The sequence below is a fragment of the Desulfogranum marinum genome, assembly GCF_016918565.1.
Classification (GTDB): Bacteria; Desulfobacterota; Desulfobulbia; order Desulfobulbales; family Desulfobulbaceae; genus Desulfogranum; species Desulfogranum marinum.
This window is the reverse complement of sequence record NZ_JAFFQD010000002.1, coordinates 115,344-303,028: the sequence shown is the minus strand read 5'-3', so window position 1 is coordinate 303,028 and position 187,685 is coordinate 115,344. Positions and strand designations below refer to the sequence as shown.

Below are 187,685 nucleotides of genomic sequence, written 5' to 3'. Positions count from 1 at the left end.
TGTTGACCCAAAAGTTCAAAGGATTGTTCGGCGACAAACTCTACCATCAGGTGGTCAACCAGGTCTCCGATGCTCTGCTCGATGAAACCATTGAGCACCTCACCCCAAAGCAGCTCAACCGGATGGTCGCCATGCTCACCTCGAGCATTCCACTGGCCATCGACAACAATGGTGATCCCGACCTCACGGCTGTGGATGATGACATGCTCAACAAGCTGGTACAGACCCCTAAAGGGCCCATGGTCAGACAATTGTATTCTCAGCAGGTCGATGCCCGCGCACTACAAGCTGCAGCTGCTTCAGGGAAGCCTGCGCCTCTAAGCCTGCAAAAGCGTCTTCAACAGCCTCAATGGTCAGCTCCTCTTCTGGTAACAGCAGCCCAGCTTACGGTAGATCCTGCAATTGTCGATGAACATAAAGCAGGCTTTGATGGGTTTAACCAAATCCTTACCAATTACGATACTGCCCTTAGCCAAGAACAACAAACGCAGGTCGCAGCCCAAGCAGGACAACAACTTGCTGATTTTGAAGACGATGAACTCGGCCAAATGCTCATCCATCGTTTTAAAGGACTTTTCGGCGACAAGTTGTATACCGAGATCATCAAACACCTAACCGACGAAAAACTGGCAACGCTCACCCAACAGATGTACCGATTTGTAACCGGCCAGGAAGTACTGCCGGAAGGTGAATCAAATCAAGAAGTTGCTGCAGCCTATAAACGGCTAATGCAAACCGTCAAAAATGTAAAAATCCTTACGGTTGTCGAAATGCATAAAGAACGACAACAAAAAGAAGCTGAGGGCAAGGCCGAAAAAATAGCAAAAGGGATAAATGCTATCCTTGCAAACGATACAAACCAATTAGCCGACCAAGAGATCTGTCAGGAATTACCCAATACCATCATTCAATTCATCAAAGATGGTAAAAATATCGAAGCAGATACCCTATTGATGCATACAGCCATAGCTATCCAATCGACTTCAGAGAAGATACGCTTAAATGGAGCAGAATCCCTTGCACTGACAGCACAAAAACTAGCTGAGCAGAAACAATGGGATCGTCTGGTTAAACTCCTCCCTGCTTTAGAGCAAGCGCTTCAGCTGGTTGTTACCGACGAAAGCAGCATAAAAAGAATAATTACCGCGATCTCGCAATTAGCCCACCATTTTCTCGAACAAAACAACTATGCCAAAGCATTTGAAATCGTTCATGTCATCAACCGAATTACCTCCTCGAAGGTTGGCATAGAAGTGAGTGAGACTGTAAGAGAGCATGGCATTGCAGTTCTTGACCAAATCAGCTCTGATTCTATTCTGGAAAGGCTTCTCGAAGCCTATCTTCACGAGGAGGAAAAGAGAGATAATGTGGGCAACTTACTCACCGATCTCGGCAACAGGTCGGCACGCTACCAACTGCAATATTTAATGAACAGCGAAAGCCGTTTTGAAAGGAAACTTCTTTTAAGTCTTATCAAACAAACCGGCAACGCCGCCAAAGATATTCTGCTTGAACAAATCCAACAACCATCTCCTTGGTATGTGACCCGCAACATTGTTCGTTTGCTCGGAGAGATCGGCAGTCCTTCGCTTATGCACGCCATAAAACCCTTTATCAATCACCAGGATCTAAGGGTCCAGCAGGAAGTGTTGAATACGGCTGTCAAGCTTGGGGGGAATGAGACCCCCGAGTTCCTCAAACAAGCCTTATCCTCCATGGATGATACGATTAAAACGAAAGTTGTACACCATATGGGCAACATTCCTGATGAAAGCTATGTACGTCCACTCACCGAGTTGCTTGAACAAAATAAATCCATGCAGGGAAAAAACAAAAACTTTTTCCAGCTTGCTATCTGTAAAACTCTGGGTATTATTGGATCCAGGCGTGCATTGCAGACACTACAAAGCGTTGCACAAAGCAAGTCTGTCCTCGGTATTACCGGTTATGCAGATGAAGTCCGTAATGCTGCAGGTCAAACAGCACGACGCATCAGGGCAAGGCTTTCTCCCGATCAAAGCCCACAGCTCCCAAGCAGTTCTACTATGAAATCTCCAAATGACAAACAATCGCAGCCAAGCTCCCACTCATCATCTATAACTGATCAGGAAATACATATTTTTAAAATGGTCGAAAAGGGGAAAAAGGAAGAAGCAAAAGAAGCTCTCTTTGACTTGGTGACAGCAACAGCCAGGGCTGGCGATTTTCAAAATGCAGAACGATTGCGCGAACGCATATACGAAATTGATCCCATGGCCCTGAGTGAGATTATTCGTTCCGGCGAGATAATCGAACAGGAAAAAACCGGGGCTATAAACCAAGACGATTTGGATACATGGTCTCAACTTACCGATGAACTTACATCAGCTGAATTCCAGACGATCTACCATGAACTGCGTGAACGTATATTTAATCCGGAAGAGTCAATCGTTAACCAGGGCGAAAAAAACAATGAGCTGCTTTTAATCAATCAGGGAAGCATCAAAGCGTCTCACCTTATTAACGACAAAGAAATCTTTATCACCAGTCTCGGCAGAGGTGAAATTATTGGTGAAAATTTTTTTACTCCTTCTATTTGGACTATCAGCCTCACCGCTCTTACCCAATCAAGAATCTATGTCTTGAAGCAGGACCAACTCGCAAAATGGAAAGATCAATTTCCTGGAATGGAGAACAAACTCAAACATTTTTATAATAAAAACAATAAAATACCATCAACACTAAAGAAAAAAGGACTAGAACGACGCCAGGATGAACGTTTCAAAATATCACGAAAAATACAGGTGCACCCCACAGACAGCAAAGGGAACCCAATAGGCCGTGGATTCAGGGCTGACATTCTAGATATTTCAAAGGGTGGCTTAGCGTTTCTTATTCGTATCACTAAAAAAGAAAATGCCAAACTCTTGCTTGGTAGAGGTTTGCAGATTGTTTTACCTGTCGGTGGAAAAGCCAACTATCTTTATCTGCAAGGACTCTCCATTGGCGTACAACCCTTTAATGTTTTTGAAAGTGATTACGCCGTACACTTTAAATTCCATGATCAATTAGATGCAACCATCCTGCAGCAAATACTTGGTTAAACCGCAGTTCATGAGAAATTCCGGTTAATGTCGTTTTTCAATGTGCATGTTGATAATCTTTTCGTTGGACTAAAAAATTCATCCTGACAGGAGGCCTAAACTCTTATATTATCGATAAGCTTCCTGCAAAACTTAACATTTTGCTTAGAGTTCAAGTCGCACTACCTCAGATTCGACGCTATAAAAAAAGTAATTTTATAGTATTGCTCGCTCCATTTTTCTATTGACGAGGTTCCACCTGTTTTTATAGACGCCTGTTGTACTGGCTAGCTCGAATTTCCATTGCAGTGCTCATCACTCTTTCTTTTGTTTGAACAAAAAAAGATAAAAATTATTTAACAAGAGGTACAACCATGCCTGATGCAGTGAGTCGATTTTACAGGCAATATTTCCCTGAGACACCGGTTACCAATCACATGCTGCAGGTAGTTTGCCCTTTTTGCAAAAGGCAACACAGAAAAAACCCTGGTACATTGACCATTCTGCTCAATGAAGAAAGTTTCTTCCACGGATATTTCTGGTGCCGGAATCGGTGTTGCGAGGGTGGATTTCCTCTCTATTTTGCAAAACTCAACGGAATAAGCCTAGACCACGTCCCTGGTTTTGATCCTGATCGTGAATATTTTGGCCGGGATATCGATTTTCCGGCCAAAAATATCAACCAGGACGTCATCGATTTTACCGAAAAGCTTACCCCAGAGTTAATAAACGGTTTCCAACACCAGGCAATTTCCAAGGCCGTGCTTGAAGAAACGAAAATCGGCTACAACGGGCGCTATCTAGTTTACCCCTACATACAAAGAGATGACAACTACTATGCTGCACGTTGTGTGCATCCTGAAAAGGAAGGGGACAGCTTCTGGTACGGAAACGAAAAGTTTACAACCAATCAATTCCACCTTTTCAATTGCACAGAGATTGATCGCTGTGAAAATGGAAGCCTGGTCATTGTGGAAGGTGAAAAGAACCTACTTCCACTAAAAAAACTGGGACTCCCCTGTATTGCAGTTCCATCTGCAGCAGATTTGGTACATATTGATGAACGTCAGCTCCAATGGCTTCGCACTATTTTTCTGTGGGTAAATAATACGGCTGAATCTCTTACGGCTGCTCGATCCTTTGCCACCATAATCGGTTACAAAGTACGTCTCGTTTCCTGGCAGGCAGATCATCCACGAAAATATTCGCTTACCTCTTTGGCCGTTGATCGTGGCAAGGATTTTCAGCAGGACGTCTTTACTATGCTGCGTAAGGCACGAGCGTTTTCCCCTTTTGCAACCCCAGATCGGGAATATTACCTCTTCAACAAACTGCTAGGTAATGATTCAGACCCGGAGCGACATACTGTTAATACAGGATTTCCACTGCTTGATAAAACATTTGGAGAACTGCGCGGGATTAACATTATGGGTGGTACGCCAAAGGCCGGCAAATCTTGTCTGTTCATCCAGATTGCTACCGAAATGGCTTCTCGCAAAATTCCGGTTATTTACTACGATTTTGAAAACGGCAAACAAAAAATATACCTTCGCACTCTCTCTCGGTGGAGCAGAGTTTCAACAGAGGTACTTTTAAAAGGCAGGCTTACTCCAGAAGAAGTTGCCAGGGTGGAAAAAGCCAAGAAAAAACTTAAGGAAGCTTTGCGCTGGTTTCGGGTGGTCAATGATCGTCAGCTTACCCCTGAACTTATGCGACGCCATATTGACTTTTTACGCCGAGAAACCAACGGAGACCGGGCGGTTGTCATCATAGACAGTCTGCACAAGCTCCCTTTTAAAGACCTGACCAAAAGGCGATCCGGTATTGATGGCTGGTTACGTCATATGGAAGCAATCCGAGATGAATTGCAGGTTTCGTTTCTTGTCATATCAGAACTCGCCCGCGGTCAAGACGGTCAATTTGAGCACCAGCCACAGCTAGGTTCATTCAAGGGGTCGGGCGATATAGCCTATTCAGCAGATAATGCACTCATTTTTTTACCGGAATGGGATCCTTTTGAAAGCACTCCCCCTGAAGACAGAATCAACAATCTATGGATGGTAGCAAGCCGTGAGCAAAGCCCTGGAAAAATAGCAGCATATCGTCTTGACTTCCCTTACTGGGGATTTACAGAGCAGCAAGGGTAGGTACAGCGAAATTTCTGCCTGCTCACCAACGCTGCTGCCATTGTTCCAGCAACTCCAGTGCTCCTTTTGCCCGGTAGCCCCCCCTCTCTCTCTTCCGCATTTTTTTTGCTAAAGGGGGAAATAATCCAAAGTTGACATTGCTTGGCTGAAAATAGCGACCATCTGAGGAGGTCAAATGACGCAGCAAAGCTCCAAACGCCGTCGCAGCGGGAGGCGGTTCAGGGACGGAACCTTTCGTAGCCAGTCCAGCTGCATTTATTCCCGCCAGCAGCCCCATTGCCGCACTTTCAACGTATCCTTCCACACCAGACAACTGTCCCGCTATAAACAACCCTGGTACATTTTTCATCTGCAGGGAGGTATCAAGTAGATCAGGCGCACAAATAAAAGTATTGCGATGAATAGATCCTAATCGTAAAAATTCGGCTTGCTCAAGCCCTGGTATCATACGAAAAACACGTTGTTGTTCACCGTATTTTAATTTGGTTTGAAAACCAACCATGTTAAACATAGTGCCTGCACGATTTTCTGCCCGGAGCTGCATTACCGCGTAGGGGACCTCTCCGGTTTCAGGATGAGCGAGTCCAACCGGTTTCATCGGCCCATAACGAAGCGTATCAGCCCCCCTGCCTGCCATAACTTCAATGGGCAGGCAACCTTCAAAATACTTTTCTTTTTCAAAAGATTGTAAAGGTACCATTTCAGCACTCAACAATGAGGCCAGGAACAGCTCATACTCTTCTTTTGTGAACGGACAATTCAGGTAGTCTCCAGGTCCCTCATCGTCCCAACGTGATTTTCTATAAACCCGATCCCAATTGAGACTTTCCGCATCAACAATAGGAGCTATGGCATCATAAAAGGCTAATTTTTCGCCGGTTAGTTCAAGCAACCTCGTAGACAGCGACGCAGAAGTCAAGGGCCCAGTTGCAAGAATCACAGGCTGACAGCCGGAATCCGGCAAAGACACCACTTCCTCCCTGCGAACAGTGATAGCCGGGTGCCTTTCAATGGCTCGTGTTATATGACGGGCAAACATATTACGGTCCACGGCCAGCGCCTTACCAGCAGGCACCATGGTCGCAGCTGCGCCAGTCATAATCAACGATCCAAGACGGCGCATTTCTTCTTTTAACAAGCCCACTGCAGAGTCTACTGCATTTGAGCGAAAGGAGTTGGAACAGACTAGTTCCGCCAACTGCTCAGATTCATGAGCAGGGCTGAAAAGTGAAGGCTTCATTTCATACAGAACAACCTCCACCCCTCTCTGAGCCAACTGCCAGGATGCTTCACACCCTGCAAGCCCACCACCGATTACACTAACTTTTTTGGTCATCTATCGATCTTTACCTCTACGTTTCGACGTCCCCACCCCAGGGCTTGTTGATGTGATTCAAAATACAAATCGATGCGGGTCGGTCCTTTGATTGCTCCGCCTCTATCAGCGACGACTCCCCACCCATAGCCGGGGACAAACATTCTCGTTCCAAAGGGATAATACTTCGTATCAGCGGCTATGGTTCCATCTCGATGAAACCACAACCATGGCAATACTGTTCGTACCGGAATCATCCAGGGATGAACAAGGCTATCCTGAGAGAATAGGCCGGGAACGGGTTCTACAGGAACTGTATTTGCGGCTGTTTTACCATTATATGCCATATCCTTTCGTTTACCGGCAGTGACATATTTATTCCAGAAATCAAGTTTAAGAAACAGCCAACGGCCTCTCTCCCAGGAGCAACACTTACCGCATCCGCAATAAGCAGTGGTTTCCATAATCCTGGTTTCGTAGCCGGCACAGCCAGACAAAAGAATGCTGAGCCAAAGAAGAAGAAAAAAAATGGAAAAACGCATATAAAAAAAGGCAGAACGCCTAAAGCATCCTGCCCGTGAAGAGACGTCTGGTTTTAGTATCTATAATACTCAGGTTTGAACGGACCTTCTACAGTCACACCGATATACTCAGCCTGTTCCTGTGTCAACTCGGTAAGTGTTGCACCAATTTTCTTTAAATGCAACATTGCGACTTTCTCATCGAGTTCTTTAGGCAGAAAATAGACTTTATTTTCATATTTTTCTGCATTATTCCACAATTCAATCTGAGCAAGAACCTGATTGGCAAAGGAATTACTCATGACAAAACTTGGGTGACCAGTAGCGCAGCCGAGGTTAACCAGTCGACCTTCAGCAAGAATGATCAATCGCTTGCCATCAGGAAAGATAACATGGTCAACCTGGGGCTTGATGTTTTCCCATTCCAGTTCACGAATGCCTGCAATATCGATCTCAGAATCAAAGTGACCAATGTTGCATACAATGGCCTGGTCCTTCATCATATCCATATGAGCCCTGCTGATAACCCTTAAGTTTCCGGTGCAAGTAACAAAAATTTCACCTACTGCGGCGGCTTCTTCCATGGTTACAACCCGGTACCCTTCCATGGCCGCCTGCAGCGCACAGATAGGATCTATTTCGGTTACCAGGACAGTAGCCCCCATACCACGCAGTGCCTGTGCACAACCCTTACCGACATCACCGTAGCCGGCAACGACACCAATTTTACCGGCGATCATGACATCTGTGGCGCGTTTTATACCATCAAGCAATGACTCCCGACATCCATACAGGTTGTCGAACTTTGATTTGGTAACCGAGTCATTGACATTAATAGCAGGCGAAAGCAATTTTCCGTCCTGGGCCATCTCGTTGAGGCGCAGGACCCCTGTGGTTGTTTCTTCAGAAATACCACGCACATCCTTCATCAATTCAGGGTATTTCTGATGCATTATCAGGGTCAGGTCACCACCATCATCGAGAATCATATTGGGCCGCCAGTCATCGGGGCCAAAGATAGTCTGTTCGATGCACCACCAGAATTCTTCCTCGGTCTCTCCCTTCCAAGCAAAGGTCGGAATTCCTGCAGCCGCCACTGCTGCTGCAGCGTGATCCTGGGTGGAAAAAATATTACAGGAAGACCAGCGCAGCTCAGCACCTAAGTCAACCAGAGTCTCCATTAAAACTGCGGTCTGGATGGTCATATGCAGGCAGCCGCCGATACGTGCTCCTGCTAGCGGTTTGCTACCTTTATACTCTTCTCGCAGGGCCATCAAACCCGGCATTTCGGTCTCGGCTATGGCAATCTCTTTTCTGCCCCATTCGACAAGACTCATATCTGCAACTTTATAATCGGTCATACATTGCTCCTGCATCTTTTTTCAAAAAATGCTTCATCAATTCTAAATTTATAGCTCAACTACATCCAAAGATTATAGTCCGGCTGCGTCCCTCAGTGCTTCGACCTTATCGATAGCTTCCCAGGTAAACTCAGGAAGCTCACGGCCAAAGTGGCCATAAGCTGCAGTTTTCCTATAAATAGGCCGTAAGAGATCAAGCTTTTGAACGATGGCCTTAGGCCGCAAGTCAAATACCTGGCGAATAACCTCAATCAATCTTTCTTCGCTTACCTTGCCTGTCCCAAATGTTTTTACGTTAATAGATACAGGTTGAGAGATACCGATGGCATAGGCTACCTGCACCTCAACTTCTTTAGCAAGCCCTGCCGCCACAATGTTTTTGGCAACATACCGTCCCATGTACGCGGAAGAGCGGTCGACTTTGGATGGATCCTTGCCGGAAAAAGCACCGCCACCGTGTGATCCGCGCCCGCCATATGTATCCACGATAATTTTCCGACCTGTAAGACCGCAATCCCCTACAGGCCCACCGATGACAAAACGACCTGTGGGATTAATGAAATATTTAGTGTCCGCATCCACCATATTGGCAGGAAGAATAGGCTTAATAATTTCTTCCATGACCCCTTCTTTCAAGTCTGCATGGGTTATTTCCGGGGCATGTTGGGTGGAAAGAACAACCGCCTCTATTCGTTTGGCAATATTATTTTCATATTCAATGGTTACCTGACTCTTGGCATCTGGTCGTAGCCACGGCAAAACACCAGCCTTACGTATCTGAGCCTGCCGCTTTACCAAACGATGGGCATAGGTTATAGACATGGGCATCAAAACATCTGTTTCATCACAAGCGTAGCCGAACATAAGCCCCTGGTCGCCGGCGCCCTGATCCAAGTCAAGTCCGGTTCCTTCATCAACCCCTACGGCGATGTCAGCCGATTGCTTGTCAATGGAGGTCATAACCGCACAGGACTGCCAGTCAAATCCCATATCTGAAGAGTTGTAGCCTATTTCACGTATTGTCTGACGAACAATCTCCGGCATATCAACCCAGGCCGAGGTAGTAATTTCTCCTGCAATCAGTGCCATTCCTGTGGTAACAAGACTCTCACAAGCGACACGGGAGTGTTTATCCTGGGCAAGAATAGCATCAAGAATGGCATCAGAAATTTGATCAGCTACTTTATCCGGATGCCCTTCAGATACTGATTCTGACGTAAACAAATGATTTGACATATAGTTGACTCCTTCAGGAGATAATTGGTTTTCAATCGTCCTTCTGATTTTGCGTATAGTAAAGGGGTGAAGATTCTACATCCATATCCCGGTCAATTCAACTTAAATATGTTAGAATTGCGACAATATTTGCTCATGCGATAATCTGAACAAGTGACCACCCCATGACACCATGAAGGTGATTTACAACAATATCAACCAACTGTGACGAGGCTTAAGCCACTTCTTCATAATGATGAAAAAAAATTGTAAAGTGTACCTGCTTGCAGTCCTTATCCCTGAATGGCATAGCCACCATCTACGACCACGACCTGCCCATGTACCATGGAGGCGAGGTCGCTGCATAAAAACAGGGCGACATCCGCAACATCTTCCGGTGTGGTCAGACGACCAAGGGGGGTACGCTGTTCCGCTGCTTTCAATATCTTTTCCCGGTTAGGAAATTTCTTTAAGGCATCGGTATCCACAACACCGGCGCTCAAAGTGTTAATGGTGATCTTCTTCGGACCAATTTCAACCGCTAAATGACGCACTAATGACTCTAAAGCGGCTTTTGACGCTCCGACAACGGTATAATCGGGAATGGCCCGCACCGACCCCATGGACGAAATGGCTATAATCCTTCCTCCCTCCCCCATCATCGGTAGTGCATGTTGCGTCAATGACAACAAGGCACGGGCATTAATATTCATTGCCCAGTCCCAGTGACGAGGCGTCAGCTCCATGGCTGGTTTCAGCACTCCGGAGGCAGCATTGGAAACAACAATATCCAAATGCTCAACGCCATGTTCCTTTATACTTTCAAATAGTTGCGCAACATGGATTTCATCAGCAATATTAGCCTTGACAGCAAAGCACTGTACTCCTTTCGCCTTAATAGCCTCAACAGCCTGGTCGGCATCACTGCGGTGGCGAACAAAATTGACAATGATATTAACGCCACACTCGGCAAGGCGGAGGGCAATAGCCCGACCAATGCCACGAGATCCACCTGTTATTAACGCTGTTTTTCCCTGCATATTTTTCATATTATGATCCTGAACAAAAACACTAGTATAAAACTTGTATATAATTAATTAGCACCTAAATCCTGCAATTGCCAAGTTTGCCGAAGGTGCGAGGCTGCGTACACGCAGACGTATTGTAGTACTTCAAGTGTTCGCAAACAAAGCAGATTCGGTAAAATCGGCAATCCCGAAGGGTGGCAAGCATGAGAAAAATGCTCTTAAACCTAACTCACATTAAAAGTGAACTGATTTCTTGTTGATAAAACCGATAACAGTCTGGAAAAAAATAACTAAAAGCGTTTTTGTCATGTTTGACATGCAAGATTTAGGTAGCAGCTTATCCTTGCCATTTTCCTTTCGGCTATCGCTGTAGTATAGGCTGGGCTATTCTTCGTATAGAACTTTTTATAAAACGGAGGGGATGAAAGCGAATAGGCATTAACTTCTCAGGAACTATAAATCCTTCCACGTTAAATGTATTACTTTGCAAAAAAGTCCATTCTATATGGTCCAGCGAAACTCCTGCATACCCTTTTCCGGCAGCAGTAGCCCAAAGAGGACAATCTGCCGGATTTATCCCAAGTATATCAAGAAAAGCGGTATCCAGAGCAATCGCATTAGCAGAACAACCAAGAACCCCAACAGAGAAAGGCTCACCATGAATTGGTCCGCTCACATGCATTGCCTTTATACCATCGAGCAATGACAGGCTGTGGGGAAAGGCGGGAAGCAACTGAAGGATAAGCTCTGCAAAGCTTCCATTTTTCCCACCATATGCCATGTGCCACCATGCCTTTCTTAAACCGGCAACACAGCCAAACATATTTTTTACCGCCATGGTCACTCGCGCCTGGGCATGGGCTTTGACACGAGGTACATTTACCAATATGTCACATTCCCTGGGTGCCGTAGCTACTCTCAGCTCTTTTCCATCCGGCAAGGCTATTTTTTCCGTTTGATTAAACTCTACAATTTCGACCCCTAAATTGCTCAAACCCGCAAGTGCGCCTATTGCCTCCAGCACAGACCTTGCTGAACCAAAAGCTGGAGAGTCACCAAGCTTTACCTTCGCCCCCTGGTCAAGAAACCATCTGGCAACCGATTCCAGCAAAACAGGTTCACTGCATGCTAGACCTCCATTACGGGCGCAAATCAAATTTGGTTTGATCAGTACCTGAGAACCTGCAAAAGAGCCTCCTCCGCAGGTTACTGAAAGCAACTGATTCACCACATTGTCAAGAGAATCTTGAGCATACATTGCTAAAGGCAGCAAAGCCACCTGCGGAATAGAGCTCTTCATAGAAAACGATTTTGCTAAAAAGAAACCGACTTGACCCTCAAAAGTAAAAGGATCAAGTCGGCAAAGGAGAGAAGATGAAGAATCATTTTAAATTTAGCATTATTCATGCCAGAAAAAAACCAGGGCCCAAAAAAAATATTACCGTTTTTTCAAGGTGTTACATGGAATTTTATTCTCTCTTGCTTCAAGCCCCGCAAAGCAGTTCATTTTTTTTAACCTCGCCTGGGCTAAAAAAAGAATGGATCAAAAAAAACACTTAACATATCAAATAATTACCATGCAATACTATTTTTTATACTCCGTATCTCCCAATAGAACCCCAATTGGATATTTTTTATACACCCTCACTGACATACAAAATCCACAGTGCTGATTATGGTTATATTACGCCTCGTGAAAGGCAATACTTCGGGTCCGTAACACGCCTTCCTGCTGACAAATTTCCTTTTCTACACTAGCTGGAACAGGACCTGCACAGTCAATAATATTATAGCCTAAAGTTCCATTACTTTTATTAGTGTAGTTCATGATGTTAATATGATGTGCACCAAGGATATTTGTCACCAGACCAATCATTCCGGGTTGATCACGATTAATGACCGTTAATCGTGTATGAACATCTACCGTTGGAATGGTTTCAATGTTGGGGAAATTGACACTGTGAACAATGTTGCCGTATTCCAGATAGCTTTTCAACTCTCTAACGGCCATCACCGCGCAGTTTTCTTCAGACTCTGAAGTAGAGGCTCCCAAATGCGGTGTAACAATAATCTTCTCATGGCCGATAAACTTCACCGAGGGAAAATCAGATATATGGCCTCTCAGTTTGCCACTTGCAAGTGCTGCCAACACAGCATCTTCATCAACAATAGGTCCCCTGGCATAATTTATAAGAATGGCATCATCTTTCACAAACTCTAAAAAATCCTTTTGTGTCACATATCCGCGGGTATTTTTGTTTAAAGGAATATGCACGCTGATAAAGTCGGCCTGTCCAAGCGCTTCTTTACGGGATCTTGAAAGTGTTACTTCCGGCGAAAGCCCATGAATATTATCCATAGCTGGAAAAGGATCAAACCCGATAACCTTCATCCCATGATGTAACCCTGCATTGGCGACGCCCACTCCAATCTTTCCAAGTCCAACCACGGCAAGGGTCTTTCCCGCCATTTCTTCGCCCTTAAACTTCTTTTTCTGCGCTTCCACTTCAATGTTTATGGAGTCATCATCCTTCAATTTATTGAGATCTTTACAAAATGAGATACTCTTTTCCACATTACGCAGCCAGATACCTAAAGTCGTATAGACCAACTCCACTACAGCATTGGCATTTGCACCTGGTGCGTTAAATACACAGATTCCTTTCTCAGAAGCTTCGTCAACCGGTATATTATTAACGCCGGCACCGGCTCTAGCGACGCCCAGCAAATTTGGAAAAAGATTCAAATCCACCTGAGAACTCCGTACAACCAACCCTTCCGGGTCGCTCTCTTCCGGGTCTACAATATAACGGTCTGTTAAAAGTGCCAGCCCTTCCGGAGCAATGGCATTCATCGTCTTGATACGAAATAATTGCATAAATGTCCTCTTTCTGGTCATCATTAAAGGATGCAAAGCAGTCAGTTGCGAAACTCAAACAGTCTGTTGTATCAGGTGCGGTAAAACAGTGCACACCCTGGCAGGCGAACGCAACCTGTTGACAAATTGATATAAAATTTAACGGCAGACCCTACAACGATCTTTTGGACCTTGTCAAGCAGAAGCATGTCCAATAGAGAAGTAACCTTTTCTAACAGATAATAAATGATTAGTATTTAGCCATTCTTTCAAATCATACTACCAAAAACTGACACTTCATGAAAAACACATTATTCATTTTTATTTTCCTGTTCTTTATCTTTCCTTCTTTTCTTCCCTGCAACCATGCTTCGGCCAATACTATGGTTGCCCCCATCCACCACCATATATCCCTCAGTTTTGATATAAACAAGCAGACGCTGTATGCAACATCGCGTATCAGCATTCCTCAACAGACTGAGCTGTATCTGGAAGGCGGCCCGCTCTCACTCACCGGGATAGTCCTTGAAAAAGAGAAAACCACCCCTGTCAAAGTTATTGCCGGAGAAAAAAACGACATTTTTATCGCGGCATCACACGTACCGCAGCAGCTTTATATCTCTTGGGAACTCTCAACAGCTCATGTATTGGACAGGGACAATCTTATTGCCGATAACGGGATAACACTTGCTGGGTTTTGGCATCCATTAGGCAAACAAGACATGCTTTTCTCTCTTGATGCGGTTATCCCTCAGCATTTTTCAGCTATTACTGAAGCAGAAGAGATTACCACAACGGTTTCCGGCAGCAACAAGCATGTACACGCCTCCTTCAACCACCCTCTTCAGAGCATGCACTTGATTGCAGGGCCATATATCATCCAGAGTAAACAACTGCAAAATCTGACGATTTATGCTTATTTTTTTAAAGAAGATGCTCATCTGATGAAACAATATCTGGCAAAAACGGCGTCCTACATCCGTGAGTATGAAAATTTGATTGGTCCCTTTCCTTACTCCCGCTATAGTATTGTGGAGAACAGGCTTCCCACCGGCTACGGAATGCCCGGTTTTACCCTCCTTGGCCAAGCTGTTGTTCGCCTTCCCTTTATTGTGGACACCTCTTTGGGTCATGAAATTCTTCACTCCTGGTTCGGTAACAGTATTTTTATTCGTCATGATGATGGAAACTGGGCAGAAGGACTGACAACCTACCTTGCAGATCAACACCTGGCTGCTAAAGCTGGAAAAGACATTCAGTACCGAAAAAAACAGCTTGTTCGATACGATGCCTACGTTGCAGCCGGCACACCACCTTCAATGCGTAATTTTCACAATCCGAGCGATAACCAGCCACAATCACGTATGCTCAAGGCAGTAGGCTATGATAAGGGATCAATGATTTTCCATATGCTTCATCAGAAAATCGGTCGAGACAACTTTTTTAAAGCACTCGCTCTCTTTTATCAAACAAACCGTTTCCAAAGTGCTGGCTGGCAGGATATTCAAGATGCTTTTGCTGAGGTTTCCGACACAAACTTAGCTGCTTTTTTCGACCAATGGGTAGACCGTGAGGATATCCCCTCGCTGTCCATAGAAAAAATAGACGTAAAGCCCAAAGGCGGTCAAGCCTCTGTTGCTTTTGATATCGTCCAACATACGAAAAAACCATATGCAATTGATGTCCCCATACGAATCGAAACTATGGGTGAGCCAATACAAAAAACACTTACCACCAATAGCACGCAAAAAAGGTTTGCCGTTACCACAGATACCCTTCCGGTGTCCATAACCCTAGACCCGAAATACGACCTTATGCGAAGTCTTGGAGCTGGGGAAAGAAGAGTGACTTGGGCTCATTTTCTGGCTGCAAGCCCGATGAATATCTTGGTTTCTGAAAAACAAGCAGCAACGTATCAACCGTTGATAAACCTCCTTCAGAAGCGGGGAGGCAACGTTATCAGCCCAAAAAATGTAACAAACAGTGCTCTACAGAAAGGATCCTGGCTTTTTGCCGGAGCCAGCAGCCATCGCAGCAGTCTTTTTGCCGACAAAAAAGCAGCAGATTTTGATTTTTCGCTGGCAGTGCACCCAAGCCCTTTTCATCAAAGGCAGGTTATGGTCCTGGTAGACAGCGAGGATTTTTCTCAAACCCAGGCTGTTGCCGGCAAACTGTTTCACTACGGACAATATTCCGTCCTTGGCTTCAACAACGGCAACATACAACAAAAACAAACCAGTCCGGCAGACGATGGAGACCACTATCCTTTACTCTCACTTCCTGGAGGTGTACCGACCAAAGCCCCCATGGACTTTTCAGAAATTCTTACAAATATAAAAGACTCGAAAGTAATTTATGTGGGCGAAACACATACCGACTATGGTGCCCATTTACTTCAACTGCAGATAATCCAAGGGCTCTTTCAACTAAACCCAAATCTGGTCATAGGAATGGAGATGTTTCCCACTTCCTCGCAGCAAGCGCTTGATGACTATATCGACGGGACCATCCAGAGCGAGTCCGAATTCATTAAACAGTCACAATATTTTAAAGTTTGGGGATACGACTACCGGCTATACCGCGATATTATAGGTTTTGCAAAAGCTAAAAAAATACCTCTTATTGGCCTGAACCTAGACAAACAGATAACAAGAACATTGTATCGTACCGGAACAACAGATGCATTATCAGTAGAACAGCGAGCCAGTGTTCCAGAGGATCGTGACCTTATACTTCCCGGATATGAACAACGACTTACTTCGGTCTTCAAAATGCATCAGACACCTCATTCTTCAGGAGGGTTTCCCGGTTTTCTTCAGGCCCAGGCATTATGGGATGAAACCATGGCTACATCTATAATCAATATCCTGCAACAATTTCCTGAAAAACAGATCATTGTTCTTGCCGGGACAGGACATGTGCATAAAATAAACGGCATTCCCCCTAGGGTGCAAAGAAGAATGAACAACATTGCCCAAAAAATTATCGTTCCAGCAGGCAGGCTATCCTCTGATGCAGGAATGCCGGCCCCTGCCGATATACTGATGGACACAGCAAGCGTTGAACTAGCTGCAGTGGGTAAAATCGGGGTTATACTCGAAGAGGAAGAAAATGGACAAGTGAGAATACGTCAAATAAGCCCTCATGGTTTGGCAGGCAAGGCAGGTCTGATGCCACAGGATATTATCAAACAAATTAACAACAATCCTGTCGCCAGTGTCGCCGATATCAAAATCAGCCTCCTTGACACTAAGGCCGGGGACACGGTCAGCGCTCAAATCATAAGAGGTGAAAAGCTCTACGACTTCCAAGTGGAACTCTCCTCTATTCAACAGACAATGATGCCAAAAGCTCACCCAAAGATAAAGATGCCTTGAAGGGAGAAAAGCTTATTGCAAAGGTTCGTTGAACTTAAACAAGAACCTCCAGCTATGAGAGGGCCGAGCTGAGAGCCACTGCGCAAACATTCTTTTTCACATCATGAACTCGCAATATATCAACACCCTTTTGCACGCACAAAGCTGATACAATGGCGGTCGGGAGATCACGTTCCGTGACAGGTATGCCTAGCAAGTGGTCAAAAAACGACTTGCGTGAGTGGCCAACCAGCACTTGGCATCCATGCTTTTTAAATTCCCTGATATTTCGTAGTATGGCCAGGTTATGGTCTACGCTTTTACCAAAACCAATGCCAGGATCAATAATAATTCGCCGGCGATCAATTCCTTTTTTTTCCATCCAGGCTAGCCGTTGAGTAAAAAAAGTATTTATTTCCTCAACAACATCAGTGTATTGAGGGGCGATCTGCATAGTATCTGGGTTACCCTGCATGTGCATTATGATCACGGGGCCACTGTAACTGGCTACCACCTCTACCATTTCTGGGTCTTGGCGGAGGGCTGAAATGTCATTGACCATTGTAGCACCCGCAGCAAGAGCAGCTTTTGCGACAAGAGCTTTGGTTGTGTCAATGGAAACAGGAATGGAAGTGAATTGGCGAATCTGAGTAATTGCAGGCAGAACTCTTGCCATCTCCTCATCCGCATCGATCGCTTCAGCAAAAGGTCTGGATGACTCCCCTCCCACATCAATAATGTCCGCTCCATCCTCAACAAGCTTAACGATTTGCTTTTGAATAGCATCCTTATTGGTGTACCGGCCGCCATCTGAAAAGGAATCAGGAGTAACATTGAGTATCCCCATAACCTTTGTTGCACTTGCCATGAATACATCTCCAATAAATAAAAAGAGCCGGTCGACTGCAAGCAGTCTACCGGCTCAAATTTCTACGTGCCTACATTTGCTGCAAATTAGGCTTCGGCGGTTTCATGCTCCTCAGTAGCGTTAGATGGCTCCGTTTCACTCTTTTCAGTAGTGTTTACAACAGCTTCTTCTTCACCTCTGAGATTAACAATTATACGATTCATGTCTTCGAGCATAATTGTCTCTTTCTCAAGCAATTCAGCAGCCACCGCATCCAGGATGTCCATGTTATCCTGAAGAAGTTTTGTGACTCTTTCATTACCCTCGAGAATGATCTTTTTCACAGCATCATCAATTTTTTGGGCCGTCAACTCACTATAATCACGATGTTGGGCAATCTCCCGTCCGAGGAAAATCTGCTCATCTTTCTTACCATACGCAAGAGGTCCGAGTTCGTCACTCATTCCCCATTCACACACCATTTTTCGGGCGAGCTCACTGGCACGTTCAATATCGTTGCCTGCACCTGTGGTAATCTCATTAAATACAAGTTTTTCAGCGACCCTACCGCCAAATAGAATGGCAATGGAATCAAGCAAGAAACCACGAGCATGTGTATATTTTTCATCCATGGGCAATTGCATTGTCAAACCAAGAGCCCTACCCCTGGGGATAATGGTCACTTTATGAATGGGATCTGTTCCCGGCAGAAAGCGAGCAACCAAGGCATGTCCTGCTTCATGATAAGCAGTGATCTCTTTCTCTTTGTCGGAGATAATCATTGATCTTCTCTCTGCGCCCATCATTACCTTATCTTTGGCCTTTTCCAACTGCTCAGCATCAACCTGGTCCTTACCTTTTCTGGCTGCCATAAGAGCAGCCTCATTGACGAGATTTTCCAGGTCAGCACCAGAAAATCCAGGTGTACCGCGAGCAATCACTCCCATGTCGACATCATCTGCCAACTTGGTTTTTTTGCCATAAATTTCAAGAATCTTTTCTCGTCCTTTCACATCCGGCACCGGCACCATTACCTGACGATCAAAACGACCTGGTCTGAGTAATGCTGGATCAAGTACATCAGGTCGGTTGGTGGCAGCAATAATAATAACCCCATCATTGCCCTCAAACCCATCCATTTCAACCAGCAGTTGATTCAAGGTCTGTTCGCGCTCGTCATGCCCTCCACCTAGCCCAGCTCCACGATGACGCCCTACAGCATCAATTTCGTCGATAAATATAATACAGGGCGCATGTTTTTTACCCTGATTAAAGAGGTCACGAACCCTTGAGGCCCCTACCCCGACAAACATTTCAACAAAATCAGAACCAGAGATGGTGAAAAACGGAACTCCGGCCTCGCCGGCAATGGCTCGGGCAAGTAAAGTTTTTCCTGTTCCAGGAGAACCTGCAAGCAAAACACCTTTGGGTATTCTTCCACCCAGCTTTGTGAATTTCTGAGGATCGCGCAGGAAATCGATTATCTCTTCGAGTTCTTCTTTGGCTTCATCAATACCGGCAACATCTTTAAACGTAACCTGTACTTCCCCTTCTCCCTGGAGTTTTGCCCTGGTTTTGCCAAATGAAAGAGCCCCGCCTTTACCGCCCATCTGCATCTGGCGCATAAAGAAAATCCACACCCCAATCAAAAGCAGCATCGGAAACCAGGATATCAGTATAGTCAAATACCAAGGCGTTTGCTCAGGCTCTTTAACAGAAATATCCACTCCAGACTGTCTGAGCATGGGGATAAGTTCTGCATCATCGGGAGCCACGGTTGTAAATGGACGCCCATCAAGACCAGAACCGGTAATTTTTTCACCCTGGATATTAACCTTGGTGATGGCACCACTATCCACGCTTGACCAAAACTCGCTGTATGTCACAGAGTTACTGGCTGAATGAGGTTTGTTAAACAAGTTAAACAGCAAGATCATAGTCAGACCTATGACCAGCCACATGCTCAGATTTTTATAAAAAGTATTCAAAAAAACTCTCCACTATGATGCTGTTGACGTGTAACCATTTGGCAGTATAACCTTTTTGAGTACCACGCCAGGCGTATAATTTTGTTTTACAGTAATACTGTTTTATTTTCCGTCAATGGTTTTAGAAAATTCCTGTACAGTTTTCACACCAACCTCCTGCGCAAGAAGGGACTCAACTGCAAGTGCCATGGACCACCCACCAGTAATGGTTGTGGAATAGGGAATGTGATAATCCAAGGCTGCACGCCTGATGGTATATGCATCTTCAGTGGTTCGATTGCCCGCTGAAGTGTTAAGAATCAATTGTACAGCCCCATCTTCTATTTTATCAAGAATATGTGGTCTTCCCTGGGAAATTTTATTCACCTCTGTACATTCAATACCATAGTCGGAAAGCCTGGCTGCAGTCCCCTTTGTGGCAAGAAGAGAATAGCCTAACTCAACAAATTTCCTTGCAACCGGCACAACGGCATCCTTGTCTCCATGGCGGACCGATACAAAGACATTCCCTTTAAGCGGCAAGCTCGATCCCGCTGCCAATTGCGCTTTAGCAAGGGCCTGGCCGAGATTATCATCTATCCCCATAACCTCACCCGTGGATTTCATTTCCGGCCCAAGCAGGGTATCCACATTTTCAAAGCGATCAAAAGGAAAGACAGCTTCTTTTACAGCCCAGTGGCTAAGCTGCTTTTCCTGGGTAAAGCCCAAGTCCTCAAGACTTAACCCCATCATCACCTTGGTCGCAATTTTGGCCAACTCGACGCCTGTTGCCTTGGAAACAAAGGGAACGGTTCGCGAAGCCCGCGGATTAACTTCCAGTACATATAAAATATCGCCTTTTACGGCAAACTGGACGTTCATCAACCCAATAACTCCCAGTTCTTCGGCCATGGACTTGGTCGCCCTTGTAATTTCATCTACCATGGTAGCGGGTAAGGTATGGGGCGGTAAAACGCAGGCTGAATCACCAGAATGAATGCCGGCTTCTTCGATGTGCTGCATAATGCCACCGACCACACTCATGGTACCATCGGAGACTGCATCCACATCAACTTCAATGGCATCTTTTAAAAATTGATCGAGCAAAACAGGGTGCTCTGCTCCAGCTATTCCCGGCAAATTCATAAAGTCGCGTATACCCTCTTCATTGTAGACAATCCGCATATCGCGCCCACCGAGAACGTACGATGGTCTCATGACCACAGGGTAACCGATCCGACCTGCCACCTGCAGTGCTTCTTCCAAGGTGTGGGCTGTACCGTTTTCCGGCTGCCTGAGATCAAGCTTTTGCAGAAACTGCTGAAACCGTTTTCTGTCCTCTGCACGGTCAATGGCATCGGGAGGTGTACCGATGATAGGAACACCCGCCTTATCCAATGGCATAGCAAGATTAAGCGGCGTTTGACCACCAAACTGGACAATTACCCCGTCAGGTTTTTCCCGTTCTATAATATTCAGCACATCTTCTCTGGTTAAAGGCTCAAAATAGAGCTTATCCGAGGTGTCGTAATCCGTGGAAACGGTCTCCGGATTTGAATTAACCATGATCGACTCAACTCCGATCTCTTTCAAGGCAAAGGAAGCATGAACGCAGCAATAATCGAATTCTATGCCCTGTCCGATACGATTAGGACCGCCACCTAAAATAATTATTTTTTTCCGATCAGTAACCTCAACCTCATCTTCTTGCTCATAGGTTGAATAGTAGTATGGAGTGTACGATTCAAACTCAGCGGCACAGGTATCTACGAGCTTGTAAACAGGCTCCAACCCTTTTTTAATTCGCAACTGACGAATATCTTCTTCAGAAGTACCGGTAAGGATAGCCAGCTGCACATCCGAAAAACCATACTGCTTGGCTAAATAAAGCGCATCACTGTCCAGCCCGCTAAATCCTTTTTCGCCAATTTCCACCCCCTTGTCAACGATCTGGCGGAAATTATACAAAAACCAGGGGTCGATATGGCTTAACTCATAGATCCGCTCAACCTCCATTCCGCGCCTTAAAGCCTCAAATATATAGCTCATGCGACGTGAATTCGGGCGGGTAAGACCACGATCCAAGTCATCCTGGTGCAGTTCGACCATCTCGTCCTTACGATCAAAGCCAAATCCCATACGGCCTATTTCCAAGGAGCGGATTCCTTTCTGGAATGCTTCCTTAAAAGTACGTCCCATGGCCATGGTTTCCCCTACCGATTTCATGGCAGTGGTGAGAATATCATCGGTTTCCGGAAATTTTTCAAAGGTCCATCGCGGTATCTTGACCACGCAATAATCTATGGTTGGTTCAAAAGATGCGTAGGTCTCACGGGTGATATCATTTTTAATTTCATCCAGCGTATAGCCAACAGCCAGCTTGGCTGCAATTTTAGCAATGGGAAACCCGGTTGCTTTAGAGGCCAGCGCAGAAGAGCGGGACACCCTGGGGTTCATTTCAATGATCATCAACTCCCCGTCTGCAGGGTTGACGGCAAATTGTACGTTGGAACCTCCTGTTTCCACTCCGATTTCACGGATAATAGCAATGGCCGCATCACGCATCTCCTGATATTCTCGATCAGTAAGTGTTTGCGCTGGGGCTACGGTAATGGAATCACCCGTGTGAACGCCCATCGCATCAATATTTTCAATGGAGCAAATAATGACGACGTTGTCGTTTTTATCACGCATAACCTCAAGCTCATATTCTTTCCACCCAAGGAGGCTTCGCTCAATCATCACCTCTGTGGTCATGGATAGATCAAGTCCTGCTGTGGCAAGTTCTTTAAGCTCGGTCCGGTTGTAGGCAACACCGCCGCCGGTCCCCCCCAAGGTGAAACTTGGTCGCACAATTATGGGAAACCCTATTTCACTGCCCGCTTCCATTGCATCTTCAATCGTGTGCACAATGGCCGATTCGGGCACCTTCAGGTTAATTTTCCGCATGGCATCGCGAAACTCTTCACGGCCTTCCGCCTTTTGAATGACGTCGATATTTGCGGCAAGCATTTCTACGCCATATTTTTCAAGCACCCCCATTTCGGCGACCTTAATGGCAGTGTTCAGTCCGGTCTGCCCACCCAGAGTCGGCAACAATGCATCCGGTCGTTCCCGTTCTATGACCTTGGCCACGCACTCCGGCGTAATTGGCTCTATATAGGTCCGATCCGCAAGCCCGGGATCGGTCATGATGGTGGCAGGATTCGAGTTAATCAAAATCACCTCGAATCCTTCTTCTTTTAGAGCCTTAACAGCCTGTGCTCCAGAGTAATCAAATTCACAGGCCTGGCTAATGATAATGGGCCCGGAGCCAATGATGAGGATTTTACTTATATCTGTTCGTTTAGGCATGATACGTTATCAAATAAGAGATCAGAATGAATGCTGCATGAGTTCAATAAAACGGCCAAATAAATACTCTGCATCATGTGGACCGGGAGCATATTCAGGATGATACTGGACGGAAAAGGCAGGATACTTTAAATGCCGCATTCCTTCCAGACTGTTATCATTGAGATTGATATGGGTTACTTCGACTTCAGGTGGTAATTTTTCAGGGTCAACACAAAAACCATGATTTTGTGAAGTAATTTCGATTTTACCGGTAGTGAGATCCTTTACCGGTTGATTCGTTCCACGGTGGCCGAACTTAAGCTTATAGGTGGAGCCTCCATATGCGAGAGCAAGCATCTGGTGCCCAAGACAAATACCAAAAATAGGTTTAACACCAAGTAATTGTCTTATATTTTCAACAACACCCTCAACACCGGCAGGGTCACCGGGCCCGTTGGAAAGAAAAATTCCGTCCGGTTCAAGCGCCAGCACCTGCGCTGCAGAAGTTGTCGCGGGCACCACAACGACCTGGCACCCGTACTGTTTCAAAAGCCGTAGCTGATTGTACTTCACACCAAAATCATAAGCCACGACCTTAAACTTTTCTTTTCCACCACTCTCGAAGCCTTTTCCCTGCTCGGGTCCCTTATCAGTCCAGAGATAAGGGGTCTCACAGCTCACTCTCTTGACCATATCCCGGCCAACCAGCCCCGGCCATTGCCTGGCTCGTTGTACCAACGAATCAGCATCCAGATCTTCGGTGGAAATAACAGCCTTCATGGCACCAGTGTTACGTATCAGCCGGGTAAGCATCCTGGTGTCAAGGCCTTCGATCCCGAGTACATTGTATTGTTGTAAAAAGGATGCTAAATCAGAGGTGGATCGATAGTTACTGGGCTGAGCTTGATACTCCCGCATTAAAAATGCACGTGGATGAACTGACGCAGACTCCATATCCTCTGCATTAACACCGTAGTTACCAATCAAGGGATATGTCATGGTTACCAATTGCGCAGTGTACGAAGGATCAGTCAACACCTCCTGATACCCACTCATGCTGGTGTTAAAAACTATTTCGCCCAAGGCCTCCCCGGGTCCTGTAAATGAATATCCTGGTATTACTGTACCGTCTTCAAGCCCAATCAATGCTTTCATAAAGTGTCTTTTATCATTTTATTGTGAAAAATGTGAATAATGCCTGAGAGGCGCTTCTCTACAAACCTATTTCCTTTTATTTTCAAAGAGATCGTTCACCAGGTTAACCTGTTTTTCTACAATCTCAGCACCAGTTAAAACCAGGTGTCTGGCCTGTTCACAAGCCTGCTCATATTTTTCCTGATGCCGGTCATGCTGCTGCAGCAAACAGGCTAATTGGTCAGCATCTCTAACAGAAAAGCCACACCCTGCCGACTCAAGCAATGCTGCTTCCTGGTGAAAATCGTTCATAAAGGGACCGTAGTATACTGGACGCTCCTGTTGGACTGCTTCAAGTATATTATGCCCTCCTCGTTCAACCAGGCTTCCACCACAGAAGTTATAATCACCGGCACTGTAAAGATCGACCAAGTCCCCCATGGTATCCACAAGGACGACAGAATGGCTTCGTTTCCCACCATTTTTCAATTCCGTATAGTAATGAAACTGAAGTCCATCCCTCAGCAACAACGCGGCAACTTCCTTTATCCGCTCAAGGTGTCTGGGTGCAAGCAACCACAGTATGTCGCGTTGTGCAGAAAGCCGCCGATAGACCGGCAGCAAATGTTCCTCTTCACCGGAATGGGTGGAACCGCAGAGAAAAACCTTCTCTGCCTCCACCTGAAGAATCTTTCGGTAACGATCTCTACGGCGGGGGATATCACCTTTTACCATCGCAGATTTTACGTTACCGCAAACTTCTATCCGATCAGGGGCCGCGCCTAAGCGAGCAAAACGCGAAGCATCCTCACTGGTAATAGTTGCAATCCACTCAAACCCCTGCAGTAACTGCCCCATAAACGTCTTCAAATACAAGTAACGCCCTAAAGAACGTTCCGACAAACGCCCGTTAAGCAGTGCGGCAGCTGTACCTCGCTTTCTTAGCATGCTCAACATAACCGGCCAAAGTTCTGTCTCAAGACAGACATATACGTCTGGAGCTATCTTTTGCAGAGCCCTGGCAACAACAATCGGCACATCCAGTGGCGCCATGAGGCATGGGATATTTTCAGGAAACAGTTTTTTAGCGACCTTGTTTCCCTGTTCGGTGGTTGTAGTCAAAACTACACTCAATCCGGGTATTGTCTGCAAGAGAGCATCGGCTACAATGACAGCAGCGCGCACTTCGCCTACCGATGCAGCATGCAGCCAAAGCCGCCTTTGGCACTGAATTTCCGGTAAAAGGTTTTCATTATAGAGCCCGAGTCGCTGCTCAAGTCCGTAACTGTACCTTTTCCCTAGATGCCTGAGTAGGGGAAGAAACAGGCGTAACAAAAAATAAATACCTGTTCCGACTATACCGTATCCCAAGTACAGAATATTGTTCACATGAGCACCGGCTTATTGAAAGAGAAAGCGCAAAAACATTATATTAAAACAGGATTTATGGCGTCAGTCAACAAAGTTCATCCTAAATTCGCTAAAACAACCCTATCAGTGATTTTTATCCTTGTAGCTTCACGAGACAAATCGCTCTGCTCCTCGTTTGGATTGACTCTGAGCGTTGTGTGAATGTCTTCAATCGCACCCAATTTCTTAAGACTATGTTGAATATCTGCCATTTCGTTCGCCTTCCAAAAGTCTTGCGCTTACCAATGGTACCGGTAGCATAAAATTTAAGTCTCTCGATGCCTGAGCCGATAAAAATCCGAGGCGAGAAGAAATACATTCAGCAATCTACAGTGGAATTTATCATTGACAATCCCTGTTTTGATTTGTAAGCAAGCCAGACCATTCTTAGTAAGCTTTCCTAAAGGCCCGCACCCTTCCCCAATTGGGAGTTCAACGTGCCCTTACAGCACGGTCATGCATCTATTAAAGGAAAGCCGTAACCATACGTTCCATCTTTATCGCTCACAGGCCAGGCTACACGGAACGAACAGACATGCCGGAGACGACAATGAACAAATGGCTCACCACTCTACTCCTGACTGCGTTGCTTTTTGGACTCGGACAACCGGTATCAGCAAAAAATGAGGAAAAAAAAATGAAAGATGGATTGTACGCTAACATAGCCACTCAAAAAGGAGATATACTCCTCAAGCTGTATTATGACAAAACCCCCTTGACGGTTATTAATTTTGCAGGACTGGCAGAAGGCAGTCTTCATCTCGGTGGCTTTGACAAACCAACCGAAAAGCCCTTTTATGACGGTCTCACTTTTCACAGAGTAATTGACAATTTCATGATCCAAGGCGGATGTCCACTGGGAACCGGCACAGGTGGTCCTGGCTATACCTTCCCTGACGAATTTGATCCTTCATTAAAACACAATCGACCAGGCATTCTGTCCATGGCTAATGCCGGACCAGGAACCAATGGCAGTCAATTTTTCATTACCCACGTACCCACCCCCCATCTTGACGGTAAACATACGGTTTTCGGTAGAGTGATTGAGGGGCAAGACGTTGTTAATGCTATTGCCCAGGGCGATGTTATCGAAAAAATAGAAATTATCCGAGTTGGCAAGGATGCCGAGAAATTCAAAATAAACCAGGCTGCTTTTGATAAAGCAGTGGCTGAAATTGAAGATTCGAAAAACGGCGCATTAAAAAAAGAAAACGAAAAAATCAAAAAACTGATCAAGGATAAATGGCCGGAAGCCCATAAAACCCGTTCAGGACTCTATTACCAGATTGAAGCAGAAGGCAGCGGCCCAACCCCCAAACAAGGTGATGTCATCAGTGCTCACTATACAGGCCGCCTCCTGTCTAACAATAAAAAATTTGACAGCTCCTATGACCGCAAAGAACCCATTCAGTTTCCGGTGGGCCAAGGAAGAGTCATTCGTGGCTGGGATGAAGCGCTTAGTGCAATGAAGAAAGGAGAAAAACGCACCCTTATTATTCCACCGAACCTGGCTTACGGGGAACAAGGTGCAGGCGGGGTAATCCCCCCCAATGCATGGCTGGTCTTTGATGTGGAACTTGTTGATTTTTAGCCTATAAAAGACACTGCAAGCTGTTCGAAAAGGCGGGATCCCTCGGGAATACCGCCTTTTTTATTTTGATTTCAAACCGGCACATGAACAGATCCATTATTACTGCAGACAGAGAGAAGGTTGATACGTCTCTGATAATAGGCGGCGGTCTTGTCCTGGTCGGCCAGCTGCTTATTAACCGCCGGCAGCACCAAAGACCACTACACGATTAGCTCTCCTCACATTTTCCGGGGTTCTCGGCACAATTAATATTTCAATCCAATTCTATCTCGCGCCAGGTCCAGGGTTACCGTTGCCTTTTCCCGTGCCTTTTCCGCCCCTCCGGCAAGGACCTCCCGCAGATAATCCAGGTTGTTCAACAGATCTTTCTTTTTAGCCCTTGCGTCTACAAAATAGTCATTAATCAATTCAAAAAGGTCCTGCTTCAAATACCCGTAAGCAGCCCCGCCATTGACATACAAATCATGTACCTCTGCCATTTTTTCAGGAGACGCAAACAATTTGAGCAAAGCATAGAGGTTACATGTCTCAGGATCCTTTGCCTCTTCCACCGGAGTAGAATCGGTCTGGATGGACATGACGACCTTACGCAACGGTTTCTCATCCATAAAAATAGGAATGGTGTTGCCGTAGGACTTAGACATTTTTTGACCGTCCAACCCGGGAACGATCGCTGTAGATCCGCTGATAGCAGGTTCGGGTACCACAAAAGTCTCGCCAAAGGTATTATTAAACTTGATGGCTATATCGCGTGCAACTTCCAGATGCTGCTTTTGATCCTTACCAACCGGCACAATTTCTGCCTGATATAAAAGAATATCAGCCGCCATGAGCACAGGATAGGAAAAGAGGCCATGACTTGGTGCAATATTTTTGGCTACTTTATCCTTGTAAGAATGACATCGCTCCAAAAGTCCCATCGGGGTAATGGTCGACAGCATCCAGGTCAACTCACAGACCTCCGGCACATCTGACTGCACCCAGAAGGTGCAACGTTCTGGATCAAGACCGAGCGCAAGAAAATCTGCAGCAGCCTCAAGGGTGCCCTTTCGCAGGCGCTCACGATCATGCACAGATGTCAGGGCGTGGAGATCGACAATAAACACGTACAGATCTGCTGACTCCATTTGCCGAATCATGGTCTGCATCATGCCAAAATAGTTTCCGATGTGTAGTTTACCGGAAGGTTGAATACCCGATAATATGCGTTTCATAGGTAGTTTGTATAAAGAATTTCAGTGAAGGGAAAATTGACAGATCATCTATAGCGCAAAACAAAAAAAAATGGGAGTGCAGATTGAACCGCACTCCCATTCGCACTGAAAAAAAGAAAAGTAACTCTCTGCTTATTTTACCTCTTCAAAGTCAGCATCAACAACGTCGTCATCATCACCTTTACCTTTACCGCCTCCTGCTGCGCCTGCTCCTGCAGCGCCACCGGCAGCTCCTGCAGCACCAGATCCACCGCCAGGCTGATCCTGTGAAGCCTGAGCATACATCAGTTCGGCAAGTTTATGTGACGCCTGGGTCAAAGCTTCTGTTGCAGACTTGATGCTATCAACATCGTCAGTTTCAAGCGCTTTTTTCAGATTTTCAATTTCTTTTTCTACATTTCCCTTGGTCTCAGCATCCACCTTATCACCAAGCTCTGTCAAGCTCTTCTGAGTCATGTGGATCATTGCATCGCCGTTATTTTTCGCTTCTACCAGCTCCTTACGTTTCTTGTCTTCATCGGCATGCAACTCAGCATCCTTCTTCATCCTCTCGATTTCGTCTTCAGAAAGGCCGGAAGAGGCTGTAATGCGAATGGACTGTTCCTTGTTGGTTCCAAGATCTTTTGCTGAAACATGAAGAATACCATTGGCATCCAAATCAAAGGCAACCTCAATCTGCGGCACACCACGCGGGGCCGGAGGAATGTCAGCCAGTTCGAATCGGCCAATGGTCTTGTTATCTTGGGCCATTTCACGCTCGCCCTGAAGAACATGAATGGAAACCGCAGGCTGATTATCTGCAGCTGTCGAGAAGACCTGACTTTTCTTGGTTGGTACAGTGGTATTCTTCTCGATAAGCTTGGTCATTACTCCACCGAGCGTTTCAATACCAAGGGAAAGTGGCGTAACATCAAGTAGCAGTACATCCTTCACGTCACCCTGAAGCACGCCACCCTGGATGGCAGCACCGATGGCAACAACCTCATCTGGATTTACCCCCTTATGCGGATCTTTACCAAAGATGGATTTAACCTTTTCCTGCACCTTAGGCATACGAGACATGCCACCTACAAGGATAACCTCGTCGATCTCTGAAGCGTTGAGTCCGGCATCAGCAAGTGCCACCTTACATGGACCTGCAGTACGTTCGATCAAATCTTCTACCAGTGCTTCCAGTTTAGCACGACTCAACTTGATGTTGAGATGCTTTGGTCCGGATGCATCTGCGGTGATAAATGGCAGGTTAATATCGGTCTCCATAGCGGTAGAAAGCTCTTTCTTTGCTTTCTCAGCTTCTTCTTTTAACCGCTGCAGGGCCATATTGTCATTGCGGAGATCCACCCCATTATCACGCTTGAATTCGTCGGCAAGCCAGTTAACGATCCGCATATCAAAATCTTCACCACCAAGGAAGGTGTCACCGTTGGTGGATTTGACCTCAAACACACCGTCGCCGATCTCAAGGATGGACACGTCAAAAGTACCGCCACCCAGATCGAAAACAGCGATTTTTTCTTCGCCTTTTTTATCCAGACCATAGGCAAGGGAGGCAGCGGTCGGCTCATTGATAATACGTTGCACATTCAGACCGGCAATTTTTCCGGCATCCTTTGTGGCCTGGCGCTGGGCATCATTAAAGTATGCAGGAACAGTAACAACGGCATCTTCAACTGGTTCCCCCAAATACTCTTCCGCTGTCTGCTTCATTTTACCAAGGATCATTGCCGAGACTTCTGCTGCGGAGTAGGTTTTACCCTCAACTTCAACCACAGCATCGCCACCAGGACCTTCAACAATCTTAAAAGGACTGATATCAATAGATTTTTTCACTTCCAAGTCGGTAAACTTTCGCCCAACAAGCCGTTTGATGGCAAAAAGAGTTCGCGTCGGATTCGTAACGGCCTGCCGTTTTGCAACCTGGCCGACCAAACGCTCCCCATTGTCTGTAAATGCCACAATTGAAGGGGTGGTTCTGTTTCCTTCGCTATTTTCAATGACCTTTGGATCACCGCCCTCCATGATGGATACACAACAGTTGGTAGTACCCAGGTCAATGCCTATAATTTTTCCCATAATGCTTCTCCTGTCTCCTTAAATAATCAGCTACAAGCTGTAAAAAATACCTTAATAATTACTTAATATAACATTATCTAAACTGTTTCCCCTGCTTGCAGGGATCGGTTATGCGTCCTCTTCCGGTGCGGGACCGCTTGAGACAACCACCTGAGCATGACGCAACACCCTGTCCTTGAACCGATACCCCTTGGCAAATTCGCGCAAGACATGATTGGCTGGAACCTCACTGCTGTTTTCCATGGTCAATGCATCCTGCTCATCAGGATTAAATTCCTGCCCCACAGCATCTAAAGGTTCAACACCAAATTTTTCAAGAGTTCCGACCAAACCTTTCTGGGTAAGATCCAACCCTTCAAGCATTGATTCAAGTTTCGCACTCGCATCGTCGGCATCTGCTTTGCCCTGATCAATGGCACGATCAAGATTATCAAGTGTTGTCAGTAACTCACGCAGTATATTTTCCCCGGCGTATTTCATGAGTTTACTCTGCTCGCGCTCTATTCTCTTTTTAAAATTTTCAAATTCAGCAGCGACGCGAAGCAGTTTATCCTCTGCAGCTTCAAGTTCTTCCTGCAGGTTTCTTTCCGGTTGTTCAACAGATTCATCAACAACAGATTCCACACCACCAGGCTCTTCAGGAACTGCAGTTTCTTCCTCCGGATCAACAGGCTGCTGCTCTTTGGTCTCTTCTACCACCTCAAGTCTCCTTCTCCCTAAGTATATTTCCACCGTCTTGTTGAGCTGTTATTCCACACAGATCAATCAACCGGCCAGACAAATCTGGTGCCAACAATAAGTATGGCAAAAACCAGTGTCAAGGGCGGGAAAAATCAATTTAAGTAGGAAAAAATGGGGAGTGTAAAGCCTTTTACACCTTGGCCAAGCAAAGCTACGCCGGATAAAAAATGTTTTTCCCTTGCCGAACAAGGTTAAAAAAACAACACACGATGCCACTGGCGAAAAGAACAGCTCCCCACGCTAAATCCTGACAAAATCGCCGTTGCTGATCGGGCAACTATGAACTAATTCGAGCCAAATCAACAAGGTGCAGCAAATATGTTTACGGGGTGTCCTGGAAAACGGGCAAATTCGTTCAAATTCGCTGTACAGGCAAAATTTTACCGCAGGCACATAAGCTGATATCGGAGCCTAACGCTGACCTTCAAGGATAAAAACTTGAATGGAACAAAACAGTTGGATGTATGAACAATATTTCAAGATAGCATGGAGCCGACTCAAACTAACTACACGCGCAGTACGTTGACGCCACAAACTGGTGGCAACCTAGCGAATGCAATGCCTGAGTTTTTCAGCGTTGACTGTGAACAGCTTAACAGGTGAGCTTATATTTTCCCATCAGACGAATCCGCGTTCACGTCCTCGACAGAGGACCGATAAAAACAAAAAGTATTCCGCCCCTTCTCTTTAGCTTTGTACAATGCCATATCAGCACACTTGATCACCCCGTCGATGTCGGATGAATCATCAGGATACAGGGCGATGCCGATACTTGTTGAAATACTGATAACATGCTCTTGTATGCGCACCTGTTCCTGCATGACAGCAATAATTTTCCCAGCGATTATTGCAACGTCTTTTTTATTGCCGATTCCGTCAAGTACAAAAACAAATTCATCCCCACCTAGTCGAGCTACCGTGTCCGAGGCTCGACACTGCCGTTTAAAGCGGTCAGCCACTTCCACCAACAGATCATCACCAACATCGTGACCGAGCGTATCATTGATATGTTTAAAACGATCCAGATCAAGATACATGACAGCTACCCCTTTCTCAAGCCTGCCGGCCTTGATCAGCGCCTGGTTGAGCCGATCTCTAAACAAAAGCCTGTTGGGTAAACCGGTTAAAGTGTCATGATGGGCCAGCCGATAGAGCTTGGATTGGCTGTCTCGAAGTTCGTCTTCAATTCGCAGCCTGTCGGTGACATCCCTGGCAACTTCAATAATCCCGTAAACCTCTCCTTCAGCATTTCTCAACGGTGAGATATCGAGCTCAAAGGTATTATTAATACCGTTACCATGGTAGGGATTATGGATGAGTTTCACCTGATTATCTTTTTCCCTGATTGCACTTATGGGACAGGGAAAGCGGTGGTCGTTGCAGGGGCCACCTGCACTGCAAAACAGTTCATAACATTTTCTGCCATGCATGGAACCACCTGCTTCAGAAACATTAATCAGCCCAACTGCGGTCTGATTAATAAGCAAAATGTTATATTGCAAATCAATGACCATGACAGGGTCACCGGCACTGTCAATAACTGTCTGTAAAAAATTTCGTTCATGGTCGACTGCATTATGCAGCTGTTGCTGGATTGCAGCAAGTGCCTGTTCCCTATGTTTTTGTAAAGTTATATTCTGGTGGGTACCGGTCATCCTGACCGGCATATTGTTTTCATTTCTTTCAACAACTCTTCCCCGGTCAAGATACCAGGCCCAATCACCATGCTCATCTTTTACCCGGTATTCGATTCTATACTCATCAGTTTGCCCTTCCAGATGCGCGTTTAATATAGTGAGCACCTTTTCCTTATCATCCGGATGAACAATGCGATTGGTTGAGCCAGGCCCTTTATCGCCGCTTCGATAATCTAAATACTCTTTTTGGTTGGGGCTGGTGTACATCTCACCGGTTTGAATATTCCAATCCCACAACCCGGCTTGGGAGGCAAGTAATGCGAGTTCATAGCGTTCTTCAATCCGGCGCATTTCCTTTTCACGATGCTTTGCATCCTCCTTATCAAATAAGCGGCGTAAAGCATGAGCAACAGCCTCACCGACCTGGGAAAAAGACTGAACATCAAGAATGGATGACACTCCCTCACCAACAGACAGCGTTGTATGCACCACTAAAAAACCATACAGTGCGGGGGTAGACCTTATCGCAGTGCAGATACCGGTATACGACGATCCTGGAGGAAAGGTATTGCATACAATACATTTTTCTGATCGGCAAAAAACTGTCGCCAAAGATGGCTCTTGCAACACCCGAAGCCCGCATGGTGGCAAAACACCTTCGCGAAGATGGGCCATTATTTCTTGAAAACGAGCAGCAAATCCAGTTTCAGCGGTAATCATGCTGCCGGTCGTTTCATCGATAAACACAATAAGCGATGATACAAACAGGCTGTTAGTTACCAGCCTGTCACAGATCCCCTGTAGCAAATTCGAAAGATCGTTTTCCGTCAAAAGATGACGATACACCTCGTTTATAGCCTGGAGTAACTCCCTTTGCCTATCACATGCCATCTCGTCTCCATACTGTTTTTCCCCTCTCCATATTTCCTCCCGCTTATAGCTCTATCTTGCTGACTTTCAATTTACTCACAAATATGGGGCAATAGGTCCCGCCTTTCATGTAGCTTTAACAAAAATGAACACTTTTCCCAAAACCAGCCCTGAAGACCGGCAGGTGATGTAAGCATTATCTCCTGATTACACTTCTAAACCGCAGCTTGGCAGGCATTATGGCTGATGTGGCTGGCCAAGCAACAAAAAATTCAGCAGTTACTGTATATCGTAGGTTTTTAGCTTATTCAAAAGTGTCTTTCTGGTTATCTGGAGACGACGAGCGGCCTCACTCCTGTTGCCTCCTGTTTCCTTGAGCGTCTTCAGAATTAATGCTTTTTCTGCGTCTTTTAGAGTTGCAGGCTTTTTTTCTTTGCCGGCGGGGTGCAAGCCGGCCCAGCGCTGAATCGGCAATGGCAGTTCACCGACATCAAGGTATTCGCCTCGCATGAGAATAACTCCCCTTTCTATGGAATTTTCAAGCTCCCTGACGTTACCAGGCCACGGATACCGGATAAGTATGTCCATATACTCCGGAGTAATCCCCCTCACCTGACGAGAATTTTTTTCTGCGAATCGTCGAATAAAAAAATCGACTAACACCGGAATATCTCCATCGCGAAGTCGCAAAGGAGGGACCTCCAACACTACAACATTCAATCTGTAATACAGGTCTTCACGGAATCGACCAGCTGCAACCTCGTCTTCCAAATTACGGTTCGTGGCCGTAATGATACGGGCATCCACATCCAGGGTTTCCTGACCACCAACCCTTTCCAATTCGTGTTCCTGAAGAACACGCAGCAGCTTGACCTGCATTGCCGGCGAAGTTTCTCCGATTTCATCTAAAAAGAGGGTGCCCCCCTGGGCCTGGACAAACCGCCCTTCTCTTCTTTTATCAGCACCCGTGAAGGCCCCACGCTCATGGCCAAAAAGTTCTGACTCCAACAGATTTTCGGCAAGCGCTGCACAGTTGACCTTGACTAAAGGCCCCTTTGCCCGCTTGCTGTAATGATGAATCGCCGAAGCAACCAACTCTTTACCAGTCCCTGACTCCCCACAGATAAGTACAGTTGCCTCTGTTGGTGCTACCTGGAGGATAAGCTGCCACAAATGCTGCATTGCCTCAGAATTACCAATAAAACGTTCATTCTCACCAAAAGGCTTACCAACAACGCTCCCCTCCTCCCCTTTTTGCCTATGCCCCATGGCAACCTCGAGGGTTTGTTTGAGTTTATCAAAATCGAGCGGTTTAGTCAGATAGTCATGGGCGCCTTCTTTCATGGCAGCTACCGCTGAATCAATGGAAGAAAAAGCCGTCATGATCACCACCGGAATCGCCGGGTTAATAGCATGAATCCGCTTAAGCGCCTCCATTCCATTCATGGTGGTCATCCGTACATCCATCAAAATAGCATCATATGGCCCTTCTTCGACTGCTGCCACAGCGGTTACACCGTCATCAGCTTCCATGCTCTGCCAGCCCCACTCAGCAAAAAGGGACGTGAGCATAAAACGGTGCACTTGTTCATCATCAACGACTAAAATTTTGCACTTGCTCTTGTTACGGTCTTGCATAGTAATATTTTCTTTTTTTCTGCATATTAGGTATATGTTGCTTCTCATCAACAGGAGGCGCACATGAAACAGACACTACATATAGAAAAAATCATTCACGGTGGGAGCGGGTTGGGCCGTCTGGAGGGCGGCTTAGTCGTGATGGTACCTTTTGTACTACCTGGCGAAAAGGTAGAGATAAAAGAAAAAAAACGCTCCAAAAAATTTATCCAGGCAGAGCTGCTTGAGATTACCCAAGCCTCCCCACGTCGCATCTCCCCCCCATGTCCTTATTATACCCAATGCGGCGGTTGTAATCTCCAGCATATTGAATACCCCGAACAACTCGCCTTAAAACGCACTCTGCTTGCAGAAACCCTGGCAAGAAACAAAATACCGCTAACAACAGCGGCTATCAATGATACCCTGCCCTCACCACAGCCTTTTGCCTACCGATATCGTATCCGGCTCCACCTGGACAACAAACAGCGTCTGGGATTCCACCGGGTTGGCAGCAATCAGATCATCCCCATATCCAGATGTCTGCTGGCCACAGATGCGATCAATCGCAGTTTACATATATTCAAGACCAACTACCTTGATCAAAAACTGGCTGCCTCCTGGAAGAGTGTAGAATTTATAGAGTCTCCAGCCACTGGTAAAATTACCATTGTACTCCATCCACGACGCCACCATTCCAGCAATGCTCCACCATTGGACCTCAGCGATGCGGCTGACTACACTGTCAGTAAAAACAAACAGCACTTTCATGCCGCCCACCCGCCTTTAAACAGCCCACAGTTGCAGCAGCAGTTCAGCCTGGCTGATTTTGATTACACGTTGTCCTGGGACAGTTACTGTTTTTTCCAAACCAATGTAGAGCAGAACGTACAACTGGTAGCATGGGTATGGGACAAGCTCAACACAAAAAAGCCAACTACGCTGCTGGATCTCTTCTGCGGCATAGGTAATTTCTCTGTTCCATTGCTGCTTCAAGGATGGCAAATCACCGGCGTAGAGCATAATCAACGATCTATTGCATGGGCGAAAAAAAATAGCGTTCATCCCGCCTCTACAGCAGCTATTACCTACCAGTGTGAAAACGTTACTCGATCATTGTCCCAATTTAAGCAAAAAAAACTCGGTTTTGATGTGGTGCTCCTCGACCCCCCCAGGCAAGGACTTGACAGAGAAGCCGTAACGGATCTGACAGCCATGGCACCCCAAAAAATAGTCTATATATCCTGTGACCCCGCGACCATGGCTCGAGATCTAGCCCATATGTGTTCATCAGGTTATAGTGTCGCAGAAGTCACTCCTGTTGATATGTTTCCGCAAACACATCATATTGAATCGGTGATTGTTCTGGAAAAAAATTGACATCCAAACCACGACGCACTATTTATACGTGTTTTTGTAGGGCCTGCCCCTCTATCACAAGGCGATGGATTCGCAGTCGAACACCTTATACCGCTCTTATATCTCCCCCAAATACTTACTTTTATATTTTAACTGATGGAAACAACAAGCAATCTCCTTAAACAACGTCGAGAAAAAGCCGAAGCACTTGCCCAGGAAGGCGTCAAGTTATTCAGCAACACTTTCACTGCCCCACAGGCAATAGCTGAAATTCTTCCCCAAGGCGAGCCGCTCAGCGCTGAATCCCACGACGAAAGCGGGACCACCTATCGTATTGCCGGACGAATCATGTCCATGCGTAAATTCGGCAAAGCTGCTTTTTTCCATGTCCAGGATACCTCAGGAAGAATTCAGATCTATGTACGCAGAGATACTATTGGCACTGAAAACTTTGCTCTTTTCAAAAAATGGGATGTCGGTGATATCGTAGGGGTGGAAGGTAAACTCTTCAAAACCAAAGTCGGTGAGACCTCCATTGATACAAGAACCTTGGTTATGATCTCTAAATCGCTGCGTCCGCTGCCTGAAAAATTTCACGGCCTTACCGATGTAGAAACCAGGTACCGCCAGCGATATCTTGATCTGATCGTCAACCCAGAAACCAAGGAAACCTTTCAAAAAAGGGTGGAAATCATCCGCCTGATTCGAGAATTCCTTAACAACCGCGGCTACATGGAAGTCGAAACGCCAATGATGCAGCCCGTTCCCGGGGGTGCAACGGCAAAGCCTTTTAAAACTCATCACAATGCGTTGGGAATGGATCTGTTTCTCCGGATTGCACCGGAATTGTATCTTAAACGGCTTCTGGTAGGGGGATTTGAAAAAGTTTTTGAAATAAACAGAAACTTCCGTAACGAGGGGTTATCCACTCGCCACAACCCCGAATTCACCATGCTCGAATTTTACCAGGCCTATGCAACGTATCATGACCTGATGGATCTCACCGAAGAAATGGTTTCCTGGCTGGCAGCAGAAGTGACCGGTTCCATGGAGCTTACCTACCAGGATATTCCGGTCAATCTGGCACCTCCATGGCGACGTTTGACAATGGATGAAGCGCTGGTGCAGGTTGGGGGTGTAGACGCCTCCCTACTTGAAAACGAGGCAGCGATATTTAACCTTGTTGAGGAAAAAGGCATCCAGCTGCAACCCGGAGCTGGGGTCGGCAAGGCGAAGACTGAGTTGTTTGAGTTACTGGTCGAGGAAAAACTCATAGATCCCACCTTTATTACCTCCTATCCGACCGAAGTTTCACCGTTGGCTCGCCGCAACGAAGAGGATCCGAGTGTGACCGACCGTTTCGAGCTGTTTATCACCGGTAGAGAGATCGCCAATGCGTTCAGTGAGTTAAACGATCCTGTTGATCAGCTGCAACGCTTTCAACAACAAATTGATCAACGGGGTGATGATGAAGAAATCCATCCGGTACTGGACCAGGATTATGTCAGGGCTCTTGAGTACGGGATGCCTTCTGCGGCTGGTGAAGGGATAGGGATCGACAGACTGGTGATGCTGCTGACTGATTCGCCCTCTATTAGAGACGTCATCCTCTTTCCTCACTTGAAACCGGAAGTAAAGGAGTAAAAAAAACTCTCACCGCCTCTTTATAAAGCTCTACTCTAACAGAATAAAATTTATGCCGTCTTTTGAATGGTTTATCTGCCTACGCTACCTGAAAGCCAAAAGGCAGCAGAAATTTATTTCCCTGATCACGGTCATCTCTGTTTTAGGGGTTGCGGTTGGGGTTCTGGCACTGATTGTGGTGCTGAGTGTCTATACCGGCTTTACTCAGGGGTTGCGGGACCAGATCATAGGTATCAACGCCCATGTTCTCGTCCAATCCTATGGTGGTTCGATAAACAATGTTGACCATGTTCTTGAACGACTGGAGACGACTAAAGGGGTAGTGGCAGCTACTCCTTACGTCTACGGTCAAGCACTCATCACCTCCAGTAATACCTCCACAGGAATCGTACTCAGAGGGATTGACCCAACAAGCGCTGCCAAGGTCATCACCATTGACAAGGTGATGACCTTGGGCCGGCTAACAGATCTGCAAAACACGATTGGCTTTCCATCGATCATTTTGGGGATAGAACTTGCCAAAAGCCTTCGGGTAACGGTTGGTGACAAGGTGCGCCTCATCTCACCCAATGGACCTCTTTCGCCCATGGGTATCCTCCCTAAAATCAAAACCTGTTTACTGGTCGGCATATTTGAAACCGGAATGTACGAATATGATTCCACCATCGGCTATACAAACCTGGCGACAGCCCGTACTCTAACCGGTTTGGACAAGGGGGTTCACGGCATCGAGGTCAAGGTAGAGGATGTTGATGCGGCTGACAAAACAGCAGATGCCGTTGAAAAAACGCTAGGGCCGGGCTACTCCGTACGCGACTGGATGCAGATCAACCAAAATCTTTTTGCGGCCCTAAAGCTTGAAAAGGTTGGAATTTTTATTGCGCTGGACCTCATTATCCTGGTCGCAGCCCTAAACATCATCAGTGCGCTGATTATGGTGGTCATGGAAAAAACCAGGGATATCGCCATCCTCAAATCCATGGGCGCTACCACCGGCTCTATTATGCGTATCTTTTTTTACCAAGGGGCTGTTATCGGCCTTTGCGGGACAACCTTGGGAGTTATAAGCGGACTAACAGTGTGTGGCATCCTCAAACGCTATAAAATCATAGAACTTCCAAGCAATGTCTACCCCATGTCAACCATGCCGATCACCGTGGTTCCGTTTGATGTAATACTCATAGCGGTTTCAGCCATACTCATTACTCTGCTGGCCACCCTCTATCCTTCCTGGAAGGCTTCAAAAATCCGACCTGCAGAGGCCTTAACCTATGAGTAAATCACAAAACGTACTGCTCCAAGCCAGGGGTATCTGCAAAGCCTTTCATCAGGGACAGCAGCCGATCCATGTGCTCAACGATATCGACCTTGATGTTCATCGATGTGAGATGACTGCGATTGTCGGAGCATCCGGTTCCGGCAAAACAACCCTCTTGCAAATTCTCGGCACTTTGGACCAAGCCGACAGCGGCCGACTCCTCTTCAACGACACAGATCTAACCACTCTGTCCGACAACGAAATTGCCGCACACCGTAATGCCAATATCGGTTTTATCTTCCAGTTCCATCATCTGCTGCCTGAATTCACAGCAATCGAAAATGTAATCATGCCTGGCCTTATTCAGGGATTAAAACGCGACCAGCTGGAAACAAACGCAATGGAACTGCTTGGCGGAGTAGACCTCCAACAGCGGAGCAACCATCGAACCGGAGAGTTGTCAGGCGGCGAACAGCAACGAGTTGCCCTTGCCAGGGCCCTGATTATGAAACCAGCACTGCTTTTTGCGGACGAGCCAACCGGTAATCTCGATTCTGTCAGCGGCGAAAAAGTCTTTCACCTGCTGCGTGACCTCACCAATTCCATGGGACTCAGTGTGATCATGGTTACCCACAATATGCAGTTAGCTCAAATGATGGACAGATGCCTGACTCTGCAAGACGGCAACCTGGCTTAAGGCCTTCTCTAGCAACCACTTCATTTGCAACTCCACTTTTTGGGTGGCTCCGAGCAGCCTCGACCCCATGAGGGGGGAGATTCAGGAGGTGCCTCCTTTACTGCACTCCCTGCTCAACCTCTCCATCCAACGTTTCATCTCTTAAGAAAAAAAGAGTACACAATGCTTTGTTATTATTATATTCTAATGCTCTTTTGCGGTATGATTAAAGACACCCAAACGATGTCCTTTACCGAGAGTAAGCCAGACACATGTCGACAATACCTACATCTTGGAACTATCCTGCCAGTAGGACCGCGGAAGATTTTCCTGACCCTACCCGATTATGTATCCTTGATGCTTCTCAGGTTCTTCTTCCTTACCTACCCTGTGCAGCCCTGCTACTTGATAATGAGCTGACCATTCTTCATTACAACCCCATGGCGCTGACAATACTTGCAACCGAGACCAATTCACTTCAGGGTTTCGTTTTCACGAATTTTATCGCTGATGACCAACAAAACGAAACAGCAGACAAACTTCGCCAAGCAGGAATCACCCCTTCAACGACCTCTTGTACAATGAAAAAAGATGGTATCTCTGCAGAAACCGTCGACTTAAAAGTGTCGCGTCTACCAGACACATCTCTTCTTGTGTTCCTTGAAATAAACTCAAGTTCTACCACCAACCGAGAAATAGTCAAACGGCTGCAAATTCTGGAAGCACAATATGAGAAAAATCCTGCTGGTATTCTTCTCGTCAATGAACGGATGGAAATGTTGTCCTACAACAATGAATTTCTTCGTATGTGGTCTATTCCTGCCCACATACAAACTTCCCGTAACGATGAGAAAAGTCTGCAGACGGTCCTCAGCCAGGTAAAGTCGCCTGAGCAATTTCTCGAAAAAATATATGCCCTTTACGATACCCCCAATGCCACAAGTACTGACGAGATCGAGCTCATTGACGGCAGAATTTTTTTTCGACATTCCTACCCAATATTCAGTGCTCATAAATATATGGCTCGGGCATGGTATTTTTTAGATATTACCGCGCTTAGATCAGCAAAACAGGCCAACCTGCTCCAACAAAAATATCAAGAAACCATTCTTGAGCATATTAATGACGGCATCATTGCCTGTGATGCTGACGGGCAACTGACACTCTTTAACCAAGCCAGCCAAAAAATACTTGGCGAGCAGGTTTCCTCAGTGCCAATGCATCAATGGGCACAACATTTCAGGTTGTTAAAACCCGATGGCAAAGAAATACTGCCAGCAGATGAAAATCCCCTTTTCAAAGCCCTGCAGGATCACCCGGTAAAAAATGAAGAATTCATTGTTGAAGACCGCCTAAAAAGCCAACGGACTCTTCGCGCCAACGGACAGGCTATGTATGACAATGACGATAACAAACTTGGTGCCGTCGTCTCACTGCACGACATCACCGATTTGAAAAAAATTCGCCAAAAGTTACGCCACATGGCCTATCATGATCATCTTACCAAATTACCTAATCGGCGATTATTCCATGATTTGATGGAACTTTGTATGCGTCAGGCAGATCGAGAGAGTAAGCAGGTAGGTATTCTCTTTCTTGATCTGGACAACTTCAAACAGATAAATGATCGCTTTGGTCATGACACAGGTGATAGTTTACTCAAACATCTAACATCCTCATTGCTTGACTGTTTACGCGAATCTGACATTGTATGCCGCTGGGGAGGAGATGAATTTGTAGTTGCACTTCCAGGTCTTTCCACAGCAAAGGACGCAGAGGGAGTAGCTCAAAAAATCTGTTTAAACATAGCAGCTGCAATTCATGCACAAACTGAATACCAGGAAATTACTGTCTCCATCGGCATAAGCATGTACCCTAGAGACGGCAAGGTTGCTGACAAACTGATAAGAAAGGCTGACGTTGCTATGCTCTCGACTAAGAAGAAAGGAAAAAACAGCTACACCTATACCCGAAAAATCAGTTAAAATTTGCTGGTCAGTGGTCGCGCTCTTCTGCTCCGAGCGCCCTTTTTCTCCATTCCTTTCCACTGATACCGGGCCTGATCGTGCGCAGAGGCAAAGCGAACAAACCTCCTCACGGGAGAGTACATGCACCGTGGAGCGCTCCTGCAGAGGGACGAATATTTTGCATAAAAGCATTTCCCTGCTTGTCGTTGAGCTGACAACAGTTTTTCCAAAGCGATTTTGAAATAAGTTGGTTGATTTTTTTCTGTTGCAAACAAGATGACACAGATAAATACCATACACCCCATGGCCAAAGAGGTATCTGCGCTCAACACCTATTGGCTTGTCCAATATTTAGAGGAGCACCACCCATCTCTTGATCTGCGCAAGCTCATCACTGAGGCCTGCCGGCAGAAGCCTGTGTATGTCGAAAATTTACAGACCGGTGAGGTTGAAGAAGTTGGCCTCGCCCACTTGAGAAACCCCAGACACTGGTTCTCCCACAGGTTTATCAAAACGCTGCATGATATCATCCAGCAAGAGATACCAGATCCTCGCTTGGGCTTTAAAATAGGCAGCACCATGTACAAAACTCAACCTATGCTTACCACTGCTCTGGGCATCCCCTTGCTTGGTATCCATAGAGTGGCTAAAAAGGTTTCCTCTGAAGCATACAAATATAACAGGACCAAAAAGTACTCTGTTGTAAAAATGGAAAAAAAATGTATAGAAATCCGCATTACCCATAATCCTGGAATAAACACCTGTCCATTTACCATGCAGTGGAATGCTGGTTGCTTTGTCTCCTATGCTCGACTGGCAGGGGCCACCAATATCAAAGTATCCTCTCGATGTATTGAAAAGGGGCCGGAAGGCCCTGGTGACCCCAGAAGAGCCATCTGGGATTTCAAGATCACCTATCAGGAACCAGGGGTCCTTACCCGTCTTGCCAAAGCCGCCCTTCGTAACATGCCTGGAATCAAAACACTTGTTGAACGGGCAGAGGCTATTGAAAGCGATCATCAGGACCAGATAGTTAACCGAGACAATATAATCGCTGAGCGCACCGCAGATCTGGCACAAGCGAATCAAACCATGCGCAAAGAAATTGCTGATCGCAAACTGGCAGAAGCGGCATTGCTGCAAAACAAGGAGCAACTGCAGCGCTACATCACAGCCATTGATGATATAGGACTTGGATTATGCGTAATTGATGCGGACTATCGCCTGCAGGTCATGAACACAACTTTTACAAGCTGGTTCGGTGCCCACCCCGGCAAAACCTGTTACAGCGCTCTTATGGGGAAAAAAGAACCATGCAGCCATTGTAAAATGGTGGAGGTTATCGAGCGAGGGAAAAAAATTCGTTATCACCCTACGGTCCCAGATGGACGGGCCTTTGAAATGGTTGCCACCCCTATACACAACAGCGATGGCACTATTTCTAAAATGGAAATTATCCGTGACCTTTCTGAGCAAAAAAAGCGAGAACAACAAAAACTGGAGAGCCTCCAACACCAGGAACAGCTCAAAAAGCTGGAAAGTCTCAAAACAATGGCCACAGCCATTGCCCACCGCTTTAACAATGCCATGACCGGCGTACAAGGCAACCTGGAGCTTCTGACCCTTGCTCTTTCGAAAAACTCAAAAGAATACGCAATGGCCGCAAACGCATTTCGGGGAGCAAAGGGAGCTTCTCAGGTCGGTTCCATCATGTTAAGCTACGTTGGCCAAAATCCCCTGCAGTGCCGGCAGGTCGCTCTTGCAGAACTGGTCAGGTCAACTGTTACCAGCTCCCAAAATCTTTTTCATCCACAGGTCAACCTCATATTCATACCGCCTTCGCAACCACTTTACTGCTCGGTTGATAGACAGCAAATAAGTGAAGCCATAGAAAACATCCTTGCCAATGCTGCCGAATCCTTGAGCAACGATTCCGGCTCCGTTGAGATTACCTTTGGCACCGAGTATTTCAGTAAAGCTTCATTCCCTCTTTTTTTTCAGAAAAAGAACATCAGCGACGGCAACTATATATTTTGCCGGATAAAAGATTCAGGTCACGGAATAGCAGGTGATAATCTATCGAAAGTTTTTGAACCGTTTTACACCACTCGGTTTGTCGGCAGGGGGCTTGGCCTGGCTCTCGCCTCCGGGATTATGCTGGCACACGATGGAGCCATCATCGTCGACAGTGTCCCAGGTAAAAGTACGACTGTGCAGATTCTTTTCCCTTTCACCCCTCTCCGATCAGGACATCCCATGCCCGTTGCCGAAGTTGCACCCAACGTTGGCACAAGTCTATCGGGACATATCCTGCTTGTGGATGACGAACCGCCAGTGCTGGAGGTCGGTAAAAATTTCCTGACGATGCTTGGTTTTACAGTACATACCGCTGTCAACGGTAAGGAAGCTATTGCCAAAATCAGAGGACAGGAGCACGATTACCGCGCAATTGTAATGGACATTTCCATGCCGGAAATAAATGGTATCCAAGCCATGGAATCAATCAGGCAGATGAATCCAACACTGCCCATCCTGCTCAGTAGCGGATACCTTGCAACAGAATTTCCTTTTTCAGCAAACAATACCGCTACAGCGCCAGACGGTTTTCTAGCTAAACCATTTCAGCTTGCAGACATGCAAAGCAACCTTGAGTTGTTGCTCTCCTGGTAACCGTATCGATGGTATCAAAAAAAGAAATTCAAAAAGAACGATACTGCTCGGCCTTGAGACCAACCTTACCCTGGAGGGCACTGTGGATAAGCTGCAGCGTTTTCTCCTTCTCTTCAGGCAGCCTGGCTTTGATCGGTAAATAATTGGATGCATGATTTGCGTGAAAATAGCCGCCAGATAAATCAGTGTGAGTGATCATCACAGCTAATTCCTCAAGCATCTCCATGGGTTCGAGCAGTTCAAACAACCCTTTTTCATAGGACGAATACAGGTCTGTTCCCTGACTGAGCATGAGACTGAGTGCACCTACATATTCAGGATCAATTGCGCTCAGCACCCGGCCTGTCTCCACTGCATGGACATGGGACCGCTTTTTACCGGCAATCCCAAGCAATACCGTTACCGAAAGTAACATCCCGGCACTACGCAGTCTTTTCCCCATCTCAACCATACGCTGTGCATTGCTGCCTTTACAGATATGCTCAAGCGTCACATCATCGCCGGACTCAAGGCCCATATAGGCAATTTTTAAACCAGCATCACGTAGTTTCTGTAGATCCTCATCACTTTTAAGCCTTATACTTTTCGTGTTGGCATATATTCCAACCCTCTCCACCCAAGGAAGTTGCTCGCGAATTGCATTGAGGATATGCAGCAGCCTCTTTTGTGGCAGAATCAGTGCATCACCGTCACAAATAAACAGTCTTTTTTGTCTTTGAAAATGCCGGGAAGCATACTCGATGTCTTCCATGATAATGTCATCGTCTTTGATCGAAAAACGACTATTCTTGTACATTCCGCAAAAGGTACATTTGTTGTGAGAGCAACCAGTGGTCACCTGAAGAAGGATAGATTTCGCTTCACTTGGCGGCCGGAAGACATCACCCTGATAGTGCATTATATGTGGCCCTAGATCTCAGTTTAACAAAGGTGTCCGGCAGAGAGATGCCCCCTGCCGGATGGCGAGCATTCATCAGTATAGTTTAATCAATATACTCTAACACAATTTTCAACATGCGACGCAGTGGCTCTGCCGCACCCCACAGGAGTTGATCCCCCACACTAAAAGCACTTATGAATTCAGGACCTAGATTCATTTTTCGAACCCTCCCCACCGGAATGTCCAGCGTACCGGTTACCCTGGCCGGGGTCAGCTCCCGAAGTGTTTCTTCCTTGGTGTTTTCCACCAGATAGCCCCACTGATTATGCTCATTTATGGCCTGTTCAACCTCTGCAAGCGGAATATCCTGCTTTAATTTAATGGTAAAAGCCTGGCTATGGCAGCGCATCGAACTGATCCGGACACAACATCCGTCAACGGGAATCGGCGAATCCTCCAGGCCCAGGATTTTATTGGTTTCACTCACGCCCTTCCATTCCTCACGAGTCTGTCCGTTCTCCATGGGTGAATCAATCCAGGGAATAAGACTAGCAGCGAGTGGCGCACCAAAATTGGCAGTAGGAAACATGGAACTCCTGATACTTTCAGTAACGTTTCTGTCCACATCAAGGATGGCTGAGGATGGATCATCAAGAAGTGTTCCTGCATTCTCGCCGATAATGCGCATCTGCTCGACCAATTCTTTCATATTTTTGGCACCGGCACCGGAAGCTGCCTGGTAAGTCTGAGATGATACCCACTCAACCCAGCCTTTTTCAAAAAGACCGCCTAAAGCCATTAACATTAAAGAAACGGTGCAGTTACCACCGACAAACTTCTTGATGCCACTTGCAAGGCCCTTATCGATAACCGAACGGTTAACAGGATCAAGCACAATAATGGAATCACTGTCCATACGCAGTTTGGAAGCCGCATCAATCCAGTACCCTTGCCAGCCCTTACTGATTAACTGAGGATACACAGTCCCTGTATACCCCCCCCCTTGACAGGAAACAATTATATCAAGCTCTGCAAGCTGTTCAACATCGTGTCCGTCAATTAATTGATAGGTGGTTCCATCTATCTCCGGACCAGCCTGCCCAGCCTGGGAAGTTGAAAAAAAACGAGCTTCATACCCCTGAAAATCCTTTTCTTCCCGCATTCTTTGCATCAAAACGGAGCCAACCATACCCCGCCAACCGACAATACCTACTTTTTTCATGGCTCTTCTCTTTCTCTAGGAATCTATTTCTTGATGAACTTTTGATAAGCCCATCACTTGCTTTAAGATAGTTAAATTACAACACAGGCATACCAAGCAAGGTATTCTTTATCTCACGACGCCGACAACTGCAGTTTTCCTGACATCATCGTTTTTTGAGGCGCAAATGTTTTCGTAATTCATTAGCAATCAAAGGTGCCACCGAAAACACCTGCAGCAAATCATCACTGCAGGAACCGGGATATGTATCTGCTCCGATGATACAATGAATACCGCGTTCTGCAAAACGCTGTCTAGCCTTACCGGCAAGCACTAAATGCGTTGCCATCACTGCGACATCAACCGCTCCAGCCTCATAACAACGATCAACGGTCTGGAGCATGGAGCCACCTGTACGGATCATGTCATCACAAATAACAGCCGTCTTGCCTTTGATAACCCCCGACAACTGGCCCACAATAGTCTTATCCACATCGTATCTATCCTTATTGGCTGCAGTGTGGGGGCAGTCCAATATCCCTGCCAGACGCGACACTCGTTTGCTAAAACCATAATCAGGGGAAACAAGCACAAAATCTTTCAAACCAAGTCTGCGTATTTTTTCAGCTCCGTATCGCTCGGTCCACAGGTGACGGGTCCTAATCTCGCCGGCGTGGGCATGCAGAACTGCTTCTGAATGTAAATCCACAAAAGCAACATAGTTGGGACGAGAACGAAAAATCTGCCGCGTCCTGGTTATTCCCTTGGGAATTTCGCCCGATTCCGGCCGTACCCTTTCCATGGTCGAATATCCAAGATATGGGATCACCACGTTCACAGAAAGGGCATTCCAGTAGCGGGCGCCGGCAATAAGGTCCACCAACTCCTGCTGGGCACTATCATCAGGAGTCGATGCTATAATCACCACGTGCTTGCTCGCCACCTCTGTGGGGAAGGCATGATAGAGTTCTCCGTCTGCAAACCTTTGTCGCTTCATCTCGGTTCGCACCACTTTCAACTCGTTGGCAACCTTCTCTGCCAAGGCTTCCGCCGCAATATTATTAATGAGCAGAATATTACTTCGCTTTGCCATATGCTCCCCCTGGAAAATGTTTAGATGTTTATTTCATCGCCGCAACGATGGCATCGCCCATGGCAGCCGTAGACACTGGTGTCAAATCAGGTGTAGCAATATCCTCGGTCATGATGCCCTGTTCCAGGGTAGCAGACACGGCATTTTCTATGGCATCGGCGGCCGCCTCCTGTCCCAACGTATAGCGAAGCATCATTGCCGCTGACAAAATCTGAGCTATGGGATTTGCCTTTCCCTGACCGGCGATGTCAGGTGCAGAGCCTCCAGCAGGTTCATAAAGACCGAATTTATCGGCATTGAGGCTTGCAGATGCCAGCATCCCCATGGAGCCGGTGATCATTGCAGCCTCATCGGAAATAATATCGCCAAACATATTGCCACACAGCATTACATCAAATTGTTGAGGGTTGCGGACCAGTTGCATGGTTGCATTATCAACATAGATATGATTGAGTTCCACATCAGGATACTCTTTGGCAATCTCATTGACCACTTCGCGCCACAGGACCATGACAGTCAGTACATTCGCCTTGTCAACGGATGTAACTCTCTTGCTACGCACCCGTGCGGCCTCAAAAGCCATTCTTGTAATACGTTCAATTTCAGATCGCTTATACACCATTGTATCCCAGGCCTTCTCTTCCGGGCCGCTTCCTTCCCTTCCCTTGGGCTGACCGAAATAAATGCCTGAAGTCAATTCCCGCATAACGAGGATATCAAACCCTTCACCCACAATATCACTCCGCAGAGGGCAGGCAGCAGCAAGCGAAGGAAAAACCTTTGCCGGACGCAGGTTGCAAAACAAGTCAAAATGCTTTCGTAGAGGCAGAAGTGCAGCTCTTTCCGGTTGTTTTTCGGGTGGTAATTTTTCCCACTTGGGTCCGCCAACCGAACCAAACAATACAGCGTCACTCTCCTCACAGACGGCAAGGGTTGCCGGGGGAAGGGCCTCGCCGTGATTATCGATGGCAATACCGCCAACATCTGCATGGACAAATTCCAACGAAAAATCGAATTTCTGTTGGACTGTATCTAAAACCTTCAAGGCCTCGGCCATTACCTCGGGTCCGATACCATCACCGGCTAACACTGCAATCTTGCTTTTCATTAGACTCCTCAGTTAAACGTAAAAAATAAATCCGCCTGCTTTACTGACTGTACCAACCGTACATGGCTGCATGGACGACAAAGCAGGGGGAAAGAATCAACAGAATATTGTTAAAAAGGATTATATAACACGCTGAAAGAAAACTTTTTGCCCCAAAATGTGGAAAAAAGAATATCTCAATGTGGTCTCACGATTCGACTACTACTTTTAAATTTTTACTACCAAATATACGTAGAAGTTACCAGTGAGAAGTAGACCAGGTCTACAGCTGCTTGGAAAGTATAAGGGCAATACTCTTTTTAATGAAGACGAACCAACCCTACTATTCTGTCGGCACCTGAATACGGGAGGACAAACCGTTGAGTCGAAATCAACCGACAAGAACGATCCATATTTTCTACCTCCAACAAGCGCTCCTCCTTTGCCGCCATAATCACTGCTGTTGCCCCCTGTTCTAAAAAAGGGTACACCATCGGCAAAAAACTCACTGGTGAGGCTACCGCTCTACTGGTTACAAGGTTGAAATGATCTATATGCTCATGAGCAAAGGCCTCTATCCGGTCTGCAACAATCTCGACATTTGTCAGCTGGAGAATTCGTGCAATATGACGCAGAAAAGAAACTCTCTTCAGGCGTGGCTCCAGCAGGGTAAATGATACCTTCGGTAATACGGCAGCAAGCACAAGTCCCGGAAACCCGGCACCAGTGCCCACATCCAGCAGACGTATTCTTTCTTTATTAACGAGCAGAGGGTACAAGGTCAGGGAATCAAGGAAATGATTCTCAAGGATTTGCTCGTCCTTGGTGTCACGGGCGATCAGGTTAATACGACGATTCCACTTCTTGAGTTCGCCAAAATAGAGCAGCAACGCTTCAACCTGCTGCTGATCAAGCGCCACTCCTAAACGAGAAGCGCCCTTTTTCAGAAGTTTTTCACTCTCCACCGCGCACCCTTACAGCCACTGAATTTCCATGGGCAGTGAGCCCTTCCAGGTTCGCCAACCTTTGGATATGATCAGCATCATTACACAGAGCACGTTTTGAATAGGAAATAACAGAACTCTTCTTTAAAAAAGTTTCTACTCCGAGGGCTGATGAAATACGCGCAGTGCCCATGGTCGGTAAAACATGGTTTGGTCCGGCTACATAGTCACCGGCGGCTTCCGGTGTATATGAACCAAGAAAAATAGCACCCGCATGACGTATATGCGGTAACCATGCCCACGGATCGGTTATCTGTAATTCAAGATGCTCACTGGCAATCCGGTTGGCCATTGTAATCGCTTTTTCCAGGGAATCGACCACCAAAATAGCGCCATAATCATCCAGCGCTTTTTTGGCTATATCAGCCCGTGAAAGCTGGGCCAGCTGCTGTTCTATTTGTTCGCAGACTTTGGCGGCAACATCTTCTGAGGTGGTAACCAGAATAGCCGTTGCCTGCTCGTCGTGCTCAGCCTGGGCCAACATATCGGCAGCTATATATGCAGGAGTTGCGGAATCGTCAGCCACAATCAACACTTCACTGGGACCGGCAATCATATCGATTCGCACCCTGCCCATAACCTGGCGTTTGGCCTCTGCCACATATTGATTACCAGGACCGACAATAACATCTACCCGAGGGATAGACTCCGTTCCATAGGCCAGTGCCCCAATGGCCCAAGCTGAACCGGCCTTATACACTTCCGTTATCCCTATCTCACGGGCAGCGACCAGCAAGGCCGGATTGACAGCTCCTTGCCGATCCGGAGGCGTCACCATCACCCGATGGCCCACACCAGCTATTGCCGCCGGAATTCCATTCATCAATACCGATGAAACCAACGGGGTCGAGCCACCCTGCCCGCCGGGAACATACAATCCTGCAGAATCCACCGGACGCACCAACCGACCGGTAATAGTTCCATCTTCACGGGTCAACATCCATGAATCTTCCATCTCCCGCTCATGAAAAGTGCGAATTCTATCGATTGTAAAATGCAGGGTCTCTATAAATTGCGTATCGACCAAAGCCCTGGCCTGCTCAAATTCAACCTCGCTTACTTGTAAGTCTGCAATATCGAGCTCTGGGGCATCAAACTGGTTGGTATAATTGAGTACAGCAACATCCCCTTGAGTACGTACACGTTCTAGGATTTCTGCCACAGACTGTCGACATCCAGAATCAGCCTCAACAAAACGATTGTTCAATTGAGCAAGGCGTTGCTGCCCTTTTTTGCTGGCTGCATCTGTTACTTCAAGCATTGAGATTTCACTCCTTTGTTTGTTTTTCTTTTTTCCACAGAGGTACTATCTTTTTCTGTAGTTCTGCAAAAGGTATCAACCACCGTGGCGATGGAACCATTTTTCTACTTCCGGTTGTAAAAAAGTTTTAACAACCGGTCTCCCATGGGGACAGTGGGAGAAAACGTCACTTTCCTCCATCTGCTGCAATAAGCTTATCATTTCTTGTGGACTGAGTACATTGCCGGCCTTAATGGCTGCCTTGCAGGCCATAGACGCCAGCAGGTCGTCAATAACGCCCGCCACCACCTGCTTCCGGCTTCCCTTGCTTTCATAGAGCATATCCAGGATATCGTGAAGCATGGAGATCGGGTCAAGCACACTTATCACTGCCGGCACGCTTTTGATAACCCAGGTTGTCTCTCCAAAATAGTCAATCTCCAAGCCGAGACTTTGCAGATCGTCATGGTAACGTTCCATGGTTTCCATGTGATCAGGCCCCAGTTCCACGGTCACAGGAAACAGCAGTCCTTGCCGGGGGATATCTTTTTTCAAATAGTCCCGTTTCATTTGCCCGTAAAGGATTCGCTCATGGGCCGCATGTTGATCAATCACAATAAACCGGTCACCTTTTTCACACAGTAAATACAGTGAAAACAACTGACCGACAAGACGAAGTCCGGCAAACTCAGTGTCTCTTTTCTCCGCCGTTGGCTCATGCTGGAAAAAGGGCGCAGAAAAAACGTGCTCTGATACCTTTTCAGGACGCTCGGTTGCCGTGGGTTTTTCCATGACAGGAGGCTGCTCATCGGGCACGACATGCTTGTTCTGGACGCGGGCAATGCCAATAGCGCTATCCAAAGGGCGTTGAAAAGGCTTTGCTGCGGGCTCGGCCATTATCAGATTTTCGCTGAGCCGTTCCTGATTTTCGTTGATACTTTTCTGTGCAGGGGTAAACAGCTGTGCACGGGCATGCTCTTGATGCTTCTGGATAGCACTTTTCACAACCGTCTTAAGCAGCTGATACACTTGCCGATGATCACGGAAACGAATTTCCCGTTTGGCAGGATGAACGTTAACATCAACCAGTTCAGGTGAAATGGACAGCAACACAGCTCCTGCCGGCTGATACCCTTTCATTAAAAAACCATGCAGCCCCTCTGTCACTGCATTGCGAATCATTCTGTCCTGGACAGCCCTGCCGTTGACAAGAATCCGTAAACGAGCTGAACGGTTTGGGGCTGCTTCAGGTAGAAGGAGGTATCCGCCCACCTGTATGGAGTCGGTTGCCGCAGCACCACTATGCTCAAGAGAAAGCAAAGGACCATCATAACGAAAAATATAACGGAGACGAGTTTCCAAGTCGCTTCCGGAAGGGCAATCCAACACTGTTCGTTCATCGACACGGAGACTGAAACCGACTTCAGGCATGGCAATGGCCTGGTTCTTCACGACCTCCTCGACATGATACGTTTCAGTACGAGCAGATTTAAGAAATTTCTTTCTTGCCGGCACATTACCAAACAGGTTACGCACTTCCATGACCGTTCCCCTGCTGCAGCCCTGTTCATGGACCGCATGCAGAGCTCCATACCTTAGCTCGACCAAGGTCCCGGTCTCTTTTTCCTGATCGCGGGAGATAATGGTCATCCGGGAAACAGAACCTATACTGGGGAGAGCTTCCCCGCGAAAGCCAAGGGTGGCAATGGCACCCAGCTGACTTTCTTCCTGTATCTTGGAAGTTGCATGTCGCTCCAGGCAGAGGAGAACATCATCTTCGATCATGCCGCATCCATTGTCAACGACACGCATAAGCCGCACGCCACTGCCTTCTATCTCGACATCTACCTGGTTGGCTCCGGCATCAATGCTATTTTCTATCAATTCCTTAACCACGGAAGCAGGCCGCTCAACCACCTCACCGGCTGCAATCTGGTTGGAAAGATGTTCAGAAAGAATGCGTATACGTGACAAAATAAATCGGTTCCAAAAAAGTGGGCTTTAATGATGCTCAACCTAAAAATTCATGGTAGAGAACTGCCTATCAGGAACGGTAGCCTGCCTGCCGCGAGAGTGAGCATCACTATATATGGGTTGTCAAACCTCTAACATTACATATTCTCCTTTCTCTTGTCTACCAAAGCCAAACAAAAAAAACGATCTTCGCCCTTAAAGCGGAAAAGTCGTAATCCATACACCCATTCGCACATCTGTCTCTTTCTCCTTACCATCGGCGGTATTGTCTCTTTGCTGGTGGGAGGAGGACTTGCGTGGTTCATGCTCCTGGACATTCCGGCTATCCATTCAGTGGACGATTACCGCCCCCAGGTCGCCACCATCGTCCTTGATCGAACAGGCAAACCGGTTGACGCGATATACAAGCAATACCGAGTGATAACTCCGCTCAACAAAATGCCGGCTCTCCTTCCCAAGGCTTTTGTCGCCGCTGAGGACAGTCGTTTCTGGGAACATCCGGGACTTGACCTGTGGTCGATCTTGCGTGCAGGAATCAATAATCTCCGGTCAGGAAGGCGTAGCCAGGGGGGATCGACCATTACTCAGCAGGTGACCAGGTCCCTGATGCTCACCAGGGAAAAAAGTTATCTCCGTAAAATTACTGAGTCAATTCTTGCCTACAGACTCACCCAACGGCTCACCAAAGAGGAAATCCTCTACATTTACCTTAATGAAATTTACCTTGGCGAAGGTGCCTACGGCGTAGAGGCAGCTGCAGAACGATATTTCGGTAAAAAAACAAGTCAGCTTTCCCTCGCTGAAATAGCTCTGCTTGCAGGGTTGCCACAGGCTCCCAGTCGTTATTCTCCCCACAAAAAACCAAAAGCTGCCAAAGCCAGGCAACGGTATGTACTTAACCGTATGGCCGAAGAAGGCCACATTACAGCTGCTGCAGCCCGGAAAGCATACCAGCAAAAACTACACTACACAGCACCGCATAAAAACAAATTAATTGCCGGATACTTTACCGCCCATATTCGCAAGCTTTTGGCAAAACAGTACGGGCAAAAGGCCCTTTATCAAGAAGGTTTAGTCGTAACCACCACTTTGGACAGCCAACTGCAAGCCCATGCTGTCCGCGCAGTGAAAAAAGGAATTAGTCAAGTAGGCAACAGACAAAACACTAAAAACCTGCCCCAGGGCGCTCTGGTTGCCATGGATCCCCGTACCGGAAGAGTGCGTGCCTTGGTTGGCGGTGCAAATTATCAGCAAAGCCAGTATAATCGAGCTGTAGAGGCAAACCGGCAACCAGGCTCTTCCTTTAAACCTTTCATTTATGCGGCTGCTTTTGAAAAAGGCAGACAGCCCGGTGATCTCATTAACGATGCCCCTTTCTCCATTCGTAACCGCGACGGGTCTGTGTGGCAGCCCAAAAATTACAACAATCGCTACCAGGGATCAACCAGTCTGGCAGACGGTCTTATCCATTCCAACAACATTGTGAGTATTAAGCTGCTCCGGCAGACAGGACTCAAACCGGTTATCCGGCTCGCCCAACAGGCCGGCATAAGCGCAGACCTGCAGCGCGACCTGACCCTTGCCCTGGGCTCTTCGCCGGTATCCTTACTCGAAATGACCGCAGGATATGCTGCCTTTGCCAACCAGGGACTCGCCATTCGGCCCGTCTTTATCACCAGTGTTCGTGATCATACCGGCAAACGTCGTCCGTGGCCGCAACCGCGTCCCAATAAAATACTCTCTCCGCAAACAGCTCAGCAAATTAAGCGACTGCTGAGACTTGCGGTCCAACGAGGAACAGGAAGGCAGGCAGCAGCCGTAAAAAACGGGGCCGGTAAAACCGGGACGTCCGACAACAACACGGATGCATGGTTTATTGGTTTTTCAGACAGGCTCTTGGCCGGCGTCTGGATAGGCTATGATCGGAGTCAATCTCTGGGAAAAAAAGAAACCGGCGGGCGGGCCGCAGCCCCGGTTTGGAAAACATTTATGCAGCAATCACAACAGTAGGAGAACTTTACCCGCGTCATTGATAAGACAATCAATCAGCCCGAGGTGATCATATGTCAACCATAAAATAATTAGGGCAAATTAAAGCGATAACCGATATAATTTTAACATACTCGCAACTCTACATCTTTGGAGAAGGGACCATGGTAGATATCATTATCGGACAAGTTCAACCTATTGGACCACCAGTTAAAAAAACCGATACCAACTCCATTAGCGTGGAAGCTGAAATCCTTAATGTCAGACCTCCGCGCAAACAAATAACACGACCGGCCGGTGAAGAGAGGCGCAAGCAATTCAGGCAGGATCCTCACAACGGACAAGTCTTGACCCTATTGGTTCCTAACGGAATGACCCTGCCTAAAGATCTTGACGGTAAAAAATACAAGGTCGTAATGCGAATCGTGAAAAAGACATAAAAAAAGCCCTTTTTTGCACATTACGGCAAAAAAGGGCTGAATAAGAATTTTGGAGGTGCGCCCCAGTTGAAAGCGATATCAATCAGAAGGGTTGCATGACCCAGATGCCGCAAGGACAGGTATCTGCACAGAAGCCGCAGGCAATACATTTGTTATCATCAGAGACATACTCATAGTCAACCCCATCAGCTCCCATCTTCTTTTCCTGCCTTGAAATAGCATTAGTGGGACAGATAGTTTCACACAGATGACAATCCCGACAGGAGCCGCAACTCAGACATCTCGCCGCCTGCTGATCCTCCGTAATAGCCTTATCTCTTTCCGGATCATAATGGGCAATGGTGAGATCTTCATATTTTATTAACCGCTTGTTAAAAGGAAGCCATGGTTCTCCCTTGATTTCAGCGACAATAAATTCTGCAGTACGTTTTCCCGCACCAAGGGCATTGGTAGCAAGCCCTGGACGTTCTACGTCACCAACAGCAAATATTTTTTCATCACTGGTACGACCAGTCTCATCGCTCTTAATCCAGGAACCGCCGGCGACATTAACCACCTCAACTGAATCAGGCAAAAACGGCAACGTGGGAATATCCCCAATGGAGATAATCACAGTTTGTGCAGGTATCAGCGTACCATCGTTGGTTATCAATCCCTCATCGGTCACTTCTTGCGTCATTACAGGCCATTGAAAGGTTGCGCCAAGAGCCTCGGCTGCTTCCCGTTCCTTGCCGAAAGCAAGTGGCTTTTGGATATCAACCAGAGTAACCTGCTCAGCCCCAAGGCGATACGCCTCTGCCGCCACATCACAGCCGACATTGCCGGCACCGATTATGACCACCTGTTTACCGGTCACCATCGGGGTATCGCTTTTTGCCGCCTTAAGATAATCAAGGGCTGGGATCACCTTTTCATGCCCTGGGAATGACAGGGTTTTAGGCAGATGCGCTCCCACACCAATGACCACATAATCATACTGCTCTTTCAGTTCTTCAACCTTTTCTTTGGTTAAACTGACGCCCAGATTGACATGGATATTTTCATATTTAAGAAAACGTTCAACCTCCATCTCCCAGACTGCTTTAGAAAGCCGCTCCCAGGGAATGGTTTGCGCTAGTTTTCCACCAAGCACTTTATCCTGCTCGAAAATATCCGCTCGTATACCGTGCTGAGCAAGATGCCAAGCTACGGCCATACCAGCCGGACCACCTCCAATGACAGCGACTTTAGCGTTGATGGAAGGTTCAGGCTCAGGCGGGTCAACCCGTTGAACAGCCCGCCCAAGAACGGAGACATCTATGCTGTAATCTATTTTTTCCCGGGAACAGTTCTGAATGCAGAGGTTCGGACAGATTGTCCCGCATACAGAGGCAGGAAAAGGAGTATACCGAAGCAGCATTTCATAGGCTTCTTCGTTTCGCCCTTCCCTTATCAGCCGCAACCGGTCAATGGTAGGAATATGAATGGGACAATAAAATGTACAGGGTGCTGCTGAATCGCGATTTGCCCAGTAAGGCTTTTTACGACGCATATCCCCTGTTTCAACCACCCCGATAACGCTTCTTTCAAGGGCAGGAGCAAGATCCCGCAGCGGGTCTCCTCCATCAAAGCCTTGCATCCAGATACGCCTGCGAAACTCTTCCATAGGCATTGGTCCAGAGAACATCAGTGCCCTTTCCTGCGGGGTGATAGCGTCAAGAACCTGCCATTCCTCCCGGACTGACAACATCTCCAAAAGCTCAGGTCGTTCTATGGATTCCAGGTAACCCGGTAAATTTGCAATCAGCCATTCCCAGTCACTATCAGTCGGATCGGAAAGCTTGGCATTAGTTCTCGAATACGTGTCATCGGTCTGTCCACGGTAGAATATTTTGCCGCCGACCATGCCGACACAGGGACGATATCCGAGAACATTCTCCGGATTTCTAGGTTCAACCCCGCAAATGACGCCAACACCACCGCAGTTAAACTCGGCAAAGGTATCACCGACAGAACCAAGTACCCACATCTCGGGTTTTTCATAATCCGGATTCCACTTGGTCATGGTCAGACCGCGGGCACCGATTGACCCACCAATCATGACTCGTCCGGCGGCCATGGCATTGCAGACGCCATTGGTTGCGTCCCCTTTGACGACGATGTCGGCACCAATATTAAGGTAACCAACATCATCCGAGGCAGATCCTTCACAGATAATGGTTGCTCCGGGCTGCCCCATACAACCAAGTCGCTGCCCAACCGGCCCTTTAACCGTCAGATGCACGGGCCGCTGCTTTGTTCCAAGCCGCAAACCAATATTATGTTGACCAAAAGATTCAAGGATCAGCCGGTCACAAGCAGCTGCAGCGCCGCGAACCTCTTCCTCAAAGACTTTCGAGGAAATGCGCTGATTGTCTTTATCCTTACCTGGAACGGTAATTACATTTGTATTTTCTTGACTCATAGTATTTTCGATCAACAGATATAATTAATTTTCAGCCGTTCAGCAGCGGCGGCATCATCAATTCCAAGGGCATCGGACATACCTATGGGCAAACTCTGTGATCGACCGAGTGGTGCCATTATTTTTTTCATCTCGGTACGAATACCCATGAAGGTATCGGCCACCCGCTGCGCCACGTCATCGGGATCGAGCCTACGATACAATTTTTCATTCTGACTGGTAATCCCTTTGGGGCAAATACCTGTGTTGCACACATTACAGCGCCCAAGTTCATTACCGAGACATCCGGCAGCAGACTGCATTATGTACTTGCCTACGTGTACGCCTGAAGCGCCGAGCATGATCAATGCCATACCGTTCTGGGTAACATTCCCATTTTTACCCACTCCACCAGCTGCAAAAAGAGGAATTTCATTTTGTTTCCCCTGCGCAACAAGGTCGAGATAGCATTCCCTCAGATTGGAAGCTACAGGGTGTCCGGTGGCCTGCATACTCACATCATAGGCAGCTCCTGTCCCCCCATCAATACCGTCGATCATCAAACCAGAGGCATATGGATTACGAACCAGGTTGTTCAGCACGGCCTTGGCTGAAGTAGAGCCGGAAATTTTCGGATACACCGGTACGCGAAAACCAAAAGCCATGGACATGGTCTGGATCATTTTCATGACACTCTCTTCAATGGAATAGAGTGTCTGGTGTACCGGTGGTGAGGGTAAGTCAACACCTTCAGGCACACCACGCAGACGGGCTATCAACTTACTGACTTTAAACCACATCAACAAGCCGCCATCGCCTGGTTTGGCTCCCTGACCGTACTTAATCTCAATAGCAGCCGGATCGCATTGCATTTCAGGAATCGCACGAATAATTTCATCCCACCCGAAGTAACCGGACGCGATCTGGAGAATAATATATTTCAAAAACGGCGACTTCAGAACCCATGGGGGACAGCCCCCCTCACCGGTGGCCATTACCACCGGAATTCCAAGCACTTCGTTACAGTAAGCAACACCTTGTAACAACCCCAACCACATATTAGGAGAAAGAGCACCAAAAGACATGGAACCGATGATAAAAGGAAAAACTTCCCTGGTCGGCGGAATCCATTCTCCGGTAGCTTTTTTCTTTAAATAATCTTCAGGGGAAAGCACCCTGCCAAGAATTGTATTGTAGTTAAATTCGTGGCGCCCCGCATCCAGAGCAGGATCAGTCAACATGGAGATACGATCAAAAGAGATACGATCTAGAATCGTTGCCCCGGTCGAATTCCGTCGCCCCCCCCTTTTATATGCCTCACCCTTTTGGTTATGGATAAAGTGGGATCGATTCTCATTTTGATTGGGCTCCGGGCCAATGGCTTCGTTGGGACAGACCATGGAGCACATGCCGCAACCGATGCATCGTTTGGCAATATCTGTCTGTTGGCGAATACCTACGAAATGTCGGTATTCATTCCCTCTTTTTTTCTTGAGTACATCAAGCTTGGGTACTCGCTGGCGCCTGTAAGTAAGGTAAATAGCACCAACCGGACAGACAGAAGTACACCTGCCACAAAGAGTGCAGCGGTCTTCGCGGTGTTTGATGACCCAGGGAAGGTCATGATAAGTTAAGCTGCTTGGGCTAGTGAAAATGGATCGAACTGAGACCATATTGTAAGTTCCTTTCGTTCAGGTGGAATGATAACTGTATGCTCCCGCATGGGCTGGAAATCTAAAGATGGATCGCGATCAGGTACAAGGGCATCTACGCCGCACATTTCTGACGCGATGGCCCAGGCTCCGGGCCGACCACCGACAGTTGCAGGCCGCAGTTTCTTCTGATCCATAACCAACAAACAGGTTTCATCGGGCAAGGTTCCAATCACCGCGTTCGGGCCATCGATTATAAGGCGGCGACAGGCAGTGCGCAATCCTTTAAGGAATTCGCCCTGTGGATGCCTGTCAAGTTCTTCTGTTTTAAGGGGAGTAATAACATGTTTATATACTTCAAGCGGCAGACCAAGGACTTTGGTTACGTAGTGAAGAATATGGGCAAAAACCTCCGAATCACTGTGGTATCCCAAATAACCGGGAACCTCACGACCTTCCAGGTATTCCTTGACGGGGATAAAAGCAGTATTTTCACCGTTGGTCATGGTCGAAATTCCCTGGATAAAGAAGGGATGGCATGCATAAAGATTAATACCATAGTTGGTATTCTGCCTCCCTTGGGCCATAACCACCCTAGCCCTGATCCTGTTATCATCAAGACTGAGGCCGTTGCCGACCTGGAGCGGCCATCCTACTTCTTTAATCGTGATAACATCATTCCAGAGTGAAAAAACTGTTAAATCGCCACCATGATCTTCCCCGTCTTTGCGTAGGGCAAGACGGGTGGCAAGCAGCTCGGCTTCCTGCTCTTTTTTGGTCAGGCTTTTCCATCTCTCCGGTACTCTGTAGACCCTGACAACATATTTAAATCGACCTCGTGACCGTTCATCAATTATACCTTTACGACGTTCAAAATCATGTTGATATCGAAAATCATATCCTGAATCAGTCATATAGTCAGCCATGCGATTCAGGGCCCTTTCTGTATGGGCTATCCCGGATAAAATAACATGACGGGGGTGCAGTTTAAAATCTTCAAACTCGATTCCACGCAGCAGTAGCCCTAGGCCACTGCCATCATATCCTTCCTGCATGGCCTCCATGGCAGTCAGGACTTCGTATGGGGAAAACGGTTCATCTGCGCTTTTTAGAGCTAATCGGCACATGCATTACTCCTGAAAAGTCATTCTTGGAAGCGGATTTGACCAGGAAAACTGGCGATACAATACAAGCAGATGTAATTCCAGAGACAGGGGATGTCTCATGAAGTTAAGCTGAGTTGCAAGCATGAAAAGTTACAGAAACACTGCAACCTTGTCAAGAGGAAAGGGAGCCCTCCATAAGAACAAATTGTTACCAGAACCTCTGGTAACAATTTTGAAGGATTTTATCTCAATAGAACATATTGAGCTACAAAAATGAAGATTTCCGTGAGGGGGCTGCCGACAAGGAGATTAAAAAATTATTTGGTAAGCACTTTGGATATATTCTTTGCCTTGTCCACTTTGTCCTGCATTGCGGTAACTTCTTTCACCCCAGGCAGGTTTTTTTTAATATCCAGTCCCATGTCCTCAACCTCATTAAGACCATTTTTAAAGGAACCAATCGCCTTACCAAGACCAGCACCGATTTCCGGTAGTTTTTTCCCACCAAAAATAAGAAACGCTATACCAAAAATTACCAGAAGTTCTGGTGTACCTAATCCAAACATGACTGTCCTCCCTAAAACAAGCAGTTACAAACTCATCTACTTACGCTTCAGGATCTTTTTTATCTTCTTCAATGGATTTTGATTCTTTTTCCTGCTTGGTGGCATCTTTAAAATTTTTAATGCCCTTGCCTATTCCACTTCCAATTTCAGGCAGTTTACCTGCACCAAAAATGATAACGATAATGACAAGAATAATTATCAATTCGGGCATTCCAAGACCGAACATAGGGGCTACCTCTTTGAAGTTTACTTTACTGTTAAATCCGACAACAATAGCATTTCAAGCTATACACTGTCAACCGACATTCCTTTGCTTGCTGATTCCCAACGCCATTTCCTGTATTTTTCGTATAATAGCATTTTCATCGAGAGTGAGCAATTGACGGTCTTCCATCACTACCCTGCCATTGATAACAGAATGAATAACATCGCCGCCTCTGGCCGCATACACAAGATGGGAAACAGGGTTATACAGAGGAGTCAGATGGGGCTGATCAAGGTCAATGACAATGCAGTCAGCTTTTTTCCCAACCTCAAGTGATCCAATCACCTTGTCTGCACCAAGCACCGCGGCCCCCCCCATGGTACCGGCTCGAAGAGTCGAAACAGCATCCATGGTTGTGGGATCCATAGAGGTGACTTTGTGTACCTTGGCAGCTGTATTCATCTCACCAAACATATCAACATCGTTATTGGAAGCGGCACCATCGGTACCGATACCCACAGTAACTCCTTGATCGATGAGTTTTGGTACAGGCGCCACACCTGATGCTAACTTCAGGTTCGATTCCGGACAGTGGGCGACCTTCACTCCTCTTTCTGCCATAAGCTCAATTTCATCATCCGTTACCATCACGCAGTGAGCAGCCACTACGTGTTCGTCTAAAAGACCAAGTTTTTCCAAGTGCTGGACAGGCGAACACCCGTAACGTTCTTTACAGGTATTAACCTCATCACTGTTTTCAGCAAGATGGACATGGTACAGGAGGTCATTGTCTCTGGCCATGTTGCCCAAACGCACCAGCAATTCAGGCGAACATGTATACACAGCATGAGGATCGATGGTTATCCGGATCAAATCATGATTACGGTACTGCGCAAGCAGCTCTTGGGTGTAGGCAAAACCGTTTGCAAGTTCACCATAATTTGGTGAAGGGAAATCATACAGTACCTCTCCTACCCAGGCACGCATACCTGACTGCTCCACAGCACGACACACATCGGCGGCAAAAAGATACATATCGCAAAAAGAAGTAGTCCCGGACTTGATCATTTCACACAATGAGAGCAAGGTGGCACTGTACACCATATCACCAGACAGGGTAGCCTCAACAGGAAAGATATACTCCTGGAGCCACTGCATGAGCGGTAAATCATCTGCGAGTCCCCTGAAGCAAGACATGGCAGCATGGGTATGGGTATTGACGAGACCGGGCATTATCAACCCATGCTCTTCAGCTATGATATGTCTGGCTCTGTAGGTTGCACCGATTTCCTCGGTCTTTCCTCGGGCGACGATGACCCCATCGTTGATCGCCAGTGCTCCCTGTTCAACAATAGTATCCTTCTTATCCAGGATCAGCAGGTAGCGACCACTCAGAATCAAATCCACAGTTTTTTTGTTCATCCTCAGAGCTCCGACAAAAAAGAAACCAGCAACGTTCGTAACCGAGGACCTGCCTTTTCAGCGGCCTCCACAATATCGTCCAGCAGTATTGGTTGAAAATTATCAGGATCATTGACATTGGCAACCACAGACAGCCCAAGAACCTCCATCCCCGCATGAAGGGCAACAATTACCTCCGGCACAGAAGACATGCCAACGGCATCGGCACCGATCATCTTCAAATAACGAGTTTCAGCCGGAGTCTCCAAGCTGGGTCCAGGGATGCATATGTAGGTTCCCGTACAGACATCGCCAATATCAGTTGCAGCTGCTGCAGCCAATGCTTTCTGCTGCAAGGCGGGAGCATAGGGGCAGGAAAGATCAGGAAATCGCTCCCCCCAGTGATCAATATTTGGTCCACGCAGGGGATTTTCAGGAAGGAGATTGATATGATCTGCCATAATCATGATCGTCCCAGGCTTATATGTACTGTTCAACCCTCCGCTGGCATTGGTAATCAGGGCCATACGGGCGCCAAGCTGAGAAAGAACGCGGACGGGAAAGGTCACCTCTTTGGTGGAGTACCCTTCATAATAATGAAATCTACCCTGGAGTATGGCGACGTCCTGCCCACCAAGTCGACCACAGATCAGATTACCTGCGTGGGTGGCAACCGTTGAACGCGGGAAATGGGGCAGCTCTTCGTAGGAAAAATCGACCACATCATCCATGGCCGGTACAAGTCCGCTTAATCCGGTTCCCAACTGGATAATAACCTCCGGCATGCGCGGCAGCCGCTGCCGAAGAAAAGCAACTGCTTCCTCTACCTGCTGCCGGTACTGATCCATACCAATCATTGGAGCCCGTTCTGCTTGATATAGGAACGGACAAGCTCCGGATCAGCATCAATAATCTCACATCGGCTTTCTTTACCGACTAAATCAGCCAATGCCGGCGGTAATTGCGGCTCCTCTCCGATAGCCGCCATCACAGCAGCACCAAATTTTGCGGGATGAGCGGTGGCAAGACAGACCACAGGTCGCTTGTTATCTGCGCATTCCAATGCAGCCTTCACGCCTACAGCCGTATGAGGGTCAAGGAGGTACTGTTCCTGGTTGTGAAAATCCCTGATCATAGCCAAGGTCTCCTCCTCGGAAACAGAGCGGGAAAGAAAATCCTGGTCCACCTGGCTCTTCAAACCACTTAAATCCAAGGCACCTGTGTCTGCAAAATCAGCCATATCCTGCTTGACTTGTCGGCCGTTTTCATCTCTTAAGTAATAGAGGTACCTTTCAAAATTAGAGGCTATCTGGATATCCATCGAAGGACTGCTGGTGGCAACGACACTTCCTTTTGAATAATCTCCCCCTGTAACAAAACGAGTTAAAAGATTATTGGCATTGGTCGCAAGGATAAGCGCATTGATGCACCCTTTGGGCAATAACCGTTTCGCCACATAACCTGCAAAAATATCGCCGAAGTTACCGGTGGGCACCGAAAAATCGACACTGCTTTCCCCGCGCTTCAGTAATTTTAAAAAAGCATAAATGTAATAGACCACCTGAGCGAGTACCCTGGCCCAGTTAATGGAGTTAATAGCCCCAAGGTGATAGGCATCTTTAAAGGCAAGATCGTTAAAAAGGGTTTTCACCATGGCCTGGGCATCATCAAAAGTACCGCGAACAGCCATGTTAAACACATTTGGATCAAGCACAGTGGTCATCTGCAGAGCCTGGATAGGACTTGTCCGCTCATGGGGATGGAGAATGAAAATATTGATCCCCTTTTTGCCGCGAACACCGGCAATTGCAGCACTGCCCGTATCCCCTGAGGTGGCCCCCAGAATGTTCATCTGACCGTTAATACGTCCAAGCTGATATTCAAACAGGTTACCCAGCAATTGCAGGGCCACGTCTTTAAAAGCAAGAGTCGGGCCATGAAACAACTCCAGAATATACAGGCCGCCCCTCTTGGTTATCGGTGTAACCTGCGGGTGCGAAAAGGCGGCATAGGAGCGGTCAACCATCTCCTCCAGTTCCAGCCTTGGAATATCGTCAATAAAAAGAGACAAAACCTCAACCGCAAGCTGTTGATAGGTCAGGTTCTGCCACTGCTCCAGTTTCTCTTCTGCTATAGTGGGGAGGAACTGAGGAAGCAGCAAGCCGCCATCTCTGGCAAGCCCCATCATCACCGCATCCCGAAATCCTATGGGATCAACCTCACCTCGCGTGCTTATATATTGCATCTCACTGTCCTCTATCGATACGCCCTGTAAAGAACTGCTTCTTCAAAGCTGTTTACCTGCAAATAATTACAAAACAATATGCATCTCCGTTGCCATATCACATCGAAAAAATGATACCGCCGGTTGATGCCCTTTTACTGGAGATTTTCCAGTAGTTGATCGACATCGATCCGCACTGCATCATGCCACAGGCCTTCAAGGTCATAAAACTGTCTGCTTTCCTTATAAAAAATGTGCGCAACCATATCACCGAAATCAAGCAGCACCCATTGCCCCTCACGTAACCCTTCACTATGTTTCGTGCTCACCCGTTTAGAGCGAAGTTCACGTTCAATGGCTTCAGCCAAGCCTTGAACATGACGGGTTGAGCGACCACTCATGATCACAAAATAATCAGTGAAAGACGATAACCCACGAACATCGAGAACTACTATATCCTCGGCCTTGGCATCTGAAGCAATACGGGCAGCGGTAACAGCTAATTCTTCCCCACCCTTTTCCTGGTATCCTTTTTTTAACTCTCTCATTTTTCCTCGTGGAGCCGGAACCTTTCCAGCTCGTTTATTATGTATTGTACAGGAGCCTGTTGGGTCCTGTTTTTTCTCAAATCAAGGCATTTTCAGAAAATAAAACACAGCCATATGACTGACTTCTGAAAATAAGGCCTGTGCAAAAAAAGACCTTATTCCGGCTAGATGTTCTTTTGGTCAGTCCCGGCACATTGCCACAGCATAAGGACAGCCTGTTTTAGTGCTGCATTGCTAATGGTATTACATGCATTCATGCATACCCTTGCCGGCACAAACACTTATCTACTCGGCTTGACTGGTTTCAGAGCTCCCCTTGCGAGTACGCTTTTTTCTCGGAGGAAACTCAAAACTTATTTTCCCCTTGTTATCAAGCAGCAGAAAAGCATCAAACGGTCGTTTCTTTTTAGAAATAAATCCGGTGATGAGCTCCGTTTTACCATTGGTAAGCAATTGTTTAATATGATCCGCATCAAGTCTGCGTCCCAAAATCATCTTGGATATGCGCAAGCCTTTCTTTTTATCGCCCTCCAGGGCAGACTCCGATAAAAAGCCGACAGGCGTTTCAAACACTCTGGTTTGGTCAACGGGTGAAATCCCTAGAGGTTCTTGCGCTGTAATCTCTGCCAGATCAAGATCTTCAGTTGAGTCTGCAAAGAGAAACTCCACCTTTGAATTGGCAATCCGTACTGCTGCGGCAAATGGTTTTCCTTTTTTCGACCGGAAATCGTCAAAGGGGCCAATTGTTTTCCCTTTGATAAGAGCAACAATCTCCTCTTCACTCATTACCCGACCACCGAGAACTTTACGAATAACCAGTTTTTTATCTTCTGCTTCAAACGCTGTTGCATTTTCAAAAAAACGGCGTCCGTCTACCGGAGAAAACGATGCTTCACGGATATTGCTTTCTTCACCGGATTTTACTTTTTCCACGATGGTACTGGTAATATCTCGGATTTCCTGCATAAACTGTTCGCGGGTCATGTCGCCTTTAAGGATTCGGTTGAGCTTGTACTCCCATTCCCCGGTAAGTTCCGGTGAAGCCAAAACATCAATATTTCTGGCTTCAAGGAGGGAGAGTAGTTCAACCGCTTTTCCGGTGGGTACCAGCTCCCGCTGTTCGCGGACAATATATTTTTCATTGAGCAGTTTTTCAATAATTGCTGCTCTGGTTGCCGGCGTCCCCAATCCCCTTTCTTTCATGGCTTCAGCCAGTTCTTCGTCATCCACCAATTTGCCTGAGTTTTCCATGGCTGAAAGCAGCGTTGCTTCTGAAAAACGTGGTGGTGGCTTGGTTTCATTCTTCTCTGCAGTCACCTCCTGACAGTGTACTGCCTCAACGTCTGGAATGGTCTGCAATTCATTCCCTTCACCTCCGGTACTGCCTACGCCATAAATAGCGCGCCAACCTGGTTTAACCAAAATTTTCCCTTCAGTGAGAAACGTCTCCCCCTCGACGATGGAAAGTCTTCTTGTATTGTGATACACAGCAGGAGGGAAAAAAACAGCCAGAAAACGCTGCACGATCATCTGGTAAATCTTCAGCTCCGGCTCTGTCAGGGTTTTGGCCAAACCGGTGGTGGGAATAATGGCAAAGTGATCGCTGATTTTTTTGTCATTAAAAATTCGCTTATTTTTTTTCAGATATTTTTGCTCAATAGCCTCACGAGCAAATTTACCAAATTGCCATTGTTGCTGCGCAACCACAACGTTTTTGACAGTGGGAAGATAGTCCTCCGGCAGGCAACGGCTGTCTGTCCGAGGGTAGGTGATCAGCTTATGTTTTTCATACAAAGCTTGGGCCAGGCCAAGCGTATTCTTTGCACTAAAACCAAATCGGCTGTTGGCCTCCCTTTGTAGGAGGGTTAAATCATAAAGAGGTGGAGCTCCTTTGGTTGACTGCTTGCTTGTCTCTTCAATAACTGCCGGTTTCCCTTTACAAAGGGCGATAATATCTTCACCCTTTTGGACATCCCAGATACGACTTTGTCGTCCATGGGGTTGACTCTCACCCTTTTTAAAATCGGGGTCTATCCAGATGCCCTCATATGTAACATCTTCACAGACAAAACTTCCGCGCAATTCCCAATAAGTAGTGGGAACAAATGCACGCCGCTCCGCTTCACGCTTCACCAGCAATGAGAGGGTCGGGGTTTGCACCCTGCCGCAGGGTGTTTTTCTAAATCCACCAAAGCGCGAATTATAGCACGTCAATGCTCTGGTAGCGTTTATGCCTATAAGCCAATCCGCTTCCGAACGACAAAGCGCAGTATCTTCAAGAGGATGCATTTCTTCGTCACTACGCAGATGTGCAATTCCATCTCGAATAGCATCCTGGGTCATGGACCGTAACCAAAGTCGACGAATCTGTTTGGCTTTGACTGAATTGGTCCAGGACTGCTTGAGGATATACTTGAAAATAAGTTCACCTTCCCGGCCGGCATCACATCCATTAACGATAACCGAGACATCGCGTCTTCTGATCAATTTACTCAGTGCATTGTACTGAGCTTTAGTCCCAGGTAGAACCTTGAGTGGAAATTCATGGGGAAGAATGGGAAGGTTATCCAAAGTCCACTTCTGAAAATCAGGATTAATTTCTTCTGGGTAGGCTATGGACACCAAATGACCAATGGCATAAGAAACAATATAATCATTGCTTTCAAAATGCGTTTTTGACTTGGTGAATTTACCGGGAAGTGCCTTGACGATATCTGCGGCGACGCTCGGTTTTTCTGCAATAATTAGGGTTTTATCCATTAGGTCAGCTCAAAGCGGATAGAGTAAATTATTTATTTAATAAGAATTTCTTCAATGCATCATGCCATTGATTAGGTTGATCAAGATAACAGGGATGGGGGGCGCCATCCAAAATCACTCGCCGGTTGTCGGCAAGTTCTTCAACAAGTATATCGCTCATAGCTAGAGGAGAAACAGCATCCTCCCCACCCCAAACGATAAGCGTCGGTACCTGTACCCGGGCAAGCCCGGATCTATTTTCTTCAACCCCCACAGCACCGACCAGAACTAATGCCGAGAGACCTGCCCCATGAGCAATTGCAAATTCTATGGCTATTTTTCCTCCCATGGAGGGGCCAATCAAGGTTACCTGTGAGAGCGACATTACATTGAGAAAAGCATGCAGCATTTCAACAGGCGTCTTTTCGCACTCAGGACTCTGCCCAAAGCCCGGCATATCCACGGCCACTACTCTAAAGCCCTGGTTCGCGAGAAAGTCCATGGTACCCAGCTCCTGCCAGGTCTCTGCCTTGAACTTCATCCCATGCAGCAGCACAATGGTTTTTTGTCCACGCTCGCCAGCCTCAAGATAGTGCAAGGTACAACCATCTACATTTACGATATTACTGATAATATGCGACATGAAAAAATCCTCTGCAAAGTACAAGTAAATAGGCTCAGCAATTTTTCAGCAACGACTGCCAAAGAAGTAAGCGACATCCGGCTCTTTGTCAATGTCCAAGGATCAATCAACGATGTTGATAAACCCACAAAAATAGATTCTTCCTTCTACGTCGGCAACGTTACAACACACGCATACAGGAAGAGAAAATCGCAAGGCAAAAAATTTTATACGATGACCATCAAGTAGATCTAAAGGAGGCTGAATACCAGCGAAAACAAGCATGAGACATGAAAAGCAAAGGTGTCTTGAATAATTGCCATTGAGCCTCATTTGCCTGCTGGTCGCGCTTACCTCGTTACGCTCAAAATTCTCCGATCGACGGTAAGCAAGACTCCAGGTAATAGATTGTATGCATTACCAAAATACTGAAAAAAAGACGTCTGACAAACTGAGCGTTGGAGAACATTGCGTAAAGCTGTAGCAACCTGTGATTTCGCCTAATGCAAAAAATGTTGCAAAGTACACACAATCAGCACCGGCTTTCATACAAAAATTGCCACGTCAACCGCCTACGACCTGGACGACCGGGAAGTGCCCCGCGTACATAAAAAAAGGAGCGACCATGAGTCGCTCCCTAAAAAATCTTAAAAGATTAGCTATTAATCTTGAAGGGGGGTCTGCTGCAATTGATCTTGCAAATCAGCAAGCTGTTCGTTCTTATCGGTTAAATCCTGTACAAGTTCATTATTTTCTTGTTCCAATTCTTGCAGAACATCCTGTTGATCAGCAATTTTGCCGAGCAAAACATCCATGTTGATTTTTATCCGATCCAACTCACGACTGGTCTCTTCCAGGGCTGCATTCTTTTCTTCAACTATATTTTCAAGACCAACGATCTGGGCCATGGCCATTTCCATATCTATGGTAAGCTTTGCTACCTGCTCTTTTTCTTCTTCAGCAGCTACAGTTTCCCTCTCTTGGCTTGCAGCTATTACCTCTTGTGCAGCACTGATTTCAGCCTGCAGTTTTACGATGTCTGCCTGCAGTTTTTCTTTTTCCTGAACAGTCTTCTCGTTGTTAGCAACGAGCTCTTCTATTTTTTGACCAGCAACAGCGTTTGCATCTTGTAATTTGGCCAGTTCCTGACGTAAGGCGTTTGCTTGTTCGACAGCTGCCTCATCCTGCTTCTTATTTGCACCCACTGCATCCTGCAGGTTTTTTATTACTGCATTCTGCTGGGCAATCTGCGCCTCAAACCGCTTATTGGCTTTACGGATCTGTACAAGTTCTTTTCTGGCGTTTTCAAGCTGCTTTGCCTGGCTACCTTTTGCATGCTTCTTCTCTTGCAATGCTGCAATTTGTGCTTCCAGCTCTTTAACACGAGGATCCTCGACTGTAACAATTGTAGGCTCAGCCGGAACAGCCGGCTTTTCAGCTTTCAAAGCATCTAATTCGGCAGTAACGGCAGTCAAATCAAGTTGCAACGACTTGGCTGCTCGATTGCTCACTGATCCCCAGATAGAGCAAATGACCAGTAATACAATTAACCCCCCAATGATCAAATTCCTGTTCTTCTCCATAATCTTCATACTCCTATAAATAGTTACGGTCTATGGTGTTGAGTATATCAAGCTACTCAATTAACTTTTCTTCTATTGCATTAACAGGTCTTAAGGCGTAATACCCTCACCTACGGTTACAGGTGTTGTCAACAAGGTGGGGTCTATACGGTTTATCTCTTCCTCTATTCTTACCAGGTTTCGATTTACCTTATCACTCAACCCGGATTGTGGATATTTAATTAATATATCCTGCAGTAATTTCCTTGAGGCAAAAAGCAATTTTATTTTACTCTCACGGTCACCTGTACGGTTTGCGCGCATGAAAATTTCAGCTGCCCGTTGGCGATCTTCCTTGGCTGCGAGTTTGGCAGCCTGATCTATACGTTCACGCGCTTTAACAGCGTACGATGAGGCCATCAGGCTCGTGAAAACCTCGATGGCCTGATCATATTCCCGCGCTTCGAGCAGAAGCATCCCCTGATTCCACTCTTCCTGGAGTTCCTGCTCCTGAACCAACCGACTTGTTTCAATGGAAATGGATTCTGCAGTCAACAGCTGATCATTTTTCCGGCGCAGTATTTCCTGTTTTTCAACCGGGAGAATATCGCGCGGAACACGTTCAACCAACAAAAGCGCTTCCTGAAATTTTTTCTCTTCAACCAAGCTGTCTATTCTGGCAAGAACCGACTTTAACCAGGCATCAGCCTCTTCATTTGCTCTTTCCAGAACCAAATCTGCATTGGAAGCAACTGGTGAATAAGGATATTCGGCAATATACTTTTTCGCCTGTTCCACTACTCCATATCCATCACGATCCGGGTTATACCCCAAATAGGCTTTAAGCAACTGTGCATACGACCTCACTTCATCACTCTGATACATATTCCTGTCCAGAGCCGACAACTGCTGCAGTGCCCATTCATTTTTACTGGACAACCCTTCGTAAATAACAGCCAGTTCTTTGTACCTGTCTTTTGCACCATCAAAAATTTCAAGCCCGAATTCAAGATCTCCAATAAGCTGCATCAAACGAAATTCCCACTGTGCCTGGTCTTGTTTGCGGATAACGCTCAACAGGTCAGTAAAAACTTTTCTCGCCTCCGGCTCGCGGCTTGTTTTGAGTAATGCCTGACCATATAAAAAAGTGGTATCAAAGGAAGGTAACTGACCAGCTTCAAGGGGAAGTTGCTCATAATGACTAATGACCGTTGCATAATCGTCTACTGCCGAAGCAGCTTTCAATAATTGCTCTTCCGCATGCAGGCTCTTAGCCTGGACAGGTAGCTGTTGTTGGGAAACCAAAGGGGCCGCCATCAGGCTTTGACAACTACTTTCCAGATAATTGATATCCTTTTCACTTATCTGCAAAAGAGAATCGGCCGCCAGCAACTGCGCCGCCTGTAAGTCTGTCTTTTGCAGCAATCGCTGATTCAAGGCATTGTACTCGACAAGCACACTCTGCAACTGTGCCCGGCAATCGCTCATGACGTTCAGCGTTTCCTGAGAAGAAGGACTGGATATGGTCTGTGCCTGCAGTTCTCTTAATACCTCTAGCTTTTGTTCATAAGCATAGATACGATCATTGATCAAGGTCAGGGTCGGCATCAGCAAGTCTTTGACAGGGAGGACAGCTGGTTCCTGCATATCCCGGCTCAAAGATTCCACTTTAGCCTCCCCCCCCTGACGCGCACTGATGTCGTCACGCTGTTGCTTTGCAGAATAAGGATCAATTACCTGTTTCTGTGCCACACAGCCACTCAGCATCAACACCAGGCACCACACGATTTTATTAGGCCACTTACATCCCATACCGGATTATTTTCCTATCATTGCCTTGTTTATTGTCGGATATATCCCCAGTACACCATGAATCACCTTATCCACAACCTGAAAACATATTTATACCTGCCCGACACTCAAGTTTGATTGTATACATTTTCAGCGTAAACGATCAGTTAGAGTGTGCAAGGCAAAATATTGGAAAGGATATCAAATAAAACGGTGACGGACAATCGCTTTCTGCAGAAACATCGAAAATCCTGTATTTGCACAAGGGACAGGGCCTCGCCTGTCTTGCGATAGTATAATCAGTCGACCACTCCCGGAAAAAGGAACATATTCTTAGTTGGATTCTAGCTGTTGCTTCCGATCATCAAATTTGTAGTCCCAAAACGGATGGAAATTACGGACCGGTTCAAAATGCTCATTTTGTAAAAAGTGTCCGAATCCCAGGCTACAGGGAAAGGATGGTGGGGTGGTCTGCTGCTTGCCACCGCCCCCTTTCTTCAACAGCCCCCCTTTATCCGGCTCGACAGGGAGAAAAAGCTGCCCCACATCAGGATACTGCAACAACAGGCCATTAAAAGCCAGGTCTACCACGTCCAGTCGTTCTCCGACATTTTCGCTTTGCAGCAGTGTTTCCGCCACCTTACTCCAGACCGGCAACGCCCCCTGCCCGCCTGTAATCCTGGTCGTCCCTTTGATCATGGGTGCATTGTTATCATACCCGACATACACCCCCACAGTATATCCGTTGTCTACGCTCATAAACGATTCATTACTCTCGCCCAAAACTGGAACATGCCCAAGAAAGGAGGCATTACGATACCTGTTTGCAGTCCCGGTTTTCCCCAGCAACGGTACCGGCAGATTAAAATCTGCCAACTCTTGTTCACGATCGGGATTGTTACTGTGCAGCCTAACCGTCTTGTGGGCATACTTTCCGGTTCCGTGGAGCACGGTGTTTTCCAGAATATTACCAACCGCTGCAACCGTCGCTTGATCAAAAACTCGTTGAGCAGTCACTGTCTGTTGATAAATAACTTCTCCGTCCGGAGCCTCTATCCTTTCGATAATTGCCAGGCCGTTTCTATCTGCAGTTGAATCCTCATCACTGATACGTTCACCATTTTGTCCTGCAATAACAAAATTATTCCCGGTAACGAGTGCTTCGTACATTCTGGTTATTTCCAGCAAGGAAACCACATTCGATCCCAGTGGAAAAGAGAGCACAGGTTCCAGTTTGCTTTCAATCCCGCATGCATAACCCAACCGGACAAGATACTGGAGACCGAGCATAATCCTGTAATCACGAACCTCGGTCAAAACTTCCAGAGAGTATGGACGAAGGGCGAATAACGTATTTTCTTCGATCGTAATCTGTTCCTGCAACTGCTTATAGGATCCTACAGTGACACTCCCCTCCAAGTGAACGCCTTCCCAAAAAATGTCGAGCTGGCTTGCGTTTAAAGTCTGCAAGAAACTTATCACCTGCTCAATCGGCCACCGGGTCCACTGACGGTCTTTCAGATCGCGGTGACCGGATGTATAGTGTACCCCACCGTTTTGATCCTGTACTAAAAAGCCCGAAGGCATCTGAAAATCGCCGGCAAGTGTGCCCCCAAACCAATTAGCGCCTTGCCGCGCTTCAGCTTCTACATAGCGACGATATACGTTCAGTTGGTCGATAGTTCCGGCAAGGCTTAAATAAGTATCATCCAACAGATCCCGCTGTAAATGGAGGTCTTTTCGTGTGTACGATGAAAGTGACTTATCCTGCAGCAACTCTTTGATCTGCTCCCTGAAGCGGTCATAATAAAGACCATAGTCTAATTGTTCAACCAGCTTGTATTCATCAAACCGGTTGTCGAATAAAAAATCTGCGCGAAGATTCTTTCTGGCTTTATCAAAGGCCGCTTCCTTAAGCACGTTACCGTTAACCACAATCCCAAAATCATCTCTTATCCGCTGCTTAAAATGCTGATAATTTTCGACGACGCCGTCATTGGCCATGGGGGCCATTTCCACCTGTTTGGCAACCTCGCGTAAGTGCAACGGTGACAGGTGGTCAGTAAGATGATACAGGAGCCACACGGCCGCAAGATTTTCAGATTCTACTCCAGCCCAGCTCATAGAGACAACATCATGGGGACTGTTATGATCAGGTCTGGGGAAATAAGGTCTGTTCATGAACACAAACACATCCCGTTGATTGGAAAGCATGTCAACAGGGCTCCACCCGAGCTGCAGCGCAGCGGCAAAAAGAAATGGTTTAAAGGTAGACCCCATTAATCGTTTCGCATCAATGGCTCGATTGAAATAACGATCAGTCATACCACCAGCCATCGCCCTTACAGCTCCTTGTTGCAAGGCCATAACGCCGCCTTCGACCTTTGGATAACGCTCAAGATCTCCCCGCAACGGCCCCTCTCCTTCGGACGGCCTGATACTGACATACACAACGTCTCCAGGTTGCAGCTGTTTTATCAGCTTACGGCGATCCTTATTATCAGGTTCAGACCAGCGATTCTTATTAAACTTTGCCAAGGCCGCTATCATTCTTTTAAGACCAGCCTCATCCAAGACGACAGTTGCCTTACCTTCACCAATATCGATACTGGCGTAAAATCCTGTTGATTTATTTTCACGGACTTCATCAATAACCCCAAACGCAAATGCACCAGGTAGCAACTCTGTATCTCCGGCATACTCCAGTTCACGATATTCCTGCTGCACCTCCTCTCTGTTGTAGCCTCGCAGTCGGACGTCAAGCAAAGACAACTGACGCCTAAGAGCGTACAAAGTCTGCTCCTGAATCTGCTTATCGATAGTGGTGATGACCCTGACCCCGGAGGTGGATACATTGGATACGCCATGGTCTTCCAATGCTTCTTTAATAATGGCCGTACTCAACCCGTCTTTCACCATATCCATGGTGGTATTCAGGCGAAAAGCCATCTTACCGCGTTCAAACGCCACATCACTGTGGATAGCCTGTTCGTATTCCTGCTTAGTGATCTTTTGCGCTGCAAGCATCTTCTGCAAAACATATCTTACCCGTTCATCTACCTTTTGCCTGGCTTTTACAGGGTCTGCCTGGTTCCTCTTGGTAAACGGATTGTAATAGTTCGGCCGCTTAACGCTGCCTGCAATGTAAGCACACTCTAACAAATTAAGAGCATATGGTTCCTTATTAAAATAATAGCGGGCGGCTACCCCCAGTCCATGTCCATTGCCGCTGACAAAAAACTGGTTGCTATAAAACTCCAGGATTTTTTCCTTTGAATATTTATATTCCAGGCGCAGCGCAAACAGCAGCTCTTTCAATTTGGCTTGGTAGCTGCGGGACTTTCGTTTAAATAGATTTTTAGCTGTCTGTTGAGTAATTGTACTCCCGCCTTGTACCACCCTGCCGGCCTTAATATTGGCAATCATGGCTCGGACTATTCCCGGGATGTCGACCCCAAAATGAGAAAAGAACTCATCATCCTCAGCTGCCACAATGGCATTGATAAAATGTTGAGGAATGGCGTGATACGCCAGATACTGGCGATGCACATCTTGAAACAATACCCCTAGTTTTTGTTCGCCATCACGAAAGAAAACCGGGCTTTCACGACCGAGAATTTCCTCTATATATTCCTCTTCCACTTCCGGCCCCGGGTTAACGACCACCAGATAATACAATCCACCGGCAACACCTCCAGCTAAAAGCAGACCGAGTATACACAAACTGAAAAAAAGATATTTCAAGAACTTCCACATAACAGTTAATCAACAAAAAAAGTGATTGAAAGAGAAGGGCCGGCCCGGCATAGGCAAAATATACGCAAGGAGATACATCGTAGCATACCGCTCTTGTGTAAAAAATGTCGTTTAAGATTTGCGTCAGGCGAAAAACAGTGGCTAACCACAAGATTTTCCTTGTAAAACGCCCTTAAACAATGGTAATAAAATCGCAATTGTGTCAATTTTGGCCCAATCATACCGCTGATGAAAAATAAAACAATATGATTCCAAAGCAATATCAGCATATCTTCACATATTAAATTTCATGACCCTACCCAACAGAGTTGTCACCCACTACCTTTTTCCTATCTGTATTTTTCTTCTTTCAGCGTGTTCTTCACTCAGCCCTCTCCACAATGCTGACTCCCGTCAATCAGGCGTTCATAACCAGGAAGACACCGGTGCACCGACAGCAGAAGAAATGTCTTACCTGGAAATAGAGCCGGAACAACAGCTTGCAGAAGAACTTGCCGCCCTCGAAAAAACAGGCGCATGGGAGCCGGGCAAGCTGGACAACACACCACAACCTGTGAACGAAGTCACCTTCGACTTTCCTATTACAATTAATAAACAGGTGCAGTTTTACCTCGATCAATTCCAGGGCAAACAAAGGCGTCACTTCAGCAGGTGGCTTGCGCGGTCCACACAATACCAGGACGACATAGAGACTGAACTACAAAAAGCTGGTTTGCCGCTTGACCTGGTGTACCTGGCCATGATCGAATCAGGCTTCAACCCTTCTGCTTACTCCTATGCTCATGCTGCGGGTTTATGGCAGTTTATTCGCGGTACAGGTAGAAATTATGGATTGCGTATTGATACCTGGGTAGATGAGCGCAGAGAACCCAAAAAATCTACCCAGGCAGCTATAAAATACCTCTCTTTTCTCCATAAAGAATTTGGCGACTGGTATTTGGCAGTAGCAGCCTATAACGCAGGTGAAGGGAAGATCGGCAGGGCGATCAAAAAATATAAAACCAGGGATTTCTGGCAACTTGCCAGTCACCGATACCTTGCACTAGAGACCAAGCGATATGTACCTAAACTCATCGCAGCAATCATCATAGCCAGAGAACCGGCAAAGTACGGTTTTACCGACATCCCCTATAAGAAACCGGTACAGTACGATACTATCGAACTCCCTCCTGCCACCGACCTCGCCGCAGTGGCGGTTACAGCTGCAACCAGTGTGGAAAAGCTACGCAAGCTTAATAATGAGCTACGAAAAAACCAAACCCCTCCAGGTAAAAAAGAGTATCTGCTGCGAATACCTGAAGGATCAAAAGAACTGGTTGCCCAAAACCTTAATCGACTCCACCCAGTGATCACTACCGCCTACAAAACGCATAAAGTAGGTAAAGGGGACACAATTACCGGGGTATGTAGAAAATACAAAATCAATAAAACCATATTGCTCAAGGCCAACGACCTGAGAACAGCCTCTTTAAAGCGCGGGCAACGTCTCCGTATCCCTTACAGGACAACAAAATATGTATTGCTCGCTAAAGGGGAAACCCCGGAAAGCCGCTTCGCATCTGCAGGTAAAGACGGCGAGATGATTCTCCACACCTTAAAACGTGGCGAGACCCTTTCTAAAATTGCCAAACAGTATGACGTCCCTGTTTCGGTTATCATGCAATGGAATGATATAAAAAATGTGCGTAAGATACGCGCCGGCCATCATCTCGCCCTCTTTCTTGATAATGGTGTGAACTCTTTTACCAACTCTATGGCGTTAACAAATCAGCTGAAAAAAGGCAGTATCGTCACCCTTAACGACCAAAAAAAATGGCCCGGCAGTAACGCAGAGGGCAACCGCATCTGGTACAAAGTTCAAAACGGTGACTCTCTCTGGACCATTGCTAAAAAGTTTCAGGTTTCAGCAAGGCAGTTGCGGCAATGGAATAATCTTGCCAACAACCTGATTCACCCGGGAACCAAGTTGGTCATTAAAAATGGGTAACTATTTCTCAAGGGTACCTTGAATTATCAGCAAACGCATATAATTCATTGCGGAGTCTAAGGCGTTCCTCCGTGGATATTTTTTTGACATAACGCCAAGCTTGACTGAAAAGCTATTATTCAAAATGCCTCTACTTTCAATAGCATCAACATTGCATTCCGTGCAGATCATCTTATAGTGTGGGCTGCACGTATAATGCTGCCTGTTTATATTTTTTGCGAACCAACTTGGCTCCCTTGCGCAGTGACAGCCTGCTACAAATCCTTTCCACGCCGGACTCAATGACTACACAAAACTTTCCCAGTGGTGATTACCCTGATGATGTCACCATTCTTCATGTTGGAGAAAAGACCGTCCTCCTTGTAGGGACAGCTCACATTTCCCAACAATCTGCAGATCTAGTCAAACAGATTATTGAAACAGAAACCCCAGACACCGTCTGTATTGAACTCGATGAAAAAAGGTACGCCGCACTTTCCAAAAAACAGCGTTGGGAGAACCTTGACCTAAAACAAGTTGTGCGAAAGAGACAATTATCCACTCTCTTGGTCAACTTGATACTTTCGTCATATCAAAAAAAACTCGGCGGCAAGATGGGCGTCATGCCTGGAACCGAACTGCTCACAGCAGCAAAAGCCGCTGAAGAATCGGCGATACCTGTCGCTCTCTGCGATAGAAGCATCCGCGTAACACTACGCCGAGCATGGCATGCCACCTCCTTTTTTAAAAAAAGTTATTTATTTTCGACCCTTCTGGCCAGCCTCTTTGATAAAACGGAACTTGATGAAGATAAACTGAAAGAACTGAGAAAAAAAGACGTCCTTTCCGAATTAATGGATGAACTTGGACAAACCTTCCCCGACACCAAGCGAGCACTTATTGATGAGCGTGATATTTTCATGTCCGAAAAAATTAAGGACGCTATCGGCAACCGAATCGTTGCAGTGGTGGGCGCTGGACATGTCGCTGGAATAGTTAAAACTATTCAAGAAGACAATAGTCATATAATGGAAGAAATAAATACCATCCCGCCAGTTTCCAAAATATGGAAATTTATAGGTTGGTCTATTCCAATGCTCATTATACTTTCCATACTTCTGATTGGCTTCAAACAGGGCGCAGGTGAAGCCAGCGCCAATGCGCTTTATTGGGTGCTGGCCAATGGTATCCCTTCTTCAATCGGTGCTCTTTTAGCCTTTGCCCATCCTGCAACCATTTTTTCAGCCTTTGCGGCAGCTCCCATAACCAGCCTCACCCCAGTGATTGGTGCCGGCTATGTCTGTGCCTTTGTTCAAATAATGACCAAGCCACCGGTGGTAAAAGAGTTTGAATGTGTCGGCGAAGATATCTCCTCTTTAACGGGATGGTGGAAAAACAAACTGCTACGAGTCTTTCTGGTTTTCATTCTTACCGGCGTTGGCTCAAGTATTGGTACTTGGGTTGGAGGATACCGTATCGTCAGCAATCTCTTGAGTTAAAAAGAATCCAGGCAAAACATAGTCCCGTTTTTTACAACATTTATTAAGTTTTACTTTTATATTAAATAACTATGAGTGATAACGATCCTAAGCAATCCACATTAAATGTCAGGCAACGAAAAGCATTACGTGGTCTTGGCCATCATCTTGAACCTATTGTTTATGTCGGCAAGGAAGGTATTTCAGCCACTCTCATTCAAGCTGCTAAAAGTGCTTTACAGGCCCATGAGTTAATAAAGATTAAACTTGGCCAAAATTGCCCACTGCCCAAAAAGGAAGCGGCAGAGGCGCTTGCCGAATCGACCCAAGCGGATCTGGTCCAGCTTATTGGAAAAATGGTACTTCTTTTCAGGCCTAATCCGGAGTTACCGTTAGAGAAAAAAATTAAAATCTGACAACCTTCATATATATCCTTCTAATCCAACGACTCTGTTGATATGATTTGGTCCTTTGAATTATTCTCCAGACAAGCACTTTTTATAACTATTCAGCAGCACTCCTACTCTCCACGACCTGCCCGTGCAGCATACGGATCTATAGCTAATCGGTCAGCTTGTGAACATTTGGAGCACTGCTGAACAGTTACGGTTCAGGGTAGATGGACAGTTTTTAAATTATTCACTGAAATGGTTACCACTTTTTTTATAGCCTTCCCTCCCTGCTACTCCAATTATCGGTCACGTAGATTTTTTTTGTCAACTGCACTTAAGGAAAAATGAGTTATGTGCGTGTTACTTTTCATAGGTGCTGAGCAACCTACTTCTTAAGGTTATCTTGAAAAATGGCTAATTCACCCAAACTCCTAGTTGCATCCAAAATTTTATCCTCGGAGGTAAGCGCAGACTCCGGTATCACTTATATGCCTGTGGTAGAATTTTGGATGCGCCTCGAACCTGAATGAATTTTCTGATTTTTCAAAACACCCTCGAAATCATAAAATCGTAAATTGTAAAAAAACAGTAATCGAGGCAATCAACATGGGCAGCACATTATTTGATCAGCTGAAAAAGACGGGCTTGGTCGATGCAAAAAAGGCCAAACAAGTAAAAAAAGAAAAGCACCAGCAGAGTAAGCAAAAAAAAGGGAAAAATGTAACCAAAGAGACAAAGAGTCAACAAGTTGCTAAAAAATCACAAGCTGAAAAAACGGCCAGGGATCGGGCACTCAATCAACAGCAAAAGCTAGCTGCTGAACAGAAAGCGATCACAGCACAAATTGCTCAACTCATACAACAGAACAAAATCAAGGAAAAGGAAGGAGAAATACGTTACCATTTCAGTGATGGGAACAAAGTGCAGCGTTTGTATGTTTCTGAAGCTGTGCAGAAACAATTAATCAGTGGCCAGCTGGTTATCGTCAAAATGAACCAAAAATACGAATTGGTCCCCACTGCTGTCGGGGAAAAGATTAAAGCCCGTGATCCGAAGTGCGTTATATCTATACCTAACAGCACTGAAAAGACAACTTCCGAAGAGGATCCTTATGCCCAATATCAGGTGCCGGATGACTTGATGTGGTAAGAGTGCAGTATAACGCCTCACCCAATGATAGGTCTCTTTAGGTATCTCAGTTTTCCAGAAAAGCTGCAAATACTGCAGCAGGGCCAGGCATCCAACACAAAAAAAAAAGCCACCCTTTAATAGATAAAAGAGTGGCTTGAAGCTTAACCGGTGCAGACGATACGTCTTCTTAAAGATCTCCCCTATCAAAGAGATCCCGGCGATCCTCCACAAACCAATTGATAAAACGCTCTAGCCCATTCTGCATGAAACGATCAAAATCCCACGGATCTGTGGATAAAAGATTAAGATATTCGTTTTTAAAGGCATATGCCCAAGCATCCTGAACAGTACCATCAGGCAGGGTTATGGGCACAACGAGTCGTTCATACTTATCACCTTCAAAGGCATCCAGTTGAACAAATGCTTCTTCGTCGATTCCCCAATACAATTTGCCGAAGACAGCCCCACCATCTTCAACCCTGATACCTGGGTACTCTGTTTTTTCAACACGGTATCTGGCCCAGTCATGCAATATTGCTTCCGTTCCATCATATGCTGTACCTGTAACCGCTTTCATGACAAGAGGTGATTGTAAAGTGCCGTAGCAAAAAAGTGCTTCTTTTCCCATATCGGTTCTTACCAGTTATACAGATCGAGCGTTTCCGCTTCTCATGGTTTGTTGGATAAAATAATAAATTGAATTACTATTTCTCTTTGCCTCTGTTTCGATATCTCTTGCACACAGATTCAATAGTGATGATTTAAACTGTTTAACATAACGCAACTCGTCATATTTTCCAAGTGAGATAACAAAAAAAACCTCGATATCCTCCTCACAAAGCAATACACAACAAACAATTCAAGAACTCACCAAAAACACTATTTCACGAATCGATATCCAACCTGTCGTCTCAGTTGCTTCGCAAATTTTGGTCTAAGAACAATGTAAATCTTTGCCATGATTTCAAATCCGCGTCCTCACGATAACGGTCGGACCCAAATACTGTAAAAGCATGGGGAGCCCCGCTGTAGGTTATCATCTCGTGTTTGACGCCTTCCTCTTCAAGGGTTTGAGCAAGCTCTGCAAAATCATCCATGCTTACTGCTTTATCTGCGGTACCGTGAAGGACGAGAATTTCACTTTTAACCTTAGAATAATCCTGGCCGTCAGGTGTTGCTAACCCGCCGTGAAAAGTAACAAAGCCTTTAAAATCCGCACCAAACCTGGCGAACTCAAGAACAGCAGCACCGCCAAAACAATACCCAGCCACTACTGCATTGTCGACATTAGCTCCGAGTTGTTTTGCAGCAGCCAAACCACCATTGAGTAGAGTTCGCATACGCTTGCGGTCACTATAAAGAGCCTGGGTAAGTTTTCTTTTTTCGGCTACAGCAGTTGGTCGGACATCCTTGCCGAATAAATCTATAGCGAAGACAGCATAACCTAATTCGTTGAGCATGGAAGCACGTCGTTTTTCGTAGTCGGTGACACCATCCCAATCATGAACGAGTAGAACCAGTGGTTGACTTGATTGCTGAGTAATAAAATACCCTTCAAAAGTATCGCCTCCTACCTGGTACTCAACATCGCGTCCATCAGCAAAAGCCAACGAAAAATGAAAAAGGATAAGTATCAACATTAAGTAGCGCATAGAACACCTCCAATTCGTTTGAGAGACATCAGTTTAACATTGCATGCGTCTGAATTCTACAACTCTTGGAGTCGGGCGGACTGGTCCCTTTTTCCTCAACTCGCAGTTATTGCAGAAAAAATTACTTAATCCGACAGGCTACCAGGCTATCCTGAATAATTGCCATTTAGCCGGATCTTCCGGAATGTTGCGCTTCCCCCGTTATTCTCAAACGTTTATCTTAAGGAGTAAGCGTAAGACTACGTATATGCTTATGGTAAAATTAATCACATACCTTGACTTGGAAATGAATTGCTAACAATTAAGATACCCTCTCCTGCCAAGAAATTAGTTATCAGAAAAATAAAAGCAATGATGGACCGCAGAATTTATCCTATTTTCCATTTTCATGTGTGGCTGTACTCTCTCAAATATGCGAAGAAAATGGGCCTTTGCAAAAGGTATTTTCTACGGTAAAAGATAGGCGAGGTTATTATGTGACCAATGTATCAGCCAGGCTATTTTACTTTTCAATCCTCATGCCGGTACAGTAGCGGTCTGCAAACATGTAACCTTCCTGCACACTCATTTTAGGACAATACAGTAACGACAAGCTACAAAAGCTATTGCCTATAGATTTAAAAGAATCGCAATCTTTTTCGGAACACCGAAAAACAAGGAGAAAAAATGGAAAACCTACAACAAAATGACGTTGAAATATATGAGCTTATCCGCCTGGAGGAACTACGACAGGCTCAGAAAATAAGGATGATTGCCTCAGAAAACTATGTCTCTTCAGCGGTAATGGAGGCAACCGGTTCTATATTTACCAATAAATATTCAGAAGGTTACTCCGGGAAACGGTATTACGAAGGTCAACAATATGTGGACCAGATTGAAGATCTCGCTATTAAACGTGCTAAAGAGCTGTTTGGTGCTGAGCATGTTAATGTGCAGCCCTATTCCGGTTCCCCTGCCAACTTGGCTGTCTACCTTGCTTTTCTGAAACCAGGAGACACTATTCTCGGTATGGCCCTTCCCCATGGTGGTCACTTGACCCATGGGTCAAAGGTCTCTATTTCTGGAAAATACTTCCACGCCGAATCCTATAGTCTGGATCAAGGTACAGGTAACCTCGATTACGAGGCTATTAGAAACAAGGCCAAAGCATGCATGCCGAAAATTCTCATTGCCGGGCATTCTGCGTATTCCAGGATACCTGACTTTCAAGAATTCAGGAAAATCGCTGATGAGGTTGGTGCATTGTTACTGGTCGACATGGCTCACTTTGCAGGATTGGTAGCAGGTGGAGCACATCCTTCACCTATTCCCTTTGCAGATGTAGTCACAACTACAACGCATAAATCGCTACGTGGCCCAAGGGGAGCGATGATCATGTGTAAAAAGGAGCATGCACAGGCAATAGACAAGGCAGTTTTTCCTGGTATACAAGGTGGTCCGCACAACAACACCACTGCGGCAATAGCAGTTGCCTTAAAAGAAGCGTCAACAGATAGTTTTAAAAACTATGCCGCACAAATTGTTGCCAATGCTAAAACGCTGGCATCGACCTTAATTGACAAAGGCTTTCACCTGGTCACTGGTGGCACTGAAAATCACCTGTTATTGATAGATTTGACCAACAAAGGGGTAACAGGCAAGGTTGCTGCTAAAGCTCTTGATGCGGCAGGGATAGTGCTAAACTACAACTCCGTACCATTTGATACGCGTAAACCTTTCGACCCCAGCGGTGTACGCTTAGGAACATCGGCTGTCACCTCGCGAGGATTTAGCGAAAAAGAAATGGTGCAAACAGGAGAATGGATTAACGCTATTGTTGCTGATCCTGAAAACATCAACCTCCAACAAGATATTGCAGCCCAAGTTGCCACACTCTGTTCAAAGTTCCCTGCTCCGGGCCTCGAGCATTTAAGCAATAAATAATCTATACTGAGTAAACAACAAAAAAAAAGAGGTCACCATCAGGTAACCTCTTTTTTTTATACTTCCGAAGCAACAGTTGCTCATTCCCTTACATAATAGTCTGAACAATACTCCCGGCAGTTTCTATAAGTTTTGCGGGAAGTGCCCCCATCAACATGATCATCAGCACAAGACCTATACCGATCATTTTTACTATTGGTTCTACATTTACATTTGTTTCATCTACCGGGTCGTCGGTATAGGCAACTTTGACAACCGAAAGATAATAGTAGATGGCAATAGCGGTGTTGATTGCAGCCAATATAACAACTATGAGATGTCCTTGTTGCAGGGCTGAGGTGAGCAGGAAAAACTTGCCCATAAACCCAACAAAAGGCGGTATACCAGCCAAGGCAAAAAGACTGACAGCAAGTACAATAGCAAGAAGCGGTTGACGTTTATGAAGCCCTGCTAAGTCTGCGATAGCGAGATTTTCTCCATCACGGGAAACCTGACAAATAACGAGGAAACAAGCAAGATTCATCAGCACATATCCTGCTATATAGTAAACAGCCAAGCCATACCCATCCGCCCCCATGGAAAGTAACCCCAGCATGATAAATCCAGCATGAGAGATACCGGAAAACCCTAGCATTCTTTTTATATCTGTCTGTACCAAGGCGCTCAAGTTGCCATAGAACATAGAGCAAACAGCTATAACAGAAAACAGTTGGACAAGAAAATCAGGTTGACCTGTGGGCAGGGTCATAAAACGAATTAAAAGCGCAACTGCCGCGAGTTTAGGAACAGTGGCAATAAAACCGGTCGTTTCATTGCTCGCCCCTTGGTAAATATCCGGCACCCAAAAATGGAGAGGAAAAACACCTAGTTTATAGAAAAATCCAGCCAACACTAAAAGCACGGCGATGAGCACAGCAGGCTGACTTGCTATGGTTTGCAAAGCAGGTACTATATCTACCAGGTAGGTTGATCCGGTAAGGCCAAAAAGGTAACTCATTCCATAAAGGAGGAACCCTGTAGCCATAACGCCGAAAAGAATATATTTAATGCCTGCCTCCATCTGAACCCTGACACCGGTCCGATCGTCACGAAGAGGTACCAACAGATAAAGAGCAAAAGAAGAAAGTTCAAGCGAAATAAAGATAGCAATGAGTTCGACCGAGCTAACAAGCATCATCAGTCCGAGTACACTCAGCAACAAAAACATGGTGTATTCGGGCCGTACCTCGTCGCTGATTCCTTTAAGGTGCTGACCGAAAATAACAACAATGAAAAAGGCGAAACTGATCAACAACTTGAACATCTGGGAATAGCTGTCGACAGCGTAAGCTCCATAGAACAAGCTAGTCTGCTGGGAAAGGGTCAGGCAAACGGTAATAAAAACAAGCAGACCGATAACCATGCCGCTCAATCGTTGCAGCCTTATATCAGGGGTTTTAAAAAGGCTGACGACAAAATAAAAGAGTGCGCCTGCTGTCAGCACAAGTTCAGGTAAAATAGCCATCATAAAAAAGCCTTACTTGATTGTTCATCTACGTTGTCCAGCATTATTTCAGGACTGGAGGTAAATTTCTGCATTTTATCTTGTTAGATTACAAATTGACCAGCGCAACACTCTGCTGCTGCCACTGCTGCAATTGATCAAGCAAATTAGCAACAGATGGATGGATAAGGTCAATAAACGGTTGCGGCCCTAGACCGATCCAGAAGACAAAAGCAAGAAAAGGTGCCAGTATGATTATCTCTCGTGGGCAAAGATCAGTGAGATACGACTGATCAGGATTATCAGTTCCCCCCCAAACAATTTTCTGCAGCATGCGAAGCATATATGCAGCAGCAAGTACAGCGCCTGGAATTGCAGCTAAAGCAAGTACTATATTGAACTCAAAGGTACCGGCTAAAACCAGAAATTCGCCTATAAAGGAATTCGTTCCAGGAAACGCAAACGAGGAGAGTGAGAAAAAGACGAGAAAGGTAACATACCATGGCATAAACCGCCCTACTCCGCTTGCCAGCTTGAGTTCTCGACTATGGGTTCGCTCATAGATCATGCCGACACAAAGAAACAGAGCACCGGTGGTGACGCCATGGTTGATCATCTGCATAATTGCCCCCTCAACACCCTTGGTATTGAGAACAAAAATACCTAAAGTCACAAATCCCATATGGCCGACAGAAGAGTAGGCAATCAACTTTTTCATATCATGCTGAGCGAGGGCAGTGAATCCACCGTACAGTATCCCGGCAATGGAGAGCCATAGAATATACGGAGCAAAGAGAAAAGTTGCTTCCGGTGTAATCGGCAGGCAAAAACGCAACATGCCGTACGTTCCCATTTTCAAGAGTATCGATGCAAGGATAACAGATCCGGCGGTCGGAGCCTCAACGTGGGCAGCAGGTAACCATGTATGAAAAGGGAACATGGGCACTTTGATGGCAAATGCGAGAAAAAAAGCAAGAAACACCAGCGCCTGAAAAAGGGTGGAATAGTTATTCCACATCATATCTGGAATAAAGAAACTACCTGTTTTCAGATATAAGGCTATGATTGCGACTAATAGCAGTACCGAACCGGCCAAGGTATACAGAAAAAACTTGATCGAAGCATAAACTTTACGAGGCCCGCCCCAAACAGCTATCAAGAGGTACATGGGAATAAGCATAAATTCCCAGAGGATATAAAAAAGGACAAAGTCAAGAGCAACAAAAACCCCAACCATGGCTGTTTCCATAATCAGGAGACAAAACATGAAAGGAATAACCCTGGTGGAAATATAGTTCCATGATGCTAGCACACAAAACGGCATAATAAATGTCGTCAAGATAACCAACAAAATGGAGATCCCATCAACTCCAACAACATAGTTGATACTAAGTTGAGGGATCCATGCATAGAGTTCGGCAAACTGGTATTTGGCTGTTGTACTGTCAAATCCTATGAGCAGTGGAATCGAAAAAACCGCTGTCAGCGTAGTAACGACCAAGGTCCATATCTTAGCAAAGGTTTCCTTGGGGTTAACAAGCAGCACCATGGCGCCGGCCAGCGGGAAAAAAATAAGGAAACTGAGCAGAGGAAAGCCCTCTTTAATAAGTAGTACGTCCATTCCCTCCTTCCCCTTAATATAATTGATATAAAATGAATGTTATCACAACAACGGCAGCGAGACTGGTTGCATAAAACAGGACGTATTGAATCTGTCCACTTTGCAGCACTCTCACCTTTCCGCCAAGAGCGCGAACCGAACGAGCCAACCCATCGACAACACCATCAATAGCGTGCCAATCGAACCATGACCAAAATTTACTCAGTGTCATCAAAGAGCGAAGGCCTACAGCCCTATAAGCTTCTCCCCAGGCAGTATCAAACCATTGGATAGGATTCTTGCTCAACCACATGAAGCCACGTCCGAGTTGTCGATACAACCAATCAACATCAAGGCATATTTTATCAACCGGTGTCATCAACCCCTTGAGCAGGAAGAAAACAAGCGCAGCAAAACCAAGGATCTGCAAAGTTTCAGCGAGATGATAAGCAGTAAATGGGTCGTAATCTACAGGATACGGCAGCATGGAGTAAAGAAAGCTGGGAGCAGAACCAACTAGAAAACAGAGTGTAGCACCCAATGCCATGGCAATCATCATATTCCCTGGCGGATCACCGGCGCGTTCCCATGTCTCATCACTGCAATTATTTTTGCCGAAAAAGAGGAAATAAGGCAGTTTCAGGCCATTGTATATAAAGGTGCCTGTGGCACCAAACATCAACAACCAGGAAGTTACGTACAGATGTTCCTCAAAACCTGCAGTAATGATCATTGATTTAGAGACATAGGCTGCAAAATAGGGCGCAGCAGAAATGGACAGGCAACCAATGATGGTGAAAAACAGAGTTACCGGCATTTTTTTGTACAAGCCGCCCAATTCAGTGAATTTGGTTTTACCGGTCATATACAACACAGACCCGGTTCCCATGAAAAGCAAACTTTTGTAGAGGATATGGACTACGGCATGGGCTGTTGCACCATTTATGGCTAGATCGGTTCCAATCCCAACCCCTGCAACCATATATCCGACCTGGGAAACAATGGACCAAGCCAATAGCCGACGGATATCATTTTCCATTACCGCATATATGACACCGTAAAGGGCCATGGCGACACCAAGAACAATAAGTATCTCCATTCCTGCACATGCTCTGGCAAGAGTATAGACGGCTGTTTTGGTGGTAAAAGCACACATGAAGACTGCACCATTAAACGATGCTTCGCTATATGCATCCGGCAACCAAGAGTGCAATGGAACAACAGCTGCGTTCAGGGCAAACCCGATCATAATAAGCCAGGTGTAGAGTTCGGGGTGGGCAACATCCATAAGATCAAAGGAAATATTACCAACTGCCTGGTATCGGAGCATGATTCCGGCAAGCAGAATAATTCCGCCTATGGTGTGGATAAGCAAATAGCGATACCCTATACGCAGACTTTTCTTACCTCGGCGGAACCAAACAAGAAAAACCGAAGCAAAGGCCATCATTTCCCAGAAAAAGAAGAGGCTGAGATAATCCCCGCAGTAGATTGTCCCTAGGGAACCTGCCACATAAAACCAAGCGGCGATGTGTTCTCCTGCCTTATCAACGTGAAGACCATAGAGGGTACCGATGACAGCCATCAGAGCCATGATACAGGCAAAGACGGAAGAGAGTTTATCAACCCGACCAAAAACCAGTTCCCAGTCCATAAAGCGATAGACGCCAAAAGTATCTGAGAGACCGGTGTTGAGCATTACTGCACCCAGAGCCAGTAAAGGGACGAGAAATAGATAGGGTCTGCGCAAGGGCCCACGAACAAAGGGCAATACCAGTGCGCCGGCAATCAGAAGTAATGATGGGTGAATGAAGCTGCTTGTCATTTCTCTTCCTCATTGCTGTTGTCACCTGTGCAACAGTCGTAAAAATCAGTCCGTACTTGAAGCCCGGCACGACCAAGCCATCGCGCCACTACAATGATCACCGCTGCAGCGATGGCCCCAAATATCGACCAGAATGCAGGAATATGTTGTTCAACCCATGAGTGAGCATGACTTGTGTCGACAACCAGAGCAAAGCCGACAACAACAACAAGTATGCCATAGCATACCCCTACCAAAATCTTGAGATGTGTTTGCAAATATTCAATAAATTGTGTCATCCTGTCACCATCTTCACAAATTGCATCATAAAGCCGGGAAAGATACCGATAACTACAGAAACAGTAACCGCGATAAGAATTGGAATCAGCATGCTGAGTGGTGCCTCTTTGATGCCTGTCTCAGGTTCCCCTGCAGGTCTTTTACCAAAGAAAGCCTTATAGGTTACCGGTGCGAAATAACCGACATTGAGCACAGTGGAGGCGATAAGTATAAGAAGTATACCTACTTGATGCGCTTCCATGGAGCCAACAAGGAGATACCACTTGGTAACAAAGCCGGCAACAGGCGGGGCGCCGATCATAGAGAGAGAGGCAACAGCAAACGCACCAAAAGTAAAGGGCATAGTACGACCAAGCCCACTCATTTCTGATATATATTTTTTATGGGAAGCAATGAAAATAGCCCCTGCACAGAAGAAGAGCGTAATCTTGGAAAAAGCATGATTAACAATATGGATTAATCCGCCATCAATGGCATGTGGCGTGAGTAACGCTACCCCGAGGATAATGTAAGACAATTGGCTGACAGTAGAATAAGCAAGCCTGGCTTTCAAATTATCCTTGGACAAGGCAATCACTGATGCGACAATGATAGTAAACCCGACAAAATAGGCGGTGGGTATCCCAAGATTCAGCATATTCATTGTATCGACACCAAATACATACAGCATGGTTCTAGTGGTACAGAATACACCTACTTTAACGACAGCAACCGCATGAAGAAGAGCAGAAACAGGGGTTGGCGCGACCATTGCTCCGGGTAACCAGTGATGAAACGGCATCACGCCGTTTTTGGCAAACCCGAAAATACAGAACACGTAAAGTAACACAACAATCCACCCTTTTGTATCGGCAGGGATAATACCGGTGAATATGTTATGAGGAAAATCAAGATTACCAACCAGTACGTAAATAAGAATCAGCGCAGGCAGCAAAAAGAATTTAGCGGTTGTTGTCAGATAAACAATGTATTTCCTGGCGCCGTCATATGACTCTTTGTCCTGGTGGTGAGCAACAAGAGGATAGGTGCAAACAGATACTATTTCATAAAAGAGATAGAGGGTGAAAAGGTTATCTGATAACGCTACGCCGATGGCTCCAAAAATAGCTAGGGCAAAGCAGGCATTAAATCTGGTCTGATATGGTTCATCATGGGCTCGCATGTAGCCCATCGAGTAAAAAACAGCGATCACCCATAACGAGGAAGCCACCAAAGCAAAGATCATGGAAAAACCATCAGCACGAAGCGTGACCGATAATCCCGGTAAAATCTTAAAAATGGGAAAGACTAGGGTTGATCCGGCTTTTAGGGCAGGGATAAAGGATAGGACAACGATAAAAAGCAGTACCGATGCACTACAGGAAATAGCTTCCCGCAGATTCGGATTGTTTTTCAACGTCATCACCACCAGACTCCCGAAAAGCGGGATAATCACTGCAAGCAGCAGACATGAATTTTCAACAATATTGGTAGTGGAAACAGCGTCCATGGTGTTTTATCTCCGATTACCCCTGTAGATCGCCAAGATCTTCAACATCAATTGATTTATAGTTTCGATAGACAGCGATCACGATACTGATAGCTATTGAAGCTTCTGCCGCTGCTATAGCCATTATGAACAGTGTGAAAATCTGACCAATAGTTGGGTCAGGTGCAAGAAACCGGTTAAAGGCCATGAAATTAGTTGAAGCGGCAGCTAGAATAAACTCCGAAGAGATAAGCATGCCGATAATAGTCCTACGCACAATCAAACCATATACTCCGAATCCAAAGAGTAATGCACCGAGGACTAAGTAGGTTTGTAAACAGTTGTAGAGATTCAGCAGTACCATGTGCTAATTCCTCCCTCTTCGTGCAAGTACCAACGCACCTATAATAGCAAGCAGCAGTACAATGGAAATCAATTCAAATACCATAGAATGTGTGGTGAGCAGTACCTTGCCAACCGCTTCTATATCTCCGCTTGCATTTTCAGGACGAGGGAAAACCTGCCACTGCGTATTCAGTCCCAGTACTGAAAAACCTGCAAAAAAAAGTGCGCCGACGCTGCATCCTAAAGGACCAGCGAGTTTAGATATGTGCTTATTACCAGGAAGATCTTGTTGTTCAGGAGTCGACATCATGATCCCAAAGGCAATTAAAATCGATACAGCACCGACATAAATCAAGAGCTGCATCATTGCCAGAAAAGGGCTGAGTAAAAAGTAATAGACCCCGGCAAGTCCGGTGAAGCAAATAGCAAGTCCGGACACGGCCCGCACTAATCGGTGCGAATTCACCGCAACAAGAGCACCGAAAATAACAAGAGCCACAGTTAGCAAAAATATGATACCGACGATCCCCTCTACGGAAAAAAGAGTTGGATTGGGCGTCGGCGAGAAGACAAGTGGTTGCATCAGTTTTGATCCTCCAATCGCTTGACCAAGTCGATGATGAAATCATCTTTATTAAAACTGACAAGGTTGTATTCCTTGGAAAAACGAAGAGCATTGAATTTACAGCTCTCTACACACGACCCGCACAAACTGCATTTGGTAAAATCAAGTACATATTTGGTAACCGTCTTTTTCTTCTCACCCTCCATTTTCTTTCCGGCAACGGAAATACAGTCGGAGGGGCATGCCCTCTGACAAGCCATGCAGGCGATGCAATTGGGTTTACCAGTTTCCTCATTGGCAATGAGCTCAATATGCCCCCTAAAGCGCTCCGTCATCTCCGGAACTTCATAGGGATAATTCTCAGTCACCACAGGACGAAAAAATTGTCGGGCCGTAATCATCAATCCGGTCACCAGGCTTTTACTGCCGACCAGAATATCACTCCAGTATCCACTCATAATTAAAATACCTTGATGAGTGCTGCGGTAACCAGCACATTGACAAGGGAAAACGGAATAAGAATTTTCCAAGAAAGATTTAACAATCGATAGATCTGTGTTCGAGGGTAGGTCCAGCGGACCCAGATAACGGTAAAAATGAGTACGTAGATCTTCAGCAGGAACCACCAGACTCCTGGGGTTAAACCAAAGGGACAGTCCCAGCCTCCTAAAAACAGTGTTGCAGTGAGACAGGCCCCAACAACAATATTCAGGTATTCGCCCATCATGAACAGACCAAACCCCATGGACCCGTATTCCGTCATATAACCTGCGACGAGCTCACTTTCCGCTTCAGCCATATCAAAAGGAGCACGGTTTGTTTCTGCCAGGGAACAAATAAAAAAGATGATAAAACCTATCCACATATAGAGGAAGTGGCCATTCTCAAATCGAAATATATTCCAGTGCCAAAATCCGCCTTGTTGATCTATTGCAATATCTCGCAGGTTCATGGACCCGGAAATCATAACGATGGATATCACTGTCAGCAGCATTGGAATCTCATACGCAAGATTCTGAGAGACCGCACGAGCCGATGATATGATTGCATATTTATTTCCCGAAGCCCACCCACCAAGCAGAACGGCCATCATTCCGAGCGAGGCCAAAGCAAATATAAGGAGCACGGACAGCTCCATAGCCCGAGCCTGAATATTGCCTGAAAAGGGTATAACAACCATAGAGGTGATGGCAGGGATCATGGCAATAACAGGAGCCACCCGGAAAATAATACCGTCCACCCCCTGAGGTACCATGAGCTGTTTTGTCATCAGCTTGATACCGTCTGCCAACGGCTGCAATAAACCTGCAAAGCCTACTTCCTTGGGGCCGGGACGACGCTGAATACGACCAGCTCCTTTTCGCTCACACCAGCCGAGGTAGGCCGCATTAAGGCCGGCAAAGGCCATTATGCCAACCAAATACAAAATTGGACGCCAGATACTTGTTTCCATAGGTAATTGTAATTGTGCTTACTTAACGATCAATCTCAGGAATGACCAAGTCAAGACTCCCCATAAAAGCCAGGGCATCTGCGAGAAGCATACCTTCTGCAACCTCACCAAACAAACTCAAATTAGAGAATGTCGGGGAACGAAGCTTGAGTCGATATGGGGTCTTGCCACCATCACAGATCAGACGATGGCCAAGAGAACCGCGGGCCGTTTCCACCGCAGAATAGTAGTATCCTTCTTCTGGTTTCAACAGCTTCGGCACCTTTGCCTGAACAGGGCCGTCAGGTAGTTTGTCAAGCGCCTGCTCGATAATACGAAGTGACTGTTCGATTTCATCCATTCGTACCATATATCTAGCCATTGAATCACATTCGTTATACACAGGTATGTCGAAATCTAATTCAGGATAAATAGAGAAGGGTTCATTCTTGCGCACATCGTAATCAATTCCCGAACCACGAGCCACTGGACCGGTTGCCCCGTATTTTCGACACTGCTCTGCAGTAATAAATCCAATATCCTTAATCCGTTTGATAAGGATAATATTATGGGTCACCAAATCATGATACAGGCTGGGCATACGCGAACGCAGCCTTTTTATAAAATCGCGGGTGCCGGTGATAAACTCATCATCAATATCATTATAAACACCGCCAAATCGCATGTAACAGTATGTGAGCCTGGAACCGGTAATCCGTTCAAGCAGATCAAGGATTTGTTCCCTATCGTCAAAGGCATACAATAGTGGAGTAAAGCCGCCCAAATCGAGCAAAAAAGCAGCCCACCACAACAAGTGGCTGGCAATCCGGTTGAGCTCTACCGTTATCACTCGTATATATTCAGCTCGTTCAGGAACCTCTATACCTGCTGCCTTTTCAACAACAAGCGCGTAACCTTGGTTAAACGCCAGCGCATGCAAATAATCCATACGGGCGGTATTCGGCATGAACTGAGCAAAATTACCTGCTTCTGCAAGTTTTTCGTGCATCCGGTGGACATATCCGAGCACCGGCTCAGCCTTGACAATATACTCTCCATCCATGGTAAGCTTAACGCGAAGAACACCATGGGTGGCAGGATGCTGGGGGCCAAGATTAAGAACAAAGGTCTCATCATGCCGCAATTCGACAGGGAGTGTCATGGCATATAATCCTTGAGTAAGGGGTGAAAATCAGCATCTTCAGGAAGAAGGATACGAGTGAGGTCAGGATGACCGGAGAAGTTTACTCCGTAAAAATCAAATGTTTCTCTTTCATGCCAGTTAGCTCCGGGGATAACCGAAGAGATGGTCGGCAGTTCAGGATCTGTGCGGGATATAAATGTTCGCACCGTCACCCGACACAGCTCATGATCATAACGTGTATAATCATAAACAACTTCCAGTTGCTCCTGCTTTAACCAGTCCACTCCGGAAATGGTTTCTAAGAAAAAGCCTTCTTTATCCAGGACACCGGCAATATCAACAACCTGTTCATTTTCACATAGCACATCAAGGTGACTTCCATGTTTTTCGTAGGGAGTTGGTTGCACTCCAGGTTGTCTTTGCCCGGTTTGTACAGCTTCTTCAGCCTCATCCCCTTCAACCGGCGTTACCGTTTCCGGCTCGTTCTCCCCTTCCGGAAAAAGTGCAGCCAAGGCAACTTGTGTTTTCTCTATTCTATTCATCGGCTTATACCAAATGCGTAATCAGACTCTTGGCCAGCGGCGATTGCCGGTGATCTTTTCTTCCAGGGCCATTATTCCTTCGAGCAAAGCCTCGGGTCGAGGTGGGCAACCAGGAATATACACATCGACAGGAAACAACTTATCAGCGCCTTCAACCACATTATAGTTTTCCTTCACCTTAAAAGGACCGCCTGAGATAGCACAGTTCCCCATCGCGATGACCCACTTGGGTTCAGACATCTGATCATAAAGTGTCTTAACAGCAGGTTCCAACTTTTTATTGATTGTGCCTGCTACGATCATGACGTCACTCTGCCTTGGTGATGGACGAAAGACCTCAGCACCAAAACGGGATATATCATAACGGGACCCGCCGGTGCACATCATTTCAATGGCACAGCATGCCAGGCCAAAGGTCATCGGCCAAAGAGAGTTAGCGCGCCCAAGGTTGAGCAACTTATCAAGCTGGGCGAATTGAACTATTGATGACGGTACGTTTTCAAGTTCCACTCGAACACTCCTTTAATCCACGCATAAACAATAGCCAATGACAAAATACCTACAAAGATCAGCACTTCCACAAAATCTCTGATAACAAATTCCGGACTGTTATAGGCTGCAGCCACCGGAAACAGAAAAAGGACATCAACGTCAAAGGCCAGAAAAATTAAGGCATATAGGTAATAGACAATACCAAACCGTATCCAGGCACTTCCAATAGGTTCCATACCGCATTCAATCAGCTGCGTGGCTTTGCCAGCAGTCTGTCGAGTATGGGAAGAAGGACTTAAGAGTTTAACGATAACAATAGGACCGATACCGAAACATAGCGCACCTATTAAAAATATGGTAACGTAGACGATATTAGTCAGGGTGACCTGATCCATACACCACTCCATACACTTCTTTTTTCATCAAATAAACTGATACTTCCAATCAGCACATTTTATCAGTATATCGAGATTCAACTCCCCTGTCAAGCCCAAACCTATGACTTAATTGGCCTAAGTGCCTCATTGTAGGGGTTCAATAATTACTCCTATTTAAGTGATAAAATCATTGACCAATTCTGTCGAAGTGGTAGTGTACGCAGCGATTTCAATTCCAATAATACTTAGGTTCAATCATCTTGATACAAGTGCTAAGACATGGCTATCACGTTTAGACAATTAGAAATATTTATTGCCGTTGCCGAAACCCAGCAAGTAACGCGGGCAAGTAAAAAACTTTTTCTTACCCAGTCGGCAGTGAGCATGGCCCTTGGCGAGCTTGAAAACCAGCTCGGTGGCCCGCTGTTTGATCGCCACGGAAGGAGCCTTTTGCTCAATGACCGAGGTAGATACCTGCTCCCGTTATCCAAACAGATACTCAACCAGGTTGCTAATGTTGAAACCATGCTCACAGAGCAAAGCGATTCAGTAGCGGGTGTACTGGAAATTGTAGCCAGCTCAACCATTGGCAATTACGTCCTGCCCCACCTGATCGGTGCATTTATGCAACTGCACCCGGATGCGCACATCAACATGCTGGTCGTCAATACCATGGCAGCTGAAAATCTTGTCGCAAAAGGAGAAGCAGATCTCGGGTTTGTAGAAGGAGAAATCAATGTCGAATCTTTAATAGCCACCGACTGGTTTGAAGACGAACTTGGAATTATCGTCAACCCCTCGCACAAACTTGCCTCACACAAGGCATTTAAAATCCCGGAGGATCTCAAAGAAACAAGCTGGGTCATGCGTGAAGAAGGGTCCGGCACAGCGGAAATTTTCACCAAAAAGCTGGGTAAGCATTCCTCACTTCTTAAAATTGTCACAAAAACCGGGCACACCGAAGCTATCAAAAAAGCTGTTGAGTCCGGAACCGGCGCAGCATGTCTTTCTGCTCTCACCGTCCGCAGAGAGCTAGAACACGGATGGTTGAAAATGCTGGTGATTGAGGGAATAGATATGCGTCGGCAACTGAGAATTATTCAACACAAAGACAAGATTATCACCAGGTTAATGGCTGAATTTTTAGATTTTTGCGAACTGGCAGCCAAAGCTATCAATGGCAAGGAATGCCTTTCTCTTCCTGAAAACCTGAAAAAATTCCTCAAAAGATACGAGTTGGAAAAAAACACTGTTCAGCAGTAACAGTACATTTCGATTGGCAAATCCCTAGCCAACCCTCTTACAAACAGTAATACAACGAGGAAAAAGCGGCTGTCATGCACAGCATTCCGTTCACTCCTTTCAAATTAAATACAATGGACTGCAAGTGAGAACCTCACTTGCAGTCCATTGTTCTACTACGTCTCTCATTTATTACCGCAGCGCTGCCAGCGCCTTTTCTATCCGACGCATCCCCTCCTCCAGCACTTCCATGGAAGTGGCAAAAGAAAAGCGAACAAAGTCATCAGCGCCAAAAGCGACACCTGGAACACTGGCGACCAATGCCTCGTCCAGAAAATAATCTGCAAGGGTGACCGAATCAGTAATGGTATGGTTGTAATATGCCTTTCCATAGTAGCTTGAAAAATTAGGAAAAACATAAAAAGCGCCTCCAGGCATAATACAACTCACCCCATCTATTGTATTGAGCGCATTCACAAAATAATCGCGCCGTGGTAAAAATGCCTTTTTCATGAGTTTTGGGAAATCCTGAGGCCCCTCAAGAGCGGCAAGAGCGGCATACTGGGAGGGTGCGGAAGGATTAGAGGTTGACTGGCTTTGAATTTTATTCATCGCCTTGATCAGGTGTAGCGGTCCTGCTGAATATCCGATCCGCCAACCTGTCATAGAAAAAGACTTGGATACCCCATTGAGAATCAAGGTCTGGTCTTTGAGCGCAGGCTCTGCATCAAGAATATGAGGCGGCAGATCCGCGTTATAGGTCAGCGTCTCATACATATCATCGGACACGACCAGCCACTTGTGTTGCAGGGCAAGGGCAGCAACTTCCTTAAGTCCCTTAAGCGAGAAAATAGCCCCTGTAGGGTTTGAAGGACTATTTAAAATAATACCGCGAGTTTTTTCAGTCACGTAGGAGGCGATTGTTTCCCCATCAAGATCAAAATTATTTTGCTCATCAAGAGGAACCAGCACAGGAACCCCACCAGCCAACTGCACCATGGGGGGATAGGACACCCAATAGGGAGCAGGTATTAAAACCTCATCGCCGGGATTAAGGATCGCCTGAAAAACATTATAAAGACCATGTTTTCCACCACAGGAAACCTGAATTTGGTCATCTGTAAATGCCCAACCATGATCCTCTTTAAACCTGTTGCATATTGCTTCACGCAATTCGGGAATACCCGGTACAGGGGTATAACGGGTATGACCGTCATCTATGGCCTGCTTTCCTGCATCACAAACATGTGCTGGAGTTGAAAAATCAGGTTCACCAACACTGAAATTAAGTATATCTGCACCTGTTGCCCGCAAGGCTTTAGCCTTGGCATTGACGGCAAGGGTTGGGGAAGGTGCAACTCGGAGCACTCTATCTGCAAGTGCAATGATTTCTGAACTCATACTGACTCTCCTTCTAGGCAGCTTTGATATTATTTTAATACTGCCGCAATAATAATTCTCTGTACAAGGGAGCAAAGCAATTTCAATAGCAAACTACTCCCGGTAATCAGATGTTAGGGTTCTTTGTACACAGGACAGGGACGCCGCCAATCATATTCACGGTAAGCCGGATCATCATATTTTTCATGACATTCAAGACACAAGCCGACCCGCAATATCCGCTGTAACTCTTCTCCATTAAAAGGCCGAAGATCTTTTCTCGATCCTTTTTGCAAAGGTGTCCCGTCTATGGCTACAAAATTATCCAAGCCGACAGTGCGGCCATCAAGGGTATCAACCCCTCGATCTACAGGATAAAATGCCCACTGCCCTTTATCTTTCACCACAGTCCCCTCACCAAGCCCAACCGTCTTGGGAGATGCATGGCATTCTTTACAACTTCTTCCTTTAGCCTGCGTAGTGTGTGGATTAATGGCGGCCATGGTAAAACTGTTAAAGTGGTCAGTCACGTCACCCTTTTCATCTACCAAGGTAACGATATCCTGACAGCCGGGAGTCACAATCACTACCTCATCTTTCCATACCCCAAGCATGGGCTTTTCGTAGCGGATATAAGATCTTCCTTCTTCCCACCATCCCGGCGTTTCTTTAAGGGTCAGTTTATCCAGATGGGTCTCCCTTTTATCCTGCTTGGCATGGCAACCATAGCACTGTGGCACCCAGGTTGAATGGCAGGCTTCACAGCTCACTCGCTCATGCCCAGGGTATCGACATGCTTCTTTACTCGGGGGATTTAAGATTCTTTTTTTGCCGTCATTTTTTCCGGTCAACAAAAATTTACCAGTTTCCTCCGATACATTTGTCAACGGATTACCTTTTCTGGTTATACCAGGGGATGGGTCATGGCAGGTTTTGCATTGTATTTCCAGTTGCTCTTCGTAATGTGCATAGCGATTTCCATCACCCATAATTTCTTCTCTGGTGTGACAATCAATACACGACATGCCTTTGGCATGATGAACATCCTCAGCAATCTCCAGGTAAAAACGATCGCCTGGTAGTTTCTTGGACGAGAGCCCACCTTTTTCGTAGGGGGTTCCATAGCCTTCAGCCTCAAATAGCCCGATATACGAGAGCCCTATTCGGCCGGACCTGTTATGGCAACGAATACAGTTATCATCCGCAACCTTTTTTACGATAAAAGGGTGCGGCTTTTTTTTCTTTGCTTGGTCGTTGCCTAACGAGTTTTGTTCATCAAATGAAATTACAGAAGAGATCTCCGTACCCTCCGGTGCCTGATAATGGCATGCTGAACAGCCCCCTCCTTTTTCATTAAAGAAGTCTGGAGCACCGGGTAAATCGTTTTTCTGTTTCCAGAGATGACAGGTGGCACAAAGCTTTCGATAGTAATCTAAAGCAAGGGAAGTTTCACCGTCGGCAAGTAGCTGCTCAACGGAAATATCAGCATCCTGGGTTTCCCTTTCCCCCCAATAATACAGAAGAGTAGCTAAGATCCCACGATTGGTGGCCATCAACGAATTTTTTACCTTGGAGACGTCGGCGGGATGGCACCCTTCAACGCCGCATGTCTGCGCAACGACACGCAAATCACCAGGATTCAAAACCATGCCCTTGTGCGCTTTGTCCTTATCGACTTCCAGGGGATCGCCAAGGTGACAAGGCGAACAACCGACGATAAGACTGTCATGGGCTGAATCCAACTTTTCTTCTTTATGGCAGGACAGGCACATTTCTACATAGCCTGCCGTTGTCACGGCTAGCTGATCGGGACGCTTTGTTGTCTGCTCTCTAACAACAAGATAGCCCACCAGCAATAACACAACAGGAAGAAATATCAGAGTTGATATCAAGTTGCGCGAAGGAAAATTCATGGTCTCTCTACTTGACGGATGCTTACCTACAATGCCATTGCGATCGGCATATTTTCAGGATACTACTCCTTGCGTTGCAGTTACTCCTGAAATCCCTGAACAACCGGATATCGACGTCCCGCTCCAAATGCCTTGGTGGTGACTTTAATGCCAAGCGGAGCCTGCTTCCGTTTATATTCATTAAGTTTTATCCTGCGCACCACATCTTTCACGGTATCCAGATCTGCTCCATGGTTAGCCACAATCTCTTCTATACTTTGATGCTCTTCAAGATAGGCCACCAGTATAGGGTCGAGTACTTCATAAGGGGGGAGGTCGTCCTGATCGCACTGATCGGGTTTTAACTCGGCAGTAGGTGGCCTGGTAATAATATAATCAGGAATAACTTCACCCTTACGGTTATAAAAATGTGCCAACTCATACACCATAACTTTGGGCACATCTGCAAGCACCGCTAATCCGCCACTCATATCCCCATACAGCGTGCAGTACCCGATAGCCATCTCAGACTTATTGCCTGTTGACAGCAGTAACCCGCCCATTTTATTAGAAATTGCCATGAGCAGGTTTCCACGAATTCTAGCTTGAATATTCTGTTCCGTGACATCTTCATCCATCCCGCTAAACAGCGGCTTTAGAATAGCACGGTACTGCTCCATCAAACCTTCAATGGCGAGCAGTTGAAAGTCACAGCCAAGATTAGCCGCCAGCGACCTGGCATCGTCCACTGAGGCCTTGGATGTATAAGGAGAGGGCATGGCCACACATAATACATTTTCAGGACCAAGCGCACGACATGCAACGGCAGCTGTAATCGCAGAATCTATCCCACCTGACAGACCAAGAACCGCTTTTCTGAAACCGGTTTTATGGAGATAGTCACGAACACCAAGCACCAATGCCTGCTCAACCGTTTCAATGCTCTCAACAGGAGCAGGAGCGGAAAATGGGAGATCAAAGCTATCGCTGTCTACAACGACCATATCTTCGACAAACCCCTTTCCGAAAGCAGCAACCTCACCGAGATTATTAATAAACAGGGAATGACCGTCAAAAACCAGCCCATCCTGCCCCCCCACCTGATTAACATACAGCAGGGGATAATTATTTTCTTTGCAAATACTACCGAAAACGGTCAGCCTCTCTGCAAGTTTACCGTGATAGTATGGGGAGGCGGATATATTAATCAAACAATCAGGCACAACGTTGCCAACGACAAAGGCATTGAGCGGATTAACAGAATATGCGGTGTGATCCCACCATATATCTTCACATATGGACAATCCGAAATGAAGACCGTGGCAAGAAAAAATCGTAGATTCGGTTCCGGCCTCGAAATAACGGGTTTCATCAAAAACATCATAGGTGGGCAACAATTGTTTCCGTGCCCGCTCTACTATCTGTCCATCTTCAATGACAAAAGCTGAATTATACAGTTTTTTTCCCGGCCCCTGCCGCTGTTCCAGCACGCCGATAATACAGGTTATCCCTTCCACTCTCTCCACAAGCCGGGCCAAAGCTTTATCATGACCGGTAAGAAATGATGGACGTTCCAATAAATCCTGGGGTGGGTATCCGCACAGAGTTAATTCAGGAAAGATAACGAGGTTGCAACCGGCCGCCCTGGCCTTATCAATCCAGGAAAAAACTTTTTCCAGGTTCCGGTCAAATGCACCTATAACGGGATTAGTCTGAACAAGAGCAATTTTCACAGCAGTAGGTAGGTTATGGAAAATGGAAATTAATGAGACGAAAACTCACTACCGTCTCGGGTTGTATTACATGCAGGGATGGAGGGTATTACCTGGTAATATCGAGAGGTGAACAGATCCGAGATTGGCAGCCACCACAACTTGCAATAGCTGCCTGAAACCAAACTACCCGACGCAAGTGGTACTTCCATCGGGTAGCAAAGATGCGCAAAATTATTGTTTCATGACGTTGGCAGCTGCAGGTCCTTTAGGTCCATCAACAATTTCGAATTCTACTTTATCACCTTCGCTTAGAGTTTTAAAACCTGATCCATCAATTGCAGAATAGTGAACGAAGACATCCCGACCTTCTTCTTGCTCGATAAAACCAAACCCCTTTGACTCATTAAACCACTTCACAGTTCCTTTCAACATTGCCCTTTTTATCTCCTTTATTAGGCTGAATGTTTATCCCATGCAATGCTTCCTACAGTGTAGACAACCCAAAATCATGAATGATAATCAGTACTATACTATTCAATAGCAGTACATGGTCTACTGAATGAGGCGACATTACCACTAAAATTTTTAAAAACAAAGGAAATCTTACTTATTTTCACGCTTAGCCTTTTTTTGATATTTTCTCACAGCACGGCTATGCTCCCGAAGAGTCTTAGAAAATATATGAGTTCCATCATTTTTAGAGACAAAGAAGAGCGCATCGGACTCTGCCGGTTCAAGCACGGCTTTTATCGATTCTCGCCCTGGATTACAAATTGGTCCAGGCGGTAGACCTTTAATCATGTAGGTGTTATATGGCGTTAATGTTCTGAGATCCGTTTTAGTGATATTGCCGTTAAAATCAATAATACCATAAATGACCGTCGGATCTGATTGGAGCCGCATGTTTCTAGCCAGCCGATTAAGGAAAACTCGGGCAATAAGAGGGCGCTCCTCGGCAGCCCCTGTTTCTTTTTCTATAATTGAGGCTAAAGTGAGCAATTGATGCTGGTCTAAACGCTCCTGATTTTCAAGAGGTAGAGTGTCCATCACCTCAAAAAAACGCTTCACCATTGTTTTTATGATCGCCTTTTCGTCCTTTGCTCCACGAGCAAGGAAATAAGTGTCGGGGAAAAGGTATCCTTCAAGATTTTTCCGGCGTACCCCCAGGCTCTCCGCAAAAAGGCTATCGTTTGCCAAAGCAAGAAAACGGTCACGGTTAATCCACCCGCCTCGCTCGAAAATATCAGCAACCTGAACGAGCGTCAGCCCCTCCGGAACAGTGACACTGTGATAATAAATCTTGCCACTCTCCAAAACCTGCAATACTTCCAAAGGTGTCAGCCCATAGGCAATCTCATACTCCCCGGCTTTTAACCGGTTCCCAATCCCTGAAAAACGAGCGAGCAGCAAAAACCTGAGATCATTTCGTACCAGTTGTTTCTCAGCCAGCAAACTGCCTATAGTCCGCACCCCCGACCCTTTCGGCACTTCAACCAGCACTGTCCCTTTCCCCGGAGAGGTCGTAGAGACATAGCTCCATATCCAAATGGAGATCGCAACAACGACAACGCCCAGCGCTCCTGCAGCACAAAAAAAGAAATTACGCATCCCGGAAAATCATTTTTTTTTAGAAGTAGAAACAACAACGCCTGGAACGTAGAAACGTACCAGGCGAAGAAAGACTCGAACAACTTATATTTACTTTGTCGCCGAAATCGTTTTTTTCTTACGGTTATATTTTCGAATCTTACCAAGGGTAAGACCGATGACTTCATCCATATGCTCCACCGGATAAAAGGTGATTTTCTTGCGCAATTCTTCCGGAATTTCGACAAGATCCTTTTCATTTTCATAGGGAATAATCACATTAGTGATTCCCGCTCGCAAAGCAGCCAGCGCTTTGTCCTTCAAACCGCCGATGGGAAGCACCCTGCCCCTCAGGGTAACCTCACCGGTCATGGCAAACTGCTTTTTGACAGCCTTGCCGCTGATGGCTGAAAACAATGCAGTAGTCATGGTGATGCCTGCTGAAGGACCGTCTTTGGGGATAGCCCCAGCTGGCACGTGGATATGCACATCAATGCCGTCAAAATATTCGGCATCCACTCCGAGTTCATCCTTACGACTCCGACAGTAGCTCAGTGCAGCCTGGGCAGACTCCTTCATAACATCACCGAGCTGCCCGGTAAGAATCAACTTTCCTTTGCCCGGAAGCACTGCAGTTTCGATATGCAAAAGCTCCCCACCCACTTCAGTCCATGCCAGACCAACTACCAAGCCGGGTTGGCTACTGGTATCCAAATCCGCTTCAGGTAAAAACTTAGGCGGCCCCAAATATTTAGCCAGGGTATTTGTGGAAATAGTATATGGTCCCTTGCCGCCTTCTGCCACCTTGCGCGCTATCTTTCGACAAATTTTGCCCAGGGCTCTTTCCAGGTTCCGAACTCCCGCCTCGTGGGTGTAGCTACGGATAACGGTTTCCAGCATTTCATCGTCTAATTTTATCTGACGTGACTTGATTCCATTCTCAGTAATCTGTCGTGGAAGAAGGTAGCGGCGAGCAATAACTTTTTTCTCTTCCAGAGTATATCCGGACAATTGAATGACTTCCATCCTGTCCAGAAGTGGCCGAGGAATGGTGTCGCTACGATTGGCCGTAGTAATGAACATGACCTTGGATAAATCAAAAGGCAGATTCATATAATGGTCGGAAAAGGTACTGTTCTGTTCCGGATCCAACACTTCCAGCAATGCAGAAGACGGGTCGCCACGATAATCATCTCCTATTTTATCGATTTCATCCATCATGAAAACCGGATTATTGGTCTCAACCGTTTTCAATCCCTGCAAAATACGACCGGGAAGCGCTCCAATGTAAGTCCTGCGATGACCCCGTATCTCGGCTTCGTCACGCATACCTCCAAGGGAAAGACGATAAAACTTTCGCCCCATGGCCTTGGCAATAGCCTGTCCTAATGACGTTTTACCGACCCCCGGAGGACCGACAAAACAAATAATCGGTCCCTTGGTAGCCTTGTTGAGTTTTCTCACCGCCAGGTATTCAAGGATACGTTCCTTGATCTTATCCAAGCCATAATGATCCTTGTCCAACACCTCAGCCGCAACTTTTAAGTTCAGCCTATCCTGAGAAGAATCTTTCCAGGGCAAATCCAAAAACCAGTCAAGATAGGTCCGCACAATAGTCGCTTCCGATGCATCTGGATGCATCATCTCCAATCGCTTTAATTGCTTGCGCGCCTCTTTTTTGGCATACTTGGGCATTTTTTTCTTTTTGAGGCTTTTGGCCAGATCCTCAATTTCCTGCGAATAACTGTCTTCATCGCCTAGTTCGCGCTTTAACGCCTGCATCTGTTCACGCAGAAAATATTCACGCTGACTCTTGGACATCTCCTCCTTGGCATCGGATTGAATCTTCGCCTGTACAGTGGAGACTTCAAGTTCTTTGCGCAATAACTCCGCGACAAGACGCAATCGATCAACCGGATCTATGGTCTCCAGGATTTGCTGTGATTCAGCTATTTTCAATCGCAAATTCGACCCAACAAGATCTGCCAGGCGTCCCGGCTCCTCGATGTTGTTGATGATCATCATTAAATCCGAAGACAAGATGCCCCTGAGTGACATAATCTTCTCGGTCTGTTCACGGACCGTGCGCATCAACGCCTCGATCTCCACCGAAACTTCTGTGGTCTCCGGCTCTTCCAGCAGGTCGATGTCAACTTTGTAATACGGTTCTTTTTGCTGAATAGATCTAATCTGCGCTTTTGAAAGAGCCTGCACCAGTACTTTGAGTCGCCCGTCCGGCAGTTTCAGGGTGCGCATGATCATCGATACCATGCCGACCTTATACAGGTCTTCCTCATCCGGCTCATCCTTGGTGGCATCCTTTTGGGTAACCAGCATCAGCAGCTTGTTACTATTGGCCGCTTCATTGACGGCTTCCACCGATCCAGGACGACCAACAAACAGCGGTATGATCATATAATTAAAAACAACCACATCACGTACCGCCATCATGGGCAGGGATTCCGGAATCTCAAGATCCTTGGGACTCTCCCCGAAATCATCCATACTGTGGGACAACGAATCGTCAAACTCCACTCTTTTCCTCCTCTTAAAACGCCTGTAGCGAATACTGGTAAATAATTGTCACCAGGAAGGTAAACACAACCACATCCGAAGTCAAGCCACGGAACTGCGCCCAGGCCTGTTATAAAGAAGAACCCCCGCAGATGGGGCTAAAAACAGGTTCCGCAAGGAGCAAGAAAGACGATTTCGCCTCTTTTTCTGTAAATAAAAGACAAAAGTGACTCTTGAAAAATCCATCGCATCGCAACAAGAAAGTAATTAGCGCACAGCCCATAGGATCAGCCAACACAACAACACTCCACAGAAAAGTCTTTTCTCATTGCGTGAAGGAACAGTTCATTTCCTGATAACACAAAGACCACACCACCTGAAAGCGAACTTTTCACGGTGCCGTCATAATTATCTTGCTTAAATTACCGGCTCCCAATATAGAGGACAAAGAATACAGTAATTGCAACTATTCAGCGAAAATCTGAAAACCGTCAATCTATCCCGAACTGTACCTGTTCAGCAGTGTTCCAAATGCTCACAAGCTGACCGATGTAGCAGACAAGCCCCGACTTCGATACATCGGTATGCCGGACGGGCAGATTGTGGAGAGGTGGAGAGCTGCTCAATAGTTACCATTTATTATCTCAAGTCCCTATCCACACAGGATGTAACCATGCTTAGCCCTGCTTCTTTATTTCACCTGGACGATTTCCCGGAAAAAGATATTTTCAGCAACTGCATCTATGCCTGGGATGCTCTTAAACAGCTCAAAGAATACTCCAGCAGGCGAACCGACGGCAACTTTACCCATCGGTGCCTGAGTGACGGCATTCCCCTCCCCAGTCCCTTTCTCGTTCACAACGGAAAGCTGCGTAATGCGAGGGAATGTACCATCACCTTTAACGATGCGACCAAGGGCAAACTCATGGTCACAGAGAATGGCCAGCTGCTTGAGGGAGCCTCTGTTATCATGGCTGGGGCTGTCCTGATCGGAAAAAATATAAAAATAGGAAAAGGAGTACTGGTTGAGGCAGGAGCCTATATAAAAGAACCTGCCATTATCGGCGACTTCTCAGAAATAAGACACGGTGCCTACATGCGCGGCTATTGCGTCATAGGCAAACGTTGCGTGGTGGGCCATGCCACAGAGGTCAAGCATTCCATTTTCCTTAACGACGCCAAGGCAGGTCATTTTGCTTATCTGGGTGATTCCATCCTGGGGAACAACGTAAACCTCGGAGCAGGCACCAAATTCGCAAATCTTCGCTTTCTTCCCGGCTCGGTCGGCATCAAGACAAAAAAAGAAACCATTGACAGCGGACTGCGTAAGATAGGCGCTATTCTCGGCGACGGCAGTCAAACAGGATGCAATTCGGTGACCAATCCAGGCACGATCATGGGCCAGAAGTGTGCACTTATGCCAAACACCACCGCTGCTTCCGGGTTTCATCCTCCAAGCAGCCTGATAAGATAGGCAACCTGCTTTTTATATCAACAGGTTCTGTTCCTCCACCTGCATACTCATAAAGAGCAAAAAAGAAAGCAAAAAGGATTCCGACAGTAAAGTAAATCCTTAACAATCGATCCCAGGGTAACCTGGTCGCCTCGGTCATTTTTTTAAATACCGCTGCAGTAATATAGGTAAAGCCAAGCGCATAGGGAGCGGTTAAAAGTACCTGGGACATGGTACCACTTAAGGTAGCAACCGCGTCACTCCCTAGTCGCAGGTGAAAAAGCAGGTATACGCCTGCAGTCAAAATAAACGTTATTTTTTCTCGTAAAGTCGTCATGTCAAATTTAAAAGCTTGTATTTTTCCGGAAACAGTACCTGATGCGTCACATTTTCTTCCCCTTGTACATGTTTTCCAATCGCTTGTCTACCTTCAGGCGATAGAGAATGATCCTTCTTCTGCAGTTGAACCAGGATCATTACTCCAACAATTCATCGACAGGAATCAGCTTACTTTTTTCTCACCAGCGCCGCTTGGCGATGATCGGGAGCGTTTTCTCGCACTTATAGCAGATCTCTATAACCGCCGGGATGACTATGCCGGCCAACTGTCAGCCCTGGCCTTGATGAATCTCAGCGATACGGGGAAAAAAGAATCCCGTCACTCCATTATCAGCCACCTCAAGGGTAGCCACCAACCAGAGCAGGACAGCAGGGAGATGCTCCTCTGGCAGGCACGTCTGGTCCTAAAACTAGGGGAGTTGTTTGACCGCGAACAGAAAGAAATTGATACCCAACTTGCCGTCTTGGCACAAAAGCAGGACAACCTTCTCCAGGAGTTACGCGAAGAAAGCGACACCCCTTTTGCACTGACCCAAGGGATACACGAGATCAGTAAAGATACAGATTCCATGCTTTTCCAACGACTTGCCGCATGGGCGCAGGTCTACAGCCTTGGCCAGGCTCCTGATACTGCGCACAGTAATTTTTTCATCACCTCTGATCCAGGTGTAGCTGGAAAAATAATTGACCAATGGGAAAACAGTCTGCCCACTTCACCGTCATCGGTCGCCATTGAACTGCCAAGATATGAACAACAAAAAGCCGACCGTGACATTGATCCAACTCAGTTTCCATTACTACCAAACAAGCGTCTGCAAACACTCTGCACTCAGCTTTTAACGGGAGAAATAGATCAAGAAGAGGTTACCTCCCATACCCAAGCTTGGTACCAGGAACTCGAACGGCAATACCCTGTCGACCAATACGGACGAACCAGACTTACCCTTTACCCATTCCCTGACCTCTCTGCAAAACACCTTTTTAAAGAGACATTTGCTCGCGACATACAGCAAGGAGAACAGTCAGCAGAAGAGCTGACAGGATGCGTCATAGGCTTGCTGGAACTACATCCCTAACCTGGACACCTCATGACCTTTTTGATTTTAAACTCAATTGTTTGATATTATTAAGTAAAGAATAACTGCACAATTAACAGCCTGTTTTTCGCTTTCAATCAAAAGTTCCCCCTGCGGGTCAATAGATTTTTCCGCAAGATCCACGTTACAAACCTCTTGCGCCGGCTTACTACCGGAGTCTTCGCTACCCGGAGTCTTCGCTTACCTGCTGCGCGGCTTGTGCCTTGCCCTGCGAAAAACTTTATTGATGAAAAAACTAGGCTAAAGGCAACAGCTTCCCCGGCAAGGCTATAAAAAAAGGTCGTGCCTGTTATAGTCCAACAGACACGACCCAATAACAAAATATCGAGAGGCAATACAGTTAAGCGGTTTTCTCCTCACATTCCTTACGATAGGGGTTAATGGTCATAACCGGACAACATGCAGTCTTCACCACCTTATCGGCAACACTGCCAAACATGATCCTTTCCAGCCCCTTGTACCCATGAGTTCCCATGACAATGAGATGGGCTCCTTTCTCGGTGGCATAGGCAAGTATCTCCTCGGCCACATCCCCAGACAAAACAGTGCTCGTCACGTTGCTCACTCCAAACGTCTCAAAGGTAGCTTTATGTTCCTCAACAAAAGTTACCATTCTCTGCTGTGCGGAATCAAACAACTCTTCCTCCAAGTTGGGCAAGTTCACTGGAGGGACAAAAAACCCACTGTAATCTTCAAAATTCTGAGCAACAAAAACAAGATCTAGATCAGCTTTAAAGGTTCCTGCAACATAGGCAGCTGCACTGGCTATCTTTCCTGCATTATCGGAAAAATCAATAGGTGTAAGAACACGTTTAATTTCCTGCATAATTTACCTCCCTGTTAAAAACAACAATGACAAACGTTTTGCCCTATCTCCTGTAAATATATAGTCATTTCCATCCTTTTTTCTAGTCCCATTGTCGCACATGCTTCCCTTCAATACAAGGCTAAACAGCAATAATTTCAGGAAAAAAGTTGACCCAGGCTGTCACAGGGAATATATTTTGAATTCTTTTTTTAATATTTAATCCGGAGTTCACAATGGATTTTATCCCTAAATGGATAGCCTGGGAAATCACCCGCCGCTGTAACCTTAAATGTGTGCATTGCCGTTCCTCTTCTGAACTGAAAATAAACGATCATCCCGACTTCTCCCTTGTCGAAGCTAAACGAATACTAGACGATATCCACAGCTATGCTGATCCGGTTATGGTTTTGTCCGGAGGAGAACCACTGCTCCGAGAAGATGTATTCGACATTGCAGCCTACGGTACCGGGCTTGGGATGCGCATGTGCCTGGCGACCAATGGGACCTTGGTCACAGACGAAACCTGCCGCAAAATAAAGGAAACCGGGATCAAGATGGTTTCCCTCAGTCTGGACGGCGCCTCCGCTGATATCCATGATGATTTTCGTAATCAGCCGGGAGCATTTGACGGGACAATGCACGCCATTGAACTCTTTAATAAATACCAAATAGACTTTCTGGTAAACTCCAGCTTTACCAAAAGAAATAAACAGGAAGCACCCAAGATCTACGAACTGGTTAAATCATTGGGCGCAACGGCCTGGTACCTGTTTATGATCGTCCCCACCGGTCGGGGAGAAGAGATCATGTCGGAACTGATCCCGGAAAATGAATATGAGGATATGCTCAACTGGCATTATGACATGGAAGCTGACGAGTCCGACATCCTGGTTAGACCGACCTGTGCTCCGCAGTACTATCGCATCGTGCTGCAACGTTCAAAGGAAGAAGGATCTCGCTTCAAACGCCGTAGCCTCAAATTCTCCACCGGTGGCTCCAAGGGTTGCCTGGCCGGTCAGCTGATCTGCCTCATAGATGTTGACCAAAACGTCCTCCCTTGCAGCTATTTTCCGCTTTCAGGGGGCAATCTGAAAGAGCAATCTTTTAAGGAAATATGGGAAACCTCCAAGCTTTTTCTCGATATGCGGGATTTTAAAAACTACAAAGGCACCTGCGGCAAATGTGAGTATGTTAACGTGTGCGGCGGTTGCCGTGCCCGTGCCTATGCAATGACAGGCGATTATATGGCTCAGGAACCTTTTTGCCACTACCAGCCTGGCAAGGATGAAAAATAAAACATCTTGTATAATATAGTGCAAGGTACTGAAATAGATTAATCAAGTCACAACAGAGGATACATGAACGATACGTTTTTAAAAGCATGCCGCGGCGAAAAGACTGACTACACTCCTGTATGGTTCATGCGTCAGGCAGGACGGTACCTCCCCGAATACAGGGCGGTAAGAGGAAAGACCACCTTCCTCGAACTCTGCAAGAGCCCAGAGCTCTGCACAGAGGTAACTCTGCAACCAATTAATCTGTTCGGCTTTGATGCTGCTATCTTATTTTCCGATATCCTCATCCCCATGGAGGCGATGAACCTCAAGCTCGAATTCCACGAAGGAAGAGGTCCGGTATTTCCCGACCCCGTCAGGACCCAGAAAGCGGTAGACGAACTGATCGTTCCCGACCCGGATGCGACCATGCCTTTTGTCATGGAAACGATTAAGCTGTTACTCAAGGAGCTCAAGGTGCCGCTCATAGGTTTTTCCGGTGCCCCCTTTACCCTTGCCACGTATCTTCTTGAAGGCGGCTCGTCCAAGTTTTTTTACGAAACCAAAAAAATGATGTTTGAAAGCCCTGTGCTCTACCATGAACTACTGCAGAAAATAACCGACTGCACAAGCCTTTACCTCCAGGCACAGGCCCGAGCAGGAGCACAGGCCCTGCAAATTTTTGATTCTTGGGCAGGAGTGCTTGCCCCTGGGGATTATGCCCGGTTCGCCCTCCCCTATGTCCAGTCAATCATCAAGGATCTGCGCCAGGTAACCGACGTACCGATTATTTATTTTGCCAACAACGGCTCCACCCTCATCCCCAACACGGTTACTGCCGGTGCTGATGTACTTGGTCTGGATTGGCGAATCAACATCAAAGACGCTATCGACAAGGTGGGCAATCACGCCGTCCAAGGTAATCTCGACCCCATGGCACTTTTTCTCCCTCAAGAGGCGCTGGAAAAACGAGTCAAACAACTCCTTGATGATGCGTCCCAGGCCAAGGGCCATATCTTTAATCTGGGCCATGGCATCTTGCCCCAGACCTCGCCGGATAAAGCACGGATAGTCGTCGACGCCGTCCATCGCTTCAGCGGCAAATGATGCGTAGAGCATAAAGGGTATACAGTGAGAGTTCCAGGCATAGCCGAATGTGCTGCCATGATGACCACCTATGACATGTTGGCAAACATACGCCAACATTCATTGGTGGTGGCTCAGCTGGCCGATCAGCTTGTCACCGCCCTGGCCCAAAACAGCCAAGCGACCCACCATACGTCCAGAGAACTGGTCATTGCGGGGGCTCTGCTCCACGACATTGCCAAGACACCATGCCTGAAAGAACCCTGTAATCATGCAAAAGTCGGCGCCCAAATTTGCAGGGAGCATGGCTATCCTGAAGTTGCTGCAATTGTGGAAGAACATGTCATCCTCAAACATCATGAGCCGGCAAGATATGCCCGCGGTGAGTTCACGGCTGAGGAAATCGTGTATTATGCCGACAAAAGAGTACGGCACCACCAGGTCGTCAATCTAAATGAGCGACTGGAATACATTATTGACCATTACGGACAAAACGACCCGATTCGACGTCAGTTAATACGAGACAATTTCAGCAGGTGCGTTGAGCTTGAAGCATTCCTTTTCCAATGGCTTGATTTTCCTCCCAAAGACCTTGGAAAACTCTAACATCATCATATAGAATGCAGTAAGACTATCGCTTCCATACTTTTTAATGGATGAGTACTGTCCAGCACAGAATAACCGATTCTCATTAATCACCCTTTTAAAAGGAGCCAGGATTATGCAGCATCTAACCAAACTGTCCTTTGTATGTGCAGTTGCTTTTCTTTGGCTGTTTCATTGCCCACCTCCGCTTGCAGCCGCAGAAATACAGGCAGTCAGCGTCAAGCCGACTGTCAACAGCCCGGCCGGCGGCCTTGTTCGCATGGCAGATAACTTTTTTATCATCTATGACCCATCCACCACCATGGATGTCCCTTACAAAGATACAGGGTTAAGTCGCATAGAGGCGCAAAAACAAATACTCCAAAAAAGCAATGCTTCTCTCCCCGAACTCGGCTGGCAGGCAGGGCTCTACCCCCACTGGAAAGGTGGACTCTGGCTGCATGGGTCCCCTATGGCTTTTAAACCTTACTACCCTCTCCGCAGGTACGAAAATATACCCTTTGGCGAAGCCATCAATCAACTGCCAACGCGCCCCCAGGCTCCGCCTATGCTGCAGACCGGATTGATGAAGCTTGAACATATGCTCGGCCTCCCCGGCCGTACAGAGGTTTTTATTTTTTCCGACGGCAAGGAATCGACCTACCCGGAACTGGAGCCACCGCCACTGGAGCAGGCAAAAAAACTAGCAGAGACTTTTGAGGTCTGCTTTACCATCGTCAGCAGCGCCACAGATGCGACAGGCAAACAGTTGCTGCATGATATCGGTTCGGTAAACAGCTGTTCTCAGGTGATGGATTTTGACACGGTCTACAACAACCCGGAACACCTGTTCGGCAAGCTGTATATGGATACAGGCAGTAGCCGGTTTAGCAATATCCTGTTTGATTTCGACAAAGCAGATATCAAACCGCTGTACACAAAAGAACTGGATAGCCTCGGCCGATTCCTTCTTGATCATCCTCAAACCTATGTCGTTTTATCAGGGTTTACAGATAACATCGGCAGCGAAGCCTACAACGTTGACCTCTCTCAACGGCGGGCAAAAATAATTCAGCAATACCTGCTCCAGCAGCATAAGGTAAAGCAACAACAAATCCTGCTCTACTGGTATGGTTATACCAATCCCGTCGCTTCTAACAATACCGCCGCGGGGCGTCAACTCAACCGTCGTGTGACCATTAGCCTCCGTAGCTACCAATAATGATATAAAAAAAGATCTTGGGCCACTCAGGAGACATCATGCACCTGCAATTTCACGGCGCGGCAAAAAATGTTACCGGTTCCTGCCATTATCTTGAGCACGATGATACCCGCATCCTTATAGATTGCGGTTTGTATCAGGGTGGTCGAGAACTGGAAGAAGAAAATCGAAATGATTTCGGTTTTGACCCTGCATCCATCGACTTTCTCCTCCTCACTCACGGTCACCTGGATCATTGCGGGCGTATTCCCTTATTGGTAAAAAAAGGGTTTAAGGGGACCATTGTCACCACATCCGCGACCAGAGAACTGGCTCGCTTGGTCATGCTTGATTCTGCCAGAATCCAAGAGGAGGAGGCCAAATACAAAAACTATAAAAACAACAAACAAAAAAAATTCAAGGCCCCCTTTCTCCCCCTTTACGATACCCTGGACGCCCTAAACAGCCTTGACTACTTCGTTGATATTGCAGCTTTTGATGAACCACACGAATTATGCCCCGGCATCCAGGCTACCTTTTATGATGCCGGCCACATTCTCGGCTCGGCATCTATATTGATAGAATTCGACACTGACGCAGGCCGCAAAAAGGTCCTCTTTTCCGGGGACCTGGGCTATAATAATCGGGCAATCCTGCCGGACCCTGCTTCCCCGCCTCACGCCGACATTGTTATAATGGAGACCACCTACGGCGACAGATTGCACAAGCAGCTAGAACCCTCCATTGAGGAACTCTATGACGCCATCAACACAACCATCAAAAGAAACGGCAATGTACTCATTCCAAGCTTTGCCCTGGAAAGAAGTCAGGAAATTCTCTACTACCTAAGAGAAGGTGTGGAGCAAAATCGACTTCCGCAAGATCTGGCAGTGTTTCTTGACTCCCCCATGGCTATCTCAGCCACCCAAATTTTCAAAAGGCACCCTGAGTGTTTTGACGAAGAAACCTGGGACGTGATTAACTCAGGAAGAGATCCTTTTGCATTACCAGGGTTACATTTTTCAAGGGAAACTGCTGAATCCATGGCGTTGAAACAAATGCGGGGAGTGGTGATCATTGCCGGCTCAGGCATGTGCACTGCCGGCCGGATACGCCACCATCTACGCCACAACCTGTGGCGCAAGGAAGCAGCGGTTATCTTTGTCGGCTACGCAGGGGAAGGTACTCCTGCCCGCAGCATTATAGACGGCGCCCAGTCAATACGCATCTTCAGAGAAGAAATTGATGTGCACGCTGCTATTTATACTATCGGTGGATTCTCTGCCCATGCTGATCAAAAGGAACTCTTTAACTGGCACCGTAAAACCGGCAGCCCGGAGCGTACCTTCCTCGTCCATGGTGAAGAACACGCCATGACCACCTTTGCCGCCCTGCTCACCGACACCGAGGTGATCATCCCCGAAAACCACCAACAATTCACCTTATTTTAAGAGTGCTTGAAGCAGCGCCTCCTGCCTTTTTCTGAAGCCAAAGCATAAAAAAAGCCGGTAAACATACTGCTTACCGGCTTAACTATATATTTTTTTCTATTCTGCAGGTTCGGAGGCCTCTTCTATAACGGCCTCCCCTTTTTCCATAGCCGCCGCTGCAGCGTCCTGGGTTGCTTCTCCAGCTTCGCCGGCCGCATCTTTAGCTTTTTCTACAGTCTCGCCGGCTGCTTCCTGTGAGCTTTCCACAGCCTCGCCCCCCATGTCTTTACTCTTCTCCCAAAGTTCGGCAGATTCCTCTTTTGTCTTTTTCCAGGCTTCAGCAGACTCTTCCTTGGTCTTATCCCAGGCCTTGTCGCTTGCTTCCTTGGTTTTATCCCAGAGTTCGGCAGATTCAGCCTTGGTTTTCTCCCAGGCCTCAGCACTCACTTCTTTGGTCTTATCCCAACTCTCAGCACTCACCTCTTTAGTCTTATCCCAGCCCTCAGCGCTCATCTCCTTGGTCTTATCCCACGTTTCAGCACTTACCTCTTTTGTCTTTTGCCATCCTTTTTCTGCTGAATCACTGGTTGCCTCAGCGACCGCACCAGCAGCTTCTTTCACCTCCTGCCCAGCTTCTGTCCATTTCCCGGGCTCGGGTTGCTGCTCGGTTGCACCGACGACTCCAGCTCCGGCGATCAATCCGGCAGCCACTACAGTTACCAACATACGATGATTAAATAGAATAGACATACTTTCTCCTTCTGTTACTGATAAGTATCCTTATGAATCATGTAATCACGATTATTTGTAGGCATTTTTTAGTGAAAGGCAAGAAATTTGCTGCCTATTCAGCAGTACAAACACGAATCCTGTGCAGCAAACAACCACCACAACAATAAAAGCATCAATAAATAGTACCGACAACACCCACACTGTGACACCTGCCTAAAATCACAGACAATTTATTGGACTTTCCCGGCACTGTTCCTTATACTTCGCTATCATTTTGCTAGTTAATATGTTCAGGCTCTGTTTAACCTGCGGGTGCATCCAGGTGGTAATCCATCTCCGACAACACGATGGAATATTGCTGTTCATCCCTCTTTCAACATATGCGAGGTATCATGTTTGACAAGCGGTTATCACTGATTGCGCTTTGTTCCCTGCTCCTGCTCTCTCTGTGGAAGCCTCCGGCCCAAGCCCAAACAACACAACCAACTCGCTGGACCACCCAGGAAGCAGTTCGTTATGCCATCGAAAACAGTCCCAATGCACAGGCAGCTCAGCACCGCATCGAATCTGCCGAGGCAGACATAAGACGCGCCAAAGCCGCCTTCTATCCGCAACTGAGTGTGGCGGGAGAGTATGCCAGGACCAACAATCCGATGTATTCCTTTGGCAACATTCTCAACCAGGGCGTTTTCTCCAATTCCATTGATTTCAACCAGCCAGGCTTAACCGACAATCTCCAGTTAAAAGCGCTCCTCGCGTATCGATTCTACAATGGAGGCAGTGATCAAGCCGGGCTTGATATGGCTCATCACAGGCAGCAGGCAGCGGAACTCCAGCAGCAATCGCTCCACTCTCAACTTGGTTACACCGTTGTCCGCGCCTTTTTTACTATTGTCCAGGCAGAAGAAACCGTGCAGGCAAGAGAATCTGCGGTAGCTTCTCTTGCAGCCTCCCTTAAAGTTGCCCAGGCACGCTTTGATGAAGGCGACCTGCTCAAGGAAGAACTTCTCAACCTGCAGGTCCAGCATTCACTTGCCCGCGAAAATCTTATCCAAACCCAACATGGCCTGGCCCTGGCCAGACGCGGTTTTCTCAATCTGCTTGGCCTGACCACTGGTGAACCGGAGGTCGATCTTGCTGGAAGTACTTTCCAACAGGTGCCGGGAACCCCAGACTTCCATCAAAGACCGGAAATTAATGCCATGAAGGCCATTGTAGCCTCCTTTGAGGACGGGGTCCGCAAATCAAGGGCTGGGTACTATCCAACAGCAGATGCTTTTGGTTCCTATCAGATAGATAAAGGATATGAGCTGGACGAAGGATCAGGTAATTCATGGCTTGCCGGGGTGCGAGTAAACATGTCTCTGTTTAACGGCCACCAGACAAGTGCCGAAGTTGAGCGAGCCAAAGCGCAACTTGCCGAAGCAAAAAAGCAACTCAATCAAATGGAACTGGCCTATAATCTGGAGATTGAACAAGCACTACTCGGATTAGAACAGGCCGAAAAAAGAATCCAAGTCACCTCGCAGATGGTTGATTCAGCCATAGAAAGTGCTCGTCTGTCCAGAGAGCGCTTTAAAGAGGGGCTGCTGCTTTCCTCCGAGCTTATAGATACGGAAAACAGACTAACCGACGCCAAGGTTCGTAACGCTGTGGCTAATGCCGAACAACGTATTGCTGTGGCGGACTTGCGTCGTGCGGCAGGACTGATGCAATATCCGAAATAGCCGTTAACCAGTACTCTTTTGAGTAGAGCAACAACTATGAAGACAGCATATTTTTTCCCCTTAGTGTGTTTACTGGCATTGCAAAGCCTCTCCTTCTCCGCAGTTGCGGAAGAGAAGCAAATGACAGACCCTGTAACAGTAACAACAGCATATGCCGCAAAACGAAATATTCCCGCCCTTATCGAGGTGGTCGGTACTATCCAGGCCGTCGAACGAGCGGCAATTGCGGCCAAGGTGACCGGGACGATCACAGACGTGCCGGTTGTGCTTGGTTCGCGCGTTCAAAAAGGAGACCTGCTGGTCAAAATCAGCGCCGAAGAAATCACAGCGCAGTTGCGCCGGTCTGAAGCTCAGCTTAAACAGGCTGAACGCAACCTGGATCGGGAACAAAACTTACTGAAAAAGCATGCCACCACTGCAGAAACCGTCAAATCCATGCAGGACATGTATAATGTTGCCCGGGCTGGTTACCAAGAAGTGCAAACCATGCTCGGCTACACTACCATCAGCGCACCCTTTGATGGCGTGGTCACAAGAAAGGCGGCTCATCCCGGCGATCTTGCAACACCCGGTGCCACTTTGCTCCACATCGAAAACGATCAAAACCTGCAGGTGGTTACAGCAGTCCCGGAAAGCCTGGTACTCAGTATTAAGCCGGGCGCCAAGTTACAACTCACCGTCCCTTCAGCAGGTATTCTTACTGAAGGGGTCGTTGCCGAGGTTGCTCCCTCAGCAGACCCTGCCTCCAGAACAGCACCCGTCACCATTGACCTCAAGCCCAATAGCAACCTGCGTACCGGTCAATTTGCAAGGGTCATGCTGCCCGGCAAAGAACGGCAAAGCCTCTTTGTTCCACAATCAGCAGTTGTTCCCAAGGGCCAGCTTGACCGGGTCTTTGTCGTGGAAAATACGAGCGCCAGGTTGCGACTTGTCCGTACAGGTATGCATCATGACGGTATGGTTGAAATACTCAGTGGCCTTGAGCCGGAAGAACAGGTCATTACCAGCAACAATACTCTTCTCATCAACGGTCAGCCCCTGCAGATACGCCCATGAATGCTGAACACACCCAAGACCCAGGCTTTGCCGGTCGCCTTGCAGCAGCCTTTATCAACTCCAAGTTGACGGTCATCGGCATCGGTGCCTCCCTCTTACTTGGCATGCTTGCCCTTACCTTTCTCCCCAGAGAGGAAGAACCACAGATCAAAGTACCCATGATCGATGTCATGGTCTCCATGCCGGGAGCAAGTGCCAAGGAGGTGGAGCAACGACTTTCCATCCCCATGGAAAAACTGCTCTATGAGCTTCCCGGAGTGGAGTATATCTATTCGACCTCCATGCCGGGCCAATCCCTGCTGGTCGCCCGTTTTTATGTGGGTGAAAACCTCGAGGATTCGATCGTCCGCCTCAACCAAAAGCTGCAGACCAATTTCGACCGCATCCCCCACGGCGTTTCCCAACCACTGATTAAACCACATACCATTGATGATGTGCCGGTCCTGGCGCTCACTTTTCATTCGAGCACCTACGACCACTACACCCTGCGCAGATTAGCAGCAGAAGTGGACGACACCATTAAAAATATCTTTGAAGTAGCTGAAACCACCCTTATTGGAGGAACACGCAGACAGGTACGGGTTCTTTTTGATCCGCTGCTGCTTGCCGCCCGCAATATCACCCCCCAGCAGCTTATCGCTCACCTGCAACAGGCCAATCGACAGTCCTACTCCGGCACCCTGCAATCGATGAACAATGAAATGCTGCTCCAAACCGGCACTTTTCTTGATTCTGTAAAAACCATCGGCAGAATCGTGATCGGTGTCCATGGTGGTAAGCCGGTCTACCTGGATGAAGTAGCCCAGATCATCGACGGCCCGGAAGAGCCTACGTCCTATGTTCTTTTCGGCAGTAAGAATCAGGGTGAACCAGAGGCGGCAGTCACACTGTCGGTTGCCAAGCGCCCGGGAGCAAATGCTGTCCACGTGGTAGAGACCGTGCTGGAAAAAGTGGAAAGCCTCAAAGGCAGCGTCATTCCGGAGGACATCAGCGTCACGGTCACCCGTGATTACGGAGAAACCGCTGCAGAAAAATCCAATGAACTGCTACTCCATATGGGTATTGCCGTATTCGGAGTTGCCGTACTCATTCTCTTTTTCCTTGGCTGGCGCGAATCCATTATCGTTATGCTTGCCATCCCGTCAACGCTTTCCCTCACCTTGCTCCTGTTCTATCTCTATGGGTATACCCTGAACCGGATAACCCTTTTTGCCCTTATTTTTTCCATTGGTATTTTGGTTGACGATGCGATTGTGGTGGTGGAAAACATTGTTCGCCATATGCGCCTGCCGGAAAGCAAAAATCTCTTTTTCAAGGATATTGCCATTGCCGCAGTGATTGAAGTCGGCAATCCCACTATTCTTGCTACCTGGGCGGTGATTGCCGCTATTCTCCCCATGGCCTTTGTCGGCGGCCTGATGGGGCCCTACATGCGACCTATCCCCGTCGGCGCCTCAGCAGCAATGATCTTTTCACTGCTTATCGCTTTTACAGTAACCCCTTGGGCATCCATCCGCGTACTCAAACGCCACAAGGCTACCAAAGAAGGGGCTGACAACGACCCCGACCATGCGCCCGACGATTTTTTCACCCGGCTCTATCACCGAATCATGGATCCGTTGCTTGCAAGCACACTGTGGAGGATGGTCTTTTTTGTATCCATTCTCAGCCTGCTGGGTGGCTCGTTTGCCATGGTCTATGTGGGCATGGTCAAGGTCAAGATGCTCCCCTTTGACAACAAATCCGAGTTCCAGATTATCCTCGACATGCCGGAAGGCGGTACCCTGGAACAGACAGCCAGGGCAGCAATGGAAATGGCCGAAGTTATCGGCAGAGAACCGGAAGTAGTGAACTATCAGATATATACAGGAACGGCTTCCCCTTATAACTTTAACGGATTGGTCCGCCACTATTTCATGCGCTCCGGCCCTGCCGTAGCCGACATTCAAGTCAACCTGCTCCCCAAACATGACCGCGATCTCCAGAGTCATGATATTGCCAAACGGATTCGCCCAGCCATTGCCGCTATTGCTGCAAAATATGATGCAGCTGTTGCCGTGGCTGAAGTACCGCCCGGCCCGCCCGTTTTACAGACGCTGGTGGCTGAAATATACGGACCGACAGCACACGACAGGCAACAGTTGGCAGCCGAGGTCAAAGGTATTTTCGCATCCACAGACGGTGTGGTGGATATTGACTGGTACCGGGAAAAGGAGCGGGAAAAAACCATCCTCACGGTGGATAAGGAAAAAGCGGCACTGCATGGTATTTCTGAGGCTGATATCACCCATGCGGTACAGATTGGACTTAAAGGAACATCTGTGGACCTCTTTCACCAACCCCGCGACAAGGAAGAAATCAACATAATCCTCCAGTTGCCGAAGTCACAACGGGCAAGAATCGACACCCTATTAAACATCGCCATCCGATCGGCAACCAATCCCAGCGCGCCGCTTATCCCTCTTCGAGAATTGGTGAGCGTCGGCAAGGCGCCGGTTGATCAGCCGATTTACCGAAAAAACCTGCGCCCGGTCATTTATGTAACCGGTGATGTGGCCGGGGCTGCAGAAAGCCCGGTCTACCCTATTTTAAAAATGAACAACCGACTTAAAGAGTTACAGGCACAAGACTTTGGCGGTCTTGACGGCAATGTCCGGCTTTATAACCTCAAGCAGCCTTTTCTGGAAACCGAACCAGCCATCAAGTGGGACGGTGAATGGCATATCACCCTGGAGGTGTTCCGTGATTTGGGCCTTGCTTTTTGCGTGGTAATGGTGCTTATCTACATGCTCATGGTCGGCTGGTTCAAGGACTATATTACGCCGCTGGTGGTGATGGCTGCTATCCCGTTCTCACTTATCGGCATCCTGCCTGCCCACTGGGGATTTGATGCGTTTTTTACAGCCACCTCTATGATCGGGTTCATGGCAGGGGCAGGAATCGTAGTCCGTAACTCGATTATCCTGGTCGATTTTATTGAGCTGCGTATCAGCCATGGGCTCCCCCTGGCTGAAGCCGTGGTGGAAGCAGGAGCGATCCGGTTCCGCCCCATGCTGCTCACCGCGCTGGCAGTTGTTGTCGGTGCCTCTGTTATCCTGGCAGATCCGATCTTCCAGGGACTTGCCATCTCGCTCATGTTCGGCGAAATAGCCTCACTGCTGATCAGTCGGATGGCGGTACCGGTGCTCTACTATATGGTTAAATCGAAAACTATCTGAAACCAGCTTATATTAAAGGCAACATTGTGTTTGGAATCAATAATTACCCCGGATTTATAATGGCCGGGGTCCTGCTTAACATCGCCCCTGGAACCGATACTTTTTACATTATAAGCCGCAGCATCAGCCAGGGCACAAAAGCTGGTGTTGTCTCAGCGCTGGGTGTCTGCAGCGGCGCAGTCTGCCATACTCTTTTTGCAGCCCTGGGGCTTTCGGTCATCCTTACCACCTCGGCAACCCTGTTTTTTACGGTCAAGCTTGCCGGTGCCTTCTACCTGGCCTACCTGGGTTGCGTGCTGCTCAAGGCACCGCCTGCTGTTACCCCTCAAGATAAAGAAGCTGCTCACCCACACAATTCGCTACGAAAAATTTATTGTCAGGGAATCCTTACCAACCTGCTCAACCCCAAAGTTGCCCTGTTTTTCCTGGCTTTCCTGCCTCAGTTTATCAACTCTGACTCTCCGTACGGCCCGCTGCCCTTTCTTATCCTGGGTGCAACCTTTGTAACCACAGGAACACTCTGGTGCTGCTTTCTTGCCTGCAGTGCCGCCCGAACCACCGGCTACTTGCGAAAGAACAACGCGGTGCAACTGGGCCTCCAGAAAATTACAGGATTGGTTTTCATAGGATTTGGTGTACAGCTGGCACTATCCAAAAACTAGTTACCCCTTAGAACTCCAACCATTTCCGCTACCTATGGACACCATAAACACCATTGCTCCCATCGGCATTATTCACACCCCCATCGACTCACCGAAAAACGCCCCTATCCAACCAAAGGGAGCGGCTCAAATACGAGGGAAGATAGAGGTTTATCCACAGTTTTCCGAAGGCCTAAAAGACCTGGAAGGCTTCAGTCACCTCTACTTACTCTACCAATTTCATCTGGCCCAGCGTACCGAATTGACCGTCACGCCCTTTATGGATACGGTTCCTCGCGGCGTCTTTTCGACTCGTTCCCCGTTGCGTCCTAATCACATTGGTATCTCCATTGTCCAACTAACCAGCATCGACGACAATATCCTCCATGTCACCGGCATTGATACGGTCGACCAAACCCCTTTGCTGGACCTCAAACCCTACATCCATAATTTTGATTCAGTAGAACAAAGTACATCCGGATGGATGAAAGCAGACGAAGAAACGGTTGCCGCCAGACGCTCGGATAATCGTTTTCTCTAATCTCAATCGTATCGTAACAACTAGAAAAATGGCATGGACAGGCACCTTAAAAAAAGGTGCCCGCTCTGCTCAGCCTTGAAGAAAGCTCCGGATACTCTCTGCAGGTGTAGAGAGTAATTCAGCCATGGTCACTGCTGCAATCAACGCTCTGGCAGCATTGGTGCCCACAATTTCTCGGCCACAAGCATAGTTATTTTTCGAGGTAGAAAGCTGGCCGTCAGCCAACTGGTTATCGTGAAGCACATGCGGTGATTGCTGCACCGGCTCCATGCTGCTCACAAAAGGATCATCGCCGATGCAGAGCAATTTTTCCGGTTCCAGAGAGGCAGCGATATACTTTATCCCCTTACAAATCGCCTTATAATCAAGATGCGGATCAGCCTCTACCCCGCTGATAATGAGCCAGTCCGGTACGGCAATATTAAGTAGTATTTCGGCATCTTTGAGTGAGCGAATCCCGTATTCCAAAATAAGGACCTCTGCGGTCTCCCACCCCCATAAGGCTTGCTTTGTCAGCAACAGGGGAAAACCTATTTTTTCAGATACCGTCTTTGGGTTTTTCAAGCCCAGGATAGAAAGCGGCAACCCTACTTCGGTATTGTACGAGAGTTGAGCCCCTCTGGTGTGATGGCAGATACCAAGGAGTTCAACCAGCGTTCGCTTAATCGTGGTCTTGCCCTTGATGCCGGTAATGCCGATCACCAGCGCCGGGTTACGCTTGAGATACCGGCGACTGGCATGGGCGAGCATCAGCCGCGCTCCTTTTCCGGACCAAGAAGGACTGGTCCCAGCCTTGCCTGGCAGCGGCGTAATTACCCTTGCCTGCTCAGCAACTACTTTGCGTGGCCGCTGCCTGGGCTGACGATGGAAAAAATACTGCTCCAATCTGTCAAAGCCCTCCTCCAAATCCGACATCTCCCGTCCGAAATTAATACGGAGGTGGGATTCGCCTGAAGGGCCAAAAGCCACTCCCGGCACAGTGGCCACTTTTACTTTATCCAGGATATCATAGGCAAGCCGGTGGCTGTCTCCAGCATATTCCACAATATCCTTTATGCGGGGAAAAACAAAATAGGTCGCTTTGGGCAATTGATAGTCCATCACCTGGGAGAGTTCATCCAGCCTGGAAATACAATAGTTGCGCCTTTTCTTGAACTCCACCCGGAACTCTTCTAAAAATTCAGCCCCATAGCGTAAAGCACCAATGGCAGCATACTGTGCCGGTACAGGAGCACAGGTAACCATGGCATCATGAAATTTAACAATACGGCTGATCCTGTCTTTATCGGCATGAACAAAACCTACCCGCCACCCAGTCATGGCATAGGCCTTGGAGAAAGAACAGGCGCGGACAATCATCCCCCTGGCTTCGGGAATCTGGGTGGCGGAGAAATGTGGTTCATCTACATAGTAGAAATCTTTATACACCTCATCAATGAGGATGGTCAGATTATGCTGCCTGCAAATCTCCACCAACTCCCTGGTCTTTTCCTGGGAAAATAATGTCCCTGTTGGGTTGTTAGGGCTGCAGTAAAGGAGCAACTTTGTTTTTTTGGTTATCCCCTGCTTAATCTTCTCTACCTGAAAATCAAAATTATTCTCCTCATCCAACTCCACATAGCGAGGCACACAACCGGCAATGGATATGGCACCCAGGTAAGAGGCATACGAAGGACTTGGCAGCAGCACCTCGTCACCGGGCGAGGTAAAGGCAAGCATGGTAGCGGTAATCCCCTCGATGGAACCTGCTGTGACCAAAATCTCCCGCTCCGGATCATACGACAACCCTTCTGTCTCCAGGGACAACGCGATCTCCTCCCGTAACTCGGTGAGACCGGTAGTAAGGGAATACTTATCGCAAAGGCCGGCGGCGATCTTTTCCTGGGCAAAACCGATAACCCGTTCAGGAGTACGAAAACTCGGTATCCCCTGTGCCAGGGAAACCATATCAGGCACACGGGAAGCCGCAAGCTCCATAGCCTTGATGGGTGAAAGCTCAAATTGTTCGGACGGTGGTGTTTTCGATAGGAAATTCATAGACAGAGAGCACCTCTTTGTTGAACGGAAATAACCTTATGTGTCCCCAGTTCTGATACTATCTGGTTAATGCAAACATTTCAACGGCTGAACCTATCTATACCCCACAGGACAGATACGTTTCCAGCAGCATCGCTTGCATTGGGTAAAGAAGTATGACACCTGCAACAAGGGGGTGGAGTACTGCTGAACAGTTTACCCGAAACCTACATAATTTTACATAAACCAACATAAATGTACTGCCATTCTTCATATTGCCTGCGCCTACCAGATTGTAACAATCTGATTTTACAGATAATAGACTATTGACAGTAAAAAATGGATTAAGAATTGCTTCTATTGGTAAACCGCAATCCACCTGTGTACTGTATTACGGTTAACCCGAGGATTATAATCATGGCTCAGGGTATCTGTTCGTAGTGAGGACCAACGTATTTTCCAACCTCTAAGACAGGTCCAAGATCGAGGGTAAAGCGTGATTCTTTGTTACTGGCTGAACAGGAACAATAAAAGGCTGGAAAAACAGGTTAGCTATACCAGTTCCCCAAACTCCAACAAGTATGAATTATCAACCCAATGAGCACTTCTTTAAAACAACAGATATTTTCGTGGCAAAAATCGCTCACTCATTATTTCCTTACCTCCCCTGACCGGCTTAGGGCAATCAAGGTCACAATAGCCATAGGCGTGCTGACGGCACCTTTCGTCTTGCTGGGTGAGTCGTTTTTCGCAATAACCCTCGCTCTAGGGGCCTTGGCCGGAGCTCTTTCAGAAACCGATGACCATCCGAAAGGACGGATGAAATCACTGGCCCTCAAAGTCATCTGCTTTGCCATATCAAGCCTGTCGGTAGAACTGCTCCGTCCATATCCAATTTTACTGGGATGTGGTCTCTTTGCCTCCACCATTGCCTTCGTACTTATTGGCAGCCTCGGAGAACGGTATCGTGGCGTAACCTTTGGCGCCCAACTGATCGGACTCTACACTATGCTCACTATCACACTGAGCCCTGCCTGGTATTGGCAGCCTATTCTTTTACCTGCGGGTGCCCTGTTCTATGGTTTATTTTCATTGTACTTGCTCTACTTAAATCCCTGGCGTGCACTCGATGAGCATTTGGCCCGCGGATTTGGCGCCCTTGCTACATACCTTGAGGTTAAAGCCGGCCTTTTTCCAAGTGATAAAAATAAGCAGGGAGAAATTCGTAACCAGTTAGCCCTTTTAAATGTGCAGGTAGTCGGTGCCCTGGATGGCTGCAAAGAAGTGCTGAACAGCTATGGGGATTCCATTGATGATAAGACGGTCTTACAGCCTTACATGAGGTATTTCATGCTGCTGCAAAACCTTCACGAAAGAGCGGCATCAAGCCATGAACGATACGATCTTCTCAGCAGTGACCAAGCCAACCGGGTTTTGCTGGAAGGGATAGGTCACACGCTGCTCCAGTATTCACATGCCTGTAAAAAATTCGCCGAAAGCTTACTTGCCGGAAAAACCTACATCCATCCGATCTCACTGGGTTGGATGGTTGATGCTTTAAACGATCAGTTAAAAAAACATGACATTGCCCCTGACCAACCAGTGGCGATGATAGTTCGAAACCTTTCTCGCTCCCACCTTTCCCTGCAAAATTTACATGAAGACAGCCAACGCCTGCTGACACCGAAACTGAGAAAAGATAATCGCTCACTTATGCTGCGAGCAAAAGAACTGCTTGACTGGCAAAGTCCGCGCCTGCACCATGCCTTTAGACTGGGTCTCTGTTTCCTGGTTGGATTTACTATTTCTGAAATTTTTGCTCTTGCCAAGGGGGAATGGATCATTCTAACGACTCTATTTGTTTGCCAGCCAACCTATAGTGCTACCCGGCAACGATTGTATCAACGTATTTTAGGTACCATTCTCGGCGTAGTAGGCGGGGTGCTCATTATCCAAATTTTGCCGACTATTCAGGGACAGCTGCTCCTTTTGTTAGTTTCAACTTATGCTTTTTCTCTCTGGCAGCTCCGCAATTATTCTGTTTCCGTAATGTTCATAACTATTTTTGTGCTGTGTGCATTCAATTTACTGGCAGGTAAAGGTTCGTCGTCCATCATGTTACCCAGATTAATTGATACGCTTATAGGTTCGGCTCTCGCGATTATTTCCGTACGTCTTCTTTGGCCCAATTGGCAGTACAAACGATTGCCTGCTCTTATTGCAGAGGCAATTTCAAAAAACACGTCCTACTTCCAAGCCATTTTAGAAGAATACCTTCAATCAACAGGAGAAGATGATCTGCCATATCGGATCGCCCGCAGAGAGGCCCATCGTGCTGATAACGCATTGGTACGTGCCTGGCAGGACATGCAGTTTGAGCCTCGCAACAGACAACAATTCAGGCAGCAGGCTTTTACTTTAACCTATCTCAACCACGCTTTACTTGCTTACATCTCCGCTTTTGGCGTGCACCGTGATCAACACACAGCGCTCTCTCCAGAGATAGCTCACCTGGCAAATGATATAGTTGGGGAATTACAGAAAACCAGCCTATCCATAACCACTGGAAAAACTTTGGGAAATACTCGGATAATCAATATATTGAAACAAATACGCCATAGCATACGTGGATCCAGCCAGCCTATTCCAAAACAACAATTTACATCGCTCTACAATATTGCCGATGTTACCGAACAATTACTCAAATTAGCCAATGGGTTTACGTCCCGCAGGGAGTAAACGTTGACGGATGACAGTAGCAAAACTGTCAAATTTACATCGAAGCGAACATGCGTAGAACCAACTGGCTGAGTGGGGTTATCAAAATTAGAACCAACCCTCATTTAATGGGTCAGAGTGAAATGAAAAATGACGAAGGTTAATTGTCCTGACCCATTAAACAATTAGTTTCGTATTTTAGATTCCGTCTTTTCCGGATTTTTCTCTAGATGGTTGTGACGACGTTCAGCAATGACTGCAAATCGCTCAATAATGTGGGAAAGATCGGAATTATCCCAAGTATGGTCGTAATCTTCCAGGCTGCGAACAGCTCTACTGAGGCTAAAACAGGGTTCTTTGCCGCATTCCAAAACAGCATCATCGTAGGCAGGAGAGTGCTTGCCTGAAAAAACCTCAGCGAGCAAATCCTGTATAGTATAGCTGAAAAACTTCTTCACATCTTCAGTGGACTCGGCGGTGTTAATATTCTCCCGAAATTTAGGCAGCAATTTCTTTTCCACCTTGGTGAAAGATAGTTGTGTGCTCATACCGTTCCTCCCTTTTCTGTTATCGAATTAGTTCGAAAAGATGTGCTTCTACGATGTCTATAGACCTTAAGGATATTTTGAATTATTAGCAAGTTAGTTCGAGCTCAGGTAAGCCATAATCCGAGAGATCGGGTTAAATGGCATTCATTTATGATAATCTAAAATATGATGGACTCGTAAAAAGTCCATCACTCACTAAAGATGGCTAAGTACAAAAGTTTGATATACAAGGCGCAGTGTTTTGCTCGAGGCTTTGACTATACATATGGTATGTCAAAGCCTCGGGTAAAACCTGTAACACCGTAGATCGTACTTTTACGACGCCATCAAAATATAAACAGTGAAGGAGAGGAAGCAATCAGGTTACCCGTTTTCCAATGCAGAGAACGTCCATGGCTGCTATTTCAAGTCCGGGCGGAAGAGTGCAACTAAAAAATGGGCAGTTTAACGGCTGTGCAGGGAGGGATCAAAGTCCCCATGGCCAGAGGTCTCTTTGATTCAATCGCGCGGCAAGAGAGTTGAGGGGAAATATACGTCCCTAAAAAAAGGCACCTTTCTATGAAAAAGGTGCCCTTGCAGGGAGAACAAAATGGCTTACGCCATGGAATTATTCTGCAGTGGTGGGGTCAATCATTGTATGCACAGCAGCGACGCTGTTGGCTGGAAAACCGCCCTGCTCAGCATGTTTGCGTACGGAGGCTTCATCCGGTGCAATATAGACGCAATACACCTTATCATCGGTTACATAACTCTGAACCCACTGGATCTTTGGGCCCATTTCCTGTAACACCCCACACGATGTCTGAGAGATAGACTTTAATTCCTCAGCAGTTAAATTCCCGGCTCCGGGGATTTCACGTTCAATTATGTACTTTGGCATGCAAACATCCTCGTTGTTATGAATAGAACTATTCATTTTTTATTATAGGCGGCATAACGGGTACCGGAAAAATACCCATGCCCATCGAAAAAGATTTCGACACGAACCTCGTTTCTATGTACACAGAAACGCCTTCCTCCACAATGCCTATCAGCCCGAATTTCTCATCAGTCTCCAATTTTTCTCTATTTTGGATAGGTAGCCTTCCTGTTAAACATTGCTTGACAACAGGCACCCCTGGAATTAATTGTGCATATGTTCACTTAATAATCCCTCTCAAGTAATACATGAGTCTGTTGATTTACTAGGGTTTTCGTTCAAGATCAAGGCATGCTGAAAAAATAACCACAGGCATACATTTGATATTCCGAGGATTATTTTTTCAGCATAACGAAGAGATTGGGCAAAAAGACAGTAAATCAACGGGCTCATACATGGAGTCACTATGTGGAAAGCACTGTTCAAAGTCCATAAAAATCTTATCAAGGCCATCCCGATCATGCTCGTTGCCGGGTTTCTATTCGGCAGTGTTACCGATCCCGGCCTAACTGTTGGCCTTAAAAGCCTGATCATGCCGCTTACCTTTCTCATGGTTTATCCGATGATGGTCACCTTGAATATCAACCACCTCCTCCATGGGTTGAAGAACGTCAAACTACAGCTGGTGACCCAGATTATTAATTTTGCCATCATCCCTTTTGTTGCCTACGCACTCGGGCGCCTCTTTTTTGCTGATCAACCCTATCTGGCCCTTGGGCTTTTACTGGCCGCGCTCCTCCCCACCAGCGGCATGACCATCTCCTGGACCGGTTTTGCCAAGGGGAACATGGGGGCAGCCATCAATATGACCATCATCGGCCTCACCTTAGGTTCCATTGCCACGCCCTTTTATGTGCTTGCACTGTTAGGAGCGGAAGTGGATGTCAATATCATGATGGTGATCAAACAGATTCTTTTTATCGTTTTCCTGCCCATGGCCCTGGGGTTTGCCACCCGCCAATATCTGCTCAAAAAATATACGCCCCAAGGTTTTAAGCAAAACATTGCTCCGCGCTTCCCTGCCCTTTCCACGGTCGGCGTATTGGGCATCGTTTTTGTAGCCATGGCGCTCAAAGCACGAACCATCTTGAGCGAGCCTTCGCTGCTGCTGCTTATTTTTATGCCGCTGCTGTTGATCTACCTGCTCAACTTCTCCCTTTCCACCTTTATTGCAAAATTCTTTTTCAGTCGAGAAGACGGTATAGCCCTGGTCTACGGAACCGTGATGCGCAACCTCTCCATCGCCCTGGCGATTGCGATCAATGCCTTTGGCGAGGCCGGTGCCAACGCGGCCCTGGTTATTGCGGTTTCCTACATTATCCAGGTCCAGTCTGCTGCCTGGTATGTCCAGTTTACTGATCGCGTTTTCGGCCCTGCCAAAGAATAGGCATGCGCTAACTGATCAAAAGTTCGTCAGTAACAGCAAACACGAACTTGCTGTTACTGATAATTTTATGGCTACAGTCGCTTCTTGCTATCAAAATCCTCAAGAGATTCGGTTCCCTCCACGCAACCAGCAAACAAGAGGCAGGTCCTCTAATCCGGCTGAGTGTGACAAGTAAATCAACTGCCAACCGTCTTTTTCCAAACAGCTGATATTTTTATTATTTATTTGAAATTAACAAGCGAGAGAAGTACCATGTAACCCATTGTTCTTACGACACAAGTGTAGGATTGTGAAACAACAGTTCGTCTCACATGGATACGTCACAAAAATTCCATTTGAGATTGCAATTGCTTCAGGTCATTCTTGGCGTTTTCCGACAACAGGACAGTCAATATCTAGTGGAAATATGTTGACTTTAGAAAAACCGACTCCTGGGGGCACTGTACAACCAAGATGAGTCAAGCGAAGACTTGCCCCCTTTTCTTTGTTCATACTTTATGCGCTAATTGTAGAATTTAGTCTTTTGCTACATTTTATTCTGTTGCCGTATCATAGGTGAAAAAGTGGAATTTTTAAATAATTTTGGTGACTTGCTGCCACCTATTATTTTTTTCCCGTTACTTGCTGCCGTATTTATATATGTTACCATTAGATTTGTGGGTGGGCACCTTGGTAAGGAAATACAGGAAGATGTCACGTTTTGGCTGTGGGGTGATTACAAAGACAATTGGGCTCGATCTTTCTGCTTATGGATGGATAATATTTTTGGGGAGAAGCATTTCTCAATCAGGTGTTTTTTAGCATCTTCTATAGCTTCAGTTACCTTTGTTGTATTTTTCTATTTTTTATTCTCTTCTGCTGGTGATGCTAGTGTTGGCCCTAGAGTTGGAGAAAACATTAGTATTTTGTCAGCTCTGTTCCTTGGAGCGATACTTAATATAGTCCCTGATTATGTGTCACTGTTAGAAAGTAGATATTTGCTTTCCAAAGTTGAAAAAATAGACTCATTTTTTTTACACATTATATTGCTGATTGTTGATGTCGTTGTTTCATGTTTGATAATATGTGTATCAATTAATATTTATTTATTGGTTATCGGTAAAAATGTTGTCTCTTTTGCTGAAATGGCCGGGGTCTTCAGTTCTTATTCAATATATTTTTATTCAACTTTTTTTACGTCTTTATTAGCTTGGATATATTTTATTTCCACAATTTTTATGATGCTCTTTTACAAGACCTTCCTGAAGAAAATTCTTAATATTGAAGGCGATCCGTATAAGCAGATAGCTTTAATAGCGGCTGCTTTTACCTTTATGGGTGTATTGATCGTTTATGCTTGTATAAAAGATCGTGATTTTAATGAATTATGGTGCACTTATTTCCCAAGTACCTGCCCGGCAGTTTATCGCTTAACCAATGATGAGACAAAAGCATTTTCTTATTTAACCAAGATTTGCGAAGGTATAGACCTACAATTGTGCATGCAAAAAGCTAACTCATATTATTTAGGAGACTCTGATAAAGTTAAAAAGCTATGGAAAAAAGCATGTGAAAGTGGCGAAGGTAGTGGGTGTTTAAATCTAGGTTGGATGTATAAAAATGGCGCAGGGGTGAAGAAAAATACCTTGTTAGCGACAAAATACTTTGAGGAAAGTTGTTCGGTAAATGATGAAAGAGGCTGTTATCGACTTGGGAAAATGTTCGAAAACGGGGAAGGAGTACCGGTTAATATTGGGAAAGCTATCGATTATCACAGAATAGCTTGTGAAAGTGGCTATGGCCTCTCCTGTGTGGCACTAGGGGAGAATATTATTTTATATGATGAAATAGATAATGTAAATGCTGTGGTTCCCTTTAAGAAGGCATGTGATTTGTCTGAGTCAAAAGGATGTGCTTACTTGGGCCATATGTACTTCGGCGGGAAAAATGTAAATAAGGATATTGATCAAGGAATCAACTTTTACAACAAGGCCTGTGGTTTAAGTTATGGTTATGCTTGTTATCTGCTGGGAGACATTTATCAGAAGGGGCTAAGTGTCGAACAAGATATTGAAAAGGCTGTACAATATTATAAATATGCTTGCCGCTTAGAGTATCTAAAAGGCTGTTATTTACTTGGTGGAATTATTGGGCCAAATACTGACATAAGTATTGAAGAGTCAACTAAGTATTTAGAGTATGCATGTAACTCTAATCATTGGGAGTCCTGTTTGCTTTTAGGGACAAGGTCAATTATGGGTGTTGTTTTCGAATATAACGAAACAAAAGCAAACGAATATTTTACAAAAGCAGAAAAAATTAGTGGGACTACTTTTAATACGGCTTTAGGAAACACTTACTTTGGTGAAGGTGATGCTGATACTCAGAATTTGAAGTTGGCGGCTTATTTTTTTGATAGAGGGTGTAAAGGGGGAGATGACGTATGTTGCACTAGTTTAGGATCACTTTACATGGCTGGTTTAGGCGTTGAAATCAATAGAGATATCGCGTTTGGTTTATTTAAAAATGCTTGTGATAAAGATTTTGGAGCAGCTTGCGCTCGTCTTGGAAATATGTATGCAAATGGGGTAGGGGTTGAAAAAGATTATAATCAGGCCCTTCAACTTTATACAAAGGGGTGTGGCCTTGAAGGAGGTCATGGTTGTAAGCAGTTGGGGGAAATGCATCAATCTGCCCTTGGAGTTGCGAAGGATGAGAAAATAGCGGCTAGTTTATATAAAAAGGCTTGTAAGGGTAACGATGCAGGTGGTTGCAACTTGATGGGATTAGCACATCTTGACGGGATGGGCACTGATCAAGATGATGATTTGGCGTTTAAAATGTTCGATAAGTCTTGTCAGTTAAATAGTCCTGTTGGGTGCAGGAACCTTGGGTGGTGCTATAAGAATGGCAGAGGTATTGAAGAAGACATTGATTCCGCGCAACTATTTATAAGGCAAGCGTGTGAGCTAGGGTATGCAGATAGCTGTTTTGAGGTTGCTAAAATATATGAAGATATGACACTAATGGAAATCGATTTGTCAGAAGCTGTAAAGTATTATGAAAAAGGCTGTAATCTTGATCACGCAAATTGCTGTTTGGAAGCTGGGTGGAAGTATAAAAAGGGAGTTGGAGTACCCCCGTCCGACGCTGCTGCTGTAGGTTTCTACCAGGATGCAAGTATATTAGGTTCGGCGTCGGGCTTTTCAGAACTTGGCTGGATGTTTGAACATGGAAGAGGGGTAAGTAAAGATTCTGTTTTTGCGGGAAGCTTATATAAGCGTGCTTGTGAGTTAGGTTGTAGCAGTGGCTGTAATAATTTGGGTTGGCTCTATGAAAAGGGAAATGGGGTAACCAAGAGTGAAGAGGCTGCCTTTGAGCTGTATCATAAAGCGTGTGATCAAGGGAATAATGTAAGTTGTTCGAATTTAGGGATAATGTATCTAAACGGGAAAGGAACTGAGAAAAATTTTGATCAGGCTCTGAACTACTTTGAAAAATCATGCAATGGGGAGAGTAGTTATGGGTGTAACGAGTTAGGAAATTTACATCGAAATAGCAATTACCAGGAAAGAGATGAGCTTCAAGCAATTAGTGCATATAAAAAAGCATGTAGGCTTGGAAATAAAGACGCATGTAATAGTGCTGGTTGGATGTATAAAAATAAGATAGGTGTACAAGGTGATGATAGCATTGCTGTAGGCTTATTTCAGAATGCATGTATTTTGGGTTCGGCGTCGGGTTTTTCAAATTTAGGCTGGATGTTTGAACATGGAAGAGGGGTAAGTAAAGATTCTGTTTTTGCGGGAAGCTTATATAAGCATGCTTGTGAGTTAGGTCGTAGCAGTGGCTGTAATAATTTGGGTTGGCTCTATGAGCAAGGTAATGGGTTTGAAAAAAATGAAACTGTAGCGCTTCAGTTATATACCCAAGCCTGCGATCTGAAAAATGGTATTAGCTGTAACAATGCAGGCAGAATTTTAAGATATGGGAAAGATACTGAAATAGATTTACATAAAGCATTGACCTATTATGAAGCAGGGTGCAAATTGGGAAATAAAAAGAGTTGTAAAAATATGGAACAAGTGAAAACGTCAATTACTGACGGGAAGTAATTTCTCATTACAATTGTGTACAAAGGGGTCAAATCTCTGTTAGACTCATTCCTCTTGTGCAAAGTCCTCAGAAGTCGATCTTTCTAAAGTCAAAATATCTCCTATTAGTCATGACTTAGTTAAAATTGAAAATGGTATTTGCACCAAAAAAAAGTGGGGAAGAAACATGACTATTATCATGACTGACCGTTGGGGGAATGAAACAAAAAACCCAAAAAAATGTGTTTTGGACAAAACACTAAATGATGTATTTCTTGACATAAAACTTCCCGAAATACTTCCCGAAATTTCGATCACTGATGGCGTTTTTCATTTTGATATAGTGAAAAATGGATGGGTCTATTTGGAGGATGACGAGCACCATTATTATCATATGAAAGATCTTGAGGTGGAAAAGATTCGTCAATTATGGGAGTGTTTTCACGAAGGAAACATTGACGATATTTTGGCTGAGCCCTGGATAGAAGGAATTCCAGCATTTAATGGTGATCGGTAAAATTGAAATAAGGAGAGCACAACAAATGCATAGAAAGGCGACCCAAACCGTCCAAAAAGCGGACGATTTGTCGACCTCTTGAATAGCGTTACAAAACCAAGATATCTCCTGATATGGTTAACATTGTCAACAAGAATGAAACCGACGATCGGCACGGTCATACTGCTTAGGCGGGAAAGAAAAAATATATACATACGCATTTAAAAAATTGTTTTTACTGACAAAAAAATGACATGCCGGCTCAAATGAGACTTTCCACATTTGTCTTTAGGTGGCACTGTAACAAGCGAGTTGTTCCCACATCATGTCAAGATTTAAAGAAGGAAAAAATGGCAACATATTTTGTAGGAAATTTCAGAATAACTGATGCTGAAGGTATGGCAAAATATAGAGAAACGGTAGTTCCCCTGTTACTCAAGGAAGGCTGTGAATTTCTTGTCATCAATGACGATGTCGAAGTTGTCGAAGGGAGGGAGGATCACCTGCTCCTAGCGTAATAGTTTTGAAATTTGAATCTGAAGAGTCGGCGAAAAAACGGCTTAACTCGCCGGAGTATCATACAATAAAGCACATGAGACTCAACGCTTCAGCAGATGGTTGAGCCGCCTTTTCCGAAGGCTTCCAGATGCCTGAATCAGCGTAGGGTTGTTTTGCCTGAGTCCACTTGAGGGTGTTTTTCTTGCAAACGTGGGGCATCTTGTTTGAGCCGGTCCAATACGATGATCTGCCGTCGCAAAGGGACGATATAATCTCTTAGTTGGGGCGTGGGTGATACCTGTTGCAGAAAATTGCCCATAAAGAGGCACCCTTCCTCCTTGCATTTACTATATAGAAAAGAGAGATGGCACAAACAGAGCAGCACAAATTTTATCGCGGAATGTTTATAGTAACGCAATAAACTCATTGATAAGAAAGAGGGGAACTGACTTTGAAGTTCACAATTGGTAATTTTCTTGTTCAAGAGATCCGGTTCGGGGCCAATACATCATACAAAAAAGGCCTGTTGACCATCAACAAAAGCGAGGCTTTAGCCGTTGTCTGCGAAGATGACCATATAACCGAAGCAGATCTCTATCTTGTCCATCCGGGCGACGATGTTCGTCTGCTCCCTGTCAAAGATGCCGTTGAACCTCGGATTAAACTCGATGGAGCACCGCTTTTCCCTGGAGTTACAGGACAAATGGTGCAATGCGGCGAGGGGATTACGCATGCTCTCAAAGGGTGTAGTGTCGTTGTGGTAGGACAACAGTGGGGCGGGTATCAGGACGGTGTGATTGATATGGGGGGTGAAGGGGCAAAATATACCTACTTTTCACAACTACATAATATTGTCCTTGTTGCAGATACGGACGAAGCGTTTGAACAAAAAGAACTTCAAAAGAAAAATAGTGCCTTGCGCCGGGCCGGATTGAGGCTGGCAGAATATATAGGTTCTGCGGTAAAGACCATGGAACCGGAAAAAATGGAACAATACGAAATGGTACCAGTTGCCGACAGGGTAATACCGTTGCCGAAGATAGCCTTGGTGTTGCAGGTCCAGTCACAAATGGAAAAACCCGGCTACAACACCTTATGCTATGGCTGGGACTGCAATCATATGGTCCCAACGTTCATTAATCCCAATGAAATTCTTGACGGTGCAATGGTTTCGGGCAGTTTTATGCCCAGTTCCTCCAAATGGTCGACATATGATTTTCAAAATTTTCCAATGATTAAGCGCTTGTATCAAGAGCATGGCAAGACATTAAATTTTATCGGAGTAATTCTTTCCAATCTCAATGTCGAATCCGATCAAAAGGAGCGATCGACACTGTTTGTCGTCAATATGGCCAAAACCCTGGGTATTGACGCAGCTATTGTAGCGGAAGAAGGATATGGAAATCCGGATACAGATTTTACGTCCTGTCTTGTCGCCTTGGAAGATGCGGGAATCAAAACCGTGGGATTGACCAATGAATGTACCGGCAAAGACGGAAGGAGTCAGCCGTTGGTATATATGCATGAAAAGGCAGATGCCATTGTTTCTTGTGGCAATGTATCCGAGTTGATCGAGTTACCACCTGCAAAGATTGTATTAGGTAATTTACAGGCACTCGCAAGAGACGGGATGTCAGGCGGCTGGGCGGATGACGAGTTATTAGGCCCTTCCGTCAGGCCGGACGGTTCGATCATTATGGAAAATAATGCAATGTTCTGTGGTGACCAGGTCGTGGGTTGGTCGACAAAAACAGTGAAAGAATTTTGAGGGCTTGAGCCATGAAAAAAGCGATAGTATACCTGAATCAATTTTTTGGTCAAATCGGCGGCGAAAGCACTGCAGGTCATCAACCTGCAATCAAAGAAGGGGGAATTGGGCCTGCTCAGGAGTTGAATCGGCAACTGCAACATGCCGAGGTAACCCATACAGTCGTATGCGGCGATAACTATATGGTGGAAAATGAGGAGGAAGCCGTAAAACAGATTTTAGAACTGCTTTCTGATAAAGAGTTTGATATTTTCATTTCCGGTCCGGCCTTTAAAGCAGGACGATACGGGCTTGCATGCGGAGCGGTCAACAAAGCTGTCCATGAAGCATTCTCCGTTCCTGTAATAACCTCCATGCATACGGAAAATCCCGGTGTGGATTTGTATAAAAAGGAGTTGATAATCTTTTCCGGTGGCGAAAGTGTCATAGCCATGGATGAAGATCTCAAAAAGCTCGCTGTGTATGCTGATAAAATACTGACAAATCAACCGCTGGGAACAGCAGAGGAAGAAGGGTATCATGCCCGTGGGAACCGACACCAAATCTGGAGAGACGACCAAGTGTGTGCAGCTGATCGTGTTGTCGACATGCTGTTGAAAAAAATCCATGATCAACCCTTTGAGTCGGAATTGCCCGTTCCCAAGAGAGATAATGTTCCAATTGCACCGCCGTTATCGGACCTGGCAACAGCGCGAATCGCCGTGCTTACCTCCGGCGGGGTTGTCCCCGTAAATAATCCTGATCACATACGCTCAGCTTCTGCTACAAGATGGGGGAAATACAGTATTGAGGGAATGGAACGATTGGAAGCAGATATTTTCAAAACCATCCATGGGGGCTATGACCCCACGGCAATAGACGCAGACCCCAACATATGTGTGCCGATTGATGTGTTAAGGGCCTATGAGGCAGAAGGGAAGATAGGCCATCTGTATGAATTCTTTTATTCAACAGTTGGAACTGGTGTTACTCAAAGCGATGCCGCGCGAATGGGTAGAGAAATAGTCGAGGACCTGCTTGCTGTAGATGTAGATGCAGCAATAATGATTTCTACATGAGGAACCTGTACTCGTTGCGGTGCAACGATGGTCAAAGAAGTTGAGCGTGCCGGCATTCCAATCGTGCAAATGGCAAATTTAGTTCTCGTGGCAAAAAATACCGGAGCAAACAGGATTGTTCCCACTATTTCTATCCCCCACCCACTGGGAGATCCGAATACCTCGAAAGAAGAGCAATGGAAAGTAAGACATCATAGGGTAGGCATTGCCTTGCAAGGATTGACGACCGATATTCAAGAGCAAACGGTGTTTGCGGTTTAACCTCTTGTAACTACCGATATGGGAGAACCCAGGCAAGGGATAAAGTTTTTACCCAGGTCTTAAGAGGTTTTTTCTTACTTTCTTCAGACCAGACCACTTTCGATTAATTGAATGGCGCCTCGCTGCACGCGGCGGTATTGTTATGAACTGAGCATAAGCGCTCAGTTCATAACGTTCGACCCCAAAAAGAGATATTAGATTATGCCATTAATAAAAGGTATTGGCGGTCTCCTGATCGACCTCGATGGTGTATTATACGTTGGAGAAGCGCCGGTACCAGGCGCTCAGGAGGTGTTAAAACGATTAACTGCAGAGGGAATCCCAAGGCGTTACTGAACAAAATGACCAATGAATTTCTTGGTTCAAAATTGTCACAGCACCTGTCAAATAGCATTTTTCGTCATACGCCTGCGGCAACAGGGATAACGATAGATTCTGATAATATTTTTGACATTTTACGTCCTGTTTTGTAACTTAAATTTCGATATTTGCGGTACACTGACGCGGATGTGCTCAAGTCTCTTTTGCTGGCGTGCTTGTTTTGCAGGAAGAAAGCCGCTTGGTAGGGTGTCGAGAGGATGAAAATGGGGAGAGGTTACCTTTTATTTTTCGGCTCTCTCGGTTTTTGTGCGTCTCGCTGAAAGGCGAAGTCTTATCACCATCACCATCCCCTCCTGATCAATGCATCTGTTACGCGTCCCGGCGAGACAGCATCCCGTAAGAAAGACAACCGCTTCGTGATTTCGGGACCAGGCCCGATTCATAAATAACCCCAAAACCTGGCAAAATACTATACCTACAAGCCATTGAGGAGGCATTCATGGCCAAGAAAATTATCGTTATCGGAGGGTCCGCAGCCGGACCAAAGGCTGCAGCCCGCGCCCGTCGACTGGATCTCGACGCCGAGATCACCATCATCCAGAAGGACCCGGACCTGTCCATGGCCTCCTGCGGTTACCCCTATTTCGTGGGCGGCACCTTTGAGGACCGCAACCAGCTCCTGGCCACCCCCACGGGCGTGGTTCGCGATCCAGGCTTTTTCCAGCGGGCCAAGGGCATCGTCGCCAAAGTGGAAACCGAAGTGATCGGTATCGATCGGCAAGCAAAAAAAGTTAACTGCCGTAATCTGCGCACCGGTGAAGAGGAGTCCCTTGCTTACGACAAGCTCATCGTGGCCACCGGCGCCGTGCCCCGCATTCCGCCCCTGCCCGGGAAGGATCTCAAGGGCATCACCACCCTGCAGTCCATGAAGGATGCCGATTTTCTGAAAAAGGTACGCGAGGAAGGCAAGGTCAAAAAGGCTGTCATTATCGGTGGCGGCCTGATCGGCATCGAGACCTGCGAAGCCCTGCAGCTGGCGGGTATTCAGATCACCGTGGTGGAAATGCTGCCCCAGATTCTCAAATTTCTGGACTGGGATCTGGCCAAGATTCTTGAGAATCACGTCAAAAGCAAGGCATCCAACGTGCTCACCGATGTGGGCGTGACCGAGTTTCTGGGCGAGGAGGGCGTGCTGACCGGCGTGAAACTTTCCAACGGCGCTGAACTATCCTGCGAGCTGGCGGTTATGGCCATCGGCGTTGCTCCCAATAGCAAGCTGGCCCAGGAGGCAGGGCTGGAGCTTGGCGAGACCAGGGGCATTCTGGTCAACGAACACATGCAGACTTCAGACCCGGATATTTATGCAGTTGGTGACTGCATTGAAACCGTTAACCGGATCACCGGCAAAAAGACTTTGGCTCCATACGGTGACCTGGCTAACCTCCAAGGCCGTGTGGCCGGCGAGAATGTGGTCCTCGGCAACAAGGCAACCTTTCCGGGCACCATCAATACCGGCATCTGCCAGGTGTTCGATTACAACGCCGGTGCTACCGGATTGTCCGAAACCTCTGCCAAAGCTCTGGGCATGGACATCGTTGCCTCTGTCAATGCCAGCCTGGATAAGCCGGGGTTCATGAGCGGCAAGCTACTCATCTCCAAAATGGTGGCCGACGCCAAGACCGGCCGTATCCTCGGTTACCAGTGCGTGGGGCCCGGTGACGTGGGACGGCAGGTTGCCCAGGGTGCCATGGCTATCATGGGTAATCTGACGGTGGCCGACGTGGTCAACGCGGATCTTCCCTATGCACCGCCGTTCTCCCTGGCGCTGGACCATTTCATCGCTTCGGCCCACATTCTGGAAAATAAAATGCGCGGCCTCTATGTGGGCCTGTCCTGTGTGGAGGTGCATGACAAGCTGGAAGCCGGAGAAAAACCGTTTCTACTGGATGTTCGAGATCCTGTGGAATATGAAGAGATGCGCATCGGCCGCGGCAACATGCTCATGCCCATGGGCAAACTGCGCGACCGCCTCGACGAACTTCCCCAAGACAAGGATCAAGAGATCATCTGCTACTGCAAGATCTCCCTGCGTGGCTACGAGGCAGCCCGGCTGCTGCAGAATCGCGGCTGGAAGGATGTCAAGGTCATGGAAGGCGGTATCATGGCCTGGCCCTATCCCAGGGAGAAGTAAATCGATGAGGTGACCGGCTGCTTCTTCCAATTCGGATTTCAGCAAGTAAGATGCCCGAAAAAGTATCGGCATCGACCGGCACCGCTGTTGCCACAAACGTTTTGACGAAAAGTGATATTTGGCTGAACGTAAACAGGGGCAGGCAAGGTTTAGCGAGACTGACAATCGCTCGCTAAACGTAGCCTGTCCCGAATGGCGCTAGGCCGGATTTCTCATCAGTCCAGGCGGTGACGGGTTCAAGGCTTTTGGTGGGAGATTATAATAGGCTACCGGAGTCTGCACTTACCTTTTACTGCCAAAATACTGAAAAAGATGGTGCCGCATGGACTGCCCTTCGGGCTGGTGCAAGCATTATCAACGAACACCGACAACCTTTATCGGTCTCTTATTAGGTGCGTTTACAACTGCAAAACTTCTTAAACCAGCAGCCTCCCAGTCTCCCACCAATTTTGTGTTAACCCACTTGCAAGACAAGGATATATTTACCCAGCCCGCGTTACTCTTTTTTCTTCTTTTCCCCCCCTTGTACGAGTGTATTAAGATTTTTGAAAGGACTGTGAGTTGTGGTAACGGTGTTTTCCGTCTCTGAATCCAGGCTGGGAAGCCATTCAGCGTCCAAATTGCGGGAGTGCTCGTTATCGTGACAGTAGATACACAGCAGTTCCCAATTGCTGCCGTCAGGCGGGTTGTTCCGGTAATTATGATCCTTATGATGCACTGTTAGTTCTCGTAGATTTTTGCCGGAGAAATCACGGCCGCATTTGCCGCAGACCCACGGAAACAGCTTAAGCGCCTGATTTCGATAATCGAGTTTCTTCATAGTTTTTTCCTTCCAACAAAGGAGTTCAGCTCACTACCTTGTTCGAGCGCCACATATTCAGGGATAATCACAGCCTTCATGACGCCGATATGTACTCCTTACAAATAGAGCAGCGGCAGCAGAAAGGAGAGCATTCCCCACATGATAAAAACAAGGGGAATGCCGACTTTCAGGAAATCAGAAAAAGTATATTCCCCCGCGTTCATGACCAGCAGGTTTGTCTTGTAAGCCATTGGAGTGGCATAGCTCATATTTGCTCCAAATAGTACCGCCAGAATAAAAGCTTCAGGAGGCTGCCCCATCTGACCGGCAATAGAAATGGCTATTGGTGTGCCTATAACTGCGGCAGCGTTGTTGGAGATGATATTGGTGAAAATCGCCATCATCAAAATCAAACCGCTTATAACAAAAGCAGGCGATGCATTCCCTGCCAGGGCCACGAAAACTGAGCCCAGATAGTCGGCGCCGCCGGTTTTGAGCATTGCTGCGCCCAGCGCCAAACTGGTCACCACAATGAGGATAACCTGCGCGCTCATGGCTCTAGTTGCATCTCGCCAACTCAAGCACCCAGTCAAAATCATCAGCAAGGCACCTAAGGTCGCGCTGACGGCAATAGGCAACAAGCCAAAGGCAGCCGTGAGAATAACACCTTTCATGATAAACATCGCCACTGGTGCCTTCTTTGAAAAGGGCAGATCCACCGTAGCATCAAGAATGAGTACCTCAGAGCGCTGTTTCAGCTCTGATATCTGTTCACGCGGCCCCTGCACCAGCAGAATATCACCATTCATTAGCCGGATATCACTTATTTCTTTATGGATTCGCTTGAGTTTTTTCCCCGTGCGATGAAGTGCCAGCGTGATCAAACCGTAACGATCAGAAAAACGATAATTACTCAGTGTGGTGCCGTTCAGGGGCGATCCTTCTGTAACAACAATCTCGGCTAGCTGTTGATCATCGGCCATTAATGGGTGATCATCGTCAATGGGAATATCTTCTGAGTCAGCAGGATACAGCGTCCCTTTCAGCAGTTTCTCATATTCTTTAAGATTGACGGGGGTGTCTCTTATCACCAGATGGTCTCCTGCCTGGAGTATAAAATCCTGATGGATAAACAGCTTATCTTCTCCCCGTTCCAATGCTGTCACCTTCATCTTGCCATCTGTAAGCTCCAGAGCTTTTGACAGGGGGGCACCTACAATGGGACTATCTTTTAACACGGCCAAATGAGCCGCAAATATTCTCGGCGTGCCGTCGGTTATAGCAATATCACGCTTGGTTATCATCCGTGGAGCAATAAGCCAGAGATAGGTTATTCCTACACTGCCGGAAAGCACCGCCGGCAGAAGAAAGTCGAACATATCAAACGTCTCCAGCCCCATTTCAGCTACCACCGAGACTACGAGAAGGTTTGTTGACGTGCCTATAGTGGTACAGGTTCCCCCCAACAGGGTTGAGAAGCCCATGGGCATCAGCACCGACGAAGCCGGAGATTTTGTTTTCAGGGATACGCTAATCAGGACAGGGAGCAGCAGCACCACAACAGGAACGTTGTTAATAAAGGCACTTATAAAAGCGCCCACAAGCAGTGTGAGCAGCAGTGATATGCTCGGACTGCTTTTCCAGAGCTTTGCGAGGAAGCGTCCCACCGGCTCCAGTCCACCCGTGCGCAGTATGCCCTGCCCAGCTACCATAAGAGCACATACAGCCACCAGCGCCTCATTGCCGAAACCGGAAAAAAATTCGACAGCATGTATGACAGTATCATTTTCTGCAAAGGGAAATATCTCAAACCCGACAATGAGGGCAACCAAGACCAGCAGGCTTGACGATTCAAGCGGCACTTTCTCCCTGCTGAACAGGATAAGGGCAAAGGCCGTCAGCACCAGGACAAAAACGGCATGCGGGTTCGGGGGCAAAGGAAGGTTCATTTATCAGCCACCTCAATAAAAAGTTAAAAGCGTATGCATGCACTATGGTGCTGCCACCCGGCGAAGAGATAGGATCAGGTGATTACAACAACTTCCACCTTAGAAGGAAAGTATAACAATATCATTTAACAATTCAACTATCAGCAGTCCTGCATAAGCAGTAAAATTCCAGAGCATATCTTTTTTTGTTCGCAACCACTTTCCGGCAGGCCGTTGCTTTATTTCCAATGATTGGTTCAAAAGTGTGAACCTAGGGATGAAAGCAAATCATTTTCATTGCGGTTACAGTAAGTTATGAGTAATAAAAAAAGAGATATCTGTATCATACATTTCCCCACTGACTTGAACACAAAGGGGAGACCATCAGTATTCGGACAGATAAAATCAAACAAACCACGGTTCGCAGCTATTCCTCAATGTTGATAGAGCAGAGCGTACACAAGACACTTGAAAATGACCACCCGTAATGGTCAACCAACTGCCTGGTACTCAAACAGCCAGGTCGTTTAAACGCTACATACGGAACCACTGATGATTTCCTCTTCTGCTGCCGATAAAGCTGACCAACCCACCTGGCAATACGTTCAGCTTGCTGACTACCAACTTCCGACCACGCCGGTTACCTACAGTGCAAGGGTACGGTTTGCATCTTTTCGTCGGCTGTTTCAGCGTGATATGCCCAGCCAGAGTCTCCCGCTCAAAGCTCAAGAAAAACTGTCCTCATTACCTGAGTGCCTCCTGGAAACCATTGCACCGATTCCGGACTGGAGAGATTCGGCCTCGGCTCTGAATACGGCCATGAGTGATTGGCTGGATAAAGATGTTCACCGTGCGCCTGTGATGGTTATCGTCGGCGCACCTTACAGTGGTAACAGCGAAGCACTTCAAGCCTTGGCAAAAATGCAATCCTGGCGCACCCTGGATAGTCCAGCTCCAGAGCAGATACTCACCGGAGACAGTGGATGGCTTTCCAGCCAAGTCACCGGTGCCGGCCCCTGGGTTTTACCCAACCTGGAGAAAGTTTACCTTCGTCATGCAGAGGGCCTGCAGCTTGTTCGCCAATTTATCGCCCACGCCTGCTCCGGCAACATGGGTAAGGTGATTATCGGCTGCGACAGCTGGGCGTGGGCCTTTATTCAACACCTCTGGAGCGGCCCAACTCCTGCAGTCATGACATTGCAGGCTTTTGATGAACCCAGACTGATCAAATATTTTCAGGGATTGATAAATGCTTCCACTGGAGGCCGGCTGCTTATTCGCCTATCAGATGACGGTCGATACGTACTGCCGCTGCCGGAAAAGCACGATACTGGTGTGGAATACAGCAACTTCTTGCAGATTGTGGCAGCTTACAGCCGCGGCAATTTCGGCATTACCCGAAAAATATGGTGTAGCAGCATGCAGACCGAACCTGGTGAAAACCAGCAGGAACACCTAGGTACGGAACAGGCTGATATGTCGCAGCAAACTATCTGGATCATACCATGGAATCAGCTCAAGCTTCCATCGCTCCCTTCGGACATTGGCTGTAATGAAGCTTTTATCCTGCATGCACTCCTCCTGCATAGCGGACTTACCCAGGAGGTGTTGCAGCGGCTGTTACCACTTCCGCAAAAAAGCGTCTTGGCGACCTTGTACCGTTTGAAAGAATATGAACTGGTGGAAAGGGATAATGCAGACTGGCAGGTTACACCGCTGGGATATCCGGCTGTACGCCAGTTCCTCCAGAGCAGTCGTTACCTGGTTGATCAGTTTTAGGAGAAAAGGATGGACAGTTCCGTTGCTGCCGCCGAAATCGTGCGGACTCTGATAGCAGCTGACGTTTTTCAGCTGGCACTGATTGTGATCGGTACATGGCTGCTGATCATACTTTCATCACGATCCCTGGCATGGCTGGCCAAAAGGTTAGCCGGTCGTTTTCGCTTTTACACTCTTTCCGCCATACCGATTCTTCGCCTGCTCATCATACTTGCCGGCCTGATATTGTTTATCACCTCAGTCATTGAACCCACCGTTGAGAACTTGACGGTTCTGCTGGGTTTGCTGGGGTTTGGCTTGGGATTCGCCTTTAAAGATTATGTCAGCAGCATGCTTGCGGGCATAGTAACGCTGTACGAGGCCCCTTATCGCCCCGGCGACTGGATAGAAATCAACGGAGCATACGGAGAAGTAAGAACTATCAATATGCGGAATGCAGAGATCGTCACCCCTGATGATACCGTTGTGTTTATTCCCCATTTGAAAATCTGGGACCAGCTCATTTTCAACGCTAATGACGGCAGCCAGGACCTGCAGTGCGCCGCGGATTTTTATCTTCACCCCAACCATGACGCAGCACAGGTTAAACAGGTGCTGCACGACGTCGCCTTAACAAGTTCTTTTGTACAAATCGAAAAGCCGATCAATGTCATTGTGCAGGAAAAACCGTGGGGAACCCACTATCGGCTCAAGGCATATCCGGTTGAACCGCTCCAGCAGTTTGACTTTATCACCGACTTGACCATACGGGGCAAAGCTGCCTTACGAAACAGAGGTGTGGAATTTACCACTGCCGTTTCCCTTGCCCAAAGAGACAGCTGATTACCTTGACAGCCCCTCCTCATTTTTTGCACCGTCCGGCACCTCTACAACCAGCCTTTGCGCCTGAAAAAACGAAGCATAACGCCGAGACTGGCAGAAAAAGCTATTATTCAAGATGCCCTAATGCATCTGCCGAATAATTGGGCCCGTTTTCCCTGATTCGGCCTTTACTTTTGCTTATTCGCTGCCTTACCGGCAGGAAGGTGTCAATATCTCTGAAACGTCGTCAGTCAAGCTGTCTTTTCACGGAAAGAAAGAGAGACGGTTATATTCGTTGACCACGACTTTACATAGCAGACAGGCATTATAACACGTTATCAATCCTCCCTGTAAAGGAGATATACAGCGCGAGATGATGCAGGCGCCCCATTAGCAAGCCACCGTACAAGTGTAAACCATTTCGCTCGATTTTCTAAATATTTCTGTTATGTTAAGGTGTAATTCAGCCTATATCTCACTCCATCTTTCGGGTAATCACCTTTTTTGTAGGGAGAACTCATGAAAATTACCTTTCTTGGCGCAGCGAAAACAGTAACCGGTTCCCAGCATTTGATCGAGGTCAATGGTCTGCGGCTGCTTCTTGACTGTGGCCTGTTTCAGGGAAGACGCAAAGAAGCATTTCATTTGAACCGGCAAAACCCCTGTGACGGTGATCTTGATGCTATCATCCTTTCCCATGCCCACATCGATCATTCCGGCAATATACCATGCAGGGTCAGAAACGGTTTCAAAGGCGATATTATCTGCACTTCTGCTACACGCGATTTGTGTGCCGTGATGTTGATGGACAGCGCCTATCTCCAGACCAGAGAGGTTGAATTCGTCAATCGTGCACGGGAAAGGGATGGGAAAGTCCCCTTCGAACCCCTATACACCAAGGAAGACGTTGTCCGTTCGATGGAACAGTTTATAGGCATGGCCTACAACCGTAAACGTCAAATTTTCCCAGGGATTGAGCTTACACTTATAGATGCCGGGCACATGCTGGGCAGCGCCCATGTGGTGCTTGACATTTACGAGGAAGAGACAGGCAGAGACATCAGACTTGTGTTCAGCGGCGATATCGGACGTCCAGGCATCCCAATTATACGCGACCCGCAGCCGATCACTGAAGGAGCCGATGTGTTGATCATGGAAAGCACCTACGGCAACAGGTCGCACCCCCCCTACCCCGAGTCTGAAAAAGAGCTGAAACGAATTGTCAACGAAACCTATGAACGCGGCGGAACGCTTCTGCTTCCTGCATTTGCCGTCGGCAGGACCCAGCAGATCGTATATACCCTCCATAAACTTTTTGAGCACGGCGATATCCCGCCAATGCCCATTTATGTCGACAGTCCGCTGGCGACAAGGGCGACCGACATTTTCCGCCTGCACCCTGAATCCTATGACGAGGAAATTCTTGAATTTATGCTGCAGGACAAAGAAAACGACCCGTTCGGTTTTGAAACGATGAACTACACGGCCTCAGTCGAAGAGTCAAAGGCATTGAGCGCGTCTGATAAACCGGCCATTGTCATAAGTGCCAGCGGCATGATGGAAGGAGGGCGCATTCTTCACCACCTCAAAAGCCGGATTGGTGACCCCAAAAACACCATCCTGATCACCGGATGGCAGTCTCCCTACACCTTGGGCAGAAGAATTGTAGAAGGGAACGAGGAAGTCAGTATATTCGGCGAAAAATATGCGGTCAGGGCCAAAATTGAGGTGCTGACCGGATTCAGCGGTCACGCCGATCGGGAAGGCCTGCTTGCATGGGCCAGCGTTATGCAAAAAAAACCGGCACACACCTTTGTGATACATGGCGAAGAGGAATCGGCCAATGCCCTCGCAGAAGCACTACGTTCACAAATCGGCCTACCATCAGTGCAGGTTCCTGAACCGCACCAGAGTGTTACAATATAACCTAAGTCCTGCACGTCGAATGTTAGAAAAAATAAATTCTATTTTAAAAAACAACATATTGAGCAGAAAATTGATTTGAAGTTCTATTCACGGTTTGAGTGAACCTATTTTTTCTCACCTTCAACGCCCTTCGGGATCGGCAATTTCACCAAATCTGCTACGTTACCGAAGGCTTGAAGTATTTTTATACGTCTGCGCCTCCGGTGCCTCACATCTTCGGCAGGTAGCGTAGACTCCGAAATTTCCAATTGCAGGATTTAGGTATAAACAAAAGGAACCACGACCAACGGGGGCGTATCGACCCATCCAAGTCAACTGTATACACCCCGTTGTTACCGAAACTGACAGTACCACGAAGAGGTTCGCCTCAACAACAACGGTCGGCTTGCTGGTGAGGTTCATAAGATAAATAATCGATGAAACAAAGAAGAAAAATACAAAAAAATATGGTACGGAATTCTTTGTAACCTTTTGGTTAATTCTTAGCTGATGCGGCAGTGCATTGTTGGCTACTAAGGTCAAAATTTGTACCTAGGAGGCTGTCGGATTGAGCAATTTTTTCTTCAAATCTAGGCATTGTCGAAAAAACAAACACAGCCATACAGTTAATATTGCGAGCATTATTTTTTCGTCAATAACGCCGAGTTGAGGGAAAAGGGTTTAGTCCGACAGGCTCCTAGGGAGGCCCTTGGGTTTTCATTGGCCTTTTCCCAGAGATCAATAACAAGATTTGACCACACTCAACGTCTTTCTACACACACCCAGGCCATGGAAATTGTTAATTTTATTCAAATTGCCAAACACCTTACTCCACCTCTGATTCTCGTCGGATTGGCAGTGTATTTGGGTTTCAGTGTTCACCACAAGATGCTTGAAAAAGGCGTCTTGAGCAAGCCAAACGCTAAAGACAGCGGCCACCTCAAATACAAGATACTCCAATACGGCTTCTGGCTGATCGTCATCCTTGCCATTCTGGGCGTTGGCCTGGCTGTTTTCCAGATCTGGATGGAGGGCCAACAGGCCAAGCCATGAACATTGCCTCTTTTCTCAGCCATCCCCTCACCCTTGTCGGTGTGCTCTTGTTGGGTGTGTTTGGTTTGTTTAAGTTCATTCTGCAATCTGGGTTGTTGAGCAAAGTTACAGGCAAGGCAACCGCGCTCATCCTGCACAAGATGTTAAACTTCGGCTTTGTGCTTGCACTGAGCGTATCGATTGCCGGTATCGGCCTGGAAGCGTGGCGCATTCATAAACGAATTGACCATATCAAACAGGCAAAAAAAGCGATAATCGGTGAAATCCTGACCACTATTTCCAGCCTTGACGAACGACTCGGTTTTTTCGACGCTATTTTGGAACCGGACAGCTTTGCAGAACAATTAGACCAAGTACGGCAAAAAATGGCTCCCGCGCTCCAGCAAGACTTTGCCGCAGGATACAATCACCTCATCATTGAGCACAAAATCAACACATTGCGCCAGTTGATGAACAGCAACCCCTTACCAACCGAAAGTGGTCGTTCGTTTATGAAAGACCTGCGCGACAGCGGCATGGACACGGAAATATTTCGCAGGTTCTACCTGCAACTAGCGGAAGTGGAACGTGTTACCGAAGATTTTCTGGCTGCACTTACATACAATGGAACAATAGGAAACGAACCGAACGAACTCCAGAGAGAATACAGTAGCCGCAAACTACAGATTGCCAAACAGCTCTTATTTATCGAATCTCAAATGGCCCATTTATACGCTTTGGCCATTTTACGTTATGCCAACACCGGCCAAGATCCTGTATCACTTCCGGACTCGGCCACATCGACCCTGCAGGCCCTTGAGCATCTGCAACCAAAGAAACCCATCGACCAGCAAGAAGCATCTCGTTTGCAGGTGAAGCTACTGCAAACGAGATCCAAAGAGCTTGATGAGAAAGCGGCCCTGATTCCTCTGGCAAAACAATTGAGCCAGGAAAAATTAGGCACCTTCAAGGAAATAGGCCAACGGCTCACAATTAATCCTACCGACACCTGGAGCCAGGTTGTTGCTAAGGCCATCTCTTTACGCAGACTCGGACGCACGGCAGAGGCAGTAGCCGCATTTTCCCGCTATGGTGAGATGTTTACCGCAACCGACCCCACAGCCAGACGCTATGCCCACACAGCCCAACAATTAACGCTCCAGATTGACCTATTGAACATATCTGGTGGGGTGTACATTTTCAAAATTACTCCCGGCAGCAATGCTCAACAAGCCGAATTGAGAATAGGAGATATACTCATTGCGTACAACGGGCAGGAGATCTCCGACATGTCAACTTTTGTTGAGGCGGTAAAATCCGCCCAAAAAGCTGAAGCTGTTTCTCTCACCTGGCTAAGGCTCAACGCCCAGAACCGCTTCGAAAGGCAGGATGCAACTATCCCCAGCGGCATCCTGGGAGCGGCAACAATGCCCATTTAGAATAATCAAAGCAGACACATACCCTTAACATCCAACTTTTTATTTGTTTTGCCGTTGATAGGGTTTTGAACTGTATTTACCCGAAGGAGTGAAGATGAATCGTCGTGTGACCAAGACCACTATTTTGAACCAGGGAACTGCTGAGGAGAAGCGGGCAGAGATTCGTCAGTATTTCCACGACACCTTTGCCCTTGAGGACCAACTATACGGCACTCTGGCTGGGGACGAAGCCTTTTACCTGAGGGCTGAACCTTTGCGGCATCCGCTGATTTTTTACCTGGCCCACACGGCGACATTTTACATGAACAAGCTGATCATCGCCAAATTAACCACCACCCGCATTAACCACACCTTTGAGTCCATGTTTGCAGTGGGTGTGGATGAGATGTCGTGGGATGATCTGGACAGTTCCCACTACGATTGGCCATCGGTGGAGGCTGTTAAGGAATACAGGGTACAGGTCAGGAACTTTGTGGATCAATTAATTTCCACCCTGCCGCTGGAGATGCCCATCACCTGGGAGAGTCCCTTTTGGGTGATGATGATGGGAATTGAACATCAGCGCATCCATCTGGAAACCTCCTCGGTAATCATTCGCCGCTTGCCCATAGATCAGGTGCGACAGCTTGACGTATGGAAGATCTGTGAACAAAGCAATGAGCCACCTGAAAACAGCTTAATACCGGTAAAAGGTGGCAAAGTTGTTGTAGGCAAGCACAAAAATGACCCGCTCTATGGCTGGGATAATGAATTCGGGGTTCATGAAGCTGAAGTCTGGGATTTTGCTGCTGCAAAGTATCTGGTCTCCAACAAGGAATACCTCTCTTTTGTAGAGGATCACGGGTACAAACAGCAACAATTTTGGACGGAAGAAGGCTGGAACTGGGTTTCTTTTTCGCAGGCGCAGCATCCCTTGTTCTGGATACCGGGCAAAGACGGTTACCAGTATCGTACCATGACCAGTATTATCGAGATGCCATGGGATTGGCCGGTTGAGGTTAACTATCTTGAGGCCAAGGCATTCTGTAACTGGATGGCAGATAAAACCGGTAAGCCCATCCGCCTGCCAAGCGAAGATGAATGGTATCGCCTGAGGAGCCTGCAACCGATTGCCGACCAGCCATACTGGGACAAAGCACCGGGAAACATTAATTTGGAATACTGGGCCTCCTCCTGCCCGGTTACCCGTTTTCCAGTGGGTGATTTTTACGATATCATCGGCAATGTCTGGCAATGGACCGAGACCCCGATTTCCGGCTTTACCGGTTTTGAGGTCCACCCATGCTATGATGATTTTTCCACCCCCACCTTTGACACCCGCCACAACTTAATAAAGGGTGGATCATGGATATCCACCGGCAATGAAGCGACTAAAGATGCGCGTTATGCATTTCGGCGACATTTCTTTCAGCATGCTGGTTTTCGCTACGTTGAGGCCAAGCAGCCTCTTGTCCAACCTGAGGCCATGTACGAAACCGATGGTGCTGTTTCTCAGTACTGTGAGGCCCATTACGGAAAAAGTTATTTCGATGTTGCTAATTTTTCAGCCACCGTGGCTGCTCACTGTCTTGCCTTGATGGAAAACAGACCGAAAAAGAAAGCGTTGGATCTTGGCTGTGCAGTGGGCAGAACCACCTTTGAGCTGGCCAAGGAGTTTGATTTTGTTCAGGGGTTGGATTTTTCGGCCCGTTTCATCCGCATCGCTTTTCAAATGCAGGAAAAGGGGGCAACCCATTACGGACTTACTGAGGAGGGGGAGATTACTTCCTATCACGAGCGGAAACTCGCCGACTTCGGCCTGGAATCGACAAAAAACAAGGTTGAATTTTTCCAGGCCGATGCCTCAAATTTAAAACCCCGCTTTACCGGCTATGATCTGATTGTAGCAGCCAATCTGCTGGACCGTCTCTATGATCCTCGTACGTTTTTAACCACCATTCATGAGCGTCTGCACCCCGGTGGATTGCTGGTCTTAACCTCCCCTTACACCTGGCTTGACGAATTCACCAAAAAAGAAAACTGGATAGGTGGCTTCAGGCGGGATGGCGAGCCCTATACCACCTTGGAAGGTTTGCAGGAGATCCTCAGCAAGCACTTTCGGATGGCGACAGACCCACAGGATATACCTTTTGTGCTGCGGGAGACCAAAAGAAAATTTCAACACACCATTGCCCAGATGACAGCATGGGAAAAGCGCGCCGATTAACTCAGCGTACCACCCATTACAGGAGAAGATTTCGGTGACAAACAAACCACAAGTATTGTTTTTGTCTCATGGGGGCGGCCCTTCGCCTCTTCTTGGGGACGCAGGGCATAAAGAGATGGTTGCCTGCTTAAAAAAAATTGCAGACCACATACCAAAGCCATCGGCTATCCTCATCATCAGTGCGCACTGGGAAGAAAACGTAGCCACCATCACCTCGGCGGCACGCCCAGCTCTTTTGTATGACTACTCTGGGTTTCCAGAAGAATCCTACACCATTCAGTACGCCTGCCCAGGCGACCCCGGGCTAGCCAACCAACTCCACGAGATATTTGAAAAGAAAGGTGTTGCCTCCAGGCTGGATGGCCAAAGAGGTTTTGATCATGGTGTGTTTGTCCCCCTAAAAATAATGTATCCGGATGCTGATATTCCTTGTGTACAGGTGTCCCTTGTTAGCGGCCTCGACCCTGCTGAACATCTTCGGATAGGAGAAATTCTCCAAGACCTGGCTCATGAAAATCTACTTGTGATTGGTTCCGGCTTTTCCTTTCACAACATGAATGCCTTTTTCACACCTGTTACCAGCGAATCGGAAGCAATGAATGTATCTTTTGAAAGTTGGCTGGTGGAGACCTGTTCGAACCCGGATATTGAGGAAGCGGAAAGAGCACAAAGGCTCACCCAGTGGCACCAAGCCCCTTTTGCCGATTTTTGCCATCCCCGAGAAGAGCATCTGCTCCCATTACATGTTTGCTATGCTCTTACCCGCACCCATTGTTCCGATTTTTTTGAACTTCGAATTTTGGATAGGAAATCAAGCATGTACTATTGGTCAGCAGAGCAATCCAGCATATTGGCTAACTAAAGGCCATTTTCACAATCCAGCGCAGCTACGAGTAGTTCTTATACTACCGGAAAGTCTCTTGTTTACCATCTTAAGTAAAACGGAGGCTGTACGCGCTTCAAATAACTATTACCAATACTGGCCGGACTATTAACAGGGTGCAATCACGTCTCATGCTGTTACAGATAAATGAAATCCCAATCCAAACTTACATCAACCCTTTCTCCGCCTGTGCCTGGATGGCGGTAATGGCGACCGTGTTCACAATGTCTGGTATCAGGCAGCCACGGCTCAGGTCATTTACCGGTTTGTTCAGACCCTGCATAATCGGGCCGATTGCCACCGCCCCTGCTGAACGCTGCACTGCTTTGTAAGTGTTGTTGCCGGTATTGAGATCGGGAAAAATAAAGACTGTTGCCTTTCCGGCAACGCTGCTCTCCGGCATTTTGGTCTTGGCAACCGTGGCATCAACGGCAGCGTCGTACTGGATCGGCCCTTCGAGCATCAGCTCCGGAGCAAGTTTATGGGCAATTTCGGTGGCTTTTTTCACCTTATCCACCTCTTCACCTTTTCCCGATGAACCGGAAGAATAAGAAAGCATGGCAACCAGTGGATTAATGCCGAACAACCTGGCTGTTTTAGACGTTTCAATGGCAATCTCCGCCAGCTGCTCGGCAGTGGGCCTGGGGTTGACAGCGCAGTCGGCATAGGCGAGCACACGGTCTTCCAGGCACATGAAAAACACCCCTGACATGATGGTGCTGCCCGGCTTGGTTTTTACAAATTCCAGTGCGGGGCGAACAGTCTGCAGAGTTGAATGCACAGAACCTGACACCATACCATCGGCATGCCCTTTGTAGACCATCATGGTGCCGAAGTGGTTAACCCCGGACATGACATCGCGGGCATTATCCGGGGTAATCCCTTTGTGCCGACGAAGCTCGTAGTATGTGGCGGCATAGTCTTCAAAATGCTCGGATTGAATTGGATCAATAATCTCGATACCGGTTAGCGAGAGCCCATAATCAACTATTTTTTTGAGGATCGCTTTGGACCTGCCCAGCAAAATAATTTTCACCGCATCCCGATGGATAAGTATTTCTGCTGCTCGCAAGATACGTTCCTCTTCCCCTTCGGGAAGCACAATAACCTGCTTGTTGGTCCTGGCGCGTTTAATCAGGCCAAACTCAAACATTTTGGGCGAGGTGTACAGGCTGGAAAAACGAATAATTCTCTTGCGTAATGCCGTGGTGTCCACATTGGCCTCAAAGAGCCCCAGCGCAGTGGCAATTTTACGGGTGGATTCGGGCGTGATGTAGTTGCGGATAGCCTTGATCTTGGAGGCAGTGCTAAAGGTATCATCTTCAACCTTAACAATGGGAACCAGCCCTTCAGCCCCTTCGAGCAAGTCCTGGAGTGTTTTTTCGGGTTGCAGGTACCCAGTGAGGACCATACCTGCGATATTGGGCATGTTTGTGGAACGATAGGCAGCCATAGTGCCTAAAATGATATCAAGACGGTCTGCAGGAGTGATGACCAGGTCATCATCGGCAAGGGTGGGCAGATAGTTTTGCAGGTTCATTGCCGCCACAACAAAACGAGTAGCCAGCCTGCTGAGTTGCCCTTGCCCATAGATAACTTCCCCGTCAAGTGCGGCAACTATTTCAGCCATGGTGAGCATTTCCAGGGATTCGTCGTGGGGGATGGAATAGATAAGCTCCACCTTCTCCCGGAGGCTATCGAGCAAGAAAGCAGAAATGTTTTCCTGCAAATGGACAGGTGTTCGGTTGAGGATCATTGCCAACACACTGGAACCTTTGTCCTCAAAAGCTTCAATGGCAAATTTACAGGTTTTCAGCATACCATCGACCGAACCCTCATAGCCATTGGCTATCATCAGAATCGGGCACCTGAGATTGTTGGCAATATCCGCATTCAGCTCAAACTCAAACGCCGAGGAGTCACTCTCAAAATCCGTTCCCAGGCAAAGGACGAAATCATGCTCACTTTCAAGGGCCTTATACTTGGTCAGTATCCCTTCAACCAGTTGCCCTGTTTTATCTTCCGATATCAGATTTTGTGCCTCATCAAAGGTAAAGGCATACATCTGCTCATAGGATAATTTCAAATCATAGTGGGTGGAAATCAGGTGAAGAATTTTATCGATACCATCTGCATGGCGAGAGACGTTGATAATGGGTCTGAAAAAAGCCACCCGCTCAAGATTTCGCACCAAAAATTCCATGATTCCCAAGGTGACCACAGACATGCCGCTTTGCGGCTCAAGTGCTGTAACATACAGATTTTTAGACATGAGCGAACCTTTTTAAGTGATCTCTTAATAAAAGATGTTTACCGAGGAGTTTCCTGACTATCTGAGCTGCTTTTCCTACATCATCATTTTCCCATCTACCTGTTGCGGAGGCACACAGTCAGTTCCTGTAAAGAGTCAATCGACCAGGTGGGAGCAACAGGAAGGGAGGAGACATGCGCATGGCTCCAGTTGACAAAAATGGTATCGATACCGGCGCCGGCTCCGCTGCAGATATCATAGAGGGCGTCGCCGATAAAAACGGTACTGGCTTTATCGGCATTAAGCAGCGACATAGCCTTGAGCGCGGGTTCGGCGTCGGGCTTATGATTGGTTGTGTCTTCCGGGGTTATCAACACATCAAAATACTTGTGAGTATCCGTAGACTCAAGGATTTGCTCCAGGCTGAATCTTCTTCGTGAGGTGACAACGGCCAGTTGTTTGCCGGCGCCTTTAAGCAGCTCCAATGTTTCGATAACATGGGGAAACGGGCTGATGCTTTGTTCCATAATACTGAGCTGGTATTGGAGATAATCATCAAGAATCTGATCATGATCCTGCTCGGCGCCCAAATGAGTGATGAGTTGACTCTTGAGCGGCAGGCCAATACCATCAATAATGGTACTTCTCTCCATGGTTTTTCCTGCATATTTTTCAGCAACATATTGAAAACATGTGCAGATGAGATCCACAGTGTCGAAAAGGGTGCCATCGGCATCAAAAAGATAGCTGTCATACGATTTCATTCTATATCTCCAGTCTCTGAAAAGACCCACTGATACTTTGTTATAAAAGATTCACCCGATCCTAAAACGACAACGGTAGCTTTCAGCAAATACGTCTCCTCTTTCCGGTAACCACGCTCAACTTTCCACCATGAGCCATCTTCTTATAAGCGTATTTTGAATGCCAGAAAAAGCGTGCGCTGAGATGTATTAAAGTTGCCATCGGACACCAGAAAAAGCGTTTTGCTACCGTCCGGCAGGTCGGGTCCAAACGACATACCTTCTATGTTGTCCAGAGAGCTGTACTCCGGATCTGGAAGCGGCAGGAGGCTATCCAGGTCAAGAACCAATGTTTTCTTAACAAACCCGCTCTCCCTGTTTAGAGATTTCAATGATTGCACAGATGAAACATCTCTCCCCTCTTCCAGGTCGATCAGGTAGATACGAATATAAACTTTGTTAAGCGTGGTGACCCAGCTTCTCTCCATGGCAAGTAAACGATACTCATCAAGGGCAAGTAGTTCAACCAGACCGTTCCCCCCTTGCAATGCATTCATGCCGGTAGGATTCGGTACCGGTGAAACCATATAGGGATAATGGGCTAAAACTTTCCCACTTTTTGAATACTTAATAATACGGACAGGTGAACCATTTACAATGGTGGTTTTCTTGCCATCCTGCTTCAGGGCCTGCTCATTTGCGGTAAAGATGCATTCGAAATTCGGTGTCACGGTTAAGGCTTCCAACCCAAGATTTTCCCGAACGCCTTTCTCCCCTTCCAGCCCCTGTATAAATTGCGAAGGAAGATTCCACTGTTTTACAAAACTACCGTCCATGCGAAACTCGGTTAGCGACGGTTCTTCTCCCTGCTCCACAGGCCCTTCGCTGCTGACGAGCAAATTTTTGTTCCCCAGGATTGCCAGTCCCTCAAAATCGATTTTATTTTTCTTGAAAAACTGCCGGTCGGCGTCTTGAAAAAATATCACCTTTTGAGGTGTAAGAGTGAACCCGTCATCATCATCCACAGCAAGCACATAATATCTTGCCGAATGAAACTGTGACCTGTCATCGGAAACAGCATAGAAGCAGCTTTCTTCAAGATCATAGGCCAGCCCTGACAGTCCGTTAAAAACAGTCCCCCCAACCTGGGTATCGTAGCGGAAATTCTGATCCCCGATCAACTCCAGGGTTACTGCGCAGGCCTGCAAAACGCTAAGTTGCATAAGCAGCAATGGCACTAACAACAAACTTTTCATCTTTTTCCCTTCCTTTCCGGGTAAAATGCTTCTGGAAAAATCATATTGAATGAAAGAGAGGTCTTTCTCAAAAAAGCTCCGCCATTTTGTAAAACATCAAGGCGTTCAATACCAACCCATGATCAATCGTCCCAGCTCTGACAAGCGACGCCACCTCTGCATACGAATGAAGAAAACACTCTATATCTTCCATATCGTCAAATCTGGGCTCAGCGGATTTCACAGCGTCCCGTACCATGACCGTATAACAGTAATTGCGCTGCAAAGCTGGATTAGGACACACCTTACCGATAATCAGCGGATCGCTGCCGGAATAACCGGTTTCCTCCAGCAGTTCACGGCAACCCGCGGTTATGGGATCTTCACCGGGATCGATCATTCCGCCGGGGATTTCAATTTCCTGGCGGCGACTGCCATAACGAAATTGACGAATCATGACCAACTGGTTGTCAGGGGTCACAGCAACAACATTTACCCAGTCTGTAAAATCAAACAAAAAAAATTCCTTTTCCCTACCACTCCTGCGACATTTAGCAGGACCGGACCAAATGCTCCCCAATGAGGTTTTAAGCAGTTCCTTTTCTTCGGCCAGTTCCCAGCCATTCAAGTTGTTTTTATCGCCCATGATGATTGCCTTCTTCTTTTTCATATTGGGAAACGACACGCATTAACCTGTGAATATATACCACACTCACCCCAGGATGGACAGTGTGTGGACTATCAATTCCTTGTTAATGCTCCAGGGCTTTGGACTGATGAACATTTTCACAGTGCCTGGATGCGCCTCAAAAAGATGCATTTTTATTTACAATGCAGGCATATAAACTTGCGAGGAAAGACTATGAGGAAAGCTATGGAATACTGCAAAAGAAATTTTTCATAACCACAAACAGGTGGGTAGTGCGCTGCGGCTTGAAAAGCGAAAGGTTAGGATAACAAGTAGGTACAACTTATAAGAAAAATTATTTCAGCTACACCATATAATCTTCTAACAAAAACGACGACGGACTCGACCAAAACCGGAACCCGTCGTCGAATACTAATTACTTCTACCTAAATCCTGCAAGATTTAGGTTCTATTTAAGGGCGAATAACTCTTTTGCATCAAGCTTGCCATCCTTGTTAACGTCGAGCACGTCGAACGCTTCAACCACTTCCGGCATCTCTTGCGCTTCCTCGAGGGAAACAAAGCCGTCTTGGTCCTTATCAAGTCCCATAAGGGGATGGGTATCGGCAAAGACATTTCCTGATACCAGGGAAATAGACAAAGCGGCCATTGCAACTACAGTTCTTTTCATCATGATTATATTCCTCTTCTGTTTACTTTGAAATATTGGGATATATTCCCACATAACTTGCCCTGCTCTAGCAAGGGGTATGCCACTACAAAACAGTGTCGATATATCAAAAAGATAAAACAATCAGAGACATATAAAGTTAAAGATAGCATGGATAACCGTTGTCGGCAAAAGACACCCTTACAGGCCATCTAAACAAACCCCCTGAAAATACGGGAAAATGCTTGTGGCCGGTCGGCGACACTTCTCTTGTAATTTTGATGAATTAGAGAGTAAACTGGATTTACCAGCTACCCAGTTACCCATAAAGGACAAGCAGCTTATACCAATAGAGTAGTATTCCAGACATGATGCACAAAATGGCGACGCCCTTTCTGCCGATAAAATCAGTTTCGTTCGTGTAGGCACGTGATACTTGAAACTATATTCAGACAGGAGGCATGCGGCTCCTTTTGCAAAGAAAAGGTACAAATATTTTCGAACATACCACCAACTATCAACATTATTTTAACACTTTACCCCAAAATAAAAAATGAACACCGCACTTTTTGACTCATGGACAGATAAATATGACCGTTGGTTTACAACCTCTTCAGGAAGGCTTGTAAAAAAGTATGAAACTGAGCTGTTACTTGAGCTACTGTATCCCCAGCCAGGCGAGAAGATTTTGGATGTGGGCTGCGGCACGGGTATTTTCACAGAGGATGTTCTTGACTGCGGAACGACGGTGGTCGGCATTGACCTGTCTCTTCCTATGCTGAAAATAGCGTTGGAGCGTACTCGAGATGACGCCTTTAGCGGTCTCTGCAGCGATATGTGTGCCCTCCCTTTTCCTGACAACAGTTTTGACAAAGTGTTTTCCATGACCGCGATTGAATTTGTGGCTGACGCAGAAAAAGCAATAGCAGAACTGAATAGAGTCACCCGAAAAGGAGGATGTATCGTTGTTACCACTTTAAATAGTCTCAGTCCATGGGCAATAGAGAGACAAAAGAATGCCCGAGACGGGGGGCATAGCCTCTTTCAGAACGTTTCTTTCCGTTCACCGCAGGATATGCGTTTGCTGGTTCCGCACCCCTGCGTTATCAAGACGGCCATTCACTTTCAAAAAAATACCCGGGTTGAAGACATTCCAGAGATTGAACTACAGGGAAACAGGGAACATGCTGAGACAGGAGCTTTCCTGGCAGTGCAATGGCATACAAACGAAGAATAATCTTTTAAGGCCCCTTCCCTCGACAATTCCGTCGAAGGTTGCATAACTTGTCGCCGCTGCAACAGTCAGCTTACGGCAGAAAAAATCCCAACTACCTGATTTCAAGTAATTTTCACATAATTGACAGCACAATGTTTCCCTGGCATGAATACTGCTTAGAGTCATAGTAGAAGACGTACGAATAATCCATGCACGAAGGTCCCTTATGCACGCAAGATATGCGACGCTGGGAATAGTCCTATTCACTTTTTCAACCATTAAGGAGAACATCATGAGAAAGAAAATGGCAACTTCACTTTTGGCAGCCTTGGCAGTCTTTACCTTGAACAGCCCTGCCTGGAGCACTGATTACACGACCATGACCACTGAGGAGTTAAACAATGTGCGCGGGACGTTGTACAATGCTACAGAAGCCGAAAGAAATGCCTTTCGCAATGAATGGCAAAAAAGAATCAATCAAATGACCCCTGAAGAACGCACCCAGTATATGGGACCAGGCAAGGGGAAAGGCAAAGGATACGGTGGCGGAAAAGGTCAAGGATCTGGGAAGGGCGCTGGTCAGGGGCAAGGTCAGGGGAAAAATAATTGAATCATTCACCTGCAACTGATGGACTCGAATAAAGTCCATCAGTTGCCGCCCATCTGCATCAGCAAAGAAGAGAGCCCCATGCTGATTAACGAAAGTAATGCTCTATTTTCCAGCCTGATCCCTGATAGTGCGCAGACTCCTTAGGGTGACCGATGAACAGTTATCTGCTGTTTACAGTTCTATGGTGATATTGGGGTAGAGCCCTTTCATTGCACCAAATTGAAAAGGTTGTATCGTGTTAAGTGACAGATTTTGGTTCCTTTGCGCGTGACCGGTATTATTTGCTCCGTCAAAAAAAGCACCATTAGCATCAAGAATGTGATCAATGCGGTCCTTAAATGCTTTGACAAAAAGGTAGCCGTTTCCTTCAAAGTGCAGATTCCCCTTGTTGAATGCGGTTTTCTCTGCCTTCAATGCATCAAAAGAAATACTGTTTTTTTCAAGATCAGCATTGTTTCTTATGATGCCCCACACCAAATGATCCTTTGGAATATGCAAGGGTTCATCAATGTCGACAATTGTATGCGGCATGACAATGCAACCTTGGCCGACATGCAGCCTTGCCCCCTCTTTTCCTAACAAGAAACTATTGAACCCGACAAAGACATCTCGCTCAAGATCCGATTCAATTATCTTGGCACCATGGGCTGTGACGTTATATCCTTCGAGCTTTGAGTGGATAATGTAACAATTTTCCTGTGCATTTGATCCCTTACCAATATACGAATCCTCTAAATACGCCCTTTGCGAGATAAGAACATTATCAGCGATGGTAGTTTTGGGCAGGACAACAGCGTACCGATCAAGAGATGCTGTTTTGGGCACAGATTCAATAACATCAACATTAACTGCATCAAAAAGGCGCTGAAAAGCTTCTTCACGTTCCTCAATAAAATCAAATATCATTCCACGAGGACGTTCACCCGGGGTTACAGTTGCGTATTTTTTGAGGAGATCCGGGTCATGACGATAGTAAAAGTTAAACTGGTCAGGTGCGTTTACCCATATCGTGCCGGGGTCTATTCTCATGTGACTGATTTCTCCCGCCTGAATATAAGAATACGTTCCGATAACACTATCCTGGACGGTTGTTAAATCAACAGTCGCAAAGGGACCGAGAAAGGCCCCATCAGTCGGCGAGCCATGGATGTTTGCGTAATCCATGGCAAGCGTATCTCTGATAAAGAACACTTCAGGAGTTTCCGGGTCATGCGAATGATTGTGGACCAGAGTTTTAGCCAGGGCAGAAGTTCTGATATCGATCGATTCGTCGTCGTTTAGGTCGATCGCAAAATTCTGATATTTAAAAAGATCCCCTTTTCTCTTCAACTCGTCTCCCCGAATATCACTCTTGTAAAGCAATGAGTTGGAAATTCGGCATTTTCCCAAAAAATAGCTCCCAGCTAATCCTGAATTTTCAAATACCAAATTCAAAGGATGCCCCGTTGTTATCCCATAAAAAGCATAAAACTTATCCATCTGTTGGGGTTGAATTATACCCGTGGAGTATGGCTCTGTGTCAAAATTAAGTTCACGGAGGTTGATATTTACCCGCTGAATAATTCTTTCATATAATTTTTGCAGTTCGTTCATGTTTCTCTTCTCTACCGTAAAAGTGCAATGTATACAGGATGAATATATCAAATGAAGGAGGACTCAATATCGACAACCATCACCGGTCAGGTTTCCAGTTCCCCTTCCCTCTTGCGCATTTCATGAAAAACAGAAGCGAATACATCTCCAATCCTTAATACCCCTACAATCTCTTCTTTCCTTGTAACAAGAAGAGAGAGATGGGTTCCTGCTACAAGTTTATGAATTGCCATATCCAGGGAACTTTCTTTCGAGACAAATTCGCCGGGGGTAGGCCGCTGCATAAATTCTTCTACTTTTTTATTTGCCGTTGCACGAAAAGAATCCTGGTCCAATATCGGGCCTTCCAACCTGTACTGCTCACATTTGTCTGCTATATACTGATCACTAAATTTAAATTGACTCAATTTTTCAACATCACAGCCAAGGTCATATCTGGTTTCAATAGCTTTCAATATTCGAAGTTGGCCGACTTTACCGATAACAGCCTTGTTATCATCTAAAACAAGAATAGCTCTATGCTCGTATTTACTGGCGCAATAGGCTTCTTGCGCTGCCTCCAGGGCTAAAACAGCATCAATCAAAGAAGTGCCGACAACGACAGTGGCATATTCAGAAATTGGTACCATCAGGTCTTTGACACATATGTTCTCCATAAATATTCCTTTTAGTCGAAATTAAGTAACTTCAGTAGTATTCAGTAGTACAATCAGGGCCCGACCTCTATTTGAAACATAACGTACATAGAGGGATTGTAAAAATCTTGAAAAAAAGCAAAGCACTCCTTCACCGGCATGCCACGGAATCTGCGCTTACCTTTTTACCCGCGATCCGGCCTTCACCCTGGGTGAAGAAACACAGTCTGTCCACGCGGCCGATGCCGGGAATTGATGGATACGCTACACCTATCCGCCCTCACAGCTTTGGCATCGTTAAAGTCTTACATTAATAATATTGAGGGGTTATGAACATATTATTTTCTAAAAATATAGCTCCTGGTGGACGATCACAAAGTAGAAACGCTTGGATTTCAATTAGTTGCTCCTATCTTATACCAATTTATCACGTAGAAGCGAATAACAAATACCCTCGTCAAAACCCTGCGCTGAAACTGTTCAGCGCTACTACCGGACCTTAATGTCATTTGTGGCCAGGCATCAACTCTAGCAATGTTCTGTTTCCCAGCCTCCACTTACTAGCGCACACCACCATAAAAGTGGTAATCTATCAAATAAATATGGTGTTTTCTTTGATTGAAAGGCCATATTTATGACAACACAAAAAAGGCATGCTACCGGGTCTTCGCTAACCTGCGAAAAATGGCGCCTGTCCAAATATGAGGCACCTGTACGCTTTTGTACTTAGCCATCTTTAGTGTGTGATGGACTTTTTACGAGTCCATCAACTCTTGAAACAATGTTTTTTCTTCCAGTCCCTTGCTTATGGCAAAATTTTACCCTCGGAGGTAAACGAAGACTCCGATTGCAATTATATGCCTGTGGTAAAATTTCTCCAGGTCTTGGCCTTGGTCAAAAAATCTACTTTTTCAAAGTACCCATAACAAAAAAGATACTACGTTTATGATCCCTGAACCAACTTCCTCCATGCATATAGCCCTCATTTCCATGCCCTGGTCGATTTTCAATCGCCCTTCCATCCAGCTGGGGACTTTAAAAAGTTTTTTGGAACGTGAATCCGATTACACGGTTGATGCCTTCCATCCCTATTTACACACCGCCAAGGCGATAGGCACTACTATTTACTCCAAACTGGCCTTTTCAGGATGGGCAGGAGAAGCGTTGTTCAGCCCCCTGCTCTTCCCTGAAAAACGAACAGATGCGCGTAAACTTTTTCAAGAGAGCATAACCGGTGCAATCGATCCAGCTCCTGACTTTGACCAGCTGGTTGCGGTGATGGAGCACCACCTGGAACAGTGGTTGGTCCAAAATGACCTAAAGCAATACGACCTGGTCGGTTTCACTGTTTGTTTTAGTCAATTGTTGCCCTCCCTTTACCTGGCTCGTAAGATAAAAGAACGCATGCCAAAGATGCCCATCGTTTTTGGAGGTTCTTCCTGCTCAGGCCCACTTGCCGCATCTCTGGCTGAGCATTTCCAGGAGGTGGATTATGTCATCGATGGCGAAGGAGAAGGCTCACTGCTTCAGCTATGTCGTTTTCTTCAAGCTAAGGAGCAATCCCTGCCGCAAACCGTCCATACCAGGCTGTCTACACCACATACAGATATTGCCCCTGCCCCGCAGCGACTCGACGACCTGCCCTACCCTGACTTTTCTTCTTATTTTCACGAAATGCGACAGGTCTTTCCCAGCCAACCCTTTATCCCGGTCTTACCTTTGGAATTTTCCAGAGGGTGCTGGTGGAACAAATGCACCTTCTGCAACCTGAACCTGCAATGGCACGACTACCGATTTAAAAACAGCCGCAGGATGACAGAAGAAACGTTGCACCTGGCAAAAGCCTACGAATCGTTACACTTCACTTTTACAGATAATGCGCTACCGCCCAGAGAAGCTGATCGTTTTTTTGCAGCACTGGCGGAATCTGATATGGATTTTGATTTTTTTGCTGAAATCAGAGCGCTGACCAAACCCGAACAGCTGGAGCTATATCGGCTGGGTGGTCTGCGTACCGTGCAGGTTGGGATTGAGGCACTGTCTTCCTCGCTGCTGAAAAAAATGGAAAAAGGTACCACTGCCATCGACAACATTGCGGCCATGAAACTGTGCTGTCAATATGGAATCCGCCTGGAAGGCAACCTGATTACTGATTTCCCGACCACCACAGAAGCGGAAATTACAGAAACACTGCATCACCTGGATTTCGTGCTGCCCTACCCACCAATGGAACCGGCAACCTTTTTTCTTGGCCTTGGTTCTCCTATCTACGATCGCAGCGAAGAGTTTTCGATCCAGGCGATCCTGCCTCATACAAAAAACAAAAAACTTTTCCCAAAAGCTTACTTGCAAGGAATGGACATGCTTCTCAACAGCTACCGGGGTGACCGGAAGCAACAGCACGCCATGTGGGCGCCGGTCAAACAAAAAATAAAGGAATGGCAGCACTTCCACAGCAAAAGACTACAGGGCCGTCCACCGCTCTTTTACCGTGACGGCAGTACTTTTTTAATCATCCGCCAGGAAACAGGAACAGGCAAGCCCCTGCTTCACCGGCTACGAGGCCTTTCCAGAAAAATCTACCTTTCCTGCGTAACACCAACCCGTATAGAGGATATCCTCGCGGCTTTTCCAAAAATAACGGAACCTGCCTTGAGAAATTTTATCAATGATCTCTGCGCAAAACGTCTTATGTTTCAAGAAGATGACCGGGTTCTCTCTCTGGCGATTCGACACACAACATAGCCTGCCAACAAAAACAGAGGTTTCCTGTATCAACTTGTTGGAGAGAGCACATTCGGCCACTGTTTACGAAAAAATACCTGATGGGGCAAAGGACCTATATGCAACGTATCAAAAAGAGAAAAAAAGTCAGGACGGCAAATATAGTAGCTACATCGAAAGTATATTTAGCCCGAATTTCTCATGAGTTTTTTGGTTTTCGACTTAAGTTTTTGATATTTATATAAAATACGGTAGCGCTTAAAAAACAGACTGTTTTTTCGTCGATAATCAAAAAACTCACCCTCCGGGTCAGCGGATTTTTCCGCAGACTCTTTGTTGCAGGCCATTTGCGGTAGCTTACTATCGGAGTCTACGCTTACCTGCTGCGTGTCCTGCGCCTCGATCTGCGAAAAACTTCACTGATGAGAAATCCGGGTTAGAAGGGGTGCATGGTTGCCTATTTTGGTTTTGAAGAAAGAGATCACACATTCTGTAGTTGTTTCTTTTGGGGGTCTCCCGCAAAGAGCTCAACTCGAACGTAACATTACAAATCGATTTTATTACATATTAACAAAATTGTTTGCTACACTGATGATGGACGCTGTTCCGAGTGAATAAAGAGAAGATGGCATCATCTTGTAACGCTTTACTCAGTATGATCAACGCCGGTATTTTTTCATGCTCTATATCAGTGGTCTGCATCAGTCATAATTCGAATATTTTTTTGTCCTTTTCCCATCGCATCAGGAGATGTTATGCGCTTGCCCGAACATCCGGCTCTGCAATTTCGTTGGCAGCTGAGATATGACACCAACACCCCTGCCCTAGTCTATTACGGCCTTCGCAATCCCCCATATCACCTACGGTCCACCATAGAGCTGGAACCTGAAGTGGCGGAAGGTATCCGTACCCTGAACGGCACCCGCTCGCTTTCTGCGCTGCCCGAGCCCCTGACCTCCCATCCGCAGTTCACCTGGCTGGTCGAAGAGGGAGCAATCGTGGATATTGGTGATGTCAGGCGGCAAGCAACCCCGGACAACCGGCAGCAATGTATTCGTTGCGTCAATGACGACGTTCTCCTTCCTGGTCTGGAATTCGACCAAAATGGTCTCTGTGCCTTTTGTCAATGTTATGAACAGGCTGAGAAATCGGGTATCTCGGCTGGACCGCAGAATTATATAACCGAAGCTGAACTGCTGGAAGCCGCCCGTACCAATACGCAGTCCCGTTTCGATGTCATGGTCTTGTGCACGGGCGGCAAAGATTCTACTTATCTGCTTTGGCTGCTGGCAAAGAAGCTTGGCCTGCGGGTAATGGCTGTGTCGTGGAACATGCCCTACACCAATGACACCTGCCGGGAGAATCTGCGCCGTTCAGTCAGGCTCCTGCCCACAGTCGAACTGGTTGAGCGTACTCTGCCCTGGGATATGGTGCGCAAGGCTATGCGTGGTCAGTTTACAACTGTAGGACTGCCTTGCCTCTGCCCCACAGTAGCCCATGTCCTCTTCTTCCCATTGGCCGTTGAGGAACGGATTCCCTTTATCATGCAGGGAGTGGAGGAAGTACAACTGGCTGTGGCCAGCTATGTTATGAATGAATTGAAATCTCCGGAAAAAAATGCCCCGACACCCCCCAGAAGCCAGCGCGAAATGACTCTGGATTTTTTCAGCATGGTCGCCGATACACCGGAACCCCATTCACCATACGCCATGACGTCTGACTTCCTTCGCTACCAGCGATCTGTCAGGCAGCAGCTTGCTCCTCTTTACCGGCACCTCGACCAGACCCTTGACCAGGCGCGCAAAGACCCTGAACTGCATGTGCCGCAATTGCGTCGCCTGAAAACAAATGAAAGCTATGGTACATGGAAAGAAGCGACTGAACTAATTGAACAGGAAATGGCCTGGCAAATGCCACCTGACCACAAGGGTATGCTTCACACCAGCTGCGTCATCGAACGTGTTAAGGATTATTGTCAGTTCATGCGGTTCTCCAACATGCGGAGTACATTCTTTCCCCAATCCATAGTGGAAGTCAGTGCCGGGGTATACTTCGGCCTGTTGACCCGTGAGGAAGGGTTGGCAGAAATCGATCACCTGGGCTACCACGGCGAGCCTCAGCCTCTGGAGCCACTGCTTCAGGATCTTGGAATTTCACGAGATGTGATCGACAACGAAGGAGAACTGCCTTTTTCTCTCTGTAACTGCTCTGCATGTTCAAAGGTATGATCAATTCGACGTCATCGATGGACAAAGCCGCTCAATCTTCGCAGACTGTCATAACGATATCATTGATGCTTGGCCTGTTTGTCAGCGGCTTGGATACCAGTATCGTCAACATCATGCTGCCTACCCTGCAGTCGGCCTTCCAGGTCCGGGCAGACCAGATAATGATGCTCGCCACCATGTATCTGACCATGATGGCGGCATTGCAGCTCCTGTTCGGCAGGTGTGCCGATATCTTTGACGCGGCGATGATCTTTCTGATGGGAATTTTTTTGTTCATGCTTGGCTCCATTGGTTGTGCGCTGTCGCTCTCCTTTGGCCACATCCTGTCCGGTCGGGTTATTCAGGGCATAGGCGGAGCCATGATGGCCGCCTCTTTCGGGGCATTAATCCTGTCCGAATTTCCCAGGGACAGAATCGGCAGTATTTTGGGAGCCGTAATTATGGTCATGAGTTTTGGTACCATCATAGGCCCCCCGCTGGGTGGTTATCTGGCGCAACATATTTCATGGCACTGGGCCTTTATCATTAATATCCCTCTTTGTCTTCTTTCAGGAGCCGCCCTTGCCCTGCACCTGGGGTCTAGGGCACGCCCCCAGCGTTCTTTTCAGGAAAACATTAAACAGCTTGATCTACCAGGTGGTATATTGAGTATCATTATGTTTACCACCCTGCCACTGGGGCTTGTCAGTCTTGCAAAAAACGGATGGCACCCTCTTCAAACAGGCGGGTTGTTCGGGCTGTTTGTATGCAGCCTCATCCTGTTTATTGCCGTGGAAAAAAGAGCAGAGACTCCTTTGCTGCAGCTTGCTGTGTTTCGGGATCGTAGTCTGACTATGCTCATCACCATAAAAGTGGTGTTGTTCATGGCGCTCAACGGTATCCTGGTCATCTTTCCCTTTTTTTTGACCCGCAGCGTAGGCATGTCTCCCTCAGCGGCCGGTATGCTGATGCTTGCCAACGCCGGTGCCATGGCCGTGGTCACCCCCCTTGCAGGAAAACTCACAGACCGGTTGGGAGGATCTGGTATCATGACCTGTGGCAGTTTGGGGCTGTTAGTCATTTCCTCCTCCGCATTTATATTGCCAGGCAGCCCGTCATTCATACTCCTGGCCACAGTGCTGATACTGTTTGGTGCCGGTTTTGCCGCAGTGCTGATTTCAAGTACGGCAATGTTACTGGAATGCGCTCCGGCAGGACAAGAGGGCGTTTTTTCGGCCATGAATTCACTGACCATGTCGGTGGGGGGATCCCTCGGACTGTCGCTTTTCTCATATCTCTATGCTGTGGGCGCGGCAGGCAAAACAGGTCCGGTGGCTGCCGAGGGAGGACTCGTTACCGCATTGACCGGGGTCACGGTATGCGCTGCCCTGTTACTTACCATCGCCGTCATTTATATTACGACAACGAATGCCGCAGCTAAGGCAACAACCGGGACAAGGAGCTAGCATCATGCATTTTTTGGACAGGGCACGGCCCTTTTTTGGTCAAGAAGGTTTCGACATTCTGCAGCAAAAAAAAATCGCCTTTGCCGGACTGGGTGGTGTTGGCGGAGGGGCGTTTCTTGCTCTGGTACGATGCGGCGCGAGCCAATTCCGGTTAGCGGAAAACGGTATCTTTGATCCGCCTGACATGAACCGACAGGCTGCAGCGTTTGGCACGACCATGGATCGTGCCAAGCTGGATGTCTACATGGAGCTTGCCCGCTCCATAAACCCAGAGATCGACATAACACCCTATCCCGACGGTATTCACGCGGCAAATCTTGACGAATTCCTCGACGCTTGCCATGCCTTTGTCGCAGTCATTGATGTGGAAAAGGGTGAAGAGGTGAAAAAGATGACGCCGACCCTGCTTGAAAAATACAATATCCCCGCATTTACCTGCGGAGCCATCGGCTTTGGCGCGCTCATGGTTAACTACGCACCCGATGGTATGAAGGAAGACGAATTTTGGGCATTGGCCAAGGAGCAGGACAAAGGCGGCGGCCTTCTGCCTTCACATATGCAGAGCAATTTTAGCGATGCAGCCATGCAGCGGATGAAACAGGGATTGGCGGCAGGTGTTATTCCAACCACGGCCATTGGTGGACTCGCGTCTAATGTTTTGCTGGCCAACGAGGTTCTTGCTCACCTATTGACAGACACGACGCTGATGGAGCGTGCCCCGGTGTTCGCACCCAGATACGTGACGCTTGACTTTATGACCCATCGCCTGAGCGTGGCCGACATTACCCGGCTGGATGGGGAGTGAGCTTTATGGCGTTCACGAAAAACACCGACAGGGCGGATACCTCTGACAAGTGCTCTGGTGCAACCAACTATATCGGCGATGTCTTTTTTGACAATATGCTTGAGGCGGTGACAGTCCGTTCCCCTGTTCGCAGGGGTATAATTCGCAACATTGTCACCCCAGACATGCCTAAAGGATATCTGACCGTGGGTGTCGACGATATTCCCAACCAGAATCAGGTCTCCTATTTTCGGGATACCTGTCCTTTTTTCGCCCCCGGCAAGGTCAGCTACATCGGCGAGCCCGTGCTGCTTGTGGCCGGACCTGACCCTGCTACTGTCCGCAAACTGGCCAAAACAATTCATATTGACTGTGATCCAATACAGGCCATTCACTCGCTGGATGAAGCCCTGAAAGGAGACAAGCCTCCGCTTTACGGGAACGATAACGTTTATATAGACGAAACCTTTGCATACGGAGATGTGGACGGAGCATTCAGCAAAGCCGCTGAAGTATTTGAAACAGAAACCCGCACCGGCTACCAGGAACATATGTACATGGAAACCCAGTGCGTCGTTGCCGTGCCCAATGGAGACCGTTTGGAGATCCATGCCTCCACCCAGGGCCCCCATGCCCTCCGTAAAGTGGTGGCCGACGCACTGGGCTGGGATCATGAGCGTGTTCGTGTGGTGCAATACCCCCTGGGCGGAGCGTTTGGCGGTAAAATAGAACTCCCCTTTTTTCTAGCGGGTCAGGCGGCCTTTGCCGCCCTCAAGGCCAACCGCCCGGTTCGAATCGTCTACACCCGGGAGGAGGACCTCCTCACAACCAGCAAACGCCACCCATCCAGAGTGAAAGTCCGCTCAGCTCTCAATAGTGAAGGAAACATTATTGCTATGGACGTGGATGTGGTCTTCCAGGCTGGCGGATATGCTATGTCTTGTGTCATGGTTCTGGATACTGGGCTCAAAAAAGCCACTGGTGTCTACCATTTTCCTTCGGCCCGTGTCCGCGGACGCGCTATGGCAACCAACAACCCCATGCCAGGTGCATATCGGGGGTTCGGAGCCCCGCAGACTTTTTTTGCCATCGAGACGCACATGAATGCTCTAGCGCGGAGGCACAGGCTGGAGCCACTCAAATTTAAATCCCGCTATTTCATCAGCCAGGGTAACAGTACCCTCACCGGCGGTAAATATCATTTTCCTGTTGCTCTGCCCGAGGTCATGCAGGAAGCCGTGCGGATATCCGACTACCAAACCCGCAGAAAGCAGGTCAAAGCCGACGGTCGAATACGCAGAGGAATCGGACAGGCGCTCTTCAACTTCGGAGCGCCGTTCTCTCTGGACACCAGCTCTCCCATGCCTCCCCGCTATATGGGCCTGCTCAAACATATGGATGGTACGGTGGAAATCCTGTCCGAGCTGGTGGATATGGGGCAGGGGTTGCATACGGCCCTGCGCAAAATCGTGGCAGCAGCACTGGAGATGCCCATAGAACGTATCATCCACCACGACGCCGACACCGACTGCGTTCCAGAGGCCTCCATTACCGGAGCCTCAATGTCTGTCGTTCTGTTTGGCCGCATATTGGTTGATGCGGCGGAGAAGCTCAAGCCACGCCTGCATGAGCCCGGCGAGATCAAGGTACAGGCACAGGTCAGGCAGCCTGAACATCTGCAGTGGGACGCTGCCAAAGGCAAAGGCGATCCCTTCCACTCCTATGTCTGGGGTGCCGTCATCGCCGAAGTAGAGGTGGATACCTTGACCTGGCAGGTCTCGACGACCGGACTGTGGATAACTCTGGATGTGGGAACCGCAATCGACCGCCGTATTATACGCGGCCAGATCGACGGCGGCGTTGTTCAAGGCCTGGGATACGCGTTGCTCGAATCCATGAGAGAGGATACTATGACCAACTCCCTATCTGATTATATCATACCCACAATGCTCGATACACCGGCGATTAAGAGTACCCTGGTCGCCAACCCCTATCCACCTGGACCCTACGGAGCTAAGTGCGTTGGGGAACCACCATTGGTAGGAGTAGCGCCGGCCATCGCCGATGCTGTGGCAGATGCCTGTGGTGTTGAAGTATACCGGCTGCCCATATCCCCTGAATATCTCATGCAGCAAATGACAAAATCATCATGACCAGAACAATCTCATTCAATCTTAACGGTGCCCCGGTAAAGGCTGACGCTGCTCACGAGACCCGCCTGGTGGACCTGCTGCGCAATAACTTTGGTCTGACCGGAATCAAGGAAGGTTGCGGCGAAGGAGAGTGCGGTGCGTGCATGATTCTGCTCAACGGCTTTCCTGCCCTTTCCTGTATCATGGCCGCCGGGGCAGTAGAGGGACAACAGGTGACCACCATAGAAGGACTACGTTCCTCACCCGGATTTGACATTCTTGCCCAGGCCTTTAATGACGCCGGAGCGGTTCAGTGCGGATACTGTACTCCCGGCATGATTGTGATTGCCTACGCTCTGCTGCGGGACGATCCAGCTCCCGACGAGCAAACCATTCGCAGCGCTATGGCAGGCAACCTCTGCCGATGTACAGGCTACGCCATGATCGTTGAAGCGGTCACTCTGGCAGCGAAAAGAAGGGGAGAAGCATGGTAACCGAAGCAGTCACCTATCCGACTACCCCGACTGAAGCAGCAGCTGTTAAGAAAGCCGGTGCACTGCCTTATGCAGGCGGTACGGACCTGATGATTCATCAGGCCGAAAACATACGAAACGGCCAGTGCCCGCCCATGGTTTTTCTTGGTGGTGTCAAGGCATTTCATGGCATAACTAAAGGGAACAATGAACTACGTATAGGTCCCCTGACCACCATGGCGGAGCTCGCTGCCAGCGCACAAATCCCACCCATCCTGTCCCTTGCCTGCAATGCCATGGGCTCACCTGCTCTGCGCAATATTGCCACTCTTGGCGGCAACATCTGCACTGCATCTCCGGCTGGGGACTCTCTCCCAGCCCTGTATACCCTTGATGCGGAGGTTAAGCTAGTCTCTCCTGCTTCGGTACGGCGGATGCCGGTTCACCGGTTCATAACCGGTCCCGGTAAAACAGCATTAGAACCTGATGAACTACTGGCAGCTATCACCATTCCAGTCCCGGCTCAGGAGCTTTTCCATTACCGAAAAGTTAGTCCACGGGTGGCCAATGCCATCACCAAGGTCTCTTTAGCGGTCTCCCTGGCGGTTGATGACGAAATCGTCCGCGACATTGGCATTGCCTTTGGCGCGGTCGGCCCCACAGTTATCCGCTGCAGCCCCATAGAGGACGTATGCATCGGACTTCCTCTGCACCGGCTTTACCGGGACAGGGCCAGGTTGGCCGCCATGGCAAGAGATTCGGTTAAACCCATTGATGACCTTCGCTCCACAGCGCTGTACCGCGAGGCGGTGGCCGCAAACCTCTTTGCGGAGTTCCTCGAAACCCTCAATCACCCGAAGCCATGAATACACCTATTTCTCTCAGCCTTTTCAGCCCTCAAGATGCTCCTGATATCTCTGGTATATACCGGGAAATATATGGCGATGACTTTCCCATGAAGTACGTTTACGACCCCGAGGAAATCACCAGGCGTTACGACGGCGTCGCCCATCGGGCAGTAGTGGCCAGGGACGACCGGAACCGGCTGGCCGGGGTGGGCAGCCTCTTCCGCTCCTCCCCAAATCCGTTACTCTATGAAGTGGGACAGCTTATGGTTTCCAGGTCCCATCGGAACCAGGGGGTAGCTGAGGCAATCAATCACACCTTGATGGAAATATATCCAACCCAAATACCAGTTAAGGGCATCTTTGGTGAAGCATTGTGCAACCATACCATTTCTCAATATATGGCAGAAAATGTTAATATGCTTCCCACTGGCCTGGAGCTCGAATGGCTGCCGACCTTGAATTTTGACAATAAAAAGCGATTAGACACAAACATCTCCCTGCTCCTGGTATTTCGTCTCTATGAGGATACACCCCATACGATTTATCCTCACCCTGCGCATGCGCAATTTACAGAGCAGCGCTGCCGGGTAATACAAGCAGAAAGGGTTATACAATCCAGTGGTGCAATGAGAACCTTACCGGAGACCCAGCAGTCCATCACAGAGCCGACGTTCATACCCGGTGCGTCCATGGCCAAGCTTTCAGTTTCGCGGATGGGAAAAGACCTTCCTGATGTCCTGAATCATTTTGAATCAAAGGCCGAAGGATGCGCCATGCAAGTACAGTTGAACATTGGAGATCCGGCAGCTCCGTGGGCGGTTGACCTTCTTCGCGGACAGGGATTTTTCCTCGGCGGTTATCTGCCGCTTTGGTTCGAAACAGACGGGATGCTCTTCCAAAAACTCCCCACTACTCCCAATTTTTCCATGCCCAGGTATGCCTCTGATCAGGGACGTGCTGTTGCAGAGGCAGTGTACAGGGATTGGCAGGAGGTGGACAGGAGGCCATCTTGAATAATCGTCCCGTGAAGTTCAGTGAGGTAAAAACACCCAATGAAACAGATAAATAAAAAAATGTGCAGGAGCTACCGATGCCTTCCCCTGCTGCTCACATTACTGGGCCTTCTGCTTGCTGATTCTACCAGCGCTTATGAAGGGAAAACCGTACGACTAGCCCTGCAGTGGTTTCCTCAGGCCCAATTCGCCGGATACTACATGGCAAAAGAGAAAGGTATTTATAGCGAGTATGGCCTGAATGTAGAAATCCTGCGCGGCGATGCTGACAGTGACTCTCTGGTTCGTGTTGTTTCCGGCAAGGCTGATTTTGGCACAGCCTTTCTGTCTACCGCCATAGAACGTCGCTCTAAAGGCGCACCTCTGATTAATATTGGACAGATCGTACAGCGTTCAGCCCTCATGCTGGTCGCTCGCAATAATTCCGGCATCAGGACCATTAAAGACCTGGACGGGGCAAGGATCGGTACCTGGGGCAATACATTCCAATTGCAACCCCAAGCACTTTTTCGCAGGGAACAACTCCAGGTGGACTTTGTCCGCCAGGCTCCTTCCTTTGAGCTTTTCATGCGTGGTGGCCTCGATGCGACCCTTGCCATGTGGTATAATGAATACTATCGACTTATAGCCTATGGCTTGAACCCTGATGAAATGACAACCTTTTTTTTCAGCGACCTTGACCTGAACCAGCCAGAGGACGGTATCTACTGCCTGGAATCCACCATGAAAAAATCACCGGAAACCGCAGCTGCCCTGGTCCAGGCATCTGTTAAGGGATGGGAGTATGCCTTTGCCCATCCCAAAGAGACAGTCGACACCCTCCTGAGAATTATGAAAATGCATAAGGTCAGGGCCAATAAAGCTCACCAGACATGGATGCTGGCGCGTATGCAGGACATTATTATGGTGGAAGGTCGGTCACAACTGGATACCCGGCTCAAAATTGATGATTTCAATGCCACCAGCAAGATGCTGCTGCAAAACGGCGTCACTACAACTGACATTTCCTATCACGAATTTTACAAAGACCTGAGTCAATGACTTTTTTTGTTGTATTGGATCAACATACTCTGATTACATCTATAATGATGAGGTCTTTAAACAACACCAATAGATTCAGGAAAGGGCTGGTACCATGATGAAACCTCAGGGTATAGCATTCCGACTGGCATCTCTTACATTGCTTGTTTCCACGATTATTCTGGCAATCATAGTGGGATATAACTATTCGGTCTCCAGAAAAATTATTGTTGCCTTGGCTGAAGACCGAGGGACGCTGCTTGCAAAATCAACGGCCAAAAAAATTTCAACCGCCTTTATGACGGTACAAAAGGTGATTGATTCGGTCGCTTTTTCCCTTGAAGACGACAGGCTGACTGAAAAACGGGTCAATGAACTGGGCCAAAGGGTGTTAATCAACAATCCTGAAATATTCGGCTCAGCCATAGCTTTTGAACCCTTCAGCTTTCAGCACGACAATCAATACTATGCCCCATATCATTACCGCCTGGACGGCGGCCCCATTGTTTTCGCCCGGCTTGGTTCTGATGACTACCAATATTTTTACATGGATTGGTACCAGCTCCCCAGGGAGCTTGAACGCCCCATCTGGACTGAACCGTATTTTGATAAAGGCGGCGGCTATGAGTTGATGACCACCTACACGGTGCCATTCTATCGAAACAGGGACGGACAGAAAGTGTTGCAAGGTGTTGTCACTGCAGACATTTCCATAAGCTGGGTGCAAAAGTTGATCTCCAGTCTCAGCAGCCGTGAAGCAGAGTATGTATTTCTGCTCTCACGTTATGGAACCTTTATAGCACATCCCAATGCAAACCTGGTGATGAATGAAACCGTCTTCACGGCGGCTGAAAGTCTTGAGTATCCGCAGCTGCGCGAAGTGGGACGCAGGATGGTGGCGGGTGAGACAGGGGTGGTAGAACTAAACGACCTCCCAATGACCGGCGACAGTTTCCTGTATTTTTCACCTCTCCCGGACCAGCATTGGTCTGTAGGATTTGTCTGTTCCAAAAAAGAGATGCTGGCGGAAGTCTCCCGCCTGAACAGAGAGGTGGCGACACTGGGTGGCCTTGGTTTCGTGGCACTGGCGCTGCTCATTACCTTTCTTGCCAAACGGATAACCCATCCACTCAGGGAGTTGACGGTTTCAGCCAATGACATGGCCTCAGGCAACCTTGAGGCCAGGTTACCTGAGGCTACCACAAAAGATGAGGTGGGTGAACTGACCCATTCCTTCCAGGCCATGCGTGAGAGCATAAAAAATTACATCGAAAACCTGACAGAGACCACGGCGGCCAAGGAGCGTATTGAATCGGAATTACGCATTGCTCACGACATCCAAATGGGTATCCTGCCAAAGTTGTTTCCGGCCTTTCCCGAGCACCGGGAATTTGACATATATGCATCCATAGAACCAGCCAAAGAGGTTGGTGGCGATCTCTATGATTTCTTTTTCGTGGATGAGAACAATTTCTGCTTTCTGGTAGGTGACGTTTCCGGTAAAGGTGTACCAGCGGCATTTTTTATGGCAGTAACCAAAACGCTTCTCAAAGTGGTTGCCGAAAGCCGACTCGAACCGGGCGAGATATTGGCCAAGGTGAATGATGATCTGGCAGAAGACAACAAGTCCTGTATGTTTGTAACACTTTTCCTGGCAATCATCGACATTCGCACTGGCGTAGTGCGGTATGCCAGCGCGGGACACAATCCGCCTCTACTGTTACCCAAAAACAAGGACGCTGAGTGGATTCCGCCTCTTAATGAGCTGGTGGCTGGTATAATGGAAGGCACCCAATACACAACCAAGTCCATGACCATGCATCCCGGCGATACCCTTTTCATCTACACCGACGGGGTAACCGAAGCCATGGATAAAATGAATAACCTCTATTCCGAAGACCAACTGATGGTGGTAACGAACCAGTGTTTGGGAAAATCCGCTGAGCAGCTTGTAGACTCTGTGGATAAGTCACTCAAAAAGTTCACTGGAGGGGCTGAACAATCCGATGATATAACGATGCTTGCCATGCAATACCTTGGAAAAGGTTCCAAACAAGAAGGAGATGACAGATGGATATAGTATGCGACAAAAGAGCGGGTGGAACCCTGCTGCAGGTAAACGGTCGTATGGATGCGGTGTACGCCCCGGCCTTTGAAAAGGAGTGTTTGCTGGTTATTGACGGTGGCGAAATAAAAGTGGTGGTAGATCTGACCGGCCTTGAATACATAAGTTCCGCTGGCCTTCGCAGTATTCTTGTCTCGGCTAAAAAAGCCAAGGTGAAGGGCTGTTCCATACAGTTTTGCGGTGTGAGCGGCATGGTCGAGGAAGTTTTCAAAATTTCCGGCCTGTTTACCCTGTTTTCCATTGTGCCCACGGTTGAAGAGGCTTTCGCAGCCTGATGGCCCAAACCGATTCGTCCCTCAGTATTGCTGCTGATTTTGGTAATCTCTCTGCGGTGAAGGACTTTGTCCGCCGTCAAGCCAAAATGCTGAGAGTACCGGAGAGACTCTCAGGTAAACTGGAACTGGTCGTGGAAGAGCTGTTTTTAAACATCGTCAACTATGCTCATCCAAAGTTAAAAGAGGAAGTGGATATACGTTGTTCGCGCCACAGCAATGGAGATACCCAAGGCGAAATGATCTGCATTGCCATACAAGACTGGGGGCCTCCGTTCAATCCACTGGAAAAAGATAATCCCGCACTGGAACAGAATGTGGAGGAGCGCCCCATAGGCGGTCTGGGGGTCTATCTGGTCACACAAATGGCTGACTATTGTACCTATGCAAGACAGAATGAGAATAATTGTTTTACGGTCTGCTTTCATTTATAGGCAAGCTGGACTCAAGGAAAATGCGGGCCACACCGTTTTATTACTATTGCGTCTGAAAAAGGCCGCTGAGAGCGTTTTTTATAATCTGAAATCGCCGCTATAACTTGCCTCGGCCATGTAGCGCAGTATCAGTATGGAGATTTACATGGAAACTGCCAATCGTTCGATTTCTCTCAGGCTATTTGCCGATTCATCCCTGATTCCATTGGTCCAGGGAGCCATTGAACAGGCTGCTTCGGTGTTCGGCATGTCTCACCAGCGGGTGTTGAAACTTGTTATGGCCGGAGAAGAAATCATTTCGTACCTGGCGCAGACTGCACACGGAGGTGAAGTACAAATTACCATTACCCATGGGGGCTGGTGCGTTATTGTGGATTTTTCTTTTGAGGCAGCCCCATCGGATTTGTGGATTATAAATCTTGCCGCCCAGAAAAAGGCCAATTCGGGCCAGGAGGTGGAACATCTCGGTTTGTTGCTCGCCTCCCGTATGATGGACAGATTTACCGTTAGATTAAAGGGGCGAAAGGTACATCTGGAATTGCGTCTGGATTATGAATACCTTGTACTGCAACCGAAATTGGTGCGGCCTAAAATGCTCAGAGGTCCGCTGACAATAGTTGACAACCCTGAACCGGCTTTGATCAAGGAGGCCTGTGCCGCGGTGGTCAATCAGTATCCCCCTTATCTGGTCCATACTGCCTTTTTCACACCGGGAAAGACAGTTGATATGGTGGCAGGCGGGTACCTTGACATGATCGTTGCGGTGGATGAGCAGGGACAGCTGGCCGGAATGCTGAGCTGGCGGGCACCGTCGCAAAACAGTATCAGTTTCTCCGGACCATATATCTTTGCCGAGGGTGATGATGTCGCCAGGAAATTGGAGATGCATTTACTTAAACGGGTTGGGCGTGGCAATGCAGAGAGCCTGTTCAGCGACCTGGCTACAGCACAGCTTGTCTCCGAAAATTTCGAGTCTCTGGGCCAGATAGAGTTTTTGCAGGAGGATGAACAGAGCATCCAGATGGCGGTCTGGTTTCGGCTTCTCAGGGATGACGCGGGAGGGGCTGTTTGGGCCCATCATGATATAGTCGAATTTCTGGAAAAGAAATATTCTGATCTGTGTCTCATGCGCACGATCCGCCAGGTCGATGCTGCGGGAGAGTCGTTGCCGGAACGATCAGTTTTTTCAACCCGACTTCGTCCTGAACTAAAGGAAGCCACCTTTGTCCCCATGGTTGTTGGAGTCGATGTCTCCGAATCGATTGCCAGGCAGGTTGCCGCCCTCCGCGAAGACGATTATCGAAACATTTTTTTCCACATTGATCTCGCGTCTGGCTGGCAGGCTGCTATGGGGGGTGCTCTACTTGAAAACGGATTTGTTCCTCGAATTCTTTTACCCAAGGGCGGAAAATCTGACGTAGTGGTGTTCCAGTATGCGTAACCTGGATTTTCAAAAACTGGTCCCTGCCTACGTCCAGGGGTTCGAGTCATATCAACCGAGCAAGCCCGATCCGGAGCTGATGAAGGCCTATGGCGTGGACCACCTGCACCGGCTCAATAATAATGAGAACGCACTGGGGCCACCGCCGGAAGTTAGCACCATTGTGGAAAAATTCCCGGTGAAAAATGTGCCGGTCTATCCCAGCGGTGATTGCTTTTATCTGCGCCAGAAGCTGGCCGCCTTCTATGGAAAGACCCCGGATCGTTTCCTGATCGGTAACGGATCATGCGAGGTAATCAGTAGCGTGATCAAAGCCTTCTGCGAGGAAGGTGATAATATAATTACCGCAGACCAAACTTTTGCTGTCTACGAATGGGTGGCGGAGTTCTCCGGCTTTGAAGCGCGACTTATTCCTCTAAAAAACAACCGCTTCGATCATCGGGCCATGTTGGATGCAATGGATGAGAATACCAAAATTCTTTTCGTCTGCAATCCCAACAACCCAACCGGAACCTATTGGGATACAGAGACCATGGAGGCCTTTCTTGATGAGGTGGATAATCGGGCCATAGTGGTCATCGATGAAGCCTATTTCGAATATGTGGAAAAAGAAGATTATCCGGACGGCATGACGCTGATGGAGCGTTATCCCAATGTGATTGTCTTTCGCACATTTTCTAAAATGTATGCGCTGGCGGCACTGCGCATCGGGTATCTTTGCGGGACTGCAGATATTGTCGAATTAGTAAGCCGGGCCCACATCGTCTATTCCGTCAACACTCTTGCGCAGGAAGCGGCTGTCGCCGCCCTATCAAACGACGGCACGTTTATCAGGGAAACGCTGGATATGGTTGGCGAGGCCAAGAAACTGCTTTGCGGGCTGTTTGAGGAGCGTAAACTTGAATACGTGTGTAATGAAGGCAATTACCTCATGGTTAAGGTCCCTCTGCCTGATACCCTGATGTATAGAATGTTGATGCGTAAGGGAATCATGGTACGGACCATGACAACGTTCCGTTTTCCCAACTGGATACGGGTCAGCTTGGTTCAGCGCCCTGTTATGGAAGCTTTTTGCAAGGCTTTTGTCGAGGTCTTGGACAACAGATAATCATCGATCGCCCCTCATATAACGCAATAGTATATTTTAGAAAAAAAGTACCTCTTCGGCCATATTTTATAGCGGACCCTTTTTCTGCAAAGCATCGGGACATGATCAAGGTAGGTACAGGCAATGTTAATCGGATCTAGGCAGGCAAAATTTAAGTTGTTTCCTCTGTCGACAAACCAAGCCAATCTGTCAACTTTCCAGGAAAGAAGAGGTTCTGATTTTATTAGCGTAGTTGACCTTATCCAAGCTAAGGCTAAATTGCGACTAATCAGTGTTTGGGTAAGTTGACGCGGGGGGATATCAATGGATTTTTTGTCTTATTGGTAGGTAAGATTGATACAATTATAAAGTTTGTCGGATTAAACCTGCCCCGCTGCGCATCAAGATATGGTGGACGATTTACCACTTTGTATTATCTTTATTACAATGACCAGTTGATAAGGTAGTTCGTATTTTCACCAAAAAAGTACTGCCCTTATATTCAATTCAACAGGTGTTTACCGTCTCTTTAATCATTATCAGGCAACTAAATGAACAGAGACCCAATTGGTTTCCTTAATCGAACCTTATTTTCAATAGGAGTTGCTCCGTAAAACCGCTGTGGAGAAACCTTGAAAAAACTCAGCAAAATGTCAGAGATACGAGGCAAAGGAAACAATCTCATGGCCCAGATTGTTGAAAATTTTCCAGTGGCAACTTTTGTCATTGACCACCAGCACCGCATTTTGCACTGGAACAGGGCATGTGAAATTATCACAGGAGTTTCAGCCAAGCGCATGCTCGGCACGACCAAAACCTGGGAGCCCTTCTACCCGGAAGAACGACCCGTGATGGCAGATCTCATTGTTGACGGCAAGTTGGACCAGATAGCACACTATTATGGTGCCGGCTATTCCCCTTCACAAATTCTGGAAGGTACATGGGAGGCAGAAAGTTTTTTCCCCCACTTACCCAATGGAGGCAAGTGGCTTGCCTTCACAGCAGCAGCTCTTACCAATGATGACGGCGAAATCGTCGGCGCCATTGAAACGCTGCGCGACATCACCGCTGAAAAAACATCTGCAGCAGCGCTAAGGGAAAATGAGCATCTTTTACACGAAATTATAGATGGTTCCCCTGTACCCATGTTTGTCATTAATACTGATCACCAGGTGACTCACTGGAACCGCGCCTGTGCCGCACTAAACGAGGTTCCCGCACAAGATATGGTTGGAACCAGCAATCAATGGAAGGCTTTTTACGATGCTAAACGGCCTGTGATGGCGGACCTGATCGTCGATGGCCAAGGAGATCAGGTACCGGAATATTACCAGGGCATCTGCAAAAATTCTCCGCTGGTCAAAGGGGCCTGGGAAGCAACAGCTTATTTCCCCCACTTTCAGTCAGGTCCCAAATGGCTTTATTTTACGGCAGTGCCGCTCTACGGCCTTGACGGTAATATAGTTGGCGCAGTGGAAACCCTCCAGGATGTGACTGAGCGTAAACAATATGAACAGCAACTCGAGACAAAGGCAAACTTTGATACCATGACCGGCCTGGCCAACCGTAACCTGCTTGACAACCGTCTCCAGCAGGCAATTATCATGGCCAAAAGAGATCAGCAGCAACTCGCCCTCCTGTTTCTTGACCTGGATAATTTCAAGCAAATCAACGATACCCTTGGCCACACCGTGGGTGATCAGGTGCTGAAAGCTATTGGCAAAAGGATTCTTGGTTGTGTGCGGGAGGTGGACACTGTTGCCCGAATTGGTGGCGATGAATATGTAGTTCTCCTCTATGCCCCGGAGAGTGAACACCAGGTCACGACCATTGTTCGCAGGCTGCTCGATGAAGTAAGCCGGAAACTCCCCATTGCCGGGAGGCAGCTCTACAACGGCTGCAGTATAGGTATTGCCCTGTACCCAAAAGACGGTGATACTCCTGAAACCCTTATGATGCATGCTGATACAGCCATGTACAGGGCTAAGGCCAATGACAAAGGATGGTTCCGCTACTATGCCGAAGGATTGACCCAGGAAGCAGCCAAATGGATTGAGCTCAAACAGGATCTTCACAACGCACTGCAAAAAGAACAATTGGAGCTTTACTACCAGCCCCAGTTCGACCTCAAAACGCATAAGGTAATCGGCGCCGAAGCACTGGTTCGCTGGAACCATCCCACTATGGGGTTGCTCCTGCCCGACAGTTTTATTCCGATCGCCGAAGAAACAGGGCTCATTCTTCCTTTGGGAGACTGGGTAGCACGCCAAGCAGTGACAGAAGCGAGTACCTGGAAAAAAGAAACCGGATGCAATCTGCGGATATCAGTCAATGTATCGGCCAGACAGTTTCGATACCAGGAATTGGTTGACATGCTCGATGGCGTCCTGAAAAAAACCGGTTTTCAGGCGATAAATCTAGAGCTGGAACTGACCGAGAGCCTGGTAATGAATAATCCACGCAGGGCAGCTGTTCGACTCAATGAGTTAAAAGAAAAGGGTTTTTCCCTGGCGATGGATGATTTCGGCACCGGTTATTCCAGCTTGGCCTATATCCACCGTTTCCCCTTTGACATGATCAAAATAGACAAATCCTTTATCTGTGATATAGGAAAAAATGCAGACGCCGAGGCGATTGTCAGCGCCATGCTCGAACTTGGTAAGGCACTGGGGCTGCGTATGGTTGCTGAAGGAGTTGAGACGGAAGCACAGAGAGACTTTCTTGCCGCCAAAGGATGTGACGAGATCCAAGGATTTCTGTTCAGCAAGCCTCTACGGGCGGAGGCTTTTCTCCAGCTGCTAAAAAAACAAGCTAGGAACCTGTAATGACAAAACGTTCAGCGTCTTGTTTACTAGCGCTCCGTTGTGGCCAGTTTAAGGGCTAAGCCGAGAAAAACCGTACCAGCGACCCTGTTAAGGATAAGCTGGATGCGAGACGATTGTTTCAACCACCTGCCAAGAGTGCCTGCCAGTAGAGCAATAGCTCCAAAAATAACGATGGTGGCAATGATAAACAAACCACCCAGGAACAGCATCTGGATGGTTATCGCCCCTCGCTGCGGATCAGCAAATTGTGGTAAAAATGCTAAAAAGAAAATGGACACCTTGGGGTTGGTGATGTTCATTATGATGCCACGACGGTAGAGTTTCCCATACTTTATGTGGCCGTTTTGGCTGTTCCGGATTGCAGTAGCAGGCGCACGAAAAGCCCCCCATGCCAAATAGACAAGATAGGCTGCTCCAACAAATTTAAGGATGGTAAACGCCAGTACAGAGGTCTGAAAAATAACGGCCACGCCAAAAGCAACGGCACTACTGTGGACAATAAGTCCGGTGCAAAGGCCGAGCATGACAACAATCCCGGCAAGTCTTCCGTGAAGGGCGGACTGGGTCAGGACAAAAATATTATCCGGGCCGGGAGCCAAGGCAAGCAGTATGGAGGCCATAAGAAAAGTCATCTGGGTTTCGATCGGTAACATTTATTTCCTCATTTTAGACTGATTTCCAATGAAAGAGTAGAGATGCTGCTGCAAATTGTTCAGTTACACCCCTGAAAGAGGGACGCAGCCACTCTATTATGTACCCCTTATCCCTAAAAGGTGATGACTCTTCCCCAAGATTCGTTTCTATGCGTCTATGGTACGAAAATCCTTTATGGAAATGCTCATATTTTCTATGGTTAAGCTGCAAATCTACCACAGACCAGTTCTTATAACCAACACTTACACCACTAAGACCACAACAGAAAACACACAAAAAAGCCTCTTTTAGGAAACCAAAGCTATGGCGGAGAAGAGAGAAAAATGAACAATCCGATAACAGATATATATCAAGGCTGGGTTATTTCAGTAAAGGCGGAGAAAAACATGTGCGCCAACTTCAGCTTTGATATCACCAGTCCTTCGGGCTACACCCAGCATGTCGCCATGGGTGGTGAAAACCAGCGACGGGCAGTAGAAAGAGCACGGGAAATGATAGATATGGAAATCGCCCTGCTTGAAGAAGAATAGCGTTGTCTTGCGACCAAGCAATAGTTACAGCTTGACAAGGAGATGCAACACATATATAGATAGTTAGCCAGTATCTCTCCTCATCACTGAGTTTTACATTTACGCCAATAGAACTACGCGCGGGCTTGATAACTCTTTGATTTATCATATCTAAAAACTGTAACTGATTGATCAAAATTAGCCATCTGGAAAAGCGCCCCCAGGATTGAATGCAAGGGATATTCATTCTAATCCTTTCTTTTTATTGTCTCCTGCTTCAGCAAAAACCTCATTTTTTACTACTGAATACGATCCGTTAACTCTACGACACCAACACATGGAACAACACAATGGATGAACAGGCTACGTTTAATCATCCTCTACAGACCTTCCCCGAACATCTTATCCGGATGGGGTGGACCAGCCATTTTCAGACAGCACTGGAAGAACTCCCCTCTCCCTGCACACCAGCAAGGGTCATTGGGGGGTGTAAGAACAGCTTTCTGGTCAACCAGGGAACCACCCCTTTCAGTGTAGCTCCAGCAGCGACTCTGGAGTACACTCCAGAGGGAATTCAGCCGGTAGTAGGTGACTGGGTAGTGGTTAAAGACGAGATCATTACCAGCGTTCTGGAAAGAAGAAATATACTGGTAAGAGGTGCCGCCGGCAGCAAACACAAGCAGAAAACAGGCCAGGTAAAAGAACAAATAATGGCGGCAAATATTGATACCGTCTTTATTGTCTGCGGGCTGGATCGTGATTTTAACCTGCGACGGCTTGAACGTTACCTGACCCTGGTCTATAACTGCGGCCTCACCCCGGCAATCGTGCTCACCAAAGCCGACCTTGAGCAGCATCCTCAACAAAGGGCAGATGAAGTAGAGGCCATAGCCTTTGGTGTACCGGTACACTTGATATCAGCCCATGAGGAGAACGGGCTATCTGCCCTTGATGGATACCTTGCCCCTGGTCAGACAGTTACCCTGATCGGTTCCTCAGGTGCAGGGAAATCTACGCTGATAAACAGGCTTTACGGCGCAGATCTGCAAGCTACGGGAGCTGTCAGCAAAAGAG

At 47.0% G+C, this 187,685-nt stretch carries 143 protein-coding genes (1 of these 143 only partly in view); 67 read left to right on the top strand and 76 right to left on the bottom strand.

The features are described from left to right. Window positions 1-3,083 (top strand): HEAT repeat domain-containing protein (locus tag JWH17_RS03115; RefSeq protein ID WP_205221093.1); only part of this gene is annotated, 3,083 nt, incomplete at its 5' end. 353 nt (window positions 3,084-3,436) lie between these two features. Then, window positions 3,437-5,209, top strand: coding sequence for a DnaB-like helicase C-terminal domain-containing protein (locus JWH17_RS03110; protein ID WP_205221092.1), 1,773 nt, complete (start codon window positions 3,437-3,439; stop codon window positions 5,207-5,209). 22 nt (window positions 5,210-5,231) lie between these two features. On the opposite strand, the gene trmFO is transcribed toward JWH17_RS03110, so the two are convergent. The 7 genes from trmFO to JWH17_RS03075 all read right to left on the bottom strand — a co-directional run bounded on the left by trmFO (window position 5,232) and on the right by JWH17_RS03075 (window position 13,527). Then, a complete protein-coding gene (gene trmFO, locus JWH17_RS03105) occupies window positions 5,232-6,545 on the bottom strand; it encodes a methylenetetrahydrofolate--tRNA-(uracil(54)-C(5))-methyltransferase (FADH(2)-oxidizing) TrmFO (RefSeq protein ID WP_205221091.1) in 1,314 nt (437 codons plus the stop codon). After that, window positions 6,542-6,988: a 3D domain-containing protein gene (locus tag JWH17_RS03100; RefSeq protein ID WP_205221090.1), complete on the bottom strand. Its 447-nt coding sequence runs from the start codon at window positions 6,986-6,988 to the stop codon at window positions 6,542-6,544. The genes trmFO and JWH17_RS03100 overlap by 4 nt, the downstream gene beginning before the upstream one ends. A gap of 131 nt (window positions 6,989-7,119) precedes the next feature. Further along, window positions 7,120-8,406, bottom strand: coding sequence for an adenosylhomocysteinase (gene ahcY, locus JWH17_RS03095; RefSeq protein WP_205221089.1), 1,287 nt, complete (start codon window positions 8,404-8,406; stop codon window positions 7,120-7,122). A 72-nt stretch (window positions 8,407-8,478) separates the two neighbouring features. After that, window positions 8,479-9,642 carry a methionine adenosyltransferase gene (gene metK, locus JWH17_RS03090; RefSeq protein WP_205221088.1) on the bottom strand — a complete coding sequence of 388 codons (1,164 nt, stop codon included), beginning with the start codon at window positions 9,640-9,642 and terminating at the stop codon, window positions 8,479-8,481. 272 nt (window positions 9,643-9,914) lie between these two features. After that, the gene (gene fabL / locus JWH17_RS03085) at window positions 9,915-10,661 is read right to left on the bottom strand and encodes an enoyl-[acyl-carrier-protein] reductase FabL (protein WP_369125039.1); all 747 of its coding nucleotides are present in this window, start codon (window positions 10,659-10,661) and stop codon (window positions 9,915-9,917) included. 349 nt (window positions 10,662-11,010) lie between these two features. Further along, window positions 11,011-11,949 (bottom strand): DUF362 domain-containing protein, encoded by a 939-nt coding sequence (locus tag JWH17_RS03080; protein WP_205221086.1) that lies wholly within the window; start codon window positions 11,947-11,949, stop codon window positions 11,011-11,013. Between the two features lie 384 nt (window positions 11,950-12,333). Then, window positions 12,334-13,527 (bottom strand): 3-phosphoglycerate dehydrogenase family protein, encoded by a 1,194-nt coding sequence (locus JWH17_RS03075; protein ID WP_205221085.1) that lies wholly within the window; start codon window positions 13,525-13,527, stop codon window positions 12,334-12,336. Between the two features lie 278 nt (window positions 13,528-13,805). Between JWH17_RS03075 and JWH17_RS03070 the strand changes: the two genes are divergently transcribed. Beyond that, window positions 13,806-16,883: a ChaN family lipoprotein gene (locus JWH17_RS03070; protein ID WP_205221084.1), complete on the top strand. Its 3,078-nt coding sequence runs from the start codon at window positions 13,806-13,808 to the stop codon at window positions 16,881-16,883. 52 nt (window positions 16,884-16,935) lie between these two features. Here JWH17_RS03070 and folP read toward each other — a convergent pair whose 3' ends face one another. From folP to JWH17_RS03040, 6 genes are all read right to left on the bottom strand, one after another. After that, window positions 16,936-17,730, bottom strand: coding sequence for a dihydropteroate synthase (gene folP, locus JWH17_RS03065; protein WP_205221083.1), 795 nt, complete (start codon window positions 17,728-17,730; stop codon window positions 16,936-16,938). A gap of 86 nt (window positions 17,731-17,816) precedes the next feature. Beyond that, entirely contained in the window at window positions 17,817-19,697 is a 1,881-nt protein-coding gene (gene ftsH / locus JWH17_RS03060; RefSeq protein WP_269755804.1) for an ATP-dependent zinc metalloprotease FtsH, read from the bottom strand. Between the two features lie 102 nt (window positions 19,698-19,799). Beyond that, window positions 19,800-23,030 carry a carbamoyl-phosphate synthase large subunit gene (gene carB, locus JWH17_RS03055; RefSeq protein ID WP_205221082.1) on the bottom strand — a complete coding sequence of 1,077 codons (3,231 nt, stop codon included), beginning with the start codon at window positions 23,028-23,030 and terminating at the stop codon, window positions 19,800-19,802. Between the two features lie 21 nt (window positions 23,031-23,051). After that, window positions 23,052-24,167: a glutamine-hydrolyzing carbamoyl-phosphate synthase small subunit gene (gene carA, locus JWH17_RS03050; RefSeq protein ID WP_205221081.1), complete on the bottom strand. Its 1,116-nt coding sequence runs from the start codon at window positions 24,165-24,167 to the stop codon at window positions 23,052-23,054. Window positions 24,168-24,233: 66 nt separating this feature from the next. Continuing rightward, the gene (locus JWH17_RS03045) at window positions 24,234-25,535 is read right to left on the bottom strand and encodes a 3-deoxy-D-manno-octulosonic acid transferase (protein WP_205221080.1); all 1,302 of its coding nucleotides are present in this window, start codon (window positions 25,533-25,535) and stop codon (window positions 24,234-24,236) included. A 77-nt stretch (window positions 25,536-25,612) separates the two neighbouring features. Next, complete coding sequence (locus JWH17_RS03040) at window positions 25,613-25,768, bottom strand: hypothetical protein (RefSeq protein WP_205221079.1); 156 nt, start codon at window positions 25,766-25,768, stop codon at window positions 25,613-25,615. Between the two features lie 425 nt (window positions 25,769-26,193). On the opposite strand from JWH17_RS03040, the gene JWH17_RS03035 reads away from it, so the two are divergent. Together JWH17_RS03035 and JWH17_RS23995 are read left to right on the top strand one after the other, a co-directional pair. Beyond that, window positions 26,194-27,147, top strand: coding sequence for a peptidylprolyl isomerase (locus tag JWH17_RS03035; protein ID WP_205221106.1), 954 nt, complete (start codon window positions 26,194-26,196; stop codon window positions 27,145-27,147). A gap of 83 nt (window positions 27,148-27,230) precedes the next feature. Next, window positions 27,231-27,359, top strand: a complete 129-nt coding sequence (locus JWH17_RS23995; protein WP_269755803.1) for a hypothetical protein — start codon at window positions 27,231-27,233, stop codon at window positions 27,357-27,359. Between the two features lie 33 nt (window positions 27,360-27,392). Here JWH17_RS23995 and trpS read toward each other — a convergent pair whose 3' ends face one another. From trpS to JWH17_RS03010, 5 genes are all read right to left on the bottom strand, one after another. Beyond that, complete coding sequence (gene trpS, locus JWH17_RS03030; RefSeq protein WP_205221078.1) at window positions 27,393-28,361, bottom strand: tryptophan--tRNA ligase; 969 nt, start codon at window positions 28,359-28,361, stop codon at window positions 27,393-27,395. A 132-nt stretch (window positions 28,362-28,493) separates the two neighbouring features. Beyond that, entirely contained in the window at window positions 28,494-30,434 is a 1,941-nt protein-coding gene (gene dnaK / locus JWH17_RS03025) for a molecular chaperone DnaK (RefSeq protein ID WP_205221077.1), read from the bottom strand. Window positions 30,435-30,542: 108 nt separating this feature from the next. After that, on the bottom strand, window positions 30,543-31,133 hold the full coding sequence (locus tag JWH17_RS03020; protein ID WP_205221076.1) for a nucleotide exchange factor GrpE: 591 nt from the start codon (window positions 31,131-31,133) through the stop codon (window positions 30,543-30,545). Between the two features lie 647 nt (window positions 31,134-31,780). Next, window positions 31,781-33,703 carry a sensor domain-containing diguanylate cyclase gene (locus JWH17_RS03015; RefSeq protein ID WP_205221075.1) on the bottom strand — a complete coding sequence of 641 codons (1,923 nt, stop codon included), beginning with the start codon at window positions 33,701-33,703 and terminating at the stop codon, window positions 31,781-31,783. Between the two features lie 258 nt (window positions 33,704-33,961). Then, window positions 33,962-35,320: a sigma-54-dependent transcriptional regulator gene (locus JWH17_RS03010; RefSeq protein ID WP_205221074.1), complete on the bottom strand. Its 1,359-nt coding sequence runs from the start codon at window positions 35,318-35,320 to the stop codon at window positions 33,962-33,964. 63 nt (window positions 35,321-35,383) lie between these two features. Here JWH17_RS03010 and JWH17_RS03005 point away from each other — a divergent pair, with 63 nt between their 5' ends. The 6 genes from JWH17_RS03005 to JWH17_RS02980 all read left to right on the top strand — a co-directional run bounded on the left by JWH17_RS03005 (window position 35,384) and on the right by JWH17_RS02980 (window position 44,873). Next, the gene (locus JWH17_RS03005) at window positions 35,384-36,679 is read left to right on the top strand and encodes a class I SAM-dependent RNA methyltransferase (RefSeq protein ID WP_205221073.1); all 1,296 of its coding nucleotides are present in this window, start codon (window positions 35,384-35,386) and stop codon (window positions 36,677-36,679) included. Window positions 36,680-36,814: 135 nt separating this feature from the next. Next, the gene (gene lysS / locus JWH17_RS03000; RefSeq protein WP_205221072.1) at window positions 36,815-38,302 is read left to right on the top strand and encodes a lysine--tRNA ligase; all 1,488 of its coding nucleotides are present in this window, start codon (window positions 36,815-36,817) and stop codon (window positions 38,300-38,302) included. A 52-nt stretch (window positions 38,303-38,354) separates the two neighbouring features. Further along, window positions 38,355-39,581: a lipoprotein-releasing ABC transporter permease subunit gene (locus JWH17_RS02995; RefSeq protein ID WP_205221071.1), complete on the top strand. Its 1,227-nt coding sequence runs from the start codon at window positions 38,355-38,357 to the stop codon at window positions 39,579-39,581. Beyond that, on the top strand, window positions 39,574-40,257 hold the full coding sequence (locus tag JWH17_RS02990) for an ABC transporter ATP-binding protein (protein WP_205221070.1): 684 nt from the start codon (window positions 39,574-39,576) through the stop codon (window positions 40,255-40,257). Before JWH17_RS02995 ends, JWH17_RS02990 begins: the two co-directional genes overlap by 8 nt. A gap of 251 nt (window positions 40,258-40,508) precedes the next feature. Further along, window positions 40,509-42,221, top strand: coding sequence for a GGDEF domain-containing protein (locus tag JWH17_RS02985; RefSeq protein WP_205221069.1), 1,713 nt, complete (start codon window positions 40,509-40,511; stop codon window positions 42,219-42,221). A gap of 258 nt (window positions 42,222-42,479) precedes the next feature. Next, a complete protein-coding gene (locus JWH17_RS02980) occupies window positions 42,480-44,873 on the top strand; it encodes a hybrid sensor histidine kinase/response regulator (RefSeq protein WP_205221068.1) in 2,394 nt (797 codons plus the stop codon). Between the two features lie 28 nt (window positions 44,874-44,901). Here the strand turns inward: JWH17_RS02980 and JWH17_RS02975 are convergent, their stop codons facing one another. The 7 genes from JWH17_RS02975 to mutL all read right to left on the bottom strand — a co-directional run bounded on the left by JWH17_RS02975 (window position 44,902) and on the right by mutL (window position 53,352). Further along, entirely contained in the window at window positions 44,902-45,771 is an 870-nt protein-coding gene (locus JWH17_RS02975; protein WP_205221067.1) for a radical SAM protein, read from the bottom strand. Between the two features lie 85 nt (window positions 45,772-45,856). Next, window positions 45,857-46,975 carry an aspartate-semialdehyde dehydrogenase gene (gene asd / locus JWH17_RS02970; protein WP_205221066.1) on the bottom strand — a complete coding sequence of 373 codons (1,119 nt, stop codon included), beginning with the start codon at window positions 46,973-46,975 and terminating at the stop codon, window positions 45,857-45,859. A gap of 145 nt (window positions 46,976-47,120) precedes the next feature. Beyond that, entirely contained in the window at window positions 47,121-48,047 is a 927-nt protein-coding gene (prs, locus tag JWH17_RS02965) for a ribose-phosphate diphosphokinase (RefSeq protein WP_205221065.1), read from the bottom strand. Between the two features lie 28 nt (window positions 48,048-48,075). Further along, on the bottom strand, window positions 48,076-49,155 hold the full coding sequence (gene leuB / locus JWH17_RS02960; RefSeq protein ID WP_205221064.1) for a 3-isopropylmalate dehydrogenase: 1,080 nt from the start codon (window positions 49,153-49,155) through the stop codon (window positions 48,076-48,078). A 299-nt stretch (window positions 49,156-49,454) separates the two neighbouring features. Continuing rightward, entirely contained in the window at window positions 49,455-50,099 is a 645-nt protein-coding gene (gene rsmG, locus JWH17_RS02955) for a 16S rRNA (guanine(527)-N(7))-methyltransferase RsmG (protein ID WP_205221063.1), read from the bottom strand. Next, window positions 50,089-51,399 (bottom strand): histidinol dehydrogenase, encoded by a 1,311-nt coding sequence (gene hisD / locus JWH17_RS02950; RefSeq protein WP_205221062.1) that lies wholly within the window; start codon window positions 51,397-51,399, stop codon window positions 50,089-50,091. The genes rsmG and hisD overlap by 11 nt, the downstream gene beginning before the upstream one ends. Before the next feature lie 75 nt (window positions 51,400-51,474). Further along, window positions 51,475-53,352 carry a DNA mismatch repair endonuclease MutL gene (gene mutL / locus JWH17_RS02945; RefSeq protein WP_205221061.1) on the bottom strand — a complete coding sequence of 626 codons (1,878 nt, stop codon included), beginning with the start codon at window positions 53,350-53,352 and terminating at the stop codon, window positions 51,475-51,477. 303 nt (window positions 53,353-53,655) lie between these two features. On the opposite strand from mutL, the gene JWH17_RS02940 reads away from it, so the two are divergent. After that, on the top strand, window positions 53,656-55,362 hold the full coding sequence (locus JWH17_RS02940; protein WP_205221060.1) for a penicillin-binding protein 1A: 1,707 nt from the start codon (window positions 53,656-53,658) through the stop codon (window positions 55,360-55,362). 143 nt (window positions 55,363-55,505) lie between these two features. Next, on the top strand, window positions 55,506-55,781 hold the full coding sequence (locus JWH17_RS02935; protein ID WP_205221059.1) for a hypothetical protein: 276 nt from the start codon (window positions 55,506-55,508) through the stop codon (window positions 55,779-55,781). Window positions 55,782-55,863: 82 nt separating this feature from the next. Here the strand turns inward: JWH17_RS02935 and JWH17_RS02930 are convergent, their stop codons facing one another. The 14 genes from JWH17_RS02930 to JWH17_RS02865 form a co-directional block, all read right to left on the bottom strand. After that, window positions 55,864-58,224, bottom strand: coding sequence for an FAD-dependent oxidoreductase (locus JWH17_RS02930; RefSeq protein ID WP_205221058.1), 2,361 nt, complete (start codon window positions 58,222-58,224; stop codon window positions 55,864-55,866). Between the two features lie 11 nt (window positions 58,225-58,235). Further along, window positions 58,236-59,876 carry a glutamate synthase-related protein gene (locus JWH17_RS02925; protein ID WP_205221057.1) on the bottom strand — a complete coding sequence of 547 codons (1,641 nt, stop codon included), beginning with the start codon at window positions 59,874-59,876 and terminating at the stop codon, window positions 58,236-58,238. Next, the gene (locus tag JWH17_RS02920) at window positions 59,834-60,982 is read right to left on the bottom strand and encodes a class II glutamine amidotransferase domain-containing protein (RefSeq protein WP_205221056.1); all 1,149 of its coding nucleotides are present in this window, start codon (window positions 60,980-60,982) and stop codon (window positions 59,834-59,836) included. Before JWH17_RS02920 ends, JWH17_RS02925 begins: the two co-directional genes overlap by 43 nt. A 296-nt stretch (window positions 60,983-61,278) precedes the next feature. After that, window positions 61,279-61,527: a twin-arginine translocase TatA/TatE family subunit gene (gene tatA / locus JWH17_RS02915; RefSeq protein ID WP_205221055.1), complete on the bottom strand. Its 249-nt coding sequence runs from the start codon at window positions 61,525-61,527 to the stop codon at window positions 61,279-61,281. Window positions 61,528-61,567: 40 nt separating this feature from the next. Further along, window positions 61,568-61,753: a twin-arginine translocase TatA/TatE family subunit gene (tatA, locus tag JWH17_RS02910; RefSeq protein ID WP_205221054.1), complete on the bottom strand. Its 186-nt coding sequence runs from the start codon at window positions 61,751-61,753 to the stop codon at window positions 61,568-61,570. A 69-nt stretch (window positions 61,754-61,822) separates the two neighbouring features. Beyond that, on the bottom strand, window positions 61,823-63,154 hold the full coding sequence (locus JWH17_RS02905) for an amidohydrolase family protein (protein ID WP_205221053.1): 1,332 nt from the start codon (window positions 63,152-63,154) through the stop codon (window positions 61,823-61,825). A 2-nt stretch (window positions 63,155-63,156) separates the two neighbouring features. Then, window positions 63,157-63,990, bottom strand: coding sequence for a purine-nucleoside phosphorylase (locus JWH17_RS02900; RefSeq protein ID WP_205221052.1), 834 nt, complete (start codon window positions 63,988-63,990; stop codon window positions 63,157-63,159). Further along, on the bottom strand, window positions 63,987-65,378 hold the full coding sequence (gene thrC / locus JWH17_RS02895) for a threonine synthase (protein ID WP_205221051.1): 1,392 nt from the start codon (window positions 65,376-65,378) through the stop codon (window positions 63,987-63,989). The genes JWH17_RS02900 and thrC overlap by 4 nt, the downstream gene beginning before the upstream one ends. A gap of 134 nt (window positions 65,379-65,512) precedes the next feature. Beyond that, window positions 65,513-65,905, bottom strand: coding sequence for a ribosome silencing factor (gene rsfS, locus JWH17_RS02890; protein WP_205221050.1), 393 nt, complete (start codon window positions 65,903-65,905; stop codon window positions 65,513-65,515). A 285-nt stretch (window positions 65,906-66,190) separates the two neighbouring features. Then, the gene (locus tag JWH17_RS02885; protein ID WP_205221049.1) at window positions 66,191-68,665 is read right to left on the bottom strand and encodes a DNA topoisomerase III; all 2,475 of its coding nucleotides are present in this window, start codon (window positions 68,663-68,665) and stop codon (window positions 66,191-66,193) included. 28 nt (window positions 68,666-68,693) lie between these two features. Then, entirely contained in the window at window positions 68,694-69,287 is a 594-nt protein-coding gene (locus JWH17_RS02880; protein WP_205221048.1) for an alpha/beta fold hydrolase, read from the bottom strand. 641 nt (window positions 69,288-69,928) lie between these two features. Further along, window positions 69,929-70,849: a coiled-coil domain-containing protein gene (locus JWH17_RS02875; protein ID WP_205221047.1), complete on the bottom strand. Its 921-nt coding sequence runs from the start codon at window positions 70,847-70,849 to the stop codon at window positions 69,929-69,931. A gap of 90 nt (window positions 70,850-70,939) precedes the next feature. Next, window positions 70,940-72,640, bottom strand: a complete 1,701-nt coding sequence (locus JWH17_RS02870) for a hypothetical protein (protein ID WP_205221046.1) — start codon at window positions 72,638-72,640, stop codon at window positions 70,940-70,942. Window positions 72,641-72,952: 312 nt separating this feature from the next. Next, on the bottom strand, window positions 72,953-76,363 hold the full coding sequence (locus tag JWH17_RS02865) for a transglycosylase domain-containing protein (RefSeq protein WP_205221045.1): 3,411 nt from the start codon (window positions 76,361-76,363) through the stop codon (window positions 72,953-72,955). Between the two features lie 301 nt (window positions 76,364-76,664). Here JWH17_RS02865 and JWH17_RS02860 point away from each other — a divergent pair, with 301 nt between their 5' ends. The 4 genes from JWH17_RS02860 to JWH17_RS02845 all read left to right on the top strand — a co-directional run bounded on the left by JWH17_RS02860 (window position 76,665) and on the right by JWH17_RS02845 (window position 81,360). After that, a complete protein-coding gene (locus JWH17_RS02860; protein WP_205221044.1) occupies window positions 76,665-78,362 on the top strand; it encodes a LysM peptidoglycan-binding domain-containing protein in 1,698 nt (565 codons plus the stop codon). A 281-nt stretch (window positions 78,363-78,643) separates the two neighbouring features. Then, window positions 78,644-79,840: a TraB/GumN family protein gene (locus tag JWH17_RS02855; protein ID WP_205221043.1), complete on the top strand. Its 1,197-nt coding sequence runs from the start codon at window positions 78,644-78,646 to the stop codon at window positions 79,838-79,840. A 71-nt stretch (window positions 79,841-79,911) separates the two neighbouring features. Beyond that, on the top strand, window positions 79,912-80,235 hold the full coding sequence (gene yhbY, locus JWH17_RS02850) for a ribosome assembly RNA-binding protein YhbY (protein ID WP_205221042.1): 324 nt from the start codon (window positions 79,912-79,914) through the stop codon (window positions 80,233-80,235). Between the two features lie 582 nt (window positions 80,236-80,817). Then, window positions 80,818-81,360 carry a DUF2058 domain-containing protein gene (locus JWH17_RS02845; RefSeq protein ID WP_205221041.1) on the top strand — a complete coding sequence of 181 codons (543 nt, stop codon included), beginning with the start codon at window positions 80,818-80,820 and terminating at the stop codon, window positions 81,358-81,360. A gap of 169 nt (window positions 81,361-81,529) precedes the next feature. Here JWH17_RS02845 and JWH17_RS02840 read toward each other — a convergent pair whose 3' ends face one another. Both JWH17_RS02840 and JWH17_RS02835 read right to left on the bottom strand, forming a co-directional pair. Further along, on the bottom strand, window positions 81,530-81,970 hold the full coding sequence (locus tag JWH17_RS02840) for a gamma-glutamylcyclotransferase family protein (protein ID WP_205221040.1): 441 nt from the start codon (window positions 81,968-81,970) through the stop codon (window positions 81,530-81,532). A 283-nt stretch (window positions 81,971-82,253) separates the two neighbouring features. Further along, window positions 82,254-82,994, bottom strand: coding sequence for a dienelactone hydrolase family protein (locus tag JWH17_RS02835; RefSeq protein WP_205221039.1), 741 nt, complete (start codon window positions 82,992-82,994; stop codon window positions 82,254-82,256). Between the two features lie 666 nt (window positions 82,995-83,660). Between JWH17_RS02835 and glyA the strand changes: the two genes are divergently transcribed. After that, window positions 83,661-84,917, top strand: a complete 1,257-nt coding sequence (glyA, locus tag JWH17_RS02830; RefSeq protein WP_205221038.1) for a serine hydroxymethyltransferase — start codon at window positions 83,661-83,663, stop codon at window positions 84,915-84,917. 88 nt (window positions 84,918-85,005) lie between these two features. On the opposite strand, the gene JWH17_RS02825 is transcribed toward glyA, so the two are convergent. The 13 genes from JWH17_RS02825 to JWH17_RS02765 form a co-directional block, all read right to left on the bottom strand. Continuing rightward, entirely contained in the window at window positions 85,006-86,424 is a 1,419-nt protein-coding gene (locus JWH17_RS02825; protein WP_232370844.1) for an NADH-quinone oxidoreductase subunit N, read from the bottom strand. Between the two features lie 85 nt (window positions 86,425-86,509). Further along, window positions 86,510-88,021, bottom strand: coding sequence for a complex I subunit 4 family protein (locus JWH17_RS02820; protein ID WP_205221037.1), 1,512 nt, complete (start codon window positions 88,019-88,021; stop codon window positions 86,510-86,512). A 13-nt stretch (window positions 88,022-88,034) separates the two neighbouring features. Beyond that, window positions 88,035-89,825: a Na(+)/H(+) antiporter subunit D gene (locus tag JWH17_RS02815; RefSeq protein ID WP_205221036.1), complete on the bottom strand. Its 1,791-nt coding sequence runs from the start codon at window positions 89,823-89,825 to the stop codon at window positions 88,035-88,037. Further along, window positions 89,822-90,103 carry a hypothetical protein gene (locus tag JWH17_RS02810; RefSeq protein ID WP_205221035.1) on the bottom strand — a complete coding sequence of 94 codons (282 nt, stop codon included), beginning with the start codon at window positions 90,101-90,103 and terminating at the stop codon, window positions 89,822-89,824. Before JWH17_RS02810 ends, JWH17_RS02815 begins: the two co-directional genes overlap by 4 nt. Continuing rightward, window positions 90,100-91,593 (bottom strand): monovalent cation/H+ antiporter subunit D family protein, encoded by a 1,494-nt coding sequence (locus tag JWH17_RS02805; protein WP_205221034.1) that lies wholly within the window; start codon window positions 91,591-91,593, stop codon window positions 90,100-90,102. The genes JWH17_RS02810 and JWH17_RS02805 overlap by 4 nt, the downstream gene beginning before the upstream one ends. 16 nt (window positions 91,594-91,609) lie before the next feature. Next, complete coding sequence (gene nuoK, locus JWH17_RS02800) at window positions 91,610-91,936, bottom strand: NADH-quinone oxidoreductase subunit NuoK (protein WP_205221033.1); 327 nt, start codon at window positions 91,934-91,936, stop codon at window positions 91,610-91,612. 3 nt (window positions 91,937-91,939) lie between these two features. After that, on the bottom strand, window positions 91,940-92,500 hold the full coding sequence (locus tag JWH17_RS02795; RefSeq protein ID WP_205221032.1) for an NADH-quinone oxidoreductase subunit J family protein: 561 nt from the start codon (window positions 92,498-92,500) through the stop codon (window positions 91,940-91,942). Then, window positions 92,500-92,940, bottom strand: coding sequence for a 4Fe-4S binding protein (locus JWH17_RS02790; RefSeq protein ID WP_205221031.1), 441 nt, complete (start codon window positions 92,938-92,940; stop codon window positions 92,500-92,502). The genes JWH17_RS02795 and JWH17_RS02790 overlap by 1 nt, the downstream gene beginning before the upstream one ends. 2 nt (window positions 92,941-92,942) lie before the next feature. Next, on the bottom strand, window positions 92,943-93,935 hold the full coding sequence (gene nuoH, locus JWH17_RS02785; RefSeq protein WP_205221030.1) for an NADH-quinone oxidoreductase subunit NuoH: 993 nt from the start codon (window positions 93,933-93,935) through the stop codon (window positions 92,943-92,945). 22 nt (window positions 93,936-93,957) lie between these two features. Then, window positions 93,958-95,076, bottom strand: coding sequence for an NADH-quinone oxidoreductase subunit D (locus tag JWH17_RS02780; RefSeq protein ID WP_205221029.1), 1,119 nt, complete (start codon window positions 95,074-95,076; stop codon window positions 93,958-93,960). Beyond that, window positions 95,073-95,600 (bottom strand): NADH-quinone oxidoreductase subunit C, encoded by a 528-nt coding sequence (locus JWH17_RS02775; RefSeq protein ID WP_205221028.1) that lies wholly within the window; start codon window positions 95,598-95,600, stop codon window positions 95,073-95,075. The genes JWH17_RS02780 and JWH17_RS02775 overlap by 4 nt, the downstream gene beginning before the upstream one ends. Before the next feature lie 21 nt (window positions 95,601-95,621). Further along, on the bottom strand, window positions 95,622-96,110 hold the full coding sequence (locus JWH17_RS02770; RefSeq protein ID WP_205221027.1) for an NADH-quinone oxidoreductase subunit B: 489 nt from the start codon (window positions 96,108-96,110) through the stop codon (window positions 95,622-95,624). Next, window positions 96,080-96,487: an NADH-quinone oxidoreductase subunit A gene (locus JWH17_RS02765; RefSeq protein ID WP_205221026.1), complete on the bottom strand. Its 408-nt coding sequence runs from the start codon at window positions 96,485-96,487 to the stop codon at window positions 96,080-96,082. Before JWH17_RS02765 ends, JWH17_RS02770 begins: the two co-directional genes overlap by 31 nt. A gap of 261 nt (window positions 96,488-96,748) precedes the next feature. Here JWH17_RS02765 and JWH17_RS02760 point away from each other — a divergent pair, with 261 nt between their 5' ends. Continuing rightward, window positions 96,749-97,732: a LysR family transcriptional regulator gene (locus JWH17_RS02760; RefSeq protein ID WP_205221025.1), complete on the top strand. Its 984-nt coding sequence runs from the start codon at window positions 96,749-96,751 to the stop codon at window positions 97,730-97,732. Between the two features lie 171 nt (window positions 97,733-97,903). Here the strand turns inward: JWH17_RS02760 and JWH17_RS02755 are convergent, their stop codons facing one another. The 6 genes from JWH17_RS02755 to lon all read right to left on the bottom strand — a co-directional run bounded on the left by JWH17_RS02755 (window position 97,904) and on the right by lon (window position 106,790). Continuing rightward, window positions 97,904-99,112 carry a pyridoxal phosphate-dependent aminotransferase gene (locus tag JWH17_RS02755; protein ID WP_205221024.1) on the bottom strand — a complete coding sequence of 403 codons (1,209 nt, stop codon included), beginning with the start codon at window positions 99,110-99,112 and terminating at the stop codon, window positions 97,904-97,906. Between the two features lie 113 nt (window positions 99,113-99,225). After that, entirely contained in the window at window positions 99,226-101,004 is a 1,779-nt protein-coding gene (locus JWH17_RS02750; RefSeq protein WP_205221023.1) for a hypothetical protein, read from the bottom strand. Between the two features lie 80 nt (window positions 101,005-101,084). Continuing rightward, window positions 101,085-102,716, bottom strand: a complete 1,632-nt coding sequence (locus JWH17_RS02745) for an NAD+ synthase (RefSeq protein WP_205221022.1) — start codon at window positions 102,714-102,716, stop codon at window positions 101,085-101,087. A 213-nt stretch (window positions 102,717-102,929) separates the two neighbouring features. Continuing rightward, complete coding sequence (locus tag JWH17_RS02740) at window positions 102,930-103,130, bottom strand: cold-shock protein (protein ID WP_205221021.1); 201 nt, start codon at window positions 103,128-103,130, stop codon at window positions 102,930-102,932. Between the two features lie 171 nt (window positions 103,131-103,301). Continuing rightward, window positions 103,302-104,306: an endolytic transglycosylase MltG gene (mltG, locus tag JWH17_RS02735; RefSeq protein ID WP_205221020.1), complete on the bottom strand. Its 1,005-nt coding sequence runs from the start codon at window positions 104,304-104,306 to the stop codon at window positions 103,302-103,304. A gap of 90 nt (window positions 104,307-104,396) precedes the next feature. Beyond that, entirely contained in the window at window positions 104,397-106,790 is a 2,394-nt protein-coding gene (gene lon, locus JWH17_RS02730; protein WP_205221104.1) for an endopeptidase La, read from the bottom strand. A 682-nt stretch (window positions 106,791-107,472) separates the two neighbouring features. Here lon and JWH17_RS02725 point away from each other — a divergent pair. Further along, window positions 107,473-108,273 carry an acyltransferase gene (locus JWH17_RS02725; protein ID WP_205221019.1) on the top strand — a complete coding sequence of 267 codons (801 nt, stop codon included), beginning with the start codon at window positions 107,473-107,475 and terminating at the stop codon, window positions 108,271-108,273. On the opposite strand, the gene JWH17_RS02720 is transcribed toward JWH17_RS02725, so the two are convergent. Then, the gene (locus JWH17_RS02720) at window positions 108,215-108,589 is read right to left on the bottom strand and encodes a hypothetical protein (protein WP_205221018.1); all 375 of its coding nucleotides are present in this window, start codon (window positions 108,587-108,589) and stop codon (window positions 108,215-108,217) included. The two genes, JWH17_RS02725 and JWH17_RS02720, sit on opposite strands and share 59 nt — an antisense overlap. On the opposite strand from JWH17_RS02720, the gene JWH17_RS02715 reads away from it, so the two are divergent. Further along, entirely contained in the window at window positions 108,588-109,667 is a 1,080-nt protein-coding gene (locus JWH17_RS02715) for a hypothetical protein (RefSeq protein ID WP_205221017.1), read from the top strand. The genes JWH17_RS02720 and JWH17_RS02715 overlap by 2 nt on opposite strands. A gap of 361 nt (window positions 109,668-110,028) precedes the next feature. Here the strand turns inward: JWH17_RS02715 and JWH17_RS02710 are convergent, their stop codons facing one another. Beyond that, window positions 110,029-110,514, bottom strand: a complete 486-nt coding sequence (locus JWH17_RS02710; protein ID WP_205221016.1) for a universal stress protein — start codon at window positions 110,512-110,514, stop codon at window positions 110,029-110,031. A 215-nt stretch (window positions 110,515-110,729) separates the two neighbouring features. Here JWH17_RS02710 and JWH17_RS02705 point away from each other — a divergent pair, with 215 nt between their 5' ends. The 5 genes from JWH17_RS02705 to JWH17_RS02685 all read left to right on the top strand — a co-directional run bounded on the left by JWH17_RS02705 (window position 110,730) and on the right by JWH17_RS02685 (window position 116,093). After that, window positions 110,730-111,791, top strand: a complete 1,062-nt coding sequence (locus JWH17_RS02705; RefSeq protein WP_205221015.1) for a radical SAM/SPASM domain-containing protein — start codon at window positions 110,730-110,732, stop codon at window positions 111,789-111,791. Window positions 111,792-111,854: 63 nt separating this feature from the next. Continuing rightward, complete coding sequence (gene hemE / locus JWH17_RS02700) at window positions 111,855-112,877, top strand: uroporphyrinogen decarboxylase (protein ID WP_205221014.1); 1,023 nt, start codon at window positions 111,855-111,857, stop codon at window positions 112,875-112,877. Window positions 112,878-112,901: 24 nt separating this feature from the next. Then, window positions 112,902-113,462, top strand: a complete 561-nt coding sequence (locus JWH17_RS02695) for an HD domain-containing protein (protein WP_319550021.1) — start codon at window positions 112,902-112,904, stop codon at window positions 113,460-113,462. Window positions 113,463-113,577: 115 nt separating this feature from the next. Continuing rightward, window positions 113,578-114,663, top strand: coding sequence for an OmpA family protein (locus JWH17_RS02690; RefSeq protein ID WP_205221013.1), 1,086 nt, complete (start codon window positions 113,578-113,580; stop codon window positions 114,661-114,663). A gap of 38 nt (window positions 114,664-114,701) precedes the next feature. Further along, a complete protein-coding gene (locus JWH17_RS02685; protein ID WP_205221012.1) occupies window positions 114,702-116,093 on the top strand; it encodes an MBL fold metallo-hydrolase in 1,392 nt (463 codons plus the stop codon). Between the two features lie 96 nt (window positions 116,094-116,189). On the opposite strand, the gene JWH17_RS02680 is transcribed toward JWH17_RS02685, so the two are convergent. Further along, window positions 116,190-116,822, bottom strand: a complete 633-nt coding sequence (locus JWH17_RS02680) for a hypothetical protein (protein WP_205221011.1) — start codon at window positions 116,820-116,822, stop codon at window positions 116,190-116,192. Window positions 116,823-117,196: 374 nt separating this feature from the next. On the opposite strand from JWH17_RS02680, the gene JWH17_RS02675 reads away from it, so the two are divergent. The 5 genes from JWH17_RS02675 (at window position 117,197) to tsaA (ending at window position 123,987) form a co-directional block, all read left to right on the top strand. Further along, entirely contained in the window at window positions 117,197-118,531 is a 1,335-nt protein-coding gene (locus tag JWH17_RS02675; RefSeq protein ID WP_205221010.1) for a TolC family protein, read from the top strand. 120 nt (window positions 118,532-118,651) lie between these two features. Beyond that, window positions 118,652-119,587 (top strand): efflux RND transporter periplasmic adaptor subunit, encoded by a 936-nt coding sequence (locus tag JWH17_RS02670; RefSeq protein WP_232370843.1) that lies wholly within the window; start codon window positions 118,652-118,654, stop codon window positions 119,585-119,587. Beyond that, window positions 119,584-122,805, top strand: a complete 3,222-nt coding sequence (locus tag JWH17_RS02665) for an efflux RND transporter permease subunit (protein ID WP_205221008.1) — start codon at window positions 119,584-119,586, stop codon at window positions 122,803-122,805. Before JWH17_RS02670 ends, JWH17_RS02665 begins: the two co-directional genes overlap by 4 nt. 26 nt (window positions 122,806-122,831) lie before the next feature. Then, window positions 122,832-123,467, top strand: coding sequence for a LysE family translocator (locus JWH17_RS02660; RefSeq protein WP_205221007.1), 636 nt, complete (start codon window positions 122,832-122,834; stop codon window positions 123,465-123,467). Between the two features lie 34 nt (window positions 123,468-123,501). After that, window positions 123,502-123,987, top strand: a complete 486-nt coding sequence (gene tsaA / locus JWH17_RS02655; RefSeq protein WP_232370842.1) for a tRNA (N6-threonylcarbamoyladenosine(37)-N6)-methyltransferase TrmO — start codon at window positions 123,502-123,504, stop codon at window positions 123,985-123,987. 69 nt (window positions 123,988-124,056) lie between these two features. Here the strand turns inward: tsaA and JWH17_RS02650 are convergent, their stop codons facing one another. Beyond that, window positions 124,057-126,024: an aminotransferase class I/II-fold pyridoxal phosphate-dependent enzyme gene (locus JWH17_RS02650; RefSeq protein WP_205221006.1), complete on the bottom strand. Its 1,968-nt coding sequence runs from the start codon at window positions 126,022-126,024 to the stop codon at window positions 124,057-124,059. 576 nt (window positions 126,025-126,600) lie between these two features. Between JWH17_RS02650 and yccS the strand changes: the two genes are divergently transcribed. After that, the gene (yccS, locus tag JWH17_RS02645; protein WP_205221005.1) at window positions 126,601-128,742 is read left to right on the top strand and encodes a YccS family putative transporter; all 2,142 of its coding nucleotides are present in this window, start codon (window positions 126,601-126,603) and stop codon (window positions 128,740-128,742) included. A 164-nt stretch (window positions 128,743-128,906) separates the two neighbouring features. On the opposite strand, the gene JWH17_RS02640 is transcribed toward yccS, so the two are convergent. Beyond that, on the bottom strand, window positions 128,907-129,269 hold the full coding sequence (locus JWH17_RS02640) for a hypothetical protein (RefSeq protein ID WP_205221004.1): 363 nt from the start codon (window positions 129,267-129,269) through the stop codon (window positions 128,907-128,909). A 607-nt stretch (window positions 129,270-129,876) separates the two neighbouring features. Further along, a complete protein-coding gene (locus tag JWH17_RS02635; RefSeq protein ID WP_205221003.1) occupies window positions 129,877-130,149 on the bottom strand; it encodes a DUF4242 domain-containing protein in 273 nt (90 codons plus the stop codon). A gap of 445 nt (window positions 130,150-130,594) precedes the next feature. Between JWH17_RS02635 and JWH17_RS02630 the strand changes: the two genes are divergently transcribed. The 9 genes from JWH17_RS02630 to JWH17_RS02585 all read left to right on the top strand — a co-directional run bounded on the left by JWH17_RS02630 (window position 130,595) and on the right by JWH17_RS02585 (window position 142,241). Continuing rightward, window positions 130,595-131,575, top strand: coding sequence for an arsenic resistance protein (locus tag JWH17_RS02630; protein WP_205221002.1), 981 nt, complete (start codon window positions 130,595-130,597; stop codon window positions 131,573-131,575). A 563-nt stretch (window positions 131,576-132,138) separates the two neighbouring features. Further along, the gene (locus JWH17_RS02625; protein WP_205221001.1) at window positions 132,139-135,669 is read left to right on the top strand and encodes an SEL1-like repeat protein; all 3,531 of its coding nucleotides are present in this window, start codon (window positions 132,139-132,141) and stop codon (window positions 135,667-135,669) included. 166 nt (window positions 135,670-135,835) lie between these two features. Next, the gene (locus JWH17_RS02620) at window positions 135,836-136,165 is read left to right on the top strand and encodes a hypothetical protein (protein WP_205221000.1); all 330 of its coding nucleotides are present in this window, start codon (window positions 135,836-135,838) and stop codon (window positions 136,163-136,165) included. Between the two features lie 329 nt (window positions 136,166-136,494). Then, the gene (locus JWH17_RS02615) at window positions 136,495-136,662 is read left to right on the top strand and encodes a DUF1330 domain-containing protein (RefSeq protein WP_205220999.1); all 168 of its coding nucleotides are present in this window, start codon (window positions 136,495-136,497) and stop codon (window positions 136,660-136,662) included. 5 nt (window positions 136,663-136,667) lie between these two features. Continuing rightward, window positions 136,668-136,766, top strand: coding sequence for a DUF1330 domain-containing protein (locus JWH17_RS24525; RefSeq protein WP_205220998.1), 99 nt, complete (start codon window positions 136,668-136,670; stop codon window positions 136,764-136,766). A 327-nt stretch (window positions 136,767-137,093) separates the two neighbouring features. Then, window positions 137,094-138,410, top strand: coding sequence for a glycine/sarcosine/betaine reductase component B subunit (locus JWH17_RS02605; protein WP_205220997.1), 1,317 nt, complete (start codon window positions 137,094-137,096; stop codon window positions 138,408-138,410). 11 nt (window positions 138,411-138,421) lie between these two features. Further along, entirely contained in the window at window positions 138,422-139,729 is a 1,308-nt protein-coding gene (locus JWH17_RS02600) for a glycine/betaine/sarcosine/D-proline family reductase selenoprotein B (RefSeq protein ID WP_232370841.1), read from the top strand. 201 nt (window positions 139,730-139,930) lie between these two features. Continuing rightward, entirely contained in the window at window positions 139,931-140,065 is a 135-nt protein-coding gene (locus JWH17_RS02590; protein ID WP_205220994.1) for a hypothetical protein, read from the top strand. 484 nt (window positions 140,066-140,549) lie between these two features. Next, on the top strand, window positions 140,550-142,241 hold the full coding sequence (locus tag JWH17_RS02585; RefSeq protein WP_205220993.1) for an FAD-dependent oxidoreductase: 1,692 nt from the start codon (window positions 140,550-140,552) through the stop codon (window positions 142,239-142,241). A 496-nt stretch (window positions 142,242-142,737) separates the two neighbouring features. On the opposite strand, the gene JWH17_RS02580 is transcribed toward JWH17_RS02585, so the two are convergent. Then, window positions 142,738-143,061 carry a YajD family HNH nuclease gene (locus tag JWH17_RS02580; RefSeq protein ID WP_205220992.1) on the bottom strand — a complete coding sequence of 108 codons (324 nt, stop codon included), beginning with the start codon at window positions 143,059-143,061 and terminating at the stop codon, window positions 142,738-142,740. 98 nt (window positions 143,062-143,159) lie between these two features. Then, window positions 143,160-144,992, bottom strand: a complete 1,833-nt coding sequence (locus tag JWH17_RS02575) for an SLC13 family permease (protein WP_205220991.1) — start codon at window positions 144,990-144,992, stop codon at window positions 143,160-143,162. A gap of 531 nt (window positions 144,993-145,523) precedes the next feature. On the opposite strand from JWH17_RS02575, the gene JWH17_RS02570 reads away from it, so the two are divergent. The 7 genes from JWH17_RS02570 (at window position 145,524) to JWH17_RS02540 (ending at window position 154,995) form a co-directional block, all read left to right on the top strand. After that, window positions 145,524-146,750 (top strand): hypothetical protein, encoded by a 1,227-nt coding sequence (locus JWH17_RS02570; RefSeq protein WP_205220990.1) that lies wholly within the window; start codon window positions 145,524-145,526, stop codon window positions 146,748-146,750. 9 nt (window positions 146,751-146,759) lie between these two features. Next, the gene (locus JWH17_RS02565; protein WP_205220989.1) at window positions 146,760-147,572 is read left to right on the top strand and encodes a mechanosensitive ion channel family protein; all 813 of its coding nucleotides are present in this window, start codon (window positions 146,760-146,762) and stop codon (window positions 147,570-147,572) included. 498 nt (window positions 147,573-148,070) lie between these two features. Next, window positions 148,071-149,477, top strand: coding sequence for an MBL fold metallo-hydrolase RNA specificity domain-containing protein (locus JWH17_RS02560; protein WP_205220988.1), 1,407 nt, complete (start codon window positions 148,071-148,073; stop codon window positions 149,475-149,477). A 768-nt stretch (window positions 149,478-150,245) separates the two neighbouring features. Next, a complete protein-coding gene (locus JWH17_RS02555) occupies window positions 150,246-150,509 on the top strand; it encodes a hypothetical protein (protein ID WP_205220987.1) in 264 nt (87 codons plus the stop codon). After that, window positions 150,506-151,927, top strand: coding sequence for a PDZ domain-containing protein (locus JWH17_RS02550; protein ID WP_205220986.1), 1,422 nt, complete (start codon window positions 150,506-150,508; stop codon window positions 151,925-151,927). Before JWH17_RS02555 ends, JWH17_RS02550 begins: the two co-directional genes overlap by 4 nt. A gap of 94 nt (window positions 151,928-152,021) precedes the next feature. Continuing rightward, window positions 152,022-154,133, top strand: a complete 2,112-nt coding sequence (gene ovoA, locus JWH17_RS02545) for a 5-histidylcysteine sulfoxide synthase (protein ID WP_232370840.1) — start codon at window positions 152,022-152,024, stop codon at window positions 154,131-154,133. A gap of 34 nt (window positions 154,134-154,167) precedes the next feature. Then, a complete protein-coding gene (locus JWH17_RS02540) occupies window positions 154,168-154,995 on the top strand; it encodes a DODA-type extradiol aromatic ring-opening family dioxygenase (protein ID WP_205220984.1) in 828 nt (275 codons plus the stop codon). A 187-nt stretch (window positions 154,996-155,182) separates the two neighbouring features. On the opposite strand, the gene pta is transcribed toward JWH17_RS02540, so the two are convergent. The 5 genes from pta to JWH17_RS02515 form a co-directional block, all read right to left on the bottom strand. Next, window positions 155,183-157,288, bottom strand: coding sequence for a phosphate acetyltransferase (gene pta / locus JWH17_RS02535; protein ID WP_205220983.1), 2,106 nt, complete (start codon window positions 157,286-157,288; stop codon window positions 155,183-155,185). Between the two features lie 95 nt (window positions 157,289-157,383). Beyond that, window positions 157,384-158,031, bottom strand: a complete 648-nt coding sequence (locus JWH17_RS02530; RefSeq protein WP_205220982.1) for an HAD family hydrolase — start codon at window positions 158,029-158,031, stop codon at window positions 157,384-157,386. A gap of 143 nt (window positions 158,032-158,174) precedes the next feature. After that, complete coding sequence (locus tag JWH17_RS02525; protein ID WP_205220981.1) at window positions 158,175-159,266, bottom strand: esterase-like activity of phytase family protein; 1,092 nt, start codon at window positions 159,264-159,266, stop codon at window positions 158,175-158,177. A 67-nt stretch (window positions 159,267-159,333) separates the two neighbouring features. Next, on the bottom strand, window positions 159,334-159,930 hold the full coding sequence (locus JWH17_RS23600; RefSeq protein WP_205220980.1) for an NUDIX hydrolase: 597 nt from the start codon (window positions 159,928-159,930) through the stop codon (window positions 159,334-159,336). Between the two features lie 412 nt (window positions 159,931-160,342). Then, window positions 160,343-160,567, bottom strand: coding sequence for an EF-hand domain-containing protein (locus JWH17_RS02515; protein ID WP_205220979.1), 225 nt, complete (start codon window positions 160,565-160,567; stop codon window positions 160,343-160,345). 529 nt (window positions 160,568-161,096) lie between these two features. Here JWH17_RS02515 and JWH17_RS02510 point away from each other — a divergent pair. Together JWH17_RS02510 and JWH17_RS02505 are read left to right on the top strand one after the other, a co-directional pair. Continuing rightward, on the top strand, window positions 161,097-161,780 hold the full coding sequence (locus JWH17_RS02510) for a class I SAM-dependent methyltransferase (RefSeq protein WP_205220978.1): 684 nt from the start codon (window positions 161,097-161,099) through the stop codon (window positions 161,778-161,780). 271 nt (window positions 161,781-162,051) lie between these two features. Next, complete coding sequence (locus JWH17_RS02505) at window positions 162,052-162,369, top strand: DUF1104 domain-containing protein (RefSeq protein WP_205220977.1); 318 nt, start codon at window positions 162,052-162,054, stop codon at window positions 162,367-162,369. Between the two features lie 171 nt (window positions 162,370-162,540). Here JWH17_RS02505 and JWH17_RS02500 read toward each other — a convergent pair whose 3' ends face one another. Next, the gene (locus JWH17_RS02500) at window positions 162,541-163,962 is read right to left on the bottom strand and encodes a transferase (protein WP_205220976.1); all 1,422 of its coding nucleotides are present in this window, start codon (window positions 163,960-163,962) and stop codon (window positions 162,541-162,543) included. 86 nt (window positions 163,963-164,048) lie between these two features. Further along, on the bottom strand, window positions 164,049-164,618 hold the full coding sequence (locus JWH17_RS02495) for a CBS domain-containing protein (protein ID WP_205220975.1): 570 nt from the start codon (window positions 164,616-164,618) through the stop codon (window positions 164,049-164,051). 924 nt (window positions 164,619-165,542) lie between these two features. Between JWH17_RS02495 and JWH17_RS02490 the strand changes: the two genes are divergently transcribed. From JWH17_RS02490 to JWH17_RS02420, 15 genes are all read left to right on the top strand, one after another. Continuing rightward, the gene (locus JWH17_RS02490) at window positions 165,543-167,342 is read left to right on the top strand and encodes a RiPP maturation radical SAM C-methyltransferase (protein ID WP_205220974.1); all 1,800 of its coding nucleotides are present in this window, start codon (window positions 165,543-165,545) and stop codon (window positions 167,340-167,342) included. A gap of 734 nt (window positions 167,343-168,076) precedes the next feature. Then, window positions 168,077-169,549, top strand: a complete 1,473-nt coding sequence (locus tag JWH17_RS02485; protein WP_205220973.1) for an adenine nucleotide alpha hydrolase family protein — start codon at window positions 168,077-168,079, stop codon at window positions 169,547-169,549. Window positions 169,550-169,566: 17 nt separating this feature from the next. Then, complete coding sequence (locus tag JWH17_RS02480; protein ID WP_205220972.1) at window positions 169,567-170,994, top strand: MFS transporter; 1,428 nt, start codon at window positions 169,567-169,569, stop codon at window positions 170,992-170,994. A 4-nt stretch (window positions 170,995-170,998) separates the two neighbouring features. Then, complete coding sequence (locus tag JWH17_RS02475) at window positions 170,999-171,799, top strand: ThiF family adenylyltransferase (RefSeq protein ID WP_205220971.1); 801 nt, start codon at window positions 170,999-171,001, stop codon at window positions 171,797-171,799. Between the two features lie 5 nt (window positions 171,800-171,804). Next, window positions 171,805-173,931, top strand: coding sequence for a xanthine dehydrogenase family protein molybdopterin-binding subunit (locus JWH17_RS02470; protein WP_205220970.1), 2,127 nt, complete (start codon window positions 171,805-171,807; stop codon window positions 173,929-173,931). Then, window positions 173,928-174,404, top strand: coding sequence for a (2Fe-2S)-binding protein (locus JWH17_RS02465; protein ID WP_205220969.1), 477 nt, complete (start codon window positions 173,928-173,930; stop codon window positions 174,402-174,404). Before JWH17_RS02470 ends, JWH17_RS02465 begins: the two co-directional genes overlap by 4 nt. Then, a complete protein-coding gene (locus tag JWH17_RS02460) occupies window positions 174,398-175,249 on the top strand; it encodes an FAD binding domain-containing protein (protein ID WP_205220968.1) in 852 nt (283 codons plus the stop codon). Before JWH17_RS02465 ends, JWH17_RS02460 begins: the two co-directional genes overlap by 7 nt. After that, complete coding sequence (locus JWH17_RS02455) at window positions 175,246-176,244, top strand: GNAT family N-acetyltransferase (RefSeq protein WP_205220967.1); 999 nt, start codon at window positions 175,246-175,248, stop codon at window positions 176,242-176,244. The genes JWH17_RS02460 and JWH17_RS02455 overlap by 4 nt, the downstream gene beginning before the upstream one ends. Window positions 176,245-176,283: 39 nt before the next feature. Continuing rightward, a complete protein-coding gene (locus JWH17_RS02450) occupies window positions 176,284-177,285 on the top strand; it encodes an ABC transporter substrate-binding protein (protein ID WP_205220966.1) in 1,002 nt (333 codons plus the stop codon). A gap of 94 nt (window positions 177,286-177,379) precedes the next feature. After that, window positions 177,380-179,344: a SpoIIE family protein phosphatase gene (locus tag JWH17_RS02445; RefSeq protein ID WP_205220965.1), complete on the top strand. Its 1,965-nt coding sequence runs from the start codon at window positions 177,380-177,382 to the stop codon at window positions 179,342-179,344. Next, window positions 179,335-179,664 carry an STAS domain-containing protein gene (locus JWH17_RS02440; RefSeq protein ID WP_205220964.1) on the top strand — a complete coding sequence of 110 codons (330 nt, stop codon included), beginning with the start codon at window positions 179,335-179,337 and terminating at the stop codon, window positions 179,662-179,664. Before JWH17_RS02445 ends, JWH17_RS02440 begins: the two co-directional genes overlap by 10 nt. After that, window positions 179,664-180,095: an ATP-binding protein gene (locus tag JWH17_RS02435; protein ID WP_205220963.1), complete on the top strand. Its 432-nt coding sequence runs from the start codon at window positions 179,664-179,666 to the stop codon at window positions 180,093-180,095. Before JWH17_RS02440 ends, JWH17_RS02435 begins: the two co-directional genes overlap by 1 nt. A gap of 145 nt (window positions 180,096-180,240) precedes the next feature. Continuing rightward, complete coding sequence (locus tag JWH17_RS02430; protein ID WP_205220962.1) at window positions 180,241-181,536, top strand: hypothetical protein; 1,296 nt, start codon at window positions 180,241-180,243, stop codon at window positions 181,534-181,536. Continuing rightward, window positions 181,529-182,644 (top strand): histidinol-phosphate transaminase, encoded by a 1,116-nt coding sequence (gene hisC / locus JWH17_RS02425; protein WP_232370839.1) that lies wholly within the window; start codon window positions 181,529-181,531, stop codon window positions 182,642-182,644. Before JWH17_RS02430 ends, hisC begins: the two co-directional genes overlap by 8 nt. Window positions 182,645-183,255: 611 nt before the next feature. Continuing rightward, on the top strand, window positions 183,256-185,448 hold the full coding sequence (locus JWH17_RS02420; RefSeq protein WP_205220961.1) for a sensor domain-containing protein: 2,193 nt from the start codon (window positions 183,256-183,258) through the stop codon (window positions 185,446-185,448). Between the two features lie 26 nt (window positions 185,449-185,474). On the opposite strand, the gene JWH17_RS02415 is transcribed toward JWH17_RS02420, so the two are convergent. After that, a complete protein-coding gene (locus JWH17_RS02415; RefSeq protein ID WP_205220960.1) occupies window positions 185,475-186,101 on the bottom strand; it encodes a LysE family translocator in 627 nt (208 codons plus the stop codon). A gap of 324 nt (window positions 186,102-186,425) precedes the next feature. Between JWH17_RS02415 and JWH17_RS02410 the strand changes: the two genes are divergently transcribed. Continuing rightward, window positions 186,426-186,632: a hypothetical protein gene (locus JWH17_RS02410; RefSeq protein WP_205220959.1), complete on the top strand. Its 207-nt coding sequence runs from the start codon at window positions 186,426-186,428 to the stop codon at window positions 186,630-186,632. Window positions 186,633-186,961: 329 nt separating this feature from the next. Next, a protein-coding gene (gene rsgA, locus JWH17_RS02405; RefSeq protein WP_205220958.1) for a ribosome small subunit-dependent GTPase A crosses the window boundary here: on the top strand, window positions 186,962-187,685 show its 5' portion. It continues 389 nt past the right edge of the window; the window shows 724 of its 1,113 coding nt (coding positions 1-724); its start codon is at window positions 186,962-186,964; its stop codon lies off the right edge, out of view.

Coding starts and splice junctions, on each gene's coding strand:
- JWH17_RS02715 (WP_205221017.1), top strand. CDS start 108,588: ATGTCAAATTTAAAAGCTTGTATTTTTCCGGAAACAGTACCTGATGCG.
- JWH17_RS02430 (WP_205220962.1), top strand. CDS start 180,241: ATGGAAACTGCCAATCGTTCGATTTCTCTCAGGCTATTTGCCGATTCA.
- JWH17_RS02620 (WP_205221000.1), top strand. CDS start 135,836: ATGACTATTATCATGACTGACCGTTGGGGGAATGAAACAAAAAACCCA.
- JWH17_RS03100 (WP_205221090.1), bottom strand. CDS start 6,988: ATGGAAACCACTGCTTATTGCGGATGCGGTAAGTGTTGCTCCTGGGAG.
- rsfS (WP_205221050.1), bottom strand. CDS start 65,905: ATGAGAGAGTTAAAAAAAGGATACCAGGAAAAGGGTGGGGAAGAATTA.
- leuB (WP_205221064.1), bottom strand. CDS start 49,155: ATGAAAAGCAAGATTGCAGTGTTAGCCGGTGATGGTATCGGACCCGAG.
- JWH17_RS02855 (WP_205221043.1), top strand. CDS start 78,644: ATGACTACACAAAACTTTCCCAGTGGTGATTACCCTGATGATGTCACC.
- JWH17_RS02870 (WP_205221046.1), bottom strand. CDS start 72,640: ATGGGATGTAAGTGGCCTAATAAAATCGTGTGGTGCCTGGTGTTGATG.
- nuoH (WP_205221030.1), bottom strand. CDS start 93,935: ATGGAAACAAGTATCTGGCGTCCAATTTTGTATTTGGTTGGCATAATG.
- JWH17_RS03035 (WP_205221106.1), top strand. CDS start 26,194: ATGAAAGATGGATTGTACGCTAACATAGCCACTCAAAAAGGAGATATA.
- JWH17_RS02465 (WP_205220969.1), top strand. CDS start 173,928: ATGACCAGAACAATCTCATTCAATCTTAACGGTGCCCCGGTAAAGGCT.
- mltG (WP_205221020.1), bottom strand. CDS start 104,306: ATGCGTAATTTCTTTTTTTGTGCTGCAGGAGCGCTGGGCGTTGTCGTT.
- JWH17_RS03005 (WP_205221073.1), top strand. CDS start 35,384: ATGAAACAGACACTACATATAGAAAAAATCATTCACGGTGGGAGCGGG.
- JWH17_RS02680 (WP_205221011.1), bottom strand. CDS start 116,822: ATGTCTATTCTATTTAATCATCGTATGTTGGTAACTGTAGTGGCTGCC.
- JWH17_RS02505 (WP_205220977.1), top strand. CDS start 162,052: ATGAGAAAGAAAATGGCAACTTCACTTTTGGCAGCCTTGGCAGTCTTT.
- carA (WP_205221081.1), bottom strand. CDS start 24,167: ATGAAAGCATTGATTGGGCTTGAAGACGGTACAGTAATACCAGGATAT.
- JWH17_RS02995 (WP_205221071.1), top strand. CDS start 38,355: ATGCCGTCTTTTGAATGGTTTATCTGCCTACGCTACCTGAAAGCCAAA.
- trmFO (WP_205221091.1), bottom strand. CDS start 6,545: ATGACCAAAAAAGTTAGTGTAATCGGTGGTGGGCTTGCAGGGTGTGAA.
- JWH17_RS03070 (WP_205221084.1), top strand. CDS start 13,806: ATGAAAAACACATTATTCATTTTTATTTTCCTGTTCTTTATCTTTCCT.
- ahcY (WP_205221089.1), bottom strand. CDS start 8,406: ATGACCGATTATAAAGTTGCAGATATGAGTCTTGTCGAATGGGGCAGA.
- JWH17_RS23995 (WP_269755803.1), top strand. CDS start 27,231: ATGAACAGATCCATTATTACTGCAGACAGAGAGAAGGTTGATACGTCT.
- JWH17_RS02725 (WP_205221019.1), top strand. CDS start 107,473: ATGCTTAGCCCTGCTTCTTTATTTCACCTGGACGATTTCCCGGAAAAA.
- JWH17_RS02415 (WP_205220960.1), bottom strand. CDS start 186,101: ATGTTACCGATCGAAACCCAGATGACTTTTCTTATGGCCTCCATACTG.
- JWH17_RS02450 (WP_205220966.1), top strand. CDS start 176,284: ATGAAACAGATAAATAAAAAAATGTGCAGGAGCTACCGATGCCTTCCC.
- JWH17_RS02640 (WP_205221004.1), bottom strand. CDS start 129,269: ATGAGCACACAACTATCTTTCACCAAGGTGGAAAAGAAATTGCTGCCT.
- JWH17_RS02940 (WP_205221060.1), top strand. CDS start 53,656: ATGCTCCTGGACATTCCGGCTATCCATTCAGTGGACGATTACCGCCCC.
- JWH17_RS02935 (WP_205221059.1), top strand. CDS start 55,506: ATGGTAGATATCATTATCGGACAAGTTCAACCTATTGGACCACCAGTT.
- JWH17_RS02675 (WP_205221010.1), top strand. CDS start 117,197: ATGTTTGACAAGCGGTTATCACTGATTGCGCTTTGTTCCCTGCTCCTG.
- JWH17_RS02925 (WP_205221057.1), bottom strand. CDS start 59,876: ATGGTCTCAGTTCGATCCATTTTCACTAGCCCAAGCAGCTTAACTTAT.
- tatA (WP_205221054.1), bottom strand. CDS start 61,753: ATGTTCGGTCTTGGAATGCCCGAATTGATAATTATTCTTGTCATTATC.
- JWH17_RS02485 (WP_205220973.1), top strand. CDS start 168,077: ATGCGCTTGCCCGAACATCCGGCTCTGCAATTTCGTTGGCAGCTGAGA.
- JWH17_RS02795 (WP_205221032.1), bottom strand. CDS start 92,500: ATGCAACCACTTGTCTTCTCGCCGACGCCCAATCCAACTCTTTTTTCC.
- JWH17_RS03040 (WP_205221079.1), bottom strand. CDS start 25,768: ATGGCAGATATTCAACATAGTCTTAAGAAATTGGGTGCGATTGAAGAC.
- JWH17_RS02975 (WP_205221067.1), bottom strand. CDS start 45,771: ATGCACTATCAGGGTGATGTCTTCCGGCCGCCAAGTGAAGCGAAATCT.
- trpS (WP_205221078.1), bottom strand. CDS start 28,361: ATGAAACGCATATTATCGGGTATTCAACCTTCCGGTAAACTACACATC.
- JWH17_RS03015 (WP_205221075.1), bottom strand. CDS start 33,703: ATGGCATGTGATAGGCAAAGGGAGTTACTCCAGGCTATAAACGAGGTG.
- JWH17_RS03080 (WP_205221086.1), bottom strand. CDS start 11,949: ATGAAGAGCTCTATTCCGCAGGTGGCTTTGCTGCCTTTAGCAATGTAT.
- JWH17_RS02825 (WP_232370844.1), bottom strand. CDS start 86,424: ATGATGGCTATTTTACCTGAACTTGTGCTGACAGCAGGCGCACTCTTT.
- JWH17_RS02670 (WP_232370843.1), top strand. CDS start 118,652: ATGACAGACCCTGTAACAGTAACAACAGCATATGCCGCAAAACGAAAT.
- fabL (WP_369125039.1), bottom strand. CDS start 10,661: ATGCAGGGAAAAACAGCGTTAATAACAGGTGGATCTCGTGGCATTGGT.
- JWH17_RS02790 (WP_205221031.1), bottom strand. CDS start 92,940: ATGAGTGGATACTGGAGTGATATTCTGGTCGGCAGTAAAAGCCTGGTG.
- yccS (WP_205221005.1), top strand. CDS start 126,601: ATGAGCACTTCTTTAAAACAACAGATATTTTCGTGGCAAAAATCGCTC.
- JWH17_RS02990 (WP_205221070.1), top strand. CDS start 39,574: ATGAGTAAATCACAAAACGTACTGCTCCAAGCCAGGGGTATCTGCAAA.
- JWH17_RS02445 (WP_205220965.1), top strand. CDS start 177,380: ATGATGAAACCTCAGGGTATAGCATTCCGACTGGCATCTCTTACATTG.
- JWH17_RS02880 (WP_205221048.1), bottom strand. CDS start 69,287: ATGTCGCATATTATCAGTAATATCGTAAATGTAGATGGTTGTACCTTG.
- JWH17_RS02615 (WP_205220999.1), top strand. CDS start 136,495: ATGGCAACATATTTTGTAGGAAATTTCAGAATAACTGATGCTGAAGGT.
- JWH17_RS02780 (WP_205221029.1), bottom strand. CDS start 95,076: ATGACACTCCCTGTCGAATTGCGGCATGATGAGACCTTTGTTCTTAAT.
- JWH17_RS02685 (WP_205221012.1), top strand. CDS start 114,702: ATGCACCTGCAATTTCACGGCGCGGCAAAAAATGTTACCGGTTCCTGC.
- JWH17_RS02575 (WP_205220991.1), bottom strand. CDS start 144,992: ATGAACCTTCCTTTGCCCCCGAACCCGCATGCCGTTTTTGTCCTGGTG.
- JWH17_RS02905 (WP_205221053.1), bottom strand. CDS start 63,154: ATGAACAAAAAAACTGTGGATTTGATTCTGAGTGGTCGCTACCTGCTG.
- JWH17_RS02755 (WP_205221024.1), bottom strand. CDS start 99,112: ATGAGTTCAGAAATCATTGCACTTGCAGATAGAGTGCTCCGAGTTGCA.
- glyA (WP_205221038.1), top strand. CDS start 83,661: ATGGAAAACCTACAACAAAATGACGTTGAAATATATGAGCTTATCCGC.
- JWH17_RS02525 (WP_205220981.1), bottom strand. CDS start 159,266: ATGAAAAGTTTGTTGTTAGTGCCATTGCTGCTTATGCAACTTAGCGTT.
- nuoK (WP_205221033.1), bottom strand. CDS start 91,936: ATGGTACTGCTGAATCTCTACAACTGTTTACAAACCTACTTAGTCCTC.
- tatA (WP_205221055.1), bottom strand. CDS start 61,527: ATGTTTGGATTAGGTACACCAGAACTTCTGGTAATTTTTGGTATAGCG.
- JWH17_RS02635 (WP_205221003.1), bottom strand. CDS start 130,149: ATGCCAAAGTACATAATTGAACGTGAAATCCCCGGAGCCGGGAATTTA.
- JWH17_RS02710 (WP_205221016.1), bottom strand. CDS start 110,514: ATGCAGGAAATTAAACGTGTTCTTACACCTATTGATTTTTCCGATAAT.
- JWH17_RS02630 (WP_205221002.1), top strand. CDS start 130,595: ATGTGGAAAGCACTGTTCAAAGTCCATAAAAATCTTATCAAGGCCATC.
- yhbY (WP_205221042.1), top strand. CDS start 79,912: ATGAGTGATAACGATCCTAAGCAATCCACATTAAATGTCAGGCAACGA.
- folP (WP_205221083.1), bottom strand. CDS start 17,730: ATGGCAAGTGCAACAAAGGTTATGGGGATACTCAATGTTACTCCTGAT.
- dnaK (WP_205221077.1), bottom strand. CDS start 30,434: ATGGGAAAAATTATAGGCATTGACCTGGGTACTACCAACTGTTGTGTA.
- JWH17_RS02835 (WP_205221039.1), bottom strand. CDS start 82,994: ATGCGCTACTTAATGTTGATACTTATCCTTTTTCATTTTTCGTTGGCT.
- JWH17_RS02495 (WP_205220975.1), bottom strand. CDS start 164,618: ATGGAGAACATATGTGTCAAAGACCTGATGGTACCAATTTCTGAATAT.
- JWH17_RS02690 (WP_205221013.1), top strand. CDS start 113,578: ATGCAGCATCTAACCAAACTGTCCTTTGTATGTGCAGTTGCTTTTCTT.
- lon (WP_205221104.1), bottom strand. CDS start 106,790: ATGGATGATTTCGGGGAGAGTCCCAAGGATCTTGAGATTCCGGAATCC.
- JWH17_RS02590 (WP_205220994.1), top strand. CDS start 139,931: ATGCCATTAATAAAAGGTATTGGCGGTCTCCTGATCGACCTCGATGGT.
- JWH17_RS03010 (WP_205221074.1), bottom strand. CDS start 35,320: ATGCAAGACCGTAACAAGAGCAAGTGCAAAATTTTAGTCGTTGATGAT.
- asd (WP_205221066.1), bottom strand. CDS start 46,975: ATGAAAAAAGTAGGTATTGTCGGTTGGCGGGGTATGGTTGGCTCCGTT.
- JWH17_RS02765 (WP_205221026.1), bottom strand. CDS start 96,487: ATGGATCAGGTCACCCTGACTAATATCGTCTACGTTACCATATTTTTA.
- JWH17_RS02885 (WP_205221049.1), bottom strand. CDS start 68,665: ATGGATAAAACCCTAATTATTGCAGAAAAACCGAGCGTCGCCGCAGAT.
- JWH17_RS02585 (WP_205220993.1), top strand. CDS start 140,550: ATGGCCAAGAAAATTATCGTTATCGGAGGGTCCGCAGCCGGACCAAAG.
- JWH17_RS02720 (WP_205221018.1), bottom strand. CDS start 108,589: ATGACGACTTTACGAGAAAAAATAACGTTTATTTTGACTGCAGGCGTA.
- JWH17_RS02705 (WP_205221015.1), top strand. CDS start 110,730: ATGGATTTTATCCCTAAATGGATAGCCTGGGAAATCACCCGCCGCTGT.
- JWH17_RS02470 (WP_205220970.1), top strand. CDS start 171,805: ATGGCGTTCACGAAAAACACCGACAGGGCGGATACCTCTGACAAGTGC.
- JWH17_RS02665 (WP_205221008.1), top strand. CDS start 119,584: ATGAATGCTGAACACACCCAAGACCCAGGCTTTGCCGGTCGCCTTGCA.
- JWH17_RS02815 (WP_205221036.1), bottom strand. CDS start 89,825: ATGACAAGCAGCTTCATTCACCCATCATTACTTCTGATTGCCGGCGCA.
- JWH17_RS02980 (WP_205221068.1), top strand. CDS start 42,480: ATGACACAGATAAATACCATACACCCCATGGCCAAAGAGGTATCTGCG.
- hisD (WP_205221062.1), bottom strand. CDS start 51,399: ATGCTTGAAGTAACAGATGCAGCCAGCAAAAAAGGGCAGCAACGCCTT.
- JWH17_RS02650 (WP_205221006.1), bottom strand. CDS start 126,024: ATGAATTTCCTATCGAAAACACCACCGTCCGAACAATTTGAGCTTTCA.
- JWH17_RS02985 (WP_205221069.1), top strand. CDS start 40,509: ATGTCGACAATACCTACATCTTGGAACTATCCTGCCAGTAGGACCGCG.
- thrC (WP_205221051.1), bottom strand. CDS start 65,378: ATGCAATATATAAGCACGCGAGGTGAGGTTGATCCCATAGGATTTCGG.
- JWH17_RS02410 (WP_205220959.1), top strand. CDS start 186,426: ATGAACAATCCGATAACAGATATATATCAAGGCTGGGTTATTTCAGTA.
- JWH17_RS02570 (WP_205220990.1), top strand. CDS start 145,524: ATGATTTCCTCTTCTGCTGCCGATAAAGCTGACCAACCCACCTGGCAA.
- JWH17_RS02920 (WP_205221056.1), bottom strand. CDS start 60,982: ATGTGCCGATTAGCTCTAAAAAGCGCAGATGAACCGTTTTCCCCATAC.
- JWH17_RS02805 (WP_205221034.1), bottom strand. CDS start 91,593: ATGGACGCTGTTTCCACTACCAATATTGTTGAAAATTCATGTCTGCTG.
- JWH17_RS02555 (WP_205220987.1), top strand. CDS start 150,246: ATGGAAATTGTTAATTTTATTCAAATTGCCAAACACCTTACTCCACCT.
- JWH17_RS02510 (WP_205220978.1), top strand. CDS start 161,097: ATGAACACCGCACTTTTTGACTCATGGACAGATAAATATGACCGTTGG.
- JWH17_RS02760 (WP_205221025.1), top strand. CDS start 96,749: ATGGCTATCACGTTTAGACAATTAGAAATATTTATTGCCGTTGCCGAA.
- JWH17_RS02930 (WP_205221058.1), bottom strand. CDS start 58,224: ATGAGTCAAGAAAATACAAATGTAATTACCGTTCCAGGTAAGGATAAA.
- JWH17_RS02515 (WP_205220979.1), bottom strand. CDS start 160,567: ATGATGAAAAGAACTGTAGTTGCAATGGCCGCTTTGTCTATTTCCCTG.
- JWH17_RS02900 (WP_205221052.1), bottom strand. CDS start 63,990: ATGATTGGTATGGATCAGTACCGGCAGCAGGTAGAGGAAGCAGTTGCT.
- JWH17_RS02845 (WP_205221041.1), top strand. CDS start 80,818: ATGGGCAGCACATTATTTGATCAGCTGAAAAAGACGGGCTTGGTCGAT.
- pta (WP_205220983.1), bottom strand. CDS start 157,288: ATGTCTAAAAATCTGTATGTTACAGCACTTGAGCCGCAAAGCGGCATG.
- tsaA (WP_232370842.1), top strand. CDS start 123,502: ATGGACACCATAAACACCATTGCTCCCATCGGCATTATTCACACCCCC.
- JWH17_RS02840 (WP_205221040.1), bottom strand. CDS start 81,970: ATGGGAAAAGAAGCACTTTTTTGCTACGGCACTTTACAATCACCTCTT.
- JWH17_RS02480 (WP_205220972.1), top strand. CDS start 169,567: ATGGACAAAGCCGCTCAATCTTCGCAGACTGTCATAACGATATCATTG.
- JWH17_RS03075 (WP_205221085.1), bottom strand. CDS start 13,527: ATGCAATTATTTCGTATCAAGACGATGAATGCCATTGCTCCGGAAGGG.
- JWH17_RS02475 (WP_205220971.1), top strand. CDS start 170,999: ATGCATTTTTTGGACAGGGCACGGCCCTTTTTTGGTCAAGAAGGTTTC.
- JWH17_RS02500 (WP_205220976.1), bottom strand. CDS start 163,962: ATGAACGAACTGCAAAAATTATATGAAAGAATTATTCAGCGGGTAAAT.
- JWH17_RS03110 (WP_205221092.1), top strand. CDS start 3,437: ATGCCTGATGCAGTGAGTCGATTTTACAGGCAATATTTCCCTGAGACA.
- JWH17_RS02775 (WP_205221028.1), bottom strand. CDS start 95,600: ATGAATAGAATAGAGAAAACACAAGTTGCCTTGGCTGCACTTTTTCCG.
- JWH17_RS02565 (WP_205220989.1), top strand. CDS start 146,760: ATGGACAGTTCCGTTGCTGCCGCCGAAATCGTGCGGACTCTGATAGCA.
- JWH17_RS02750 (WP_205221023.1), bottom strand. CDS start 101,004: ATGAATTTTCCTTCGCGCAACTTGATATCAACTCTGATATTTCTTCCT.
- JWH17_RS02560 (WP_205220988.1), top strand. CDS start 148,071: ATGAAAATTACCTTTCTTGGCGCAGCGAAAACAGTAACCGGTTCCCAG.
- hisC (WP_232370839.1), top strand. CDS start 181,529: ATGCGTAACCTGGATTTTCAAAAACTGGTCCCTGCCTACGTCCAGGGG.
- hemE (WP_205221014.1), top strand. CDS start 111,855: ATGAACGATACGTTTTTAAAAGCATGCCGCGGCGAAAAGACTGACTAC.
- lysS (WP_205221072.1), top strand. CDS start 36,815: ATGGAAACAACAAGCAATCTCCTTAAACAACGTCGAGAAAAAGCCGAA.
- JWH17_RS02455 (WP_205220967.1), top strand. CDS start 175,246: ATGAATACACCTATTTCTCTCAGCCTTTTCAGCCCTCAAGATGCTCCT.
- ovoA (WP_232370840.1), top strand. CDS start 152,022: ATGAATCGTCGTGTGACCAAGACCACTATTTTGAACCAGGGAACTGCT.
- JWH17_RS02550 (WP_205220986.1), top strand. CDS start 150,506: ATGAACATTGCCTCTTTTCTCAGCCATCCCCTCACCCTTGTCGGTGTG.
- JWH17_RS02490 (WP_205220974.1), top strand. CDS start 165,543: ATGATCCCTGAACCAACTTCCTCCATGCATATAGCCCTCATTTCCATG.
- JWH17_RS02820 (WP_205221037.1), bottom strand. CDS start 88,021: ATGGACGTACTACTTATTAAAGAGGGCTTTCCTCTGCTCAGTTTCCTT.
- JWH17_RS02810 (WP_205221035.1), bottom strand. CDS start 90,103: ATGACACAATTTATTGAATATTTGCAAACACATCTCAAGATTTTGGTA.
- JWH17_RS02580 (WP_205220992.1), bottom strand. CDS start 143,061: ATGAAGAAACTCGATTATCGAAATCAGGCGCTTAAGCTGTTTCCGTGG.
- JWH17_RS02740 (WP_205221021.1), bottom strand. CDS start 103,130: ATGTTGAAAGGAACTGTGAAGTGGTTTAATGAGTCAAAGGGGTTTGGT.
- metK (WP_205221088.1), bottom strand. CDS start 9,642: ATGTCAAATCATTTGTTTACGTCAGAATCAGTATCTGAAGGGCATCCG.
- JWH17_RS02460 (WP_205220968.1), top strand. CDS start 174,398: ATGGTAACCGAAGCAGTCACCTATCCGACTACCCCGACTGAAGCAGCA.
- JWH17_RS02530 (WP_205220982.1), bottom strand. CDS start 158,031: ATGAAATCGTATGACAGCTATCTTTTTGATGCCGATGGCACCCTTTTC.
- carB (WP_205221082.1), bottom strand. CDS start 23,030: ATGCCTAAACGAACAGATATAAGTAAAATCCTCATCATTGGCTCCGGG.
- JWH17_RS02440 (WP_205220964.1), top strand. CDS start 179,335: ATGGATATAGTATGCGACAAAAGAGCGGGTGGAACCCTGCTGCAGGTA.
- JWH17_RS02875 (WP_205221047.1), bottom strand. CDS start 70,849: ATGGAGAAGAACAGGAATTTGATCATTGGGGGGTTAATTGTATTACTG.
- prs (WP_205221065.1), bottom strand. CDS start 48,047: ATGGCAAAGCGAAGTAATATTCTGCTCATTAATAATATTGCGGCGGAA.
- JWH17_RS02435 (WP_205220963.1), top strand. CDS start 179,664: ATGGCCCAAACCGATTCGTCCCTCAGTATTGCTGCTGATTTTGGTAAT.
- JWH17_RS02860 (WP_205221044.1), top strand. CDS start 76,665: ATGACCCTACCCAACAGAGTTGTCACCCACTACCTTTTTCCTATCTGT.